Genomic DNA, 230,686 nt, shown 5'->3' with positions numbered 1-230,686 from the left:
GAGCATTCAAAAAATTCAGGCCGAAGCTCAAGAAGTCTCACTGAGTGCACCACCGCCGGAGCGGAAGTTGGAAAGTATCGAGATTGACCTTTATGAACTCGCCAGCATTTCTCCCACGGCAGCTGTGGTGGAAGCCTGGAAGTCCATTGAAACCGCGGCCAAGACACTGATTCACGCGAAGGGGCACAGATTGAACTATGATGTGCCGACTCCCTACAAACTAATTCAGGATACGTTGGATCAACAGAATCTCATGGATGAACGCCACTGTAAAATCTTCAATGATCTACGCCAGTTGAGAAACAAAATTGTGCACGCCGAGGGTTATACATTCACTGAAGATCAGGCAAAACAGTATCTTGATTTATCAATCCGCTTGCGGAACTACCTTAATGATTTGTCAGATAATGTTGAAACAAGTGACTAATCAAAAGTAACAGCCACTTCGTTTTGTCAGGTTCTAACGAAGTGGCTGAACGATTTTTGTATCTCAATTATGCAAGGCCTTCCAGGAAGCTGGACTTGTCCCAGTTGACCCAGCTTTCTGCAATCTTGCCACCTTCATATCGATCTATTTGGACTCCCGTCCATGTTGTTGTCTTGCCGCTGGACGAACTCCCTCTGAAGTCTCCTGCCTGGGTTGCTGTGAACTCCCAGCGGCTCGCGACGAGATCGTTTTCGGCAATCTGCGAAAGTATTTGCACAGAACCCTCACTAAAGGCCTCATGAAAGTCCTTGAGTAACTGCTCCCATTCTTCTCGTTTCAATGTTGATACACCAGAACTATCGGGGCTGGGTTGCTGATGGCTGACATAATTTGCAGTCACAAGGTCCTCTGTCTGAATTGTATTATGGCTGCCCCACAATTCTAGAATGCTGCGCGACATACTCTTTTGTTCGTCTACTGACATCTCTTTCTCCTCATCTGATGGTGAAGCCCGATTCAAAGATTATAGATTAGACGGCCCAGTCGGTTCTGATTCATATCAAAAAACATCGCGATTACAGATATCTTGTAATGCGTTTCATCGTAGAGAGAAAAATGAAAACTACAAGCATATTATGATGTGAAGTGCAAATGATTTCGAATCTTCATCAGATTCAAATGTTATTGATTAAAATAGATGCATAGATCTAGATAAGATGATGAGAACGAATATTATTTTATTATGAGCAAAAGATATTTTCATGATTATTGATGGCTTAGAGAGGTGTTTTAATAATAACAGTTTGATTACACTTGATATCAAATCAGACGAGTCGAAAAGGCACAGAACGCGATAGACTTAGCATTGTCGATTCAAAATTAAATCCAAACCAATACTTACAACATGTTTGAACAATAAGGTCAGTAGAAAGACGAAATTAGTATGCCGGCAAAACAAGGAGATGATACATCAACATTTAAAGTAATTGCGATGTTAATGGTGGCGATTGCTCTGTTTGGATGGGCGTTTGCTGCAGCCGCTTATTCACATTCGGAAGAAGGTTGGCGGCAGGCTGAATCCAGTGAAGCTGATCCAGATGGACTCAGTTCAGACGAGCGGTTTAAAGACGCCGGTAATATAAGACGAGAATCAAAGTCCTCTTTGAGGGATTTCATTTGGAATGCCATTCGCCAGATTCCGAATGTATTTTCCGTCATCGCTTTTAATTTTCAGCATCGCTTATGGTTGGTGATCTTGTTTGCTTGCCTGGAAGGTGGTGCTCTATTTTTAGGTTATGTCATGAGCAAAATTGACTAAGGTTGAAAAGGGTTTCAAAAAACGAATCCCTTTCCTGTGAGTAGATTAATTTATGGGTCAGATGACTGAGCCAGATCATTGAGGCGAAAACGAACGGAAACGACCGAATTTTTTGCTTTGTCGTTGCGATATTTCACATAGGTTGTCGCGACGATTGTGCCATCGGGGAGCAGTTCGACTCCCGGATAACCACAGTCTCCGGATCGTCCATAATGGTGTAACAGCTTAATACGATACTTGCCGTCTCGCCCGTTAATAATGTCGTCGTAGGTTCCGACCCAGGCTACAAAGTGGCCGCGCGTGGAACTGCCGGGTGCTTGGTCACGAAAACAGACCACCAGTTGGCCCTCTTTGGTAAAGACTTCTTTGTGTCGGTCTCCGGTTAGTCCCCAGGGGGTATCAACGGGAGTGGACCAGGTGGTGCCTTCATCATTGCTGAACATCATCAGGCTGCGTCCTTTGTGCGTGTTTTCTCGCATCAGGCAGCAGAGTTGTTTTCCATCAGGACTGCGGAACACACAGGGTTCGCATGGGTTTTTACCTTTGACTTCGGCTACGATTTGTGGTTCCGACCAACTGAAACCACCATCATCGGAAATAGTTTGCAGGACCACCAGAGGAGATCGGTCTTTGCCCTCAGGTCCTTTATGATACAGTCCCAGGTAGCGACCATCTTTTAACTTGACCATACTGCTGAACGTCATCACGCAGGGAAAACCCAGAGGGGGCATCTCTTTCCAGGTTTTTCCTGCATCCTCGCTCATAATACTGGGCATACCCGGCCCGCTGCGCGTGCCTTTAGCGGCTGAAAACACCCACAGCCGTGCTTTGCCTGACGGGTCCACCATGCGATAAATGCTGGGGCAATTTTGATGCGTGGCATAGCCCTTTGGTAATTGGTCATCAAGCCGTTGCCAGGTTTTTCCACCATCCATGCTCTTGGCCATCGGGCCCGCTGAACCACCATGATTGATACACCAGACGGCAAACATCGTTTTCTGATCCGGCATCAGTAATGTCGTGGGGTGTCCCTGATAGACGTCTTTGGTTCCGGCGGCAATCACCGTTTGACGTTCTGTCTGGTTTGAAATATCAATAAGTGGCAATTTGTCGTCGGCATACAGAGACAGATTACTGCAAGTGATGGTTGATAGGAAAACCAAAACAGTAGGGAATGAAAAGAAAGGCTTCATGAATCTATCTTCTATCCATAAGGAACTAAGTACCTGTTTTGAACAGGAGGTGCGTTTGCATTGCCGCTGAGAATGTGAATCTGTCGAAATTGAATCAAAATCCTACCTGAATCAGATGGAAGACCTGAGAAGTTTGATTTCGATGAAAAAAGATTGACACTGTGTGATAACGTGTTATAACACAATATTACATATTCTCTTTAGTTTCAATTTGCTTGTCAACCAGAAAATGAAAAATGTACGAAGTTACCGAAAATCTGTCGGACCGTGCTTATCGCTTTATTAAGCAGGAAATGCAGCAAGGAGCGTTAGTGCCTGGCGTGCAACTGGTGAATCGTAAGCTGGCATCGGAAATTGGCGTGAGCGTGATTCCCGTGCGAGAGGCCATTCATCGCCTGGTCACAGAAGGACTGGTCGAGCATGTTCCCGGTGCTGGTGCGTTTGTGCGGAAACCGAATCGCGAAGATCTTGAAGAACTGTATGTCTTGCGTGATGCTTTGGAAAGTTGCGGAGCGGCAGAAGCCGCACGGTATATTACTCCCCATCAACTGGATGACCTCGAATCGATCATGTCGGAGTTTCATCAAATTGCCGAATCGATTCAGAAGCGAAGTGATGGGCATGCGACGCCCTCCCAGTTTCACCGCTGGCTTGATTGTGAAGAAGCCTTCCATGAAATCGTCATCGATGCCTCACGTAATCGTTTGATTTCCAAAGTCATTCGAGAACATCGTGCGATTGCGACGGTGTTTGAATCACAACGCAATAGCTCTAAGCTACTGACTCAGGAACTGGCTGAAAAAACCTGTGAAAGAAAAGAGCAGTTGCTTGCCGCGCTGCGTGATGGTAATGCGTCTCTGGCGCGCGAATTGATGAGTGCTCACATTCAACAAGGCTGTAAGGACGTACTGGCTTTTTTGCGACAACAGGAACGTCGTGCGTAAAAATGTGAATCGATCTAGCGATATCATTATGTGTTTTAATTAGGGCTTACATAGCAGTATGTTTCTGCTCGAATGAAATTTTCTTACGTTTCCTGCCCTTTGATACATTATTTGATTAAGTCAGACTTTCCCAATTGATATGAGTGGAAATGATGTGCGCCAGTCTTTCAAGATCACTGTCGGACGAGCCGACAGTGGCACACGGTGTGGATGATACACAGTATCGTTGCAGCGGTGACTTTGCCTTTGTATATTAGAAGCTTACTAGATCATAACGCAGAGACATTTTGTTGTTCATTTTAGAACACCTCTTCGTTATTGAAACGAATATTATCAGCGCTTCCGTTTTCGATAAAAAAGAACGATTACAATGACACGTTTTTTCGTTGCCTGCGTCTGCATCATTGCATTTTTTTTCTGCGATGGATGTAGAAAAACGACTCCTGCGGACTCGGAATCCACTTTGACTAACCCTGCTGATGCGGAAGAGGCAGCCTTGCAGGTTGTGGGGAATCTCTATGGGTTCTATGCCACTTATCATAAGAAGGGACCGACCGGCTGGGAGGATTTAAAAGCACAAGTTGCTGAGGTTGGTGAGAAGACAAAAAAAGAAGCTTTAGAGGCTATTAAAGTGGTGCAAGTGGCCGGATATAAGATGAAATGGGGAGTCGATCTCCCCCTGATGGCAAAAGAAGGCATCAAACCTGACGATTATGTGATTGGCGAATCCCCGGATGGGCGTCGTAAATTGATGTTTAGTGGGAATGTGAAGACAACAAAAGCTGAAGAATAGATCGCCCGTTTGTGATTCAGTAGTCTACCACGAAAAGCACGAAATTCACGAAAAAGTGAGCAGTCTTTAAATAGTACTGTAATAGTCTTAATGATGTGGATCGGGGTATTGTTTTTATACTCCAGGTCACAACACGGCAGGTCTGCCTCTACCACTACGCGCCCATGTGCCAGGTTCATGAGAATCCAGCTTTCTTGAACGATATCTTAAACGATTGACCCAGTAGAACATTCCCGTTTCGATAGCTGATTTCGATTGGTCTTTCACCGATCAAGGTGTTTGTCCAGCGATCAGCATGAGAGTTCGGACTGTCTTTATATTTGCGATTACAGCATATTTTGCACCAGCAAATGTCTTAACTGATCAATCATCATCGGATGGCATGTGATTTGCTTAACTAGTTAATACAGAATAGATGACAGGCATCAGCTGGAAGAATTAATCAAATTCCATAAACCCAGATGTCTCGTGACAATAAGCAATTCTTATTTTAGGTGATACCAGTTTGATTAAAGCAAGAGAAAACAAAATGAATTCTAATCTATCTTGTATTGAGGCTTGTCAAAAATGTGCCGCGGCTTGTGAAGTCTGTTTGGATGCGATGATCAATCAGCAAAGCGGAAATGACTGTCCGCGATGTTGTCGAGAATGTATTGATATTTGTTTGTTATGTGCACACTCAATCGCACGAAATGGTAAGTTTACCGATCAAATCTGTCGTCTTTGTGCAGACATTTGTGAATGGTGCGCTGCGCAATGTGAAGTTCATGATCATTATTATTGTCAGGCATGTGCAGAAGCCTGTCGGCAGTGTACTCAGGAATGTGGGGCTGTTGCAGCCTGTTACTAGGCTTCATTGAGGCCAATTTAATCAGGAGAGAACAAAATGACGAACTATAATTTAAAGGGCAAAAAGATTGCTTTTTTGGCCACTGATGGTTTTGAGCAAGTGGAATTAACAAAGCCTTGGGAGGCAGCCCGGGAAGTCGGTGCCGAGTTGCATCTGATTTCTTTAAAAGCGGATGACATTCAGGGAGTACACCACGATAAAAAGGGAGATACATTCTCTGTTGATAAAACAATCGATGATGTCATAGCGGCAGATTATGATGGGCTGGTCCTACCCGGCGGTGTGTTCAATCCCGATGCCTTACGTGTGCATGAAGGAGCCGTCAATTTTGTCCGCGATTTCTTTGTCCAAGGAAAACCTGTAGCTGCTATATGTCATGGTCCATGGACTCTCATCGAGGCCGATGTGGTCGCTAATCGTAAGGTCACTTCATGGCCGAGCCTCAAAACAGATTTGATTAATGCAGGTGCGGAGTGGGTTGATGAGGAATGTGTCTGTGATAGCGGTCTGGTGACCAGTCGAAATCCAGATGATCTTCCCGTTTTTTGTGAGAAGATGGTGGAAGAATTTGCTGAAGGAATTCACGTCGAACAGACTACCTGAACCAAATTAAAATTTGAATCAGTTACTTGATAGAATAAGCAGTTCTTAATCCATTGATGCCGGGACGATCCCCATAGCTGGAGTGTCACTCACATGATCTACACTTCGGTTATGGGGCGTTCTGCATTACTCGCTCAAAAGTTTGGAGCAGTCAACAACCTACAGCTTGTATCGTTGTTCTCGTATGGTTCTTCTCAATAGTAAGAGGCATTAGCAATGGTTCATGTTGACATGGGAATACTACATCCAGTAATGTTTTCACACATGGTACCTGGTTCGTTTCACGCTTATCCTGACAAAGGAGAAGTTCGTTCGCTTCGTGGTTCTAACCAATTGTGTCGGGACTAAAAATCATAGTAACAGCAAATCAAAGGAGGCCGTTGCTGTCAATCTTCATTCTAAAAGAAGTTGTAAAGACCGATATCAGATGAGACGCTTACAAAATGTTTTACAGACACAAAAAAACAGTTTTTAGATAGATGGATGCGATGATGAAAACTACCAGATGCTATGTTCCTGCCTGCTTGTTGTTGATCTTTGTTTTTTTGAATCCACAGATTGCAAACAGCCAAATTTCTCTTGATTCCACGCTTGAACCTTACCTCAGTGAATATGATTTACCTGCCATTGCCGCAGCCGTTGTTGTGCGCGGCCAGATTGTTTCTTACGGTGCTGTCGGAACGCGCAAAGCAGATTCGGATATTCCCGTCACAGTGAATGATCGTTTTCATTTAGGCTCTGATACAAAAGCGATGACCGCGCTTTTAGTAGCCATGACGGTCGAAGAAGGAAAAGTCAATTGGAATTCCACGATCGAAGAGATGTTCCCGAAACTGGCCGACAAAATGGATCCTCAAGTGCGAAAAGTGACTCTCAAGCAATTGCTCTCACATACCAGTGGCATGCCCGCTGATAACCAGGACTTTATGAACCTACTCAAGGAATCGTTCGATCAGGAGGGGAATCTGGATGACTTGCGTTATTGGATGGTAGATGAATGGTGTAAGCGACCTTTGGTGACTAAATCGGGGACAAAGTTTGCTTATTCCAACATGGGTTATACGATTATCGGTTCGATGCTGGAACGCGTCAGTGGTAAAACCTGGGAGGAGTTAGTAACGGAGCGTATTTTTGAACCCTTCGGCTTGGAAACAGCAGGTTTCGGCTGTCAGTCCACACCTGGCAAAATCGATGCCCCTCTGGGACATTCGATTAAAGATGGAAAAGCAAAAGGGTATCTGGCGGGACCCAATGGTGATAGTCCACCACTGGTTGGTCCTGCAGGAACCGTGCATATGTCCGTTCTGGATTTTGCGCAGTGGGCGGGATGGAATGCTGCCAATGGAATGCGGCCACCTTGTTGTCTCGTCAAACCGGAAAACGTAGCAAAGCTGCATACACCAGTATTTACTGTGGCTCAGAGAAAAGACGCCAAACCGGGGACACCACCCCCTGGAAAGTATGCAATGGGCTGGGGAGAAGTTGAAGTCGAATGGGCTCCCTACCCTGTTATTTATCACGGTGGTTCAAATGGACTGAATCTGGCCCATGCCTGGTTAGACAAAAAACGTGATATCGCCATCGTGACGCTTACCAATATCGGCGGAAAAAAAGCGGACGAAGCATTACGCAAACTGGCCGGTGAGTTATACAAGAGCCTGGAATAGAATCTACAAAGCACTCGGTGACTTCGAATAGCAGGATCGGAAACTGCCATAACCTGGTTTGGACTACCACGAAAAGCACGAAATTCACGAAACCTGTTGGTGTTTTGATATCAATGGTCTCACTGATCCCGATGGAGTATTGCTGTTTTTATAATGGTTTTGTTTCCTACAACCTCCTGCTCGCTGCGCTCGGCCCGAATTGTATTCGGGCTTACCCACTTGTTGTGAGTGGAAATGGTGTGAGGATTGTCTTTCATATTTACTGTCGGACGAGTATTTAGACCGGGCACATGGTGTGCAGAGTGATCAATCTCCAGACCACGAACGGCACCAACGACACGAGAATTCTCTGTTCGCAATAATACTCAAAGTGATAGAGACCATGCCCCACACTCTCCTGGAGATGATCTTATTAGCTTATCAAAAATAATTTCGTGAGTTTCGTGTCTTTCGTGGTAGTACTGATTTTTTATATTAAGACGAGAGCCAATAAAAACGGATCGATTCAATCGTGTTTGGTGCCGCCCTTTGATTCGCTTTGTGCACCTCCAGATTTTCAGTTAGGGCTGGCAGGCGCTATGTTGTATTATTCATTCCGCGCATGCGCTGTCGAATTCCCAAGTGACGGTTCGTTTGATATCTGAAAGTGCGCTTAGACTTAGTATGTCGTTAACAGCCTGTCATTGATGCTTTGATTCTGTTTTGAGAGGTAAGAGTTATTATGTTTGAATTTCCTGTGATTGAACGAGGGACCGTGTTGTTGAGATGGTCATATCATGCTAAGTGGCACACAGCAGTCAAGAAAAATTTATGCGCCTTAATGTCTCAGGTGTGGTACGAAATTGCGGTTTGGTTTCCCTTGTGGCTTGAGAAAGCGTGTTCAAAAGGAGTGATTCCATACGAGACAGCGGGAACCGGTTATCGTTTATCAGGTGAAAAGTTGGAAAAAATGGGTCATTTTCGCATGCACAAACCGAAGTTATGCGTCGTGTGTAGTTACCAGAAAAAGCCGCCTCGCGCGCGCGAGACAGAAACAGGGAGTTTCGAGAACGGCGCGTGGGTGTCAAGTGCGAAAATATCTACTGAAAATCAGAAGCAAGTTCAGTACGAGGCTTCTCGAAATGGTCACTGGGATTCATTTTTCAGGCGGATGGTGACACTCGCGGCGTGGGCGGTGAGGCCTTCCTTTTCGGCGAGCAGGCAGATGCCCGGGGCGTCCTGGGCCAATCCTTTCTGATTGTAGGAAATGACCGATGAACGTTTTAGAAAATCAATCGAACAGAGACCATTGGCAAAGCGGGCTGTGCCACCAGTGGGGAGAACATGCGAAGGACCGGCGTAATAGTCGCCAGTGGCGACGGGGGTATAATGGCCCATGAAGATCGCGCCGGCGTTTTGGACTTTTGACAGCATCTGTTCGGGGTCTGATGTGGAAATGTGTAAGTGTTCGGTCGCGAGCAAATCGGTTAAGCGGGCTGCTTCATCGGCATCGCGAGAGAGAATCAGGGCGCCGTAGTCAAGCAGGCTTTGTCGTGCGAGATCGCCACGAGGAAGTTCGTTAAGCTGTTTGATGAGGGCGGCTCTGACGGCTTCGATTAATGGTTCGTGCCAAGTGATGAGCACACCAGAACCGGGGCTGTGTTCTGCTTGCGATATTAAATCGCTGGCGATGAATTCGGGGTTCGCAGTTTCATCGGCGAGGACGATGACTTCACTAGGGCCGGCGATGCTGTCGATGTCAACTTCGCCGAACACATGACGTTTAGCGAGCGCAACGAACAGGTTTCCGGGACCAACAATTTTGTCAACGCGTTCAATGCCTTCCACACCATAGGCGAGTGCGGCGACAGCCTGGGCACCGCCGACACGATAGATTTCTGTGATCCCCAACTCATAACAGGCGGCGAGAATATCTGTGTTGTAGCCACCAAAGTCAGTAGGAGGCACAACGACAACGATTTCTTTGACGCCTGCTGTTTGTGCGGGGACAGCGGTCATTAACAGTGTGGAAGGATAAGCGGCAGCACCGCCGGGAATACAAACTCCAACACGTTTTAAAGGTAAATAACGCTGGCGTAATTCGATTTTCGACTCCCCTGCCTCGCGGAGGATTTTGACATCGTCGGGCAAGAGTGCCCTTTGGAATTCGATAATATTTTCACGAATCGCGCGGAGTGTTTTAAGATATTCTGGATCCGCTTTTGTATGAGCGGCTTTCAGTTCTTCCGCCGAGACACGCATGGTTTCGGGGGTGAGTTTTTTTTGATCCAGCTTTGCAGAATAGTCAAGTAGTGCATCGCGGCCTGTGTCACGGACGTCATTGCAGATACGTTCGACGACTTGCTGCGGAGTCAGAGGTTCTCCGAAGAGTTCGATCGTACGTTGACGCCCGGCTTCCGAGACAACGTTTCCGCTCGGACTCAGTTTATTACGTAATTCGGCGAACAATGAAGTTGCATCGCTGCGGGTACAGTCGATAGTCGTGATGTCAAGATCGCTATGTTGTGTCATGGGGGCTGGTGTCTGCCTGTTACTCAATTCCGGGTACGGGATAGCTCTGGGCGAATTCCTCGATTTCTCCCTTCACCGATTCGATATTGGCATCGTCATCAGGGGCACCCAGAGTACGGAGAATCCAGGCTCCCACTTTTTTCATCTCGTCTTCCTGCATACCACGTGTGGTTAAGGCTGCGGTACCGATGCGAATTCCACTGGGGTCGAGGGGCTTGCGTTGGTCATAAGGAATCATGTTTTTGTTGACGGTGATCCCCGCTTTATCGAGGGCCTCTTCTGCAATCTTTCCAGACAGCCCGATGGCAGTGACATCGCAGAGCATCAGGTGGTTGTCGGTTCCACCAGAAGCAAGCTTAATGCCGCCTTCCAGCAGAACACCCGCTAAGGTGCGTGCATTGGAGATGACTTGTTGTGCATAAGTTTTAAAGGATTCCGTGTTTGCTTCTTTGAAGCAGATCGCCTTGCCGGCAATGACGTGTTCGAGCGGTCCCCCCTGGATACCAGGGAATACCACGCGGTTTACATCTTTGGCATTTGCTTTCTTAGTCAAGATGAATCCGGAGCGAGGACCTCGCAGAGTTTTGTGTGTGGTCGACGTGACGAAGTCAGCCACTTCGACGGGATTATTGTGAACCCCGCCTGCGACAAGTCCTGAGTAGTGGGCCATATCGACCATCAATGCAGCACCGACTTCCTCAGCGATTTCAGCGAATTTCGGATGATCGATTTCCCGGGGATACGCAGAGGCGCCGGCGATGATCATTTTCGGTTTGTGTTCACGGGCGAGCTTGGCAATTTGATCGAAGTCGATTTGGTGGTTATCTTCGCGGACTCCATAATGAATGGGATTATAGAGTTGGCCGGAGAAGTTCAGGTTCATGCCGTGAGTTAAGTGACCACCGTGGGCGAGGTCCATCGCGAGAAAGGTGTCGCCCGGTTTCATGACTGTGAGGTAAACCGCCATATTCGCTTGTGACCCGGAGTGAGGTTGCACGTTGGCATATTCTGCTCCAAAGAGTTCACAGGCACGGTCACGGGCCAGGTCTTCGACGACGTCCACGTATTCGCAGCCGCCATAATAACGGCGACCGGGGAGTCCTTCGGCATATTTATTCGTGAGGATTGAGCCTGCCGCTTCCATGATGGCCGCACTGGTATAATTTTCAGAAGCGATCAGCTCCAGACCGTTTTTCTGTCGTTTTGCTTCAGACTGAATACAGTTCCAAATTTCAGGATCACACGACTCAAGCGAGGACATTCTCATAAACTCCCATGGATATATAGTCAAAATTCAGGGTACAAACGGTACCTGGAGGGGATCAAACTTAATTTGCTCTCTTATAATGAAGGTTTGCTCTGAAAGCTACCCAACTGATTCGTGTATCAGTATCCTCAGAGAAAGTTTACCGCTCCGTATATTGATATTATTGGGACTCCCGCCTGAGAGACCAGTTTTTACTCGAAATTCTTGTATAAAAACGTTATGACTTAAGCTTATGACCGAGACTCAAGAACAATCTGATCAGTTGCTAGAGGGATCTCCTGCTTTGCAAGGGGAACGTGTCGTTTTTACGGGGACCCTTGCCTGCATGACACATCAGAAAGCCTGGGAGTTCGTTGAACTGCACGGCGGTCAGGCAGCACAGCATGTCAGTCGGCAGACGACGTTACTGGTTGTGGGAGAGGAAGGCTGGCCGCTGGAGGCAGATGGCTCTCCCTCGGTGAACTTGAGTCAGGCACAAGAGTTGATCGCGGAAGGAGTTTCGATTCAGATCATCAAAGAGTCAGATTGGCTCGCACTGATTGAACTCAAAGATCCGGGAGTGAATGTCGATCAGCTTTATACACCTGCGATGCTGACGCAGATGCTGAATGTTCCTGTGACCACAATTCGTCGCTGGGAACGACAGGGTTTGATCAAGCCAGTACGCAAGATCTTTCGTTTGCCTTACTTTTCGTTTCAGGAAGTGGCCAGTGTCCGTCGGCTTTCCGCACTACTCGAATCGGGAGTCAATCCACGAGATCTGGAAAACAGCCTGCAGCATCTGGGTAAATTTTTTAACGAGATCGATCAGCCCTTATCTCAGTTGACGCTATTATCACAGGATGCACAGCTATTATTGAAAGATGAGCATGGGTTGATTGATCCCAGGCGGGGCCAGAGGGTTTTTGACTTCGGCACGGAAGAAACTCAACTCAATGAATTGACTGAGGAAGAACTGGCCGGTGAAGAGTCATATGAGGGAACGATTGAATTCACAGAGCATCTTAAAACTCCCGAGTTTCAGGATCGGAGCGCGGATGAATGGTTTCAGGAAGGCTGTCGTTTTCTCGATGCAGGCGATGCCAAGTCAGCGATTGAAGCGTATCGAATGGCTTTGCTGGGACATCCGGATATGCCCGAAGCACATTTGCATCTGGCTGAGGCGCTGTACTTGAACGGTAATACGGAAGGTGCTCTTGAACGTTACTATGCAGCTGTGGAATGGGATCACGATTATATCGAAGCCTGGACACAACTCGGTTGTCTGCATAATGAATTAGGCGAGCGAGAGTCTGCTCTGCATGCATTTGAAATTGCACTCTCCGTTCATCCGGATTACCCGGACGCCCATTTGCATATTGCTGAAATGCTCAATCAACTGAATCGGGTTGAGGAAGCGGTTCCCCACTGGAAAGTGTATCTGGAATTCGATGAAATGGGGCCGTGGGCGGATTTAGCCCGCCAGCGTTTGCAGGAATACGACACTGAAGAATTGGAACAGCAGTTTCCATAAAAGTCAGTAACTGTACGATTGATATTCCTCTTTTGTCAGCCGCGCCTCTCCATATAATTCTTACTCAGATGTTGCGCAGTTCTTTCTCAAAATAACTTGCTTCCCATCTGCTTTAGGGTTATGTTGTTATTTTGACACCAAAATAAAAACTAAAGCAGATTGGATACTGTTCTTAATGAAAATTGAACGCATCGAAACACTGGTGTGTTATGCCCGCATGCGAAATTGGGTGTTCGTGAAAGTGATCACAGATCAGCCTGGTTTGATTGGATGGGGCGAAGCCACTTTGGAGTGGCATACACGCGGAATTGCTGGAACAATTGAAGATCTATCGCAGTTATTGATCGGCGAAGATCCCAGACGTGTTGAATATCTTTGGCAGATGATGTGGCGCCAGCATTTCTGGCATGGAAGCGGTGTCACACGTTCGACTGCCATTGCCGGTATAGACCTGGCACTGTGGGATATTCTGGGGAAAGTTCACGGTGTTCCCTGCCATCAACTCTGGGGCGGTCCTGTGCGGGACTACATTCGTCTCTATTGTCATTTGGGTGGTGGCAATATGGAATCTTTTTACCAGACATCGACGGATAACGCGTCGCAATTTGCTGAATTGGCGCAAAAGGCGGTAGCAGACGGGTTCACGGCGTTCAAATCGATGGCGGTGCCTCCCACGATGCCGATTGAGGGTCTGAAACCGATCAAAGCTGCGGAAGATTGTGTCTCTGCGATGCGTGAAGCGGTCGGAGACGAGGTTGATATCATGGTGGACGGTCATGCCCGCCCTTCTCCCGCCATGGGCTTACAGTTTGCACAAGCGCTGGATCCTTATGGTTTGTATTTCTTTGAAGAGCCATGCTGGCCGGAGTCGCTGGATGGTCTGGCACGAATCAATACTGCGACAACGACTCCCATTGCGACGGGTGAGCGATTGACTCATTTGGCGGCGTTCCGTGATCTATTTGAAAAACGAGGCTGTGAAATTTGTCAGCTTGATTTGACTCACTGTGGTGGATTTACTGAAGCACGGCGGATTGCCGCTTTGGCGGATGCTCATCGAATTGCACTTGCCCCCCATAATCCACAAGGGCCAATCAGTACAGCGGCTTCTCTGGAATTTGGATTTTCTCAACCAAGCTACATCATCTGTGAATCGGTATTGGATGATGTTCCCTGGCGACAGGATGTGATTGAAGAAGGGTTTGTCATCGACCCTGTGACACGAACCGTCAAACCGAATGGAAAACCGGGACTGGGGATCTCGATCAATGAAGCTGAAGTCAAAAAACATCCGTTTCAACAGGAAACAGTACAACGCGTCTTTTATGAAGATGGTGCGATTGGAGATTGGTAAGCTGGTTCCAGTTGGCTTGTCATCTCAATCTTCTTTCTAACAACTCAACAGAGAGAGCGAATTATTCGTTTAACGGACATCATCATGAGCGGACAAGCATTAGAGACGAAAACTCAGACCGCGTTTCAGGGGCGGATTGGTGTCGCGACCGTTGATATTACCCCGCCAGTAGGAATCTATGCGCGGAATTGGGGCGCGGCGAAGCACGATGTGGCGGAATCTCTGCATCGTCGTTTGACTTTGAATGCGCTGGTCCTGTATGCGACTGGCTCTGAAAAACCGTTGGTTTTTATCGATGCTGACCTGGGCTGGTGGCGTTCATTGATTACGTTCAAACGATTTCAAACACGACTCTTGCAGGAATTAGATATTGAAGAAGCGGCTTTGATTTTTGGATTAAGTCATACGCATGCATCGCCGCCGTTAACCGATCCCGATCCGGATTTACCGGCCAGTGAATCTTTGGCAGAATATCTGGAAACCGTTTATCAGGCTTCCATCGTGGCGGTGCGCGAAGCGATTCAGAATGCAACAGAGGCTGTTCTGGAATGGAATACGGGACATTGTGCTTTGGCGTCAATGCGTGATCTACCTGATCCCTCACCGGAAGCTGATCGAATTGTTTGTGGGTGGAATCCGAACGAGCCTGCCGATGACACTCTGGTTCTCGGCCGCATCACGGATGTTTCTGGTACGCTCAAAGCAGTGATTGTCAATTACGCCTGCCATCCGACAACACTCGCCTGGGAGAATACGGCGATCTCTCCCGATTTTCCGGGAGCGATGCGCGATACCATTAGCGAAATATTGGGAGTCCCTGCTCTGTTTATGCAGGGGGCTTCTGGGGAATTATCTCCCCGTTATCAATATGTAGGTGATACTGAAGTTGCAGATCGACATGGACGCCAGTTGGCGTTTGCCGCTTTGGCGACGTTAGAAGATATGGAGTCTTCCGCGACATCGCTGGAATATCAGGGAGTCGTCGAATCGGGGGCACCTCTTGCTGTCTGGAAGCAGACTCCCATCACTCCTGTTTCCTGCTTACAAGCAATTCAGGCAACAGTGGAACTGCCCATCAAAGACTGGCCATCAGCTGAAGAATTAGAGTCACAGCGACAAGCATGTAATGATCGGGCATTGGAAGAACGTTTGCGACGTCGTAGAAATATTCGGCGTGGCATCGGTGATGGATCAACTTTGGCGCTACCGATTTGGGTCTGGAGGATAGGAGAAACGATTCTGGTTGGTAGCCCGACGGAAGCATATTCAATTTTGCAACGCGAACTACGACAGCGGTTTGATGATCGAACCATTGTCTGTTTGAATCTGATCAATGGCACTACCGGCTATTTGGTACCTCAAGAATTCTATGATCTCGATCTGTATCAGGTCTGGCAGACTCCTTTCGAGCGCGGCAGTCTTGAGATTTTAATCGAGGGTATGGCTGATGCGATTCAACAACTTATTGATTCATAAAACATCGCATATTGAATACAGTTTAATCAAGCAGAAAGAGTGATTTTATGTCGTCAATCATTCAAGGTGTATTGCCGGTATTGCATACTCCGTTGCAGGTCGATGAAACAATTGACCGCGATGTATTACAGAGGGAAATCGACTGGTGTTATGAATTGGGTGTGGATGGCATCTGCGGTGCGATGGTTTCCGAAGTCTTGCGTTTGACGTATGCCGAGCGTCTGGAACTCACACGGCTGATGTCGGAGATTTCAGATGGGCGAGGGGCTGTGATAGCCAGCGTGGGCGCAGAGAGTACAAGTCAGGCATTAGAATATGCACGGCAAGCCGAAGAAACAGGCTGTGATGCGATTATGGCAATTCCCCCTGTCACAACAGCGCTCCCCGAACAGGCGTTATGGAATTACTTTTCTGCACTCGCTGAACAATGCCATTTGCCGTTGGTTGTGCAGGATGCCTCTTCTTATGTCGGTCAGGCGCTCTCCATCGATTTTTATCGAAAACTATTGGATGAGTATGGGCCTAAGAAAATATTTTTCAAACCGGAAGCCTCACCGATTGGACCGAACTTGTCGGCGTTACGCGATGCGACGAATGGTCAGGCTCAGATTTTTGATGGTTCGGGTGGGATCTTATTAGTAGACGCGTATCGTCGGGGCATTTGTGGAACAATGCCGGGAGTCGATTTGCTGGATGGCATCATGGGATTATGGCGTGCACTTCAAGCCGATGATGATGAAACGATTTATCGTATTTATTTTCCGATCTGTGCAATCGTTGCTCTGCAGTTACAGGCAGGGCTCGATGGTTTTCTGGCGATTGAGAAATATCTGTTAGTGAAACGAGGCCTGTTTCCTTCAGAGCAGCGCTGTCAACCCAATGCCTGGGATCTGGATCACGAGACCCAGGCCGAAGTAGACCGACTGTTTGATTTATTAATTCAGGCCTTATAGGACGGAGCTTTTAGGTGCCAGAATCGGAAAATCATGCAGACGCTGAGCCATTCAAGGTGAATACTACAGAACGCCCCCCTTCACATGCGCGTTATCTGGTGCTGACATTATTGTGTTTGATCGCAGCGATTGCCTACATCAGCCGAAATGCGATTTCGGTGCCTGCAAAATTGATTCAGGAAGAGCTCGGAATCAGCCTGACCCAGATGGGTTGGGTGATGAGCGCCTTTTTTTGGAGTTATGCGTTATCACAAATTCCCAGCGGCTGGGTGGGACATATTTGGGGAACACGACGTGCTTTGACTTTATTTGCGATTTTGTGGTCGATTGCGACTGCCTTCACAGGTGTCGTCATTGGATTCTGGACGCTCGTGGTAGCACGTTTGCTGTTTGGTATTTCGCAGGCGGGTATCTTCCCCTGCTCTGCAAATTCGATTTCTAAATGGCTACCTGAGTCAAGACGTGGTATCGCCAGTGGGTTACTGGGAAGTTTTATGTCAATTGGAAGTGCCATTGGTAGTTTTATTATTGGGGTGCTATTAGTTGGGTTTGATTGTTTTGGGATTACTGTGCCAGCAGTTAGCTGGCGGATGTGTATGTTTATTTTCGCCGTTCCGGGAATTCTGTGGGCTCTCTGGTTTTATTATTGGTTTCGAGATCGACCGGCAGATCACTCGGGAGTGAATGCAGCAGAGTTAGCATTGATTACTCAAACTCAGCAGCTGGAACAGGACGATTCAAAGATTGAAAAAGGTGAGCCGACTCCCTGGGGACAAATTCTGACGAGTTTTTCCATGTGGATGATTTGCGGTCAGCAGTTTTTTCGCGCGGCAGGTTATATCTTTTATGTGACCTGGTTTCCCGTTTATCTACAGCAGGCACGCGGGATCACGATGGCTTCCTCAGGCATTTGGGCGAGTTTGCCTTTGATGTCTTATGTCGTGGGGAACGCTTTGGGAGGGGCAACTGTGGACTGGGTGTTACAGAGGACTCAAAGTCGTCGTTGGAGCCGACAGGGTGTGGCGATTTTTGCCATGCTGGGAAGTGCTGGATGCACTCTGTATGCTTATTTCGTCAAAGATATGAAATTAGCAATGACACTGATTTCGATGGGGACTTTTTTTGCGGGATTGAGTGGTTCCTGTGGTTATACTGTCACGATTGATAAAGGAGGACAGCATGTCGCCCCCATCTTCGGGATGATGAATATGGCAGGAAACTTAGGTGCTGCATTATTGCCTGTGATCGTCGGTGCTTTATTCGATGCGAAAATTTATGATCCTGTTTTAATTCTGATTACAGGGATTTATCTCTCTGCCGCGCTTTGTTGGGCCTTTCTGAATCCGAATGGAACTGTTTTTGATGACGTGAAATCGTCTGAGGCAGTTTAAAAAGAAAACTCCGATTGACAAACGTAATCGGAGTAAAATTGAAAGTTTTGAATAACTGAGTGAACTGTTTCTTAATTCATACTCCAATAAATCACATAACCTCCGACAACGATCGTATAGCAAAACGTACAGACAAGCATTAACGTGAGAAAACGACCCGCATGGGCGTCATCAGTGGCCATCGATTCAATTTCTGCTTCTGAATACGGCAGCGACGGATCTGACTGTTGAGTGGATGTATCTGATGAGGGAGATTCGTGCATGGTGCTATCTTTGATTTAAAGTGAGTTTATTAAGTTGTGATTAATTCTCCAGGAGTTCACGTAACAGATTACTGGAAGGATAAGGATGTCCGCAATGTTGTACGTATGCTTCACCGTAGGCAACACCGATTTCTTTTCCCCGGGCCGCAGACCAGCGTTCGGCCCCTTCCATGTATTCGTCCAGACCATGCTGTTTTCTTAACCAGGCACGTTGACTTTCGTGGCAGGCTAACATTTTCATCTTGAGTTCAAACGTTTCTGTCACATCAATAATAAATTGTGGTTTAATCGGATTACCAAAATAATCGACACCTTCGATCGGATCAACATAATAGAGATGTGGAATTTTTTCAGTGGGAGGTGCCGGTTGAAACTGATGCGTTGTGTAATTGGGAGCAGATGCTCCAAAGCAGGCATCTCTGACCAGTCGACTGGTCATTTCGTGATCACTCATATAATCAACGGGAGGAGCTGTAATTACAATATCGGGCCGCGCTTTGCGGACTGCTTCAGTGACGCGTTGACGGGAATCTTGATCTATGGTGATTGAAAGGTCCCGGAACTCGAGACACATGCAATCGGCACCTAATAAATCGGCTGCTTTTTGGGCTTCGGCTCGGCGAACATTGGCGATTTCCACCGGCCCCATTTCCGCACTTCCGCAGTCACCGGCCGTCATTGTGGCAACAGTGATGTGGCATCCCAGGTTTTTTAAGCGGGCTAAAGTACCCGCACATTGAATTTCAATATCATCCGGATGGGCGTGAATCGCGAGAATTCGTAGTGATTCTGCCTGTTTTACCATGAAAGTTTCTCTCTCTGTACATTTAGGTCAAACAAATACTGGTTAGCGTTTCGTGTGTGTAGTTATAATAAACATTCATAAAAAAAACACGCACACCGGGTCTACTGTTCGCGTGATTACTTTAATTGGCTGGCTCAACTCGTTTGAATCAAAACATGAGATCATGGTACCTCTCATAAAGACAGTCAGTTTCCTTGTTGCTTGGTAGGTGAAAATACGTCTGATGGCTATTGATACTGCACGATCTGTTCATGTCACTCCCAAATCCAAATTTGTAAGACACACAAAAATCCCTACATTGATTTTTGAAACGTCTTCCGAGTTAGCGAAACATGTCGCTAACATCGTTGCGGATTTAATTCGATCCAAAATCAAAGAGGATGTTCCCGCGATTCTTGGATTACCAACGGGATCAACGCCGCTGGGCGTCTACCGTGAACTCATTCGAATGCATCGCGAAGAGCAGCTCGATTTTTCAAATGTGGTTACGTTCAATCTGGATGAATATTGGCCCATGGATCCGGATTCGATTCATAGTTATCACACATTTATGCGAGAGAATTTTTTCGATCACGTGAACGTCAAACCGGAAAATATTCACATTCCCCGGGGCGATATTGCCGCGGATGATGTCGATACTTTCTGTGAAGAGTATGAACGAACGATCGAGAAATTTGGAGGGCTGGATTTACAGTTATTAGGCATTGGGCGTTCGGGGCATATCGGTTTTAATGAGCCAGGCAGTGCGCGAAATAGTTTGACGCGTCTGGTGAATCTTGATCCGGTAACTCGTCGTGATGCAGCCAGTGGTTTCTTTGGGGAAGATAATGTTCCTCACCACGCGATCACGATGGGGGTTGGCAGCATTCTGTCGGCAAAAAAAATTATTATCATGGCTTTGGGGGAGCATAAAGCTCCTGTGGTAAAACGTGCTGCCGAACAGGAAGTCACCGATGAAGTTTCGGCGAGCTTTTTGCAGACTCATACACAGTCTCAGTTTGTCGTTGATCATGCAGCTGCCGCTGAGCTGACGGCTGTCAAAACCCCTTGGATTGTAGGGAATATCGAATGGACGCCTCTACTGGAGAAAAAAGCGGTTATCTGGCTCTCTCTGCAAGTCGGAAAACCACTCCTTAAGCTGGAAACGGAAGATTTTCTGCATCATCATTTACATCAGTTGATTCAGAAATACGAGTCGATTTCACAGATACGACAGCGCGTATTCGATTCATTATTGGATGGAATTTCTACAAGACCCGCAGGAACAGACCGTAAAAAAGTAATCGTCTTTAGCCCTCACCCCGACGATGATGTGATTTCGATGGGAGGGACACTGATTACTTTGGCCGATCAGGGGCATGAAGTTTATATCGCCTATATGACGAGTGGGAATATTGCGGTGTTCGACCATGATGCACTTCGACACATTGATTTTGTGCATGAATTCCACAAACTGTTTCATCCTGATGATCAGGGCTTCCTACAGCACTTGGAAGATCTTAAGGAAAGCATAGAGAGTAAACATGCAGGAGATCTGGATACTCAGGAAATGTTAGGAATCAAAGGTTTGATTCGGAAAACCGAGGCAACAGCCGGTGCAGAAGTCGCGGGAGTTTCTGAAGAGTTTCTACGTTTTCTGGATCTTCCCTTCTATCGAACAGGACAAGTTTCGAAAAAGCCGATTGGTGAGGAAGATATCGAAATCGTTGCGGATCTGTTACGTGAGGTTGGTCCTGATCAGATATACGTGGCAGGAGACCTCTCCGACCCACATGGAACTCATCGCGTTTGTGCGGAGGCAATCATCAATGCGGTCAATGTTGTCGCCAATGAGGGGATTTCACCTGAATTCTGGATGTATCGAGGTGCTTGGGAAGAGTATGAACCACACGAAATTGAACGAGCGGTGCCATTGAGTCCGGAAGTGGTGCTCAAAAAACGAGAAGCAATTTTCAAGCACGAATCGCAAAAGGACAGCGCATTTTATCCGGGCAGTGATAAGCGTGAGTTCTGGGTACGAGCAGAAGATCGAACCCGAAACACTGCAAAGGTTTACAATCAGCTTGGTTTGCCAGAGTATTTTGCCATTGAGGCTTTCAAACAGTATCATGGCGAGATTTAAGTAGATTGGGTATTCTTCCTGAACACTGGCTGTTTTTGTGACCAATTGGTTTCCAATTAAAAAACATGGCGAAATCGCAGAACAGATTGTAATTTTTTCCAGCTTCGTCTTGCTCTGAATGTGGGTTTTTTCATAAAACACGTCCTATCAAGAGTTTTGATGATAAGTTTGCTGAGGGAATGACAGGATTCATTCTAAACGATTTCACTTCCTCGGTTCTTCTGATAATTACAGACTCTCAATGGAAGGAGAGCAATAGGCCATGAGGCATCGACACGATTTCATCTCGATCGTAGCGTGTATGCTATTAGTAAGTCAGTTCGGTTGTGGTAGTGAGGACTCTGCGACACCTCAAGCAGCAGGCAATAATATCGATGGAAAATTGGATGGTGCACCCACCAATCCACAACCAAAACCATTACCTACTACTTCCATTTCGCCGGTTTCTCAGACGGGGCCTGCATTGAAGCCGAACACCAACGTGATTCGAACGGCCAGCTTGAGTCGTGATCAGCGTGATATGCAAGACCTGGACAATGATGATACCTCTCTCAAAAATGAAGTGACCAAAATTCAGGAATTGGAAGAGGGAACTCCAGAGTGGAATGTGCGTGAGATTACCCGTCTCAAAGTCACTGCATTACCTAAGACTGGAAATGTGGATGAACTAAAAAAAGCGCGTGTGGACCGCAATCAGAAAATTATACAGCTGGCGATGGAAGCGGTAAAACAATGCCACGCTGATAAAGAAAAACAACGTCTTTTTACGGTTTGTATTCGTCATCTGTTAGATGCGCATCTCCAATTAGCGTTAGAAGGAGACCAGGACAGTATCGATGCGTTGTATGATCATTCGGAGTCATTGTTTAAGCGTGATCCAAATTCCTCATCCGCTGCTGAGGCCGGGTTTACTGTTGCCAAATTTGCTAATACAAGCGCACAACGGTTTGCGATCGATGAACCGCGCTGGATTGAGGAGTTTGTAAAACAAGCACGTTTATTTGCTTCCCGATTTCCCAAAGAATCTGTACGTGCTCCGCAATTATTGAGAGCCGCGGCAGAAACCAGTCAATTGTATGGCTTAAACAAGCAGGCAATGGATTGCTGTATTGATCTGGAACGAAAGTTTCCCAAAAGTAATGAAACAGCACAGGTTGCTGGATTGTTGAGGCGTTTGCGTTTAAAGGGGCAACCTCTGCAACTCGCTGGAGAGACGATTGAGGGCGGCTATGTTTCTGTCGATGACTATAAGGGGAGCGTTGTGCTTGTCGTATTCTGGTCGACGACTGCGAAACCATTTATTGAGCAATTACCACAGATTCAGGCTTTATCAAAAAAATACCGTAAGTATGGTTTTGAAATCATGGGTGTGAACCTGGATGACGAAGAGCCTGCCATTGATGCATTTCAAGAGAAAACGTCTCTCGACTGGAGACAAATATTTTATTCCGCCCGAGATAAGCGAGGATGGAATAATCCCTCTGCAGTCTATTACGGTGTTCGCAGAGTACCAACGATGATTTTGGTGGATCATACAGGTATCACAGATCTTGTGACTTCCAAAGCAAGTGAACTGGAAGAACCATTACGTGCTCTGTTGCGAAAGAAGACCGCAGCAAACGCGAATCAATAAATGATGCTTTGATAACTGATATCACATTAAAACTCCGAAGGTTTGCAATTTATCTTCGGAGTTTTTTATTATGGTGTTATCAGTTCACGTTTCATTGAGCTCAGTTACTTCTGCAAAGGGACAATCTAATGGGTAGAATCATTTTAGCTTCTATACTGTCCGGAATTATTCTATTTGTTTGGGGCATGTTGTCCTGGATGGTTTTACCCATTCACGATGGAACATTAAGACCCTTACCCGATTCACAAGCTGTGATCGATGTGCTCAAGAAGCAGAATCTGGAAGATGGCTATTACCTGTATCCTGCATATCCGGAGAGTCCTTCCGGACCCGGACCTGAAATGGATGCGATGATGCAGGAGTTCGAGAAGAAACATCAGGCGGGGCCCATTTTTTCAGTGATTTATAAAGTGGAGGGCATGCCTCCGATGCCACCGCAAATGATGATCGCGGGACTTTTGATCAATATGCTGTCCAGTTTTATTGCAGCGACTTTATTATCAATGGCGATTAAAAACGGGGCCAGGATGACTTACTTTCAGAGATTTCGATTTATCGCTTTAATTGGAGTCTTTGCGGCGATTGTTTCTTTTCTCAATTTGAAGAACTGGATGTATTATCCAGCCGATTTTACCCGAGCGATGATGCTGGACTTACTTTTGACCTGGATGATTGGAGGGTTGGTGATTGCAGCGTTGATTAAACCTGCAAAGGCAATTCCTGAGACAAATGAAAGTCCTCAATCAGCAACCGATTAAGGAGTGTTTGTCTCTGGTTGAAACTTTTGTAGTCGTTCTCCAACGATTTTATTATCAGGCTGAAGTGTGCCTAAAACCGAAGCCAGTGCGGTGTTCAAATCTGGATCTTGTGCTGCCTGATATGCTTTTTGAATCTCAGCAACCTGCATGGAATCAATCAACAATCCGTATTTCTGAATATGAAAAGCAAGTTGCAGAGCGGCAATTTCTTTGACATCGGCTTTGAATACATTATTTACAATGACTTTCACCAGGTCTGCCTGAGCAGAGCGTGTAGGGATGCCCCCAAGGGTGATGAGTGCATTCGACGCCAAATCTCGATCAGGGACCAGTTGCAATAAGGGTTTTTCAGCTGATTCCAGATCATAAATCTTGGTGCGTTGACTGGATGCGATGTGAGATAGCCAATACAGCGCAGCCTTTCGGTATTCAGTCCGGATGTCTCCGGTCAATTCTGGAGTTTTCAAGCTGCTCAGGAAAGGTCTGATTTGATTTCCTACATTTTTAGAATCATTCGATTCGACAATGTAATGAACCAAAGGATAACGTCGGATTGAATATTCTATTTTGTTCTTCAGGCGAAGTGGGCCGTAGATGATGATCGGTATATTTGCTGTTCGGGAATCAGCTCGCAGATTGGCAATCGTTTGAGAAAGTCCCCAACGTGCGATATTGGCTTCCAGAGCAATGAATTCGATATCCATGCGACTTGTGGCTGCTTTAAATCCTGCTTTTCCTGTCTGATAAGGTTGAGTGTTATATCCAAGTTCATTAAAGGTACCAGCCATCGATTGAGCGCGTGGTACGCTGGAGTCAATTACAATTGCTGATTGTGAACCTTCTCCGCGTAAGGCTCGAGTGAGAATGGCGATCACTCGTGTAGCGCCTGGAAACGTTTTGGTTGGATCAAGTTGCATGATTGCTGTTGCAGCGGCAAATTGGACTCGACGATCAGGATAGTTCAATGCAGCAATGACCGAAGAATGCTTATCCAGTTTTTCATAAAGAAGAGTGCGTGAACCGATCTGCCCTAACGCTTTCAGAGCGGCAATGGCACTGGGAGTGTGTCCGTTTTTCATGGCTAAAGCAAGGACCTGGCTGACAGCTTTCGATCCCGATAGCAGGGCTAAATTGAATGCAGTCCCCTTGCCTTGTGGAAGCGGGTTATTCCAACCAACACGATAGGCGTCCATCGCGAGCGCCATTGCTAAATAGAGTGTCTGCACATCTTCGCGGTCGGGAGACATTTCCAAAGCTTCTTTGGCAAAACGCAGACCTAGAGTTAAATTTGTTTCTTCTGCAGGAATCTCTTTTTGTATGACCGTCTCTTGTTTGGTATCCCAGACCCAGATTTTTTGATTCTCTGACTGATCATTATAGGTTTGGTACAAGCGAATGGCTGCTTTTTTTAACTCCAGTTGTGCACCGTGTCGGTTTAGCTCTTCTGTCTTACGAGTATCTTTTCCAAGTAGTTTTGCCAATGCAATGCGGGCGGAGATTTGAATACTTTTAGGCTGACTTTGCGAAAAAGCCGGATTCCAGAGATAAAGAATTGCAGCTGGATCACCAATATCTCCAAGCACATCAGCGGCTACCTTGCGGATATTGAGGTTGGGAGAACGCACAGCGGCGATTAATGGTTGAACTACGGGTGAACCTAATTGCGACAGCGCAAATGCCAATTCATCCTTGGTGGTCGGATCTTCGCTTTTTCCCAATCGCTTCAAGATCGGAGACGCAACAATAGCACCAGCAGATTTCAATTCAATGATCGCAATGGCGCGATCTGTTGGTGAGCCTGTGAGATCATTGATTAACCCATCAATACGGGCAGGATCAGTGGCATAAGCACGAAAAGCCACTTCCATTTTTTTGAGCAGCTCAGTTGATTCAGGTTGTAATGTTTTATTGTTCGCCAAAGCAATGAATGCAGCCGGGCCATATTTATCTCGTAACATCAACACAGTTTCATTATCGATGTCTGCTTTCATCAACTGTTTAAGATACGGCTTCGCAGAAGTTGCTTGACCGAGGTCTGTGAGTTGAACGACGGCCTGCATGAGTTGCTCGGGGGTTTCGGGTTTAGTAAGCAGCAAGTCATCAGCGGTTAAGTTGAAATTGGAAACCGGATCCTGATTTTGGGGAGGTACTTTATCTTGTGTCCAGGCACGCGTTAATGCACTCAAGGCGCAGAGGAACGCCAGAGCAAAAGTTGCCAGGATCCGATTTTTTAAAGACATTCAGTCGACTCCGTGTCGTCTTGGTTGCCGGCTATTCATTTCGGACTAACTGAAGGTGGACCAGACTTATATCTCATCTACCTGACAGATAGGGGATCATTCAATGAAAATTGATGTAAACAGATTGTATATACTATTCTTACTACCTTTCCCAAAACAACACAATTCGGTTATTTCAGTTCAAGTCTTTTTAGAATTACAATCCAGGGTATCCGAATGGACATACTCTCTGTAGTAGCTTCTGTATCAATTATCATCGTTTCTAACGGCGATAACGGTTCAATCGAAGATAGCGAGTAACCGTATCTTTCCTGTTGCCATCACATTAGAGATCGCAGGAACCCGATAATTGATACAACCCGACCGTCGGGAACTGGTCTTATGAACACAATGTCAAGCAGTCTGAATTCATTGATTTCCGAGCTATACTTGCTCTAAAGCGATGAGTTCCTCGTATGTTTCCCGTCGGCGAATCACCTGGTAGTCACTCCCATCGACCAATACTTCAACACTGCGGGGCCGAGCGTTGTAATTACTACTCATTACAGATCCATAGGCTCCTGCGCTGAATGTGCAAAGATAGTCAGCGCGTTGCATCGGAGGAAGATAACGGTCTTTCGCGAAATAATCACAAGATTCACAGACCGGACCAACAACGTCAGCGGGTTCACAGCCTGCAATTTCTCCTTCACAGTCGAGAGGCATGGGAATCGCAGACTTCACTGGCCAGACCCGATGATAAGAGTCGTACATAGCGGGACGAATCAAATCCGTCATGCCCCCATCCTGGATGTAAAAGAGTTTCCCCCCTTCCCGTTTGGTGAAGACAATTTGGCTGATTAAAACGCCCGAGTTTCCTGCAATAAAACGTCCAGGTTCCAAAGCCAGGCGGCATCCGATTTCTTTGATTGTTGGAACGATGACATCAGCATATGTCTGAGCCGAAGGTCCTTCATTGGTTTTATAGCTGATTCCAAATCCGCCTCCCAGATTCAACCAGTTGGTTTTATGTCCCTTTTCACGGAGCTGGGCAATGACTTCAGCGCCTTTCTTGACCGCTTTGGCGTAAGGATCTGTTGAAAGAATCGGAGATCCAAGATGCATATGAATTCCTGTAAGTTCCAGTCGGTCATCATTCAAGACTTTGTCGGCCAGCTGTGTGGCTCGTTCGATGTCCATCCCAAATTTATTGCCCTTTTTCCCAGTGGTAGTTTTACGGTGAGTTTTAGCATCAATATCAGGGTTCAGACGTAAGGCGACCCGACCGATGCAGCCGAGTTCCTCTGCTATTGTGGCAATGGCGTCGAGTTCGGCCTCACTTTCTACATCAAACATCAGAATATCGGCTTGTAAAGCCTGGCGGATTTCTTCATCGGTCTTTCCAACGCCTGCGAACACAACACGTGATGTATCGGCACCTGCTTGCTGGACTCGGAACAGTTCCCCTCCTGAAACCACATCGAAACTACTGCCGGCATCGTTCATCGTTTTTAGAATGCTCAGATTTCCGTTAGCCTTGACGGAATAACAGATGACAGGATCGACCTCTGCAAAAGCATCCTGAATTTCCTTCAGACGGCCGAGAAACGCTGATTTTGAATAGATCCAAAGCGGTGTACCAAATTCTTCGGCCAATCTGGTGACGGGAACATTTTCGCAGAAGAGTTCACCGTTCTGATAATGAAACGTATTCATTGTGTTGCCTTTAGGGAGTTAACTTAAAAAACGAAGCAGAGCAAAAGAAGTCAGAAAAGGACTGTACCTGTTGGGAACGTGAAGTGGCGTTCTCGTTCCTTAAGTGCAGGCTCGATGTTTTGCGAGCAACTCTGCAATTTGGACAGCATTTGTGGCAGCACCTTTACGCAGATTGTCACTTACACACCAGAAACTGAGTCCATTCGGAGAAGAGATATCACGGCGGATGCGACCAATGAAGACTTCATCACTGCCATCACAGGTGGAGGGAAGCGGATACGAGAAATTCTTCAGGTCATCTACCACCGTAATTCCAGGGAATGCTTCGAATAGCTGGTGCGCTTCTTCAGGAGAAATAGGACGCTCTGTTTCGACCGTGATTGTTTCACTGTGACAGTTAGCAACTGGAATGCGAACGCAGGTCGGATTGATTTGTATTGTGTCATCTCCGAGAATTTTACGGGTTTCATACACCATTTTCATTTCTTCGCTGGTGTATCCCGCTTCTTTTTCACTACCGATTTGAGGAATGGCGTTAAAGGCGATCGGGTGTTGAAAGGCTTGATACTCATGGTCTTCACCGTCTAAGAATGCGCGCGAACCTTCCATAAGATCGCTGGTGCCAACGACTCCTGCTCCACTGGTCGCTTGATAAGTGCTCACAATCACCCGTCGAACGGGAGACGCGTCGTGGAGAGGTTTTAAGGCCATGACCATCTGAGTTGTTGAACAGTTCGGGCTGGCAATGATGCCTTTTGCTTCCAAAGCTGCTTCTGGGTTGATTTCAGGAATGACAAGCGCCACTTCAGGTTTCATTCGCCAGTAGCCTGACTCGTCAATCACAATCGCGCCCGCTTCAATTGCCGATGGTAGGAACTCAGCTGCAGTGTCGTCGGGAGTAGACGAAATCACCAGTTCAACTCCCTCAAAGGAATCTTTAGTTAATTCTTCAAGGGTATAGGTTTTCCCTTGGAATTCTAGAGTTTTACCGGCAGATCGCGCTGATGCCAGGAACCGAAATTGATTTGCTTGAAATTTACGATCTTCCAGCAGTTTTCGCATAATATGCCCAACGGCACCCGTAGCACCAAGAATGGCGACAGTATCAAACACTTTAAATTCTCCAGACAGCTAAAAGGATAAAAGTCTTTTAAGAGATTGATTTTAAGTCAACTGCTACAAGCGGATGTTACGATGAAAATGATTATTCAGAGCCAACGATTACAGCCTGTGCTTATTTTGTACGACAGCCGGAAGAGAAGTATGGTTCAGACTGTGTAGATTTTGAAATTCATGCCATCTTTGCCATGAACGTTCTTTGAACGGAGTATTATATGGTCTAATGTTGGTTTCGTCCAATCGTTGAGCGGATTCCGTTTATATTAGTTGATGGTTGATCGAATCTGGATCTGAATTCATGTTCTATCGTTCTCATCTATAGCGATAAATCAGCTTTTTAGCATCAAAATACAAAATTCAGTGAGCCATGCTACTAGGTGGAAAACAGTGCTGATATACTCCACTTCAGTCGGAATGAACAATTCTTTGAATTGAAATGTTCCTATTTTTTCAAAGATTAATTGCGTGTAGGTAACATAAACAATGAAAGTTTTAGTGATTGGTCAGGGGGGCCGTGAGCATGCTCTGGCTTGGAAACTGGCTCAGTCTGAGAGTGTCAGTCAGGTTTTTTGTGCGCCGGGAAATGCCGGAACACAGTCAGAAGCGACAAACGTTGCGATTAATGTCTCGGATATTCCCAGGATGGTATCGTTTGCTAAAGAAGAGTCGATTCGGTTGGCTGTTGTTGGACCTGAGGTACCTCTAGTGGAAGGCATGGCCGATGCATTACGTGAGGCGGGAGTTGCTGTTTTTGGTCCCTCGAAAGCAGCAGCAGAACTTGAAGGCAGCAAGTCATTTGCGAAGCAGATGATGTGGAAAGCCAATGTTCCGACGGCAAAGTCAGAAACTTTTTTCAACTTTGAAGCAGCCGAGGCTTATCTGGAAGATCGTGAAGAGCAGCCATTAGTGATCAAGGCAGATGGTTTGGCAGCCGGTAAGGGAGTTATACTTTGCGATACTAAACAGGAAGCCCTTGATGCGATCAAGTCTTTGATGAGAATCAAGGAATTTGGAGATGCTGGTAGTACAATCATTATTGAAGAAAAATTGATTGGCCAGGAAGTCAGTATTCTGGCAATTGTGAGTGGTTCCACCATTATCCCTTTAGAGACATCACAAGATCACAAGGCGGCTCATGATGGTGATAAAGGTCCGAATACCGGTGGAATGGGAGCCTATAGTCCAGCGCCATTGGTGACAGAAACAATGATGGACGAGATCATTGAAAAGATTCTGGTTCCTATGGTTAACGTAATGAAAATTGAAGACCGTGCTTTTAACGGGATACTCTATGCGGGTTTGATGATTACAAATCAAGGACCGAAAGTTCTCGAATTTAATGTTCGCTTTGGTGATCCAGAAGCGCAGCCCGTGCTGATGCGACTCAAAACCGATCTGGGAGAACTTTTACTAGCTGCAGCAGAAGAGCGGTTGGAAAGTATCGATCCGCTGGAATGGGATGAACGTCCGACAGTCTGCGTGGTTATGGCTTCAGAAGGTTATCCTGGTGACTACGAAAAAGGAAAAGTGATTCGGGGTTTGGATGAGGCAGCACAGTTATCGGATACCAAAGTTTTTCATGCAGGAACAACAATGCAAGAAGGTCAGGTCGTTACAGATGGTGGCCGAGTTTTGGGGGTGACTGCCATTGGAGAAACCATCGGCGAGGCGAAACTGAAAGCCTATCAGGCGGTCAAATGTATCAGATGGGATGGTGCCTGGTGTCGAAAAGATATTTCAGACAAAGCACGTTGAATTCTTTACTCCTCAACTCATAATTGATTGCCGTTGTTAACAAGCCATGCCAACTGAGATTCGAACCTGTTTATTACCATTATTGTCACAACCTGATGAGTTCTCAGGAAGTGTTGCGGTGATTTTGGATATCTTGCGTGCTTCTTCCACGATCGCATATGCCTTAAATTCAGGTGCAAAATCAGTGGTTCCCTGCCAGGAAGTTGAAGAAGCGCATCTGGTTGCTGAAAAACTGAAGAAATCAGAAGGAGCTCAGGTTTTACTGGGGGGAGAGCGATTGGGAGTGATGATCGAGGGATTTGATCTGGATAACTCCCCTGCCCGTTATCCAGCTGAAGTTGTTGATGGGAAAAGTATTGTTTTTACGACCAGTAATGGAACAAGAGCTCTGAAACGAGCTTTTCAGGCAAAGCGGATCTTGATCGGTTCATTTCTAAACCTGGATGCCCTTGTTAAAGAGCTGAGTATCTTAGATGGTATTATCTGTCTTGTTTGTGCTGGGACTGATGGCAGTGTGACAGGAGAGGATTGTTTATGCGCAGGGGCGATTGCCGTGGAACTTCAGAATCTCTCTGGCCAGGCATTGGCTTTGGATGATTCGACTCGCATTGTGGCAGACTACTATCGCTTACAGACATCAAAGGAAGATGGGATTTTATCAGCGATGCGTGCCAGTATCGGAGGCCAAAACTTGATTCAACGTGGCTTTGAAACGGATATTCAACTATGTTCGCAACGTGGTCTCATTTCTGCTGTCCCTGAATTTAAGCAGGCATCAGGAGAAATTACATTGTAGTTGAATGTATGAGTACTATTATGCTTCTACTAAAGATTAATTCTCACTATAGAGTATCTTTGAAAGATAAGATTGAAAGACCAATTCAATGAAAAAAGAGATGGAGAAAATTGTTGCGTTGTGTAAACGGCGAGGATTCATTTTTCAGTCTTCAGAAATTTATGGTGGCCTTCAAGGTTTCTGGGATTATGGTCCCTTAGGAGTTGAACTCAAACGGAATGTCAGAGAAGCCTGGTGGTCTGACATGATTACAACGCACAATGAATTGGTTGCTCCCGAAGGTGCTCCGAAGCCCTTTGCTATGACCGGTGTCGAAACGACGATTATTATGCATCCCAGTGTCTGGAAAAGCTCCGGCCATTTTGATTTGTTTCATGATTTTATGGTCGACTCGAAAGAATCCAAGGCGCGTTTCCGTGTCGATCATGTTTCTGTTGCCGTTGCATATGCGTCCGATAGTTCTCCCGTTGCCTGTGAGACTTATATGGCAGATATTGGAGAAGAAGGTCTTTCAAAAACGAAACGTAAACGTTTGGAAAAGGCAATTACGGAGTATGAAAAAGAGCAAGGGATTGCTGTCAGTGAAACTCATCAAATATCTGTCTGTAACCTTATGGAATACAGCAAGATGCTCAGGGATGCCGATATTCCAGCAACTGGAAAACTGGAGGCGCGTTGTCCCGAAACTGGTGGAGAACTGACTGAACCACGTGAGTTTAACTTAATGTTTAAAACAATCATTGGTGCATTGTCTGGTGAAGAAGGAACCGCCTTTCTGCGTCCGGAGACAGCGCAAGGAATGTTCGTGAATTTCAAAAATGTGGTTGATAGCGGGCGAGTGAAAATTCCATTTGGAATTGCTCAGATCGGAAAAAGTTTTCGCAATGAAATTACGCCGCGCAACTACACCTTTCGTTCTCGTGAATTTGAGCAGATGGAAATGGAGTTCTTCTGTCATCCGGATGAGTCATTTGAGTGGTACAAGTATTGGCGAGATCGTCGTTATAACTGGTATATCAAACATGGCATAGCAGAAGACAATTTGATTCTCCGTGATCATACACAAGAGGAACTCGCTCACTACTCTGTCGGTACAGCCGATGTTGAGTATGCGTTTCCTTTCATGGAGGAGAATGAATATGGTGAACTTGAAGGGGTAGCCCATCGCGGCGATTTCGATTTGCGTTCACATATGGAGGGTAAACTAGTTCGTGAAGGAGATCAATTGGTGGTCGAACAGAATGAACATGGTCAGCCCAAATACAAAGGAAGTGGTAAGGATTTGACTTACTTTGATGACCAGACACGAGAACGATTTACACCGCATGTGATTGAGCCCGCCGCAGGTGCAGATCGCGCCACACTCGCGTTTCTTTGTGAAGCATACTACGAAGATGAGCAACCCGATGAAAAAGGCAACATGCAGACTCGAACGGTGATGCGGTTCCATCCCAAGTTAGCTCCCGTGAAAGCAGCGGTGTTTCCTTTAATCAAAAAAGCTGGTATGCCGGAAGTGGCGTCGTCAATCTATCAACGTTTGAAATCTGCAGGGGTTCAGGCCGTTTATGATCAGCAAGGAGCGATTGGACGCCGTTATCGGCGTCAGGATGAAATTGGAACACCTTTCTGCTTGACTGTGGATGGTGATACCGAACAAGATAACTGTGTTACCTTGCGTGATCGTGATACACTGGAACAGGTGCGTGTTTACATTGATGACGTCGTGACCGAAGTTCAAAAACGACTCAATGGCTAAATGAATTTAGAGTCTGTTGATAATTCAAAGTAAAATAAAAGAGGTATGTGCCATGACCAACAAGAAAATAGACCGTCGAGATTTTGGGAAATACCTTGCCGGTGGCACAGCGGCTTTTGTTACAGGAACTACTGCATCCTCTGCTAAAGAGCCTATCCTGGATGGTATTACGCGACCATCGAATACGATGATTATTGATGGAGGAGGACAATCCGTATGGAATTCTTCAGCACAACATGTTCGGACCAGTGGTTGGATTTCTCCCGATGGAAAAGTTTTTCATGAGGCGGCTCGGAACATTCCCATTGTTGAAGAGGACGATGTGATTGTATGTGGAGGTGGCCCGGCCGGAGTCGCGGCCGCCTTGGCATCTGCAAGGAGCGGTGCCAAAACCAGGTTGCTCGAAGTAAATGGTTGTGTAGGTGGAGTCTGGACTGCGGGAGCTCTGACATTAATTATAGATGCTCAAAACAAACCGGGTGTGATGCGTGAAATTTTACAAAAACTGGAAGAGAGAGGTGCCAGTAATCCATTGCAGAATGGATCGGTGGCTTACGATACTGAGAAAACAAAATTGCTGTTGGAAGATTTGTTATTAGAGGCAGGCGTCAAAATTCAGTTGCATACCCGAGTTGTGGGTGCTGTGACGGATATTAATAATCGACTTTCAGTGATTGTGACAGAATCCAAATCCGGCAGGCAGGCGTGGAGAGCGAAGTCTTTTATTGATTGTTCGGGTGATGGCGATTTAGCGGCACAGGCAGGCTGTGGCTATGAATTTGGTCAACCGGGAACAGGACTTACTCAACCGATGAGTCTAATGGTATTGCTGACAGGGGTGACCACTGATGGAATCGCCCCATTCATTCGAGGAGATGCAGAACCTCGCAAGCTAGGAAATCCAAAGAAAAATCTTCTGGCAGAATTTCAACGAGCGGGCGTCGATCCTTCCTATGGCGGTCCGACGATTTTTCGAGTGCGTGAAGGGCTATATGCCATGATGGCGAATCATGAATATGGAACACTGGCGATTGATGCAGCGCATGTGACCGATGCCACCTTGCAAGCACGTCGTGAAGTCCATAAGTTGATCAATAGTTTGAAAAAGTTAGGTAGTCCCTGGACAAACTTAGAGATCGTTGCCACAGCAGAACACATTGGTACGCGCGAAGGTCGGCGGATCAGAGGAAGATATCATGTCATAAGTGATGATTTAAAGAAGGGCGCCCGGTTTGAGGATGGGATTTGTCGTGTGCGTTTTGGAATTGATGTCCATTCTACTAATCCCGATAAGACTAAGGCGATTGAAAAGAAACCGTTTAAGTCGCGACCTTATGATATTCCTCTACGGGCTTTAATTGCCCGTGATGTGACTGGGCTGATGATGGCGGGCCGGTGTATCAGCGGTGATTTTATTGCACATAGCAGTTACCGAGTTACTGGAAATGCCGTAGCGATGGGGGAAGCAGCAGGCGTGGCTTCAGCACTTGCTGCTACAACGCAGAAACTGCCTCATGAGGTCCCCTTCTCTACAGTGGCAAAACAACTCGAACAAATTCGCTCGGCGGATACGAGGCAAGTGAAGAGCTAGCACAGATCATACTTTTTATCGAGTTTGATTATACTCTGGCTTAATCACGCAACTTCCAAATTAACATTGGAGTGTGTGTGATTTCACAGATACAGGAAAGAGAGCGGCTGAAGGGAATCGAACCCTCGTCACCAGCTTGGGAAGCTGGAGTAATACCATTATACCACAGCCGCTGATTTCTCTATGAGACAGCCTATGTATGCGAAAGGTTCAGGTCAAGCAAATTAATGAATTGTTAGAGAGGCGTATCAAAGATATTTTTCAGAGGTTTCTGGAAATCTCGAAAATCAATTTCGATGGCACTATTCATTCCTTGTAGGAGTATTTTATTCAATCGTGGTTCGATATGCATTTGTAGAAGTGTGTCTTTAATAATGTTCTCTTTAAAACCGATCGTGTTCCCCGTTTTTGCGTCCATGATCTCGAAGAGAAAAGAATAGCTTGTGGTTTTTGATTCAGTCCGAATTTTACTTATGAATATCAAAAACGGAAGTTGGTATTGAGAAGTATCAATCCAAGATCGTTTGGGAAGGTTGCGGCTCCAAAGCATACTTCCAGATTTTTTGTCGATGCAAATTAAATCGTTGTCGACATGCACTACATTTAAAAAAGAATCACTCACATAAAAGTCACGATGAGGAGACCGTCTGCGAGGTGTTGTATAAGAGAAATTAAAGTAGTATCGTTTCTTATCAGAAAAACCGACAAATTTGTTTAAGTTTTCAAGTAAGTTATCAGGGATAATCGATTCGACAACGGTATCACCCGTCTCTACATTCAATACTCTGAGTCGATTAGGAGGCAGTAGAATAGCCAGTTCATTAGCGGAGACCTGTGTTGAAAATCCTGAATTCAATACTGGCTCATCAAGTAATAATCGGTCGGATAACGGATCCCACAAACGTACTCTTTTTTCGGTAGTGGATGTTGTTTGATAAAAGAGCTTTCGTCCGAATGCATGGCGCGAGCGGCTATTCAGTTCCAGTTCCCCTTTTCGAATCAATTCTCCCGTGATCGAATTATAAACATCGTAATTTGTTCGATTGATGTTGAAAGCGACAATTGCTTTTTGATCACCGATCAAACCCTTGCTGGAATCACTTAAATAACCTGATTTAGTGGGAATGTTTCTGCGTTCCCATAAAACTTTGCCTGTAGCAGGATTCAATCCAAATAACTGATTATCCCACTGAAAAATACAGACACGCGGACCGGATGGACCTACATAAAACACTGATTGTGAACTACTCAAATTATCAAATTCTGCAGTCCACAGTGGTTTAGACAATTCATCTTGAAGATGCAGCAGAGAAACTCCCTGGATTTTTCGATTACTACCAAGAGGAATGAAATGCCCTACAAATGAAGTGCGAGATTGATATGGATAGGAGACCCGGTCAGATATTTTGACTTTCCCAATGTTTTGTCCAGCATGCTTGTTGACGATATTAAGAGTTGTGCCTGCCTTCAGCAAGAGTTGAGAAATTTCTGGTGGAGGGAGAAATTTACGTTCGTAATTTTTATAGATTACTTTGGTTGCCGGTGGTACAGGGCCTATGTGGCTTTGTTTGATTGAAACATGTGAGACAGAATGTTTTAAAGGTTGCATGGCTTGAAAAATAGTCCACACTTGCGAAGCACGGTTAAAGCGTTTGACGTACTGAGAACCTGTGATTCCGGAATCGAGTGTCACGTTTGCAAATCGGTCGTTAAGATTTTGTAACAATGAAGCCGCTTCATGAGGTAAACCAACCAGTTCCCATAATTCCAGCAGTTGACGTGTCGCAGTAGCAGCTATTTCAGGATTGGGGTTAGAGTGATTTTCCAAAAGCAAAAATTCCGCCCTTTGGTTTTCTCCCTGTTGTATCAATTGATCAGCCAAAGCACTACGTACTGCTACTGCTTGAGGCCAACTACCATAGGTGTCGAGGAATGATTGTAGAGCGATAACAGATCCATCGTTGAGAGCTATTTGCTGGTCATTAGAAATAATCAAGTCAACTGCTTCGCGTGCATCTGGGGACGCTTTTTGTGTTACTTTTTCCATCAGTCCGCTAATGAGGCTCTTTACCGTCACTAGATGATTCGTATCGCCCGCCATAGCTAAAGGTTGCTCTACATCGATCTTTTTAAATTCCTCAGCAATCTCCATCAAGCCCTGATAGTCTTGTTGTTCAAGTAGATACTTTGACTTTCGTGATAAGAAACGACCTCGCTCCAGAGGTGTGGAAGCTAGATCTTCAATTTTCGCCAATATCTGGAATTCGTTTTGGTTGGATTCGTTTAATTCTGCGTAGAGTAATTCTCGTAACAGTGACTCCGAGCGTTCTTTCACCAGGGAAGCGGACTGCACAGAAATTAAGGCCTCGAGTTTTCGTTGTGCATTTTCCAGATTTCCGAGTGAAAGTTCCAATTCAGCTTTGATTAATTGATTACTCTGAGCCTTTGCAGAAATGAGCGATCTTTCTTGGTCTTGCGGCAAACTGGCAAGCATTGCTTCAGCCTGGGCAAACGAATCGATTTGCCAAAGACCTAGAGAAATAATGTGACCCTGATGTGCGATGATATTTCCAGGATACCAATTGTGTTGTGTTCTACTTTTACTCTGAGACCGTGTAGCTTTAGATGTATCCTGGAAGGCATAGTCGGCCTCGCGTCGCAATTTTTGTTTAAACTCGCGGTTCAGGATATCAGAAATTTGGGTTGCGTTACTAAGAGTGAAGCCGGATTCTTTTCCTGAAGGGATGTGAATACTGAGTAGACTTCCCGATTTAATTGGCAGGAGATAATTATTACGCGACAAAATTCCCTTGCCAGTGACGGGGCCGACATGTAGATGCCAGAGTTCTCGACCATCTTCAATATGTCGTCCACGGCAGTAATCAGAGCCAACGATGAGAACTGTTTGATCAACGACTGCAGCAACGAATTCGCCATCTTCTCGAGGAACTTCATCCCACAGTGGAACGCCCGATTTCAAATCGATACAATGAATGAACGGTGATCCACTGGGTAAATAGTAAATTCGATTTTTATCAATCACTGGTACGCTGGTCAGACCTGGATGACCAAACGAAACCGGAGCATAATATCGTTTTTGTGAAATTCTACGGTAATGGTCTCCTTCACCATAATAGTAATTCCAGAGTAAATCTCCATTTGTTGCGTCGATAGCAACGAGTGTGTCAATTTGTGTGGGGCAGACGATAATCCCCTGACTGCTGGCGAGCGGACATTGCTTATGAGCTCTGTTACGATCTGAGTGAATAGGCTGGTTGACATAGACAATCCCTTGTTTCCAATGGATGTTTCCATTTCTCGGGTTGATACAAAGTATAGAGATCTGACTATTATGTTCTGCAACGGCATAAATTGAGTTACCAACAGGCAGAGGTGCGCCTAGAAAATAGTAGCCATCAATATTCCAGGCAGGTTTTGTTTGAAGTGAGTCTTTTTGGGTAGAAGTCGATGAATTTTTAACAGATTCATTATCGATTGAACGAGCCGTTGTCAGTTTCACTGGTAAAGCCAGGAGCCGGTTTCCTCTCTGAGAGACAAGTGGGAAATGAGAAATTCGGCGTCGAATTCCCAGATTCAACTGTGGTGGAATTTGAGGACTTGGATTTGGTAGATAATCTATGGCAAACACATACTGCCCGTTAGTGGAAAGTGAGCCGTATAGGGAACTGAAGTAGTAGAATTTATCGAGCGGTAAATTTTGTGAATAAGTTGAGTGGGAAGGAGTTTGGCTTTCAATACGGTCAATCAGACTATTGAGACTGCCATCGCTTTTAAATAACCAGGATGTTGTTCCCGTTTCTATATTGACTGCTCTGATACCTTCAAAATCTCGATAAATGACCAGATTATCTACTGCGATCGGAGTATTTGCGACAGCCGTTGAGAGGTCCTCTCTGTTCTGTTTGATTTGCCAGTTTCTTAAGGTATCAAGTGGCCTGGATTTTTTGGTTCGAGCTATCGGATGACTCCAGCGAGGATTCAGATATGGCAGGCTGGCATTGATAGATCGGTTTCGTTGGGGATTTCCTTGCGAGAGAAACCATCCAGGATTTTCTTTCAAGTTCATTTTCTCAAGTGAAGCGTTTACCCTCTTGATTGCCTCAGACAGGTTACTTTTGACACCAGATACTGTGACTGGTAGTGTGCCTCTGACCGTCAGTATTTTGGAAACTTTTTCAGGTTGACCAGATCGTTGATATGCAACTGCCGCTTTAAGAAAGTGGGTTGGTCGCATTCGTCTTTTATGAATTCTGCTATTCAATAATTGATCCCAATAGCGCGCTGAAAAATCGAAGTTACCTTGCTCCAGGTAGTGAGAGGCTAAATAGTCTAGCGCTTCAAAACCAGCCTGGAGTGGAAAAAATCGTAACGCCAGGTATTCGTACATCGTTAGATCATTATTCTGTTTCGCTTGCTTCAGAAACCAGTCTGACTGTGGGCCGGAAATCCTCTCATAATCTGAAAGTGCTCGTGGTGAAGCGACTGAAAAAAGTTCACGTGTACGCTGTCTGAAGTTTAGCGGGCGGGGTTGCCCTTCAGGCCAGAAGAAGTAGTCTTCCTGATGATCAAGAAGTTTTTCTAATTGTAGCGCGCCTTCGGTGATTTCTTGATTCCGAAATTTGTGCTCGGCTCTTTCGAACTGTGATCTCAAACTTCTGTTACGATAGATTCGGTGGATCAACTCCTCACGATTATTTGAGGCTTCATTTTCAGGTTCTGTCTGGTCTGGAACTTCTTTGTCTGCGGGAGGATCTAAAAACGCGATGAGCTGATGTCCGTCTTGCTCATCGTTAGACAGTAGATAAGCACATGGATAAATTAACAAAATACAGACGCATAGAAGAATTCTGATGTTAACATTTCTCAGGTAGAATCGTCCTGAGAATGGAGGAAATAATCGATTCATCCAGTGGATTCTCCTCAAATCAGAAGCACATGCCAGTTAACCAGCGCGTCAGTAATTATAGCACAATCAGTTAATTTGCAGACAGGCTACTTTGAAAACCTGTAAATCATTGGATGGATGAGATCATCTCGAGGGGCTTTACGGCAAATAACTTAGGTCGGTTTAATCTTGAATTGACTATTATCCAAGTTACATTTGAGAATAGACAAGAGCGAGACAATTCGTTATAGTTGTGATTAAGTTTACGGCGTTTAAATAATAAGTTGATGAATGTACATTTTTAAAGGGGCTAAGTATGAAACGGACAAGTTCCTTCAAATTCAGCCTGAAAGTCAAGACGCTACTTTTTTGTGTTATCGTTCTATTTGTCGAACTTAGTGTGCCACTTTTCGGATGGACAGAAACCAATAACACCAAACCAGTTCAGCAAGATAAGGTTCCGGCCGTTGAATTCAGACAGCAGATTCAGCCTATATTGGCGAAGCATTGCTATGCATGTCATGGACCTGATGTGCAAGAAGGTGGTTTACGTCTCGATCAGAGTGAACACGCTTTTAAACAGTTAGATTCTGAAGCCACCGCTATTGTTCCTCAACACCCTGAACAAAGCGAGCTGCTCACTCGTATTATTTCCCAAGAAGAAGATCATCAGATGCCTCCGGAGGGAGAACGTCTTAAACAGGAACAAATTGAATTAATCAGGAAATGGATCCAACAGGGAGCTGAATGGAAAAAGCATTGGGCGTTTCTACCTCCCAAGAAAAGCACACCACCAAAGACAAGACAAAGCAAGTGGATCAAGAACCCCATTGATGCATTTATTTTGTCAAAACTAGAGCAGAAAGGACTCTCCCCTGCGCCACCTGCGGATCGCGTGACTCTGATTCGGCGGGCCTATTTTAATTTGACGGGTTTACCACCTACTCCTGAAGAAGTAGATCAGTTTGTCAACGACCAGTCTCCCGATGCTTACGAAAAATTGATCGATCGTCTGTTAGCTTCGCCCCGTTATGGAGAACGCTGGGCTCGTCATTGGCTTGATCTTGTGCGTTATGCTGATACGAACAGTTTTGAGCGTGACGGTGCGAAACCAAACGCCTGGCGTTTTCGCGACTATGTGATTCGTTCCTTCAATAGTGATAAACCCTATGATCAATTCGTCAAAGAACAATTGGCGGGTGATGAACTCGAAAATGTATCAAGTGAGACAATCATTGCTACTGGATATTATCGTCTTGGTCTCTGGGATGATGAACCCGCTGATAAATTACTGAGCTACTACAATGAAATGGATGATATTGTTTCGACAACAAGTCAGGTTTTTTTAGGACTTACTTTGAATTGTGCCCGTTGCCACGAACATAAAATCGATCCGATTCCTCACGAGGATTATTACAGTTTTCTTGCGTTTTTTCATGGTTTGAACTCTTATGGAACACGGTCTGATCAACGGTCCTTTAATCAAACCGATATTTCCGATCCTGAAATTTCTACTCTCTATTCGAAGTACGATGTGGAGAAAAAAGAGCTTAAGAAAAAGCTGTTTCAGCTCGAGCAGACGGGCGTCAAAAAAATGTCGGCTGTTGATCAAAGGCGATCTGAAACCCATCAGCGTAAAAAATTATTGAAAGAAAAATTGGAGCAGTATTTGGAACCGGCTCAAATCAAAGCCTATCAGGCGATGAAGCATGAAATGCAGAAGCTGGAGAAGAGTCGAAAGCAATTTCCTCCTCGAAAAATGGCTCTAAGTGTCAGTCGCAGTCTGAAAACACCGCGCGAAACCTTTGTGCTTTTAAGAGGAAATCCCCATGTTCGTGGGAAAAAGGTGGAGCCGGGTTTTCCGCGGATATTTGGGCATAATGAGATACAAATACCACCTCTTGATAAAGATCAAAAGACATCCGGCAGGCGGCGTGTGCTGGCTGAGTGGATTGCGAATCCTGATAACATGCTAACCTCGCGAGTGATCGTCAATCGAATCTGGCAGCATCACTTCGGTCGGGCAATCGTTCAGTCACCTAACAACTTCGGTCAATTAGGTATGCCACCCACACATCCCGAACTACTGGACTGGTTAGCCCTCGAATTCGTCGGACGTGGGCAGAAGTTCAAATCCTTACATAAATTGATCATGATGTCGAATACTTATCAGATGTCTTCACAGTATTCAGAACAGGCAGCAGCCATCGATCCGGCCAATGATTTATTCTGGCGGTTTAACATGCGGCGACTTAGTGCAGAAGAAGTTCGTGATTCCATATTGAAAGTAAATGGTCGTCTGAATCCCAAAATGTACGGCCCCGGATTTTACCCTTTGATATCGAAAGAAGTGTTACAAGGCCAATCGCGACCCGGTGAGGGATGGGGTAAGTCATCAGAGGAAGAAAGGGCACGAAGAAGCATTTACATTTTTGTAAAGCGTTCGTTAGTGACTCCCCTGCTTTTCAATTTTGACTTTGCAGATACTGATAGTACCTGTGCCGTCCGATTTGTGACCACACAACCGGCACAAGCATTGGGAATGATTAATGGAGACTTTGTGAATCAGCAGGCCGAACATTTTGCAAATAGAATTTTCGAAGAAGTGAGAAATTCGCATTCCGAATTTGTTTCACGCGCAATTCGTCTGGCCTATGGGCGTCCACCAAAGATGAATGAAGTTGATGAAGGAGTACGATTAATTAATACTCTGATGAAAAAGCATTCCCTGAAAGAAAAACAGGCATTGGAATATTTCTGCTTAACAATTCTGAATCGGAATGAATTTGTTTATCTGGATTAATGCAAAGAAAATTTAAGTGATCTTGGGAAAATTTGTCTCTGAGTTTGTGTAAGGATCAATCATGGCATCAGAACTAAAATCAAATCATCTGGTAGATCAGCAAATGAAATCAGCTGGACATGCACAGTTCTGCCGTCGTACACGTCGGGAGTTTTTATGGGAAGCGGGAGGCGGTTTTGCTTCGGTTGCTTTAACGGGAATGTTGTCTGCTGATGGATTTTTGAATTCTCAAGCCGTTGCCGCCGATGGTGTCGGCCAATATCAGAATCCTTTGGCGCCTAAAGACCCGCATTTTAAGCCCAAGGCGAAAAGTGTGATCTTCCTTTTTATGTATGGTGGTCCAAGTCATGTTGATACTTTTGATCACAAACCAAAACTCTATGGTTTGGATGGCAAGACGATCCCTGTCAAAACGAAAGGCCGCGGCGGTGAAAAAAATGAAGGACGCGTCGTTGGCCCGAAATGGAAGTTCAAACAATATGGTGAATCAGGTCAGTGGGTCTCTGATCTATTTCCCCATTTGGCTACCTGTGTTGATGATATTGCGTTTTTGAAATCGATGACGGCCGACTCTCCCATTCACGGTTCTGCCATGTTGATGATGAACTCGGGTAGAATTCTGAGTGGATTTCCCAGTCTTGGCTCTTGGCTTAATTATGGTTTAGGAACTGAGAATGAAAATCTTCCCGGGTATGTCGTCATGCTTGATCCGACAGGGGGACCGATTAGTGGTGCCAAGAACTGGTCGAGTGGATTTATGCCGGCGACTTACCAAGGAACAACAATGCGTTCTGAAGGGGCACCGTTGATTGATTTGCGTCGTCCTGAAGGGATGAGTAAAGCAGTTCAACGTGAACTGTTGGATGCTTTAAAAGAAGCAAATGAAAAACACCAGGCTACTCGTACTGGTAACTCGGAACTGGCTGCTCGTATTGCCAGTTACGAACTGGCTTTCAAGATGCAGAAACATGCACCGGAAGCAGCAGATATTTCTTCAGAAACAAAGCAAACACAAGAATTATATGGGCTCAATAATCCCCGTACCGCTGATTTTGGCAGAAGATGTCTGTTGGCACGCAGACTAGTTGAGCGAGGTGTGCGCTTTATTCAGTTATATTCTGGTGGAAACCATAATGATTCCAACTGGGATGCGCATGGAGATTTGGAAAAAAATCATAGTTTTCATGCAGGCAATACTGATCAACCTATTGCTGCGTTAATTAAGGATTTAAAATCTCGCGGATTATTTGATGAAACTATGATTGTCTGGGGCGGTGAATTTGGAAGACAGCCAACGGCAGAGTATGCAAAAGGCACAGGACGTGATCATAATTCCTTTGGCTTTACAATGTGGACTGCTGGTGGAGGGATAAAAGGCGGTACTACTGTTGGTGCAACAGATGAGTTGGGGTCGGCAGCGGTCGAGAAGCCATTTCACGTTAAACGATTGCACGCGACAATCCTGAATCAGATGGGACTTAATCCAAATCGTTTGTCTTATTTTTATGGTGGTTTGGATCAAAAGTTGGTAGGAGTTGAGCATACAGAGCCAATCCATGAAATCATCTGACGTAGCACCTGCAAAAAAAATCACCAGCCATTCCAGGAGTAATCTCAGCGAGGCGACTGACTCTCAATGATCATCTGCTTCATATGGGCAGTAACGGTAGGATGTTTGTCTGCGATGTTGTGGTGCTCTCCCTCATCTTTGTCGAGATCATAGAGTTCCAGAGGTTTTTCCTTTCCTGTTTGGACAGCTTTCCATTTGCCTGATCTCAATGCGATTTTTCCTCGATATTTCCAGAATAAGGAATCGTGGGCCGTCTGGGATTCACCAAGTAGAGTAGGAAGATATGAGATCCCATCTATATTTTGTGGTGGATTAATACCCGCTAACTCACAGGCTGTCGGCAGGAAATCCCAGAATGCACTGATGTGATCCGTCGTCGAATTTGCTTCTATTTTGCCGGGCCACTTGACAATTAAGGGAACGCGAATGCCTCCTTCATAGAGGTCTCGCTTGTAACCGCGTAATGGTCCGTTCGAATTAAAGAAATCAACCAGATGCATGCCTTCCTGGTGAGGGCCATTATCTGAAGTGAAAAAGATAATTGTATTTTGCTCCAGATTCAGTTTTTTCAGCAGGCTGACCAGATTTCCAACATCTCGATCCAGGCGCGTGATCATTGCTGCGAAGCCTTTTTCCGGGGCTGGCCATTCCTGATCAGCATATTCTCCATACTCGGGAACTTCCATTCCGTCGCCAGTTGCGCGTCCTCCTTCATTATTCGCATGCGGAATCGTGTAATGTGCCTGAAGGAAAAAAGGTTTCTTCTGGTTAACCTTGATAAAGTTCAGTGCCTCTTGTGTTAATAGATCGTGCGAATATGTTTCACGCTCAACCGAGACTCTTTTTTGGTTTCCGACTTTATTTCCAGGAAGTGAGATTTCCTGTTCATTACTCCAAAGGAACTCCGGATAAAAATTATGAGCGTTTCCCTGGTCTAGATATCCAAACCAGTAATCAAATCCTTGCATACTGGGGACCCCTGTTGTTTCAGGCGGTCCTAATGCCCATTTGCCTACTCCCCCAGTTGCATATCCAAAATTTTTTAAGAGTGTTGTTACAGTGGTAGCACCAGCAGGAAAATAATATTGCTCATTTTGACTGATAGGAGTATGACCAGTGTGGATGCCCGTAAGCAGGACTAATCTTGAAGGACGGCAAACTGTATGGCCGGAATAGTGATTTGTGAACCGCATGCCCTCTTTTGCCAATTGGTCGATATGGGGAGTTTTGATCACTTTCTGCCCATAACAACCGAGGTCACCATATCCCAGATCGTCTGCCATAATGTAAATAATATTAGGAGTCTCAGCCGCTTGGCTCTGATTCATCAACAACACAATGAGCAGGAAGCAAGGACTTACACAAGTTAAAAGGCAATAATTATGGGGTATCAATTTCATTGGTTACCTTTGACATGGTGTGTGAAATGAAAAGACTCGCATTTGTTTTAAAGTCAGTCTGTTGAAGTAGAATCTACTCTATCATTATCAATGCAGGGAGGGAAATTCAACAATCACTTTAAGAACTCCGTCAGTTCTATTTTGAAACAGGTCAAATGCCTGCTGAATTTCTGCCAATGGAAATCGGTGTGTGATGATGGGGGCAACATCGATCCTGCCTTCAGACAACCACTTCATTGCCAAAGGAAAATCGCGTTCGAAGTCAGGGTTAATGCTGGTATGAACGGTAATGTTTTTGAAGAGCAGGTCCCGCCAACGTACTTGATCAATCGTTTCAGGGGGGACACCAAAAACGAGAATACGACCATTTTCTCGACAGAGATCAATACACAGATTGAACTGCTGGTCTGCATGACCGACTGTTTCAATCACAATATCTGGTAATTCTCCTTTTAGTATCTCACGAAGTGCTTCGATGAGATTACAATTTTGATTACAAATTGTGGCGGTTGCGCCCATTTGCGGGCTGACTTGCAATCGGGATTCTAGTAGGTCGATCCCAATAATTTCTCTGGCCCCCATGTTACTTAATGAGGCATTCATTAACTGGCCCATGGGCCCCTGTCCCACAACAGCCACTGTCTGGTCTAATAGATTGGGAAGTTTTTTCAGTGCAAAAATCGCCGTTCCCAAAGGCTGGGCCATCAATGCGTGTTCTTCGGGGATATTCGTCGCAATCGGAATCGTACGCAATTCATCGAGCACAAATCGTTCCCGCAATCCTTGTTGCATGACAGGGACAGCGAGCACCCGGTCACCTTCCCTCCAGCGCTGCCCATTCGTTGCTGTGACTGTCCCGATCATCTCGTGTAAAGAGTGACCTATTTCAATTTCCCATTCATCACTTCCAATGAAGTAAGGTAAATCGGAACCACAGAGACAGGTTGTCTCGGGTTGAAAAATAATTTCCCCTCGGCCAGAACCAAGTGACGAAATTGGTGAAAGTTCGGGCTCGGAGACTTCAATAAGGTCAATTTTACCTGGTGCGATTAAATGGCTTGCTAACAACAAACTGATCCTGATACAAATGGGACTCTACCTTTCCAGAAAGGAAGGAATTCTGGAAGGGGCGAAGCAGAATTGATATAGTTATATAAAATATACGAAATAGTTTAAAATGCAATGTTGAGGCTCAATCCTGATTGGGCAAAGCTAAAAATAGCTGGAGGTATTCATTCATGGCTAAGCAGATTTCCGTTGCTGTCTTAACTAATGAAACCGGGGCACATTTAAGTGCTTACTTCTCTGCCCTGAAAGAAATTGATGAAGTCAAAGAGGTCTTTCTTTCTGATCCAAGTCAACAACAGGTGAAGTCAGCACAAAGTCAACTGGGATCCAAGTTGAAGGATGTTTATCAAACACCAGAAATACTGTTTCAAAACGAAAAACCCAATCTGGCTTTGGTAACGATGGAAGCACGACAGGCACCTCGCTCGATCAGTCTTGCTTTAGAACAGGGCTGTCATGTTTTTGCGGAAAAGCCAGCTTGTCTCAGTGTTCCTCAGTTTGAGCCATTAGTGCAAAAGGCAGAAAGTAAACACTTGCATTTATCATTGGCTCTTGCCAATCGCACAAACCCGGAAATTCGGTTTGCAAAATCGTTAATTCAAGATGGAGCCATTGGAACGATTTATGGGTTGGAGATGACGCTTTTAGCTGATCAGACACGCTTAGCTAATCCTGCTTATCACAAAAGTTGGTATGCTCATAAGGATCGTGCGGGAGGAGGATTTCTTTCCTGGTTAGGAATTCATTGGCTCGATCTTTCGATGTATCTGACGGAATCTTCAATCACTGATGTCACCGGATTCACAGCATTGGTGGGTGGCCAGCCGATTCACATCGAGGACTCTGCTGCATTGGCTTTCCGTTATGATGCCGGTTTCTTGGGAACTTTAACATCCGGCTATTTTATGAACCGTGGATATCAATCAATGATCAAAATCTGGGGTAGCAAGGGTTGGCTAGAAATGCTGCCCTTTCAGGATCGTCATTTGGAGTGGACGCTCAACCACAATGGTAAAGTATATCAATATGATCAATCTGTTGAGCCACGTGGATATACACCCGCTGTACGAAAAGCAGTTCAAGCGGTAACAGGCAGTGACTCTCCTTTACTGACCAGTCGGGAGAGTTTAAGGATTATTCGAACAATTTATGCGTTTTATGAAGCAGCTAAGACAGGGAAATCACAGGTAATTTCTCAAGAGTGATCTTTTCGTTTGAATTCAAAGATACTCATCATCATCATTCAGGTCTTGTTCTGTAATAATTCGATGTCCCTGCTCAGTCAGTGTTTTTAGACCGAGGTCGAGATCATCCACGCATAACGCAATAGCCCCTCTTCCATGCCTCCGATAAAGCAGCGGGTAGGTATAATCAATATTGACTTCTGCTTGAAGTAGCGAGAGGCAAATTCTCATATAAGGCTGGGTATCATCTGGAAGTTCAACACCAATCAGATCTTTTTCAAAAAACGTATAATTCGATAGCTCAAAGATTTCACGTGCTCGTTCATAATTATCGAGAACAATTCGACTCATTGCCACATCCACAGAATCAACAGTACTTAAGGCGATGATCCGGAGATCGAATTTTTCGAGTAGCTGTAATAGTTGATGGAGATAACCGACCCGGTTTTCCATAAAAACACAAAATTGACGCAGGCACGGCCACTCTTTGCCTGATTCTCCGGACGGGTAAGAAGACTGATCCTCAAAATCCATTTTTTACTCTCCATGAACTGGTCAAGTCTGGTTTGACTGACGGCACAGAAATCATCAATCAAACCTGAATGCTTGGTACGATAAGAGCCATGCTGGAGACTGGCTTTCATCAAGTTGTTATCTTGATGCAATTTAAGGAAATATCCCCATGTCGTCAATAAGAGGTGTATTCTCTTGTATCTGCAAACGAAAATTATCACTGGTTGACCTGAGATTATTATTTGCCTGTACCAAATAAAACGCTTGTGATTCCAGGAATGATAACATACAACACCGATCATTCATGTGAGAGTCAGAGATTATTAAGCCATTTGCCGGGGATCGTCCTTTGATTCGTACATTTTTATTTGATATGGGGAATGTCCTTGCGTTTTTTTCACACGATAAAATGTGTGAACAAATGGGGCTGCTTTGTGGACGATCGCGGCTTGAGATCCAGGCCCTTCTAATTGAATCCGGGAAACAGTGGGAGTATGAACGAGGTCATCTGACTCCCACGGAATTTCATCACTGGTTTGAACGAGCAGTTGGTAAATCTGTCGATTTTGAATCGCTCGAGATTGCCGGTTCTGATATTTTTGAACTGAACCATTCAATCATCCCTGTATTGGATTCTCTGAAAGCCCAAGAATACAGACTGGTTCTGTTGTCGAATACTTGTGTCTCTCATTTCGATTATATCTGGAAACAGTTTGACGTATTGCAACGATTCGATGATTATGTGACTTCATATGCGGCTGGTGCAATCAAACCAGAACCTGCTATTTTTGATTATGCACTGGAAAAGATTCAGTGCGCACCTGAAGAGGCTTTTTATACAGATGACATTCCTGAATATATTAAGGAAGCAAAAAAGCTAGGAATTCAGGCAGAAGTCTTCATAGACACTTCTACTTTGGTTGAACAACTGGTCCAACGCGGAATCCAAGTGTGAAGAGAAATGAAGTTTATGCTGATACAAAACAGATGTTTCTCGTTTACAACGCTGATATTTACAAATTGATCAGATTTCTTATCTCTCTCGATATGAGTAGGGTTTTATTAACTTTTCGCAGGAGTTCTTGGAACATTGTTTGCGTTAATTTTGTAGATCTAAATAGAAGAATCTAAAAAATGGTCGATTTTTCTCGTAAAATAAGAACTTAAGTCATGTTTCATGAGTAGAAGGCATCATGTCGATCGATTCCCATCCTAGTAGAATAGAGTCTATGACTTTTTTAGAAAAAAAGCGTTCATACCGAGAAATGTTTTCGCTAGGTTGGCCTCATTTAATAACCTGTCTCTGGTTTTCGCTGATGTTTTTCTATTTCGGAAATGTCCATATTTTTTATTCGGACATTTGGGGACATGTTTCTTATGGTAATTGGATCATTGAATATCAATCGTTACCACAGTATGACCCCTTTCTTCAGTTGGCAGAGGGTGTCAGGTCTATTGATGCCGCATGGCTGTCACAGGTGATCTTTGCCAAAGTAAATGGAGCGTTGGGAGTACGTGGTTTATCTCATATTTTTGCTTTGACGGTATTTGCGACTCACGTCTTATTCTGGATTGCATTCTACCTCAAATCGGGACGAGTCGGCGTCAGTACCCTTGCCTCTTTTTTGCTGGTCTTAATTGCATCGAGCCGGATTGCGATTATCAGACCGGAAATTTTTGGGACGTTATGTGTCGCCATTTTACTTGTAATTATGGCCTGGTCCGAAAAATATGATTCTTTGAAAAAAGATTCGTTGGATGCTAAAGATTCTGAAAAACAGGCGCAAAAAACGCCAATTGCACTTTTAATTTCATTGTATCTTGGAATTCCCCTCGTTTTTCTGGGATGGGCCAACTTACATGGTTCATTTGTAGTGGGGCTGGCGATTTTGGGGCTACAGTTTCTGGGAAGAGTCCTTGAAGTGGCTTGGAGAACACGCAGCCTGGTTCAAGTCTGTACCGACAAATGGGTCAGGCGTTGGTTAGTCGTGACAGAACTTTCAGTATGTGGGGCGCTCGTAAATCCCTATCACATTGACCTGTTTATTAACTCCCTTACATTTCCCCGAAATCCGAACTTAAAAGATGTTTTGGAATGGGAGCCTTTGGAATTTCGAGATGCAGAAGGCATCTGGTTTTGTTTTGCCTGGGTCTTAATGTTGTTCCTCTATCGACGTAGCCGGGAAGCCATTCGAGCTGCAGATGTATTACGTGTGGGGTTATTGTCGCTGGCTGTGATTATTGGTGTGCGAATGATTGGCTGGTTTTCGGTCATTTTTGTCTACGCCATGGTCCCCCATTTGACGAATGTGATTCCAAGGTTACGTGAGGGGGATCCAGAAAAACTATCATTCTGGGCTAAGAAATCGCCTGTGATCACGTCGGCTTGTGTTTTATCGATTTGGTTTGGATTTGCTTTTTCTAACATGGCAACACCATTATTTGGAGGAACACCTCGAGATCTGGACAAAATTTATAGCCAGGGAACACCTAGAAAATTGACAGAATTTCTAAAAGCTCATCCTCCCGAGGGACAAGTCTGGAATCCCCAATGGTGGGGAGATTGGCTGGTTTGGGATGGTCCTCCAGATATGAAAGTTTTCATGACCACAAATGCCGTTCATCTGACACCTCCCCGTGTATGGAAGGACTATCTGGGGATCGCGCGTGCGATCCGTGGCTGGCAGTCTGCTGCTGAAAAGTATGATGTTACCACGTTTATTGTTCACAAAGAAAAACAAGAAAAACTTGATGAACAGGTTCGGAAATTGAAGGGATTTAAGGTTGTTTATGAAGATGATCTTGGTTTGGTTGTATCGCGTGAACCACGATTGATTGAAGCAGCAAAGCATAAAAAAACGCAACAGGAAGATACGAATTCCAAATCCGAAAACGAGGTCAGTGAGTGATGCGAGAGAAGATTTCCTTTCGAAAAAAATTGAGGGTTGCTGGATTCCTTTGCTTTCATATCCTCTTGGTGAGTGCTGCCATAGGCTGGGGAGCGGTTCGTTATCAGGAATGGCAGAAACAAAAACAACTACCGGCGTTGCGTCTGAATCCACTCAAAGTTGTTCCACTTTATAACCGGCCGAAAATTGTCTCTGATGAGGATCTGGTTCAAGTGCTTCATAAGTTGCGCCCTCAATTCAGGGGTAAAGAGCCCCGGATTAATCACGTTGATCATGCCTTGCGATTTTGGGGAATCGAGTCGGTTTTTGAGGATCCGAAATGTCTTTCAGGAATCGAAATGCGCGATATTCTGTTAGACCATCGTCGGTTTTTTCAAGTTTGGGGGACAGATACCAAGCCATTACTAGTTCATAATCAATACGGAGTCAAGCCACTTGTCCAGCAGGGATTATCGACTTCCAGTCATGAAGATCATACTTTAGCAACTCTGGCTGAAGTTGGAACACCTGCCGATTTCCCAGTAGTGACTTCGAAGGGAGAAACCACCCTTTCTGAAATGATCCAAGAAACATTGAGGTCCTTCAGTCTGAATCAGAAAGAATATGAGTGGTCTACTCTAGTCTTTGCCCTGTATCTCAATTCAGCACGGGATTGGATGACAACAGAAGGTCAATATGTCAACTTTGATCTGATTGCTGACCGGATTATGCGTCAACAGCCCACTAAAGGTGTTTGTTATGGAAATCATCGTTTACATGCCCTTGTCATGCTACTACGGGTAAACGAGCAGACTCCCATCCTGACGAAAGAGGGGCGGGAACGGATTATTCAATATCTGAAAAACATTACAAGCTTGCTCGTAAAAACGCAATCGGATGAGGGATTTTGGGATAAAAACTGGGATGGAACCAAGCTGGATCTCTCTTCTGAGAAATTATTTACTCCCCGCGCTAGAAGAGTTCTGGCAACCGGCCATGCACTGGAATGGTGGTCTTTGGCACCCGAAGAGGTTCTTCCTCCTGACGAAACAATTGAAAAGGCAGGTCATTGGCTTGTCAGTACGATTAAGAAAATGCCTGCGTCTGAAATTAAAAGCAGTTACACATTTCTTTCTCATGCAGGCCGCGCTCTAGCACTCTGGAGAGGCAAATTTCCGTACCAAGTCGATTTGTCTTCAGAAGAAAATTAATGAGTTCTTAAGCGGCCTAAATCAGGTCCGATTTCATCCGAAACAGCTCTACCTGATTGGTTGAGGCTGAATTTCAATCTTAACGGTAGGTGTCTTATCTCAGCTGATATGTGCACTATCGATTACATCTGGTTTCAAAATGTTAACTTTTGGAAACAGTGCTTGTGGCATTCTATTTCTGAAAAAAACGAAGCTGGATTTCGACTTTAATCAGCTTGATTACTCGGTAGTTACAGATTCTAGGGGTAAGTACCCATAAAGCATCCTGTTGATTTTTTGAAAAAGTGGATTATGGAGTGAAATTACGAAAAATATGTATTGTGGGGCAAAATGGCACATTGTCTGCTCTCTCATTTGTAGTGTCTGCGCGGGGCGTGTGCAGGCATGTTAATTTACTTGGATGTTGTTTACTACATGTTCTTGTAGTGCATCCAGTGAACATTAACCATCTGATTAATGTTAGGAGTACGAATGAAGATGTTTCAGCAGTTTTGGAATGATGAAGGTGGTTTCGTCGTTTCAACAGAACTAGTGCTGATCGCTACTGTGTTGGTCCTCGGTATGGTTGTCGGGCTTACAACACTTCGTGATCAGGTAATCGCGGAACTTGCAGACGTTGCAGCTGCATTCTCAAACAGCAACCAAAGCTATTCCTTTACAGGAATTACAGGCCACTCTTCAAGTACAGCTGGTTCTGTATTTATTGACAACCTGGATTTTTGTGATCAGAACGTTGATCCTCCAAACTTGGATCCTCACTGTATCGCTATCATAGCAGCTGAAAACGAAGGTCCATAGTTAACTTTCAACTCAGTGTTTAGCTGAATCAGGAGGAGTCAACCACTATTTAGGGGTATTTTCCCCTGTGGTTGTTTAATTTTCGTATCAAACTGTTTAAACGAGCTGTTTAGAGCGGCTCACAAAATTTAATAAGGAGTTAGGATGAACATGCTTACTAAGTTCTGGAATGATGAGGCAGGTTTTGTTGTCTCGTCTGAACTCGTGTTAATCGGCACGATCCTTGTATTGGGTGTTGTCGTGGGATTGGCCACCGTTCGTGATCAAGTTGTTCAAGAATTGGGTGACCTTGCTTTAGCAATTTCAAACATTAATCAAAGCTACAGTTTTTCAGGAGTTACTGGTCACACTTCTAGCACTGCAGGTTCAGTGTTCGCTGACCAACTCGACTTCTGTGATACTAGCGTAGATCCAGCTAACGCTGAACCTGCTTGTATCAGCGTTCAGGTAGCAGCTGAAAACGAAGGCCCATAATTTTATTATTGGTTTTCAAACTGTGCATTCAGCATGGTTAAAAAGAATCAGTCGCTTTCTTTGGGTTTTTTCCCGGCGGCTGTGATCACAAATTTTAGCTCAGTTCCCGAGGACGCCCACTCGGGAACTGGCTTTATATGAACATTTTTTATTTAGTTCGGACATTTAGGCACATAAGATGCATGCTATCAGAATGTTCGAGAGTATTAGCTACTGCATATAGTCTGGTCAGGATAAGTGGGAATGACAATTGCTCGACAGTTTTGGAAAGATGAAGGTGGCAGCGTCTCTCCTGTTACGACTATTTTGATAGTCACGTTGCTCGTACTGGGAATTATCCCGGGGCTTGTGACTTTTAGAGATCAAGTCGTTCAAAAATTTGGCGATACTGCCGTTGCACTCGAAAGTTTAGATCAATCTTATAGCTTTACAGTTAATGGTGTTACTAGTGAGTATGTAGATACAACTACTGTAATTGATCCCGTAGGAGATGCACCAGCTGGTCTGGATTTAACGATTCCAGCAACTGGTGAATAAACATAATGTATTCGTTGTTAGAAATATATTTTTTTGTTGAATATGGTTCATTGGTGTCTTTAAACTGACAAAAAGTGAATTCCAAAAGTTTCAAACTCTAAAGATTTCAGGGAAGTTAGCGTGGCAAAAATTAGTCCAGGTACAATGACGGCGGCGATTTTCGCAATTTTACTAGGTTTAGGTGCAGCTTATACTGTGCGACAATTTCTGCATGAACAACCAGGCCCCGCCCTGTTGGCAGAAGATCCTCCCCAGCCTAGCTTGACATACCTTCCTATAGCTTCGAGGGATCTGTTGCCGGGACAAACCTTGTCTTTGGATGATATTTCGATTTTGAGGATGAAGCCTGAGCAAGTAAACAAACGCTATAAATCCGATGGTAAACAGAGGATTATGGACTCAAAATATATTACTGGTCGTGTTCTCAAGTCGCCTATTAAAGCAGGGCAACCTTTTCACACTGTTGATTTATTTGCCAATGGAATGGGCCCCGGGCTTTCAGATACACTTCAGCCAGGGAATCGCGCAGTGACTGTCGCCATTCATAAAATTGGAAATGTAGCGGGCTTCTCACGTCCTGGGGCAATTGTTGATGTTCTCTTCCGTTCTGAAGAAACGGATGGTATTCCAGAAACAACGATTACTCTTCTGGAAAGAGTTCGAGTACTCGCTGTGGGTGAAATTGCTGTTCCCGGACACAAATTTGTTGGCAATGCAAGTCAAAAATCAGAAGAGTATTCTGTGACACTTGAAGTCTCTCCAGAACAGGGCAAAGTGCTTAAAGTCGTCGAAGACCATGGTGTATTAAGCTTAGCATTGCGACACCCCGATGAGAATACAGAGGTTGTATCAACGGGGCGTTCAAGCGACCGACTTACTCTCTCAAACATTTTGGGTTTTATCCCTAATCAGCGTGTTTCCAGCATGGATATCTACCGAGCAGGTAATTTGGACACTGTTCATTTTAAAGGTAATCGTGCTTACAAAAGTCAAAATTGGATTGACGCAATTGAAACACCCGTTGCATCAGAAGTGCTTCCCTCCAACAAAGCAACAACAACTATGAAGCAAGCCGATCGTAAAAGGACTTCAGAGATTTCTACACCCCTTAGTGGTTTATAAGATTACGAAATTCTTGATATCGGTTCTCTCTTGTAGAGTAGTTATTTGTAGCTTTTAGTTTTAAAACGTGATTGAGTCTTCAATGTACTCATTTCGTTGAGGGTATGTCATATCCAATGAAATAGAGTTTTTCTCTACTGATTTGGAATCGGCAATTTTATTAAAAGCATTATTTTAAGATTTTGGGACAACACATGGAATCGCTAAGCACAAAAAAACTTTTTGTGGAATCTGAAAGCTTTGTTCCTGAAGAGCGCGAAGCTGAACTCCACTTTCAAAAACAAAAAGTTTTAATTCATCAAGAACTAGTTGATTCACTTGATCTGTCGATGTTGGCCCAGATCTCTGAAAAAGAGCTTTCGGCAGAAGTACGTGCTGTTGCAACAGAGATTTGTGATGAACACGTCGCTGTTCTGGAAGGTATTGACCGAGAACGTTTATTAAATGAGTTGTTAAGTGAAGTATTTGGACTTGGTCCCTTGGATAAGCTTATGGCTGATCCCACTATTAGTGATATCCTCGTGAACCACGCTTATGAAATTCATATTGAGCGTAATGGACAACTAGAAGAATCTGATGTTATTTTTGCTGATAATCAACATTTGATGCGAATCATTCAGAGGATTGTCTCTCGAGTCGGACGAAGAATTGATGAAGTCAATCCTATGGTTGATGCTAGGCTCCCCGACGGATCTCGAATCAATGCTATCATTCCTCCTCTTGCCTTGAATGGGCCTTCATTATCTATCCGGAGATTCGGAGCAACTCCATTACAGATAGATGATTTGATTGAGAACAACTCACTGACTCCTGAGATTGTTGATTTTCTGGCAGCAGTCGTTGATTCCCGTATTAGTATGTTGATTTCTGGTGGAACTGGTAGTGGTAAAACAACACTACTAAATGCACTGTCCAACTTCATTCCACGTGAAGAACGTTTGATTACGATTGAAGATTCCGCTGAATTAATTCTCCAGCATAAACATGTTGTACGACTCGAGACGAAAACAGAAAATACAGAAGGTGTGGGTGAGATCTCACAAAGGCAGCTTGTTAAAAACAGTCTCCGCATGCGTCCAGATCGTATTATCATTGGTGAGGTCAGAGGTGCCGAAGCATTAGATATGCTTCAGGCTATGAATACGGGGCATGAAGGATCTTTAACGACAGTGCATGCGAATGATACTCGCGATGCATTAGCTAGATTGGAAATGATGGTCACGATAAGTGGCTTTGATCTTCCGTTACCAGTGATCAGGCAATATATCGCAAATGGAATTGGAATTGTTCTACATGTCTCGCGTCTTAAGGGGGGACAACGTCGTCTTACTAAAGTATCTGAAATTGTCTCACTGGATAGCCTAGGAGATTATAAGGTAGAAGACATCTTTGGTTTTGAGCAAACAGGCGTTGATGATCAAGGCAATGCGCAAGGGAAATTTTACTCTACTGGTTATCGTCCTAATTGCTTGAAAAGGATGGAAGCCTGTGGGATTAAGCTTAGCGATCAAATTTTTGAGAACAAATAGTTTTGATGCTGGCAATAAATACTCAAATTTGTGATATCCATTATTAAAATATTAGGGGGACAACCTGTAGTGGACAGTTCATCTATCGCATTGATTTGTTTTGCTGCAGTGACGGTTTCGAGTCTCGCGATCTATCTTTTTTTTCGCGATTTATCTGGTGCAGGCAGATTAAGTACAGAGCGGTTTTCAAAACGGCCTCCCCTAAGAAGAGTTTATAATGTATTTGATCAACAGCCTGCCGACAGCATTTTAGGAAAGATCGATCAAAGTTTTGATCGATTGGTTCTTGAGAACGGTTCTGATTTGACACCGTTTACCACTTTTCTTTTGTTAGTCATGTGTGGTCTAGCGATTGGTGGTACAATTTTCATTTATTCTGATCAGCCTCTTGCTGGTATTGCCGGTATGATTTTTGGAATGGTTGCCATTCTTTTTATTCTGCATTTTCGAAGAAAAAGAAGAATGCAAACAATTCAGGAAGAGCTGCCTGAAATGATTGATTTACTGGCCCGGTCAACACACGCTGGTGCTAGTTTAGAGCAGGCAATCGCAATAGTTGGCGAAGAAACTAAGGGACCTTTAAGTTTTGAGTTCAGGCGTTGTGCTCGTCAGTTAGATATGAATTTATCTGTCCCAGCAGTGATGAAATCGCTTTCGAATCGTATTCAGTTAATTGATCTTAGAATTTTAACTTCTGCTTTGATGCTGTATCGTAAAACAGGTGGTAATCTTCCAGCTAATCTCGAACGTATGTCGGGAGTCATTCGTGACAGAATTAATTATCGTCGTCAGATGAGGGCTTCTACAGGTGCCGGTCGTGCATCAGCGATCTTGATGACTGTGATTGCACCCGTTGCATTTGTAATATTGTTAGTTGTTTTTCCAGATCATGTTTCCAATTTATATTCTGACCCGATAGGTAACATCTTATTGCTCATTGCGATAGTCCTTGAAGTGATCGGTATACTTTGGGTTTCGGCTCTCCTGAGAACGGACTATTAATTCCTATTACTGCTATATGAATAATGAATCAACTTTTTAAGTTAGTTATTCAGACTTCAAATAAAAGAGAGTTCTATGTTTCTTGACATTATCACTATTGGCACCTTTATTTTAGCATGCTTGGTTTTCTTCTTAATTGGAGATGCGATTGCAGTTGGACGCCGCTCAGGAAAAAAACGTAATTTGAACCTGAATGATCAAAGTTCGAATTACTACTCTTCTTCAAATGTAGGTCCGTTTCGTCGTGCAATGGCAGCCGTTATTCCACAAACGGAGAATGAAATTCAAAAAATTGAGCTTGATCTTAAAAGAGCTGGCTATTATCGCTCGACAGCACTGGTTGAATACTTGGCAACCCGCAATTTGTTAGTTGTTCTAGTTTTAATCGTTACAGGAATTGGTTGTATCGCAGCAGATCCTGGCTCAAGTCTTCCAGAGATTATTATAATCGTAGGTCTTGTAGTCGCTGGTGGAGGGTATGGTCTTCCCCGTTTTGTGTTACATAATCAGGCCAACCGCAGAGTTCATCGAATTCAAAAGGGTTTGCCAGATGCGCTCGATCTGGTGATGATGTGTTTGACTGGTGGTGTACCACTCAGAACCGCCCTACAGCGTGTTACAGAAGAAGTTCGTTTTTCTCATCCAGACATTGCAGTAGAATTTGATATCATCCGTCGACATGCTGATGCGAATTCTATGTCTGATGCCCTTAAACAATTTGCAAAAAGAATTGATGCCCCGGATGTAAACGCACTTTCGTTAATGATTTCGCAGACAGAAAGACTAGGGACAAATGTTTCCACGGCTTTAATTGATTTTGCTGATGGTGTGCGTAGAAAATACCGACAACGTGCAGAAGAAAATTCAAGCAAAACAAGTATCAAGTTACTCTTTCCTGTAATTTTTTGTATGGCTCCTCCAATTTACATCTTGTTCTTTGGACCAGCGGTACTTGAACTACGAAACTTTATAATTCGTGAGCATCAGCCTGGTGGAATTTTAGAGTCAGACTCGTATGGAGAATCAATTAGCACTACATCTCAATCAGTAATAAACCAGTCAAATAGTACTAATTGAAGTTAGTTGGCATCATTCGTTGATGATTCTGTTACCAACATTAACTTTCAGTAAGTAGGTTTTGAGGAGTAGCAGGTTTCTTTGTTTCAAGCATTCCATACTTTCTCATTTTTTTGTACAGACCTACTCGACTAATTCCCAATGCTTTCGCGGTTGCCGTTTTGCGGTAACCATTCTCAGACAAAGATTTCTGTAACAGATGCTTTTCGCTCATCGCGACCTGATCTGCTAATGTTGTTGGTTCTTGTGTTATTTGAAAACCATTTCTAACAGAAGACAGGCTTTCCTGGAGAATATTGGGTGAAAATTCATCAGTGGTCAATTCACCTTGGTCCGAAAATAATACAGCGCGCTGAATCTGATTTTTCAATTCTCTTAAGTTGCCAGGCCAATGATACTGTTGAAGCATCTGAATTACTTTACGATGTATTTTGCTGATCTTGATAGAATGTTGTTTACAACATTCTTTGATGAATTGTATAGAAAGTGGAATGATATCATTAGGGCGTTCTCTTAACGCAGGTAGCCGAAATTGCAGCACATTTAAACGATAATACAAATCAGAACGGAATATGTTTTTCTGTGTCAACTCCTCCAACTCTACGTTGGATGCTACTACAAGTCTTGCTTCAGAAAGACGAGATTCTGTAGAACCGACTGGTTCAAATTGACCAGTTTCAATGACTTTCAGGAGCTTTGCCTGGTCTTTCGCCGAAAGGATATCAATTTCATCTAAAAGCAAGGTCCCCTTTCCTGCTGCTTCAAAGCGACCGATTTTACTACGCTCAGCTCCAGTAAAAGCTCCACGTATATGACCAAATAGTTCACTTTCTATTAAATCCGACGGTAAAGCACCACAAGCGATATTTTGAAAGGGCTCCGAGCTTCGTGGAGAAAGCTCATGGATCATAGAAGCTAAAGTTGTTTTGCCAGTTCCAGTTTCCCCGACAAGTAGTAAAGTAACATTGTGTTTGGCAATTTTTGATAGCTGATCAATGATCGGAATCATCGGCGGTGTATAAGTTGTAACATGAGTATTACCACCACAAATCTTACGGGATTTTGGTAAGGTTGAAGGCTTGATGGTTGCTTCAGTTTCCAATAATTCTTTAGCAAGTGTTTGGAACTCTTCAGGAGCGGGAGGGTATTCCAAAAATGTATCTGTCAAAAAAATAGCAGATTCTGTCAATTCAAGTGGTAAAAATTGATCAATCACAGAAACCACTTTGAGAGGTGAATTACAGGCTTCTCTCAAATATGTGAGGACTTCAATGCGATCATCATTTGAGAGAGAACACTCATTTGCCCTCAAATCAAGGTATAAAGTAGTGGGAGATGTTTCCATTAGATGACTTTTTAGTTCGCTGAGCGATGCGACACTTTTCAGACATCTATTAATATCTTTTTCAATGCACGGTCTAAGAACTGACTCCATATCGGAGTCCTGCGAATAAATTAATCCAAGAGAGGGCATCGTGAGTCCTTTTGTTCTCGTCAAAACAGATCGGAGTCAGAGGTTGATATGCTGTGGTGATCTGTTATTTGTTCAAGATGCACAATGACTTGTGCTAAAGGTGTAATAATTAAAATATAAGTTAAATAGATAAAATACGTTATATGTGTTGTTGGAGTTACGATAACAAAAGTTATCACTATAAGCAAACATGTAACTTTGAGGAAATAGGTAACAGATTCGAAATGTTTTACACTGATGTGTACAAATGTTAATTATAAAAGGTTAAACGATACGTTTCATTCCTTGATATATCCCTGCAAACACTTCTTGGAAAACTTTTTAATTAGACGAGGTAATCTAAAAAAGCTCACAATCTCTTATGAAATAAAGGGATGGGATGATTGGGTTGAAAAGGATGTTTTTAGAGGATTTGGTTGAGAATGCAAATAGGGATAAGACGTGTCAGTATAGTTAGTCATGTCGTATCAGATTCTATGCCACTATCAGAAATGCTTCTCAATCATATTGCATGGCCATTTTTTGAATTTGCATTTTTAAAAAATGATCATGCCGATACCTAACTAAAGGAAAAAGTAGTTATAGATAGCACGGATCGCTTTTTCAAAATCCCAATTACTCTTATCAATTTGGGTTTCTTTTTTTCAAGCGATTTTGTGTTTCTATGAACGATCGAACTCATTTCTATATTTGCTCTATCATTATCTGCTCAATGATAAGTTTCATGTACTGGTCTAAGTCTCATCCGAATTCGGATTTGATGACAGGAGATATTGAACCCGGCTTACAGCAGTCAATTCATCGCTTCTTGAATTCAGAAGGAGAATCAATTGCCACCGACATGGAGCAGTCTTTTACTTCCTACAATTCAAACTTAGAACACGAATATCATAATAAATTCATCCCTTTAAATGTGGTTCCAGAACGCACTGGAACTCAAAAACAGAAGAGCCATTCAGAAAAAGTTCATTCAGCTAAAAAAATCATTTTTTCCCCAAAAAAACGGAGGGACTCTGCACAATTAAAGAAGCACTTACGACAAACAGAAAATCGAGCCAATGACCTAGTTCGCCAGAGTACTAATTCCTTTACGAGAGGATTAATGCCTCTTGTTGATTATAATCTTGCATTAAAAATTGCTTTTGATACAAAAATTGAAGTAGCTGAGATTCAAAAATCTAAACAAAACAAAGGGTTTCTTTTAGAACAGAAACAACAACTGATACAACAAGCTGTAGAGCAATTACAAGAGTTTGATCAACCTGCATCTCAAGGTTGGTATGGGGACCTTGTCCACGCAAAGTTACTTTTAGCACAAAACCAATACGAAATCGCTCGTGTTAATCAGGATAGAGATGCTCAACAGTTTGCTTTAGAAGCGATTTCTAAGAATTCAGCTGAATATTATGCAATTCGAAATATAGAGGCTCAAGTTGGTGAAGCAGATTTATCTGAATACCGAAGGGCTCTAAGCTCTGTCAATAATGCCAATCAGGAACTAGATCTATTTTATCAGAATACAAAAAACGACACGGCGAGTTTTGAAACATATGAACGTAGGCTTGAAGAAATCAAAACGGATATCAATTGGATGGCTTCAAATGGAGCAGGACTAGGAAGAGCGGATTTGCTTGACCTTTCAAAAGCTCATTTATCGTATGCAAAAGGAAAGTACTCACTGAATAATAATCGCAAGGGCAGGAGCCAGGAGTTATTTACAGAGAGTATGCAGTATGCTAAAGCAGCTTGGAATTTGAGAGCCAATCAGTATTATCCTGCCGGAACGGCTAGTCTCCATGACGTTACTTCGTCGTGGTTGATGTGGAAGGCAGCAGGAACTGAGTTAGCAGATTTAAAGACAGCTGATTCCCAGTCAATTGATAAAGAATTAAATATTGGATTAGATCAGATGTTGAACCTTGCCGACTCAATTAGAGATCGAAGAGGCAGGCTTGACAGCGATGTTTCTCTAGTCCATTGTTTAAAAAATTCAGAGAAGTTATCCGATTATAAAAGAAAACTTAGCGATTAATTCAATAGTCGACATAGAAGATTTAGTGTTAAAACCCTGACAGCATAAATTGCTGTCAGGTTTTTTTTGTGTTTGGTTATATAAGACGATTCAAATAGAACACAATTTTTCAATTGTTGTGCATGAGGAGCGTTCAGTATCTCATCAGAAAGGCACTTTTAAGGAGAAGAGGCGCCGCCCGGATTCGAACCGGGGAATAACGGATTTGCAATCCGCCGCCTTGGACCACTTGGCTACGGCGCCTTAAAGCTCTCTTAAAACAATAAGCTCTTATTTTAGAAGAGTTTATTGTGCTGAAACCATTTAATCAACAGAAGCGATAGAGTCATTATTCGACGCTTCTTTGTCTGAATTTGACCGAATCCTAATAACCGATCGAAGTTAGGTCAAGCAAAGAGCACATCTTCAGAATTAATTCTGTAAATTCCCTAAATTAACTTGAGTTTCGAAATGTTAGCATCAGACTACCAGTGAAAAAGGTTGGGAAAGACATAGCGACTGAAAACAGCTTCTCCATTACTAAGATCCTTGCGTTGGTGGAATTCTGAATTCAATCAGTGTAGCATCAACTGAGTACCTTCTTTGCTGAATCATTGAGGCTTTTTATGTGTTACAGGTTCAGTTTTTTTCGTCCTTCTCTCTCAAACCGAGGGTTAAGTTTACCTTCAATTTGAATTTTGTTAGATAATTCAGAGAGAGCTTTCCATTTTTATATTCATAGAATTAAAGATATGACTAAGCATCCAGATTCGACATCAAAACTATCTGAAGATCAATTAATAGAGCGTGCCAGGGAAGCATTGAGCGATAGCAGTTGGGTGATAGGCGAATGTGCGGCCCAATGGACAAAAAAATATGCTAAAGGAAAAACTGATGCTGATTTTGGTGCGATGGTTGGAATAAGCGGAGATCAGGTTTACCAGCGTAGAAGAGTATGGGAGACATTCGGAGATGTGCGTGATCAGTATGCATCTCTCAAATGGTCACATTTTTATATCGCACTAACTTGGGATGATGCACCGGAATGTCTGCAGTGGGCTGAAGAAAACAAGGCAACTGTTGCAGAATTGAAAGCCTGGAGACGTGCTCTGAATGGTGAAGATCTTTCAATTTCAGAGCCATTTGAAGAATATTCTGTTGATTCTGAAGTCACATTTATTTCCGATGAACCAATTTCCGTAAAAGATCCTCTCGATTATGAACAATCTGAACGGAGTGGTACTGGTTCGCGCGAGCAGTCGGACTCACCTGCTACAGTTGGTGGTCATGCTCGCGACGTAGGCGGTTCAGGAAATGATTATAGTCCGTTCCGATCCGGTGCAGCTGCCCCCGCTCCAAAAGATTCGGGATCAGAAGTGTCTGTGGTTGCAAAACCGGAAATTTCTCCTGAGCAGGCAATTAAACGCATTTGCTCTGCAGTAGAACGCAGCTACAAGATGTTGACTCCAGAAGTTCAATCATCATTTTCAGACCTTTCACCAAAGTTGAAAAAACGATTTATCAAAGCGGTAAGTGATCTCAATTCTGTCGCAGCAAAACTTCAGTAATTTCTAGAATCACTCGGTTTCCCTTTATAAAATTGCGATTATTAATTAGGTGTTTTAAAAATAAATATTTCGTACTGGATGCCTCGACCTTTCTTTTTCTGTGAAATTCTTAGGAAATGACCCCAGAGCAACAATCACTTCGGTTTGACTCTCCTGCAAGAAAATCGTCGATTTCTCAGAAATGGCTGATAATAATTCTATTTGTCCTGATTACTGTAATGACATATGAATTAGTCAGCAGAAAATTGAGGCAGCCTGATTTTCGAATCCCTGAGCGAACGGATCTGACTCAATCCGAGTTAAGAACCATTGAGTTATTCCGTGAGTCTTCGCCATCAGTTGTACATATTCGTACTTCAGAAATTGCTCTTGAGGCAGGTCCACTCAGCATGAACCTTCAAAAAACCCCACAGGGTTCAGGAAGTGGGTTTATCTGGGATCGTAAGGGGCACATTGTAACGAACTTCCACGTAATACAGAAAGCGGATGAAGTATCAGTTACGTTGGCAGACAATAGCACCTGGAAGGCAACTTATGTGGGATTCGCGCCCTCTAAAGATCTGGCGGTTTTAAAGATTAACGCACCCAGTGAGCAATTAAGACCAATTAAAGTAGGGGCTTCCACAGATCTTCAGGTGGGCCAAACAGTTCTAGCTATCGGTAACCCTTTTGGTCTAGATCAAACACTAACAATCGGAATTATTAGTGGCTTGGGGCGAGAAATTATCTCAGTCACAGGTAGGTCTATTAGAAATGTCATTCAAACTGATGCTGCAATCAATCCTGGAAATTCAGGTGGCCCGTTACTTGATAGTTCCGGTCTTTTAATAGGGATGAATACCGCTATCTATAGTTCTTCTCATGTTTATGCAGGAATTGGATACGCAGTGCCCGTCGATCTGGTGAATCGATTTGTTCCTCAGTTGATACGTTACGGTGTAATTCAGATTCCCAGTTTGAACTTTACCGGGGTTGATGATTTTTTGACTCGAAGACTTAGGCTAAATAATCTATTACCGAGAGATTCGCATGGAGTCATGGTAAGAAATGTGATTCCGGGAGGAGCCGCTGATTTAGCTGGTCTGGAGGCAATCAGATTAGATAATAAAGGGAATTTGGTGCTCGGCGACTTAATTATGCAAGTAGATCAAATGCCAATTTCTGATGCGAATGATTTATTGGATGCCTTAGAATCACATAAGGTCGGTGATGAAGTGACTCTAATCGTTTTGCGAAATAATCAAAAAATCAAGTTGTCAACGAAATTACAAGAGTGGAAAAACGAACAATAACATCTGTTTTTTATGTTTGAGTCAGTTCTCACACTTTAGTTGTGGCTAATCGACTTGAGACTCGATGGTTTTTAAGCAACCTTAGTGTCGTTAAATAATCGATCTTAATGGACTTACGCTGATATATCTTAGAGATGAGATTGGGTTTCTTGGTTGACACTTTGTTGATATGGATTACTATGTGTAGGTTCCTTTGATATCCCTTCTTTTAGTATAAGCTGGGTCTTTACAAACGACGATCTTGTTGACAGTTCTATTATGCCTGCCGATTATCCACCAGAAATAGTCAAAGAGGGTCAAGTCACTGTAGTGGCCTTGGGGCCAGAGTACGAGAATCTGGATGAACCAAGACTCGATGCGTTGACAGAGGTACTATTACAAGTTGCTGAAACCGCATCACCTCCAGTAGTAGTGCTAGATCTTTCGCATACACTGTTTTTTGGGTCTGCCTTTATTGAAGTCATCTTTAGAATGTGGAATCGCCTCAATCACCGAGATGGCGGACGATTTTGTATTTGTGGCCTCAGCGAATATTGTACAGAAGTTTTGCAGGTAACCCATCTTGATAAGCTCTGGGAAACCTATGCAAATAGAGATGAAGCCATTAAAGCATTGAACTCGTAACAAAATGCTTTAATCACATCACTCTGTACGTCTTTCTTATTTCTCCTCATCTCTTGAGAAATGTATCTTCTTGGATTCGATAATACGTAGAATGTATCTGATTGTTTACACTTTGCTTAACGGTTTACTCGTTTTTGTTACTTTCCTTTATCCAATAGGAAAGTGTACCTATGGGCATATAGTGCCGTAGATGTTAGATAACAGCTGAAATAACTGCCCTTTTCTAGTAAATGGTCCCGAAACTTCTATAACTCTAAAATTTCGATAGATTGGTACAGGTTGTGCTTATTACTTGCTGAGAGGATTTTCTATCTGGACTACTTGAAAGGGCGACCTGTGTTAAACAAAATCCGGACACAATCACAAAAGTGGAAACAAAAAGTCCGCGGTGCTGTATTTGTTGAATATCTGCTGCTGCTTACTATCATTGGAATTGGTGCGATTGCTGGTCTCACTACACTGCGTAGTGCATTGATCAATGAATTAATGGATTTAGCAAACGCAATCAATGCAATCAATTCCTGAAATATTGATATTATGTATACTTTTTGATGATATTCCATCGCCTGTGTATTATGCACAGGCTTTTTTATTTGCTTCTGTGTAAAAGAACCTTTTTTACCATTCCTGGATGAGCCGATTTAGCTTTTGATGGCCTCTAAACAAAATAAAGGCTTATGAGAAAACTGGGTTTGCCTTTTTGCGTTAAAAGGGTTGGAATAAGTTGAATGGTATGAATATAATAGATCCGAAGAATAAGTAGCGTAAGAGCATATTATACTTTTAGTCATTGAGTGAGGCAGATCGATGAAACGACTATTGGCATTAGCTGTGGTGATGGGCTTATTTTACGTCACTATGAACAGCATGAGTTCTGCTCAACAAAAAGAAAAAGAAGCCAAGTCAGAGACGTTTGTTTCTCAGAAACAAGCTAAAAAAGAAGAGCAGGATTATTCTAAATATGATCGAGATGATTTAAAAACGAAACTTGGTCGTGCTTTTTATGACGCTCTTTCTGATGTCGAAAATGATATCGAAGACGAGGAAGTCAAAGGCTCAGATGGCAAGAAGCGTTCTGTGCTTCAAGAAGCACGCAGGACAATTTTTCAATCTGATCAAATTCTGGCACGTGTCAAAGCGGAAAATAAAAAAGCGTTGGCAAAGTTAAGGAATCCACCAAGAAGGGTGTTTCCTCAGCGAAAAAAAGTAGAGGAGAAAAAGGATCAACAGACTTTAAGGAAAGAGATTGAGGCACAAAAAAAGTTAGTTAAAGAGCAACAACAAAAACTGAAAAGTCTCGAAAAAGAATTGATTTCCGCTCCCACTGAATAATAGTCATCAGCATTTTTAGTATAAGCCGTGGTTTGGTTGGTCCCATTCCGCGGCTATTTTTGTTTAAGGTCAATGCAGATGAGCCTTTTTTCGTCTCGAATATAAAGCCTTTTGTCTGCAATTGCTGGATGCGCCCAAGCTTTAAAGCTGAGTAGTCCAGTGAGTTTTCCTTTTTCACGATACTCAGTTGGATTCGCTTCAATTAAAATCAGTGTCCCCTGCTCTGTGAGACAAATTATGTGGTCTTGCACAGCGATTTGTGTGCACTTTCCTACTCGCCTGGAGATCCATTGCACTTTTCCGCGTTGCATATCAAGGCAGCGATATGTAACAGTAGCCAAGTCTCCATGTGGACCATAAATATATCCATCCTTAATAATACTTGTGGCAAATTGATTTTGAAGTGCAAGGTTTTTCCAGCGTGAAATAGGGCGAATTTGTTCATTCTGCGTAGTTAACGCAAATCGCATACAACCAGTTCCATACGCAGAGGAAATAAATAGCGAGTCTTCATTCCAGATCGGTGTGGCGCAGTTACAGTTATATTTATTTCCCCAGACAATTCTCCAGAGCAGATCTCCCTTGTCAGGAGTAAGTGAGAGAACAGATTGGCCGGTAGGGACGATGAGTTGTCTTTGATCTTCAGCTTCAATCACGATCGGAGAGCCATAGCCAGGGGAATCACTTCCAGCAGCCCAAACCAATTTTCCGGTATTTTTATTAACGGCAATCACGGAGTTGTTTTTGGATCCGCCTGGTTGGAGAATCACTAGATCTCCTTCGATGAGAGGTGAAGCTGACATGCCCCAGTAATAAATTGTTTTCTGTTCTTGTCTTTGGGCACCACTGATCTGGAAAATATTCACTCTCCATGTGACTTTTCCAGAAGCGCTGTCGAGGCATAGTAAATCACCCGCTGGTAAGAGACAGTATAATTTGCCTGCTTGATATGTTGGCGTTGATCGTGGTCCACGTGCTTGTCTTTGTCTATCAAGGTAAGTCGGAGCGGCCAAGGTAGACCATAGTTTTTTTCCTGTGTGTGCATCAAAACAAACGACATAATCATTATTTAGATGTGTCGCCATAGTCCAAATACGACCCTCGGCAACCACGATCGAAGAAAAACCGCCTCCCAGGGGGACCCTCCAGAGAACGGTAGGACGATGCTGATTCCAGTTTAAATTGTGCCCGGTTTCGTCTGAAATTCCATTACGGTGATTCCCAAGAAAGGAAGTCCAGGTTCCTTTCTGTTGAGACTGTGTTGCTTTTTCCTCAGGTTCTTCCGTGGGGATTATTGTATTTGATTTAGAACCACCAGGAGTGACCTTAGGAAGTTGCCCGATTACAAGGCCCGGGTTTATTATTAAGGCAAGGCAAATACAGGTTATTCTTATTTGAAATGCATGTGAACTAAAAACGTACATCCAGTTAAATAAGATTTCTGGAGAAGGCATCTTTCTGAATCCATTAAAAAGAAATACCGAAGTGATTCACGTTTCTAATGCTTGGAATTCTCTAGCTATTCCTTGATTTCGACCCAGAGGGCTAATTGAACGGCAGCATTCAATGGCATTTCAGAAATCCCCAAAGCCACACGAGTGTGTTTTCCTATATCGCCAAATATGTCTGTCAAAAGCTGAGATGCAGCATTCAGTATATAGGGTTGTCGATCAAATCCGGGAGCAGAATGTACATATCCCTCTAATCGAATCAGTTTAGTAATCTTTGACAGTTCGCCGGTAACAGATTTAACTTGAGCTAAGGCATTCAAAAGGCACAAGCTGGCTGCGTTGGAACCATCATCTTCATGAAGTTGGTCACCAATTTTTCCCTTAAACATGAGTTCGGAACCAATAAAAGGGAGCTGACCACTCGTCACAATCACATTTCCAAACTGTGTAGCCGGAATATATGATCCAACAGCTTGCGGTGGAGATGGTAAGGAATGTCCCAGTTCCTGGATGCGTTCTTCCGGAGTTTGGCTCATTGTGAATTGAATTCCCTTTAATAATAGAAGTTAGAGTTTCGAAAATTCAGCTTTGATACTAAAACTCTTAAATCATAACATAGCTTAGAAGAGGTCTACCACATATAGACATATGGAATTAGCCAAAATTAATTCAGAGTAGAGAAATCTATTTAAGTGAAAACGGTCAATATGAGTCTCCAAAAATCTGAGAATAAGACAAACTTTGAGAAGAAAATCTCAGATCAGAATTTACTAATATTCATGAAGGGGCCACAATTCTGGCTGTCTAGAATTTTCATTCTCAGCCTCTCTACGTTTTTAGTTTTGGCGTTAATGATTCGGTTAACGATTCGTGATTCCGGAGGTGTAATATCAACATTAATTTATTATATGACACCGCTAATTTTACTAAGTTTTGGAGCGGCGATACTTTTTGTTTTATCCTGGCGCGCTGGTTGGCATCGAATTGCTTTCGTCTGGCTTATGCTATCTATTATTACGGGGATTTGGTGTGCGAACACTCAATTTCAGCGCAACAACTTACAGATAGAATCAAAAGAAGTAAATCGTTCAATAAGACGGATTGCTTTTTGGAATATTGGAGATCGATTGTGGGGCATGGATGCGGTTTTAGATGAGTTAAGAAATTTGGATGCTGATCTCATCGGTCTAGTGGAAGCAGGACCTGGTTCAGCTGAAATGAAACAGTTTTGGCTGAATTCATTTCCCGATCATCCTCATCAAGTTGTAAAGAATGGCTTTGTGTGCTTATCCAGAGTGCCCATTACACATCATAGTTCAGGCACACTTAGTGAGATGGGGAAGTATGAACAACTGAGCTTGAAACCAGATCAGGGGGCAAAAGCCGAATTATCGGTTTATCTTGTAGACATTAAGAGCAATGTATTGAAATCAAGAAAGGAAGCACTAGTCGCATTGGCGAAATTAATTTCTGAAACAAACGATCAACCTGTTTTCGTACTAGGGGACTTTAATACTCCCAGTGATTCAGTTCACTTTCAACCTTTAAGAAGGTTTTTAAAAAATTCTTTTGAAGTTGCTGGAGACGGCTATATGGCAACTTGGCCTTTGCCTCTGCCCGTTCTCGACCTCGACAGTATTTGGGTGAACGATCAGATTGGTGTCAGTCATTGCGAAAATAGATGGACTTGGGTATCTGACCATCGTCCTGTGTTGACTGAAGTCTTTCTGAAGTAGTTCAAACAAAACTGATTCGTCGTCTGTCAAATCTGAACGGGTAATGAACAGATTACAAAAGATCGTAAAAATGGATCAATTCACGTTTCCTGCTTCATCCGGTGTCTGTGCTAGAGTATAATTCAAGTCTACATAATCCAATCCTGGTAGCGGCAATACTGGGGAATTATGGCTCGTATCTCGAAAATGAGGGGCTTCTTATGCGGTCGATTCGTCTCTTTTGTCTGGTGTTTTGTCTGATTTCAGGATTTGGGTTGTCTCAGATTGATGCTGCTATTTTTAGTGGAATTATTCAATCGATTTCTGAGGACCAAAAACGAGTGGTTATCAAATCATCTCAAGGTAAAGAAAAAAGTTTTTTAATCCCAGATTCAATTCCCACAACGTTCAACGGCAAAAAAACAAAATTTGATCAGTTTAAGGTGGGGCAAAGAGCGACAGTTTTTACTTCAGCCTCTGGAACAATTACTCGATTTTCAGTAAGGAATAGCACAAATCGTAGTGCTACAAAATCAAAACCGAAGCCACGTGTGAGTAAACGCAAAAAAGAAGTGCAGATGAAAGATCAGTTTGGATCTGCCAATCAAGGGAATGCGCCTCAAGCATGGACGCAGTTTCGTGGTCCGGGACGAGCAAACATTTCGGCAGAGACAGGCTTGTTAAAAGACTGGAATCAGGCTCCACCCAAATTACTGTGGACTGCCCGTGGTTTGGGAGAAGGATACTCTTCCGTTTCACTCAGTGGTAATCTGCTATTTACTATGGGAACCAAGTCAAATGAAGAAGTGGTCATTGCCCTTGACGTAAATACGGGAGAAATAGTCTGGTCTCAGTCAAATGGTTCTATTTTTAAAGATGGACAGGGAAATGGCCCCCGCTCGACTCCAACCATTGATGGTAACGTTTTATATGCGTTAGGCGCAAATGGAGATCTCTCCTGCATGACAACCAGAGACGGGAACGTGGAATGGACCAAAAATATTCTTCAAGAATTCAATGCGAGTAATATCGTGTGGGGTATTAGTGAATCTCCGTTAATTGATGGCGAAAAATTGATCTGTTCTCCCGGCGGTCAGGGAGCAGCTATGGTGGCACTAAATAAGCAGAATGGTGCTACGATTTGGAAAGCGGCTGTTCCCGGTAATCCTAAAGCTGCTTACTCATCTGCCATCATTGTGAATGTTGGAGGTGTCAAACAATATGTCAACTTCACTCATGATGGAATCATGGGAGTTAACGCCAAAACAGGAACACCTTTATGGGGAAATAATCGTGCAGCAAATAAAACGGCGAACTGCTCTGCCCCACTTTTCTCCGCTCGTAACAACGCAATTTTTTATGCCTCAGGCTATGGAACCGGTGGTGCTCTGCTCAAATTATCTGCTTCACAAAATCGTGCGACTGCTCAGTTAGGGTTCTTCACCCAAGACATGAAAAACCACCATGGTGGTATGGTGGTAGTAGATGGGTTCGTTTATGGGTCAAGTGATCCAGGTGTGCTTACTTGTATCAATTTATCAAATGGAGAAACAGTTTGGCAGAATCGATCTGTTGGTAAAGGGGCACTTACTTGTGCTGATGGTCATATCTATATGCGGAGTGAAGCAGGCCCGATTGCCTTAGTTGAGCTCAGTCCCAAAGCATATGTAGAAAAAGGGCGGTTCAACCAACCTCAACGGAGTGGAAAGCCTGCTTGGCCTCATCCTGTTGTAGCCGATGGGAAATTATTTTTACGTGATCAGGATTCACTTTTATGTTATGACTTACGTAGTAAATAATGGTGTAAATTAAAAAACGCCAGATATTCATATTCAAAAACAACAAAATCTCAATGCTTTTAAAAGATCAGAACTGAAAGAAAATAAAATGCAGTGTAGAACTTCTTTGAGAAATTATATGGGTTGGATTCAGTTTGCTTTGATCATTGCTGTGATATTGAATTTCAATCTGATGCTTTTTGCAGCGGATTCAGAGGCCGGACGTCCAAATATTCTATGGATTACCAGCGAAGATAATGGCCCTCATCTTGGATGTTATGGGGATCAGTACGCAGATACCCCTCACATCGACAAACTGGCATCTCAAGGAATGATCTATCTTAACTGCTGGTCGACTGCTCCAGTTTGTGCTCCCGCACGGACGACTTTAATTACAGGCATGTATCCTACTTGTCTGGGAGCCGAGCATATGCGGAGTATGGTGAAACTCCCTGATGGCGTTTTGATGTATCCTCAGTATCTTAGACAAGCAGGTTACTATTGCACGAATAACAGTAAAGAGGATTATAACGTAGCCAAACCAGGTACTGTGTGGGATGAATCCAGCAGAAAAGCGCATTGGAAGAATAGAAAGCCAGAACAACCCTTCTTTGCTGTATTTAACCATACGATTAGTCATGAAAGTAAGATACGCAATCGGCCACACAAGCTGGTACATGACCTTGCTAAAGTCCGAATTCCCGCTTACCACCCTGATACGCCGGAAGTACGCCATGACTGGGCACAATACTATGATCGTATTACTGAAATGGATGCGTTGGTCGGAAAAAATCTCAAAGAGTTGGCAGACGCAGGATTAGCCGATGATACGATTGTCTTCTATTATGGAGATCACGGATCAGGTATGCCTCGCAGCAAACGATGGCCTTACAATTCCGGTTTACAGGTTCCGTTAGTTGTTTATATTCCACCCAAATTTCGAAATTTAGCACCAGCAGATTACCAGGCTCAAGGTAAGTCGGACCGATTGGTTGGCTTTGTTGATTTTGCACCGACTCTGTTAAGCTTGACTGGGATTAAACCTCCAGAGCACATGCAGGGAAATGCGTTTATGGGAAAATATGAGGCACCCGCTCAGCAGTATCAATTTGGGTTTCGAGGTCGCATGGACGAGCGGTATGATCTGGTGCGATCTGTCAGGAATAAGCGTTATCTCTATATCAGAAATTATATGCCTCATAAAAAGTATGGTCAGTATTTAAACTATATGTTTCAGACCCCGACAACTCAGGTCTGGAAGAAAATGTATGACGCAGGGCAGCTGAAACCGCCTCAAACCTATTTCTGGGAAACGAAACCAGCAGAGGAATTGTACGATCTGGAGGCAGATCGAGACGAAGTGAATAATCTAGCGTCCTCACGAGATCACCAGGACATTTTAGCCAAGCTTCGTGAAGTTCAACAGAAGAAGCTGTTAGAAGTTCGAGACTTGGGTTTTCTACCTGAAGCGGAAATTCATAGTCTTTCTGATGGTGGGGCTCCCTACCTCATCGGGAAAAATACAGAGCTTTACCCTTTGCCCAAAATTCTGGCGATGGCGGAATTGGCATCATCCAACAATTCTGATAACCAGGATCAACTAATAACAGGATTGAAGGATTCTAATTCAGCAGTTCGTTATTGGGCTGCGATGGGCCTCTTGATTAGCGGTAGAGATGCAGTTCAACAAGGTCGTCAGGAATTACGAGAGTCATTAAAAGATTCTTCAAAATCAGTGCGGTGTATTGCTGCAGAGGCTCTCGGAAAATTTGGTAATAAAAAAGATGTGCGGAACGCTGTTAATACGTTATTTTCCCTGTCAAATCAGAATCAGGATGGGCTTTACGTTGCTATCTTGGCATTGAATGGACTCGAAAAACTGGACGAAAAGGTTGCCCCAGTCAAAGAGAAAATTACACAGCTACCTCGTAAGAATCCAAACCTGAATAGAAGATTGCAATCATATGTGTCACGACTGATTGAAAGAATTGAGGAAAAAGAAACGCCCGCGAATCTCAAGAAGCCACAGTGATTTTTCATTGTGAGCATGAATAAATTGCTTAAGCATGTCAGAACGGAATTGTATTTCGCATTAGCTGTTCCGCATTGAGTTTCTTACGATTTTTCAATTCGAATTGATACTTTGGAGTTACCAATTGTGACCTCTTTTGTGTCATCAGTGTCGTCTGATTGATTGAGAGTGTCACCCAGTGTTTCTCCCAGAATGTACTCAGACCAGCCTGTCACAGATTTTTCGACTTCTGTTGCTCCATTGGAGTTAAAATAGATATTGATGCGATCTTCAATTTCCAGATCGGCTTCTTTGCGAAGTTGTTGTACTTGCCGCACAAAGTCACGGGCCATCCCTTCCTCTTCTAATTCAGATGTCAATTTCGTTGAAATGGCGATTTGAATTCCCTGATCGTCAGCACAGACCCAATCGGCAGCTTGCTCTGTTCCGACCAAAACATCTTCTGGTTGCAGATCGATTTGGTTTCCAGATAATTCGAGAGAGACAGATTCACCGCGTCTGAGTGGTCCAAGCACGGCATCGCCTAATTCAGGAAGTTGTTGACGCAGCATGCTCAGTAGTTTCCCATATTTAGGGCCGAGCGTTTTCAGATTTGGCTTGTAGGTATAGCTCACAAGTTCGTCCAGGTTTTCACAGCGGGTCACTTTTTTAATATTTAATTCTTCTTCGATCGTATTTGCGAGACTTTCGATTGCGTCCATCTGCTTTGGAGTCTGGCAGGCGAATCTCAATTCTGCCAGAGGCTGCCGCACGCGTTGATTGGATTCATCTCGTAGTTTATGGCCTAATTTAACTACAATTTGTGCTTGTGAAGCATGGAAATTGAGTTCTTCATCTAAAAGAGTCGAATCGCATTGTGGATAATCGCAAAGGTGTACGCTAGATGGAGCAGTCTGGTCCCAGCTAGTCACCAGATTCTGGTAGATTCTTTCGGTCAGGAACGGAATACTGGGAGCTAATGCCTTGGAGAGTGTCACCAGAACTTCGAATAATGTTTGATAAGCGGCGAGCTTATCTGTATCATTTGCATCCTGAGAACGCCAAAAACGACGCCGATTACGCCTGATATACCAGTTCGATAGATCATCGATAAACGCAGTCGCTTTTTTCAAGAAAGCGGCATAGTTATAAGCTGCAATTTCCGTTTTCGCAGTAGCCAGTAATGACTGCAGGTTCGATAAAATCCAGCGATCGATTTCAGGCCGTTCTGCGATAGGAACACTTTCCTGTGAGGGATCAAATTCATCAAGCCGTGCATAGTTAACAAAGAAAGCATAAGAATTCCAGAGTGGAATGAGCACCTGACGGCGAATTTCATCTGCCGGCTTACTTTCAACCAGGCAGGTGGGCGCACCTTCTTTTGTTTGATTGATTGGGCCTTCCGGTGTGACAAGCGTCACTTCCTGATCCGGATGTCTCATACCAAAACGCAGGTCAGATGCCGGATTATGTGTCAGATACATCCAACGCATGGTGTCGACACCCAACTGTTCAGCAGCTTCTTCAAACCAGATCGCGGTTCCATCCGATTTATGCATTGGCTTCCCTTCTTCATTCAAAACCAGACGATAGCCTAGTAGGGTTTTAAAGGGAGGTGTCCCATCCATCATGGTTGCCATCGAGAGCAAAGCATAGAACCAGTTTCGGAATTGACCGGGGAAGCACTCAGAAACAAGATCTGCCGGATACCATTTTTTCCACTCTTCTGGATTTGTGTTGTATTGCATGGTTGAGAAAGGAACAATGCCCGCGTCCAGCCAGGGATTACCCACATCGGGGATGCGTGACATCAGATTGCCGGTTTTGGGATTACGGAGTTTTACTTCGTCGATCCAGGGACGGTGGGGTGTATGCCCTTCGAGTGCTTCCCAGCCTTCCACGGCGCGTTCTTTTAACTCAGCCAGAGATCCAATGACCTCGAAATCCTCCGTTTCTTCATCGACCCAAATCGGTAGGGCTAAGCCCCAGAATCGCTTTTTGGATACCATCCAGTCACGCATGTTGGTAAGCCATTCCAGTTCATGCTGCTCACCATCAATACTTGAGGGGACCCAGTTAATCTGACGGGTCACATCCTTGATTTCTTCGCGCCAGTCCATATTGATGAACCATTCATCAACAAGTCGGAAAATTAGTTCATCTCCCGTTCGCCAACAGTGCGGATAAATATGTGGATATGGTTCTGTAGAAACCAAGAGCTCTTTTTGTTTCAACAATTCAAAGATTAATTCTGGTGTTGTGGGATCAATCGCCTCTTTGCCAGTAAATGGGCCGAATCCCTCTTGAAATCGCCCGTCCTCGCCTAAAGGAGCGATTGCGACAAGTCCTAGTTGTTTCCCCAACTGATGGTCGACATCGCCGCAGCCAGGAGCTGTATGTACGATACCCGTTCCCTCACCTGCAACCACATGTGGATTACCCTTAAAATCGCGGCCGCCATCAACGACTTGATGACAGGTGATTCCTGTTTTGTCCAATAGTGTTTCATCACTGGGATAGCCACCCGGCGATTGCTGAGCCGGAAGATCATCAAAGGGCCCTGTATATTCCCAACCCACCATCTCGGCTCCTTTGATCGTGTCGAGAATTTCGTAACCCCCCTGCTCTTTGAAGATTTGCGCCAGTGTTTTCAGCTTGGGTACATCCTTAGGCCACGACCATTCCGGTCGACCAAAACCTTCTTTGTATTCTTTGCTTAATCTTTGATATTCCAGGTTATCTTTTGCAAAATAATAGACTGCATCATCTTTCTTGGCGCGTAATTTAACATAATCAAGTTCTGGATTAATGGCAGCGGCGACATTACTGGTCAAAGTCCAGGGAGTGGTCGTCCAGATAAGCAGATATTCATTCTCACGATCTTTCAGCGGGAACCTGACAAAAACTGAGCGGTGGACAGAAAGCTTTCGCCCGTCAGCGACTTCCATCTGGCTGTAAGCACTGCCTCCCCGCCCGGACCAGGGCATCACATCATAACCACGATAAACCTTACCCCGTTCAAAACACTTTTTGAGAAAAGTCCAGATTGTTTCATTATTTTCTGTGGAGAATGTAAAGTAACTTCCACCCCATTCGGCGTTTCCCAGACGTGAGACCAACATATCAGCCGTATCTGTAACCTGTTGACCACTGGGAGCTGTGAAATTGAAATCTGCGTCCGTACCAACGAATTCGGCTAACGCTCGTAGCTGTTCAGGGTCATCCCAGTCCATCCAGTAACCCAGGCGAACCGACTGCTCGGTCTGTCGGGCTGCAAAACGCAACACCCGCTTTTTACACTCATTCACGAACTTGTCAATACCGTCTTCGACGACTTCCTGCTTGGTTCCATAGCCAAGCTCTTTTTCCACTTCCACTTCCACCCATAGACCTTGGCAGTCAAATCCATTTTGAAAACGGAGTTCGTGTCCTGTCATCGCGTAATAACGTTGATAGGCGTCTTTGTATGCCCTGCCCCATGCATGGTGAACTCCCATCGGGTTATTGGCAGTCATGGGACCATCAATAAAACTCCATTTGGGTTTTCCTTTGTTTTTCTGGCGAAGCTGGTCAAAAATCCGATTGTCTTCCCAGAATTTGAGGACATCGTGTTCACCTTCAATGAAGCTGGCGTCAGTTACTTTTTGAAACATCGGTAATTCTTATTGAGTCGTGATGGTTTGAAGAATGAGAAAATAGTCCTTCTTCAGGACTTGCTGTCTGTACCGTTTCCGTTCGTGAAATGGTACGCTCTGATTGACTGGTATTTACGAGAAGTATAATAACCAGAATGCGTTAAGTATTACATAGATTGAGCTTGCTTACGAGAGCTATAAATTCCTATTTATAACTGTTTTAAGAGAATTTTAACAAATTGAGAGTCTGAATGTCATCATCTTCTGAACCTTTACTGCATATTGTACTTTACCAACCAGATATTCCCCAAAACACAGGAAATATCGGTCGTACCTGCGTCGCCATCGGTGCCAAATTGTGGTTAGTCAGACCACTCGGTTTTAAGCTGGATGAAAAGCATCTACGGCGTGCTGGTATGGATTACTGGCAACATCTGGATTGGGAAGCCGTCGATAGTCTGGAGGAAGTTCAATCACGACTCTCTGACAGGACATGGTGGAAGCTGACAAAGTTCGCCACCCGCTATGTATGGGATGCAAAGCTAGAATCGGGCCATGTATTGCTGTTTGGAAGCGAAAGCAATGGGCTTCCCCCCCGAATCTTGGAGGAGTCACCCAATAGCAATCTGAAACTACCAATGCGGGAGCAGGTACGTAGTCTGAATCTGGCGAGTACTGCAACAGCTGTCATGTATGAAGCCGTTCGCCAGATGGGAGGGCTGCCGCATTAAGATATCCTATTTTCCTCGACCTGTTACCGGATATTGCGGATCCTGAAATCCTTTGCCGCTGTGTTCGCCCGGAGGGACAAGTGAGTCGATAAAGGCCTCGTCTTCATCTGTAATTTTGACATCCAGACAACCCAGATTATCGTCGAACTGTTCCATTGTTCGAGGGCCAATGATGATTGAAGTCAGAATCGGATTCGCCAGGCACCAAGCCAGGGCAAAATTTGTCATTGAGACCCCTTTTTGATCACAGTAAGTCGCAATTTCCTGTGAAAGTTCGATACTGACATCACGAAGTTCTGCTTCATTCATGCGTTTATCATTTCGAGAGGCACGGCTGCCTTCCGGAAAGGGCTGATCTTTTCGGTACTTGCCTGTCAAAATTCCTCTGGCAAGGGGGCTATAGCTGACAACGCCAATCCCCTTTTCCTGACAAAGTGGTAACAGCTCTACCTCGATGTCCCGGTTCATGATGTTGTATAAAGGCTGTACGCAACTGAAAGCATGTAGATTTCGAACCTCACTGGTTCCAAGCGCCTCCATTAAACGCCACGCACGGAAATTGGAGCAAGCAATGTAGTGCACCTTACCAGATCGAACCATATCGTCCAGAGTGCGAAGCGTTTCTTCGATCGGAGTCTGGTAGTCCGGAGTATGCACATAGTAGATGTCGACATAATCAGTACCTAGACGCTGCAGGCTGCGGTCCAGTTCCCGCATAAGATGGACTCTGCTGGCTCCCGCATCGTTAGGTCCATCTCCCATAGGCGCGCGTCCTTTTGTGGCTAAAATCACTTTGTCACGACGATCTTTCAGAGCTTTTCCGACAACAGATTCTGAGCCACCAGTACTGTACATGTTTGCGGTATCGAAGAAGTTGATCCCGAGGTCAATCGCTTTGTGCATGATGGAGATAGAATCTGCCTCATTGGTGGGGCCTCCAAACATCATTGTGCCCAGGCAAATCGGAGAGACACGAACGCCAGCTTTTCCTAAGTTACGGTATTCCATAATTGTATATCCTGCTGAATTCTCTGGTGTAAGTTGGCTTTGAAAATGATGCTCTCTATCTTCGGGTTTTATGGCCGAATTCTCAAGGGACCTTAAATTCCTTTAACATATGTGGTTGAAGATTTTGTCAAAGACTGTTAAAGTAATAATTTGAATTACCAGTTTAGTTTTCAAATATTGCTCATATACGTACTTCATTGTTAAACAATTGTGTATTGAGCAATCACTTTTAATTAAAATCCATCTTTTTAGAAGCAGATACGAAAGGCATTTCTTCGAATGGGAACCAAGAAGACAGGTAAAGGTCGCCGAAAAATTGGTCGTAAAAAACGACGTGCTCGAGCTAAGATCAGACATCGTAAAGGCTAGAATCCGTGTTGTTTTGTTAAAATGAATCATGAGCCAATTCCATGATGGTGATTTGAGGTTTTCACTCAATTTATTGTGATACGTGATTTTAAAGGGGCTTTTTTTAAGCCCTTTTTTTATTGTCACGTCGAGACCTGAACAGGTTTAATCAGTTCGCTACGATTACCAAAATTCTTCCTCAAAAAAGATCCTCTTGACATTCTCGGGAATCTTCCCGCCGAGTAATTCGCTCTGAAACCAGTTGTCAATTTCGCACTTGACACCAACGCGCCGTTCTCGAAACTCCCTGATTCTGCGTCGCGCGCGCGAGGCACGTTTTTCTGAGCACTGCTCACAGCGCACCACCTCAGTTTGTGCATGCGAAAAAGCATCGTTTTTTCCACATTTTCACCTGAAGCACCAGAACTGGTTCTCCATGTCTCGTATCGAGTCACCCCTTTTGAGCACGCTTTCTGAATCCGCAAGTAAAACCAAACCGCAATTTTGTACCACATCTCAGACAAAACTGCGCAAATCTTTCTGTTGACCCGTGTGCGCCGTTGGGCATGATGAGACTCACTCAACAAAGAAAGCTCGCGTTTAAATAAAGGAATGACGAACATGATCAATTTTACCTCTCAAGGAAAAACAAAGCTCACTAGAGAACAGCAAATTCAATTAGTGCACCTTGTAAAACATTTACTCAGCCTCGGAAAACATCCTTTGGAAATCAAACGTGCGGTTAATCTGGAATTCAATCTTTCCACACGTTCGATTGATCGTTATATCACTCGTGCCCGCCGCGAAATGGTAGAACGTCTGGAAGTTCCGATTGAACAGTTACGTGCTGAATCATTTTTCTTCTATGTCAGTGTGATCAACGATGCCAAGTCCACCCAACGCGAACGCCTTCGCGCTCGCGAACGCATCGATAAACTGTTAGGCCTCGATAAACCGATCCAATCCCGCGGCAACGTCTGGCAACTCAATCTGACCCCGGACGACATCCAGAACATGTCCGACGAAGAACTGGAAGCCGCCTACCAGAGCCTGCTGAAAGAAGCCAACGAGCAACAACCCACACCATACCGAATAGCGCCCATTACCCCTAGCTGAAAATCGGGAAGTGCATAAAACGCATCGCGGCGCTTTCGTCTAAACAAAAGGAATCTATACTACCACGAAAGACACGAAATTCCATGAGTGACAGTTCACTGGAGACCACTGGAAACAGACTTGACTGACGAACCAGAATGATCATTGATTACACGTAGGGGCGGGACCCATGTGTCCGCCCGTCAGGGTTGGTGCGATTGTGGTGCGTCGTGTGGATGTTTTGCGAGGTTCCGATGTTGAGTGTGAGATAGTGGAATGTCGCAAGGCGGGGCGACACATGGGTCGCCCCCTACAAGTGTGATACTTGCTGGGCGATATTAGGCTGCGGTCATCTTTTTAAGTTCACACCAATGACTTCGGCACCATTCTCATTTTTCGTGTCTTTAGTACTTTTCGTGGTAGTAAAAAACTCGAGCTGTTCTGATGGTTTCCGAACCGGTCATTGGTAAATTGAATACTGAGACACGATTGGCTTACCAGTATTTTTCGAAATGAATATTTCCTGGAACTTTGGGACTTGAGAGTTGGTAGCCCTGCTTTGTGAGTAGCTCTACCATGCCTTTCGACTCTGGAAATTCGAGTTCTCCCGTTTCATTTTTTTCAGGCAGGCCGATCATCGATGGATTGCCACAGAGAAAAATGTGGGTTTGTTCTGGGTTTGCAGCCCAGCCGAAGACTTCCTGGAATTTTTCAGGTATGATCATATCCTGTAAGTATTGCTTACCAACGAATTGCGGATGATTCTGGTCAATATTTTCCGGCTCTCGTGTCGTGAAAGCGGCATAACGGTAATTCGAGTATTGTTTTTGTAGCTCCTCTTGTTGTGCAAGATACCCGAGGTCTCCTCGATAACGTACACAGGTCATCGAGGCAATTTGTCCTGAGTGACCTCGCTTGAGCAATTCAACGGCCATGGAATTATGAGGGGCTTCTCCGGTACCTGTGCCCGCAAAAATGACATTGTCATTCGATTGAATAGGTTTGAGCGTATAGGTGCCAACTGGTTTTTTGCCAAGATGCAGACGATCGCCAACTTTTAATCGAAAGAGGCGCGGTGTGAGCGGAGGATCATCTGAATCAGGACGGAGAACAAGAGTAATATAAAATTCCAGATAATCGATCTGATCATTTGAAAGTATTTTGCCTTGCGAGTCCACCATAGGACAAGAGATCGAATAGGCACGACGGATCAATTTAGGTTTGGGCAGTTCTGCCAACACGCCATTATCGACGCGCGGTTCCCAGGAACCTAAGCCTAAAGTTGTATATTGCCCGCCTGAAAAAACAGGAATTTCTTGATCAGGCTTGATTCGAACAATCATCAAATGCTCGTGAGGCATACGCAGATCTTCGATCGTTGCGTTATAATGTTTACTGCGTAACTCTTCAATTTCAGGAGTCGATTCTCCGCTCGGAGTATTCGATGAATTCATGTCTCTCCCTGTTGTGCTCTTGACCACAGATTGAGGTGGTTTGTTCAATATTGGATTGTGAAAATGGATGAAACTCAGATTAAAAAGTAGTGACTTTTCTCGTTAGTCTTCAATTAGCGTTGATAAATTAACGTAGAGTCTCATCGATTTTATTTACGCAGATTACTTTAGAATGTTTTATCCTCTATCACTTTTTTAGGTCTGATTGTCAAGTCATAGAGAGCGTTTAATAATACTCTATTAAATATCAAAGAAATTTTGGTAATTGCAACTGAGATGAGCTTGTCATAATTGGTTTTATGTTTAGTTTTTCTAATTGAAAGTATTCAAATATTGTTGTCTAAAATGAGAGGGTTTTTGGAGTGAGGCTAAGGTAGGAATCATACAGATTTTGTTCCCTGGATATTCACTCCGCTGCCAATCAGTAGGTTATGCTTGTAACACCAACGATAAAGAGTTCCTGATTTTTCTGGAGGCAGGATTTTTAAATTTTCGAACCCGGCTTGTTCAAACCAGGATTTGAGCTCTTCGATTGTATGGTGGTATTGATAGGCAGGAGCATACCAGTCAAATGTGTCACACACTCGATTTTCCCAATGAGGGTGGTTACTGAAGTTGACGATTTTATTCAGAATTTTATTGATTACAGGAACGCCTCCAAACCAAGCGCCCAGACGACACCACTTTTCCAGTTTCTCGGGAGACATGCGCGTGGTGGTTTTTCTCAGAGCTGAGTTGATCCATTCTTGCCACCACTGATTTTTGCGGTAGAGCCAAACAGAGTAGCGGCCCCCAGGTTTAACCATAGCGGCTACTGCATTGAATACAGCACGCGTGTCTTTATCATGGTGCATAACGCCTATAGAAAATACAAAATCAAATGAGGAAGGTTCAAAAGGGAGGTGCTTGAGATCAGCCTGGACGAGATGGACGTTTTCAAGATGATTGCATAATTTTTGAGCCTTCTCAACGGCCGTTGTATGGTCTGCACCAAATACCATTCCTCCTGCTTCCGCAGCCACCTTACTATAGCGGCCTCCTCCACAGCCAGCGTCCAGGATTTTGAGTCCTTTTAATTCACTTAATGGCAAGCCTGTTTTGGCTGTAAACGTCGCTCGATCTTCATCAGCATGCGCAACTTCGTACTTATTCCATTGCAGACCAAAGCTCGAAAGATGTTCTTGTTCTACAAAACGTGGGATACCCTTTATCACAGAATAAGATTGGCTGGTTTGCTGATCGACTAAAAGCTGATTTTCTTTGTCGAATTCCAGTGAGAAGTGATTTTCTGGATTTCTCAAAACTTCAAGAAGCCCCTGAGAAAGAAATGGCTTTGTTGATGTTTCTTTCGTCATGGTTCGTGAAAACTTACTATTGAAACAGGCGGAAGGATTAGATGTATTTCTTAGTGCTAAAAATCAATTTCCATCAGGTCCTCTCCTAATATTGTATTAGGAAAGATCTTTTGGGCAACTTTGATTCCGATTGGATCATCGCCTGCACATTGAGGATCGATGTGCGTCAAAATCAATTTTCCAACATGGGCATCCCTGGCGAGTTCAGCAACAGGTGTTGTGTGGGTGTGTCCGGTTTTATCTGCCCACTCTGACATTTCATCTGGAAAATAACATTCGTGAATCAATAGATCAACACCTTGAACAAATTCGAGATGCTGTTCCGGATGAGCTGTGTCGGTGACATATGCCATCGAGCAGTCTGGCCAATCGACTCGATAGCCTATAGAGCCTCCTGGGTGTTCTAACGGTAAGTGTCGAAGAGTTCCGCCGCCAGCGACTTCGACTGTTTCTGGTAGCGATATGAACTCGTAGTCTGGAAGAACGGGGAAGATTTCATCAGAAAACAGATGGGTTCGAATCGCAGCGAGTTTTGACTCTTCACCATAAACTTTGACAGAGTCAACTTGATCTGACAGCATCGGAACCAGAAAAAAAGAGAGGCCGACAATATGATCCAGGTGAGCATGCGTCATGAAAATCTGTAAATTCCGTGTTTGAAGATGGTGGGGAACGCGGAAAAAGCTGGTTCCCGCATCAAAAATGATCCCTAATTCAGGGATCATTAAGCATGCGGTATGCCGACGTTCATTTGGGTGATAACCACCGGTCCCCAACAATACGATTCGCATTGCTCCATTCCCCACTAATCACGGATTTGTCCGTTAATAAAGCTCATATCTCTATTAACGGTCAAATGCATAGGCTGGCTACAGCAAAATTAGATTGGTTATGAATATGAAACCATCTGAAGTGTGCTTACGAATCCAGCCGGCGTTCACGAATCCAATCTGTATGAAAGGTACCTTCTTTATCGATTCGTTGATATGTATGAGCTCCAAAATAGTCACGTTGTGCCTGAAGCAGATTTGCTGGCAAACGTTCCTGGCGATATCCATCATAATAACTTAAGGCTGCGGTGAAGCTGGGAACAGGCAATCCAAGCTCAACCGCGGTTGCCACAACGCGTCTCCAGCTTGATTGTGCGTTATCAACGGCATTACGGAAGAAATCATCTAAGAGAAGATTTTCAAGTTGAGGATTTTTATCAAAGGCTGCTTTAATGTCTTGCAGGAATGTGGAGCGAATGATACAGCCACCACGCCACAAGAGGGCTATATCTCCGTTATTCAGCTTCCAGCCAAAGTGTTCCGCAGCGGCATTCAATTGAACATAACCTTGTGCGTAACTGCATAATTTAGAAGCATAAAGGGCCTGTCTTACATCTTCAATAAATTGATCTCGATCTCCATCAAATTTTTTCTCAGGCCCACTCAGGATTTTTGATGCACGGACTCGCGCTTCTTTTTGAGCTGAAAGACAACGGGCATAGACGGCTTCTGTAATCAGAGTTGTGGGAACACCCAAGTCTAATGCGTGTTGACTCATCCACTTGCCTGTTCCCTTTTGTTTGGCAGTATCCAGGATTTTATCAACCAGATAGTCATCTGATTCTCCATCGAGCACGGTGAATATGTCGCGGGTGATTTCAATCAGGTAACTTTCCAGTTCACCACGATTCCAGTCATCAAATACCTTATAAAGTTCGTCATTAGTGAGTCCCAACGTATGCTTGAGGATATAGTATGATTCGCAGATCAGCTGCATATCACCATACTCAATTCCATTATGTACCATTTTGACATAATGTCCTGCACCGGCTTCTCCTACCCATTCGCAGCAAGGGATATCATTATTATCGCCTACTTTGGCTGAGATATCTTGTAAAATGGATTTTACGTGTGGCCAACCGTCGGGTGATCCCCCAGGCATAATACTGGGGCCTTTGAGCGCCCCCTCTTCTCCACCAGAAACGCCTGTGCCGATGAAGAGGAGGCCTGCGTCTTCTACTTCTTTAGTACGACGGTTCGTGTCATCAAAGTGTGTGTTGCCTCCATCGATGATGATATCGCCAGGGCTTAATAAGCCTTTGAGGTCTTCAATAATGTTATCAACAGCAGGACCTGCCTTGACCATGAGCATCACCTTCCGTGGTGTTGCCAGATTTTCAACTAGTTCTTTGAGACTATGATATCCCGTAATGTTTTGCTCATCAGTTTTACTGGCAACAAAATCATCGGTTACACTGGTAGTGCGATTGAAAACACCGACCGAGTAGCCATGATTGGCCATATTCAGTACCAGATTTTGTCCCATGACTGCCAGGCCTACCAGGCCGATATCGTGTTTTGACATTGAAAACTCTCGTTTGTTTTTGATGATTTGTTAATAGAAACGATGTTGAATTTGATCCGTTGTGATTTTATGCAATTGTTCTGTAAGATTATACTTTCCAGGGAGGTTGCTCTGGCAGATAACTGTCAAACTCATCAATTACTTTTTGCTGATATTCTCCAGCATATTCATCGTTTAGGAATTTATCACAGGCTTCATTGATAAAACGTTCCCAACTGGCCTCTTCGGCACCGGGATTAATGGGGTAAAAGAGAGCACCCACGGCTTGAGCTGCTTTCATGTCACCAGGTGCATCGCCAATCATTAAGACTTTGTTTGATTCGTATCCACAATCTTTGGCTTGTCCCAGGGTTTCTTTTTTACTGCCTGCTTCTTGTCCACAAATCGCGTCCACATATTGGGCGATATCATGTTCTTCCCATTCTTTATTGAGTGCCTCATTCGGAGTGGCAGAGCAAACAATCATGTCGGCTACCGGATCCAGTTTAATCAGGCTTTCTCTCACATTGGGATATGGGGGAACATCATGAACCATATCAGCGATCATTTCATTCACGGCCAAGGACCATTTTAATCCGAGTTCGAGATCGGGATCGTGAGTTTTTTCCACCTCAGCGGCCAATGTGGGATTTCCCAATTTTGTCTCACGTTCGATCCAGTCTCTAATGCCTTGGAGCTTAGGGATATCGACATTTCGCGATTTGACTTCTGAGCGTTCTTCAAGCAGATCTAATGCGAGTGTGTATGAAATAAAGCGGTTGGCGCCACGCCACTTAGAGTACAAGTTCGTAAATTCAGCAGCTTCGCGGGCATACTTTGAGATGGGCTGCAAACCAAAATAGTTGATAAAATTAGGAATGAAGCACTCTTTATGTTTGATTTCCATCGAATCAAAGGCACAACCATCCGAATCTATACCGATCAAAAAGTCGTTTTTCTTTTGAAAGTTGGTATCCAATGGATTATCCGACACAGTTCTCTCCCATCCTCATGCTAAAAAATGTTTTATCTAATTCACTTCGTACAAAAGTACGTCAGTTTGGTTTATTCTGACCTATCTGCTTGGGGAACGTACTTAGGTAACTTTTGATCTCCAAATAATGGCTGCAGTTGAGCTAATCGCATACGCCCATTAATTAAAGGAACGCTGGGCCAGTCGTTACCAACCAGAGGTTGACAATACTTGATAAAGTCATCGGTGACGTCCATGCCATCAGCAGAAATCCAGTTTTTGGGAAATGTTCGTTCGCTGTTCGCTACTTCTGGTAATGGAACTTTATCATAACGCACATTGTAACCTGGTCCCTCATTACGAAGGATGGTCGACATGTATCCCGATTCGCCAGCGGCTGCCAATAATGCTGCCTTTTGTCCCGCTCCATAGGCTTCGTCTAAGTCAACCGTAGAGGCGTAGGCGATATTGTGTCGTTGATCTGTGCCTGGAACATTTGCCCGGGCAGCCCCCTTCACTGCTAAACCTCTCTGATTCAGTTCGTTTACCAGTAATTGGGCAACCGTCATCTGGCTGGAACTGAACTGAGTATGCCCGAAGGAATCTTTTGTTTCGCCGATGTCTCCCAGCGACAGTCCTTCGCTGACGACTACAATCAGTCGTCCATCTTTTCTAAGCTGATCGTTAATTTGAGTATGAATCTGTTCGATACTGACAGGGTTTTCAGCAAGATAAATTTGCATTGGTATTTTTCGCTGCGGGTCTGCCAGACGAGCTGCTGCCGGGATAAAGCCTATTTTGCGGCCCATTGCCTGAAGAACCAGAACAGGATCGGCAGGACAACTTCCCCGATTTTCTTCGTTTGCCATTTGAACCATACTCAGCCAATACCGGGCGGTACTACCATATCCGGGAGTGTGGTCGATGAGTTTGAATTCACTGTCTCCTACATCGTTGTCAATTGTTTTGGGGACACCAATGCCGACGACATCAACACCTCTCTCAGTAGCCATTTGAGCTACTTTATTTGCTGTATCCATCGAGTCATTTCCACCGATGTAACAGAAGTAACCCACATTATGAGCTTTGAAAACTTCAATAATGCGATCAAAGTCCTCGTTTTGATGTTCTTTTAATTTATAACGGCATGTTCCTACAGAACCTGCTGCGGGAGTGACTCTTAAAAGTGCAATTTCTTCAGGAGATTGTCCACTCAAATTGAGCAATTCTTCTTTCAGGACCCCTTCAATTCCATGCCAACCTGCATAAATCGTTCCTATTTCTGGCAGATCTCGAGCAGTTTCTACTAATCCCCGCAGGCTATTATTGATCACCGGAGAAGGACCTCCGGATTGGGCCACAATCATATTTTTAGGACTTGCCACGTTATCTCCTCACTCTGCTGTTCTATATTTGGAATGTTCATGCCGTTTTTTCAGCAGAACATTTCCTGTTTTTATTAGGTTGTTTGAATTTAGCAATGATCGTTACAAATTTATCATTTTTATCATTCAGGCATCTGTGGTCAGTAGCCAAGTTACATTCGTTCAAAAATCTTCAGCTGCTGACGAATCAATCTAGGCTTTTACGAACGCTTCCCACAAGGTTTGAAGGTGATTATTAGAAAGCTCTTATTGATAAAGTGTTATTTACAAATAGTTTATACACAACACTCTCGTAGCCTGAGCAGGCAGGCAATCGCTTTTGTCCAATGTGGGCGATATAGTAATATGGACTCACAAAGACTGGTTTTAACTCACACAGTCGGAATATTACCCGATTCTGTGCTTGAATTCAAAGTATCGTCGTATCACCAATAAAGAAAGTTCTGGGAAAGTTTTAGCATTGGAACCTAAGGCTGCCTGACTAGACGCTACTTATTTCGGCGTGAGAACTATTTTGGTCCCCTCAATAGCATATGATACATTGAGAGTCCTAAAAAGTGAGTCAAAAAATGTCCCTGCGCTAGCATCCTTAACAGAAATATCAATCAGCTGGTTGAGATCAATGCCTGCTTCTTGCAGCTGTTTCGCGTTGTAATGAAATTCGATTCCAGATGCTTCCAGTTTGTTCATGATAGCCAGAATGGGGGCCTTTTTGACGCGTAGGGTAAATTTTCGTCGTTGAATGGGAACGGCATTGATTGATTGAGGTTTTCTTTTGTTGATTGCAGCCTTTGGATTTAAATGTTGCTCAATCTCTTCATGAACTTCTGCCGTAGTTCTGATAGATACTGTCTTTTCGGCCCTTCTGATCTCAATGTCTGGGAAACGTTCTTTCAGTTGATTGATTAAAATGGCTACTGATTTTGCGCGTGGTGTATATGATTTTGTAATCGTGACAGAAGCAGGAATGGGAATGAGTTCAATTTGTGTTTCCTGCGCGTTCCATCGATATGTCAAATTAAGTTGAATTAGTAGTAGTGATAGTGCTTCAGTAGCATTGACCGACGTAAAGGTGCTGTGACTCCACAGATCATGGGGGATCAGATCCTGGTTTTTAGCTGTTATCTGATACGCGTCTGTGATTTGTTCCAGAATTTCAGAAGGTTGATCGAGGTCCTGGTAGTGGAACGTTTTTCTTTGGGAGAGAAAAAGAAAACGTCTTTTTAAGCGGGGATGAGATTCAGTAAGATCAACGAGTTCTTGTTTTCTTATCTCGAGCAGAGTTTTTAAATTCGAGACTGCTTTTTCAGGACCGATATAAACATTACTGCCAACGAGCACTGTTTTTGCATGAGCCTGAGACGCTAAATTTTTCAGCCCCTGCTCCAAAGTCAGATTTTGTATATCCAGTTTCAGCTTCAAAGACGGATCAATTCTCCGGTCAAGGATGATTGAGATGTTTTGTGTGCTTCGTATGCGCTGGATTATCGAGCGAATTTCAACGTTCGACCAGGATGCCGAAAAAGTCTTAGTCAAACCCTTTCGAAAGTTACGATTGGCTAAGTAATTCGGTGTCTCTCGATTCAGGCTGGCATTTGAGTTTTCCAGTGAAGCCCTGGCGGTTATTGATCGAATTGGTCCAATTCCACTGGAAAAAAGGAGCAGTAAAATCAAAAACCACCAATTTGGATGTTGTCGGTACATTTTCACAAAACAGATCTTTCAGTTTTTATAGCGATCTAGCCATTTTTATAGCAGGAAAACACGAATCAAGTGCTGGAGTGTTGCTGGTGTCCATGATAACATATGAGAAGCGTCCTTTCCCGTAATACTTTATCTTTCAAGTATGTGAAAATGTAGATCTAAAGAGAGTTATTGCTTTATGCAGAAAATACAGGCTGTCGGAATCGATTTGGGAACAACCTATTCCTGCATCGCTCATCTGAATGAGCATGGTGAACCGGTTACGATTCCCAACCAGGAAGGGGAATTATCTACTCCCTCGGTGGCTATGTTTGATGGTGCTGAGGTGATCGTTGGAACAGAAGCACTCCGACATGCGATCGTTAATCCCCTCAATGTCGTACAACATGCGAAACGTTTTCTTGGTAAACCGGATTTTCAATGGGAGATCGACGGTCGGTATTTTACTCCAAAAGATATCTCTGCCTTTATTTTAAAAAAACTGCTTGCCGCAGCGAACGAACGTCTTGGAGCTGTTGAATCAGCAGTCATTACCGTTCCCGCTCAATTCAGTGATGTGCAGCGTCAAGAAACAATTAACGCAGCCTTACAAGCAGGGCTAAAACAAGTTGACCTGATTAACGAACCAGTGGCAGCTTCTTTATGCTATGTTTTGGGATCTGAAGGGATGTGGTTTGCAGAGCTTGCTGAAGAACAGCGGATTCTTGTTTACGATTTGGGAGGCGGTACATTCGATCTTTCTTTGGTAAAGTACCAAAAAGATGAAGTGAATGTCATTGCCAGTGGTGGTGATTTAAAATTAGGGGGAATTGACTGGAACAGCAAATTACAGGCAACAATCGCAGAACAATTCGTGAATGAATTTGGAGTGAACCCCGCTAATGATCCTGAAAGTCTCCAGTATCTCGCGAATGAAGTCGAACAGGCGAAACGGAGTCTCACTGTCAGGCCTAAAACAACTTTGGCCTGTCAGGTTGGATCAAAGCGGAAAACTTATCAGATTACCCAGTCTCAATTTGAACTACTCACCAAAGAATTAGTTAGTCGAACAACTGCGATTACCAAGTCTTTGTTAAAAGATAATGGTATGGGGTGGGCTCATGTCGATGTGGTCCTGACGACTGGTGGTTCATCTCGTATGCCCATGATTCGAGATGCCCTCAAAAAATCGAGTGGAACAACTCGCAACCTTTCGCTGCCCCCAGACCAATCGATCGCACATGGTGCGGCTTATTATGCGGGAATGCTGTTGAGCAATCGTGAATATGCTGAATCCATTCTGACGACTGAAGCTGCCAGTCGTCTGGCAAAGATCAAACAACACAGTGTGAATGCCCGGTCATTAGGTTTTCTCGTGCGAGACCAGCAAGGACAGCAACGCATACCTCATTATCTCCTCCCGGCAAATACAAAGCTGCCTGCATCAGTCAAGCATACTTATGGAACAGTATCTGCAAACCAGAGACGAGTTCACCTAAAATTAATTGAAAGCGGTGCTTCTCAGGATGAGCCATTTGTAGTTTTAGGAAATTGCATAATCGAAGGTTTGCCTGCCGATTTACCCGTTGATTCGAAAATCGAAGTTTTAATGGAATACGATGCGGAAGCCCGCGTTCATGTTTCTGCAAGAGATCTTGCCAGTGGGAAAGCGGCTGAGATAGAAATTACTCGTGAACAGAACATATTGCAGACAACGTCAGAGAACAGTCAGCAAATTACTGAAACTCAAGATGAATTGCAGCTTGAGCAAAGTAATATGCTGGAAGGAATTCTGGATCAGGCTGAACCAGTGGTAAAACAGACTGAGAATAAAAGAGAGTTGCCCGATGCACCTGTTGTTTCCAAAAAGAATCAACAGGTGGCTCGTGGACTTGATAGCTCGGAGCGACCCGTTGCGTTATGTAATCAGTGTGGTGAACCTCAGCAGGGACCGCCAGGATCTAATTGTTCTGATCCTGAAAAACATTCTCAAGGTTTATTGTCTTCGCGAACAACCCACAAACTTAAAAAGAAAAAAAGCAAGAAACAAGTCCCCAAAAAAGGACAACGGAGTTCCCCCTCATTGAACCAGAAACAACAAGCTTCATCAAAAAGATCGAGTAAGACTCAGGCAAGTTCTCAAAGGCAAAAAAAATCGAAGTCTCAATCGAAGCCGACTAGTCAATTAGATGCAGCAGAGAGCGAATTTTGGGACTTGTTAGAGGATGCTTAAAACACATTTTTGCTTCTACGATGAATTCTCTGCAATAGATTTAGGATTTAAACTCTAGATGAAAATTGAACGGATTGAATTATTCCATGTTGCCATGCCGCTCATCTATCCCTGGCGAACTGCGTATGGTGAAGATGCAGCGATTCATTCAGTATTATGTCATATGACGAGTGGATCTGTAGAAGGTTGGGGAGAAAGTACACCTTTGGCTGCACCTTGTTATAGCCCTGAATGGGCCGGTGGTGTCTTTCATACGGTTTCTGAATGGCTGGCACCAGCAGTGATTGGCCAAGAGATCGACAGTGGCGAAGATTTGCAGAAAAAATTGTCTCTCTATAAAGGCAATCCATTTGCCAAAGCAGCTTTGGATAATGCCTGGTGGAGTTTGCATAGTCGAAAGAAGGATGTTCTGCTACATGTTGCGTTAGGCGCCACGAGAAACGAAGTCCCGGTAGGAGCTGATTTCGGAGTCATGGATCATCTGGATGATTTGATCGAAGAAGTCGGAACTGCCGTAGAACAAAACTTTCCGCGGATCAAACTTAAGTTTCGTCCCGGATGGGATATTCCCATGCTCAAAGCAGTTCGCTCTTCTTTTCCTGAAGCAACGTTTCACATCGATTGTAATAGTGGATATCGAATTCAAGATACCGCGTTATTTCAAGCGATCGATGAATTTGAGCTGGCAATGATTGAGCAACCTTTACAGCACGATGATCTAACGGATCATGCTCAGCTTCAGAAAATCATCAAAACCCCCGTTTGTCTGGACGAAAGCATTACTCACCCTGGTCGTGCTCAGCAGGCAGTCACATTGAAAAGTTGTCGTTATATAAATATCAAGCCCGGGCGAGTTGGGGGCCTTACGAATGCGGTGAAAATCCATGATTTATGCCAAGAAGCAGAGATTCCTTGTTGGGTGGGCGGGATGCTGGAAAGTGCAACTGGCGCTTCCCATTGTACTGCGTTGGCGATGTTGGATAATTTCACTTATCCCGCAGACATTTTTCCCAGTGAAAAATATTACCATGAAGAGCTTGCCGAATTTCCATTGAGGTTATCAAACAATGATTTAGGAGTTCCCAGCGTCAAAGCCTTTGAAGAATTACCTGATCCCGATTTAAGTCGATTAGAGTCCCTGACAATTCAGCGGAAAGTGATCAAATCCTAGGAGGTAATCTCCAGCAGAACGAAGGGGGCACTTGTTCAGAAAATTCAGTGAAACATATGAAGAATTCAACTGAATGATGCTTATGAAATCAGAATTAAGAAAAAAATTCAATAAATTAGCTTTATTGGGGAATAACAAGGTGTTTTTCAGCATCTTTACTACATAGAGAGTTAGGTTATGTCCTTACAGAACCATACTACCTCCGAAGAACTTGCCCTGTTGGTGGATCAATACTACCAGCTGCTCTTCCGATATGCATATCGTTTATCGGGTGATAGAGCAGATGCAGAAGACCTTACCCAACAGACCTATTTGGTAGCTCAGAAAAAACTGTCTCAACTTCGTGATATGAGTTTAGCCCGCTCTTGGCTTTGCACAATTTTGCGAAATTTATTTTTGAAAAAGATCACAAAAAAAATTACTCCAGTAGCACTCAGCCAGACGTTTGATCTTCCCTCTGAAGAAAAAATGATGCCTGAATTAACTTCATCTGAGTTACAATGTGCTCTTAAAGATTTGCCAGAAGATTTTCGAGTTCCGTTATTGATGTTTTATTTTGAAGAGAAAACTTACAAAGAAATCGCCACTGAACTCTCGATTCCACTTGGAACGGTCATGAGCCGTCTTGCGAGGGCGAAATCATTTTTACAAGAGCGCTTTTCATCGCTTTCTAAAGAAGAGACAACAATCCATTCATAGAATTATTTGCGGTTTTCTTCTTACGTGGTTATATGGAACGATTATGAATTTTTCAGAGCCATCTAAATCATCAGAACATTCTGATCAAGGGGAACAGCCGGGCGATGCGGCTTTTCACGACCAGCTCAAATCTGTACTTCTTGACGTTGAAGTTCCTGATGGGTTAAAAAATTCTATTCTGGATTCACTTGTTCAATCTAATGAAAATGTTTTGATAAGTGATCAGCCTGCCATTTCCCCACGGAAATCGTTTCTTAAAAAGCCGGGTGTCCTTGCTGGACTTTCAGCTTGTTTGGTATTTGCAGCAATGCTGGTTTCTTTTTTTGTTGCTCAAGGGCCGGTCATTGATTTATCTGAGTTCAGTCCAAAGCTAAACCTGGATCGTCGTTTTTTGTCTGAATTTGATAATAATTTTTCTGAACGCCTGCCGACTCAAGGAGGTTGGCGTTTCAAAGGTCGTTTAAACTTTACCCCCAATTCGTATGGCGTTTTTGTAGATCAATCATCAGCTCATAAACCCAAATCACCGGTCCATGACACTGTGGTTCGTTTTTTCACACTTAATACTGGGAAAGCCCAGCCTGTTTATGGGGCAATACTGCAGGTGCCCGCCAGGCGAGTGGCTCCGTTGCCTTCGCATACTTATTTTGATCCTGGAAATGTCGAGTATTCTCAGCTCAAAAAAGGGAATTATGCGACAGTAAAATGGATTGAAGACGATCAGGTTTATATCTGTATTGTTTTTGGCGGCGCACGTGAATTGGAAGCTTTGGGACGAGCTTTACAAGCCGCTTCTGCTTGATATTTCCCTCAAAACTAGCTCTACTAATACAAACAAACATGTGTTATTCGTAGTTGGTTTCATATTCAAAGGGGCTATCATGCATCTTCTGCTTCGGTTCTGTCTATCAATCGTGGGTCTGTTCGTTTTGTCGCATACTCCCTGTCTTGCTGCGAGTTTCGTTTATATTTCTCTCGGTGGAGAAAAGAAAATCGCAGTTTATCAAATGGATGAAAAGGATGGCGATTTAACTCATGTTGAAGATGTGAAGCTTGAAGGCGCTCCGGGTTGTTTGGAGGTAGACCCTGAAAAGAAATATTTGTTTGCCTCAGTGAGATCGGCAAAGAAATTTAACAGTTATTCTATTAATCCCCAAAATGGTAAACTCAAGAAAATTTCATCCGTTCCAGCGGGGGGGAATGCAGCCTACATCGCGAGTGACAGAAATGGGGACTACCTGTTTTCTGCGTATTATGGCGAAGGTAAAGTTGCCGTTCATCAATTATCTAAAAACGGTGAAATTTCTACTGAAATTCTGCAGACGATTCCAACTGACAAAAAAGCTCACGCAATCTTACCAGATCAATCGAATCAATTTGTTTTCGTACCTCATACAGGTCCGAATGCCATTTACCAATTCATACTCAATGAAAAGACGGGTATGTTGAAGGCGAATAAAAAGCCTCTGGTTCAAGCTGCCGAAGGTTTAGAGCCAAGACATCTTGCTGTCTCAAAGGATAATCGATTTATTTATTTTGATAATGAAAAGGGAAGCTCTGTATCAGCCTATAAGCTGGATCCTAAGATGGGGACTCTCACTCCCTTTCAGACCATTTCCACTCTGCCGAAAGGATATGAGGGAAAAAACACGTGTGCGGACATTGAGCTTTCACCTTCAGGCAAGTATCTATATGCCTCCAATCGAGGTCATAACAGCATTGCCTGTTACGAAGTAGATCTGAAGTCAGGGCGATTGAAGTCTTTAGGGCAGGAGCCAACAGAAGATACCCCTCGTTCGTTTAATATTGATCCGTCTGGCAGATACCTCTATGCCGCTGGCCAAAAGAATGGCAAGCTTGCCGCTTATCGAATTTCTCCCAAAACAGGAAAATTGGAACGGTTTGCGACCTATGATGTGGGAAAATCTCCTTCTTGGGTTGAGATAGTAAAAGTTCCCTAGACCGCAGTTTCTTGAAAGAAATAGTTACTTATTTGCTATTTTAATTGAAATTGCTCAGATCTTTTGATTTTTGAACCGATGAATCATGAGTAACGTATCCGATTCATAGGCGAAGTCTGCGCAGTGCTATTTGTTCTACTTTGTCGTCGTCTTGTAAAATCAATCTTATGAAGAGAGAGGCTAACGATGCGCTCTTCTGTTTTTATTCTGATGGTTCTGTCTTTATTTTTTCTGTCAGCGCCAATTTTTGGCCAAGAGCAGAAATCGACTTCTGGTTTTCAGGCGAAGAAAAACAAACAGCTTACGATTTCAGAAAAATCAACCGCCAGTTCGTCCAGAAATAGTTTTAAGAAAGTCGATCAGCGGATGACAGCAAGCCAAAAATTAATTCATCAAAGAGCGCTTGCTCGTGCTGAACAACGTCTTCGGCGGATCAATACACGCAAGGCGATGGGAATTTCATTGAGCCGACCTAACGTTAGCAATAGCCTGTTTCCGTCAACGGTAGAAGTAATGCAACCTGCCCCTAATTTCTTCTATAATCCATCTCGTTTCTTTTATGGTTATTGGTACGGGCCTTAGAGAAACAATAAATTGATTGGGTACTTCTACAGGAATCAGAACCAGGTTTAAACTTTGGCCAGAAGATGACTCCCCAACTCGCCATAGTTTCAGATGCCAACCAAGCGATTAACTCTTCGGGGGAAGTGATTGCACAAACTTGACAGCCTGATTCACCCAATATTTCAGGTCAGCATCATCTTCAAAGCCAGGGCGTTCGACATAGATCATGCTCTTTATTGGCTTGCCGGTAAAATCCATTTCACGAGTGAAAGACTCTTCTAACGCTTTCGCAGTGTTTTTTTCTCCCAATCGCAGCATCAATTCCTGATGTGTGATGCCACAACACATATTTCCATGCAGCATAAAACACATACCACCAAACATCTTTCGTTGGGAAAACCCTTTTCGACGTTTCAGTAATTGGTGAACGCGTTGGGCGAGTGCTTCGTCATAAGCCATCGTAGAACCAGTACAAAAAGAGATGTCATTTCAGCCACTACTCTAAAAAGTAGCTTTTCCTGAGCTTGTAGGGTAGTCATCTGACGGATGAATTCCAAGCTAAGACTTTTTGAAGACCAGCCATTTAACGCGTAGCGACTGCTAGTCCAGGCAATCAGCGAAATATCTAAATTGTATTTATTTTCTTAAAAATTCTGAACAAATCAAGTAGATTTGATATTCTAATAGGAGTGTTCTTTCAGCGTTTGAAAATAAGAAAGTTTTACAAAGCATGTTTTGGTTAAGAGTCATTAGCGGCATATGTCTATTCGAGATAAGTGTAAGTGTTGCCGTATTATTTAGTCAGAACCCGACAGATTCTGAGATGGGGATCGTATCAGAGAATGTCAATGCCCAAAGGACGTTTCAATCACTCAGCCGACCTGGTTTACAGAATGTGTTCCAAATTGATGATCGGATTTACTCTGGGAGCGCTCCTGAAGGTAGAAAAGGGTTTGAGGTTTTGAAGAAAATGGGGATCAAGACGATCGTCAGTGTAGATGGAGTAATACCAAAATTAAAATTGGCAAAAGAGACTGGGATCAACTATGTTCATATTCCCATAGGCTATGATGGAATTTCTCATGAAGCTGGATTAGCGTTTGCTCGGGTGTCGAGAGATCTTCAAGGCTCGATCTATATTCATTGCCATCATGGACGTCATCGAGGTCCTGCTGCGGCTGCGATAGTCGGGCTCTGTCGAGGGAGCTTTGATAAGAAGCAAGCTTTTCTCTTTTTGGAACAAGCAGGAACCAGTAAAGCGTATGCCGGTCTCTGGAGAGATATCGGGGGATTTCAAGTTCCTTCTCCCAATATAAAACTACCTAATTTAGTTGCGAGTGCGAAAGTTGATCCGATGGTGATGGCGATGGTCAATATCAACAACCAGTTTGAGCAATTGGAATTACTGAATGCAAGTGAGTCTCCAGATGAAAAAGAAACATTGCAAATCATCTTACTCTTGCAGGAAGGGTTCCATGAAACATCACGGAAGCATGCCAGTGATTATGACGAAACCTTTAAAAAATGGTTGAATGAATCTGAAGCACAATTTAAAAGGCTGGGAACAGAAATTCGAAAAGGAGACCAGGAACAGATCGTTTCCAGATTGAAGTCACTGAAATCACAGTGCAAACGTTGCCATCAGAAATATCGTGATTGAGATATCGCCTATTCAAGCTCATTCCAGACTAATTGCACTTTAATCCCTTCCTGTTTGTTTGCGCGGGGAAGTGCTTGATCGGAAGTCAATTTCATTTGAAACGTGTTATTCGTTTTTTCCAAATGTGCCAGAGCTCTTGGAGCAAACTGAAAGATCAATTCCGTATTGACCTGTTGAATCAAATCTGCCGGATCTGTTTTGCTTGGGTTTTTCAGTCGAAAATAGCACTCATAGACTGCTATTGGTTGTTTTTGAATCCATTGATCGAGAGGCTCCAAAGAAGGAGCTACGACAGTATTTTTGATTTGAGGTCGTAAGAATAAGCGATGATTATTTTTGAGAATAAGCTTCTATACTGACTAGCTCATATTTTTTGCCATTGGTCCGAGGATCGGAAGTATCACTGGTTGAAAAAGATAAAACGCTGTATGTCCAAAGACTATAGTGTCCCCTGCCCTGTTCCCGAATCAGTTTGTGACGTGCATGTTGATGCGGTAATGGCTTTTCCTCTTCTAACAAAATACACTTCGAAGTTGTTTTTTGATCGGATGCACGAGGGATCGACAAGCGGGCAATATAGCTGGAGCCTTGATCGGCTGAGATTTTATCAAGAGAAATCACCTCGCTAATCTGTTCTGATTTGGTTTTGGAAAGGATTTTGGGATGAATGACATCCGTGACTTTGTTCTGAGGTTGTTTGAGCTCATTTGCTGATAAGTTGGATAATTGAGCTACCGAAAACATGAAAATACTCAGTAACGAAAGTGGTAGTATATGTTTCATAATGAACTCTTGTGAGAGGTAGCGGGAAAAACCTCAAAAAATAGTATTAAGCTGTTGTGAATGATATCAGTATTAGGTGATAATGCATTCTAATTTGTAATTTATTAATAGGTTTGCTTATGCGATTTCAATCTTTGAATGTGCTTATTTGTTCGCTGATAATTCTTACTCTCAGTATTGAGCTATGTGCTGAAGAAAAGGCTGTAAGAAAACGTTCTGACCCCAGCAAAATTAACTCGCCCTGGGATGATCTACTTGCAGGAATCAATTCTCCCGAAGAGTGGATAGAACATAAAAAGGAAATCAGGAAACAGTATTTAAAGCTAATCCGTGACGAGTTCAAACCTAAAAAGCCTGCTTTAGAATTACAATTTCATGATACGGTGATTGTCGATGGAGTCTATCGTAGACAACTGATTAGTTATCAGGTTGAAAAAAACGAACGAGCACACGCCTTTTTGGGAGTACCCTTGAGCCTTCGAGGACCTGCACCCGCGATTGTGGCTTTACACGGTACTTACGCCTATGGAAAAAAACGAGCAGCCGGGTTGATTGATAATCCTGATAAAGCATATCTGGATCATTTATGTCGCAGAGGCTATGTGGTTATTGCACCAGATCATTTTGTCGCCGGTCATCGAATACCCCAAGAGGGACCTTATGATACGACTGCTTTTTACAAAAAACATCCCCAGTGGACCGCTGTGGGAAAATTCACTTATGAGCATTCAATTGCCATTGATGTTTTGGAATCTTTGAAAGAAGTGAATCCCGATAAAATTGGTGCGCTTGGTCATTCGTTGGGTGGTCATGGTACGATGTTCTTAGCCGCTTATGATGAACGGGTTCAAGCGGCGGCCGGCAACTGTAGTGCTTCTTTTTTCCGCCAAAATTCTAAAGTTGAGGCGTGGTCTCGCGATCGGTGGTATGTATACTTTAAACATATTCGCCCGGGTTTATTAGAAGGAGAATTGCCTCCCATTGACTTTCATGAAATCATGGCATTAATTGCTCCACGCGCCTTTCTCGATCTTTCCGGATTAAATGATGGAGATCCTCTGACTCAAAGACAGCGAGTGCTGATGTTGTTAAAAGTCATGGATGTTTATGAACTGGAAAAGGCCCCACAGAACTTTGCATTTTACGTACATGGAAAAGGACACTCGGTTGCTCATGAATCTCGAGAATTAATGTATGGTTGGATGGATACTCATTTGAAACCAAGATCAGTCACGAAAACAACACTGGTAATTCCATAACGCTGCGTTTATTATCACTACAACATTCAGAGCTACTTGAGTCGTCATTCGAAAAGAGGAGTTAGATGGAACTACTAATTATCAGGCATGGAAAAGCTGAAAATGCAGGTGTTGTTCCCGGAGGTGACGCGGCAAGACCATTATCAGAATACGGCAGCCAACAGTTTAGAAAAGTGGCTCATTGGATTGGCGAACATCAGAGTGCTCCTGAGTTGATTTTGCACAGTCCTTTAGTAAGAACAACTCAGACTGCACAGATTTTACAAGATGCTGTGGAGTTGAATGATGACCTATGTTATCCACAAAACTGGCTGGGGTTTGGACTGAATCTGGAACCATTGATTTCATTCGTCCGGTCTTCCGAATTTGAGAGAATTGCAATTATCGCTCATATGCCGGACGTGGCTCGATGTACTGCTGATTTAATCGGGGGTGGTTCGATTACATTTAAGCCAGGAAATGTCGCTTGTATTAAATTTGATACAATGATTGGTATTGGACTTGGCAGTTTAAAATGGCACCTGAGTGCACCGCTTTTTTAAAATCGATAATCTAATATATTATGCGATGATAATTCGAGGTGATAACTCATGTTCTGCTTGCTGAGAGCAGTTCTAATAACTTGTCATCTGTAAGACTGCTGGCAATATAATGAGCAGAGCTAAAGTCACCATAATCGCTGTGTTCATGCGGTATTGAAACCACATGAGCGCCTGCGCTCACACCAGATTTCGTGCCGGTTTCGCTATCTTCCAGTACTAACATTCGCTCTGGCCCCACCCCTAATTTCTGGGCCGTCGTCAGATAAATTTCAGGATGAGGTTTTCCATGAGTCACATCTTCAGCAGTTAAAGTAATTTGAAAGCGATGCATCAAGTCAAATTGCGTGAGTAATGTCTCTAGATGCTGACGTGGTGAAGATGTTGCCACTCCTTTGGGGATATCCAACTCATCGAGATAATCTAGTAATTCAAACAGTCCCTGCATCGGTTTCAAGTGCTGATCCAGAAGTGAATAAAATATCTCCTGACTTTCTACCCAAAGCTCATGGGGATCTTCTGGTTCATTCAAATGACTGGAAAGATGTTGGAACCCTTCCAATGCGCGGCGTCCCATCATGCCATGCAAGATCTCAGAAGTCATTTTTTTACCGCGACGTTGTAGTAACGCATCTCCCGATAGAAAAAAAACATGCTCTGTATTAAACATTAATCCGTCCAGATCAAAGGCAACCGCCTGGATGGGTACTGTATGAGACATATTGTAACTCTTTAAAAAAACAATAAGACTGTACTATTTCTGGAAGTAGAATAGTCTTTCAACGAATGGGGATCAACTAAGTAAATCAAATTGGAGGTTTTTGATTTCGATAACTGAGATCCAGGATTTCCATGGGGTGCGCAACCCAGAGTGGTTTGTGAGCCTGACGCAGTTGTGAATCAATTTGGAGCGTGCAGCCTACATTACCGCTGATCACAACATCAGCCTTTGTATCAAGAATGTTTTTCAATTTTCGCTGGCCAAGTTGATCTGCCATTTCAGGTTGTGTCAGGTTATAGCTTCCCGCCGCACCACAACAGATGGTTGACTCATTTAGAGGAGCCAGTGTTAATCCTGGAACTAATTCAAGCAGTTTTCTTGGTTGATTTTGTACTTTCTGTGCATGTACCAGATGGCATGCATCGTGATAGGTGGCTCGGATTGGTATTTCGCCTTGAGGAGGAACTGGTCCTAATTCAAACAAAAACTCTGAAACATCTCGGAATTTGGTAGCCAATTGTTTGAGTTTTTCAACCTGCTCTTGGGGGACACCTTCAATTTCATCAACGATGTGTCCGTAATCTTTAAGCATCGCACCACAGCCGGCTACATTGACAATGATGGCATCTAGCATATCTAAGTCAAACGCTGCAAGATTCTGTAAAGCAAATTTGAGAGCTGCCTGATCTGATCCACTGTGATAATGGATGGCACCGCAACAAGTTTGATTTCGGGGAACAAGGACCTCACAGCCGTTTTCTTGTAAGACACGGGCTGTGGCGCGATTCACATGGCTATACATTCCCTCCGAAACGCAGCCTGTAAAGAAAGCGACACGAGCTCGTTGAGTGCCTTTTGCGGGTAATATTTCTGGTAATGTAGCTTCGACAGGTTGGAGCCGAGGCAAAAGATTGTGCATGCGACGTAATTTTTGAGGCAACAAATAAGTCAATTTTAAAGAATCGATCAATTTATCGACCATCAAAAATTGCATGATGCGTGCAGGTAATAATGCCCAGCGAATGCGATTGGGATAAGGAAAAAGCCGATAGAGAATCCATCGGTGGAACCAGTCGCTTTCCGGGCCTGTTCCTGCCGCTGATTCCATTTTATGAATATCGACCCGAAATGGTTCGATCAAACGACCGTATTGCACACCCGAGGGGCAAGCTGTCTCACAACTACGACAGTCCAGACATAAATCCAGATGCCCTCGTACAGAATCAGATAACTCAATGCGTTGATCTACCACGGCTCGCATCAGATAAATACGCCCGCGAGGGCTGTCGTTTTCATTTCCCGTTTCTAAATAAGTAGGACAGGCAGCGGTACATAATCCACAATGAATGCAGTCCAGAAATTTTTCATATGGTATCTCAGAACCTGGGACTTGTTCTGTATCTTTCGTAGTCGCGGTCGAATTCACTAGAGAAGTATCGGGTGTCATTGATTAACTCGTATGAGATGATTCGTTCGATGAAATAATTTTTAGTTAAATAATGTTATTTTGTTGCTCACGTTTCAACCAGCTCTGCAAATCGTCTTGAATTTAAAAGTTGATGTGGGTCAAACGCATTTTTCATTTCCCGCATGATCGACCATCCAGGAGGAGATGAACAGAACAAGGGAAGTGCCTCTGCCCATTCTGATTCGCATTGATAGATCGTCAGATATCCTGTTTGTAGAGATGGTTCTTTTTTTAATCGGTTTAAAATATGCTTTACATCTTCTAGTGAACTGGCTGAGTCTGGTAAATGGCCAAAAACAATACCATCTGCCGCATGCGCTTGGACAGCAATATTTAACTCTGTTGCCGCTTCCACAAATTCCAGCATTTGTGAAGGAAGTACAACTGCCTTAAGAGTTACGGGGTCGTCTGATGAAGTCTGGTATTCTACAAATGCATTATAGAGTCTGGTTGCATGGTCCGAATCAACAATTTGAGCGCTCAGGGGAGAGAACTCTTTCCACTCTTCGATGATTTTGTTCGTTTGCCAGTGAACTTCGTTATTTGAACCTTCGTAACTAATACAAATGACATCGTTCTCACAGGGGAGCTCAAAGCGTGATTCTGCTGCAATTTGTTTGGCTGCTTTACTGTTACAATATTCGATTGCAGTGGGGCGCGTTCCAGAAGTTGTCAATGCTTCCAGGGCACGATCAATTTTCTGGTAGGAATCAAAAGTAAACCAGACCATGGAGAGAGTCTCCGGCTTGGGACGCAAGTTCAGAGAGACCTGGCTGATTATGGCTAATGATCCGAGAGATCCGACCAGCATCTTTTTCAGATCATAGCCGGCAACATTTTTGACTACCCTGCCCCCTGATTTGAATAGATTTCCAGATCCATCGACGGCTGATGTGCCAATGACGTAGTCGCGGATTGTTCCGTATGAAAAACGTTTAGGTCCACTGGTATTAGTGGCGATGATCCCTCCCAGTGTGGCTCGGTTGGACTGAGGAACATCAACGGGGAGACGCTGTCCTTCTGCGGAGACGATTTCATTGAGATGATCAATTCGCATACCTGCTTCGACAGTAATCGTCATATCTCGTACTGGATAATCGATAACGCGATTCAATTGGGATGTACACACTTGAATGCCGGACAGGCTGGAAGCACAACACACTGATAACGAGGTACGACCGCCAACAGGAAAAATCTGTTTTTGAGACGTTGCCGCATTGTCCGTCATGAACCTGCTTAATTCAGTTTGCGATGCGGGAATGAACTCTTCGAGAGAGTCAGATTGTGTGGACGACATAGAACAGCTTTCAGTAGCCTTTTATAAATATTCGTTTTACAGTTCAAATTGAATCTAGAATTAGCTTTAAATTCAATGCGGTGCATGTCGAGTAGGGTGAGACTGTTTCACAGTTGATTTTTCATCAGATTGAATTGGTGGTAGAACTTTATCGCGACTACAAATTTGTCGGGGATTAAAAATATTCCGCACAGATTCCATTGCATCCAAATCTGTTTGATTGAAGATTCGGCTCATGAAATTAATTTTTTCAACACCGATACCATGTTCTCCGGTGACACTCCCGCCGAGTTCCAGACACTTTTCCAGAATCTCTTCACTTGCCTCTAGAACTTTTTGGATTTGCTCTTGATCTCGTTCATCGAACAAGAGAATCGGATGCACGTTCCCATCTCCTGCATGAAAAACATTGACGATTTTTAAACCATAGCGTTTACTGGTTTCCTCTATAAATTCGAGAATTTCCGGAAGTCGTGTTCGTGGAACAACACCATCCTGCGTGCAGTAGCTAGGACTCAGACGACCAATGGCTCCAAAAGCCTGCTTGCGGCTTTTCCAGATGAGGAGCCGTTCTTCGGGAGTGTCTGCTCTTTGAATTTCACGGACGTTACAGGCATTACAAATTTTTAAAATTTGTCGTACTTCTTCATCTAACGCGATTTCGAGACCATCAACTTCAATAAGTAAAACGGCTCCTGCGTCAAGAGGGAAGCCAAAGTGGAACGCCTCTTCCACGGCTTCGATAATTCCCTGATCCATCATTTCCAAGGCAGAAGGGATAATACCTGCTGCAATCATTTCGGAGATCGCACGTGTCGCGTCTGCAATTGTTTGAAATACCGCCAACATGGTGCGGTGTGATTCAGGATCACGAGTGAGCCTTACGATCGCTTTGGTACAAATTCCAAAGGTACCCTCATTCCCAACGTAGAGGCCATGTAGATCATAACCGGGAACTTCTGCTGTAGGTCCACCGAGTTCAATGATAGAACCATCTGGTAAAACTGCCTCCAGACCAAGTACATGATTTGTCGTGACACCATATTTTAAAGTGTGAGGTCCGCCTGAATTGGTGGCAATGTTCCCGCCTATCGTACAGGCACCCTGGCTGGAAGGGTCTGGAGCATAGTGATATCCCGTTCCTTTAAGTGCATTTGTCAGATGCAAATTTACCATTCCAGGTTCAACAATGGCGTAACGGTCTCTCAGGTTGATTTCCAGAATTTGCTTCATACGAGTCAGAACAATCATGACTCCTCCGCCAATTGGGAGGCAGCCTCCGGAAAGGCTGGTTCCAGCTCCTCTTGCTAGGAATGGAACATTGTATTGATTGCATAGCTTGACTATTTTCGAAACCTGTTCAGTTGAAGTGGGGAAAACAACGATGTCAGGCGCATTTTTGTCGACGATATATCCATCGCACTCATAGACAAGTAATTCTTGTGCATCGTACAAGACCCCCTCTTTACCAACAGTTTCTGTTAACTGTTGAACCAGAGAGGAAAAATCAGAACTTCCCTTTTTCAACTCAGCCAATAAAGGAGTTTTTTGAGTGATCGTCTGGCTGGTTTGTTCAACCATTGCTGTGGGATACTTTCATTTAGACTGAAAGATATATTTGAGACTCTTAGTCACATTTTAGAACAAATTGTATGTAAGAATCAATTCTCTGATTACCGCTTCATACAATTCAGATCGTTTAAATTATGACAATGGTGAGATAAGCGAGGCATTGTCATTTAGATTATCCGAAATTCATTTTTTATTGACCCAAATGGGGCTGGACCAGGCCATTTCCCCATTTGACTGAATTACGCGGACATAGTACCAATCGTCCTGTTTGCCCTCTCCAGTATCTTCCAGTTCAAATTCAGTTTCCCATTGATCATGGAATACAATTCGATGCAGCATGGCTGATTCCCAGGGAAACGGACGTGTAAATAACATCTCATTACTAACAGCAAGATCGGCGAAAGTCTGTGACAATTGGCATTCACCCGGTTCGATACAGGAGATCGAGACCTTTGTGTTTGCATCTCCCTGGATGCGCATCACAATTGCTTTTTGAGACCAGTCATCCACTTGTTGCTTAAGCGCCGTAAATGATTGGATTTTCAACTTGTGAGCGGATTGTTCCAGGATTTGATCACGTCGAAATTCATCGAGTGGGCCAGTTGTAAAACAGGGTTGAATTTGTTCAATACTTCCCCCGTCAACATTTACCGTGAAATTCCAGTCAGCCGTCCCTCCCCAGCCTAAAGCGGGCCAAGGTCCCCAGCCATATTCAAATCTCAAGACAACAGGCTTTTCCCAGGAGTGGTTGTCTGGTTCATTGTCTACTGGAAAATTACGATGAATCACACGTCCATTTTTGAGAACTTCGACTCGATCAATGACGTCCCAGCCACGAACATGGACTTTGAGTTGACGTTGATCTGTGAACGCCAGCTCTTGTCCCATTATGTGTTCGTTTAGAAAAAAGTCGAGTTCAATCCGATCTCCAGAGACAGCATAGGTTCGCCGATTTCGTATGGCATCAAAGATTGCAGGTCGGGTCAATTCAGTGGCTTTAATTGCGGCAAGACCTTCGCGGTAACCGCCAGGATGTCCCAAGTGATCGTCAGTACTTGCAATCACTCCTAATCGATAACCCTGGTTAAGATAATATTGCAATGTATGTTTCGTCCAACGGCCTCCTTCTGTATGTCGCTTATAAGGGAAAGGGGCACGGTCATGCTCAGCACATCCCCATTCGGAATGGATTTCCAGAACTGGTGAAACGTCTGAAGCCAATTTTCGGGCATCAAATCCTCTATGCCCCAGACGGTTGGCTGGATGATGAGGAATCAGTAGACAGCCTCTTTGTCTGGCGAACGCTTGCAGTTCCACCAAATCTTCAATTAGTTCATAGTCACCATCCATGTCTGGATAGAGAATATGATAGTCCCCTTCTTCAGTTCCATGCCGCTCATAACCCAGGATTGTGACGAACTCTCCGGGGCTGTCAAATTGTTTTGCTAACTCGACAACTTCAGGCCAGCGAGAACGAGCAATGTGAAACCCGTTTCGCCACTTATGCGTGATTTTTCCATCATACTCTTCAACATCAGGCCAGTAAGAATGAGGCGTGAATGCATAAAAATCCAAATGATTTCGAGCAATTTCAAAAGAGCGATCCAGAGAGCCCAGTGCATAACCTACCTGGTTGTGGTTATGAAGATCACCAAAAAAATTTCGGTAGTTCAATTCCATCTTCCTGCAATCTAAAGTTGGAAAAGAGGGGTAAAACTAATTTTTATAGAGCGTGATCTACTACGGTAACGTTATCAGAATTTATTCGATACCGAATTGCGAGTAAAAAACTGAATTGTTTTCGCAACTTCTAAAACAGAGCTCGCCAGAAGCGGAGTGAAATACTTGAATTTAATCAGGTAGTGTAGAATTCGTTTTTGATTAAGGGGGTTGAAGGCTTATGTAACCGTAATAAAAGTTGAATGTCGTTCAATTTCTCTTTGGTAGTAGAAATGGAAGACATCAGAAAGAGGACGCTTGTGTCTATCTTTTCAAACGGTTTCCAGAGTGGCCAAGTAATTGAAATTCTTTACAGGATCGCTCGGATTTTTTCGAGAAACTCTTTGTTCGTAGGAAATTTTTTGAGCGTGCTACTGAGCTGTTCCATCGCTTCAACAGGGTTTAATGAAATTAAACTTCGGCGAAGCATTGTGACACCATCCATAACCTCTGGATCGAGGATTTTTTCTTCACGTCGTGTACCCGAAAGTGTAATGTCGATAGCAGGGAATATGCGACGGTCGGAGAGATCCCGACTGAGAACCATCTCCATATTGCCAGTCCCTTTAAATTCCTGGAAAATGACTTCATCCATGCGACTACCGGTGTCAATCAGTGCTGTTCCTAAAACAGTTAGAGAGCCACCTTCATCAAATCGTCGTGCTGTTCCGAACATCTTTTTAGGAATGTCCATCGCTTTGACATCCAGACCACCGCTCATGGTACGGCCCGTATTTCCGACCCATTTATTGAACGCCCGCGCTGTTCGAGTAATACTATCCAGAAGGATGAAAGCATCTTCTCCAGCTTCAGCCAGGCGTTTACCACGCTCAAAAATAAGCTGGCTTGTACGAACATGACTTTCGACGTCTCGGTCCATTGAAGACGAAATGACCTCGCCTCTGATGGAGCGTTCCATCTCGGTGACTTCTTCTGGTCGTTCGTCGATCAATAAGACCATCAAGCGGATTTCAGGATGATTTTTACTGACCGCCTCTGCGATGTCTTGTAACAACATCGTTTTTCCGGTTCGCGGTGGAGCAACAACGAGTGCTCTTTGCCCTTTTCCGATTGGCGTAAGCAGGTCCATGACGCGCATCGTAATTGGCATGGCACCAGTTTCAAGTTTAATTTGCTCGAAGGGGTTGATAGGGGTCAGCTCATCGAAGGGCTTAATTTCCATATACTGTTCAACGGTTCGGCCATCAATTGATTCAATGCATTTGAGACGTGGCCCTTGCCCTCTGGTGCCTGGACCAACTTCTCCTCGAATCAAGATGCCTTCACGCAGATTGTGTTTTTCAATAAGAGAACTGGAAACAAATGCATCTGAGTCTTGTGCTTTGTAGTTTGCCTTCGGGTCTCGAATAAAACCGTAAGCTTTGGGATGCAGTTCAAGAACCCCTTCGATCGTTCCTGAGATGTTTTCATTGGCTGCAGAAGAACTGGATCGAGTACGCCGTGATTGATTTCTTCCACCATTACCGGAACGTGATCGGCCCCCTCTACTGTTGCGACCTCGATTGTTATGCCCCCCTTGACGACCTTGACCCTGGTTACCGTTGCCTTGGCCAGATCCATCTGATTTTCTTCTTCTTCGCCTTCTCCTTCGATTGCCACCTGTCTTTTCAGATTGGTCAGTCTCTGATTTTTCGGAGTTATTATCGCCTATCGATTCAGCAGGTGTGTCTGACATATTTTCTGGTTCTGTTTCGCTCTTGGATGATCGATAGCTTTCGACAATTTCGAAATTATCTTCTGCTTTACGATGGTATTCATCTTGCAGATCATCGGTTTCATTTTGGTGATGAGTGTCTTCTCCCGAGTGCTCTTCTTTTTTTTGTGTCTTTGTTGTTCTTCGACGTTTGGGTTTGTCTGAAGTTTCAGAACTTTTAGCAGCCATACAGAAAACCAAATCATTCTAAAATAGTAACGAAGTAATTAGTGACACAACTACGGCATGAAAGTATTACGAAGCAACCAATGAAAAATCAAACTCAAGTCATTGTCAGTATGGAATCTGCAATGATGCTTGAATGCTTTAGGCATACTTCGGAATTAGCCGTCTCTTAACTCAGCGGAAACCTGACAAAGGCCTTAAAATGAAATTGGCCTCGTCTTGATCTCATGAAGAAAGATTCACGCAGAGGAATAAGTTGCCCGATATTTGGACTCGACCATCGTGGCCTGTTTATTCCTGTAATTAGGACAATCGCTTATGAAATTTCATAGAGATTTAGCCCCGGCATTGAGAACAGTGAGCTTTAAAAAGCGTGTTGACGAATGCCGCTGATTAGGTGATCGTCTTGCCGATATCCTTTCAGGCAAAAAATATTGTTGTCAAAAACAGATACTTTGAAATTCAATCGTTTCAATCAAGTCCCGTCAACCAATACATGGTTGCAAATAAGGAACTTTTAAATGTTTTAATTTAATAAGTGGTTCGGCTTTCCTGATGTTTTAATCATCAGCTCTGATCCAACTCAAATTAATAAATGGGAACAGATAACATTCACTATATTTACTATTTATTTGCACAAAACTTCAAGCCAGCAATATACTATTACGAAGGTGAAGTTAAATTGCAGTATGCAACCTCAACCGGTCACAATTTGTTTAACTTTTGAAATATCCCTTAGCGTATTTACAGAAGAGAAAAACATTTCAAGAATTTCGGGCTCCTGAATGCTCTCAGGAGTGGTGATGTTGAGAAAAAATGCCCCGCTGGAAACGACTCAACTTACTTTAAAAGCCAATTTGGTTACCAGTGATATTAAATACTGGTTAATGAAAATGATCTCAAAAGCGGGTGAGATCCTCATTTGAAAAAACGGCTCACTAGAGATCCTTTATTTTGTAATATTTATCAAAACAATCTCATAGCGTCAATACTAATAATCGCTCAAGCACGTTGTACTTTTATAATAGCTTATATTTATAAGATGTCAATTCACTAAAATGATTCGATCAGATATTTTGTTCAGGCTATGCATTTTACTCTATTATAAAGAATATTTGAATTACTACGGAATTTAGCAATAACTGCGTCAATAAGCTAAATAAAAGGTTAAAAAATGAGTTTCAATTTATGGCTCCAAATCATTAGGAAGGCCAGAGGGAAAAGCACGTTGGATATAATCTTTGATGCGTTCGATACGATTCCCTGGATCAGGATGAGTACTGAATATTTCTGGTTGTCTACCTGCTCCTGCTGAACGCTTTAAAATATCCATCACACCAATCATCGCGTAAGGATCGTAGCCCGACATTACCAGTAATTTGACTCCCCAGCGGTCGGATTCCAGTTCATCACTTCTTCCATATTTCATATTAACTAGAGATCCAACCATTTGAGCCATTCGGGCGCTGTTAATATCACCTCCAGCCACACCAGCGGCACCTGCCAGTCCCTGAGTTAATTCCTGTTTTGCCATTTGCTGGGCTCCATGTCTAGACAGGACGTGTCCAATTTCGTGGCCGAGTACACCTGCCAATTGCCCTTCCGATTCAAGCTGTTGGTAAAGAGCGGCTGTGATAAAAATTTGGCCTCCTGGCAAAGCGAATGCATTAATAACCTGGTCATCATTCAGAAGGTGGAAGTCAAACTGATAAGGATTCTGACGTCCTGCTTTTTGTAGCGATTGATTTAAGTTTTGAAGCAGACGATTCCCAACTCGATCGACGTTCGCTTGTGCCATTTGGTCTGGATGTTCTCCATGGTGTCGACTCATAATCGTGGGTAGCGCCTGCAGACCCAGTGCAATTTCTTGCTGTTCTGTGAGTGCGACGATTTGATTTTCCCCTGTAATTTCATTGATGTCGCTCTTCATCATATAGGAAATGAAAGCAAACAGTGCGATTCCTGCTGCAATCACCAGGCGCATTTTCAACGATGAATTCCTTGAGCCGTGAGTGCTACGGATATATCGTGGCATGATTCTGAAGTCCTTGTGTATCCGAATACTGTTTAGATTAGGTATTACTTCACGCGGAATCGGAGTAATCTTTTAATATTCTAGTCCTGATGGGAACCCGGTCAATCTTCCTTATCAGCTGGAATTTTGTCGAATATTGTAGTTTCTTTTTCTTTGTTAATTAATTGAATCCGTGCTAACAATCATCTGGATAGGAATTGCGAGAAGTCAGATGATCATGCATCATGGTTTAAAGAGTGAATATTCCATTTCCTGCTGATCCCTAATTTATGAGATCTAATGATGAATTTTAGATATGCTTTTTTGTTGATCACGCTATTCCTTTTTCCACAACAAGGATTATGGTCCGCTGAGAAACAATCAGATTCAAAACCGAATATTATTGTGATTTTGTGTGATGATCTCGGTTATGGTGACCTCGCCTGTTATGGGCATCCTCAAATTAAAACACCTCATATAGATCGATTGGCTTCGCAGGGAATGCGATTGACTGACTGCTACGCGAGTGCACCTGTTTGTTCTCCTTCACGTGCCGGGCTACTCACTGGCAGAACTCCTAACCGAGTAGGAGTCTATGATTGGATTCCCGAAGGTCATCCGATGCATTTGAAGCGAGACGAAGTTACTATTGCTCAATTGTTGCAGAAAGCAGATTATGACACAGCACATGTAGGAAAATGGCACTGTAATGGTTTGTTTAATTCTAAAAAGCAACCACAGCCTGGTGATCATGGATTTCAGCACTGGTTTAGTACACAGAATAACGCCCTGCCCACACATCAAAATCCGAATAACTTTGTACGCAATGGTAAACCTCTCGGTGAGATCAAAGGTTTTTCCTGTCAGATAGTGGCAGATGAGGGCATTCGTTGGTTGAAAGAATGGAGGGCCGTTGACAAACCGTTTTTTCTACATGTCTGCTTTCATGAACCGCACGAACGAGTGGCATCTCCACCCGATCTTGTCAAACGGTATCTCGACACGACCTTATATGAAGATCAGGCACAGTATTTTGCGAATGTCGCTAATATGGATGCGGCCGTGGGTAAGTTAATGAAAACCCTGGACGAGTTGAAATTAGCCGAAAATACATTGGTCTTTTTCACTTCTGATAATGGGCCGGAGACTTTAAATCGTTATGGTAAAGGTTCAAGACGATCATGGGGAACTCCTGGGGTACTCCGAGGTATGAAATTGCACATTTATGAAGGTGGAATCCGAGTGCCTGGCATCATTCGGTGGCCAGGGCGCATCGAGGCAGGTCAAGAGAGTAACGTTCCTGTTTCAAGCGTGGACATGCTACCGACGTTCTGCGAAATGGTTAACATCTCACTTCCGAAAAATCGTGAGTTGGATGGAACGAGTTTGCTACCATTGTTTGCTGGGAATAATGACCTGCAAAGATCAACACCTCTGTTTTGGAATTATTATCGAGCCAATAGCACACCTCGCGTTGCGATGCGCGAAGGGGATTGGAAAGTGGTCGCACATTGGAGTGGGCCCGAAGGAATCCGTCGTTTGGGAAATAATGTCAATTCCATTTCTCAAGAGTACATTAAAAACGCGAAGTTGACTAAGTTTGAGCTTTATAACTTGAAAGAAGATATCAGCGAGCAGCACAATCTTGCCTGGCAGGAGCGGGAACGGCTGAATCATCTGAAAAAGAAATTGACTCAGAAATATAAGGAAGTCCAAAAAGAAGGTCCTGTTTGGGATACGAAGTCATACGAGCAAAGCCGTGAAAAATCGCTATTTAAAGATCAGGCGAAATAGTTTGGTATTGATTACAAGCTTATAATGACTGGTTTCAAATTCCTGATAGAGCATTCTGATGTATTTACCTGTTCTCATTGCCTGAGAGGGTTGCTAAAGTAAATACCCAAACCTTTGATTGATTCTCGGTGATAACTCGATTCTCATTATTTAATACATGGAACTAGAATGTACTGTTTCCGCTTTCTCGGTCTATTATGTTTGATTATCGCACTTGCAGTTCCTGTTCAAGTTAATGGGCAAGCCAAACGAAATGTCGGTTTTGAATTAACTGCATTTGCACTTACAAATGCAAAAGTAGTCACTCAGCCTGGAGCTGTATTGGAAAATACGACCATTCTGATTAGAAATGGTTTAATCGAAAAGGTCGGTTCTGATCTTAAGATTCCCTCAGATGCAGAGGTGATTGATTGCCAGGGGATGCACATTTACGCTGGATTCATCGACGCTGCTTCGAGTAGCCTTATCAACAAAGAAGTTAAGCCTCCAAAGCCAAGTGAACGAAAAGTAGACTTCGGACGGCATGCGCTGGCGGCGACACGCCCCGATAATCGCAATTATCTCAGCCCGGATTTTCAAGTGAATCAGGCAGTCACAGACAAAAAAAACAGTTTCACGAACTATCAGAAAGCGGGCTTTACTTCAGTTCATATCTTACCTCAGGGGAAAATCGCCAGTGGACACGGGACTCTGGTTTCAACAAGCGAGCACCCCGTGAGAGAATCTACTTTAATCAAATCCACGATGAGTTCTTTCAGATTATACGCTCCAAAAGGTAATGTGTATCCGAAAACCTTAATGGGGGCTGTTGCTCATTTACGACAAACCTTTCTCGATACTCAGCATTACGAACATCATTGGGATTTGTATCAGGATCAGTCTGCTTTCATTAAACGGCCTCCAACAGATCCTACGTATGTGGCTTTACTTGAAGTTCTGCATACGAAGAAAGTTCCTGTGTTTGCAGCAAATTCGCGCGATGAAATATTACGAACGCTCGATTTTTGTGGTGAATTCAAAATCAAACCAGTTATCTGGGGTGGAGCGGAAGCACATCTTTGTCTGGATCGATTAAAAACAGAATCCCAAGGCATTATCTTCCAGTTGAATTATCCAGTAAAACCGAAGGTTGAAGATAAGGCGGAAACGAAAAAACTCACTACAGAGATATCAGAGCCATTACGTGTCCAAAAAGAGAAGCTCCGACTTTGGAAAGAACGGATTCAAGGTCTGACGATGCTGGCTGATAGTGGTTTGCCTGTTTCCGTTTCTTCCGAATCATTAAAGAATCGTGAATCAGATTTGATACCTCAATTACGGACTGCAGTGAAAGAAGGATTGTCTGCAGAAAAGGCGCTCCGGTTTTTGACTCTGGGGGCTGCAAAGATCCTGGAGATAAACCAAAGACTCGGGACGATTGAAAAAGGGAAACTGGCTCACCTGGTAATTATGTCGGGCCCTTGGGAGAAGGATGATACGAAAGTTCGCTATCTGTTCGTTGATGGGGTCAAACTGGATTTTTCAGACAAATCTAAGGTCGACAAGGAAAAATCACCAGGAACGATCTCGCCTGAACAAGAACGGCCTGCGAATATCGATTTGGCGGGAGTCTGGGGAGTGGAAATTCAGTCTGCACAGGGAAAAGTGATCGGACAGCTACAAATTTCTCAAGAAAAAGAGCACTTGCGAGGCACTTTTACTAGTGAAAAAGGTGATGGCAAAGTGACCTCAGGTACGATTGAGAAAAGTCAGTTTCAATTTACTGTAGCGATTGGAGCCGGAGAACACGCGATTGAGCTTCAGTTTAGCGGAGCGCTTGGAAAAGAGACTAAGCCAGAACGTATTTCAGGTAAATTAAAATCGGCCTTTGGTACAGAGACCAGTTGGTCTGCTATCCGTAAAAAAACGAAATCTGAATCCACTTCTAAAAATCCTATTCAATTATCTATTGAAGGTGCAGGCAATGAATTATTAGACGATTTATTTTCTGATGCAATTGTCGCCAAAAAACCAGATCTGAAGGAATCAGAGACAAAACAAATTAATTACCATCAATTCAAAACAGAATTAGAATCCGATCGGGTCAGGCGTGTTCTAAAAACGGACGGGAATCTTGTATTGAAGAATGGCACTGTGATTACAGTCACCGGCAAGATTCTGAAAAACACATCGATTCTGGTTAAGAATGGGAAGATTTCTAATATCGGCAAACAATTGAAATTCCCTGCTAACACGACAGTGATAGATATTACAGGTTTGTATGTCATGCCTGGAATTATCGATACTCATAGCCATATTATGATCACTGACGGGATCAATGAATCATCACAGTCAATTGTACCTGAGGTACGTATTAAGGATGTGGTTAATACGACCGATCCATCAGAATATCGAGCGCTAGCAGGTGGTGTGACCACGGCTCGACTCTTCCATGGCTCGGCTAATGTTATTGGAGGCCAGGATGGCGTTGTCAAATTAAAACATGGGAAACCGGCTCAAGAACATATTCTGCACGATGCACCTCAAGGGGTGAAATTTGCGCTGGGTGAGAATGTCAAATTCCGAACGTCACGGTTTCCTAATACCAGAATGGGAGTCGAAGCCACATTGCAGCGAGCGTTTCTGGAAGCTGTGGATTATCGACGCCAGTGGCAGGAATTTGAGAAGGCTCAAAAATCCGATAGCAAGCAAAAACGGTTACCTCCCCGCCGAGATCTACGATTGGAAGCATTGGCTGATATCGTCAATCATGAAAAATTTATTCATTCACACTGCTATCGGGCAGATGAGATCCTGATGCTGCTCCGAGTTGCTTCTAATCTTGGTATCCGAGTCTGGTCGCTACAACATGTGCTGGAAGGTTATAAGATTGCTCCGGAAATTCTGTCACATGGAGCCAGTTGTAGTACATTCTCGGATTGGTGGGCTTACAAAATTGAAGCGTTTGATGCTGTGCCTCATAATGCAGCGCTACTCAATGAAGCTGGCGTGAATACGGTTGTTAAAAGTGATGATTGGGAATTGATCAGGCATCTTTATCTCGAAGCCGCTAAAACAGTACGCTACGGGAACATGACTTTTAATGACGCTCTTCGAACCATTACGATTAACCCCGCTCGAGAGCTGGGTTTGGATCAGAGAATGGGATCGATTGAAATAGGGAAAGATGCTGACTTTGCTATTTTTAGTGGTCATCCATTGAATGCATTTTCCCGTTGTGAAATGACGATTATCGAAGGGGAGGTTTATTTCGATCGGAAAAAACAACCCACGGCGATGTCCGAGATAGCAGAGCGACGGTCTGCTACTCCTCAAGTTGAAATTGCCTGGCGTAAGGGGGAGCCGCTATCATTGCCGTCAGACGATGTTAAAGAGTTTGCAATTAAGGGGGCAACACTCCACCCGATTGATGGAGCAGATATTTTCGATGGGACTATCATCGTTCGAGGGGAAAAAATCGACTATGTCGGCGCTGCGAAACCGCTTCCGAAAAAGATGAAGGTGATCAACGCGAAGGGGCTACACGTCTATCCGGGATTGATTGACTCTGGTTCTACGTTAGGGCTCACGGAAATTGATAAAGTTCGAGAAACACGAGACTATGCAGAAAGTGGTGATCTACAACCAGATTTGCGAACTGGCGTAGCGATCAATCCCGATTCGGAACTGTTTCCAGTGGCACGCGCTGGTGGGATTACAACAGTTCTAGTATGCCCTCAGAGTGGTTTGATTTCAGGGCAAGCTTCGATCGTTCAGACAGCAGGTTGGACGGCACCGGAGATGGTTATGAATCTTGAAGCGGGCTTACAGATCATTTGGAGTACAAAAAAAGAGCGTCAACAGGAATTGAAAGACTTTATTAGCCAGGCACGGCTTTATCAAAAAATTAAAAGACAGGCTGAAAAGAATGGCTCAAAAGTTCCAGTGACCGATCCTCGTTTTGAAGCATTGATTCCCTATCTTGATAAAAAAAGGCCAGTTTTTATCGAAGCCAATTCACAGAAGGAAATTGCTGGTGCCCTGCTCTTTGCAGAAGAGGAAAAATTAGACATCATCATTACGGGGGGGACTGATGCCTGGAAGCTATCAGATGAATTAAAATCCAGAAACGTGTCGGTGATTGTGGGGCCGGTTATGAAGCGTCCAGCAGAAGGCCATGATCCTTTTGATGCTCCTTATGCCAATCCGGGACATCTCTATGATGCGGGTGTTACATTCTCGATTCGTTCCAATAGCGCCTGGAATTCTCGGAACACGCCATTTGAAGCCGCTATGGCAGTTGCCTATGGTTTACCCGAAGAAGCCGCATTGCGAGCGGTCACTTTATCTGCCGCAGAAATATTGGGGGTAGACAGTCAGATTGGTTCACTCACGGAAGGCAAGTTGGCAAATATGATCATTACAGACGGATCACCTTTGCAGCATACTTCGCATATCAAAGCAGTTTGTGTTGGTGGAAAAATACTACAGCCAGAAAGTAAGCAAACACGATTGTATGAGCGTTATCGTACGCGGTTACAGGCAATCCAAAAACCATCCAGGAATGATCCCACTAAGACGGTGCCCCTGGAGACTCAAAAATCAGAATCCGCAAAGAAGCCAGCGAATACGAAATAAATATTACGTTGACTTAGCGTAGAACTGCCGTTTCAAGCTGTTCGATTTTCAGGACATGCATCGTACGGCTATAGCGATCAGGATTCTTTTTGAATTCATTGCGTGATTCTACATCAACAAATAAATATAAGTTTTGATCGTAATAAGCACCATATTTCAAGTTTCCAGGAATGGCACGATCTTGTTTGTTGAGAATCACAGGATCGCAGCCCAGTAACTGTGGGGCATAACGTCCTGGATCAATTTTAAAAATTTCTAACTCAGTCTGACTTGCCAGATGATAAGTGATTCCCTGGTAAGACCAGTTGAATTCTTCTTTGCCCTTTTCCCATTTTCGGTCGCGTGTCAGAGTGACCGGACTGTATCCATCTAGACCTAACTTTGGAGGTTCAGTGGCAACATAAGTATTTTCTTCTGTTTCAAAAGACTCGGTTGTTTCTTGTTGTTTTAGTTTTTGCATGAGTTCTTGCTTACTTTTTTGAGCCAGATATACTCGCCGATCATTTTCATAACGAGAGGCGCCACGACCTAAGAAGCTTAAATAAGTGTTTTTGGCCTGCATACCTTCTGTACGAGTAATGATCGTGCCAGTGGGGGTTAAAAGGATATCACTGGGAAGTGAACGAACGTTAAAACGCTCAACCAGATGCTGGTTTTGATCACTGTCAATTTTGACGGCAATAAAACGTTTACCAAACTGACTGGTGAGAACCTGAGTGTTTAACACACTCTGATCCATCTGACGGCAAGGTCCGCACCAGGAAGCATGGAAATGTAGTAAAATGGGGAGATCTTTTTGTTTTGACATCTTTTGAGCTATTTTAAAATCATGCAACCACTCACCGGCCAAAGATTGATCGATCGATATAGCAATCAAAGTGACCGTGATTGTTATTATCGATAAATAGTATTTCTTTGAATTCCATTTGGTTGATTGCATGAAAGCACCTCCACAAATCGTTCTGGATATATGAACGGAATGTCGCTCAGTAAAGTGGATAGCAGATTTTTTATTGTTCTGGCATCTTCTTGATTATCGGTTGGACCTGGGGAGGTTATTGTGAAGTATTACACACGAATTGAATGGGATTAAAAGGAAATGAAAAAAACGCAGGGTCATAACGGAGGTGTTTATTTACTAGCAATTAAACTCGAGCCAGTTTGACTAACCGGTATTGTGAAATTAGCAATGAGCGTTTTTGGATTGTTTGGGGAGTGATGGAAGAAATGAGAGAAAACTTTCCAGTAATGAACGGCCACTTTCTGTCAAAATTGACTCGGGGTGAAATTGAACACCAAACAGTGGGGCTGTTTGGTGTTCAATTGCCATCGGAATTCCCTCTTCCGTCCTGGCTGTGATCTCAAGATCAGAAGATAGTGATGCTTCATCAATAATCAAGGAATGGTAACGCGTTGCCTTGAATGGATTAGGCAGGTTGGACAATAAACGGGATTTTTGATGATAGATTAAAGAAGTCCGGCCATGAACAGGTTCCGGTGCTTTGATGATTTTCCCACCAAAGCTGGTAGCGATCGTCTGATGTCCCAGGCAGACTCCCAGAATTGGGATTCGATGAGTAAAGTGTGTAATTAGTTCCTGGCTTACACCAGCCTCATTCGGAGTACAGGGGCCGGGAGAAAGTACAAGTGCGTCAGGTGAGATTTGTTCGGCCTGTGCTAGAGTCATTTGATCATTTCTGATGACTAAGGTCTGTTGCCCTAACTCTTCAAAATAGCAGGCCAGATTGAAGACAAAGCTGTCATAGTTATCAATGATCAGGATCATGGAATTGCTTCTGAAAATTAACGTTATTTTTGTAGTGCGGTAATCATCCCTGCGGCTTTATGCAGGGTTTCTTCATATTCCAGCCTTGGATGACTTTGTGCTATGATTCCCCCTCCCACAGGAAATTGAATCCATCCATTTCTGACAGTAAATGTGCGAATCAGAATATTACTGTCGAATTCTCCATTCAAACCGGCATAGAACAGACTACCACAATAAGGGCCACGGACAGTCGGTTCCAATTCCGCAATGATTTCCATTGATCGTACTTTTGGCGCGCCTGTGATGGAACCGCCGGGAAATGAAGCTGCCAGTAAGTCCCAGACTGTTTTGCCCGGTTTAAGTTGTCCTCGTACTTCTGAGACAAGATGTTGTACGGTTTCGTAGGTTTCAACTTCACACAGATGTGGAACACGAATGGAACCTGGTTTGCAGACACGAGAGAGATCATTGCGGAGTAGGTCAACGATCATTACATTTTCAGCATGATCTTTTTCGCTTTCACGTAGTTCATCACGTGTCAATAAATCTGCTTCCGGCATGAATTTTCTACGACGAGTACCCTTAATGGGGCGCGTTTCCACTTCTTGGTGTGAGACATTCAGGAATCTTTCAGGTGAAGCGCTGACAACCGCCCAGTCATCCCAGCCAAAATAACCTGCAAACGGAGCCGCATTTTTTGAGCGTAAATTCAGATAAAGTTCAGCAGGATGTCCTGTGCTGCGGCTCAGCAGGCGTTGCGAAAAATTTGCCTGAAAAATATCGCCAGCATAGATGTATTCAATGATCTTTTCGATCTGATTTAGAAATTGTGTTTTGCTGAAGTTACTTAGTATCTCTTCGTTTCGTTCAACAGGATAAACAGGAGAAAGTTGATCAAGAGACAGTTTATTTGCATGCAAAAAAGCACTTTGTGAGAGTGCGGCCAATTGGTCCTGTTGATTAAAGTTGGAAGAATCGATTCTGGTTTTAAGTGACTTCAGCCGTTCTGCAGCAAGATTAATATCTTGTGTTTGCAGACTTTGATCGAAACCTTGGACGATGAGCCATGCCCGATGCTGATTATGATCCCAGGCGATCACCCAGTCGTAAAAACCGACAGCCAAGTCCGGGAGTTGAAACTCATCGTGGGAGGCACGGGCGAAGTTCTCCCAGCTTTGTCCCAGTTCGTAGGAAAGTAAGCCTGCAAAGCCTCCTTGGAACGGTGGAAGGCCAGGAATAGATTCCACAAAAATTTTAGTATAAACGTCCCGAAACGATTCAAAAGGATCAGCTGAATAGTGAGTATTTTGGATTTGAATGCGAGTGAGTGGGTTACACATCAAATAGGAGAACTGTCCTTGTGATGAGGTTTGACGTGCACTTTCCAAAAGTAAGAGACTGTCATCACCTGCAAATTCAAGAAAGATCTGTTCTACATCTGGATACGGAGTCAGTTCTTCCACGAGAGGAAGCTGGCTTGCGACTTGCCCTCCCTGCTCTAGGGATTGATGAGAGAAATCCTGAGATATGTTTCCCGACATTATTTTATCATGATTCACAGTGAAAAACGTGATGCGTGCGCGTTAGAGCGAGACGCAATGGAAGGCCCTAGTATAACATGAGCCAGGTGGTTAAGGAATCATTAGCGAGGTCCACATTGTGGCTCTTCGCCCTGTTTTCGTCTGCGTTCATTGGCACTGACTTCCTCTTGTGAGAGAAAACCCCAGTTTAACGGCTGATCTTGTTGATATTGCTTTCCCAACGTTAAAGCAGTTACTGCTTTACACATTTCGTAACCCAGGTAAAACGCATGTGAGGCATCCAACCCTTTGGGATTGGCCTCTGAAAACTGATCAAATAGTTCATAAGGGTCAGTTCCTTTCCAGTATCCGTCACGATTCATGACGTGTAGTTGGTTCTCCTCAGCAAAGATCCGGTAATTCGGGTCACGGATATTTTGGGCAAGATTACTTAATGCATCAGATCCTCTTTCGTTAAGCTTGGCATCTCGCAACATAACAAGCTGGTAATGAATGTGTTTGGGTAAGCTTTTATTTTCGATGGCATATTTGATGAGTCGTCTTGCATAGTCAAATTCTCGGATGGCGCTGCATGCCCAGTTGATCACTTCGGTAGCAAGCACACTATGAATTTGAAGTTCCTGGCAGAGAGCGGCAAGTAGAACATTGATTCCCGCCGTGTCTACTTCCGTCAGTTCAGTTAAATTTCCGATGCCCATCATGATTTCAAAATCAGGAAATTCTTTTCTTGCCCTGTAGTAACGTTCCAGGGATGTTGTGAATCCAAAGCCGATTGGTTCCAGGATTGGATCTATTCGAAAAGGAGTGTCAGATTGAACCAGTTGATCAACGATGGTACAAAGAGAATCGAAATCACTGGGAAGATTCGGGATGGCAACGACTTCAGTTCCCAGTTTTGAAACCCAGTCGAGATTAGTTTGATTACAACTGAGGATGAGTTCGGCTCCATTACCAACAGCCGCTTCTACTTCAGCTCGATCAAAGCTGTCAATGGAGACGCGGTATCCTGAATCAACCAGCATCCGCACGATCTCTCCTGCTCGCTTTGTACTTTCTCCGGGGATACAACCTACATCGATCAGATTGGCTCCGTTTTGGCGGTAATGTTCTGCCTGTTGCAGTATTTCTGCATTCGACATTAACGGGGCATGATTGATTTCGGCTAAGATTTCGATATCGTATTGAGACAGATCTTTTGGTGCCTTCCCCTCTTGTCCAAAATATTCGGGCAGGTCGAAGTGATCCTTGGGGCCCCTTTTGAACGGAATTCCAAAGTGGTCAATGAGAACCTGAAGATCACCTTTACACATACCTGGCAGCATGATCCAGTCGATGCCGTCAGGAACTGTCAGTCTGCGTTTGACCAGAGGAACGTGCATCAAAGCAGCAACCTGAACATTCAACACAATGACTTCAAATTCAAAACCAACCTGGGGGGCAAGTTTTTCCAATACTTCGCGCAGTGAATATTCAGCCAGCTTGCCCGTCACAAACAGGATGCGTTCCTGTTTCATAGTTGGTCTCTCTTGTAGTCTTATAACTGTTTATCTTTTAGCGAACCCAGTTTTTTGGAAAACCATCAAGGGCTGCTGCATCGTCTGGTAACCAGGTCACTGTCTCCTCAATTTTTTTCGCCAATTCCGTGTCTTTGGTTGTGATTGCTTTCACACGGTGTGTTTGTAGTTTGACGGTTACGGCAGCATAGCCAACACTTAAGTCTGGATGATGCCACCCCGCTTCTGCCAGATAACCTATGGTATTCACCAGCATGAGTGTATGAGCCCAACCGGGAGTTGAATACTTTCGTCTAATCCAACCATCTCGGAGTTCCCATTCGGAATGAGTGTTCAAAAACTCTTGTATCTGTTCTTCTGATAAAATCTGATCTTCTGTCATGCTTACCTCAATGATTCTGCTTGAATTGATGGGGACAATATCGAAGCACCATGTCACTTTTAGTCCGATAGTAACTATAGCGAAACTTTAATGCACTCCCAGGAGTAAATTCTATGGGTAGAGCGGGTTTCAATTTCATAACATTCTTAAGTATCGATGTGAGTTTGAAAAGTCCTAAAACGATGCTCCACAAGACTTAAATACAAGAACTGACTACCTTTTGAGCCGATAGTAGAGTAAAATAGTATTGATGGAGGTTTTGTCATTTTCAAATTGATTTAGGTGTTAGACCTTCTCCCACCCCTTGTTCCCACCACATATGTCATCTAACCGAGAAAGAACTGGAAAATGAAGCGGTCTTTGATTCTGTTTCATCCTTTGTCGTCATCTCACGTGGTCAAAACTGTTTGTCATTTGATCATCTTTGTGCTATTGGCGTTTCCAGCGATGTCTTTACTCGAAGCAGCCAATAAAATTCCTGCTGATCAAATTGAGTTTTTCGAAAAAGAAATTCGCCCTGTTTTAGTAAAACGCTGTTATGCTTGTCATGGCCCTAAAAAGCAGGAAGCCAGCTTACGCCTGGATTCCCATGCCTGGATGATGAAAGGCAGTGATAGCGGTAAAGCCGTGATTCCAGGAGACCCACTCAAAAGTAGAATTATCCAGGTAATCCAATATCATGATGATGACAGCCAGATGCCTCCTGAAGGGAAAATGCCTGCTCGAGAAATAGCCGCTTTGACTCGTTGGGTCAAAATGGGAACACCTTGGCCATTTTCTGATAAAGATCCCAAAGCGGTTCCTGCGAATGGGACTTATGATTTTGCGACATTGTCCAAAAGTCATTGGGCGTTTCGTCCTGTGAGAAACCCTGAATTACCCAAAGTGAAGAATCAAGAAAGGGTTTCTTCTCCAGTAGACCTTTTTGTGATTTCACGTTTGGAAGAAAAAGGTCTATCGCTTTCCCCGCGCCTTGATCGAAGGAAATTGATTCGAAGAGCATCGGTTGATTTAACAGGCTTACCTCCTACATTTCAAGAAGTAGAAGCTTTTGTGAATGATCAATCACCAGACGCTTATGAAAGGCTGATTGATCGCCTGTTGGCCTCACCACGCTATGGAGAACGTTGGGGGAGACATTGGCTAGATGTTGCTCGTTATGCGGATACCAAGGGCTATGTGTTTACATCAGAACGTCGTTATCCCTATTCCTATACTTATCGTGATTATATTATTCGCGCTTTCAATGAAGATCTCCCTTATGATCGTTTCATTCAAGAGCAATTAGCGGCAGATCAGCTGGATCGTAAAGGAGATGATCGTTCACTGGCTGCACTCGGTTTTCTGACCGTGGGTCGTCGTTATCGAGGGAATATACATGATATCATTGATGACCGTATTGATTTGGTTTCGCGAGGTTTATTAGGGTTGACTGCCTCTTGTGCTCGCTGTCACGATCATAAATTTGACCCTGTTCCGATCAAAGATTATTACTCATTGTATGGAGTTTTCTTTAGTAGCTATGAGCCGGAAGAAAAAGATTTACCACTAATCGGAAAACCAAAGTCCGAAAAAGCATACAAAAAATATCAGGCGGAACGAGCAAAACGCCAGAAAAAATTAGATGATTTCATACATGAAGAATCGGAAAAATTCAGAGCGAAAGCACGTTTGACAGTAGCAGATGTGTTACAGGCGATTGTCGAAAAAGAAAAACTGTCGAACGAAAAGCCACAATATGAGAAAGAGACACCTCACAGAGGATACGTGGCTCTCTGGCAAGCTTTTCTGAAACGTAAAGCAAAATCATATCGCGCTGTCTTTGCACCTTGGATGGCATTCGTTTCAGTCAAAAAAGAAAATTATCCAGCCGGTGCCTCTGAAGTCATCCAAAAATTAGCTAGTCAGGAAGGGGAAACGCTGCCAGAAAAAAGATTCAACCGTTTGATTCTACATGCATTGAAAAACAACCCACCACAATCAATTTATGATGTGTGCCGAATTTACGGTAAGGTTTTTAAAGAGGTGGAATTAGAGTGGCTGAAGACGATCGATACAGCCAAAAAAGCGAAAGCGAAATTACCTGATAAACTTGCTGACAAAGATGCAGAAGAAATTCGTCAAATTTTATATCACCCGGAATCACCGACTGCAGTGAGTGACAATCTTGTTCAGGCAGGGTTCAATCGGGCTCAGAGAAATAAAGTTCGCCAATTTCAGAAGAACATACAGACGTTAGATGTAACATCCCCGGGCGCACCTCCACGAGCGATGGTGGTTTATGACAAGGACAAGCCGGTCACTTCGCATGTCCATTTACGAGGGAATCCCGGTCGACGTGGTGAAAAAACGCCGCGTCAATTTTTCAGGATTTTGGCTGGAGAAGATCGAAAACCATTTCAGAAAGGAAGTGGTCGTCTGGAATTATCAGAGGCGATTGCCTCTCGGGATAATCCATTAACGGCCCGAGTTTTTGTTAATCGGGTTTGGATGCATCATTTTGGTCAGGGAATCGTGAGAACTCCCAGCAATTTCGGTGTCAGAAGTGATCCACCCACTCATCCAGAATTATTAGATTATCTTGCCTATCGGTTTATGGAAGAAGGCTGGTCTATCAAGTCGCTTCACAAGACAATTATGATGTCAGCAACATATCAACAGGGCTCACAGGAAAACCGACGGGCAAACTTGATTGATGCCGATAATCGTTTACTTTGGAAACGACCTCCACAGCGACTCGACTTTGAAGCGATGCGAGATTCACTTTTATTAGTCTCAGGACAACTCTCTGAGGAACGGGGAGGCAAAAGTTACCTGATCGACCGGATTCCCACTCACCCACGACGTACCGTTTACAGTTTTGTGGATCGTAATAACCTACCAAATATCTTTCGTACATTTGATTTTGCTAATGTGGAATCAAGTACCGCCCAACGGCCCTTTACAACAGTTCCCCAGCAAGCTTTGTTTGCATTGAATAGTCCTTTGGTGATTGAGCAGTCCAGTTTGTTAGTCAAAGATTTAGATCTGGAAAAAATGACTGCTGACAAGGGGATTGATGCTGCGATTAATACTCTCTATCAGCGTGTCTTATCGCGAAAACCATCAAGTGAGGAAATTGATCTCGGTAAGGCATTCTTAAAACATCATCGAGATCAGATTAAGACACCCGCTCGAATGAGTGGATGGGAAAAGTACGCTCAAGTGCTTTGTACTTCCAATGAATTCATGTTTGTAGACTAATGTGAAAAATATCAATGATAGTAGGAGCCTGTTCTGATGGCTGAGGCGATTCGACATTTTAATTGCGATCCAATTATCACGCGGCGGCAAATGTTGCAGCGCTGTGGTACTGGATTTGGATCAATGGGACTGGCCTCGTTAATGGCTTCACAGGGTTTGTTGAAGGAAACGAATGCGGCACCAGCCCACCAGTCACCGATGGCTCCCAAAAAATCGCATTTTCCTGCAAAAGCAAAACATATTATTCACATTTTTTTGAATGGTGGTGCTTCCCAGGTCGATACATTCGATCCGAAACCAGCGTTAGCAAAATATGCAGGCAAGATGCTGCCGAGTAAAAATCTCCGTACCGAGCGAAAAACTGGTGCCGCCCTGCCTTCTCCCTTTAAGTTTAAAAAGTATGGAGAGAGTGGCCTGGAGGTGAGCGAGCTTTTTTCGGAGTTGGGAGAATGCGTGGATGATATCGCATTTGTGCGATCGATGTACACAAATGTGCCTAATCACGAACCTTCGTTGATGATGATGAATTGTGGAGATCTCATTCAGCCACGTCCAAGTATGGGGGCCTGGGTTACTTATGGTTTGGGAACAGAAAACCAGAATCTTCCCGGGTTTGTCGTGATGTGTCCTGGTGGCTATCCCATTACGGAGTCTGCTAACTGGCGATCCGCATTTTTGCCCGGTGCCTATCAAGGTACCCATATCGACACAAAACATACTGATATCGAAAAGCTGATTTCGAATATTAAAAACAAAAAGCTTTCACTGCCAGAACAGCGCCTGCAGCTTGACTTGCTGCAGGCCTTAAACCGGAAGCATCAGTCAGTACGAGCTCAGGAATCCGCATTGGAATCCCGGATTCAATCATTCGAGTTAGCTTATCGTATGCAGATGCAGGCCTCTGATGTTTTTGATATTAAACAGGAACCCAAACATATCCATGAGATGTATGGTTCTGGAGTTCATGCAAGACAGCTGATGATTGCACGCAGGTTAGTAGAACGAGGCGTGCGCTATGTCCAACTCTGGCATGGAGCAGGTCAACCTTGGGACAATCATGATGAAATTGAAAAAGGCCATCGGAATTTAGCGAATCAATGTGCCCGTCCGATTGCGGCTTTATTGAAAGACCTGAAACAGAGAGGGCTTTTACAAGATACGATCGTCATGTGTGGTGGAGAATTTGGAAGAACCCCTGTTGTGGAGTTACCGACTCCTGGCGCGAATGCGGGCAAGATGAATGGACGCGACCACAATAATCATGGTTTTACTGTGTGGTTGGCTGGGGGAGGTGTTAAAGGTGGTCAGGCTTATGGTGCCACTGATGAGTTTGGTTTCGCTGCAGTTGAAAACAAAGTTCACGTCCATGACTTGCAGGCTACAGTACTCAAGTTACTCGGTTTTGATCACGAACGCTTGACCTATCGTTTTGCAGGTAGAGACTTTCGCTTGACTGATGTTCATGGGAAAGTCGTTGATGAGCTTATCGCCTAATTGAACGGCTGAATCATATTATTTTCCAACTAAGCCGTTTCTTTGTGCTTATACACATAGAAATCCGCAGCTTTGAGTGATTTATCACATAGCAGAGCTTGACCTTATCTAAAAAATAAGGAAGCATTGTTAATGCACATTGGTATCTTGCAGATGCTATTTTCATTTTAAAGATTGATTGTGCGTTCAAGGCGATTTAAGGGGGAATTTGTGGCCGGTGATAACGAACGTATTAAATTGACTCTTGATTTACTTGGTAGCGGACTTTTTCCCATCATAGAGCAGGAAATGAAGGCCGTTTATCAAGATGACTGGATTGATCGCGCTAAAGAGAGTTTTCGGAATTCTCCAATTACATCTCAACCATCGGGTGATGCCATTCGTTGGGATGCCCATTCAACTCTCTTGATCTTGTGGGACCATTGGAATAGTGTCTTTCGCAATCGCTTAACTCCACTGGAGAGAAGTTATGTTGGTGAACTTAGAGAATATCGAAATCGCTGGGCGCATCAAAGCCAGATAAAAACGCAAGATACTCTGCGGATTCTCGATACCGCTTCCCGGTTATTATCAGCCGTAGGAGCCACTGATGAAGCAAAACAGCTAAAAAGCGAACGCGATAAATTGTTGGGTCAGATTTTGCAGCAGCAAGGCAAAAATATCTATGACTCCAGTGACCACCAACGCGATCGCGTGCGGGATGCGATCATTTTTTTAATTTGTGCTCTTGCCACTATTTTTGTCATTATCAATTCTTATGGTACTGAAGCGCCCGCAATATTTTTTGCTGGTTTTGTCGGGGTCGTCTTCGCTTTTTTAGCATATCAACGGTGGGTGACTCCTGATCGCCCCACGCATGGTGCGCATGAATGTACCAACTGTGGGAAAGTCATCTACGGTGAGTCATGCCCTTATTGTAACGAGAACAATCTCGCCTGACTCAAATATTAGTCGAGCCATTCATCTTCCGGGTCAAATTTGGGGAAGACGATATTGATGATTTTCATCGTTCCAATAGCCCGATGACGCACTCCCGGTGGTATGACGATTGACATACCGGCCTTGACTGAAATCAGTTCATCGTCCAATTGCATCTGGGCATCTTCGCCACATTCAAGGAAGTAATAGGTTTCTGTTAGCTTTCGATGATAATGCAGTTCCGCAGTCTCGGATATTTCTGTCACATGTAAGGTACCAGGAAACTCAGGTACATCAGCAAAAGCGCGTCGTGCAGTACCACAGGGGCATGAAGTGCCTTCTATTTGAGAAAAATCAGCGAGATGATAATTTTTCTGTGTCGATTCTGTCATCGAATTAATCCCGATGGGGTGTATTGTATGATTCTTTTAAGGGGAGAATATGTTTCAGACATTCTTCAAGTATCATTATAGCGAATGATTCATCAAAGAAAACATTCACTCGGATTTATTGATTTCATCCAGTAAGACTCTTAAAAAAGGCTCGACATCCGTCACCAGGCCAATGGTCTGAAAAGTTCCTCGATCGGCCAGTTTTGTGACAGTGGCCGGATTGATATCAACACAAACTACTTTCACACTGGCGGGTAATAGATTACCAACAGCGATGGAATGGAGTGTTGTGGCAATCATCAAACAGAACGAGACCCCCTGCACCAACTCGCGCATTTTGCGTTGCGCTTCTACGGAGTCAGTAATTACATCCGGTAAAGGTCCATCATCGCGAATGCTACCTGCCAACAGGAAGGTCACATCATTTTTGACACACTCATACATAATTCCTGAATTCAATACGCCTTTGTCGACTGCATTTTTAATGCTACCCAAACGGCGTATACGGTTAATGGACCGTAAATGGTGCTCATGTCCTTCTTCGGTTGAACTTCCATGTTCTATTGAAATACCGAGACTGGTTCCGTAAAAGGACTCTTCGATATCATGCGTGGCAAGGGCATTTCCAGCAAACAGTAAATTGACGTAGCCCTCACTGATCAGTTGACTGAAGTAGTCTCTGCTCCCGGTATGAACGACTGCGGGACCTGCAACAATCAGGATCTTTCCCTCACCTTCTCTGGCACGCCGCATTTCCGAGGCGATCTCCCTAACGGTAACCCCTTTAGGTTTTTCGCTTGAAACTGTACTATGCATGAAAGAAAAGCCAGAGGTTTGCGGTGAGCTTCGTGCTGTGGGAAGAATTCTGATTCCCTGATAACCTGTGACGACCAGTTGGCCTTTTTGGACATCAGACATAGGCAGGCAATGCGCCGTTTGTCGATCGGGACTGACGATAATGCCACAGTCCATTTCCTGCAAATCAACAGAGGTCCAGTTTCCGTCAATGCGAATTTCTGTTTTCTGATTTGTAGTGCAATAGAATCCTTCCGGGAAGGCACCATCCATATCGGCGGGTTCTAAAATACAGTCATGTTTCTGTACAGGAACTGCTCCGTGTTGTGCGATTTGGGTTAATATCTTCTGCAAAGTCTCTTCGTCTTTTGCCGAAACCTTTACCTGGGCGTGGCTACTGTCTGTTCGTAACTGACCGATTGAAATGTCATTGATGGAAAAATCGCCTCCCAAAACTGTAATTTCATCAAGAATCTTCGGCAGTAATAAACTGTCAATAATATGCCCTTGTATTTCGATTTCTTCGCTGATCGCGTCTGCAGCAGCAGATTGATAATCTGGCTTATGATCAGGTGAATGGTTCATAGGTTGTCCATCCTTGCTGGGGTGACCAATTGAAATGAAAGAGTTAAGTCAGGTCTTGAAAACGAGACATGGTTTCTTGCCTTAATATTTTACAATTTATTGATCAAAATAGTACTCTGAAAATAATGTTTGCTGCCATCCCTATCATATTATTTACTTACTTTTTATATTTTGCAGACGCATAAGAAACGACAACTTTGAAATGAAACAGGAGCAGGAGTTTGCAATTATTGCCATTGGCTGTTGAACCAATTGAGTTTTTAAGATTAATAATCGGCTTAGACGCACCTGCTTCCATTCTGATCAGCCTGTTATTTATCGCATTGGGCATGCTCAGCATTACAAAGGGAGGTGATCTCTTTACTGATAGTGCAGTTGAGATTGCCAGATTGACTCGCGTACCTCCCGTCATTATTGGTGCGACCATTGTTAGCATGTCAACTACATTTCCCGAATTAATGGTCTCAGTTACCAGTACTCTATCCGGAAAAGGAGATCTGGCAGTTGGTAATGCTTTGGGATCCTGTTTATGTAATATCGGTTTGATAATTGGTTCTTGTGCACTCCTGAATGGATTTCTGGCGAGGAAACGAAATACGGAGAGTGGGATTCCCGTTTCCCGCTTCACGATTGTCGGACCGGGATCCTTCATGCTGTTCTCAGGAGTGATTGTCTGGCTGTTTAGTCTCTTTTCAACCGGAGACGCTGTTACTCAAAACGGAGTACCTGCAGAATTTGCCATAGCGCGCTGGCAGGCAGCACTTCTACTCTGTGTCCTGGCAGCTTATATTCTGTTTACTCTGAGAGTTGCCTTGAGCTCACGCCATGATTTTGGTGAAGATCAGGAAAAACCACCACAAGTTGAAAACGTAATAACTTATTATTTCAAGTTAGTATCTGCATTTTTCTGTGGTGCCTGTCTGGTCATTTTGGGGAGCAAACTATTGGTAACCAATGCGGTACAAGTGGCGCGGTATTTCGAAGTTTCTGAGCTACTCATTGGATTGACAATCCTTGCTGTGGGGACTTCTTTGCCAGAATACACGATCTCAGTTCTTTCCATTATTAAAGGGCATGGTGCATTAGGTACAGGAAATATTATTGGGGCCAATGTCCTGAATATAACGATGGTGATCGCCACATGTGCGTTAATTCAGCCTTTGCCGATTCCAAAACAGACCGTATTGCTGGATGGGCCTGTCGTCATTTTATTAATTCTGGCGATGTTGGGACTTTCTTGGCGACGAAAACAGATCTCTCCTTTAAGTGGTTTGATCTTATTGACAATATATGTGTGTTATCTAGTCGTTGCCACGCTTTGGTTTGGACATTAGTCTTTCTATTCAAAGTAAAGGCTTGATTCAAAGACCAATTTAAGAATATCATAGCCAGGTCCGAATCGTTTCTTTGGGATCAATGACTTAGTCGTCAGGTTAGGTTGTTTCTCTCGCTGAATATCACTTTCTTTTGTATTGTTCCAGAATTCAGTAATGCTTCCAATATGGTCAGAATTGGAATAATAGGACTTGGTCCATATTGGGAACAGCGCTATGAGCCTGTACTGCGGATGATGGATCAGAGAATCCAAATCAAGGCGGTATTTGATCCGGTTCGCAGTCGCGCGGAACAAGTTGCTGAGCATTGGAATGCAGCTGTTGTTTCAGGAATTGGTTCTCTTGTCTCGCGATATCCATTGGATGCATTTCTGTTGCTACACTCAGATTGGATGGATCATTATCCGCTCAAAATACTTAGTCAGCAGCACCGCCCCGTTTATATTGCGGGCAGTTTAGGTGAAGAACTTGAATTATTGGAATTGATTCACGCCAGAGCAACGGAACAGCTAGTGACTTTGATGCCTGAATTCAGCCGGCGCTATTCACAGGCAACGAGTCGTTTTTTTGAATTAGCAGTGACTCGTTTAGGAAATCCGAATTCAATTCAAATCGAGACCTGTTGTCCTGGTGTAGACCAGGAAGTCGAAATTCCTGGGCAGAAAAATGAGACCGATTTTCTGGTCGGATTATTTGACTGGTGTTGTTATGTCATGCGTACGAAACCAGTTCAAGTTCATACTACTTTTCATTCCGATTCGAGTGATCTGTCAGAGGATTATCGACAAATTAAGGTTGATTTTTTGCCGGACCCCGTATCAACTTCCGAACGTTTCGCAGTGATAAAAATAAAATCGGAACAACGAGAGTCAGAATCTTTCTTTCCCAGGCATCAGATTGCATGTCGAAATGGAAAGGCTGAGTTTCATTCTCCTGACGAGATTCATTGGGAAGATGAATCCTCCTCAATTACCGAGTCGCTGAAAAGCGATCGTCGAGAATTAGAAGTGATGTTGGACCATTTTTGCCGCCGTGTTATTGGCGGTATTATACCGGTAGCCAATATCAACGATGTTTGCCAGGCAATTCAACTTGTTAAGCTTTCACGTAAAAGCTTAAAAGAGGGAGTACCGCTTAAATTTGAAACTGCTAGTGAGCGAGACTAAATGGCAGATCCATTTCATTCATCGGCAAGAATATGGCAAATTAAAACTTTTATTTGTCAGATTCAAAAGAAGAGCTTCTATTTTGAGCGTTGTGCATGTGGGTGAGATTTTTCGTAAGTTTCGCGTAATCGTTTCGTACTTACGTGTGTATAGATTTGTGTGGTCGTTAAGCTTTTATGTCCCAATAACTCTTGTACGCTTCGTAGGTCTGCACCACCATCCAGCAGATGTGTTGCAAAACTGTGTCTTAATGTATGTGGGCTCGTTTTTTTGTCCAGTCCAGTCTGGAGCAGATATTTTTCCAACATGCGCCCCACACTGCGTGTCGTAAGACGAGTTTTAAGGCGATTCAGAAAAAGTGCATCAGCATCCGGGTGTGCCCCCGGTTTCGCTTCCCTTTCTGCTAACCAACGTTTTAATGCTTTGTCGGCAAAACTGCCAATTGGAGCAATACGCTCTTTTCGCCCCTTACCCAGAACACGAATCACATTGGATTGTTGGTCCCAGTCACTGATATTGAGACTTACCAATTCGGAAACACGCAAGCCTGCAGAATAGAGAGTTTCAAAAATGGCGCGGTCTCGGAGACCCATTTTGTTATTAGCCGGAGGAGCTTCCAACAAAGATGCAATCTGGTCTGTTGTCAAGAAATGGGGTAATTTTCTTCCGGTACGCGGAGTTCGCAATGGTTTGGCCGGATTTGTTTTTGTATAACCCTCGCGGCAGCAATACCGAAAAAAACTTCGGAGGCATGCTAAGCGCCTGGCAATCGTGGTTCGTTCATATTGACACTCATGCAAATAAGCGACAAAGCGTCGCAGTTCACTGATTCCAATGCGATCCGGAGTTAATAGCACTCCTTCATATTCAGTAAGGTACTCGACAAGACTATCCAAATCTTCGGAATACGATTTGAGTGTTAAGTCAGATGCGTTACGTTCAATTTGTAAATATCGCAGGAAGCTGTCAATTGCATCATGCAGTTCAATTGACCTGATAGATTGCGAAGAGATCATAAGAGTTAAAAAATCGATTCTTTATTGATGAGCTTCGTTTAGGGCGACAGGCTTCTTTGCGTTAGAATGCGATGATCGAGTTTCAGGCTGTTTTTCGTAAACGTCCTGATTGTTCTTCCAACTCTGCTTCCCGTCTTAATTTTCTTACTTTTTGACTCATAACAGCAGCATCATACCAGGTGAAACTTAATTCCTTGTCAGCTGCATATTGTCCCAGTGTTTGTAACATCTGGGAAGAGCTGGCATCGTCATATAGAAACACATAGCGTTCTGAATCTTTGACTAATGCGACGACATTCATTTGTTGTTTCACGATAGCAATCCTTTGTTTTACATCAGAGCACTAGAGTCATAGACTGGATTGAGTGGGAGTGCTCGTTTAACCGCAATAGTTAATATCGGCTATCGAGCGGTGGGATTATCGGTATTTTCTTACTTTGAAGATGATCTGATGCTTAGCTTGACCACCATGAAGCGTTAACATCTCTAAAATCATTAAATGTGATGTAAACCGAATAAAGTCCTCACTTCGATGTAAATACGCTTCCCAACCACCGCTACGGCGATCTCCGCTGACTTCCAGATAGTCTCGTAAATGAGCGACTAAAGCTGCGTCAGATCCATCAAAGAGTCTTGTGTAAGACATAAAAGGTTGGCGTGGGTCGAACCCAGCCTCTTCCGAGGATTTTTCTGGCGGGCAGTATTCCTCTAATTGGTTCACATCCGAAGAATCTTTCTGTATTACATGTCCGTTTGGGGGGATTGGTGGTTTAGGGGCAATAACCGGTCGTTGTTTTGATTTTGTTTTGTCTAGAGTATTCATGGGAACTTGAATGATGGAACCAGCTGTTTGAGCTCCCTGATTGGCCTGAGCATAAGCCTGAATCACTCTCGTTTTTGAATTGTGGTAATCCCATGGATCAACGGATTCAGAGGACTGTCCTCGGAAGACGGTTTCTAATGCTGGTGGAGCCAGGTTCTGTTCAGGTGGGCAGCCATCGGGGCAAGGTAGCTTCTGCATTTTTCGCTGTATTTTTTTATCCTGTTTGACTGCTTTACGTTCCATGTGAGAGGCTTGTCTTTCCTCTCGTTTCATTACATGTTTAGCTTTTCTAGTCTCTTTCGCCATAAGTCGATCTAAATAAAACAGTTCATTTAAGGTTGATTTCTTGGCATGACGCTCTTCAACGAGTAAAGGAAATCCAGGTATAAATTCCTGAGCATGAGGTGAGTACCATGAAACCTGCATGCCAATTCGTGGTGGATAGTAGGGTGAGTAATCGGTGACTGCACCAATCACAACTGCGTCAACATTAAGAACTTGAGCCAGTTTGAGAACATCATCCGGATTATTCATTTGTAGTCGGTGTTCCACCATCGCCACCTCGGCAACGCCCAATGGTAACACTTGAAATCCGGGCACTTTTTGTAATTCGGAATAATAAGCGAGTGCAAAACGTCTTCCATCTACATCTGGTTCCTGACTGAGATTAAAAAATGGGACGATTGCGACTGTTTTTAGCTTAGGATTGGGATTGGTGACAGAGGTCTGCATGATGACACACCCCGTCATATTGGATAGACAAATTAACAATATAAAAATACGAGTCAGCACCAGACGGTTCCCATAGGATGAAGCCAGAAAGAATCGATATCGTCCTTATCGGCATAATCGATAGAGAAACTTCAATGAGAAATGTTTAGGTATTTCGCCTATTTTCACTTTTGAGGTAAATCAAGTATATTTAGCAACACAGAGATCGTTGATTTGATAACTGACACTATTTTCCTCCCAGAAATTGCCTGATAATATGTAGTTGAAAACTTAAATTACGTTTTTTATGTTCAAAGTACTAATGAAACCGTCTTTGCCTCCACAACCTGATCCGCGACCACCTGTCTGCTATGGTTCAATGCAATTGGAATCGCGTTATTTGCTATCCCCTCTGGCAGGCTATACAAATTTACCTTTCCGGCGCATTGTTCGCGAATTGGGAGGCGTTGGTTTAGCAACAACAGATCTTGTCAATGCCCGCGGGTTACTGGAAGGAAGTGCCAAGACACTTCAGCTCATTCAAACGTGCCCTGAAGACACTCCTTTTGCTGTGCAGATCTTTGGCAATGAACCAATACAGATGCGCGACGCCGCTCAATTGCTGGAAGAACGAGGCGTAGATTCGATTGATATTAATATGGGGTGCCCTGTCAATCGAATTGTCAAAGGAGGAGCTGGTGCCAGCATGATGTGTCGTCCAGATGAGACGGTAGCGTTAGTGAAGTCGGTAGTTGAAGCGGTGAAAATTCCTGTGACTGTCAAGATGCGCCTGGGCTGGGACGACAGAAATTTGACTGCGCCCTTCTTTGCCAGAGAGTTTGAACAAGTAGGGGTTGTTGCAGTTGCCATCCATGGTCGAACGCGCGAGCAAGGTTTTCGTGGTTCAGTGAATCACGAAGGGATTCGACAAGTTGTGGAAGCTGTTGAATCGATTCCCGTAATTGGTAATGGAGACGTTACGAGCATTGCTGATGCAGATTATATGTTAAAAACGACTGGTTGTGCAGGTGTTTCGATTGGTCGAGGTGCACTCGCGAATCCATGGATTTTTCGTCAACTGTGCCAATGGGAGAAAACGGGAGAGTGTGCTCCTCCAGGTAATTTTAATGAACGACTGGAACTGTTATTACGACAGTTTCATTATTTGCTGGAGATGACGACAGAGGAACGGGCTCTTCCGATGTTTCGCAAAATGGGACACTGGTATTTAAAGTCGATGCGAGTGAAACCAGCATTACGCCATGAATTTCAGTGTGCACAGAATTTGAATGCTTTTAATGTCGCGATAAAAAAAATTGCTGCAAAAGGTCCGGTGTCTGGTTCCCGAGATGGAACTCTACCAGAGATGCATATCCCCGTTCCCGGTGGACCTGTTGAACGTTGGTAAGATGTGACTTTGTCCTTAAGTGTCTGTGTCGATTTCTTCTACAAGAGAATGGTCTACTTCGATACGAAGTTTACTGATTTTTCGCTCATCAGACTCTAGTACATCGATACGTAATTGTTGCCAGGTAAGAGACTCGCCCGCTTGAGGAACTTTGCCGACATGAGTAATCACAAATCCTCCAATTGTGTCAAAGTCTTTTTCCTCAGGCAGATTATAGCTAAATTGCTCATTTAAATCATCGATATGGACACGAGCATCAACTTCAATGACGTCATTTCCAAGATCGAAAATCATCTGCTCTTCTTCTTCATCAAACTCATCAACAATATCGCCGACAATTTCTTCAAGAACGTCTTCCATTGTGACCAAGCCTGCAACACCCCCATATTCGTCAATGACGATTGCCATATGCACATGCTCTTTTTGCATTGTTTGTAACAGGGAATCTATACCCGTTGTTTCTGGAATATAAAATGGCTGGAACATGAGATTTTGAATGGTAAGTTCATCAGGTGAATTAGATTGTTGGTTATCATTCGAGTATTGTTTTAGTAGTTCTCTCGCATATAGAATACCTACAATGTCGTCAGTTGATTCGCCAATGACCGGTATCCGTGAATGGCCTGCATCAATAAACTTTAACAAAGCTTCATCAAGAGTTGCATTGACGGAGATATACTCCATATCCATTCGCTGCGTCATAATGGCTGCCACATCTTCGTCTTGTAATTCCATGACGCGTTGAATCATTTTACCGGCACCTGTTTCCAGAATTCCTCCACGTTCTCCTTCTTCGACAACCGTCAGAATTTCTTCACTAATATTGGCTTCTCGACCATTTTTTGCTTCTTCTTTACCAGCCAATCGATGTGAAAGTTCATCAATCTTCCAGGATGCCCAAATCAGAGGCGTAAGGAAAAAGGGTAACCAGCGAATGATCGGCCAAAATATTTGCAGGAATCGTTCTCCCGTAATTCGTGCGAGTGTCCAGGGAATTGTCATTAATAGTAATGCCCCTATTACTAATTCCAGGATCATTTGAATGACAAATAGAATACCTGCTGGAATGGAACTGAATTCATTCGGTATTTCAATATAGTATCTGGTGAGAATCACTGAGATGAATATAATGCCGGCGAGATAAGAGAAATCAGCGGCTAGCAGGATAGTCGGATGGGATCTCAGAATTTCGCTGAATCGACTCGGCACATTTGCTTCTTCACAGAGTGCCTCTAATCGGCTTCGCGAAAAATCTCTAAGTGAGAAAACTAACAAACCCGAGAACAGTGTGAATAAAATTAAAGCCGTAAAAATCAGGGAGATCATAAATTGAGCAAATAGTCAAAATTTAAGGAACAAAAATGAGTGATAATGAAAAAATTAGCATTTCTCACTCTTCCCGTCGAGGTATTGTAAGTCCCCAGTGATTTAAAATCTGTTGTTCTTTCGTTCGCATTAGCAGGATTTCTTCGTCTGATAAGTCATCATAACCACATAAATGGAGCAAGCCATGAATAATATAAAGTAATAGTTCATGATCGGCAGACCAATCATAAACTTCTGACATCGAAACAGCCATTTCCGCCGAGACAATAATCTCTCCTTCAATCGTCTTTCCAGCGCCTCGTAAGTCAGCCTCTTGTTTACTGGGATCGATTTGGCATTCTAATAAAAAACTCAAGACATCTGTGTCATAATCGTGTTCCAGATAGTTTTGATTCAACTCACGGATCATAGGGTTGTCGACGATTGCAAGACTGATATCAGCAAAAGTTACTTTTTCCGATTTGAGAAGATAACTGGAAACTTCCTGGATAAGTGCTTCATCAACTGCTAGTTGAGTTTGTGAATTTTTGATTCTGATTTGAAACAAGTCTGGTGTATTCATGCAGTGAGTCTACCGGGTATTATGCAGAACGCTCTTCCGGATATTTAATACGACCGTGATAAATGCCGATGAGGGATTTCACCAGGGAATCTTCAATAATATTGATTTCGCTTAACGTTAATGAGCATTCATTGAACTGTCCATCCAGGAGACGCTTCATTACCAGGGAATGTACCAAAGATTTGATTCGCTTGGGTGTTGGATCGCTTAGCGTACGGCTGGCACTTTCGACGGCGTCTGCCAGCATCATCACACCTGCTTCTCGAGTCTGTGGTTGTGGACCTGGGTAACGAAATGAAGATTCTTCGGCGTCTGTCTTATGGTCCGGGCTTAGATCGGCCTGCTTTTCTGCTTCCCGGAAAAAGTATTCAACAAGAGTTGTGCCGTGGTGTTGCTCAATAAAGTCGATTAAAGGTTGAGGCAGATTGTGTTGACGTGCCAGGTCGACACCATCTTTAACATGCCCAATAATGATCAACGTACTCATCGCAGGTGCCAGATTGTCATGCAGACTTTCACTGCCGACAACCATATTTTCGATGAAATATTGTGGCTTCAACATTTTTCCTATGTCGTGATAGTATGCAGCGACACGTACCAAAAGCCCATTTGCGCCGATTTTATCTGCTGCGGCTTCTCCAATCGTAGCGACGGAGATGGAGTGGTTGTAAGTTCCCGGAGCGCGACGAACTAATTCCTGCAGCAAAGGATGTGAAACATCGCTCATTTCCAGCAAACTGATGTCTGTCACAACTCCAAACAGAGATTCAATGAATGGCAGACTTCCGGCTACAAGATAGCCTGCTGCCAGACACCACCCTGCTCCTTGCAGACTTTCCCACAGAACGCGTTGATCAAAAAATCCGTTGGAGAGATCCTGCTTGTTAATCAGATTAATTCCCCAGTAAACCAGGAAATAGGTAAACCCCATTCCAAAACCGATTTTGATCAATGTAGATCGAGAAGAGACTGTCGTCAGTGAAGTGACAGCGATTGCTGAAACACTCATTAAGACCACAAAATGTCCCAGAGATCCTCCTGTTGAGAGACAGAGAATGAGTGAAAGAGATAAGGCGGTCAGGATTGCCATCGTTTGGTCATAGACGATAGCAAAAACCATCACTGTGACGATCAGAGGCAGGACTTCAGCACGCCAGGGATCATAAGAAAGCAAGCGTCCCAGAAAGACCGTTAATATGATCACACTCAAATAAATACTTAAACGGCTGACAGTTGTTGCCACATCTTTTTTGTTGTGTAGCAGGTGGTATCCATTTAAGACGGCGAGAACCACGAGCATGAGAAAGATAATGGCGACTCGGATAACGCGTTCATAGGTTGGAACAGTCAGTTCTTTTGCTTCATATTCTGCATACAGCAATACAAGTTGTGTATCTTCAATCATTTGCCCCGGTTCAACCAGAATCGTTCCCCGTTGAAATGTATCGAAAATTTCAGCCACCTGCATACGAGCCTGTTTTCGCTGATCTAATGTTTTTGTTGCGTCATAGACGAGTGTGGTTGGTGCTTGAAAGAGGAGCCAGTGCGAAAGGATTGCAGAAATAGGGGCTAATTTGGGATATTTTTTCCACTCTCTTCCAATGACACCATTTTCGGAAAGTTGATTCGTGAGGCGAATGTCAAATGTGGTTACTATGCGTCGTGAATCATTACTTTCATTAATGATTGCAATGGCATCGTCAGCACGAATTTCATTTTTCGTGAGTTCGTTTTCATTTACAATACCGTAAGTCAGAAGTGGTGAGATTAACTTTTTAAAGTCAGCAACAATTTCATCAATTTTTTTTGTATCATTGGAATCAGGGCTACTCACGACTGATTTTAGCTCTGCGAATGTCTGTTCGGACTCTTCTGGAAACTGATCGATAAATTGTTCTAGACGTCTGGATGAAGTTAAACCTAATTCTGCTTTTGTATCGATATCCAAATCGTCCAATGATTTGGCTTTCGCAATTGCGATCAAATCTTCTCTGAGCAGCAATGGTAGTTTTTCGATCATTTCTGGTTGCTGATTGAAAGAGTACGGCACAGCGGATTCTTTTTGCGTGCGTTCCCGATCTGTTTCGATTGGATTAGCAACTTTGAAGGATGTATTGGCTAGAATACCGTGTTCTGAAAACTCTCCGAGACGGTAAGGAAAAGGAGCTTTCCAGCTTTCAACGGCGATCATTAAAATTGCGATCGCTAACAGACAAGCAGCCAAACGCGAAAACGTGCCTCGATCACTCAGTAAGTCGCGCAGCCTCGAACTTAATTTGGAAGAATCGCGCAAACTGGCAGCAAGTGCAGTTCGGGATTTTTTAGAACCAAAAAAAGCCATTGATACGACCTGGAATGAGAATGGTTTTAGAAAAAAGGAATTTGAATGAGGATTAGTGCCCCAACGAATCTTCGTTTTGGTAAGCTTTTACAATTTCACCAACTAATCTGTGTCTGACAATATCTTCATTTTTTAATTGTACTGTTCCTACACCTTTAATATTTCGCAAGCGATTCATGGCATCGGTCATGCCACAGGAAATGTCAGGGGGTAAGTCAATTTGTGAAGTATCTCCAGTGACCACAATTTTCGAACCCATACCCATCCTTGTTAAAAACATCTTCATCTGGGTGATTGTTGTGTTTTGTGCTTCATCCATAATGATAAAGGTATTGTCGAGGGTTCGTCCGCGCATAAAAGCTAAGGGCACAACTTCGACAATATCATTATCCATATAACGATTGACTTGCTCATAATCGAGCAAGCTTCCTAATGCATCCAGGAGGGGGCGTAAAAAAGGATTGACTTTTGCCAACATATCGCCAGGCAGGAACCCTAATTTTTCTCCCGCTTCAACGGCAGGTCGAACCAGTACAATTTTACGAACTTGTTCGGTTCTTAAGGCGTGAATGGCCATCGCAACTGCCAGGAACGTTTTTCCGCAGCCAGCAGGTCCTGTGCAGAATACAAGATCGTGTTCTCCAATCGATTTAATGTACTCAGATTGCCCCGGTGTTCTTGGATGAACTTTTTTCGTTTTCTCGAAGAGGTCAATGGAAGAAGGAGTGGCAATAGGATTTTGCTTGGTTTGTTTACTTACGGTGCTGCCGTTAGAAAGTGCGGTCTCAACTTGCTCAGTTTTGAGTTGTCCTGTGTTTTCGATAATCGCTTTGAGTTCCGAGAATATTCGGAGTGATCTTTGGAGGTTAGAATCATCGCCGATAATTCGAAGTTCATCTTCGCGATGAACAACATTGACGCCTAGTGCATCCTGAATTTGTCTGATATGACAATCGTGAGTCCCCAAGAGGATTGGAATATGGTCAGGATCTGAAAAAGAAAGTGTGGCTTCTGACATCAGAAATACTGTATGTACCTCCCAAGATTATGAAACAAAAAAGATGACAAAGATGGAAATAATGACATGAAATTTTGAATTTCGCTATGCTGAAATCAGTGAAAACCTTAATTAATGCCAGACTGAAATTCAGGGTAGGAATTTAGTTTCTCACACATTTTAATAAGTCTACTCCAGCAAAACAGTAAGAGAAAGGAGAGAGTTTGCCATTAAGTTGTGTTTTGTTGTAAGTTTAGAATAAATATACACTTATAGAATCAGGTTAATACAAAAGATCTTGACTGTTTTGATAAGTCATAACTGGAACTGTGATTTTCCAGGGGGCACGACGCACTGTACTGACAGCAAAACTACCCATCTTCTTTAAACGGAATTCTTTAATTTACTGTCGTTTGTTAATGTCAAGATCTAGCGTTTGGGTAATGCGCCTGAGAGACCCTGCTTGGATACTGTCGATTGTATTGGTAATGCTCAAGAAGTGGCTGTAACCTGTTCGATGAATTGTTCATAGGATACAGCATCAATCTTAAATAAGTGACGCGCTGAAGGTTCTGTCTATCCTTTCTGGTTAGAACGATACCAGTCTCCTAATGAGACTGATGAAATAAACGCTTTAAGGCCATTGGAAATGTACGAAACAAATTTTGGGTTCACGGATCGACCCTTTACCGTTTCACCCTCCTCAGATTGTTTTTTTGAAGCGGCAGAACATAAACATGCCATTGATGAATTGTTGGTAACCGTTGCCAGTTTGAACGGGATTACAATTCTTACGGGAGATGCAGGAACCGGAAAAACTGCCATTTGCCGACAATTAAGTTCGCGACTGGAAAACCAATTTCAAATTCAATTTGTCGAGCACTGCAATTTTCCTACAGTACGTGCATTATTGCAGACGTTGCTTTATAGTTTGACAGACTGTTATGAAAAAGTCAGTGAGCAAGAGTTACGACTTGCCTTGACAGCAGAAATCCGATCTTCTTATTTAGCTCATCTTCAGCCATTATTGTTAATTATCGATGAAGCACATCTCTTAAGCGCGCCGTTTCTGGAAGAGCTACGTGTGCTATCAGATATTTCCATAGATGGAAAGCCGGCGCTGCAGTTGATTCTCAGTGGACAGACAGACCTGGAAGAAACACTGATTCAACCTGCACTATCTTCACTAAATCAAAGAATTGGATGTCAAGTATTTCTGGATCGGATGACTCGGCAGGAATCAGAAGAATATATCGAGTATCGAATTAAACGTGTGACAACTGAAACGCGTTCATTTTTCACAGAGGATGCGATTAAATTCATTACTCATGTTAGTGATGGATTGCCACGCTGTCTGAATCAAATCTGCGATCATAGTTTAATGCTGGCTTATGTTCAGGATTCTTCAATTGTTAACGAAAGCATTGCGCGTGAAGCATTTTCTGATCTTCAGCAATTACCATTACATTGGAATGATCCCCTGCCCTCTTCAACTCCCCTAGAAGAGCTGCGGAAAGATCAACATTCTGAGAATCCCGTCGACAAAATACCTGATGCTCTCTCTGACGAATATGAAATTGATACTTTGATGGAAGATCGATTGAATCTACTCGTTGAATCTGCACCGACAGAAGCAGAGTTTATTTCAGATGACACTGGCTGGGATTCAGCAGATCTGTTTTCATTGGGCAATGAAATGGAAGCAATCGAAATTGGGAGTGATTCAGAGTCGGCTATGCCATGCAGCACTGATCTTAAAATGCCACAATCTGAGCTTGAGTCAGTATGTGATGATTTTGAAGAACAGACCGATAATAATCACATGGCTCTGATTGATAAAAGTGAAAACATTCCAGTAGAAGCGACAGGTGAGTTTGTAGAGATCATTGACCGCTATGCTGCCATCGATGCGGGAATTGATCCAACAACACTTCCCTTGGAAACGCAAGCAATCAAGTCACCAGCTTCACGAAGACCCTTACAATTAAAACCTCCTCAATTTCACGATTCCGCTCAGTCAATTGCTTCAAAAAAACGTGATTCAGAAGAAGAACCGAATGAAGCTTCTCCAGTACAGTCTAACCGAACTGAAGTAGCGGAATCTTCGAATCCTGTTGGTTTGATTGATGAAATGATTCCTCATCTTGAGGAAGCGGAAAAAGAATCTGAAAAAGGTTCTATAGTATTCTATGACGATCAGCCAAAATCAGCAGACGAAAACGTTTATCAAGCCTTAGCAAAAGAACTATCTGCAGGCGAGAATTCATTTGAAGAGTTATTGGCTGCTCAGGTTTATGAGGTTTGCTCCGAAACACGAAAAGGCTTATTGGAGGCATTGAATGAATTTCGTAACTTTAAAATGACAGAAGAAGCAGAAAAAACTGAAGTAGATTCACCCGATTATGATGTTGTGAGCCCCGATGAGGAAGATTCGCATGAATCGGCAATAACAGCATCCCAAGGCAGTTTTGTTATCGATAAAGAGAATGTTGATCAGTCTACTGCTCCCACTTTTCGTTTAGATTTGGGACCAAACTCCAAGCAGCAGAAGTCGGGAACTTCTCACCTCAAAGGTCCTGCATTTGGGAGATACAAGAACTTGTTTAGTCGACTACGGCGCAAGCAGAACCAGGATTAGATCCAAATCCGCTTAAAAACAAAACAGGCATTAGTTTCTGTAAACCTTAAAACTGATATAAAACGATCAATTGGCGACTTTGTTCTGATCGTTCGCCGTATTTTCATCATGATCGACTCAAGTGTGATACTACAGAAAGTATCTACGCGCGCTAAGCATTTCTTCTGAATTTCTGATTTTCTTTTGAAGTTTTTCGCCCGATACGCTTAATTACAAAGCTTTCCATTCGAGGCGAGGTTCAAATGCATCAAGATAAAAAAGTAGGTTTGGCATTAGCACTATTGGTACTTGGTTTTGTGGGGGCGTTCTGTCTGCGGCAGGATAAAGATACCACTGTGCAGATTCCGGAACTCAATGATCCACATTATTTGGATGAACAAATTGCTGACAAAGACCGCACACCTTATTTCGATAGTCAAAGCAAGGATAATCAAAATACTTTACTAGGAAGTGAACAAACTTTATCTGGGATTGATGATAATCAGCGCTCACATTCTGATTCTAATGTTGCTACTCCAACCGTTTCCCATATGACATCTAAAAAAATTTCAAATGCGGAACGTTGGGCAGAAATGCCTGATTTTCTAAAAGAGATCGATCTTCCCAAGGAACAATTTTCGAAATCAAGCTCCGAAGATTCCGTCTTTGAACCAAACCCACAGCAAGAGATAATGCAACCGACTTCCCAAGGTTCGTTTTCTGATTCGATTCATTCAGGTTCTGAGAATTTCAAACCTCAACATAACAATGCTTGGGAAGTCAATCCTTCACAGCGAAAACCTGTATCAAGACCACAAGAACCTAATCGGCCAAGCATTCGAATTCATACGGTCAAGTCGGGAGAAACACTCTCTGAGATTGCCATTCGCTATTTGGGAAGCAGCAAAAAATATCGAGAAATTTTCAATTTGAATCGTGACCGTCTGCGAAGTCCCAATGATATTCGAGAAGGAATGAAGTTGCGGATCCCCGTCTATGGATCATCTGAGTCAAAGCCACAGTCAGCCAACAGTCAAACATTCAATGGTACATCAGCTAAAGTTGGTAAGCGGACTATAGGACAGATGGTCTCTCAGCCCACTTTGAAACAAGGTTCTTCATCGGTACAGTTTGAAGGATTAATTGAGTCACTCTCAAATTCGCAGAACCAAAATACACTCAAAGATTTAGATCATAAGAAAAATTTAAAACAACTTGAGGATACACTGAAATCCGACAAATTTGGTGGTAACCTGCAAAGAACTAAAACGATCCCAGATAATTATCGAAAGTTTATTCCGGTTCCGCGCTCTCCCTTAACACCTCGGAACGGTTCTCATAAATCAAAAAGAGAAGCGAAACTGGGGCAGTCTTTATCACAAGCTCAACCAGAAAATGTGAAACAAATTGTAGATGGGTTGTTTGACGAAGCTCCAGCGAAAATGAAGCAGACGGGGAACAAAGCAAAGTCTCATACTTATACTATCAAAAAAGGTGATACTCTGGAGTCGATTGCTCTTCGATTATATGGCAAACGGTCTGCGGCATTTCAAATCTATCTGAAGAATAAAGCGAATCTGAAAAATGCAAACTATATTCGGCCAGGCATGAAGCTTCAGTTACCTTAGAAATGAGCGGTTCAACCGTTGAGAGGCAGCGAAAGCCCATCAAAAGCCAGTTCCACATGATCTGGTAAGTTGCTATTCGTTTCTTCATGTTCCAGTGAGTGAGAGATGTGCGTAAAGTAAGCTCGTTTTGGTTTTACCTGCTCCACCACTTCCATGCTTTGTTCAAGGTTAAAATGTGTCGGGTGTGGTTTAATTCTTAGAGCATCAATGATCAGAACGTCGAGCCCTTCCAGATACTGCCAGCTTTCTTCAGGAATCTCACTGACATCTGTGCAAAATGCAATGTCGTTCATTCGATACCCCAAGATCGGTAATGTTCCATGCATCAGGCGAAATGGCTGGATTCTGAGACCAAGCAAATCAAATGCTTTCGTTTCTACCCTTTGAAACTCAAGCTGGGGACGTGACATATGATGCAGGTTATGGGTCGGCATTTCAAAAGCATAATTAAACGAACGGCGGATCTGTTGTTCCACAGTCTCTTCGCAGTGAAGCATGATCGATTTTTCCAACCGATATCCGCTAATCCTGACATCATCTAAGCCAAAGATGTGATCTGCATGGCTATGGGTGTAAAGGACCGCATGGACCCAGGGAATTTTCTCTCTAAGAAGTTGCAAACGCAACTCGGGGGGCGTATCGATCAAAAAGCCCCCTTCAGGTGCTCCGACATAAACCGAAGTGCGTCCTCGTTGGTTTTTGGGATTTGAAGACGTACACACTTCACAGTCGCAGCCCACTATAGGAATTCCAACACTGGTCCCAGTACCTAATGTGATGAATTCACCAAGCCTCTGTGAAAATAAACCTGATTCCTGTTGCATTACTCTTTGATCACTTTTGAAACGGAGAAGGTCAGCTTACGCCACAATACTCGCTAACTCCATCCGCAGTGACAACCAGTAATTGATCTGTTAGTGGGTGGTCCATAGTTAAATAATCATTTGCGATATTGTGTTGAATTTGTTCAATGATTCGTGACTGACTTAAGCTGAGCGCAAGCAGAAAGTCACGATTGGGGACTCCCGCTAAAAATTCACTACCCAGGAACTTTCGAGCCTGTTGATAAAATGTATTACTCAGCACCTGCGATGCATTATAGGCGTCCGGCTTACTTTGAATCATCATATTAGGGCCATCTTCTTTCGACATACAGATCAATTCAATCTGATTATGATCAAAATACCGATCCAGATTATTCAATGCAATTTGGTGTAGCTCATCGCGACTGATATTCCATTTTCTGAGGAGCTTCTCATGAATATACCAATATGCATTCGATTCGTCGACGACATACATGATAGTGAGATTGGCAACCCAAGGTTCACCAACAAAGTTCGGAAAATGACATTCCCAAGACTCTTTTGGTAATAAAATTGGCATGATCCGGTCTTGAATCTGTGATAGTTCGGGGTCTGTCTGTGCCTCCCCCCATTCGTTGATTTGCAGAATCGTTGCTAGAGCCGTCGTAATATTCTTTTCAAAATATTCGGGAGTTGTCAGATAAGATCGATAGAAATTTGTTAAATTGATCTCAGATTCACCAAATTTTAACCGAAATCCAGGTATCAGCTGAGATGTCATGAGAGGAAATTTTTTCTGCGCCACATGTAAAACTTCGTTGGCAAACAACTCAGGTGGGTTTGCTGGATCTAATGAGAGTTGTATCGAGTGTAATATGCGTTGTACGGTTTCATAGAGATCTTCATATAATTCAGGATCATGGAAAAAGGTGACTACCATCTGAATCGAATGTTCTCTAATCAGCCACAATTTCCAGTGGTGCCAGTTATTTTGCGAAAAGGGAGCCCATCTCAGTAATTCTTTCCACCAGGAATCACTCTTTTGGATGATTGCTTCACCCGAATAGCCCACAGACTCGTGTTCTATCGCAAGAGGTCCTCGATTTTCTATGTTTCGATGTTTCACAAACAATTGATCAAAATCAATTTGCAATTCAGCATCATATTGTGGTCGTGGAAGTACCGATTTCCAGTGACAGCTGATTGTTAAGGTCGCGTTTCCAGCAGCGGGGCTCAGTTGAAGAATTCCTTCCTTCTCTTCCCTGGTCCAATCTGAAGGATAAGAGAGCGAATACCAGTTAGCGGGCCCTGTATAGTTGGCCCATTGATTTAAGTGCAATTCAGACAAAGCCACCACCAGTTCGAGAATAATTCTGATAAGGGGATAGGCGGATTTAGCGGAGACAGCATTTTGCTTCTGTTAATTCGGGTTGTGCCTCCCAACGACACAATAATAGACGATATACCCAAACAACTCTATCTGAAAAACTAGACAGGTATTTTCAAAAAGTTGCCTTCCATCTAAGCAGGGAAATGCCTGTCAGTAGGGCAATTCATCAATTAACTCGATTGAGCTGTACTTTAGAATTTTAAATTTATTATCGTAAAAGATTTGATCTCAGCAGTTTACGACTTTGTGTTCAGGACGAATTGTTTGCTGGTATGAAGTTTGCTTAAGAGTTAATTACAGATAAGAACAAAGAGTATCGTTACTTATCTGACTTGAACTTCACCAAAGGATACGCTGCTGGGGAGTATAGCCGAACTTTCCCTTGTTGGGATTGTTTGGGCGAGCGCCTATACACTCAGCGGCGTCCTTTTTTGCAGTTCTAAAGGCTGCAGAAAAGTTTTGCTAGAGCCATCATAAAACCTACTGTAGGTGTTTTCCAGTCTATTTTTTACTTTTCAGTAAATTCTACTTTGCTCTCAATCTAGTACGGTTTAGAGAGCAGGCTTTATTCCTGAGGCGGTTCTTTTTTTGCTGAAACCGGCTTCATGATCAAGAGGCCAAGTGGTGGTAGGTTAAGCGTAATGCTGTAGTCTAAGCCGTGACTATTAATCTTTTCACTATAGACTCCTCCTGCATTTCCGATATTCGAGCCACCGTAGATTTTGGCATCACTGTTGATGATTTCATTATAGAACCCGGCTTTAGGGACGCCAATACGATACCCTTCTCGTGGAACAGGGGTAAAATTACCGATCACAATCACATGTTCATGATCATCGGTTGATTTTCTTTGAAACGCAAACACGCTGTTTATGGAATCGTCACACTGAATCCATGAAAAACCTTCCGGAGTGAAATCAGTTTCATACAGGGATTTTTCTGTTCGATAAAGTTGATTTAAGTCACCAACCAGCCGACGAATCCCATCGTGATTTTCGTTTCCGATCAAGTTCCAGTCAAGTTCGCTATCGTGATTCCATTCATGCCACTGGGCGAGTTCGCCTCCCATAAACAGTAGTTTTTTACCAGGCATGGTATATTGATAGCCATAGAGCAGGCGTAAATTCGCAAACTGCTGCCACATATCACCTGGCATTTGTGACAACAACGAACGTTTCCCATGGACAACTTCATCATGAGAGAGAGGTAAAACAAAATTCTCAGTAAACGCATAAATCATTCTGAATGAGAGCTCTCCCTGATGGTGTGAGCGGTAGATGGGATCGAAGTGCATATAACGAAGGGTATCATTCATCCACCCCATATCCCATTTCATATTGAATCCTAAGCCTCCGTTGTAAACGGGGTGAGAAACGCCGCCCCAGGAAGTCGATTCTTCCGCAATTGTCAGGATTCCAGGATACGCTCCATGTAAGCTGGTGTTTGCATTTTTCAGGAATTCAATTGCTTCCAGGTTTTCACGTCCCCCACTGGAGTTTGGCAGCCATTCCCCTTCTTCGCGTGAATAGTCCAGGTAGAGCATGGAAGCAACCGCGTCAACGCGAAGACCATCGAAGTGATACTTATCTATCCAGAAATGAGCACTCGACAATAAAAAGTCGCATACTTCATTGCGCCCATAGTTAAAGATGTAGGTCCCCCAATCCGGGTGAAAGCCCTTTCTGGGGTCTGCATGCTCATAGAGGCAGGTTCCATCGAAACGGCCTAGAGAATGTCCATCTGTAGGAAAATGGCCAGGAACCCAGTCAAAGAGCACACCAATATCTGATTGATGACAGTAATCAATAAAGTACATCAAATCATGGGGGGTACCAAAACGACTCGTTGGTGAATAATATCCCGTGGTTTGATAGCCCCAGGAACCATCAAAGGGATGTTCTGTAATTGGCATCAGTTGAATATGGGTGTATCCCATCTGATGCACATACTCGACGAGTTCTTTGGCGAGTTCGCGATAAGTATAAAACTGACGACCGTCCTTGGGGCGTTTCCAGGAACCCGGATGAATTTCATAAATCGTAATGGGTTGATCGTGCCAGTTGGTCTTTTCTCGCTTCTCTAACCATTGTTCGTCCTGCCAGGGAAAATTCTCAAGATTGTAAACGATCGATGCCGTCTTGGGACGGAGTTCAGAGTAAAACGCGTAAGGATCACTTTTCTCGAAAAACTCTCCATTCTGGCCACGCAAGCTATATTTGTAAGCTTCCCCTTCACTCATGTTGGGAACGAATCCGGACCACACACCGGCATCACTGGAATTTAAATAGTGCTCGCCATGTTTCCAGTGATTTTTATCACTAATCACACACACTTCTCTCGCATTGGGAGCCCAGACAGCAAACCGAGTTCCCTTAATACCATCGACCTCGTCAAGGTGTGCTCCCATTGAATTATACATAGTGCAGTGCATTCCAGTCTTAAGTGCGTGAAGTTCCGCGGATGTAAACAGTGGTCGTCTGGCTTGGGCCTGGTTTTGTTGACCCTCTAAGCGCCACGGGGTTTTAGGCCGATCACGACTTGTTTCAAAATGTGAAGAATGACCCATTGAAGTTTATATTTCACCATCCGTTTATGTGAATCGACAAGCAAACTATGTAGCGCAAATAGATATAGTAAGCTTGTTATAACAAGATTTCGGCCAGATTGTCAGTCTTCCTTAATGCGGTTTTGCAGCCATGGAAAGATCCCGTAGACTAGTCTCACATCTGCTTGATTGCGGGAAAGCGTGTCAAACTATTCTAGTTGTATCTATTATTACGGCTACATAAATAAGGGTGATCAGATTGAATTAATCGCTTCAGCCTACTGCAACATGGGTGAATATCGAAAATCCGTCAAGCTTTACTCAAGTGATACGAGTGATCGCGAACTATAATTCACTGACGTGATTTTTGTAAACCTATGTTCCTGATCATATTGCAAACATTGTAATTGAGGTTCAGTTAAGGATTCTGTTTTGTCTATTTATCGTAGTGCTCTGTTGATCGCGGGACCGTTCGTTCTGGTGACAGGCTTTTATTTCCTGACTTTTTCCGGAGTTCAGGAAGGAAGGGCCTCCTCGAATGCGGTCCACCTCGGTACGCCAGAAACGTATTCTTCAGCACCACAGATCAAAACAACAGATCCGGAGAAGCTGTTTCAGGCAGAATGTGAAACGCGAGCAAAGCAGGTACAGGAAAAGATTTCGATTCCCATTAATACCTTAGTCAGAGCCCCTTACATCCTGATGGGAGATTATGACACTCAAACTCTGGATGCACTCTATCGAAAAACAATCCTGCCAACGCAATATGCGTTGAATGTCTGGTATTTCGATCGTAAGCCAGACCGGCCTATCACCATCATTGCACTTTCCAGCCAGGACCGTTACCAGCAGGTGGCTTTTGATCTGGATCGGAGAAAAGTCGGTTCATACTATGGTTATTTCCATTCGGAAGAAATGCGCATCATTCTCAATCTGACAACGGGAAGCGGAACGTTAGCTCATGAACTGACTCATGCGTTAGCCGAGATTGATTTTCCCAACATGCCAGAGTGGTTTGATGAAGGATTGGCATCATTGCACGAACAGTGTGAATTTTCAGAATCGGAAAATCAACTGCTGGGTAGTTCAAATTGGCGCGTTCAAATTCTCTTGTCGGCTTTAGACCGTGGACAATTACCAACTTTAAAGTCGTTAGTTCAACAAATCAGAATTGGAAAAGAACGAGAAGCGCTGACCTATGCACATGCTCGTTATTTCAGTCTTTACCTTCAGGAAAAGCGGCTCCTGTCTCCTTTCTACAGGAAGTTACGCACAAACGCAGAATTAGACCAATCCGGTTTGCAGACATTGCAGCAAGTATTAAATGTCTCTGACCTCTCCGAGATGGATCCTGATTTTCAAAAGTGGTTAATCGGTTTTCGTACAGAGTCCGATAAATAAACGAGACTGCTCATTGCCCTGCCTTTCTGGAACATATTTCTGTTCCAAACTACGTAATCAGAGTTCTCTGATATAAATCCTGCCTGACACCATTCACCGTTCATTCTGAACGATCTATAATTGGATATTATAGCAGTTGGTCATTTTATCTACGGCGATTTATTAATGATGAATACTTCAGGATTACGCGTTTGCAGTTTCGAAAGTCGGAAGAGCGAAGCGATGCGGGCCTTAATTGAACGAAATCAGGCAGTTCCAACACTTGTGCATTCGATGGATGAAATTCCATTGGATAACAATGAGCGTGTAAAGGCATTCTGCGAAAAATTATTTCGAAATGAGATCGATGTCATTGTTTTTTTAACGGGTGTGGGGGCTACAGCTTTGCTGAATGCTGTGGAAGTTGATTATCCACGTGAACAGTTTCTGGAAGCATTAAGAAATATAACAGTTACCGTCCGCGGGCCAAAACCGACAGTCGTCTTGCGAAAGTGGGAAGTCCCCATTGATTACGCGGCTCTTGAGCCAAACACCTGGCATGAAATAATCTCGGTTTGGGATCAGCATGATTTTTCAGTGACTGACAAGCGGATTGCCATTCAAGAATATGGGAAACCGGTCCAGGATTTTTACGATGAGTTACACGCACGTGGGGCAGAAGTGCTGCCCGTGCCAGTCTATCGTTGGGCCCTGCCACAGGATTTAAGCGGTTTACGCAACGCAGTTCATGCCACGATTCAAGGAGAATTCGACGTGCTGATGTTTACCAGCGCGCAACAGATCTCGCATGTTTTACAGATCGCGGAAGTGGAACAGTTGACTGAAAAATGGCTGCAAGCCGCTTCACAAACCATGATTGCTTCAGTTGGTCCGGCCTGCTCGGAAGCATTACAACAGGCAGGACTTTCGGTCGATTTTGAAGCCAGTCCCCCGAAAATGGGGCCCCTGGTAAAAGACGCACTTCAAGTGGCTCCTGAAATCTTAGCCAAAAAACGTTGATTTGCGATTCCGCATCGTATTGTTTCCGGGAAACCGGTCCCTCCAGAATTTCAGTCCTCTTCAATTCCTGCTAAAATAAGTCTCACAACGATCATTCATCAAAGTCGTAGTTGAAAGAAACAAAAATGAATTCCGAAATGGCTGAGACAGCCAGTTATCAAAATAGTCGTTTTATGAAGGCGGTTCGCCGCGAGCCCGTAGATACCACGCCGATTTGGATCATGCGACAGGCGGGGCGCTACCTGCCTGAATACATGGCGGTTCGCAGCAAAACGACTTTTATTGAGCTGTGTAAAACCCCTGCTCTGGCTGCGGAAGTCACACTCACTGCTCAGCGAGTCCTGGGCGTTGATGCTGCGATTCTCTTTGCCGACTTACTTCCGATTCTGGAACCGATGGGCCTGAATTTGGAGTATCTCAAAGGTGAAGGCCCTGTCATTCATAATCCCATTGAAGAAGCTTCGCAGGTGGATCGCCTGACGGATATCGCTGACATGAACTGTCTCGATTTTGTCTTTGAGGCAGTCAAACTGATTCGGGCCGATTTGCCCGCTGATATTCCCCTGCTCGGTTTTGCAGGTTGTCCATTTACGTTAGCCAGCTATGCTATCGAAGGGGGAAGTTCCAAGAACTACCGCCGTACCAAGCAGATGATGTATAACGACCCGGGAGCCTGGCATGCGTTAATGACCCGCTTTGTTGATAACCTTGTGATCTATCTCCGGCGGCAAATCGAAGCTGGTTGTCAAGCCGTTCAAATATTTGACAGCTGGGCAGGATGTCTCTCACCGGAAGACTATCAGAAATATGTCCTACCCTACACAGCCAAGTTGGTCGCCGGAGTTCAAGACGATGCACCCGTGATTAATTTCCTCACCGGTAATCCAGCGTTGCTGCCGTTACAACGTCAAACGGGAGGCCAGGTGTTCGGTGTTGATTGGCGAATCAATCTCAAAGATGCCTGGGAGATCCTGGGCGAGGATGTTGCTATTCAAGGAAACCTTGATCCGATCTCCCTCTATGCGGATATTCCGGTACTCAAGGAAAAAGCAAAATCCGTACTCGATGCGGCCGCCGGTCGTAACGGACATATCTTTAACCTCGGCCATGGTGTGATGCCGGATATGAACCCCGACCATGTGAAAGCACTCGTAGAAATCGTTCACGAATTAGGGAGCAGGTAAGAAGCTTTCATTTTCTCCCCGCAACGTGTGTTTTAATCGACTAAACTTATGAATCAACCTCCTCCACATTCAGCACAATCCAAACGAGTCGCGATCGTCGGGGGAGGCATTACCGGTTTGTCTGCCGCATATCGCTTGTTGGAACTTGCTGATGAAAACGGGCAGTCAATTGAGATCACGGTCTTTGAATCCCAGTCAGCCGCCGGAGGTTGGATCGGCTCGATTGATCAAAAAGACTATCTGATCGATACCGGCGCCGACATGTTTATCACCAACAAACCGGCGGCGATCGAACTTTGTAAACGGCTGGGACTGGAAGAGGAGCTGATTAAAACCAATCCACGATACCGGGGTGCTCTGATTCTCAAAGACGGCAAACCCGTTCCGGTTCCATTGGGATTTGAGTTGATGACGCCCTCCCGCATTGGACCCATGGTAAAGACCCCGCTGTTGAGTCCTTTGGGAAAGTTACGCATGGGGCTGGAATATTTGATTCCTCGTCGACAAAGCCCCTCAGGGTTAGATCAGGATGATGAAAGCCTGGCTGATTTTGTCAAACGTCGTTTCGGACAGGAAGCGTTGACACGTTTAATCCAACCTCTGGTCGCGGGAATATATACTTCTGATCCGGAGAAGTTAAGTTTACGTGCCACCCTGCCTCGCTTTCTGGATATGGAACGCGACCAGCGTAGTTTGATTAAAGCGATTCGCAAACAGAAACGAGAAACAAAATCGGGCGATGCCACTGGCGCGCGTTACGGATTATTTGCTGCGTTCCGTGGAGGCATGCAGACGTTGACTCAAACACTGGCTGAAAGAGTCTCCGAGCGTGGTTCAGTTTTGTATGATCATCGCGTTACTAAAGTCTCCCCTTCACAGCCTGCGGGCTACGAGGTGACTGTGGAAGAATCAAATGCTCCCCCGCAAACACAACAGTTCGACGCCGTGATCTTCACAACCGCAGCGCCTCACACCGCAAAGATGACAGATCACTTTGCACCCGAGCTTTCCCAATTGTTGAATAGAATCGAATACGCTTCGACGGCGATTATGTTAAGCGTCCATCGACTTGAAGACATTCGACATCCGTTGAACGCGTATGGTCTTGTGATTCCCGCAGCCGAACAACGTAAGATATTTGCTGTCGCATTCGCGAGTCGAAAATTTCCCGGTCGTGCTCCTGAAGGTTGTGTGCAACTTCGCACATTTGTCGGCGGTGCGATGCAGCCAGAGATGCTGGAGTATTCCGACGAGGAGTTAAAGACGATTGTCCGAACCGAACTCGAAGACATTCTAGGCGTCACCGGCGAACCACTGTTTTCAAAGTTACTCAGGCATAATCAATCCATGCCACAATATCATTTGGGGCATCTTGAACTGGTCGAACAAATCGAACAACAGGCGGCAAACTACCCAACTCTGGAGTTAGCGGGCAACGCTTATCGTGGCGTTGGCATTCCCGATTGTATCCTCAGTGCGGAACAGGCAGCCGAGAGATTGTTCTCTTCGTTCAACTCATAATTGTTGCTGTGACAAAAATGAATCGATGTTTTTTTATTGACCGCGCGCGATTTCGATTCCCTTCACATCAATCATTTTTGTACCCGTTTTCTTAAGCCCCGTTAATGTGAGGTCATAGCGTCCTTTTTGTAATGCAACGGTTCCCAGTTCAATGGTTGCCCAGGTTTTTCGCATGTAATTATCTGATTGTTCCACACGGTCCTGGTTACCAATTTTGGGTGGGTCGTGTGGTTTTGAAATCGTGGCCGTCAGTGTTTGGTCTCCGATTTTGGTTTGGATTTGACAGCCGGCATCTTTTTCAGCACACGTGTATTTCAGAGTGAGTGTGTAAGTTCCGGGGGTCAATACATCCAGATGCCACACCGCGGCTGCATTGGGATCGGTCCAGTCTTCAATCCAACTGTTCGCATAGCCGTTATGCCCTTTACCACTGTAGTTTATCCCCTGCCCGGCTTCCGGTTTCAGAAACGATTCATTCGCGGGAACTGAGGTCACGTTTTCTTGAGGATGTCCCACGGGAATCGGAATGGGCTCAAACCCTGCACTCGAAACATCCTTAAACCAGTCAGCATAGGCTGCCTTCAATTGTTTCAAGACTTGCGGATGCGCTTTCGCAACATCTTTTTTCTGTCCTGGGTCAGCCTGCATGTCATACAGGCTCCATTTGCGGTTTCGTTCATAAGCGGCCCGCCAGCGATCGGTGCGAACCGATCCCACGGGCAGTTCTGTTCCGGGAATCGAATTCCGAAAGAGTCGATCCGTGAAGATCATACGTTCCGGCCAGTCTTCTGCCGACTCGTTCGTCAGTAGCGGCACGAGGCTTTTTCCGTCAAGGGGAATGCCAGGAGCCGCATCAAAATCGCAGAAATCCAGTAGAGTGGGAAAAATATCAATATGTCCGGCGATCTGCTTGACGACAGTTCCCGGCTTGATTTTGCCCGGATAACGCACAAACAGTGGCACGCGAATTCCCCCTTCATGAATCGAACCTTTGCGGCCTCGCATGCCACCATTATACCGATTACTGTTCGGCCCATTGTCTGTCAGAAACAGTACAATGGTGTTCTTGCTCAAATCAAGATCATCCAGAGTCTGCATCAAGCGTCCCAGGTTGTCATCGACACTTTCCACCATCGCATAAGCACAACGGGCTCTGTCATCCAGTCCTTTGTTCGCATACTTCTTCCAATATTTTTCTGGTACAATCCACGGCGAATGTGGGGCATTGTAAGGCACATAACAGAAGAATGGCTTGTTTTGATTTTGTTTGATGAATTCAATTGCTTTGTCCGTCAAGACATCGGTGATGTAGCCTTTGGTTTCAACCGGTCGTTTATTGTGTTCGAGGTTGGTATCAAAATAACTGTTCCAGTGACCGCCACAAAAACCGAAAAACTCCTCGAAGCCTTGCCCGTTCGGATGCATGGGGTAATGTCGTCCATTGTGCCACTTCCCGAACGCACCCGTCGCATATTCTTCTGATTTCAAAACCTCGGCAATCGTGATTTCCTCAGTCCGCATACTTTCAAAACCACGAGTCACGCCATGCACGCCGGTGCGCAAACTGTATCGACCCGTCATTAACGCAGCACGCGTCGGCGCACAAACGGGAGAGACATAAAACCGATCAAAGCGTGCCCCCTGCTTTGCCAGCAGATCCTGATTCGGTGTGTTGATTAAAGGATTGTCATGCGACCGGATATCTCCCCAGCCTTGATCGTCAGTCATAATCAACAACACATTCGGCGAGTCAGCAGCTTGCAGAATTTGACTAGATGAAAAAACGAGAGCCAGAATGAAGCAGCAGACAAAATTCAGGAAGCGCGAACGTCTCATGATGAAAATCAGTTTCCTTTTAAGATCAGAGAAAAAAATGAACTAAAGTGTAATCAATCAATGATAATTTAACTTTACTACCATCGTGGGTGCCACTGTCGGCTGGCCCGACAGTGCAAATCCATCTTCAACGAAAATAAACCGCATTTACCAGTAGACTTGATTCGAACTCACCCGTCAATCCCACCACCAGCGTGTTGTGTTTTCTCCCCGTCGTTGAATGGCTGCGTTTTTTTTCTGATCGAGTGTGTTGTCTCGGGATGTCAGAAACTCCGTCTGATTGACAACAGCCCGTGCGTTCACAGTCACTCCTCCCCCTACCAGACAGATCATCAGTCGACTGGCCTTCTTATAATTCATCGCAGTCGGTACCTGTTTGGGAATGTTTCCCTGAGGAACAAGATAATCCATTTCACTGGAAAAGAACCGGTGATCCCAGCCGACCTGCTGGTGCAGTCGTTCCTTGTTGATCAACGCAGCCAGAACCGTTAAATCGGTAATCGATTGCAGTTCCGCGAAGGTGGGGTGCTGATCGGCCAGTTTCGCAAAATACTTTGTAAACTGTTGTGCGTACCTGGTCGTTGAAAGTCGAGTGTGAGCGGCGTCGGAGCGTTGACCCGCCTGATTGACGAATTCTTCCTGCGACATCATTTGCAGACGCTGACCCGAAAAAGTAAATGCGTCGCGGTTGGCTGTGGTGGTAAACGCATCATACAACGGCGTAAACCACCAGCGTTGAGTGCTGTTGCCGCCCCCGCGGAGCGTTGCCAGATGGCTTTTGATCTCACGAATGCCAGAGGGCTCCAGTCCAATCGAAATTCGTTTCAACATATAGTCGGCTTCAACGAGCACCCGTGCATAATTCGAACCGGCGGGTACACCAGTCACAGAGACATCCTGCATCCCCAGAATCTTCGCCATCGTTTTGAAGCGTGTGACAGCGGTAGCCGTTGAGGAGGCGCCATTGGTGCGACGAATATACTCATTCATGCGTGCCAGATTTTCCCGCTTTGCGTCAAACGAACAACCTGTGATCAACCCCCGCTCCTGTGATTTGAAGGCTACGACTAAATCATCGAGCCGCAGAGGAGGCCTGCCCGATTCGACTCCCACCATGCGATTCTGTGTATTGGGCGCAAAGCCTTCCGCGGGACCGGCAATGATCAGATCGTTGTGTTCCTGATCCACAAACAGATAATCAATCCGCCACAGACCCGCCAGATATTGAACTTCAGGTGGAATCGGCTGATTTTTCTCCTTGAGTTCACGGCACGCCTGTTCGAGTTTGACGAGTGAGATTTTTCGAAAGTCTGATTTCTGATTCAGATCAGACGAGAGGTTCTCAGCCGCCAGTGCTTCGAGCCGCCGATGGTTCAATTGCTTACTGTTTTTGGCCACACGGAACGGCGCAGAAATCACGCCGGCGGCATCAATGGTAATGCCCCCCGCGTTTTGATTTTGATTGTTCTGATTGTTGTTGTTATTCCCGTTATTGTTTCCGCCCCCATTCACCTGTGCTGAGAGTGGCGAACCGACACAGGTGACCAGAAATAGAAATAACAATGCGGGAACGGTGCAAAGAACAGACGTGTTGCTTTTCACTTTTTTTTGAGGGGAGTTATTCATCAATCGATTCTTTCTGCCCGCTGATTGCTGCCCGCAATGTTTTGTCTGCAAACGTTTGCTCACGACTATCGTTATTCTAGCAATCTGTCACGAGCAAAGTCAGTTTTTTTGTTCATTTCCAGGGGGAGAACTCAGAGATTCACGGATTGATAGGGAACAAATCCAACCCCATTCAACCTGTGTACTACTGCGAAATAGATATCTTGATCGGCCCAAATCGATGCCTAAGATCCCTGCCAAGTGGCTCGCGCGCGTTGGAAATTAAGTTCACTCACAGATACAGGTGAAGAATTGAAACCATACAAATCTGAGCACATTTCGACCGCAAACCCCGATCTCAAGCGAAGTCAGATAGTTAGGCAGAATTTTGATGTTTTGTGTATGACTGCTCATGTCAAACTCGTTTCCCTTTTTCATTACCACGAACGGCTCCCAAACCACAAACAACGACACCAGAAGTACCATAACCGAGACATTAAGGCGCATAAGTAATTTTGACCATCTTGTCTAAACTTAATATTCGCTGAGAAATGCTACCTGCATTTTGCAAACAACAAATCAAAGAAAATACTTCACTTAGCATTTTCTAAATCATACAGATGGAGACGAACGAGAATAGACATGTTCTGTGTACTCAACTGTGATTGAACATGCTAAACAAATTCGTTATTCATCATATCTTTCGTTTACTGAGAATACTTGTTTCATAGGCATCATATTTATTTCTTGTATAACATGACTTTTATTGAGTATAATCGAAGATACGGATCAAAATTCTGAATCAATCTTCGAATCATCCACAGAATTAAAAATGAATCGGCGGGCTGCTGAAAACTCAATTCTTTTACGATTGTTCTTTATTACAATCGTTGAACTTCATTTGAAAGTCAGCCTGACATGAATGATTCTGCCGATCTTCCACCAGAGCCTAAGAAGTCGATCTTTAAATTTAGTATTGCTGAAGTCTTTGTCATGATTACGGTAATTACCCTGTTAGTGATGCTGGTACTTCCCATAATTAATTCTTATTTATACAGATATGATAAAGGGCATCTGAGGATATATTCTTTAAATCGTCTCAGAAATATTGGTTTAGCGGTCGTTAACTACAGTGCTAGTCATGACTCAAATATGCCTCTCGATACAACAACAGATCTACAAGGAAAGCCTCTGCATGGTTGGATGACGACATTAATACCGTTTCTGGATGAAATAGAACTGGCAAATCAAATCAATTATGAAAAATCATGGAAGGATTCTGAAAATCAAACCGTTTTTACAACTAGTCTCCCATTTTTTCTTAATCCCGCCATAAGAGACCTTTCAACTAATTCAGAGGGATATGCACTAACTCACTATACTGCTAATTCGCGCGTAATCGGGATTCAAAAATCATACAGTCTCGATGAAATATCTAACGCTGATGGTATGGCAACTACAATTCTGGTCGGTGAAATTAATGGAAATTTCCCTGCTTGGGGTTCAACTTCTAATTTTCGGGACCCAGTCCAAGGACTCAAAGGGGGGCCTGAACAATTCGGTAGTCCATTCAAAGCAGTAAATGTCATCTTTGCTGATGGAAGTGGCAAATGCTTAAGCAAAGATATCGACCCTCAAATTCTAAAAGCGCTTAGTACCCCTGATGGTGGCGAGCGAGTTTCCCGGGATGACTATTAAGGGGCTTTTTTGAACAAATATCCTAGTTTATTGTATTCGACAGCTATTAGTCGCAATCAATACTCATACCCACTTCAATACAAGCACTGCTCAACACTTCAGCTCAAACTCTACTCTTATGAACAAAAGCCCTGATCACGTCTGCTTTCTTATCCGATTCGATATTCAGTCAGAAGTGGAGACTATCCATGGCGACGATTTCTGAAATCATCCGCTGCCATCAAGAATTTGCAGCCGCCCAAAATGCTGTGGATTTACTTCCGCGGAAAGTTAATCTGGCTTTGCAAACGTGTCGCGCTGCGTTAGTCACACTTGAGTACCGGCTTGCTGACATCGATTATCCAGTGAAGTCACTGATTTTAGATCCGGATCAGGGGCAAGCAGACCGGATGGCGCAGCTTGAAGCGCATACACGCCGCACAATTCCTGCCGTGCTGAAACAGTTGTGGCATGTGATTGGCGGGATTTCGTTTGTCGATCTCGATGACTACACTCATGTTGACTTCTGGGACGGTTTAGGAATCACAGGCGCAAAGGAATTCTGTGATGGTGTCTATGTCGAAAACTGCAGTCCGGAATTACTGGAATACATCATGGATGATTTCGATGCCCATCAGGAGGATGATGCCGAGTCGGAATTTATTTTTACGTTTGCGCCTGACGGTTATCACAAGGACGATATTTCTGGCGGACCACCTTACGGATTGAATGCAGGAGAGTGGCTGCCCCTGGTCTGCAACTTTGAATGGACTGGCTATCGACGTCCCGAAAGTGCCAATTCTGCATCAATCGATTTCATGGGCTATCTGCGGACTGCAATTCTGGAATGCGGCGGTTTTCCCGGTCTCATCGGACACCCAAAGTTCGAACCGATTCGCATGCGGCTGGTGGAAGGGCTCCCCGCCTTCTGAAGTGGATGCAGAGCATCATGCGGAAAAAACTTCGTGATTCTTCTCTCACTTTTCAGCCGCGCGAAAACGATATCTCAACAGTAAGCATTTTACTGAGCGGCTTGTTATTCAACCCATGTCCAACGGCCGGCCACTTTACCGGACTCATCAATGGCAACGGTTGCATGCACATTGTTCTGCTTCCAGGTTCTTAACGAGTAGGATTGAATGGAACCCTGTTTTGCTGCCGACTGGTTTGAAGCATCGAGCATCATCGTGGGGTTTGCCAGGACGCCGTTCATCTGGGAGACGCTGTCAGGTTGTGTTCCGAAGAAAGCATCGGCTTCTGCTGCGGAAATTCCCAATGGGATCGAGGCCACCGTTGATTCCAGTTCGGTCACGGTCCGATCGGGGTGATGTTGATAATAGAATGCGAGAAAAATGGGCAGTGAGAGTACAAAGACCGCAGCAAAAAAAATCAGATATTCTTTGAACGATGACTTCTTCATAGTGATCCTGATTGTACACAATTTCTAAATTGCGTCCCATTTAACCATAGCGGCTTCAAAGCGATGATACGAGGTCCAAACAGTCCTGGAAACATAACAATCAACCTGAATACAGTTTAGTTCGATTTCAGGTCAAAATTGATCGTGTTGTCTCCCTCAGTTACATCAGCAGTGAGTTCTGTTTTCTCGTTGTATTTCGCAGGGATCGACTGCTCATCACCCGGTTCCTCATTATCATCCGGCAGCTTGAAGATGGTCACTTGATGCTTTCCACTGGTGGCGCCAGCGGCTTTGGGATTGTAATATAATCTAAAAGAACCATCTGCTTTCGTCGTTGCGCTGGAGGCACGTCTGCGTGCTTTTTCTCTGACTTCTTCCGGCTCAAAAACGACTTTGGCATTACCCAATGGTTGTCCATCCAGAGTGATGACGCCTGTGACTTCATAAAGGTCGGGTAATGGGTCAGCTCCATCTCCCAGGCAGCCAGAGAAGCTGATTAAAAAGAATAGGACACACACTGTGTTGAATGAACGTGTTTTTGTTTTCATGAAATGAGCTGTCTTCTTCACTTGAAAGTAATTAGGTACACACCGGGAGCATGGCTTTAATCCATTTGAGACGCCATGATTTTCAGATGAACAATGTCAATACCGATTAAAATTCCGGTAAAATTTCTCCGCCTCTGATGGAAATCAATGCTGCAACAACACCAGCCCGATCGACATTTTCGCTGATGAACCGCACAGATCCATCTGCCAAAAGAATATGTGCGCCACCAACGTGAAAACTACCCGCGCCCCAGGCATTTTGCTTTCCATTAGTATGATCAAAGTTAAACGTGTAGCCGACAACTCCGGGTCGATTAAAAAATGTATGGGTCGCCACATTCCAGAACGGTCCATAATCAACCCTGGCTTTAATCAACTGTGATTCACACAGCACCATTGTATTACTTGAGCCATCAATAATATCCCGAATCCGAGCTGCCCCATTAGGTCCTAAGGTTCCTTTGCGTATATCTGAGTTGGCTCCCCAACTACCACCAAAACCGCCTGTTGCATAATGGGCAACGGCATAACTGGTTCGCCAGCCAAATCTGGCATAGTAGACTGGGTGTGTAGTATCTCTTTTGGGGCTCCCTGGATCCGAGGGACAGAGAAAAACAGGCACCGGTGAAGTCACCACTGAATATTGATCCGACGTGGGGGCGGTACTAGGGCAAGTAGAGTACGTACCCTGCCCACTCGGAAGGCTCCAGTCAAAGAGGTTATATAGATTCGCCTGGTCGAGAAACGGCAAGAGCATTTGATAGCAGGTGTGATTCAAAATCTCACCAGAGCCATGCACATCATCACAATCTCGAAAGCCCGCATTGATCGTTGCCGGTGGGAAAACACGATGAGTCTCGTGGTAGTTGTGCAACGCCAGCCCCAACTGTTTCAAATTATTTTTACAGGTACTGCGGCGAGCTGCTTCGCGCGCCTGTTGCACAGCGGGCAAAAGCAAAGCAATTAAAATCGCAATGATGGCGATGACGACTAAGAGTTCAATGAGTGTGAACCCGTACTTTCGTGAATGTTGTAAACGCATGAGTGTGCCTTTCGAAAGATAAAACTTCCGCTAATTGCGTTATTGAGATGGATTGATCAACTGAGTTGATCACAAATTGAGAGAGTATAGTTCTATACAGATAGTCTAATGAATCACTACACTGGCATTCATTATTTCGAAGAAGAGATCTCTATCAAGATTAATTCACAGAAACAATTGTGCTTTTAATTGAACTTAAGACATGCAAGCAAAATATGTTAGGGGAAACCATTACATACAGATGCAATGATATGTTCGCATGTTGAGTTTAGATACATGAATGTGTGAGGATGTAACGTGGTGATGTGTCTCAGTTTCAGTTTGAACGGTACCGGTAAGATCTTAGAATTTTACTTCGCGTAGCATCTCGCGCGCGGCATTGCGGCCGCAGGCGCCCATCACGCCTCCACCAGGATGAGCGGCACTTCCGCAGAGATAGAGGCCTCGAATCGGTGTGCGGTAATCGCTCCAACCGGGGACGGGACGCAGGTTGTACAATTGATGCGCGGGCATCGCACCCTGGAAAATGTTACCTCCGGTCAGGCCGAAAGTTCTCTCCAGATCAAGGGGTGAAATCACCTGGCGATGTAGAATTGATGACGGTAAGTTCGGTGCGAACTCCGCGATGCGCTCAATGCAACGGTCGGCGAAGTCTTCCTTGAGTTCGTCCCAGTTGCCATTGGCTAGTTTGTAGGGCGCGTATTGCACAAACAGTGACAAGATATGATTTCCCGGAGGTGCTAACGTGGTGTCGACAGAAGTAGGGATGGTCATTTCGATGATCGGTTTTTGTGAGGGGTGACCATATTTGGCATCGTCATAAGCCCGTTCAATTTCTTCGCAAGTCGCACCGATGTGAATGGTGCCGCGATGTTGTGGACCCGGTTCCTGATTTCCGGGCATGCAAGTAAAATCGGGGAGCTCACTCACTGCGAGGTTGATCTTCATACTGGCACTGCTATAGTCAATGCGGCTGACTGCACATTGAAACGACTCCGGCAGCGTTCCGGCCGGGATCAATTTTTCAAACGTCACATGTGCATCCGCATTGGAAGCGACACAGCGTGTTTGGATGGTCTCCCCACTCGAAAGTCTGACGCCTGTCGTATTCTGATTCGCGATTAAAACTTCCTCGACCGTTACACCGGTTCGGATTTCGACACCCGCATCTTGTGCCGATGCTGCCATCGCCTGACTCAAGGCGCCCATGCCCCCTTCGACATAACCCCAGACGCCCCGCGCTCCACCCGCCGAACCCATGACGTGATGGAGTAACACATACGCGGTTCCCGGTGCAGACGGTGGTTGAAAGGTGCCGATGATCGCATCGGTCGCCAAAGTTGCTTTGAGAATATCGGATTCAAACCAGCGATTGAGAATGGGCAGCGCTGCGCCAGTGAGGAGTTCAATCGCTTCCGGAATGGTCTCGCCCAGTTGTTTTAATGATTGATGCAAATGGTATGCGGTTTTTGTATCGCGAAGTTTCTTACTGAAACCGACCGAACGCCAACTGGCTGGCAGTGGCAGCAGATCGGGGGGCGTCTGCATTAACGCCGGTTCCAGGCATTCTGCAATTTTTTGAAGCATTGCTTCATAACGGGGATACTGTTCTGCGTCGCGCTGGCTGAATTGCGCGATCTGTTCCTGGTTCTGCTTGAGGTCCGGTCCCAGCAGCAGCGATTTTCCGTCGGCACGTGGTGTGAACGAAGAGGGATTCCGCGGCAACACGCGATAACCATAACGGGCGAGTTGCATTTCCTGTTCAATCTCCGGCAGCAGCAGGCTGACCAGATAGGAAGCCGTTGAAACCTTGAAGCCGGGCCAGAGTTCTTCAGTGACACACGCGCCGCCGACCAGATCGCGACGTTCAAGAATGAGGACCTTCCAGCCCTTTTGCGCCAATTGATGCGCACAGACGAGTCCATTATGCCCTGCCCCTACGATCACACAATCGTACATTGATGCTGTTCCCGGAAGTGAAGTGAATTCGTTTTGATTGCTGGTAGTATTATGAAGAGATGATGAAGTAGTGCCAGTGTGTGCGGTCTAGATTTCAAAAGGAATCGTGGGAATGCGGCATCACAGGCAAATAAGTTAGCGTCCTGCGAACCCCGGTCACTCTGATTTTGTCCACTTTTTGATGATTTTATAAAAAAATGAATTCCTGTGACATTCATGGAAAATGCGATTGTTTGACTAATTTTGATTTTATAAAATAACGCCATGGGCCATTGATCGAGACGGAAAACTCAATACCTCATCAATCAGGGGAGATCTTAGATGAGTGAAATTAATAACGAAGATCAGAGGTTAATCTACCAGACATGTCCCTGTTGTAAAGCAGACGTCGAGCGGGAAGCAGAAGAATGTCTTTTTTGCGATTTTGATTTCCGCCGGGCTCAATTCGAAAATGGCCTGTTGGAGACTAAGGACAATTCGACTTCGTATTTCACCATGTTCATTGTCAATTTGTTGATGAGTATGATTTCCATCTTTGTAACATCAATGGAATCACCTTCTCGAAAGAATGTCGCTCCATACAAAAGTGCGATTAGTGACCAGGATCAAGAGTTATTTACAAAATTTATGATCAAGCATGATCAATCGATTCCGCTCGAAATCAAAACACTGATTAATCGGGAAGAAGAAACGGAACGTTTGAAAATCGTTTCGGTGACTGTGTCTGGCCAGAAGCGTTTCACGACACCTTGCACAAAAACGTCATTTAACAAGGGGGAGTTTGATCTGCTGGAACGATTTCGGGTCCCACAAACGAAGTAGTGATTTGATAGGGTTAACGTAGTTTCATTTCGCCTGGTTATTGAAACTGCTTCAGGATTAATTCTGTTGACTTTCAGTTTATTGCTTGTTTTCCAGTTTTTGCTTCAGCATCTCAAGCTGGGTCTGCAGATAGTCAATGCCTTTGATTAATTGCTTTTTGGTTTTTCCGGATGCGGTTTCCGCTTCTGTTTTAAGCTGATCCATTTCCTTCTGCATGGTGAGCATGGCAGATTTATATTCAGCAGTCAGTTCTTTTTGTAATTGCTTGCGTTGTGCCTGTAGTTCACTCTGCCGATTTTGAAGCCCTGTTTTCGTTTCTGATTTTGCTTCTGTGATACGTGTTTCCAGATTGGAGATCTGCTGATCCAGTTTCGCCATAAATGCTTCTGTCTCAGAAATCATTTTGGTATTGAAGTCAGTCGTAGACTGAGCGATTTTGCCCAGTTCCGATTTCAATTTCTCGGAGGCACCCTTATTGGATTTTTGAATCATTTCAACTGTCTGGTCAAAATAGGCATGCGACCTCTTGTTAATCTCCTGAGTGTGAGTTCTTAATTCTTCATATTGCTTGTTGGATTGTGCATTCAGTTGATCTATCTGATCCATTAAGTTTGCTTTTGTTTCTGTTGAAGCGGTTTTGGCCTGGGACTTCAAACGGGAAATTTCTTCAGCTAAAGAGTCAAGGAAATTTTCATATCCCTGACGAAGTTGTTTGACTTCTTCCGTATACCGCTGACGGATGGTGGCTCTTTTCTCTATTAATTTTTTGGTTATTTTTTCTTTGTTTTCTGCCGCTTGTTTTTCTAGTACAGTCAATTCATCACGAAGTTTTTGAATTTGCTCGCTATAGCTGTCTTTTAAACTTAAAAAAGAGTCGTTCCATTCGCTACGAAGGCGATCGATGTCCTTCGAAAGATTCGCTTTGGCAGCTTCTTTTGACTCTTTCATTTTTTTCCAATGCTCCAACAGGTCCTTTCCCGCTGAATCATATTGTTCTTTGTATAATTTCTGTTGATCTTCCAGTAACGATTTCCATTCCGTGTTGAGACGGTTCAACTCTGTTTGAAGATCTTCTTTGGACTGTGCTGATGCAGTTCGTATCTCACTTTTCAGTTTTTGCCACTGCTTTTTTATTTCAGCGATCCGAGAGCCTACATCTATCTGAGAGTCTACTTGAGTTTCTTGCTTTTGTTTTTCAGTACTCGTGTTTGTGTTCTCTGTCTGATCCGCGCAACCAGCGCCAATCAGTGTGACAAGACACGCTGTCTGGATCACTCGGTGAAAGATATGTGAGAAGAGGCTGCTTTGATTCAGAAAATTCAGTTGATGCATTTGAATGTATTTCCTCTATATAGTGACATGAACAAAGCAGTCATAATTAAGTGTAACCAGCGAGTGTTGCTTAATGAGTTCCTACCAGATCATCGTTTCAACTTTATATTGCGATTGTGAAAATGAATTTTCCACACGAATTAACAAAAAAGGAAGCAAAACATCTGATTTTAATATTTAATTACCTTAAGTTGTTTTCCCAATGGTTGCAAAGGACAGTCCCGTTCGAGGGCATTTGCCTAAGAGGAATGAAGGCTGAAAATATCAAATGCACCTCGATATTGTTATCGATGGGTAGTACTACTCTATCGTAAGCATTTACTTTGCTGAAACTTGTTGATATGAGGCAGCTCTTTCTCCATTATCTTATATCCCATCTTGACAGGATTCCCTTTGTTCGCGACAGTTTGGGCGTGATTTGCTCAATAAAGACGTTCAAAAATCGGGCCAGGAAATGGATTTACTGTCTCTCGATCACCCTCGCTTGAAACAGAATAACTTCGATCTGTTACGATTGTTGTTGGCGATGACTGTCTGCCTGGTACACGCTTATGAGCTTTCGGGTTTTGAGCAACTACGAGGGCTGGCAGGGATGTTGTCGGCACAAGTCGCAGTTCAGGCGTTTTTTGTGGTGAGTGGCTTTTTGATCGTGATGAGCTACGAACGATCTTCTTCTCTGACTTCTTATGCCGGTAAACGCGTGCGGCGGATTTATCCCGCATATGGCGCGGTTATCTTGTTGTGTGCGATCAGTTTTGTTGTAGTGAGCCGGCAGCCCATTCAAGACTATTTTTCTCTGGTATGGCTCAAGTACGTGGTTGCGAACCTCATGTTTCTGAATTTCTGGCAGCCGAACTTGCCTGGGGTGTTTGAAACGAACAAGTTGGCAGCCGTCAATGGAGCACTGTGGACGCTCAAAATTGAGGTCATGTTTTATCTGGCTGTGCCACTGTTCGTGTATTGCTTTCGCAAATTTCCCCGACTTCCTCTACTCATTTTGATTTACTGTCTCTCGGTGGCGTACGCAGAACTAATGACTTTCGCAGCAGTTCAGACTGGGGTCAACTTTTACGAACGGCTGGGACGTCAATTGCCGGGGCAACTCTCGTATTTCATGGCGGGGGCGTTTTTGTTTTATTACCTACCCTTTTTTGAACGCCATGTGAGATACTTTGTAATTGCGGCGGTCGCGGTGTCTCTAATCCACTTTCAATTTGCCCTGCCCCTCCTGCAACCTTTTGCACTGGCGATATTAGTTCTCTTTTTCGGTCTGTTTCTGTACGCAGGGAACTTTGGCAAGTATGGAGATTTTTCCTACGGCGTGTATATCTTGCATTTCCCGGTGATTCAGCTTTTGTTGAATTCGGGTTGGTTTACAGGGCGCCCCTGGTATTTCCTCTTTTCCGCTGCCAGCACCACATTGATTGGGTCGATATTCATGTGGAACGTGGTAGAAAAACGGTTTCTACTGCGGAACAGCCATTATGTGGGAGCCGTTGAACCAACCGAAGCAAAAGTTCCCGTTAAGGAACCAGCCAGACTGTGATCAAGAACTGAGTGGCTTGGTTTGGCAATGTCATTAGAGAATTTTATTTTGACTTTAAATCGAAATCGAACTTATTTTCGCCCTGAGTGACTTCAGCAGTTAATCCGGAATTTGCACTATCAGCGTATTTAGGTGGAATCAAGTGCTTCCCTGCCTCATCGGGATTATCCGACATTTTCATAATCGTCACTTTATGATTTCCTAAAGCTGCTCCCGTGGCATCCGCGTTGTATTGTAATCTATACGAACCGTCTGCTTCTGTAGAGGCACTTGAAGCACGTCTTCTGCCTTTATCGCTTACTTCCTGTGGTTCAAATACGATGTTTGCTTTTCTAAGTGGTTTTCCATCCAAGGTGATGGTGCCTGTCACCTCTGCGAGATCAGGTAAAGGTTCGCCACTACTTCCCAAACAGCCTGAGGAAATACAGAGGATAACCAGAAAAATGAGGTTGGTACTGGCAAAGTAATAAGATCTTATTTTCATGAAAATAACTGTTCTATTTGTTGGACCTGAGAGTTTGCATATAGAATGACATTGACCAATTCGAAATACCGCGATGACAAAGTGCCATCGCGGTATGCATTGTGGTTGCCAGATAAGAATTCAAGAGCCGATTAAAATTCCGGAAGAACTTCACCACCACTGATTGATACCAATGCTTGAACAACTCCAACGCGGTCCACATTTTCGCTGAGGAAGCGAACGGCACCATCGTTCAGTAGAATATGAGCTCCACCAACGTGGTGGCTACCTGAGCCCCAGGCATATTGGTTTCCATTACCATCGTAATTATTATTAATGTTATATGGTGAAACACCAGGCAAGATAAAAAACGTGTGTGTCACTGCATTCCAATAAGGACCGTAACTCGTTGACGTTTTTCTCAATTTTGTCTCACACAAAACCATCGTATTACTAGTACCATCAGTAATGTCACGGAACTTAGCTGCACCATTGGGGCCCAATGTCCCTTTACGTGTGTCCGCGTTAGCGGCCCAACTACCACCGCCTCCGCCCGTTGTGTAATTTACGACTCCATAACTGGTTCTCCAGCCAGGAGCAATATAGTAGTCAGCTGATGTGGTTGAATGTGATTGTGTTCCCGGATCTGAGGGACAGACAAAAATAGGTACTGGTGAAGTTACGATTGAATACTGATCTGTTGTAGGAGCGGCGGTTGAACAGCCACTACCGTGCGATGCACGTCCACTGGGGATGCTCCAGTTAAATTGGTTGTAAAGGTTTGCCTGATCCATAAAGGGTAGGAGCATTTGATAGCAAGTATGATTCAGAAGAGGGCTCGAACCTTGCACAGCAGTGCAACCATTAAGACCTCCATTAATTGTGGCTGGTGGGAAGACACGATGGGTGTCGTGATAGTTATGCAACGCCAAACCGATTTGCTTCAGGTTATTCTTGCAGGTACTGCGGCGAGCCGCTTCTCGCGCTTGTTGAACTGCCGGTAAAAGTAGAGCGATCAAGATAGCGATGATCGCAATCACTACTAACAATTCAATCAGTGTAAAACCATTTTTTCTTAGTCTTTTAGTGCGCATTGAGGGTGCCTGCCTTTCAACGAAAATAGATAAAATTGAATTAGAAAGAGATGAAGTGTGTGTATTTCTTCAACCAGGGCGCGTGATTGAGAGATTTAAATACTGATAAGATAAGTAGATATAACTATTAATATAGATTTATTAATTATATCAAATAATTATTACTACCGATGATTGGTAGTCAATGCTATAAATTAATAAATGTAATTAATTGTTAAATATTTATGAACATTAAGAAACAAAATGTTACTTGATAGAGAGGCACTGCCCCAGTGCGATTACCAACGAATTAATTGTTGTTGGAATCGAGTGCTTCAAATTTCAAGTGGAGCTTTTTTGCAGCGGGCATCGCACCGTCGTAATGATAGAAGGCTTTTTCCCAGTCGCCGTAGACCGGGTTCGGCAGGAGGATCCATCTTCTGCCCCAATAACTTTTAAAGCGTTCACCCTGTGTGATGCGTTCTGGCGGCGGAATTTTTCCCTGGTAGGTGAAGTCGTTGAAGTCATCGCCCAGCAGCAGCAGGATTCTATAATGACGGGCGACAAAGGCGCGGCGTGAGGTTTTATTCCAGGTCCAATCTGGTTTTTCGTTCTGACAGAGTACCTGCGATTGATTGATCTTCATGCCAAGCACGCGGGACAGGTTTTCCACGGTCGGAGTTTCCAATCGATAGTCGCGATTCGTAATGAAGAAAATCGCTACGTTGTTTTGAATCAGATGATTGAGGAACTCTTTAACCCCAGGAATCGCTTTTGACTTTTTTTCTCTGACCCATTGGCTCCATAGTTCTTCATCCCAGTCTTTGTCTCGTTTGACGAGCCGTGCCATAAAAGCCGCGTTGTTGAGTACCGTTTCATCAAGGTCGAGAATCACTGCAGGAGGAAGCTGTGCGTACCCTGCTGTTTGCTCCACCGCCGCCGTCCAGCAGGGATCTCTCAGAGCGTTGATTGCTTGCATGGTTGCGAGTCGATAAGCCTGAACACAGGCGACATCATGTTCCACAGAGGTTTGCATCCAGAGTGTCGCGTCGAGTCCCTGATAAGTTTTGGGTGAGGAAGCCGTTGACTCTTCTACATAGGCACTTAACGTCTGCAAACCGAACAATAATAAAAGTAAAACCGATTTCTGCATGAGAGGCTCCCGTATGAGCTGGCGGCGTCTGATAATTGAACCTTTTAAGAAACTGGGGTGTTTATGATTCTTGAATAAAACTAAATACGCTTTTGAATTCTCATTGTCAATCGATGTCTGAACTATCCGGCTCCGTGCTGGTGGTGTTGGTGCTGATAGATCTTATTCTATTAATGTTAGCCTTTGCGGAACTATTTCGTTATTCTATGCAACGGGCCATTCTGAATCATTTTCAGCAAGTCAGACACAAAAATCAGAGTCCCAGAGCTAAGAAAAGGTTGAGTCATGGCAAGTCGATATACCTGTCCGTTATCTGAGCTGAATTCCTCTCATGTTTCTGAAGCAGGTGGGAAAGGGGCTTCGTTGGGTGAGCTGATGTGTGCCAAGGCCCCTGTCCCTCCCGGTTTTGTAGTAACGAGTATTGCGTTTCAGAAATTCATCTCCCAAGGTGACCTGAAACAAATTATCGTTGATACCATTCAGACGCTGAATGCAGGACAGATCGATTTAGCTCAAGCGAATCAACAGATTCACTCAGCCCTTGAAGTTGCAGCGATTCCTGACGAAGTAATTGAAGCAATTAACAAAGCGCAGCAAACGCTTCAGGCAGGTCGAGTTTCTGTGCGTTCCAGCGCCACCTGTGAGGATAGCGCTACCAGTGCCTGGGCTGGACAATTAGAAACGTTTTTAGATGTCACACCTGACAAGATCGTAGAAAACGTTCGAAGCTGCTGGCTTTCTCTGTTTAGTGAATCGGCTTTGTCTTATGGTGCCACTCATGGATATGCGGCGGGGCAAATTTCTGTGGCCGTTGTCGTTCAAAAAATGATCGCCAGTGAAATTTCCGGCATTGGATTTTCAGTGCATCCTGTCACACAGGAGCCGGACATTCAATTGATCGAGGCCTGTTTGGGGCTGGGAGAAGCCATCGTTTCCGGGAGAATTGTCCCAGACCAGTTTGTGGTTGCGCGTCATTCTAATGAAATCCTCGAATCCATTGTCGGTGATCAGAAAGAGGCATTGTGGATGGGGAGCGATCATTCAAAACCGAAATGGCAGGACCTGGATGGTCGAGGAACGAAGCCGAAAATCACCAGCCAGCAAGTGATCGAATATTCAAAGATACTGGCTCGCTTGCACGATCATTACGGGCATCCCATCGATACAGAATGGGCGATTGAAGATGGTGCGTTTCAGATATTACAGGCACGGCCCATTACCACTCTGGCGAAAGAGTATGATCAAACCCTGATTGATGAGTCTCAGGAATGGCAATTTCTCGTTCGTCGCCCGTTTTTTTTGCTGGCGGCGACAGTCCTGCCCTTTTGGCTTGATTCAAAACATGCTGACAAAACCTTAGGTACACATTTAAACGAAACATTATTGATTCAGGATGATACGGGACTGTTTAATCTCTTTTATGCGAAAAAGTCAATCGATGCCTATATGGAGCACATTGGCAATCTGTTGCAAAATGAGCGGACTCATCTGATCGAGATTTTAAAGCATGCATTAGGCCTCTACGACGAGGGGTATGCACGAATTGATCGAGGGCTTGAAGGATTTGACAGTTTGCAGGAGATCGAAGATTTCTTTGCCGATATCGCTCAGCACACGACGGTCTTTCCTGCCTGGGTTTTGATCTACATTGAATCAAATCAAATTGACGATCCTGAAGTGCAGGCCCTGTCAGAGAAAATTCGCTCACATACATTTTACCCGGTGATCGAGCGAAGAATTCTCGAACCATTGGCAATTAAAACTGCAAAAGCGCTTGGTTTTTCCAAACCTGAACGGGCTTGCGAGTTGATCGTCTGGAGCGAGTTGAAAAACGGATTAGTGACGCGGGACTTGTTAGAGTCTCGTTTAGCCGCCGTGGAGGCGGGCCATCGGTCTATTTTTCAAGTCATTGAAGATCAGGAGACATTTCATCTCGTCTCACAAACAGGTTACTTACTGACACGACTGGCAAAACAAAGACAGCTCCAGCCTGTGAATCATTCCCATGAGTTAACAGGTCAGGTAGCCTGGCCAGGGGTTTTTCGAGGACGTGCCCACGTAGTTCTGAGCCTGGACGCAATGGGACAGACCATGGAACCCGATGAAGTTTTAGTTTCGATTCAATCCAGTCCGGCTTTGATGCCTTTGTTAGAGCGGTGTGGGGCCATTGTGACCGATGATGGTGGGATTGCCTGCCATGCGGCAATCCTTGCTCGTGAGTTACGGAAACCAGCCTTAATCGGTACGCAGCTGGCAACCAGAAAAATCAAAACAGGCGATCTGATCGAAGTCGACACATATCATCAAGTCGTTCGCATTCTCGAACACGATCAGTCATCTTAAACTCACCATAATCGTGATTCACTCTACGAATTCACAAGCCCCTGATGTCTCTGGAACATCAGGGGCTTGGAGTTCTGTGATTTTGTGAGATACTTTTGCGTTACTTTGATTGTAATTCGAAATCATAAGTCAGATTCGGATCGGTACTTTGTTCCACTTCCACTGTTAACTTCGTGTTTTCAAAATTACTATATTTGGCAGGCAACGATTCTTTGGCTCCTTCTGCCATGGCATCTGCTTCTGTGGTTTCTGGAGGTACAACAGATCCGTCTGGCATCAATACTTTGCTGATGATAACTTTGTAGTTACCTGGAGCGATTCCCTTTGTTTCCTCAGGACTCACATTGGCAATCGGCGTAATTAATTCAAAAATACCTGAGTTGTCTGTGATGGCAGATGCCATCCGAATGTCTGCTTCTCCCTCTTGAGGGATAAATGTGATGGTTGCGGCAGCCAATGGCGCATCATCTAATGTGATTTTTCCCTTAGCGGTGACGAGTTCAGAGAAGACCTTCGGAGTTTCTGAACCTCCACTACAACCTGAAATACCTATGCCGATCAATGCAATGAGAAGAAACTGATAGCAGGTTTGTATTCGCATTTTTAACAGTGATAATGGAAAATTCATATAATGAGGCTCCTGAGAGTGATTCAAACTAAAAATGCCCGAAGAAGACAATTGGTTCTTCGGGCAGTAACTGAAACAGTTGATCGATCTGAAAAAATTAACGATGAATTGTTCTGAGACGAATAGATTCACAAGAATGATTGAATGGCTATACGGAGTCTCTGTTAGCGGAATTCGCCGAGAACATTTCCATCAGCAATTCGATCAAGATTCCTTCGAATACTGACATCGCTATTTTCACTGAGAAAAATCACTGCGCCATCTGCCATTAATACGTGCAATCCACCGACGTGCCAACTGCCTGTCCAACCCCAGTCACCCAAACGTGGTTTAAAATCAATTCCACTACGAATGGTATTGTTTGGTGGTGATTGTCCCAGTGAGAGTCCGATTTGTACCCAACCACGACCGGCCCAACTCGCATTATTTCCATTACCACAACATGATTTTCTGGTTTCAGTCATCATGGCTGTGTTACTTGCTCCATCCTTAATATCTCGAATACGGCACTTACTACCATCTTCAAACATGAATCTGGTTGTGAGTGAACGTGTTGCCCATCTATTACATTCTGTATGTAGTCTGATAGAAATAAAATCATAATTTGTTCTATGTTCCGGAGTTCCACCAGGTAAATTATAAGTAGTACTTGTGGATGAACCTCCAGGGCCTGGATCAGTAGGACAACTAAAGATGGTCATGACTCGATTCACCTGGTTGGCATTTGTGGTTGCATTGCCTCCCGAAAGCGGGATACCACTTGAAGAATAATCATCAAAGGCGAGATTGAAATCCAGATTAGAGTAAAGTGCTGCCTGATCTAAGTAAGGAAGAAGTAAAACTAACCCATTCATGTTCATTGCAGTGAGTGGTGGGTTGGGACTTGAACCACAATCCCCACTTGCTACTTGGCCTGGAGGGAAGACACTGTGCGTGTCGTGGTAATTATGGAGTGCTAATCCCAGCTGTTTTAATTGGTTTTTACAGGTACTTCGTCTGGCTGCTTCACGTGCCTGCTGAACCGCGGGAAGTAAGAGGGCAATCAAAATGGCAATGATCGCAATCACCACAAGTAATTCAATAAGGGTAAATCCTCTTCGTTTTTTTGAAGGTCGTTCCTGTTCCATTCCAATTCTCCTTAAAAAGATAAAAATGATGGCATACGTAATTAAATATAACTTTGGTGAAATATAGCGCTGTTTATTAATTAACTATATTAATATAAATGAGTTTTGGTATATAGTCAATAACGACAATTGTTTACGTGCTTTGTTCAGAGGTGAAAATAGAGATCAATCCTGATCGAATCGAAGAAATTGGTAGCAGAGACGAAGTAAAACCCCCCTACTTAATTTTGGAGGTAAACACTATGTTTTGTTAGGGTTTAGGCTAATGGGAATACAGAAGCTGAAACAAATGAGGAAGAGAACCAGCGGTCTATGCAAATGGCTGTAATGAACAGGGTTCTCTTAAGGGAGTACAGTAAAGCCTCCATCAGCATCGAGAGCAATCTGAGTGGCTGAAAGGGATGAATGCAGCAGCGATGGGAATTGCCTTTGGAGTGATGAAATCATGCTGCAAGGACTCACGATCAGTTTTTTTACTTAGTACATTTTCTCTCAGGTGGCGTCCTTCATCTGATCAAGTTCCTTACGAACGAGTTCAAGTTCTCGTTGTTCTGCTTCGAGTAACTTCGGATCATTGATATTCAGTTGCGGCATAGGACTCATGGATGAGTATTGATAATCCTCCGTACCGAAGCTGATCGCTTCACTGCCGGTGAAGCTGCCATAATTTGAAAAGAAACGAGAGTATGACTCGTCAAGCTCCGCGTATTCTTTTTGTAGTTCGGTTAAAATGGCAAATCGTTCTTCTTCAGTAATTGTGGGGTGAATCACAAGACGGTAAACATTCTCGCGGAGCGCTAAGTACTTCGACGAACCGGTAAACATGCTGGCGACGTCTTTCTCACTAAAGTAAGCGGATATGACGAGGGTAATCGTGCCTGACAGTGCGGCAATGATCGCGGCTACCATTTCAAGCCCTCGATCCCCTAATGTCGCTACGAGTGCTGTGGTAATGGCACCGGCGGAACCAAGGGCCAGGACGCCTGAAATAATTGACAAGATCTTCTTCATATGTAACTTACGATGCGCGGATTGTAGAAGATCGGCTCTGCGGGTAGCTGAATTGGTCGTCAGACGCTCAATTTCTTTTCGAATGCTGCTCTGCATGGTTTGTACTTCCCCTTATTGCAGATCTCTTGACAATGTACTGTTGAAACCATTTCTCTATTATCTCAGATACAGAGCAAATCGCTTTTGACGATGATTATAACTCATTTAGACATCATAAATACAAAAAAGTACAAATGCCTGTAAGACATCCGTGCTTTTGAAATGGATTTGGAGATGACTGGATCTGAATCGTCACGCTTCGCGACACTGAATCCCGAATCGAGTTGGTCGACTCTTTTCGTACCATTATCCATTCTCAGTGTCATGTTCTTGTTCAGCCTGTTACAATATCATGACGAATGGGCGCGGGCATTCCAATAATCTCGCCATCAAACTAAAAATGAACGAAACACGAGAACTCATCAAGGAGTACATCATGATTACATCAAATTTACTTTCTCGTCGCCAGTTTGTACTGTTAGCGGCAACCGCTGCTGTTTCCGGCCCATCGCTTGTACGAGGGGCGGAGCATAAAGATGGCTATCTCAACGGTCGCCTGTATAAGACTCTTAAGATTGGGATGGTTCGATCTGGTAAGACACTCGAAGAAAAATTTGCGATTGCGAAGGAAGCCGGGTTCGACGGGATCGAATTAAATTGTCCGGGGATCAATGTCGCAGAAGTGCGAGCCGCCATCAAAGCGACGGGACTTCCGGTAGACGGGTCGGTCAATGCCGGGCACTGGAATGTTCGCCACACAGATCCAGATCCCGCAGTACGTGCAAAAGCACTGGCCAGTTTGCAGGAAGCCCTTCGCCAGACTCATGCCGTCGGTGGGAACTCAGTTCTGCTTGTCGTGGGCCGAGGAAGCGACGGTCCCGAAGAAGAAATCTGGAAGCGATCAGTCGAGAATATCTCAAAGGCAGTGCCGCTGGCTGCAGAACTCGGCATTCATATCCTGGTCGAAAATGTCTGGAACCAGTTCTGCTATGACCACGAAGGTGACCACACTCAGACCGCGGATAAGTTTGTGAAGTACATTGACGAATTCGATTCTCCCTGGGTCGGCATGCAGTTTGATATTGGTAATCACTGGAAGTATGGCAGCATGGGCGACTGGATTCGCCAGCTCAATAAACGGATCGTCAAGCTTGACCTGAAAGGCTTCTCTCGCGAAATGAGCAAGTTTACAAAGATCGGCGCAGGCGATCTGGACTGGGCCGATGTTCGAAAGGCGCTTGCAGAGATCAAGTACTCCGGCTGGGCGGCAGCGGAAGTAGCCGGCGGTGATCTTGAGCGTCTGAAAGAAATCTCCAGCAACATGGATCGCGTCTTTGGCCTCAAGACACAATCCTGACGCAAACAATGGGCAGTACCTTCCGTTCTGTGCCGCAAATCGCCCACTTTTTGCTTCGGGCTTTAACCCGGCACAAGACGGAAGCTCAAACTTGGCGACATTGTGTTGACTAATCGTCATGTTTGCTCCTGAGCTGTCGGAAGACTTCGAGTGTCTGGCTCATTATACTTTATTTGGTACTGGTTTCGATTCGTGCTGCCACAATTGGCTTAAACAAGGCCTGAATTATTACATCTTTGCTAGACTACCCTCGGGTGATGAATCTTATGCAGCTTCTTAGGTTTCGTTTTTAGTAGTCATTTGCCGCTGCACAATGCTTGCGACCGAAAAAACATTCAGGTCGTTTGATGTGACACGTTTTTTGTTATAATCAATCCGTTATGGACTACACACGAGAAAGATACAAAGAACAATTGCCCGCAAAAGCTTTACGTCCTTACGTCGATTGCTTCTGGAGTTCACTAGCACCCGCTCATATCGCACCTGTTACGCGTCGCATTCTGCCCGATGGTTGTATCGACTTTATCTTCGACTTATCGCCGAGTAGCAGTTGTGAAGGAAAAGTCGTTGGGACGATGACCAGACCACTGCTGTTCCAGATTACAGACTCTGTTTGTTTAGTTGCAGTACGATTTCGACCTGGAGGAGCTGCTCCATTTCTCAATTTTGCTGCAGATGAGGTTACCGATTTGCAATGCGAACTCCCCCGAGAGTGGCGGATGGTCCGACTGTCTGACCGACTCCGCGATGAGACTACGCTCTCGGGAAGGATTCATCAACTTGAATCCGCCTTGCTCGACCGTTTAGCAGAAACTTTACCTGTAGATAAACGAGTTCAAATTGCTATTTCGATGATTGAGCAAGGGCATAAACGTATCGGAGCGATTGCCAACGAGGTCGGCACGAGTCGACAGCATCTTAATCGACTATTTCGACAGCATGTGGGAGTGGGAGCGAAATGCTTTGGACGCGTCGTTCGTTTACAGCAATTGCTTGCCCATGTCGAAACAACTAAGCAAGCAAATTGGTCATTTGCTGCGTTGAATGTTGGCTACTATGACCAGGCTCATATGGTCACCGAATGCCGCAGTTTAACCGGCTTAACACCAACTGAATTAGCTGCTCGCTGAATTCTTTTCTGACATGTTCCATTTTTCCAATACCCGTTTGCTGGGTGATGCGATAATGAGCGAATGCTGAATCTACAGAGAGATTCTAGTTGCAAAATAAGGGAATCGGATGAAATTCTGTGGATGCAGCATATGCCTGACAGCGGCAATCGGAGCAGCTTTCCTGTGCGTTACTACCGGATGCCGCGACTACGAAAGCCATGCCACATCGAACAACACAACCCAAGAAACAGAAAGAAGGAGTACAATGAAATTCGGATATATGCTGTTCTACGTTAGGGATGTCGAGGAAACATTGGAATTTTTCGAGACGGCATTTGGACTTGAAAGAAAGTTCTTAAGTGTCGAGGGGGACAAAGGATACTGTGAGTTGAACACTGGCACTACGGTGCTTGGATTTGTGTCTTATTCCCAGGCAAAGTCTGCGGGAATCAACTTTATTGAGCCACAATCGGAAGGACCGGCGCAGGCTGTTGAAATTGGTTTTGTCACAGATGACATAGCAACTGCCTACGAAAAAGCCGTCAAAAACGGAGCCACGCCTGTGGCTCCACCGGCAGAAAAACCATGGGGGCAAACGGTATCTTATGTCCGTGATATCAATGGCTTTTTAGTCGAAATCTGCTCCGAAGTAACCAAGTAGTTCAAAAAATTTATCGCGGGCCGCGTGGTAAATTTTCGATCAGATGTCGGAGGATCAGCATTCGCACATGCACGACAGACCCTGGTCCTTCACGAAGACCGTGGTCGCGGTTGGGATACACCATATAATCGAATGGCTTGCCAAGTTCGATCAGCCGATCAACGAGCCCTTCGATGATTTGAATGTGAGTGTTCGTTTCGCCTGATCCGGTGACGATCAACAGCTTGCCCTTCAGACCTTCGGCGAAGTTGATCGGTGCGGATCGCTTGTAGCCTTCTGGGTTGACTTCGCGAGTCCGCATATAGATTTCCTGGAACCAGGCGTTGTAAAGCCACGGTTGTGGCTTGGGCACGACCGCGATGCCCACGTGGTAGACATCCGGCTTGCGAAACATGGCGTTTAACGTGTTGGAGCCACCACCACTCCAACCCCAGATACCGACTCGATTCAAATCGATGTACGGTTCCATTTCCGCAAGCTTCTTCAGAGCGGCGGCCTGATCTTCAGTGGACAGCGGGCCCAGACTGCCAAATACAGAACGTCGCCACGCGGCGCCTTTTGGTGCTGCCGTGCCGCGGTTGTCGATCGAGACCACAACGTATCCGGTGTCCGCGACGACGCGGTGAAAATCAATCTGCGCAGCACCCCATTTATCGAGAACCGTCTGCAAATAAGGTTCGCCATAAACGTAGACGAAGACGGGGTACTTTTTCGATTCGTCAAAATCACTTGGCTTCGTGATCACTGCGTCCATGACCACACCGTCGCCGATATCGATCTGAACAAATTCGGACGGTCGCGGCACCATTTGTTTCATCTTTGCCCGCAGTTGGCTATTCTCATTGATAACGCGAACGACCTTGTGTTCGGGCAACTCGACTACCTCGACACTGGGCGGCGTATTTAAACGGGAATAGGTATGAATGGCCCATTTCGCATCAGGCGAAATTTCATAGTCGTGCGTGCCGGGCTGATCCTTTGGTGAAATTCGTTCCAAAGTTCCAGTACCGTCCAGTGGGACTCGGTAGAGATACTTTTGTGTCGCATTGTCGGGTGAGGCGTAGAAGTAATACCAACCGCCAGCCTCATCGACGTGAGCCCGATTGATCAGATCGAACTCACCGCGTGTGAGTTTGGTTTCCTGCTTTCCATCACGTGAGCATAGCCACGCGTGTCGCCAGCCGTCCTTCTCGCTGATAAAAATGAATGCTTCGCCATCACGAATCCATCTCGCCCCGGAATTGATTCTATGGCTGCCGATGGCCCAGGCATCGTTGACTTCGCCGTAGATGCGAGTGAGTTTTCCATCGACTGAAGCGATCCAGAATTCACGTTTATCACGGAAACGACTCATCTTTTCAATCAACAATTCATCGGAATTTCCAATCCAATCGACTTGGCCTAGATAGAAACCCTCCTCGGCAACTTCGATTGGCAGCCAACGGACTTTTTCGCCGGCTGAGTCAGCGATTCCAACGCGAAGTGAATTCAGCTTGCCGCCCACTCTGGCAAATCGATTTTGAGCGACACGTGGATAGGTCGGATCACCGGGCACCAGAACAGATCGTTGCCTGACTTCAGTCCGGTCAATCTCAACAAACGAAACGTATTTGCCACTCGGACTCCAGCGAAGGTCGCGAAAGGAAATGTCGCGATCGCCGACGTCCTCTGTTAGCACTGTTCGTTGATTGCGATCGACGTCACTCACGAAGATTTTTCGATTGCGCGTTTCCAGGATGCGTCGACCGTCAGGGGAAAGTAACCTTTCCGGCTTTGCATTGTCGACAATGTTGCGTGCTCCGGAACGAACATCGTAGAGAGCCACAACGCGTTTTTTCGTGTCCGGATCTGTTTCGCGCAGTTTGTATCCGGAACTATCGGGAAGCCACTCGGCCTCGACTTTTGGAGCGCGAAATTCGCCGCGGTCATAAATGGCGCGGAGTCGCTCACTGGCTCCCTCCTGCCACCTTGGAGTTTGAGTCTGACCTTCGGCGATTCCAGCGACAACCTGGATTACAACTGCCACGGAAAGAATGGTAAAAGTAAAGAAATAATTCATGTTGATTTTCAGTGATTGCTGGGATAGGGATTGCTGTTTAGTGTTCGGTCGTTTCTGGATGCTTGCAAGTCAGATCTAGCCTGTGTCCAGGTTTACTGTAGCGTCTCCAAGGCCATTTGGACCGAGTATGTTAGATTGAGGCACGATATACTAAAATGTGATGCGCTATAAGTTGTCATTGCTTCAAGTTGCTGTATTGATTTGCAGCGCGTGCGGCATGCTGCATGGCCAATCGTGTGTCGGTTTCGACGCCAATGATGGTGCTGTCAATAACTGAGATAGACTTTCCTCCAGACCACTTGTAAGATCCTTCTTTGAGTGGTAATTCAACGCGATGTGCAAGGATGCGAATTATTTTCATAGTACCTGATCCCGTTGACATCATGCAGCATCCTCAACGTATGATTGGATGACTTTCGGGATGACTGTTTTTTCTCATAACTTGGTTTACGTGTTCTCAGCGTAGCAGAGGAACACTTTTCAGTCTAGGACCAAACATTCACATTAGAACGAAACGGCGCACAGAAGCAACCAAACCAATGACGTGCATACCTGGAAACAATCTTGCCTCCATCGATGTGACGATTCTATCAGCTCTTTTTGATGCTGCCCCCGATGTCGCCTTCTTTGTAAAAGATGCCGCCGGTCGCTATGTGACGGTAAACGAGTCTTTGGTGAATCGTCATGGTCTAAACAGCAAGGCCGACGCCATTGGAAAAAGGCCCCGTGATCTCTGTGAGGGCGACTTCGGAAATGTTCCTTCTGAACAGGATGAGGAAGTGCTGCGGACCGGTCAACCGATACTCGAGCATCTCGAAATGCAGTGGAACAGTCGGCACGAACCGGTTTGGTGCGTGACAACCAAGTTACCGATTCCGAATGGTGAGGGCCAAATTGTCGGCATCATAGGGTTTTCACGTGATGTCCGAGTACCAGTGCAAACTGCAGAAATTCCGGAAGGCTTCGCGCGGGTATTGGATGATTTTGAAAGAACGCTAACCAATGGAGTCACACCCTCTACGCTGGCTGAGAAGTCAGACCTGACTCCACAGCAACTCACACGATTTACGAAGCGAATTTTTGGACTGACTCCGACTCAACTCATCACCAGAATTCGAATTGCCGCCGCTTCGCGAATGCTGCGTGATACGAACAAAACTATTGCTGAGATCGCAGTCGCTTGCGGTTTCTACGATCACAGTGCATTTACTCGAGCCTTCAGAAACGCGACCAGCGTGACCCCTTCCGCGTTCAGGAATCAGGAATAGCAGTAGGAAAATCGGATAAAAATATGGGTAAGGTTCTGCCTGATGACCCAAGATTCCGCTCCCAATGCGAAAAGAGATTCGGGAGGTGTTGCTTTTTAACATGCCATCATAAATGCTATTTCCCAGTTTAAGATGATCGATTTCAAACCGCATGGCGTCAAAGAATTGATTAACAGATTTAAGAGTACTACTGACCTATTGATTAAAATTCAGTGTGAATGAACCAAAGCGCTCTGGTTCTTTGCCGGCGTCTTCCCAGCCGTAGGCGTAGGTACCAACGTGCCAGAGTCGGACGGTGGTATCTGCCATGATCTGAAAGCCGCAGTCGCGGGCGCGCTGGCAGAATGAGTAGTCTTCCGCCAGATAATCATAGCCGTCATCTCTTTGATACAGCATCGGATGGAAAAAGGGGATCATGGTTTCGCCAAAACGTTCGTTGCACATCGGAAGTTTGAGTTCTTCCTGAATCTTACGATAGACTTCACGGCGGATATGTAGAAAGCCTGTTCCCGCATATAAGATCTCAATCAGTCCCCCACCATTACCGAACACCATCTTCGGTGTGCCTGGCAATACATGACAGGCCAATTCCCGCTTGCCTTTTTTGGGATAGATACCACAGGAAATCGGCAGATTATGCTTTCGTAGTTTTTCAATGGCATCGGGAAAGAAGCCGACATCGGAATCGATCCACATCGTCTCCTCAAAGCCGTCTTTTAAGGCGTTGGTTGCCAGTTGATTGCGCCCCTGGTCTATGGCTGCGTAACCTCTGATACGACGGACGACGTAACCTCGGCGTTCCAATTCTTTGAGGGACTGCTCGCACTGCGGAACAATACTTCCGGAATAAGGAACCAATACAACACACTTTTTAGTGTCCATCGGATGAGCCGACGCACGGGGAGCTGCTTTTTGAGCGGGAGTCTTGCTCGATTTATGTGTATGCAATCCCGCATGATTAACCTGCTGGTCTTTGGGAATTCCCACAAATGTCAGCAGTTCGCGAACCCCTGCCTCGTCGTTCAGTTGTTCGACATTCACAATTCGCAGTTGATCAGGAAACTGTTTGGCCAGTGTTTCAGAACGCTCGTTGTATTCATCCCAGTAACGGGCGATGCCTGCTTCCCTGCTCTGGATGTCATACTTGGGAAAGATACGTGACCAATTCGGCTCATAGTGCCAGCCCGGTGGCAGTTCTTTCGCCCAATGGTTTGTAGGTAGCGGATGCACCTGATCAAGCCAGCGGCAGAAGCTTTTAACAACAGCGTCTTTATTCCGTTTCAAACAGACAATGCGAACATCTGGTTCTGTCTGAATGATCTCATCTATATACGGCAGATAAAAAGAGGCGATATCCCCGACAAATTCCGCATTCCGTTTCCGTCGCATCCGGGCAAACCGTTTGGCAATGATGTCGCTGTCTGATTCGTGATCCCAAGGTAATAAAGGAGCTTCTTCATGCGTGACTTGCGTGTTTGGCTGGCCATTCAGAATTTCAGCCAGTGAAAGCGTTCCACAACGGCCTGTTCCCATGCCGAGGATAATCTTCGAAGTTTGCGTCATTGGTGTTTTGTTTTCATTCTTTCATTTGGACGTAGACGTTATTCATAACCTTTTATCTGACTTCGACTAAATGTTGACCAGCTTTTAATGGTTCATTTGAATCACCAGGGTTCTTAAATACAAGGGCTAACTTGGGTGGGTCTGCTATAGCTGCTTCTGCAGGAACTGTTCCAAAGCCAGTAACCTCCCATACACTTTCTCCCCCTTTTAGCTTCATCTTCATAGTCGGACAGGGTTGAAGACCTTGGAGGAGATGCGCGGCCACCACGATATTATTTGAAGCATCTATGTATGCAAAAAGAATCTCGATTTCCGAAATAGGTTGAGAGACTTTATGACTCATCTTTTTTGAAGGCTATCAATAAATATTACCATCTTCATCTGACTTCTACTAAGTGTTGCCCAGCGGTTAAAAGTTGCTTTGAATTACTTGTAGTCTTGAGACCAATAACCAATACAGGAGGATCGGCATTAAGGGATTCGATTGGGATCATACCATAGCCTGTCACTTCCCATTCATTCTCACTATCTTCATCCTTTAGTTTCATCTTCATAGTCGGACAAGGAGTCGGTCCGCTTAGAAGATTAATGACCACATTTAGATCTTCACTTTCAGGACTTTTGTGCACACAAAGAATTTTGATTTCGCTTTTTTTTTTGACATTGATATCAAATTCACGGATGCTTAAGCACATCTGGATTTTTGATCCATGTTGCATAATCTTGGGTAGTTACGAAGTCATTTGATTTAGGAAGTCTGGTCTCGATTTTCTGGAACTGCCCTTTTTATAATCCAGATTTATATACTTGTTATTCCTTCAACTTATCCACCATTCTATCTAAATAATCTCTTAATTCTGATTCAGTCATTTCAAATTCAGGGCCTGCTTCCATCACCATTACTCCCAGAATTTCATTATGAAAATCCGTAGAAATTTTAGTCCCTAACTCCAAATTAATGTCATATGCTGCTTGACCAATTCGAATAGGATCAAATCCTTTTTCAATTTCTTTGATGATATCGTTTCTAAAATCTTTGGGTGTATATGTCATGGTAATTCACTTCCCGTTGGTGGAAAATGTGGCGAATTTAATCGTTCGCCGTTAAGGTTTTTCGGATGAACTCGAATCACATTTCCAGAATGATCATAACTTTCATACCATTGCCGGACTTGGCCAGTCTTGGGATTATATTCAGTACACATTGTTGCTCCTCGAGTTATTCCAGGTTTAGTTGCAGGCTTTTCAATATCATAATACCGAATTCTTCCGTCAGGAAGCTCCCTAGTGCGAACAGCACTTTTTTGCGCACTTTCTAGAGCGCTCATTTTAGCTTTTAAAGCATCAAATGCTCTTGTAATAGCAGTTTTCTTAACACCATCGATCGTTGTTTTTGCGACATCGCCAGCAGCTTCAGCTGCTTTCGCGGCATCTGCTGCTTCGTCACCCCATTTTAATACTCCTAAAACAGGAAGAAGAGCGATTCCGTTTAAGGTCATATTTCCCATGTGGCCCCACGACCATTCCCAGTTTTGTAACCCATGAGCAATGTCCAAAATATCTTTTCCAATGTCGGCACCTAGTAAGCTTGCTCCCAAGCCAATTCCAACTCCCGCTGCATTCGGGTCACCACCTGAATATTCACCGATCAGAGCTTGTCCAATTGCATCCATTCCATAAGAAAAATTCTTGATACGCTCTGATGCAGATGCATCAAATACAAAATTTTCTGCTGCAGCTTCACTTCCATAGCTCTCAGCGACATCTCCAACAAGTTCATAACGGGCTGGGAGAGTTCGTCTGACTGGAACACTGGTTCCCCAGCCAGATAACGTTGTTGATTCGTAAATTACAGGTTGACTATAAGCAAATACTAACTTTCTAGTTACCCCATTTATTTCAACATTAACAATAATTGCCTCACTTCCACCTTGTGTAAACTTTTCGTTTGCAAATCCTTTAAGAATCTCTTGCATTTGTTCTGGTGTGATATTTCGAGGGTCAATGTCTGAAAGATTTGTTTCACTGTCCGAAGTTGAATTACTACTTGTACTCGACCCGCTACCAGATGACGACCCACTACCAGATGATGACCCACTACCAGATGACGACCCACTACCAGATGATGACCCACTACCAGATGATGACCCGCTACCGGACGATGACCCGCTACCGGACGATGACCCGCTACCGGACGATGACCCGCTACCGGACGATGACCCGCTACCGGACGATGACCCGCTACCTGTGGTTGTTCCATTTTCTTGGCTGTCAATCCATTCTTGAATCTCTTGAACAATTGATCCAGCGGGAGGGCCAAAATCTAGATAAAGACCATCCGCGTAATAGTAAGCTTCACCCACAAATTCAAAAGCATCAGAATAACTATTGCCATCTAATCTGTAGTCTGGAGAACTAGTGTCGTTTGTAACTGTATCAAGATGGTCTTTTGCTATCTTTATTTTCGCATCACGAGCAATTGCCGCACTCTGTTTTCCAATAGTTGCAGCAATATTTGCTCCCCCTATTTGTAGGTTAGCCCATAAACCAGCGGTTGTACTGGTCCAGGTAAAGTCAGCATTTGCAAGAGCAATATCATATGTCTTTTCAGCACCGATTACTGTTCCCCAAAAGCTACCATCAGCTTCAAAATAACCATTTGAATAATCACGACTAGAATTTGTAGTGCTTTCTGTCAGTGTATAATTCGTACTGGCAATTTCTCCGACAGAATTTGCCGTTATGCCCAAAATTGAATTATTTAAATTAGTAATGACTCCTACAGTCATAGATCCAAACCCAATTGATGCATTTGTAACTTTAGTTTCCCAGCTTTGTTTCTCATAACTATCTGTGATTTCATCTGTTGGTAGATTCGAGTCTTCGCGGAATTTCTGATACCATGCTGCTGATTCTGAATTGAGTAATCCGCCCCATGCACTAATTTCTGTTTGTGACCATGCTAGTGCAGCATTGTTTTTAGCTATAGATAAATTAGCATCAGCTTGGCTTTGAGAAGAAATTAATGCCTTGGTTGCGTTAGCAATTTCAATAAGGTAGTCAGCACCTGCATCTTCTACAGCTTTATCATAAACTTCTTGTAATGAGACAAGCTCATTTTCCAACGCAGCTCCAGCAGTCACAGTATCTATTGTGTATGTCATTTCTGCATCTGCGATTGCAATATCATATGTTTTATCTGCATTGGTCGTGTCGGTGAAGTAGGTAAGCCATGCATCCCATTCCGCAACAGTATATGTATATAACGCATCTGCATATTCAGTTTGCAAGTCAAGGTTTAGTGTTGCTATGGTCACTGCTAATTCATGTTGTTTAGCAGATGCTAGATCCGGCCCTCCGGGTACTTCATAAATCCCATCGCCATCTAAATCTTCGCCACTATATCCGTGTGGATATGGCTCATTCTCATACCAGTCTTGATATGCGAATATTGCCTGTTCCATCTGGTCTCTTGCATCAATGGCTGCAAGTACTACTGTTGTTTGATAAGTGCTCCAAGCAGAGTTAACTGAGCTAATATAAGTTTTTCCTGCTCTGATGGTTGTTGAACTCCAGGCTGTATATGCACCATCAATTGATTGATTGTATGTCGTGTTAGCGTCAAACAATTTATCAAGGTATGAATCAAAAGATGAAATAACATCCAACGTATAATTACTTGCTGCTGTCCCTACCTTTGTTTCGTATGATGCAACAGCAGAACTTCTTGAAGTGAAAAATGTATTGATATTTCCTTCTGTTGCGATTGTCCAACTAGAAACAGAGGCTGCTAAAGCATCTGAATATGCTACATCCGCCGTATTAATGCTATTGTAATAATCCACAATGCCAGTAACTGATCCATCAACATAAGTATCTCCCGTAGGATTAATAAAAAGCGTTCCATCTTCAGCAGTTGAAATCAAACTATTTGCACTTGATGAAGAACTACTGCTAGAGGAAGAGCCACTGCCAGAGGCTGAACTGCTACCCGAGTTAGATGTAGAGCCGGACGTCGATCCACTAGACGAACTGGAACTGCTACCTGATGTGGAACCGCTTGTTGAGGATGACCCGCTAGTGGAAGAGGAACTACTACCAGAAGTGGAAGCAGACCCGGAAGTTGAGCTACTTACAGAACCCGAACCACTACCAGAACCTGATGAACTTCCCGATGCTGAACTACTGGAAGAAGATCCACTTCCGGAACCACTACTGTTTGTTAACAAGGCAGCTACTGAAGGGTGGTCAATGTTAGCCTGTGCGATAGCTGCATTGAGCGAAGTGACAGCACTCTCAATTGCAGTAGTTGCAGTTTGTTTTGAATTATCAATTTGGGTGGTTGTATCCGTGGCAATTGTATCTAAGCCTGCATCATAAGCGGCTTGTGCTGCTGCGATTTCAGCATCATATGTGCTCTGCAGGTTTTCCACTGTGGTATTCAACGTATCTATTGCGTCATCAATTGTTGATTCGTGGTCATTCCAAGAATCAATCTCAGTTTGTTCCCAAGCATCGTTTGCTGCAGCTACTCCTGAATTATATATGTCCTCCAAATCTGCATAAGGATTTTCTTCAGCTCCTGATCCACTTCCTGAACTTGAAGTACTCCCCGACGTTGAACCACTAGCTGAGCCTGAACCGCTAGACGATCCCGAACCAGAACTGCTACCAGACGTAGAAGCCGAACCTGATGTACTGCCTGAAGTCGAACCGCTGGTTGAGCTTGACCCGCTCGTTGAGCTTGAGCTACTGCTGGACGTAGAAGTGCTTCCCGATGTGGATCTACTCGTTGATGCTGATCCGCTGGTGGACGACGAGCTGCTTCCTGATGTCGAAGCCGAACCCGAGGTGCTTCCTGAAGTGGAGCCGCTTGTCGAACTTGACCCACTCGTTGAGCTGGAACTACTTCCCGATGTGGAGCCACTGGTTGATGCCGATCCGCTGGTGGACGATGAACTGCTACCGGATGTGGAAGCCGAACCTGAGGTACTTCCTGAAGTGGAGCCGCTTGTAGAACTTGACCCGCTCGTTGAGCTTGAGCTACTGCCGGACGTAGAAGTGCTTCCCGATGTGGAACTGGAAGAACTCCCTGAAGTTGAGCTACTACTAGATGTAGACCCACTAGTTGAAGAGGAGCCACTACTCGATGAGCTACTACTCGATGAGCTACTGCTGCCTGAAATTGATCCACTGGATGATGAAGACCCATTGCCTGAGCTGGAACTGTTGTTGTCCGGTTCTACTTCAACATCGTCGACTGTCACTTGAGTCCAGATCGTGGTGCTGTTTCCGTTAATGTCTGTGGCTTGAACGGAAAAAAGATCAAAGCCGCTGCTTTCATAGTCGAGCGCTGCCAGCAATGTGATCGCTCCCGTTATCGCATCAATGGCAAAGGTTTCTCCACCATACGTAACTTCATAGGTAATTGCATCGCCCTGGGCGTCCGTTGCTTGGAGGGTTCCAATGACTGAGCCCACAGCAGTGTCTTCCGCAACGGTGATGTAATTTGTCGTTTGTCCAAATTGCGGTGCTTGCTGAATCTGTTCCAGAACCACGTCTACCTGTGCATTGGCTGTATTTCCATCCGTGTCAGTGGCCTGCACAGTAAAGGTAAGGTACATCGCTGTGGCATAATCCAGCGGGGCAATTAATGTCACTTCACCTGTGACGGAATCAATCGAGAACGTTTCACTGCCTGATGTCAGAGAGAACGTAATTGCCTGATCTTGAAGATCAACGGCTTTCACAGTTCCAACTACAGTGCCAATCGCGGCATTTTCAGAAACTTTCCAGTAATAGTAGCCTTCCCCCTGATAGTTCGTGCTGAACTGGGGCGTTTCTTCTACAACATAGCCAGGACCACTGGACGAGGAGCTTCCACTGCCTGATGAGCCGCTTCCTGAAGAAGAACTGCCACTGGCGGAGCTGCTACCACCAGATGAAGAATTACTGCCCGACGTTGTGGAGCTGCCTGAAGCAGAACTGCTTCCCGAGGAGGATGAGCCACCTGAGTTGGATGCGCTACCTGATGTAGAACCACCTGTCGAGGACGAACTACCTCCTGAACTCGAAGCCGAACCGGATGTACTGCCCGATGTTGACCCACTGGTGGAGCTGGATCCGCTTGTAGAACTGGAACCGCTGGCTGAACTCGAACTGCTTGATGAAGAGGAGCCACTTCCTGACGCTGAGCTGCTCCCGGATGCGGAAGAACTACCAGAGGCCGAACTACTACTTGAGCCCGATGCCGAGCCGCTGGACGAGGATGATCCACTACCTGAGGATTCTGAGATATCTCCGACAGAAATAACTCCTGTTGTGGATGCACTATTCCCATGAGAGTCTGTTGCCTGTACTCCGAATGATTCAGACTGACTGGTTTCATAATCCAGGGCGGCAATCAGCGTGATGGCCCCTGTTGTATCGTTTATCGAAAACTTATCGGTGCCGGATGTCAGCGCGAACGTAAAGGTATCCCCGTCCGGATCAACGGCAGCGACTGTTCCCACAACCGTTCCAATCGCGGTATTTTCATCCGCATTCCAAGCATAGCCTGTTCCGGCATCATCGAATTGAGGGGCATCGTTGGTACCACTCAGTAACTGGCGTTGCTCCAGCTTTTCAATTGCTGCAACATATTGAAAAGTGTGTTTCTTTCGGCGCCGACTGGTACGACGAGATCGAACGGGAGCACCATATTTCATAGAATGACGTAACGAATATAACCAGTCTTTTAATACCATAGCATGTAGTCCTTCAATGCTGCTATTCAGGCTAAAAGTAGAAAAGCTTTGCGCGTACCTTACTCCTTAGAAGTGCCTCTTTTTAATTGAAGAGACGCACCTTCAGGAATTCAGCCTTTCTACTGAATCTTTCAATTCATTGTTTGTCAAAGTGACAGAAAGGTGATAATGCAACTAAAATTGAAGTGGTTCGTCCTTGAGTAGAAGAAGGGAAGCATTTCAATAAACACAATACATTATCGTGTGCCTGCGTGTTTTTGTGTGAAGAAAAAGGATAAAAGGCAAAACCCTCAAACTCAAGATGAGTTTCGTAAATAATCTGTATATTTATCACAAATATAATAACGGTAAAAATCAAAAATCCATTATATATAGAGAGGTATTTGGAAGTAATTTGTTCGCTGATATTTCACTTTTTTCAAAAAGGAGAGAATCTGTTTAAAAGCATTACTGATAAAAATGAACGACTATCCTGAAGGTGTCTAAGTTGTAAACCAAACGGTTTTTGAAGAGACTTTTGAATTCGACAAGCACTATTTCCAAAATAATTATTGCCCTCGAAAATTCCATTAATTACACAGCAATGTCCCCACAATCCTGTTACACCATAGTTACACCAGAAGAGCTGCACACAAAAAAAGACTCAGGGCTTAACTGCCCTGAGTCTTTTTTAAATTGTTCATTGGGGATGACAGGACTTGAACCTGCACGCCTCGCGGCACTAGATCCTAAATCTAGCGTGTCTGCCAATTCCACCACATCCCCGGATGGTTTTCGCTTCTGCTGGAATACTAACGATTTTTCGGAGCTGATACAAATCGATCGCGAGAAAAATGTCTGATTTTCAGACGGTTTCTGAAATGTTTTCGGTTTTCCGACTCAGATTTGCTAGAAGCGCACCGTGATTATTCTGCGGAACTATCAGATTCAAGTTCGTTTTGCTCTTCCTCTTCGAGTTTGGAGATCTGATCTCGTAGTGCAGCCGCTTTTTCGTAATTTTCTTCTGCAATCGCCGCTGTCAATTCGCGGCGTAATTTAATCAGGTCGTATTGCTGCTGACTCGAAGTTGGCGCCCGCTTGGGGAATTTGCCGATATGTTCACGTTCGCCGTGAATATTTTCGAGGAGTTGAATCAGTGGTTCTCGAAAGGCGATGTAGTCGTGTGGACAGCCTAACCGCCCTTCACTGCGAAATTCCTGAAATGTAATTCCACAATTGGGGCATTCGAGTTCTTCATCCAGTTCCAAATCTTGTGAATTCAGTTCGATGAGTGTGGCTTCGTCTTGAGGTTCCCACTCATCCTGGGGAGCCTGACCACTGATGTATTCCTGAAAATGGTCTTCACAAAAGTGCAGAGCCTGTGCCTCTCCGTTTTGGATTTCGGTTAGGTGATACACGGCCGGTTTATTACAAACTTTACATTTTTTCATGGTGTGAACTTTATGGAGAATCAGTTGAAACGACGAAGTTTTATGAAGAAGATCTCAAATCATCTACAACCATTCTATACAAAACGGTAGTCTCCCTCAATCGCGATTCCTGTTTTGCGTTATTCATGCATTGCAGAAGGCGATTCCCCGATATCGATAATACTGCAAGCCTGAATGACATTCACACCCAGTTCAGTGGCGCGTGCGAGCAGCTCAGGACTCTCACTACCCGGATTGAACCAGATTTCGTTGGCCCCTTTCTCACGGATTGATTCCAGCAGCGACATCCCGATTTCAGGGGGAACATAAACGCTGATTCGATCCAGATCTTCGACAGGCACTTCTTCCAGGGTAGGATAAACTGGTAAGCCCTCAATCGTCGTTTCCCGGGGATGGACCGGGTAAACGTCATAGCCCTGCTTCAGATAAGCACGAACCGCCTTATTTCCATATTTTTGTCGGTCCGTGCTGGCTCCAATAATAGCGACGGTGGGTTTACTCATGCTGAGTCCTATTTTTTGAGGGAAGCAACAAACTGATCGTAACGCTTTTGGATTTCAGCCTGGCTCGGCGTCTTTCCTTCACTGACGATAACTCGATACTTCATTTCGAGTGGCTTACTTTCATCGAACTTTGTATTGAAGAACGCACCAAAGCGACCGTAAGGACGTTCCGAATAGCGCGAGGGTTTGGGAACACTGGGATCTTCAAAATATTCGACATTGTAGCGTTTGCCATCAATTACATAGGTCATGGCAAACCAGCCGAGATTGATGTGTCCGTTGGGATCTTTTTTATCGGAAACCTGAAACGGAGCTGGCTGTTGGGGAAAGCCTTCCGGACGAACGTAAGTCGCGTTGTTGGCATCGGCGACTGCCTGTGCGGCCCGGAATTGAAAACCGGCATGCTGACGGTCGCCATCGAGTTTGATTTCGCCACGTTTACTCTTGAGTGTTGTCTGCCAGTCAATCTGCCAGGCAGGATTTTTTGAAGTCGAAACTTTGATGGGGGTGACAGTGACTTTACGAGTTTCTTCAATGACGGGTTTGCCTTTGGCATCGTTCCAATGAATTTCTGAGGTCATGGTTCCCGAGTCAGGTCCGCCGGCCATTTCAATCATTTCGGCATGTCGGAGATGAGCCCCGTTCTTGCAGTGCCAGAAATCAAGCTGTTTTCCATCAAAAAATGTTTTATTCCAGCCTACATAGAGTCCGCGGTGATGAGTGAATTTTCCGCCGGGACCTTTTGTGATAATTGCTTTACTACCCGGACCGTAGACGTGATGAAACACTTTGTATGTATCATGAATTTTTTCTGCCGATGAATCATCGTAAGGATAGACGTATTGCAGAACGGGGTTTCCGTTGTAATAGAGATCAGCCACTTTTTTCTCGGGATGATCTTTCCAGGTAAAACCAGTCTTTTCTCCTGCATTGACAGAAGTAAGGGAAGTCAAAATTGCCATCAACGCTACAAGAGCGACAGAAAAACGCTTCATGATGAGATCCATGGGACAAAAGGTGAATTTTGATTGTACTTGAAACAAGTTATACGTGAAAAAATTCCCGCATTCCAGTGAGGAAAGCGGGAATTAAAGAATCAAGCGAGAGAATTAACCCGCGTTGGAGTTGGGGTCCGCTTTCGGTGGTTTGCCATCGATCCACGGACCTGCAAGTGCCATGTATTTGGGCTCTTCCAAAAGGCTTCCTTTATCGCCGGCTTTCCAGCCGGGAATGTGTTTTGGTTTTTGCCGTGCTTTTGACATGGCTTCCCATTTTTTTGCCCAGCTTCCATCGCCATTGGAAATCTTGCGTGAATCAGGATCGAAGTGGAACACTTTCCCGTCGCGATAACTGCTGGAGCCCAGGTTGACAATCGCAATCGCGGCTGCACCAAGATCGGGGGGATTGTTACACTTACTTTGGTCATTCGCCTCCATCGCTTCAATCCAGTTTTTGAAGTGGTTATAGGTGGTGTCTTTGACCTGTGCGACATCGATTCGTTGTTTTTTCAACGAACTGTCTCGTGTGACTTGTGGTCGTTCAGGAACGAAATCGTACCCGTCGAACCCTTCGCCGTTTCCAAAGACAAACGAACCATGATGGCCACGAATGACCTGCTGAATGCGGGTCTCTTGGTTACACATGGTGGCGTTGATCAGCCCTTGGACACCTTCGTTGAAGTCGGCTGCCACTGTAGCGACATCAGGCACATCTCTTCCATCGTATTCCAGGAAGAGCCCCCCTGCTCCGACAACGCGGCCAGGAAATCTCAGTCCGGTGGCTTTCAACATCGCCGTGGTTCTGTGAACGAAAAGGTCGGTATACATGCCCGATCCGAAAGGCCAGAAACGACGCCATTGGGCATACACAGCACGGTCAAACGGTTGATGTTCTGCCAGACCTTCCTTTGTACCGAGCCAGAGATCCCAATTAATGTTTTTCGGGTTCATCTCTTTTTTCAGAGCGTAGTACCGCCACTGACCCATGGAAGAGTTGCGGAAGTATTCGGTCTGGAACTGTAGTACTTTGCCGAGTTGCCCGTCCTGGAGACGTGCCCGGACATCATCCCAAACAGGCAGACTCGTGGACTGTACACCGACCTGCATGATCTTGCCTGTCTTTTTCCAGGTATCAACGACCGCCAGTGCTTCCTCGACTTTCTTCGTCATTGGTTTTTCACAATAGACGTTGAGGCCGGCGTTCATGGCATCGATGGTCTGCTTGGCGTGCCAGTGGTCGGGAGTTCCAATCGCCACCGCATCCAGCTTTTCTTTTTCGAGCATGTCGCGATAATCGACATAGGCATTTACATCATTGCCCAGCTCCTTTTTGATATAGTTGGCTGTGCGATCACGGTGTTCTGAATAGACATCAGAGACAGCGACCAGGTCAATGTTCATGCCGTCCTTCTTTAACTGGACCAGCTTCTTCACATGTGCGCCAAACCCACGTCCACCGGGGCCGATAAATCCAATGCGAATGGCTTCGTTACTGTTGGCGGCTCCGAATGCAGGTACGGTTGCCAATCCGGCGATGGTACTGGCGGCAACAGCTGTTGTTCCTGATGTTTTCAGGAAATCTCGGCGATTGAGAGGGTTGTGGTCCATTTCGTTATCTCCCGTTATTTAATAAAGTGGGTGTGCTACTGGAGGGCATCAGGACGATATTGTTTGCTTTCACTTTTTCAGGTGAATTCTCACTGATGCGAAGCGGGTATGGAGGAAATGACTTCCTCTGTCAATAATAGTAGCAATAATGAAGACTAGATGGTACTTAAGACTCTACATTTTCTGAATTGTTGTCGATTCAATAGAAACTGCCAGGTATGATTTCCAGTCAGAACGAATTTCTAAATAAAGACAAGATATTGTTGGGTTAAGTGGTGTTAATACGAGGATTAAACGGTTTCGATGCCTGTCTGGGGGGAATACTCTCAATTGGTAATTTTGATGGTGTGCATCGAGGGCACCAATTGATCATTCAAACACTGATTCAACAGGCGCGCAGTCAAAATCTGCCTGCAATCGTCTTTACATTTGATCCGCATCCCATTCATCTTCTCAGACCTGAATTTGCACCACCCGAATTAATGGGAATCGAAGATCGTGCTGCAATCTTGCAGAGCCTGGGGGTCGATTTTGTCATAGCCTACCCCACTGATCATGCTTTGCTCCGCCTCAGTCCGGAAGAATTCTTTCAACAGGTTTTAATTGATCAATTAAAAGTAAAGGGCTTGGTGGAAGGTCCCAATTTTTATTTCGGTAAAGATCGATCCGGGGATGTGAGCTTGCTACAGCAATTATGTGCGCGTGCGGGGCTTTCTTTTGAAGTCGTTGAACCTGACATTTGTGATGGACGAATGATTTCTTCTTCCGAAGTTCGTAACGCAATTCAGTCGGGGAATCTCACCCCGGCAACCGAAATGCTGGGCCGACTATATCAGGTAAAAGGCACAGTGGTCCATGGTGATGAACGGGGAAGACTTTTAGGTTTCCCGACCGCTAACCTGTCTGAGGTATCTACCTTGCTTCCTGGAGAGGGAGTTTATTGCGGGTTTGGAATTGTAGGAGAAGATCGCTATCCCGCGGCGATTCATATTGGCACGAATCCGACATTCGAGAAGTCTGAGAAGAAGGTAGAAGTCTATTTGATTGGTTTTTCAGAAGAGATCTATGATCAAAATCTCAAGGTCGAATTTCTGGAGAAGCTGAGAGAAACGGAAACCTTTTCTGACGTCGAAACGCTCAAAGCACAATTGGCGATTGATGTTGAAACAGCAAAAAAACAAGTCCTTGAATGGAAGCCTGCTCAATAATCCTCTAAGATAAACTCAATACAAAGCGGAACCAGAAACAAAAAATCGCAGGAACAATCTGAGCAGGAATCATGAATGAGCATTAACTGGAGTCCCCTTTGTGAACTAATCGAAACGCATCAGAAAATTCTCCTTTCCTGTCATGTCCGACCTGATGCCGACGCTCTGGGGTCGGAATTAGCGTTGGCTGGTTTTCTCAAGCAATTAGGAAAAGAAGTACGGATAATCAATCCCTCGGTGCACCCCCAAAGTCTGGAATTTCTGATCGGAGAACACGAAGTTCGTTATGTTGGTGATGGTGTGACTGCCGAAGATTTCGAATGGGCTGAATTGCACATGATTCTCGACACCAGTGCCTGGTCACAATTACCGGGCCTGGCGAATTTTTATCGCAAAACTGAATCAAAAAAAGTGGTGATCGATCATCACGTCAGTTCCGATACAATGGGCGCCGAGGAATTCAAGGATATTAATTCCCCTGCCACAGGCTGTCTGATTTATGATTTGGGAAAAGCCCTGAAGTGTACGCTGACTCCCGAGATTGCGACCCTGATTTATGCGGCGATTGCGACCGACACCGGCTGGTTTCGTTTCCCTTCAACCACCAGTTATACGATGCAAATCGTCAGCGATCTGATTTCCGCCGGGGCTGAGCCGCATCAGATTTATGAACTACTTTATGAGCAGAATAGTTTACCTCAATTAAAATTGATGGGGCGAGTGCTTGGTAAAGTGCAAACCGATTTTGATGGCCTGCTGGCTTATACGGTTGTCAGTTGCGAAGACTTCAGCGAAACCGGAACGACACCAGTGGATACAGAGGGATTAGTTAACTATTGCCTTACGTTAGCAGGAACTCAGGCCGCTTTTATTGCCGTTGAACAACGCAGTCGTCAGGTGAAAATCAGTTTTCGAAGCCGCACCACCTGGGATATTTCCAAAATCGCCGAATCATTTGGAGGGGGCGGGCATCGACAAGCTTCCGGAGCGATGTTAAACGGCCCGCTTACTTCAGCCGTCACAAAAGTGTTGGGGAAATTCCGGGAAATGTTTGACGCCAGCGACAATTAGTTTGCCGTATTTGTCTAAATTTATTGGCTATCTACGCTGCGATTTGATTGCCCTTGCCCTCGGTCTACTATAGCATTAATCATAGTTCGTTATTTTCGTCTTTTCATTCCTGCCACAAAAGGTGATTGATGCGCTTCAACGACCCACACCGATGCTATGCCTGTCTTCTTGCATGTCTGCTTTTTTCCGGTTTTCAAATTTCACTCTCTGCTGATGAATTCCCGATCAAAAATACGCAAGATCCCAAAGACATCGCGACCTCTCCTGAGCAAACCGTTAAGAATATGACCGTTCCCGATGGCTTCCAAGTCACGCTGTTTGCCAGTGAACCTGACGTGCATCAACCCATCGGTTTTGATATTGATGACCGTGGACGTGTGTGGGTTGCAGAATGTTTCAGTTACGAAGCACACGGTAAGTATCAGGATCAGTTCTTCGATCGGATTATCATTCTGGAAGATACCAACGGCGATGGAAAACAGGATCGGCGAAAAGTTTTCTGGAAAGGACCAGGACCTCTTACGAGTCTCACCGTCGGTTCCCATGGAGTCTGGGCGTTATGTCGAGGGGAACTCCTCTATTTCGAGGATAAAAACCACGATGATGTACCTGATGGGAAGCCTCAAGTGTTGCTCGATGGTTGGAACTATAAGCAGGTCAGGCATAATATTGTCAGCGGTCTGACGTGGGGGCCTGATGGCTGGTTGTATGGGCGACACGGAATTACCTATACCTCACTGGTGGGAACACCCGAAACCGACCCTTCAAAAAGAACCCTGATTCATGCGGGTATCTGGCGCTTTCATCCGGTTCGCAAAACCGTGGAAGAGGTGAGTTCCGGAACAACAAACCCCTGGGGTTTTGATTATGATGAATATGGGCAGATGTTTTTCACGAATAATGTGAATGGTCATTTATGGCATATGATTCCCGGTTCTCACTATCTTCGGATGTCGGGTCATGGCAGCGATCCAAATCCGTACGTTTATGAATTAATGACGAAGTGTGCCGACCACGATCATTGGGATAGTTCCTCAGGCAAATGGACCGATTCGCGAGATACTTCCGGAGTTCACGGTAAGATGGGTGGCGGCCATAGTCACTGTGGTGGCATGATTTATCTGGGAGATAACTGGCCACAGAAATATCGTAACTCCATCTTCATGTGTAACACACACGGGCACCGTGTTAACAATGATGCGCTGGAGCGCGAAGGCTCCGGTTACGTCGGCACTCATCGTCCCGATTTTCTGTTAACCGGGTCAGACTGGTTTCGAGGCATCGAACTTAAATATGGTCCTGATGGCAGTGTTTATCTGACTGACTGGGCCGACTTGGGAGAGTGCCATGATCATGATGGTGTGCATCGCACCAGCGGTCGCATCTATAAGATTTCCTATGGGGATGTGACTCCGCCGAAGCAGCTTGATCTGAATCAACTTTCGGACAGCGAATTGGTCAAGCTGCAACTGCATCCGAATGACTGGTATGTCAGACATGCGCGAAGAATTTTGACCGAGCGCGCGGGGACCGTCGCGAGTTGGAGCCAGCCTAAGGCAGAGTTATTGAAGATTTATAAGACATCAAAAGAGGTTTCCCGGCGGCTGCGAGCAATGTGGGCTTTATATTGCATGAATCAAGTGAATGATTTCTGGCTGGAGCAACAGTTGAACGACCCTGATGAGCACGTACGGCTCTGGGCAATTCGGTTATTGGTTGATGATCAAAAAATATCTTCCGCAGCAGTCAAACGTTTTGCGAAGTTGGCAAAACAGGAACCTTCTGGTTTAGTAAGGCTCTATCTCGCATCAGCTTTACAGTCTCTTTCCCCCCAGGATTGCTGGGAGATCGCCGCGGGTCTCGACCAGAATCATCAAGAGACAGCAGATCGTAATTTCACGCTGATGCTCTGGTATGGAATCGAACCATCGGTGATGAGTGCAAGTGATTCCGCATTACAGTTTCTCAGTCACTCCACCCGTCCATTGATTCGTCAACTGGTAGCGCGTCGATTGACGGAAGACATTGATCAGCATCCCGAATATGTCAGAAAGCTGGTTCAACTGACCATTAATAGCAAGGATCCCGTTGCCCAACAAGATCTGCTAGCTGGAATTCAGGCCGCATTGCAAGGACGACTCAAAGCACAGGCACCAGAGAATTGGCAGACTTTAAAACAACAGGTCTCAAAAACAGACTCCCAGGATTTACAGGCGCTCGTCACAGAGTTGTCTGTCATTTTCGGCGATGGCCAGACAATGGATGTTCTCAAGAAGATTGCCGTCGATTCGAATCGTTCCATGAAAAGTCGATATCAGGCCTTAGAGACCTTGTTAAACAGTTCGCAGGATAAAGATTTATTACCTGTCATCCAGCAGTCAGCGAATGTCACGGAGTTGCAGGCATTGGCAATTCGTGGTTTGTCGAAGTTTTATGATCCGCTGACGATTCAGCGCATGCTGGCACGTTATCGAGGGATTAAAAAGGAAGGCCGCGAGGCACTATTGGACACAGTTTGCAGCCGAAAAGAATACGTGCTGCTTTTGCTGAATGCCATCGATAAAAAACAGATCCCTCAAGAGGATGTCTCAGCATTCCATGTGCGACAGCTACGCAACTTTCGCAATAAGGCAGTTGTCGACAAATTGAATCAGGTCTGGGGACAGACCCGAGAGACCCCCGAAAAGAAACGCGCACAAATTGAAAATTATAAAACTCTATTAACCGCAGAGCGATTGCAGCAGGCAGATCGCACAAAGGGACGGGCCTTATATGAAAAAACCTGTGCGAAATGTCATCGCCTGTTTGGAAACGGGGGCACAATTGGTCCGGATCTGACGGGCGCCAACCGGACGAATATGGATTATCTGTTAGAAAACATGGTTGATCCTTCTGCCCTGATTCCCAAAGGCTATGAGATGGTGGTACTTGCTTTGGAAGATGGTCGCGTGTTGAACGGTACTGTAGTCAGAAAGACAGATCAACAATTGACTCTGCAAACACAGAACGAACAATTCGTATTCGATCGGCAACAGATTGAGGAGATGACTCAGTCAAATCTCTCACTCATGCCAGAGGGACAATTGGAAAAGCTGAGCGATCAGCAACTGGCAGATTTGATTGCCTATCTTGCCGGTAATTCGCAAGTGAAGTTACCGGCAGGAGTAGAGATTCAGAGTCCTTGAGAGACGAGTGAGGAAACCAGGCTTGATCAAGATCCTTCTTTTTTCTCAAGATTGGTAATGCTCTAGCGAAGAAGATACCATCGGGAAGATCTGACAGTGAAGATGAAATTTTCTGTTGCGAGGATGTGGTTTCATGGTGACAAGCTCTCTCAGCTTACAACTGGTCTGGCGATCTCTGAAATATTTTTCGATTTTCGGATTATTACTGGTCTTCTTAACGGCAACTGCCGTTGCCGAAGATCTTGGTAAGAAATACACCGCGAATCTAGATTATTCGAAGCAGTTCCGTGCCTATAACTGGACTTCAGGTCAACAGGATGTTTGGATTCTGAAATCCTTTCACTACAAGCTGGCAGACGACTTTGAAATCAAGCTGGGGCCTTCGCAGGTTGTTTTTGGATGTCACGGCACGAACGTACTTTGGGCTGCTGTATTTGCCGATAAGCCAGGCAATGTTCTGTCGGCTGGCGCTGGTAAGGGGGAGCATATCACAAGCGTGTGGATGCGTTTTCATCCGGCACTTGTTGGAAACCTGTTTCCATCTGATACCGTTGGGGAACAAGGCGATGTGACCCTCGTTGAACAGGCAAAAGAACTGGCGCATTTTAAGATGCGATCTAGCTGGCAAAACAAAGGGAGACCAGTGATCCCGCTCAGAGAATCGATCATTTTCGATCTGGAAACCAAAGAAGGTTCGCGACGATTCTATGTGATCGACACTGGAAAAAATGAGGCGAAATATGTTGATGCGTTTCGGCAGCGGACACTCCCCGTCGCGACCCCATTGAAGGATGGTGGGGCATTAGAGATTTTCGACACAGTATGGAACGCGTTTGATCGCGAGTATGCCATGTTCATGATCAAGCCAGATGTTGACTGGCAGAGCCTGCGGAAGAAATACAGGCCACTCATAGCGAAAGCAAAGAGCAATCGTGAACTGGCTCAGATTCTCAATGAAATGCTCAAGCATTTAAAAGATCTGCATGTTTATGTGAAAGTGGATGGTAACTATGTCCAAGGCTTTAACCGCGAGCGATTCTTTAATGCCAGTCCCGCCGCGGCCGCGCATCTCATAGGTTCATTTGACCGTAGAAAGGGACTGCGATGGGGACAGACTAAAGACGGCATTGGCTATATCGCAGTTGATAATCTGGTAAATGAGTCACTCCCCAGAGATTTCGAAATGGTTCTGAAAGAAATGAAGGGAACGCGAGGCCTGATTTTAGATTTGCGTGCCAATGGTGGTGGATCAGAGCCTCTAGGTGCGAAGCTGGCAGGCTTCTTTGTCGATCGTCCCAGAGTTTATGCGATGCATCAGTATCGAAACGGTGATCAGCACAGCGACTTGGGAACCAAACAGAAACGCACCTTCGCACCGAATAAGAATTGGTATTACCGTGGGCCTGTTATTGTTTTACAAGGTGAGAAAACGATGAGTTCCGCTGAGGCATTTGTGCTGATGCTGGCACAATGTCCTAACGTAACAACCATGGGGGATCGGACAGCCGGATCCAGTGGAAATCCCCGGCAACTCAACCCAGGTGCGGGCATCATTGTGAATCTACCGCGTTGGATCGCCCTTGATATGAATGCTAAGCCGCTCGATTCTGTAGGTGTTCAGCCTGATGTCAAAGTGAAGGCAACGCATGATGACTTTACGAAAACCCAAGACCCGATACTCAAATCCGCATTGAAACAGCTGCGCAAAAAAATCGAAGAACAGAAGGCTACTTCCGAGGCGACACTCATCCCACGTTCGTAAGTTCTTGTATAGTTCCTTTGAAATATACAAGAACTTAGTTTTCCGTTTTCGGTCGTTGCCATTCTCCACGCATCCAGTTGACAAGCAAGTTCAAATCGTGTTTGGAAAGCTTGGATTCTTCAAAGGCAGGCATGATATTTTTATCACCATAAAACTTTTCTGCGCCCGGGCTGCGAATGAACTCAGAGAGCCATTTGGCCGATCCATAACCATTGAAGTCAGGTGCGGCACCTCCTCCTTCATCGTCAGGATCTCCCGCTTTCATGGCGTGGCATTGCGCACAATAGCCATCAAAATCGACGACTTTGCCGTCTTTGTCTTTGAAATTCTGACCACTGAAAACAGAAATACCGCGCTTGATAACAGCCTCGCTGACAGGTTCATAGTCTCTCCGATTTGCTTCGCGCGCCAGGAGTGCTGAGACGGCTTCAATATCTGCTTTTGAGAGTATGCCTTCCGGTCCGACATAGCTGTCGGCCCAGTCACTCATTTCGCCATTCAGAATCGCCTCTCCCCCTTTCAGAGAACCAACATGGCCGAAGAATTTGGGGTCCCTTGGGTTGGTGAGGAACTCGGCAATCCATTTAGTAGTGGCAAACTCTGCAAGATCTGAAGCACGAGGAGTGGCTTTGACTTTTTTACCGTCTTTCATCTCCATGATATAGTGCCCTGTCCCATCATGCCCATTCCATGTGTGACAGATTCCACAATGGCGTGCAAAAATGAGCGGTCCCATTGATTTCGGGTCATTCCGCAGTAAAGAAGCCGGCCCTTCAGGAGGAACCCCGTTCTTGCTGGCTAACCAGGAAGCACGCGCAGCATAAGCGATTTCCTGCGAACGATTCAAAGCATAGTCGGGAGCACTACGCTCTGTTTGAATCCCATACCAGCTAATACCCGAGATGATGAGTATGCCACCCACATAAACGGCAATAGCCAGTCGCTGCCCCCACTTTTCTCCTAAAACTTTTTCATAAAAGGGAACCAGAACCAGTATCGCCAGTAACACGCCCGGTAAAACAGCCGTGACTAAGACTTCGAGATCCTTGGGAACCATATGCCTGAGTTCAAACAGAAATCTCACAAACCATTCAGGTCGTGCGACAAACGGCAGCGCACTGTCAGCAGGCGCTTCGAGTTTAATCTCACTTGGGTGCAGGTCGGCCTCCCATTCCAGCAGCTCATAGTCAACATGCTGGTTTTTCAGAGTGGGATAAGTCATCATTTGAATGATGACGATACCGATCAGAAATAAGGTTAATACCAGGGTTCTTGTTGTTTGATAGGGCCAATAGGGCTGGGTGATTTCATCTTTTAAAGGGTCATCTTCATCCAGTTCAAAATCGACATCGGGGTCATCGGCGGCTTCTTTGATCTTTGCAGTTCGCAGACGCTCACGACGAATCAATGCCATATGAACGGTAAACAGCAGAATGGCAATGACCGGTAGAACGATCACGTGAATCGTATAAAGTCGCGTTAACGTGAGGTTTCCAAATTCGCTCCCACCAACAACCAAAGAACGTAACGTCGAACCGATGCCGGGCATCGTACCTGCAATTCCCGTTTCAATTTGATAAGACCAGTAACCTTTCTGATCCCAGGGAAGCGGGTTTCCGGTAATCGTCAACCCCACAATGACCCCGCCAATTAATAGACTGGTCCAGTAAATAAATTCTTTTGGCTTGCGATAACCGGCTGAAACAATCACTAGAAAGATCTGCACAATGATAGCGACGATCATCATATGTGCGGTGTAATGATGCAGTCCTCGTACAAACCAGCCCAGATTGACCTGAGTTTCAATATAATGCACACTGCCCCAGGCTGCCGCTTCAGAAGGGCTATAGACAGTCATTAATAATGTGCCGGTGACAATTTCCACCAGCATCATCAATACCAGAGCTCCCCCCCAGATGAATTGCCAGCGAGAGCGTCTTTTGGTGGGAAAATTTAATAAGAAGATCGCATGCAAGAAATTCTTGTATCCGGTTCGTTCATCGATCCACTTTTTGGTTTTTTCTGGCAGCACTGTATGATCTCCCTATGGGAAATTTAAATGATTACATCTACGTTGTCATGGCTTGAGGTAAATGACACTGCGCTAATTTATTGAAACTTTTTCTGCAATTCCCGTTTCGAATTTTTCGTATTCCACAACAATCCATTTTTCGCCGCGTATCGTCTTGATCGACGCGTTTAATTCATCCATTCCACGAGGCTGAGGACCACTGACGATGCTGCCGTTCGACTCAAACGTGGCTGCATGACAGGGACAGAAAAAGACTTTATCTCCAGGTACGTAATCAACCACACATCCTAAATGAGGACAGGTTGACGAAAAGGCGGTGATTGATTCATCTTCATTTTTACTGATCCAAACCGATCCAATCGGACCCGAAGGATATTTCGTCCAGGCATCGACTCGCCGATCGATGATTGTAAAGCGTTGGGGAACTCCAGGCTCCAGATCATTCAGCTTGGCCAGCTCATAGGTCTCCTTTTCCTGCTGTCCTCGCTTAAGCGTCGAAAACAAAAAGCCTAGCGCCGGCACTGCCAGGATAATGGCATAGATAGAACTTAAAACACTCGTGCAGTATTTGAGGAATTTTCGACGTCGCATTGTGAGAACCTTCAAATCTGAAAAGGCGATTGTTGACTAGTTTTCGGAGTGTAGCATTTCGATTTCTGAATCAAACAACAAGTGTTTTCATAGGGTTACGCTTAAATTTGCTTCATTTTTCACAGTTATACTTAGCAGTAATTGATCAGGCAGGATGTTTTTGGGGTGTCGACTTGTGAATCAGGAGGGAACTTACAATACATGTTTCTCAACTGCAGGCTTTGACACAATGAGTGTCGGTTGGAGGGATGCCTATATGGTAACAGATCATAACAGAGATTACGAGTATATTATTTTAAGTCTAATGTTTTCATATCTTTAAGACTTTAGTATCAGATAATCGGATTATACTGTCCAAAATAAAAGGAATTCAATGCTGGTTTCTTGATTTCTCAAGGACAACAAAAAAAACGGCTCCCCTTTTTGGAAAGGAGAGCCGTTTAAGAGTTCATGGTTATCTAACTGGATTTGATTGATAATTAGTCAATCAGACCGAACAAGTTAGACAGGCTGTTTCCACTCAAACGTCGACGAGACTGTTTTTGGTCTTGAAAACGGCTGGGGAAGTAAGCCTTAGGATCTGAGGTTGGAGCAGGAGCTGGTGCTGCTGAAGGAGAGCATCCGCTAGGAGCACATCCAGTGTGGCAGCAAGGTTTGTCACAGCAACCTTCAACAACTTCGTATCCGCAGAGTTCCAGAGCCTGAGTTGCTTCACGAACAACTTTCTTGTCGCAGTCACCCAGAGCACAAGTCAGTGCAGCTGTTAATTGTGGTGAGCAGCAGCAGTTGTTCTTACGAAGCTGGTCGCCAATTTCATCAGCAGCTTTAGCACGAACACGTTCGTCAGCGTCGTTCAAAGCGTAGATGAAAGCACACATGATTTCAGGATTGCACTCACAGTTGAACTTGTCACCCAGCTTGTGGATTGCTTTGCGACGGTGCTTAGCATAGCAAGCTGTTTGAGACTGGTAGATCAATTCTGCGATTTCGCAAGGATCTGCGTTGCAGCAAGGCTTGTCGTTGCAGCAGTTGTTAGCAGCTGGTGCAGCACAAGTCTTAGGTGCTGGTGTGCAAGCTTTAGGAGCAGGAGCACAGCAGGCTTTTGGAGCTGGTGTGCATGCTTTGGGAGCAGGAGCACAGCAAGCTTTTGGAGCTGGTGCGGCACATGCTTTTGGAGCAGGAGCACAGCAAGCTTTTGGAGCTGGTGCGGCACATGCTTTAGGAGCAGGAGCACAGCAAGCTTTTGGAGCTGGTGCGGCACATGCTTTTGGAGCAGGAGCACAGCAAGCTTTTGGAGCTGGTGCGGCACATGCTTTTGGAGCAGGAGCACAGCAAGCCTTTGGAGCTGGTGCGGCACATGCTTTGGGAGCACAACCGTTGTTGCAGTTTCCTGAGTTGCAGCTTGATCCTGAATTACAGCAGCGTTTTTTGAACCAACCGCGGAGCCTACGTGCAGGCTTACAGCAGGCGGGACCAGTTTCGCCACAGCAAGGTGGTTTAATTGATGAGCACTGACGTTGGTAAGTATAAACGTTAGGCTCGCATGGTTTTGTAATAGTGGGTTTACAACACTCGGGTTGACATGTCGAGGCACATTCACAGCTCTTTGCAGCCCCGCGATTAAGCGAAAGGTCAAAAAGATCTGCTTGTGCAACGGCATTCATCCCTAATGCCACAACTAATGCACTTAACAGACTAATCCATTTCATAGAACAGCGTCTCCTTCTTGGGTCGTTTTCTGACCATCATAGACAGATTGATGTGCCTCTTATGTCACACCATTGTGATTATTGCGCGAATTTTGTTTTGTTCCCTTTGAGACTACTTTCGGTCCAAGTTGAATACCTCAACTCGCGCTGGCTTGAGTCTAAAAGATTGTTCGTTAACAATCCCTTTACAATAGTTATTCCGTTTGTGGTTGATACTCTCGCGAACATCGACCTAATTCACAGCTGAATTGTTTTCCTTGTGATCATTCAGACGCGAATTCTCATTGCGACTGCTACAATCTATCGGCGTGCTGGAATAATCGCTTGAATGTCTCAAGTCATTATCAGATAAAAAGGTTACGTCATTTTTGCATCGGATTATGTGTGTCGTAACGGTTAGTTAAGCTGAGCAGGATTTCCGATGGTTTCGAAGTAGAAAACCCCTTCGAAACCTGTGAAAATGGGTGGTTTGAGTTTGAAGAGGAGAACTGGACTTGATAGTTTTGGCTGTGCCTAATGTAATGAGCAACCCGTTCCTGACAGCTGTTTTCGTTAGATGACTTACGGCATAAACCTCATCAGCAAGGTCGACAATGAGGGCGAAAAAGCTTCTCTAAGCTACCTGATTCCTATTTCAACTTTGCAGATCATCGTAATCTGGATGAATCGTAACTATTTTTTATCCTTTTCCTGAGAGTTTCTCTGACCTGAAAATCGGATTTGAGTCTGGAAACGAATTTGTGCTGTTTTTGAGAATCATAAAGTCTTTATGAAGTGGCACTCTCATGTTTAATGCAAGGCCGTTTATCGCTGTATCAATTCAACAAGTCCTTGCTTTTAGGGAATTCAGCGTGCATAATGCAATTGTAAGTAATAGCTGGGCCTTCAGGAGAAAACAAATGCGGTATATTCTCACATTGTGCACAGCTTGTCTGTTCTCAGGTCTATCCGATCAGGCTTCTGCGCAAAGGCCGCATGCTTCACAAGGGCGACATGGTCATTACCATCATTCGCACCACCATCACAGGCATTCCTATCCACGTTATTATGGTCGCACCTGGCCTAGTCCCGGGTTTTCGTTTGGTAGAAGTTCAGGAAGCGTTGATTTTAATTTTTCGTTTTCCGGCAATGCCTATTATGGTAATCCCTGGGGACCCTACTTTTATAACCGTTTTGGATACTACAGCACGGATGCGTTCATTGCAGGCAACCCGGTCTTATTCTCCGGTAACTATTCATTGAATGGTTTTTATCCGATACTTCCTGGACAGGGTTTCTCGCCACCGGCCGTTTATCCTTATAGTAATGTGCCTGGCACGTTACCCACTCTTCCAGCGCATCCGCAACTGACCAATCCAAGTGCTGCGAGTAATTTGCCTTTGAATAATGCACTCAACGATGATTTAGCACGTTGGGAAGATCCCAATTATCTTCCCAAACCTACCAAGACAATCAAGAAATACATCATTCCTTCCACTCCTCATGCACGCGAGTTAAGTCTGCGTAATTTGGTGAAAGGCGATGAGTATTTCAAAAAACAGGATTATCGAAGAGCCTACGATCGTTATAAGCTGGCAGCTTCGTTGACGAAGGACCTGCCCACTCCTCACTTCAAAAAAGGATTCGCGCTGGTCGCATTAAAACAGTATGACCGGGCCGCTTATGAATTTAAACAAGGATTGGCCCTGGATCCGAAATGGCCGCTCACAGGAGAAAGTTTGAGCAATCTTTTTGGTCCAGATAATGTGATCGCCAAAGATTCGATGCTACATCAGGTTGCAGAATGGGTCAAAGAAGACATTCGTGATCCTGAAAGACTCTTCATCTTTGGAGTCGTGTTATATTTTGACGGTCAGGCAGAACAGGCAAGAGATGTTTTAAAGACCGGTGTTCGTCTGGCTGGTCGTGGCAATCATTTTCTGGCATTTCTGGATCCCAATTTCGGTGTGGGAAATCAAAAAACGATTCAGAAAAAAGGGAGTCAATCGGGGTTTGTTGTGAATCCAACGCAAACTCGTCCGCCTGCATTTGAGTCGAATCAGCCCTCTAAGAAACAGAATCCGTCTGGATCGTCTCGATCTGCTCCGGTTACAAAAACGCTGCCACAGCACAAACTATCACTGCCACCCCCACCTTCATCGAAGTTACCCCAGATTAATAACCAGTCTCTACCTCCTCTGCCTGAAGATGCAAAGACTCCTGGCGCACCATTGATTCCCTTGCCAGAGCCTGCTAAAAGTCAACAACCGCCTGCGTTGATTCCTCCTCAATAATTGAGACGTTTTTCTTTGGGCCTGAAATAACTAATGACAGACTCTGATTCTCCCAGATTATTAGTGACACTCTGTACGTATAATGAACGAGAAAATCTGGAATTACTCATTCCGGAGATTCACGAACATCTGCCTTATGCTGCAATCTTAGTGATTGACGACAATTCCCCCGATGGGACGGGAGAGTTTGCTAAAGAACTGAAAAAAAGCGATCAACGCATTCATTCAATCCACCGCAGTGGAAAGCTAGGCTTAGGCACGGCGACCGTCGCTGGTTTTCAATATGCGATCGAAAATCAATACGATCTCGTTTTGAATCTGGATGCTGACTTTAGTCATCCTCCCCGTTACATGCCCGCTCTGGTAGAAGCGACCAAAAATGCGGATGTCGCAATTGGCTCTCGATATGTCCCCGGTGGGGAAATTGAAGGCTGGGGGCCGAAACGCTATTTCATGAGTGGTGCCATCAATTGGTACGCCCGTTTGTTACTCCGTTTGAAATCTCGGGACTGCAGTGGGAGTTTTCGTTGTTATCGGGTCTCAAAACTGGCCGAGATCGATTTTTCTCTCTTGAGGGCCAAGGGCTATGCGTTTCAGGAAGAGATCCTTTATCGCTGCCGTCGTGTCGGTTGTACTTTTGAGGAAGTCCCCTTCACGTTCGAAGAACGTCGGTTCGGAAGCTCGAAGATTAACCTGGGTGAGGCATTTTCAGCTTTATGGGTGATGTTTGTGCTTGGAATCGAAAACTGTTTCGGGAAACGGGTTCGTACGCTTCAGTCTTCTGACTGACTTGCGCTCTGGTTCATCACAGTAGAGCATTTCTTAAGGCTTGCTCAGGTATGGCTGTGTGACTCATCGGGAAATTGACCTTCGCGTACTTCCTTTGCGTAGGCTTGAGCAGCATTCGTCATGACCGTTGTGAGATCAGCGTATTTTTTCAAAAATCGTGGATGAAAATCAGCATTCATACCTAACATATCAGGCGTCACCAATACTTGTCCGTCACAGCCTGGCCCGGAACCAATGCCAATCGTGGGAATCGTGACGGTATCTGTAATCTTTTTGGCGATGGGGGCGGTAATCATTTCAAGAATAATCCCAAAGGCCCCTGCTCTTTCGACTGCCAGAGCGTCAGCGATCAGGTCGTCTTCATCGCGTTGAATTTTTCCCATCCCACCCAGGGCACGAACTGACTGTGGTTTCAGACCCAGATGAGCCATGACAGGGATATCCGCAGAAACGATGGTTTCGATTGTTTTGACCTGATTGACGCCCCCTTCCAGCTTCACGGCGTCGGCACCTGTCTCTTTCAAAATTCGCCCTGCATTTTCCAACGCCTGTGAAGGTGAAACATGAAATGACATAAAAGGCATGTCCACAATGATCAGCGCCCTTTGAACAGCACGCGAAACGATTTCACCGTGATAGATCATTTCATCGACTGTCACGGGTAGTGTTGTGCTTTTTCCCTGGACGACCATTCCCAAAGTGTCGCCTACCAAAAGGCAGTCTAATCCGGCTTCATCCAGAATTTTAGCTGACAGAAAATCATAGGCAGTCAGCATGGAAATCTTCTGCTTTTTTTCCTTGGTTGCTAGAAACTGGGGAACGGTAAACTTTTTGGGTCGTGCTGGGGAAGCATTCGACACGGAACTCTCCTTAAAACTCTCAGCAGGTTTGGGCATCTAGCCAGACCAGATCAATAATAGATTACTATTGTAGACATCTCTGCATCGTTAAGGGTTCCACCATATGAAAACTAAGTCTGAATTCGCAAGACTGGTGTCTGCTTTTCTTTAAAATCATGTGGAGGGGAGAATGTGTAGTATTTTGCATCGTATGATAATGCAACATATGTTGCATAGTAATACATGTTCTTAAGCGATGATCTTCTTCACATACTCTTAATGATATACTAAGTGTTGAATAATGAATGGCTTACAGTATTTTTTGCACAATTATTTTTAATTGGTACGGCTTATGCTTTTATGTATTAACAGCGATGGTGGCAAGCGTTGGCCCGCACTTGCTCCATTCAGCACAGAAAAGGTGCTTCAGTCATTCACATGATTCGAAGCACCTTTTTTATTTCCCTAATTTCCAGTTCTGCTCAGAAACGAGTCATCCCACCTTCTGGAATTCCTCACGCTACTTCAGTAGGATTGTCGAGCACACCAATGTGTTTGTTGCTCGTGTTTCTATAATCCATGCTACTGGCAATTCTCCCGTTACTGAAAATTTGTTTCAAATCATTTCAGTCAGAGAATCTCGATATCAGGAGGTGAGTGAACGTGCCGGAAAAAGTCGTTGTAATCGGATCTGGGCCCGCTGGTTGGGCCGCTTGTATTTACACATCCAGAGCCAATCTGGAACCCCTCTGTTTTGAAGGGGCTGTGACAGAAGAAAATCGTTTACAAGGAACACTGCCTTTAGGTCAGTTGGCTCTAACGACGGAAGTTGAAAATTACCCGGGGTTCCCTAATGGGAATCTAAACGCCTATCTGGATGACTCGATAGACGAATCCAAACGAAAGTACATGGCACCCCATTTGGGTGAAGGGGTCAGTGGACCAGAGCTGATGGAATTGATGCGTCAGCAAGCGATCAATTTCGGTACAAAGGTGGTCACCGATGATATCGTCGATGTTGATTTTTCCTCGCACCCTTTCAAAGTAACTCCCGCGAATGGCGAAACAGTGGAAGCTTTGACGGTGATCATCGCCACTGGGGCGCGGGCCAATTATCTGGGGCTCGATTCCGAAGAGCGTTTCAAGAATATGGGCGTTTCTGCTTGTGCAGTCTGTGATGGAGCGATGCCTCGTTTTCGGAATCAGCCATTGGTTGTCGTCGGTGGTGGCGACAGTGCCATGGAAGAAGGTACGTTCCTCACGAAGTTTGCTTCCAAGGTATATCTCGTCCATCGTCGCGATGAATTTCGTGCCAGCAAAATTATGGCAGACCGTGCCTTAGCCAATGAGAAGATCGAAGTGAAATGGAATTCGGTCATTGATGAAGTGTTAGGAGATGATGAAAAAGGTGTGACCGGCGTACGGATCAGAAGTACGTTGGATGAAAACCAGACAGAAGAGCTGGATGCCACCGGTTATTTTGCTGCCATTGGTCATACTCCCAATATCAACTTTCTGAAAGGTCAAATTGAGACGAACGACAAAGGGTATATTCAGTGGAAGGTCCCTTTCCGTACCAATACAAACGTAGATGGTGTGTTTGCCGCTGGCGATGTGGCCGATGATCATTACAAGCAAGCGATCACAGCAGCCGGCAGTGGCTGTATGGCGGCGCTGGATGCAGAACGCTGGCTTGTTGACAAAGGGTTCGATTAAAGTCGTCGTTCGCCTCTCGTATCATTGATTTCCGTTAAAGGACATAAAAGAAATGCTGTCTAAAGAAGGCTGTTTGGCACGCCAGAAGCGCTTGTGGGAAGCGGTTCCCGATCACCTGCAGTGGGTCTTAATCGCTGATCCTCGTCACGTACTGTACTTGTCAAATTTTCTGGTACAACCTTTTAGTTTCTCACGCGGAGAACGCGCACTATTATTGCTGGATCGAGACAAGGGTGTCACATTAATTGGCGATAATTTCACCCTGCGTTCTGCTGCCGCAGAATTCTATGTCGATCATGAAGCGATTGAGCAATGGTACGATCATAAACACTCAGTCGAGAATCGTGATCATGCTTTATTTAAGGCGTTGAAGTCGGTCGTACCACAGTTAAAAGGTCGTGCAGGTGCTGTTGAAGCCGAATGGTTACCCGTAGGCGCGTTACACGAACTCGAAATTACACAAACCGATGCCTCACTTGAGCTAGGAAGCATCTTACGTCAATTACGGCGGCAGAAACACGCCGATGAGATCGCCTTATTGAAATTGGCTATGCAGGCCTGTGATGCTGGTCATGCTTGTGCACGAGAGATTGTGGAAGCAGGTAAAAGTGAATTTGACGTGTTCCGTAAAGTCCAGGCAGCGGTAGTCCAGGCAGCGGGTATGCCAGTAGCCATTTACGGAGACTTCCGCGCCTGTAACGCCGCAGTTCCCAAAGCGGGGGGACTACCATCACCACACGTATTAGAGCATGGCGATTTGTTTGTGCTGGACTACTCAGTTGTGGTTCACGGTTACCGCAGTGACTTCACGAATACCATCAGCGTCGGTGAGCCAAGTGCAGACCAGCAAAAACTATTCTCGCTTTGTCAGGCAGCGATGCAGGCAGGCGAGTCAACACTCAAAGCAGGCACAAAATGTGCCGACGTGCATGCTGCAACAGCAGCGCCCCTCTGGGATGCCGGATATCGCGACAACTTTCAACATCACGCCGGTCATGGACTGGGACTGGGACATCCAGAAGCACCGATTCAGGTTCCTGAGAGCACCGACACCCTTTTGGCCGGTGATGTGGTGACTCTGGAACCTGGTGTCTATGTCGAAGGGATTGGGGGAATGAGAATTGAGCACAATTATCTGATCACAGAAGACGGATTTGAGCGTTTAAGTAATCATGTGATTTCCCTGACATAAAGTGCGAATTCTAAGTTTCCAGAATCAATTAGGGAAATCGGCTGCGTTTTTTATCGCTATGTATGAGATAGTCAGGTCTGCGTAAGCATGTCTTCTCCAGAAGTTCCCGAATGGATTGATAATGAGTTACGGGAGATCCGTGCTGCTGGTCTGTTTCGCTCCCGCAGAACATTTCATCCGCTGGCTGACGGGCGTTGTCTGCTGGAAGGTCGTGAGCTGATTAATTTCTCCAGCAATGACTATCTTAATCTTTCGCACGACGAACGCGTGATCGCTGCCGCTGCAGCCGCCTTACCCGAAATGGGAGTGGGCACACGTGCCAGTGCGCTGGTGAGTGGTCGCACCGAATGGCACGCACAGCTTGAAAACCGGTTGGCTCAATTTGAAAGGACCGACGAGGCGATTCTGTTTCCCAGTGGCTATGCAGCCAATTTGGGAATCATCTCAGCGTTTGCCAATCAGGAAGATACGATTTTTTGTGATCGACTGAACCATGCGAGTTTAATTGACGGCTGTCGGTTATCTGGTGCCAGGCTGCGTGTGTATCGTCATGATCAATTAGAGAAACTCAAACGGGAACTGGAAAAGACATCTGGTGACGGAAAAAAAATCATTGTTACTGATTCTGTTTTCAGCATGGATGGAAGTCTGGCACCTTTAGTTTCACTCTGCGATTTAGCTGAAGAATTCAACGCCACAGTAATGCTGGATGAAGCTCATGCGACGGGAGTCTGGGGGGGATCTGGCAGAGGCCTGGCTGAGGAACTGGGGGTGGAAGAACGCGTGACGGTTCGGATTGGTACGCTCAGTAAAGCCGTCGGGACGATGGGAGGTTTTGTGGCGGGGCCTTGTGCTCTGATCGACTGGCTTTGGAATCGAGTACGAACACAAATTTATTCGACCGCCCTGCCTCCTTCGATTTGTGCAGCAGCCTGTAAGGCCCTTGAGATTATTCAGTCAGAACCAGATCGACGGCGTTTACTCCATGAACAGTCCACGTTTCTACGTAGAGAGTTACAGCAACGTCCGTCAATTTCTGTCCCTCCTTCATCCGGACCGATCATTCCGATCATTCTGAAGGATCCTGAGCTGACGATGAAAATGGCAGCGGATCTACAAGAATCCGGTTTCCTGGTGGGGGCGATCAGGCCGCCCACGGTTCCGCAAGGGACATCACGACTGAGAGTTTCGATCACCTGTGCCCATCAACGAGATGATCTCAAACGCTTTTTAAAAGCCCTGGATCGTTCACTCGCCAGGAATGTGGAATCTCGATAAGGTATGCAAATTAGAATCTCATGAACCTGATGGCATCAAAGACGTACAAAAGAACTCCGCATGAATTTTCGTGATCAGATCAAAAATGAATATCCTTTCGCTTCGCATTGGTTGGAGATAGACGGGCATCAATACCATTATCTGGACGAGGGGCAAGGTCAACCGCTGTTGATGGTGCATGGGAACCCGACCTGGAGTTTTGCCTGGCGACGTTTGGTGAAGCAGCTCTCTGCGCACTATCGCGTGATAGCCGTTGATCATATCGGTTGTGGATTGTCTGATAAACCGCAGGACTATGCCTACAAACTGGAATCACATATCAATAATTTGAAGACGCTGATTCAGGAACTGGATCTCCAGGACATCACTTTGTTTGCCCACGACTGGGGAGGCGCAATTGGCATGGGGGCTGCCGTTGATCTGCCCGAACGGTTTCAACGTTTTGTGTTAATGAATACGGCCGCCTTTCGCTCTCAGGAAATCCCTTTGCGTATTGCCGTTTGTCGGATACCAATCCTGGGAAGTTGTGGAGTGCGCGGATTGAATTTGTTTTCAGGAGCTGCAGTTTCAATGGCGGTCGAAAAGCGGGAACGCATGACGGACGAAGTCAAAACCGGTTTCTTAGGGCCCTATGATTCCTGGCGGAATCGCATCGCAGTCGATCAATTTGTCAAGGACATCCCATTAAAGCCATCGCATCCCAGTTATCAGACACTGTTGCATGTGGAAGAAGGTTTGCAGCAATTTCAAAATCATCCGATGCTCTTAATCTGGGGGGAGCGGGATTGGTGTTTTACCACCAACTTCCTGGACGAATTTGAACGACGATTTCCAAATGCGGAAACGTTACGAATTTCCGACGCCGGGCATTATGTGTTCGAAGACGCGCATGAAATCATGCTACCACGTATTGAACAGTTTCTAAAATAGCTGAAGCAATCTTTTCTTGAACGTGCGATGCTCAGAATTCGCCGAAGTCGGGGTTGATTAAGTGTCCCGTGTTGCCAAGGTGTGTTACTTTCTCGACAGTTTTGCGGGGTTGTTTTGGTTTATAAGCTTCAAAATCATCAACCCGAAACTCAGAAATCATATGATTGATACGATTTTCGATATTGGTCAACTGGTCGCCTTCGTCTGGTGCGACAAAAGTAAACGCGGCACCCTTTTGATCGGATGACAAGCGTCCAACGCGCCCGATACGATGCACATAATCGTCATTAAATTCAGGGATATCGTAGTTGATGATATGCGAGATGCCACTGACATCGATACCGCGCCCCATCACATCGGTGGCAATTAATAATCGAATTTTCCCTTCGCGGAACTTCTTGAGGACGCGATCTCGTTTGGACTGTGGGAGATCACCATGAATGGCGGCAACCGCTTTGAGTTTTTTGGAAAAGATACGATCTAGTTTATCAGCACCCCGTTTGGTACGAGTAAAGACAATCGTTTGTTTGGGGCGTTCTTGAAACAGAAGCCGAGTGAGAAGTTTGACTTTGCGATTTGGATCGACGGTGATGTAATACTGGTCGATTGACTCTACGCTGACCCGATCTTCCGAAAGATCGATCATTACGGGGTCTTGCATATAGCGTTTTGCCAAACGTTCTACAGGTGGAGGCAAGGTCGCGGAAAGTAACAATGTTTGTCGCTTTTCAGGGCACTTGCGGAGGATTTTTTCAATATCAGGACGAAAGCCGATATCCAGCATGCGATCTGCTTCATCGAGAATAACAAAATTGAGCGTATTCAATTTCAGATTGCCACGGTTAATATGGTCAATCACACGTCCCGGTGTACCCACCACAATTTGGGCGCCCTTTTTTAATTGATTTTCCTGAGGACGGAGCGGCTTACCTCCCACAAGTACTGCAAGGTTCAGCGATTTGTCGGGGCAGAGCTTGCGGATCTCAGTGGCAACCTGCTCACTCAACTCCCTTGTGGGAGCCAGAATTAACGCTTGTGCTCCTGGCCGTCTCAGATCGATTTGTTGCAGCATTGGTAACGAAAAGGCGGCTGTTTTACCGGTTCCCGTTCTGGCCTGTCCGATGCAATCCTGACCTGTGACCGCAACCGGAATCAATTCAGCCTGGATCGGGCTCGGTGTTTCATACCCTGCCTGGCTGAGATTTTTTAATATTTCTTCATTCAACCCTAATTGATCAAAACGAGTCTTCAGATTCTTCTTTTTCTTTTCTTCTGTCATTTCCTAATCATTCCTGCTGTGGCAGGAGAAGTGTCGATCTCATAAAAGAGGCATTCAGGACGAGCTGGTTACTCTGATTGATTTTCGTCGGCATTGCTGCTGCTTGTTTGATTTGCATTGTCAATGTTAGCTTGCTCACGAACCGAAGTCCCAATCAATTCCTTGATGTCATTACTGTCAATGGCCTCTTTTTCTACGAGTGCTTTTGCTAGCAGATCAAGTTTCTCCCGATTTTCCGTTAACATTTTTTCAGCCAGATCATCGGCAGCATTTAAAAATCGCTGCATTTCCTGGTCGATCACATGGGCTGTTTCTTCACTACATTCCCCTTGAGATTTCATCTCTTTTCCAAGGAACGGGTTTTCATCCGAATGGCGAAACGCGACAGGACCAATGACGTCACTCATGCCCCACTGCCCCACCATTTTTCGAGTGATCTGGGTTGCCCGTTTGATATCATCCGATGCGCCGGCGGTATGCTCGCCGAACACTATTCTTTCAGCAGCCCGACCTCCCAGCATGAACGCCAACTGAGAGTGAATTTGCTTCTCTCCAATGTTGTATCGTTCTTCATCGGGGAGCAATTGAGTGACACCGAGTGCCCTGCCTCGGGGGATGACAGTCACTTTGTGAACAGGGTCAATCTCTGGAAGTAGCCACGCCAGTAATGCGTGGCCAGCCTCGTGATAAGCAGTCATTTCCCGCTCTTTTTCACCAAGAATTTCTTCACGTGGTGGCCCCATCAAGACACGATCCTGGGCATTGTCGAAATCTTCCATGTCGACTTGATCTTTATTCAAACGCGTCGCCGAAAGTGCTGCTTCATTGACAAGGTTTTTCAAATCAGCACCCGAAAAACCAATTGTCCCTGCGGCAACTTTTTTCAAATCGACATCGTCAGACAGGGGAATTTTTCGTGAATGAACTTTCAGGATCGCTTCGCGACCATCCTTGGTAGGTCGATCTACGGTGATGTGTCGATCAAAGCGTCCCGGACGCAGTAGTGCTGGATCCAAGACATCAGGCCGGTTGGTAGCTGCGATGACGATGACGGCTTCATTTTGCTGGAACCCATCCATTTCACTGAGCATTTGATTTAAGGTCTGTTCTCGTTCATCATGTCCACCTCCCAAACCAGCTCCTCGAATCCGTCCGACAGCGTCGATTTCATCAACGAAAATAATACAAGGGGCATTTTCCTTGGCGGTTCGAAATAAGTCCCGCACGCGGCTTGCACCAACGCCTACAAACATCTGGATGAATTCAGAACCGTTAATCGAATAAAAGGGAACTCCTGCTTCACCGGCAGTGGCACGGGCTAATAAGGTCTTACCAGTTCCTGGCGAGCCCATCAGCAACACACCTTTTGGGATCTGTGCACCCAATCGCTGGAATTTGGCGGGTGTTTTCAGGAATTCGACGACTTCCTCTAACTCTCCTTTCGCCTGTTCCATTGCGGCGACATCGTCGAACGTCGTCTGTTCTTCCGATGGGCGAAAACGCTTTGCGGGGCTCTTAGTAAAATTGCCGAGCATGCCTGAACCCATTGGATCTGCAGAGCGCCTGAGCATGAACCAGAAGAAACCAATAATCAACAGCGGCCCAATTAACCAGGGCAGGATATACGTACCTATCCCGACTTTGGTGCTTTCAGCTTTGAATGTGACTTTCTGTTTGAGTAATTCCGGAACGAGATCGCGATCTTCGACGGGGAGTGAAGGCAAAACAGTATTGAATTCCGCTTCCAGTTTTTCGCCCTTCTTTTTTTCATCAGGATTATCAGGACGAATCTTCCATTTGCCGGTTAGAATGTCGCCATGAAAGTCTACAGAATCGACATTTCCACGTTTGAGTTCTGAAATAAAAAAACTGTAGTCCACCTTCGAGCCGACATTTCCCGGCGAGGTTTTCATCATGATCAGGCTGCCAATCACCAGAATCAGCAGAATGATTAACCAGGGGCCCGTCGAGGGAGTCCCTTGGTTTTCTTTGCCTGATTGCTTTTGGGGGGCTTTGCCTTTGGGAGGATCGCTTTGTGGGTTCTCCGAAGGAGAGTCCATATGAGTTTCCGTTCGTTGACTGAGATCTTAATGATTCTGATTGCTGATTAATGCATTAAGCATGATGTGGCGTTCACTTCGAATCTGCCTGTCATCGGGAATTCGACTACGCAGATTTAAAGTATGCATATGTTTATTTCTACGTTTTGATAACATGATGCTGATTCTATGTGAAAATTAGCCCTCCAGGCAATGCTTGGAAGCCTGTTTTTAGAAAGGATCAGACAAGCAATCGGCAAAATAAGTACTTCGCAGATGGGACGTTATTGCATGGCACTCGGATATGTAATTAATCTTTCAATCCATATCGCACAATGCACCACAGCGCCTTTACACCATCTCGCCAGCCAATTTTTTTCCCCTGATCGTATGTACGACCATCATAACTGATTGACATTTCAAAAATGCGACACTGGCGCCGTGCCACTTTTGCTGTGATTTCAGGTTCAATTCCGAATCGATTCTGGCAGAGACCGGGGGCGATCTCCTTAATGACTTCTTTTTTGAAAAGCTTGTAGCAAGTTTCCATATCGGTGAGGTTGAGATTTGTAAAACAATTCGAGAGCGTCGTCAGAAACTTGTTTCCCAGGAAATGCCAGTAATACAGTACGCGATGGGGCTGATCCCCCAGAAAGCGGCTGCCATAGACGACGTCCGCTTTGCCCTCGATGATGGGCTGTAAAAGACGCGGGTATTCCGATGGATCGTATTCAAGGTCGGCATCCTGAATGATCATGACATCGCCTTGTGCTTCCAGAAATCCAGTCCGGACGGCAGCTCCTTTTCCCTGGTTCACTTCATGAAAAATCACACGGATCTGATTTTGTGAATCTTCTTGAGACTGGCTCTGTTCTTCCAGTCGTTTCAAAATCTCACGTGTTCCATCGGTGCTACCATCGTCGACGAGTACCAATTCTTTGCGAATGGGAACTGCTCTGACCTGATCAATCAGATTTTCTACGGTTTTGCTCTCATTAAAGATGGGAATCACAACGGATAGCAGAAAGCCTTCAGGAATAGGATAAAAGCCGAGTTGACGACAACCGGCTTCTCCCAGTGAAGCTTTCAAGGAATCATACCATTCAGTCGTGTAAGGATAGCCGTGTTCGTCCGGTTGAGGAACTGGTGTCATTGAGTGGAAATCCGTGATGAAATTATATTATAAGGACGTGGTTTTGGATTTGAGTAATACTTTCTGTATTATATGTCGTAAATCCCAACTGCAAGAGGAGTTTCTGATTCGTTTTGGCTTTCATCGATGGCCAAGAGGAACAAACCGGTTTACATTATCCAGACTGTCAGATTGATATTTCACTCTAATTCGGTCATACCGGATATTTCAAATATGCTGATATTCTATATCGCGTCCAATTTAACCATAGCGGTTCCAAAGCGATGATACGAGGTCCAAACAGTCCTGGAGACGCTTTAATCAACCTGGATAGAGGTCAGGCTAGAACGAAGGTAAGATCATGGAAGCAAAGCAAGTCCTGTTCACTGATGTCAATACTCAAACCTGGATCGAAGAAGTTCTGCTAAATGCAGAGAGTCACTCCGAATTTTCAGCAGATCCCAACTGGTCGATTTACAAAAAACAATTGCACGGTGGACAGTCAGAGGGCGTTGATCTTATCGAAATTGATAACGGAGCGCTGAGACTTTCACTGTTACCAACACGGGGCATGGGAGTCTGGAAAGGCAGCTATCAGGAGATTCCCCTGGGATGGGACTCTCCTGTGAAAGCTCCCGTGAATCCCGCTTTTATTAACCTTTCAGAACGGGGGGGGCTGGGCTGGCTCAGCGGATTCAATGAGTTGGTTTGTCGGTGTGGTCTGATTTCCAATGGTCCTCCTGGACAGGATACTGCCGGGAATCCCATTGAATCTGACTTAACTTTACATGGACGTATTGCCAATACCCCCGCTCATTATGTGAGCGTGGAACTTGATCCCAGGGATGGTGGTTGGATCAGAATTACAGGCAAGATGGAAGAAGGCATGTTATTTGGCAGTCACTTTTTGCTGGAATCGACATTGGAAACACAATTAGGATCGGCTGAATTTGCAATTCATGACAGGGTGACGAATCTGGGACCCGTCACAGCAGAATCAGAGTTGTTGTATCACATTAATGTTGGTTCACCATTTCTGGAAGCAGGAGCGCAATTTGAAATCCCTTTTGCTGAGATGGCTCCCCGAGATTCCCGTGCCGCAGAAGGAATGGCCGGCTTTAATACCTATTTAGGACCAACTACCGATTACGCTGAGCAGGCATACTATTTTAAGCCAATTTGTGATGATAACGGGTACACGCCTGCCCTGCTCAGTGATAAAAAAGGTGGCCTGGGGTTTTTGGTTAATTTTAAGCAGGGCGATTTACCCTGTTTTACGCTCTGGAAAAATACTCAAACGGAGTCGGCCGGTTATGTAACCGGATTGGAACCAGGCATCAATTTTCCTAACTTCAGAGCGATTGAACGAGAGCAAGGCCGGTTGAAAAATCTCAGTCCTGGAAGTAGCTATCAAACAGAAATCCAGATTTCCATTTTAAATAATTCAGATTCGGTTGATGAGATACGGCAAAAAATCACGAAGTTAAGTGAAAAAAGCGAGTCTATCATCCACGATGAGCCTCATGCACAGTTTTCTTAATCATCGATTGACACCTTGCACGTTCCTTTTCTGGCCAGATCATTGATGAGGGCCAAAATAGATGAAATATCGAAGAATTCCCTGATTTCATGACTTTAAGCCATGTATATGGCTGGAATTAAATCAAATCATTCTGATATATTTGCAGGACTGACCTCCTTGGTGCACAGAATAACGCGTTGGGCGTTATCCGCGAAGTGAGGCAATTGGTTTTGGAGAAGTTGATATTCACTGGAATGTTGCAAGAGATGCTCTCATTCTCTTTGCATTATTTTGGATTGTTAGATCGCAAATTCGGCTGAATTCTCACAAGTCTGATTCTGTGAGCATGGCTCCTCTGAGCCGTTGTTGAAGAGACGCCTGAATGGTGTTGGAGCGGGAACGCCGAACCCCAGTTTCGCTAACTCACGAAATTCATTTGATATTCTCGTAAGAATTCATCTTCGAAATTTTTAAGCGTGTTTGGATTTATTTTAGTATGGTTGATCGTAATTTAATTCGAGAGTTTAACGTTTCTGATGACGACCTTGATGCCGCATTTGCAGGGATCATGTCAGATGTTGATGGTGAGGGTGATGTAGAAGGCGATGAAGCGGATTGGGTTCTGGATGATATTTATGCCTCCGTCTCCTGTGCTTACGACGTGAATCAAATCATTGATGGTGTGATTTTAAGTGTTGAAGGTGAAGAAGTTCTCGTAGATATCGGATTCAAAAGTGAAGGCGTTGTCCATATCGATGAATGGTCTGAGGAAGAAGAAGTTCCCAAGGCCGGCGATAAGGTACAAGTACTGCTTGAAGAAGTAGAAGACGAATTCGGATTGACGATGCTTTCCAAGCGGAAAGCAGATCGTATTCGCGAATGGGAAAAAGTCATCGCGACGCATGCTGAAGGCGATGTGGTTTCCGGTACAGTCGTTCGTAAAATCAAGGGTGGTTTGCTCATCAATATTGGTGTGAACGTCTTCCTGCCAGCCAGTCAGGTTGATATTCGTCGTCCTTCTGATATTGCCAACTACATCGGTCGTACCATTGAGTGTGTGATTCTTAAAATTGATGAAGCAAGACGTAACATCGTTGTTTCTCGTCGTAAACTCATCGAAGAAAAACGCGAAAAACTCAAACAAGACTTACTCAGCAAAATTGAAGAGGCCCAAGTCGTTAAAGGTGTTGTTAAAAATATCGCCGACTTTGGTGCCTTCGTTGATTTGGGTGGTATTGACGGTTTGTTACACATCACCGACATGAGTTGGGGACGAATTAATCATCCCACTGAAATTGTCAAGATTGATGACGAAGTCGAAGTCATGATCTTGAGTGTTGATCGCGAAAAAGAAAAAATTGCTCTGGGACTGAAGCAAAAAACACCGAGTCCCTGGGAGTTGGTTGAGTCTAAATATCCCGTTGGAACGAAAGTCATCGGACATGTCGTCAACGTCATGTCATACGGTGCGTTCGTGAAACTGGAAGATGGGATTGAAGGCTTGGTTCATATTAGTGAAATGTCCTGGACGAAACGCATCAATCACCCCAGTGAGCTGGTCAATATTGGTGATGAAGTCGAAGTCGTTGTTCTGGGAGTCAATAAAGACAAGCAGGAAATTTCGCTTGGAATGAAGCAGACTCAGTCCAACCCATGGGACGAAGTCACCAAGAAGTACCCAGAGGGCGCCAAGGTCAAAGGAACGGTTCGCAACCTGACCAACTATGGTGCTTTCATCGAACTCGAAGAAGGCGTCGACGGACTGTTGCATGTCAGTGATATGTCCTGGACGCGTAAGATTTCGCATGCCAGCGAAGTGATGAAAAAAGGCGACGAGATCGAGTGTCTCGTCATTTCCGTTGATGAAGAGCGTAAACGAATTGCCTTGGGCCTAAAACAACTTGCCTCCGACCCTTGGGAAACAGACATTCCCGAAAAGTACCAGCCTGGTGCGATTGTTCAAGGTGTGGTTACCAAGATCACAAACTTTGGTGTCTTCGTCGAATTAGAAGAAGAACTGGAAGGTCTGTTACACATTTCAGAACTCTCGGATCAGAAAGTGGAAAATCCGGAGGATATCGTCAAAGTGGGTGAAACGCTGGATGTCAAAATCCTGCGTGTCGATACGGATGATCGAAAAATTGGCTTGAGTCGTAAACTCGAAGAGCCAATTGAAGAAGAATCAGATTCCGCAGAAGGTGGAGAAGCGACAGCTGTTGCACCTCGCAAGGAGTTAATGGGGGGAACCGGAGGCGATGCTCCTTTGTTCTCAATGCCAACGGAAGCTCCTGCTGACGAGGTCCCTGCTGAAGAAGCCGGGGCTGAAGAAAAGACGGAATAGTCCCCTGTAAATCGAATCTCGATTTACAGTTTGAGAAATACGAAAGCGGTGGTCGTCAGTGGCCACCGCTTTTTTATTTTACCTCTGTTCGATTGTGGCAGACATTTTTCAGGGTAATGTCTGCAGGGGATTCCCGTGTTTTCTTTTGAGACGAACATCAACTGCCTTTGATGCAATGCCCGGGAGTGAGAAATCTCCGAAACTATAATAATGGCTGTATTTTAGCATTCTAAATCTATCTATTCGTTACAACCGTCACAGTTTCCGCAGATTCCTCTTTCAGTGCCCTGCTTTTCCATACGAAGTTCAGGAACGGGTCATTCTTTGCCGATAAGAATTCTACAGAGTGAAAGGTCTACCTGCCTGAATTCTGTGATTGAGATATCGTATCGAGAGGAAACGAGTTCCCGCGAACGTCTGCAATTTAATGGGAAGCCACGGAAATCTTTCGGCTTTTCCATTTGCTAACAACAAATAGATAACAGGTTTTCCATGCAGAAAACTGCTCGACGGCGCTCCTCTTCAGCCGTACAGAATCCGTTAGAAACATACCTCAAAGAGATTAACGAAACCGCTCTGCTCTCTGCAGAAGAAGAAAAAGATCTTTCTCGTCGTATTGAAAGTGGCGATAAAGAAGCCCGCGATCGGATGGTGCGTGCGAATCTGAGGTTAGTCGTTAATATTGCCCGTGCCTATGCCGGTAAAGGGTTGCCACTTCAAGATCTGATTGAAGAAGGGAATCTTGGTTTATTACGAGCCGTTGAAGGTTTTGACCCCGACATGGGGACCCGGTTCAGTACCTATGCCAGCTACTGGATTAAACAATCAATCAAGCGGGCACTTGTGAATTCTGCGAAGACAATTCGTATTCCCGCTTACATGGTTGAATTACTCACGAAATGGCGACGCGCGACGGCACAGCTTCAAGATTCGCTTGATCGAACTCCCACTACGGAGGAAGTCGCAAAAGAATTAGATCTGCCTCCGAAAAAGTTGAAGATTGTTAAGAAAGCGATTCAGCTCTATAACTCTTCACCACAATCAGAACAACAAGACGCTGGCTGGTCGCTCGGAGAGATGATTCCCGATGAGCGATTGAAAGGTCCCGATGATGAGTTGGTTGAGAATGACAACCTTAAACACGTTTTTCGTCTGTTGAAAGAAATTCCCGATCGCGAAGCCAATATACTACGCATGCGTTTTGGGTTGGATGGCGACGAACCAAAAACACTTAAAGAGATCGGACAGACACTGGGGCTGACCCGAGAACGTGTGCGTCAGATTGAAAGTGAAGCACTCAAAAAATTAGCTAAGGAAATTACCGGGGAATAATTCTCTGATAATCCAATCAGATACATCAATCAGCAAAAGGACCGGTTATTTTCCGGTCTTTTTTGCATTGGCGGGAACGACCAGAGGGTCATAAATCACAGGTCTTTTCTGTTGATCAAGCTGACGGTAGATCTGTGACAGCTGAACCATTAACGGTTCCAGAGTCAGATAGTATTCATTCAGGCTGGAAAACGACGCTTTGCGTTGTTTCAATTCCAGAATTTGAATTTCCAGTTCATCTCGTTTTCGTTTTTGTTCTCCGGAAAGCAATTCCACTTTGTGAGTAGAGAACAGGATGAATTGATGAGCTCTGTGGCCATCTGCTAAAATCGCTGTATTCGAATTCTGATCGGGGATCTTAATCAGCCCCTGATATTGATCGCCGCGTGTTCCACTTCGATCGGCATTGTCATCCAGCAATGCGTGTTCGGTGGCTAATTCTCCTTTCTGCTGATAATACGCGTTCGTATCGCGGCAAGCGGATAAATAAGCTTCCAGCAGAGAGACCTGGCCATCGTGATCCAGGTCCGTCTGCTCTTGAGTACTTGTCTCAGCAAGAAAGCCACCAAAGCGAGAAAAGTAGAATTCATGTCCGTTCTTGGTGGCTGTAATGATCACACGTTTGTCTGCCGAAAGTGCTTCTATAAAGGGGCCGCTGGCAGAAAAACAGTTAATCACTGCCAGGGGATGTTTAACGGGGTCACATAATGCGCTTAACTGCTCGGCAGTGACATCAGGTCCTCTTAAGTTAAATCGCGCCGTTTTTCCATCGAATGTACCATGCCCGATTAAGATCAACCAGGTAGCTGTTATGTTGTCTGTTTCACGCTGTAGTTCCTTCTGCAACAATTTCAGGTCGGAACACCGGGCATCGATGCATTCACCTATGACTGATACTTCTGCTCTTTTGTGAGATGCGATTTCTTTCCAACGCGCAACCCAACTTGCGAACTGCTGCTCATATTTTTCCTGACCGGCTGCACCGACGACAATCAGAATACGTTCTTTGTTCTCGATGGGAGGAGCGGCCGCTTCAGAACGGATAAGTTCAAAGTTGCAGAGTAACAATGTGCCGATGATTCCCGATAGTAATCTGTACATACATCGATTTTGCATCAGGGTAATCCTTTCCATCGTCGTAAAGACCATTCACCAAACAGGCAGCCCAGTACGAGCAACAGGACCCAGGGATGATGCCAGAGGGGAGTCACTACCTCTGCGGTAACAGGAATATGTCGTTGATCGAGTGTTTTTACAAACTGTGGTAACTGGTCAGCCGGGATCACTTCACCCTTTGATTGAGTGGCGATTTGTTGTAAAAGTTCAAGATTCGGTTGAATCGCACGAAATTCAGTACTTTGCGGATCGTGTACCCAACCACCTTGAATCGTTTTGGTTTTCGAGTCCGGGGCCGTCACCGTAGCTGAAATATGATACCCACCTGATTGAGAGGGGAGAAAAACCGACTGGTATTCTCCAGGCTTGTCGTTGACGGGGTCGGCAATCAGCTTGATCCGTTCTTTTTGAGGCGTTGTGATTTCCAGTTGCACTTGATAGTCACTACGCTTCTGAAACTGAGGATCGCGGACGAAGACTCTGATTTTTGTACCTTTATTTCCACTCGGATTGTTCTCAACCCGTAAATCAATGGGCTCCAGCACATCAGTTGTCATCCAGCGTAAGAGCTGTCGCCAGGATTTGTTGAGTTGGGGAGACTGGGAATCTTCTTTTAGTCGCCACCGCCAGAGGTCACCAACCATTACCGCTGCGACACGCCCCCGGCCATAGCGTTGAGTGGCTATAGCCGGCTGTGCATCAGTTTTTGAGCTTTTCAATTCTGCAACCAGAGTTGCAGCGGGTTTTGTGGTATCGACACGATTGATCGTTTTGAATGGTGGCATCTCGGCCAGACGTTTGTGTTCCTCTTGCTCATTCTTATGATGCCGCATCCAGGGTTGAAGCCAACCGTCGCGGGTCAGTGAAAATTGGTATTCCGTTTCGAGAGCAGCAGTTTTTCGTTGTGGGAAATAAATGGGTAAGAGGCGAGCGAGATCTGTTTTATGATAACCACCCTTTTGAAACGACTCCTGTCCGCCCAGCATCAACAGCCCACCTCCTCGCTCTGAAACAAATCGAGTAATCAGCTCTATTTGATCGTGCGAGAAGAAAGCCGCTTCCAAATCATCAATAATGATCGATTCATACTGAAAGAGTTCTTCTTCTGTTTTGGGGAAACCATCTTGCAATTCATGGGGCGATTTCGTGTTGATTCGCATGAAAACGGGCTGATCATAGCGTTCGAGGTCGGAGTCATTGTCTTGATCAAAGCCTCGAAATAAAGCATTGCCTTCTTCTCCGTCTCGACTGCGGAAGTCAAATTTGGTTTCTTTTTTTGCGATACGAATCAGGCCCACGAGATTAATAAATTCATCTTCTTCAATCGCGCGTCGGAGGAATTTGAATTCCCAGTTAGGACGACCAGAGACATAGAGCACCCGGTGTGCTTTTCGACCGCGATCAATTTTCAACATGCGATGATTATTGGCAAGCGTCACTTCTGCACTTTGTGGTGCGATAAGAGTGGCTTTGAGTTGATAAAAGGCAATACCGGTTTCTTCAGGACGGATCTGAAATCGAATTTGAAACTGTTGTTCCTGCTGACTGACCTCACGCGTCACGGTTTCGACAGTCTTACCAGATTCGTCCTGTAGTTCTACTTTTATTTGTTGATTCTGACACTGACTCGCAGAGAGGTCTGCGAGAATTCGAATCGGTGCATCTTCAAAAGGCGAATAACTGATTGCTGTGTTTTTGATGGCAAGATCAATGGCTGGTAAAGTGCTTCCAATCACAATCGGATAAATGGGGGCGGACGTTTCCAGACGACTGATTTCCTCGGCGGAAATTCCATCGGTCATCAACAGGATACCCGCTAACGGTAACTTGGTATAACGTTGATTTAATTCGTTGAGTCCTGAAACAAGATTTGTTTTTGAACCATCAAATTGAAGGTGTTGCAGTTCTGGTATC

At 44.7% G+C, this 230,686-nt stretch carries 179 protein-coding genes, 3 tRNA genes and 2 pseudogenes (2 of these 184 cut by a window edge); 94 read left to right on the top strand and 90 right to left on the bottom strand.

Going from position 1 to position 230,686, the window contains the following annotated elements:
• Positions 1-427, top strand: the 3' portion of a protein-coding gene (locus V202x_RS13360) for a DUF4145 domain-containing protein (RefSeq protein WP_145175527.1). It extends 137 nt beyond the left edge of the window; the window shows 427 of its 564 coding nt (coding positions 138-564); the start codon falls outside the window, past its left edge; its stop codon occupies positions 425-427.
• 67 nt (positions 428-494) lie between these two features.
• On the opposite strand, the gene V202x_RS13355 is transcribed toward V202x_RS13360, so the two are convergent.
• Entirely contained in the window at positions 495-911 is a 417-nt protein-coding gene (locus V202x_RS13355) for an ester cyclase (protein WP_145175524.1), read from the bottom strand.
• 459 nt (positions 912-1,370) lie between these two features.
• Here V202x_RS13355 and V202x_RS13350 point away from each other — a divergent pair, with 459 nt between their 5' ends.
• Entirely contained in the window at positions 1,371-1,745 is a 375-nt protein-coding gene (locus tag V202x_RS13350) for a hypothetical protein (RefSeq protein ID WP_145175521.1), read from the top strand.
• 50 nt (positions 1,746-1,795) lie between these two features.
• On the opposite strand, the gene V202x_RS13345 is transcribed toward V202x_RS13350, so the two are convergent.
• On the bottom strand, positions 1,796-2,938 hold the full coding sequence (locus V202x_RS13345; protein WP_145175518.1) for a sialidase family protein: 1,143 nt from the start codon (positions 2,936-2,938) through the stop codon (positions 1,796-1,798).
• A 236-nt stretch (positions 2,939-3,174) separates the two neighbouring features.
• On the opposite strand from V202x_RS13345, the gene V202x_RS13340 reads away from it, so the two are divergent.
• The 5 genes from V202x_RS13340 to V202x_RS13320 all read left to right on the top strand — a co-directional run bounded on the left by V202x_RS13340 (position 3,175) and on the right by V202x_RS13320 (position 7,795).
• Entirely contained in the window at positions 3,175-3,882 is a 708-nt protein-coding gene (locus V202x_RS13340) for a GntR family transcriptional regulator (RefSeq protein WP_144986648.1), read from the top strand.
• 370 nt (positions 3,883-4,252) lie between these two features.
• Positions 4,253-4,675 carry a hypothetical protein gene (locus V202x_RS13335; RefSeq protein ID WP_145175515.1) on the top strand — a complete coding sequence of 141 codons (423 nt, stop codon included), beginning with the start codon at positions 4,253-4,255 and terminating at the stop codon, positions 4,673-4,675.
• Positions 4,676-5,204: 529 nt separating this feature from the next.
• Positions 5,205-5,525: a four-helix bundle copper-binding protein gene (locus V202x_RS13330; protein WP_145175512.1), complete on the top strand. Its 321-nt coding sequence runs from the start codon at positions 5,205-5,207 to the stop codon at positions 5,523-5,525.
• 36 nt (positions 5,526-5,561) lie between these two features.
• Positions 5,562-6,128 (top strand): type 1 glutamine amidotransferase domain-containing protein, encoded by a 567-nt coding sequence (locus V202x_RS13325; RefSeq protein ID WP_145175509.1) that lies wholly within the window; start codon positions 5,562-5,564, stop codon positions 6,126-6,128.
• Between the two features lie 488 nt (positions 6,129-6,616).
• Complete coding sequence (locus V202x_RS13320; protein ID WP_232098976.1) at positions 6,617-7,795, top strand: serine hydrolase domain-containing protein; 1,179 nt, start codon at positions 6,617-6,619, stop codon at positions 7,793-7,795.
• A 1,125-nt stretch (positions 7,796-8,920) separates the two neighbouring features.
• On the opposite strand, the gene hisD is transcribed toward V202x_RS13320, so the two are convergent.
• Together hisD and glyA are read right to left on the bottom strand one after the other, a co-directional pair.
• A complete protein-coding gene (gene hisD / locus V202x_RS13315; protein WP_145175506.1) occupies positions 8,921-10,306 on the bottom strand; it encodes a histidinol dehydrogenase in 1,386 nt (461 codons plus the stop codon).
• Positions 10,307-10,325: 19 nt separating this feature from the next.
• The gene (glyA, locus tag V202x_RS13310; RefSeq protein ID WP_145175503.1) at positions 10,326-11,567 is read right to left on the bottom strand and encodes a serine hydroxymethyltransferase; all 1,242 of its coding nucleotides are present in this window, start codon (positions 11,565-11,567) and stop codon (positions 10,326-10,328) included.
• 238 nt (positions 11,568-11,805) lie between these two features.
• Here glyA and V202x_RS13305 point away from each other — a divergent pair, with 238 nt between their 5' ends.
• The 5 genes from V202x_RS13305 to V202x_RS13285 all read left to right on the top strand — a co-directional run bounded on the left by V202x_RS13305 (position 11,806) and on the right by V202x_RS13285 (position 18,260).
• Positions 11,806-13,086, top strand: coding sequence for a tetratricopeptide repeat protein (locus V202x_RS13305; protein ID WP_145175501.1), 1,281 nt, complete (start codon positions 11,806-11,808; stop codon positions 13,084-13,086).
• Between the two features lie 175 nt (positions 13,087-13,261).
• On the top strand, positions 13,262-14,440 hold the full coding sequence (locus V202x_RS13300) for an enolase C-terminal domain-like protein (protein WP_145175498.1): 1,179 nt from the start codon (positions 13,262-13,264) through the stop codon (positions 14,438-14,440).
• Positions 14,441-14,524: 84 nt separating this feature from the next.
• Positions 14,525-15,916: an alkaline ceramidase gene (locus V202x_RS13295; protein WP_145175495.1), complete on the top strand. Its 1,392-nt coding sequence runs from the start codon at positions 14,525-14,527 to the stop codon at positions 15,914-15,916.
• 47 nt (positions 15,917-15,963) lie between these two features.
• Positions 15,964-16,869 carry a dihydrodipicolinate synthase family protein gene (locus V202x_RS13290; protein ID WP_145175492.1) on the top strand — a complete coding sequence of 302 codons (906 nt, stop codon included), beginning with the start codon at positions 15,964-15,966 and terminating at the stop codon, positions 16,867-16,869.
• Between the two features lie 14 nt (positions 16,870-16,883).
• Positions 16,884-18,260, top strand: a complete 1,377-nt coding sequence (locus V202x_RS13285; RefSeq protein ID WP_145175489.1) for an MFS transporter — start codon at positions 16,884-16,886, stop codon at positions 18,258-18,260.
• Positions 18,261-18,331: 71 nt separating this feature from the next.
• Here V202x_RS13285 and V202x_RS13280 read toward each other — a convergent pair whose 3' ends face one another.
• Positions 18,332-18,523, bottom strand: a complete 192-nt coding sequence (locus V202x_RS13280) for a hypothetical protein (protein ID WP_145175486.1) — start codon at positions 18,521-18,523, stop codon at positions 18,332-18,334.
• 40 nt (positions 18,524-18,563) lie between these two features.
• The gene (locus V202x_RS13275) at positions 18,564-19,328 is read right to left on the bottom strand and encodes a PIG-L deacetylase family protein (RefSeq protein WP_144986627.1); all 765 of its coding nucleotides are present in this window, start codon (positions 19,326-19,328) and stop codon (positions 18,564-18,566) included.
• A gap of 223 nt (positions 19,329-19,551) precedes the next feature.
• Here V202x_RS13275 and nagB point away from each other — a divergent pair, with 223 nt between their 5' ends.
• The 3 genes from nagB (at position 19,552) to V202x_RS13260 (ending at position 23,841) form a co-directional block, all read left to right on the top strand.
• Complete coding sequence (gene nagB, locus V202x_RS13270) at positions 19,552-21,450, top strand: glucosamine-6-phosphate deaminase (RefSeq protein WP_145175483.1); 1,899 nt, start codon at positions 19,552-19,554, stop codon at positions 21,448-21,450.
• A gap of 262 nt (positions 21,451-21,712) precedes the next feature.
• Entirely contained in the window at positions 21,713-23,083 is a 1,371-nt protein-coding gene (locus tag V202x_RS13265; protein WP_145175480.1) for a TlpA disulfide reductase family protein, read from the top strand.
• Between the two features lie 128 nt (positions 23,084-23,211).
• Complete coding sequence (locus V202x_RS13260) at positions 23,212-23,841, top strand: hypothetical protein (RefSeq protein WP_145175477.1); 630 nt, start codon at positions 23,212-23,214, stop codon at positions 23,839-23,841.
• Here the strand turns inward: V202x_RS13260 and V202x_RS13255 are convergent.
• From V202x_RS13255 to V202x_RS13245, 3 genes are all read right to left on the bottom strand, one after another.
• Complete coding sequence (locus tag V202x_RS13255; RefSeq protein WP_145175474.1) at positions 23,838-26,081, bottom strand: HEAT repeat domain-containing protein; 2,244 nt, start codon at positions 26,079-26,081, stop codon at positions 23,838-23,840. The two genes, V202x_RS13260 and V202x_RS13255, sit on opposite strands and share 4 nt — an antisense overlap.
• Before the next feature lie 423 nt (positions 26,082-26,504).
• Positions 26,505-27,776 (bottom strand): diaminopimelate decarboxylase, encoded by a 1,272-nt coding sequence (gene lysA / locus V202x_RS13250; RefSeq protein ID WP_145175471.1) that lies wholly within the window; start codon positions 27,774-27,776, stop codon positions 26,505-26,507.
• A 99-nt stretch (positions 27,777-27,875) separates the two neighbouring features.
• Positions 27,876-28,889, bottom strand: a complete 1,014-nt coding sequence (locus V202x_RS13245; protein ID WP_145175468.1) for an aspartate-semialdehyde dehydrogenase — start codon at positions 28,887-28,889, stop codon at positions 27,876-27,878.
• 489 nt (positions 28,890-29,378) lie between these two features.
• Here V202x_RS13245 and purD point away from each other — a divergent pair, with 489 nt between their 5' ends.
• From purD to V202x_RS13225, 4 genes are all read left to right on the top strand, one after another.
• Entirely contained in the window at positions 29,379-30,650 is a 1,272-nt protein-coding gene (gene purD / locus V202x_RS13240) for a phosphoribosylamine--glycine ligase (protein ID WP_145175465.1), read from the top strand.
• Positions 30,651-30,696: 46 nt separating this feature from the next.
• The gene (locus V202x_RS13235) at positions 30,697-31,446 is read left to right on the top strand and encodes a 2-phosphosulfolactate phosphatase (protein ID WP_145175462.1); all 750 of its coding nucleotides are present in this window, start codon (positions 30,697-30,699) and stop codon (positions 31,444-31,446) included.
• Between the two features lie 88 nt (positions 31,447-31,534).
• Positions 31,535-33,202: a glycine--tRNA ligase gene (locus tag V202x_RS13230; protein WP_197993374.1), complete on the top strand. Its 1,668-nt coding sequence runs from the start codon at positions 31,535-31,537 to the stop codon at positions 33,200-33,202.
• A gap of 52 nt (positions 33,203-33,254) precedes the next feature.
• Positions 33,255-34,793: an FAD-dependent oxidoreductase gene (locus tag V202x_RS13225; RefSeq protein ID WP_145175459.1), complete on the top strand. Its 1,539-nt coding sequence runs from the start codon at positions 33,255-33,257 to the stop codon at positions 34,791-34,793.
• Between the two features lie 102 nt (positions 34,794-34,895).
• Here the strand turns inward: V202x_RS13225 and V202x_RS13220 are convergent.
• Both V202x_RS13220 and V202x_RS13215 read right to left on the bottom strand, forming a co-directional pair.
• A tRNA-Gly gene (locus V202x_RS13220) sits at positions 34,896-34,966 on the bottom strand.
• Between the two features lie 62 nt (positions 34,967-35,028).
• A complete protein-coding gene (locus V202x_RS13215; protein WP_145175456.1) occupies positions 35,029-39,720 on the bottom strand; it encodes a PQQ-binding-like beta-propeller repeat protein in 4,692 nt (1,563 codons plus the stop codon).
• A 295-nt stretch (positions 39,721-40,015) separates the two neighbouring features.
• On the opposite strand from V202x_RS13215, the gene V202x_RS13210 reads away from it, so the two are divergent.
• Both V202x_RS13210 and V202x_RS13205 read left to right on the top strand, forming a co-directional pair.
• Entirely contained in the window at positions 40,016-42,502 is a 2,487-nt protein-coding gene (locus tag V202x_RS13210) for a PSD1 and planctomycete cytochrome C domain-containing protein (protein ID WP_145175453.1), read from the top strand.
• A gap of 103 nt (positions 42,503-42,605) precedes the next feature.
• Entirely contained in the window at positions 42,606-44,072 is a 1,467-nt protein-coding gene (locus V202x_RS13205; RefSeq protein ID WP_145180573.1) for a DUF1501 domain-containing protein, read from the top strand.
• Positions 44,073-44,116: 44 nt separating this feature from the next.
• On the opposite strand, the gene V202x_RS13200 is transcribed toward V202x_RS13205, so the two are convergent.
• Positions 44,117-45,400, bottom strand: a complete 1,284-nt coding sequence (locus V202x_RS13200) for an arylsulfatase (protein ID WP_197993373.1) — start codon at positions 45,398-45,400, stop codon at positions 44,117-44,119.
• A gap of 159 nt (positions 45,401-45,559) precedes the next feature.
• Complete coding sequence (locus V202x_RS13195) at positions 45,560-46,540, bottom strand: zinc-dependent alcohol dehydrogenase (RefSeq protein WP_232098975.1); 981 nt, start codon at positions 46,538-46,540, stop codon at positions 45,560-45,562.
• Between the two features lie 170 nt (positions 46,541-46,710).
• Here V202x_RS13195 and V202x_RS13190 point away from each other — a divergent pair, with 170 nt between their 5' ends.
• On the top strand, positions 46,711-47,745 hold the full coding sequence (locus V202x_RS13190; protein ID WP_145175444.1) for a Gfo/Idh/MocA family protein: 1,035 nt from the start codon (positions 46,711-46,713) through the stop codon (positions 47,743-47,745).
• Positions 47,746-47,760: 15 nt separating this feature from the next.
• Here V202x_RS13190 and V202x_RS13185 read toward each other — a convergent pair whose 3' ends face one another.
• Positions 47,761-48,258, bottom strand: coding sequence for an acetolactate synthase (locus V202x_RS13185; RefSeq protein ID WP_144986599.1), 498 nt, complete (start codon positions 48,256-48,258; stop codon positions 47,761-47,763).
• A gap of 328 nt (positions 48,259-48,586) precedes the next feature.
• Here V202x_RS13185 and V202x_RS13180 point away from each other — a divergent pair, with 328 nt between their 5' ends.
• The 10 genes from V202x_RS13180 (at position 48,587) to V202x_RS13135 (ending at position 58,875) form a co-directional block, all read left to right on the top strand.
• Entirely contained in the window at positions 48,587-49,192 is a 606-nt protein-coding gene (locus V202x_RS13180) for an HAD family hydrolase (RefSeq protein ID WP_232098974.1), read from the top strand.
• Positions 49,193-49,553: 361 nt separating this feature from the next.
• Positions 49,554-51,146, top strand: a complete 1,593-nt coding sequence (locus V202x_RS13175) for a hypothetical protein (RefSeq protein WP_145175441.1) — start codon at positions 49,554-49,556, stop codon at positions 51,144-51,146.
• Entirely contained in the window at positions 51,146-52,336 is a 1,191-nt protein-coding gene (locus V202x_RS13170; protein ID WP_197993372.1) for a hypothetical protein, read from the top strand. Before V202x_RS13175 ends, V202x_RS13170 begins: the two co-directional genes overlap by 1 nt.
• 477 nt (positions 52,337-52,813) lie before the next feature.
• Positions 52,814-53,134, top strand: a complete 321-nt coding sequence (locus V202x_RS13165) for a hypothetical protein (RefSeq protein WP_232098973.1) — start codon at positions 52,814-52,816, stop codon at positions 53,132-53,134.
• A 144-nt stretch (positions 53,135-53,278) separates the two neighbouring features.
• Complete coding sequence (locus V202x_RS13160) at positions 53,279-53,608, top strand: hypothetical protein (RefSeq protein WP_315851539.1); 330 nt, start codon at positions 53,279-53,281, stop codon at positions 53,606-53,608.
• A 243-nt stretch (positions 53,609-53,851) separates the two neighbouring features.
• Positions 53,852-54,145 carry a Flp family type IVb pilin gene (locus V202x_RS13155; RefSeq protein ID WP_145175432.1) on the top strand — a complete coding sequence of 98 codons (294 nt, stop codon included), beginning with the start codon at positions 53,852-53,854 and terminating at the stop codon, positions 54,143-54,145.
• A 120-nt stretch (positions 54,146-54,265) separates the two neighbouring features.
• Positions 54,266-55,267, top strand: a complete 1,002-nt coding sequence (cpaB, locus tag V202x_RS13150; RefSeq protein WP_145175429.1) for a Flp pilus assembly protein CpaB — start codon at positions 54,266-54,268, stop codon at positions 55,265-55,267.
• Positions 55,268-55,461: 194 nt separating this feature from the next.
• Positions 55,462-56,796 carry a CpaF family protein gene (locus V202x_RS13145; RefSeq protein ID WP_145175426.1) on the top strand — a complete coding sequence of 445 codons (1,335 nt, stop codon included), beginning with the start codon at positions 55,462-55,464 and terminating at the stop codon, positions 56,794-56,796.
• A 69-nt stretch (positions 56,797-56,865) separates the two neighbouring features.
• Complete coding sequence (locus V202x_RS13140; RefSeq protein ID WP_144986585.1) at positions 56,866-57,798, top strand: type II secretion system F family protein; 933 nt, start codon at positions 56,866-56,868, stop codon at positions 57,796-57,798.
• Between the two features lie 75 nt (positions 57,799-57,873).
• A complete protein-coding gene (locus V202x_RS13135) occupies positions 57,874-58,875 on the top strand; it encodes a type II secretion system F family protein (RefSeq protein WP_144986583.1) in 1,002 nt (333 codons plus the stop codon).
• A gap of 40 nt (positions 58,876-58,915) precedes the next feature.
• Here V202x_RS13135 and V202x_RS13130 read toward each other — a convergent pair whose 3' ends face one another.
• Positions 58,916-60,091, bottom strand: a complete 1,176-nt coding sequence (locus V202x_RS13130) for a sigma 54-interacting transcriptional regulator (protein WP_197993371.1) — start codon at positions 60,089-60,091, stop codon at positions 58,916-58,918.
• A 982-nt stretch (positions 60,092-61,073) separates the two neighbouring features.
• Here V202x_RS13130 and V202x_RS13125 point away from each other — a divergent pair.
• Complete coding sequence (locus V202x_RS13125) at positions 61,074-62,381, top strand: hypothetical protein (RefSeq protein WP_145175420.1); 1,308 nt, start codon at positions 61,074-61,076, stop codon at positions 62,379-62,381.
• 169 nt (positions 62,382-62,550) lie between these two features.
• Here the strand turns inward: V202x_RS13125 and V202x_RS13120 are convergent.
• Positions 62,551-62,624: transfer RNA gene (locus tag V202x_RS13120), tRNA-Cys, on the bottom strand.
• 488 nt (positions 62,625-63,112) lie between these two features.
• Between V202x_RS13120 and V202x_RS13115 the strand changes: the two genes are divergently transcribed.
• The 5 genes from V202x_RS13115 to V202x_RS13095 all read left to right on the top strand — a co-directional run bounded on the left by V202x_RS13115 (position 63,113) and on the right by V202x_RS13095 (position 67,176).
• Positions 63,113-63,928: a hypothetical protein gene (locus V202x_RS13115; protein WP_145175417.1), complete on the top strand. Its 816-nt coding sequence runs from the start codon at positions 63,113-63,115 to the stop codon at positions 63,926-63,928.
• A gap of 389 nt (positions 63,929-64,317) precedes the next feature.
• Positions 64,318-65,220, top strand: a complete 903-nt coding sequence (locus tag V202x_RS13110) for a S1C family serine protease (protein WP_232098972.1) — start codon at positions 64,318-64,320, stop codon at positions 65,218-65,220.
• Between the two features lie 258 nt (positions 65,221-65,478).
• On the top strand, positions 65,479-65,844 hold the full coding sequence (locus V202x_RS13105) for an STAS domain-containing protein (protein WP_144986573.1): 366 nt from the start codon (positions 65,479-65,481) through the stop codon (positions 65,842-65,844).
• Positions 65,845-66,180: 336 nt separating this feature from the next.
• Complete coding sequence (locus V202x_RS13100; RefSeq protein WP_144986572.1) at positions 66,181-66,369, top strand: Flp family type IVb pilin; 189 nt, start codon at positions 66,181-66,183, stop codon at positions 66,367-66,369.
• A 282-nt stretch (positions 66,370-66,651) separates the two neighbouring features.
• Positions 66,652-67,176, top strand: coding sequence for a hypothetical protein (locus V202x_RS13095; RefSeq protein WP_145175411.1), 525 nt, complete (start codon positions 66,652-66,654; stop codon positions 67,174-67,176).
• A 53-nt stretch (positions 67,177-67,229) separates the two neighbouring features.
• On the opposite strand, the gene V202x_RS13090 is transcribed toward V202x_RS13095, so the two are convergent.
• Entirely contained in the window at positions 67,230-68,630 is a 1,401-nt protein-coding gene (locus tag V202x_RS13090; protein ID WP_145175408.1) for a PQQ-binding-like beta-propeller repeat protein, read from the bottom strand.
• Positions 68,631-68,695: 65 nt separating this feature from the next.
• Positions 68,696-69,163, bottom strand: coding sequence for a RidA family protein (locus V202x_RS13085; RefSeq protein ID WP_145175404.1), 468 nt, complete (start codon positions 69,161-69,163; stop codon positions 68,696-68,698).
• A gap of 156 nt (positions 69,164-69,319) precedes the next feature.
• On the opposite strand from V202x_RS13085, the gene V202x_RS13080 reads away from it, so the two are divergent.
• From V202x_RS13080 to V202x_RS13070, 3 genes are all read left to right on the top strand, one after another.
• Positions 69,320-70,363, top strand: a complete 1,044-nt coding sequence (locus V202x_RS13080) for an endonuclease/exonuclease/phosphatase family protein (protein ID WP_145175401.1) — start codon at positions 69,320-69,322, stop codon at positions 70,361-70,363.
• 200 nt (positions 70,364-70,563) lie between these two features.
• On the top strand, positions 70,564-72,141 hold the full coding sequence (locus tag V202x_RS13075; RefSeq protein WP_145175398.1) for a PQQ-binding-like beta-propeller repeat protein: 1,578 nt from the start codon (positions 70,564-70,566) through the stop codon (positions 72,139-72,141).
• 88 nt (positions 72,142-72,229) lie between these two features.
• Complete coding sequence (locus tag V202x_RS13070) at positions 72,230-74,152, top strand: sulfatase-like hydrolase/transferase (RefSeq protein WP_145175395.1); 1,923 nt, start codon at positions 72,230-72,232, stop codon at positions 74,150-74,152.
• Between the two features lie 83 nt (positions 74,153-74,235).
• Here the strand turns inward: V202x_RS13070 and V202x_RS13065 are convergent, their stop codons facing one another.
• Complete coding sequence (locus V202x_RS13065; RefSeq protein WP_145175392.1) at positions 74,236-77,784, bottom strand: class I tRNA ligase family protein; 3,549 nt, start codon at positions 77,782-77,784, stop codon at positions 74,236-74,238.
• A 233-nt stretch (positions 77,785-78,017) separates the two neighbouring features.
• On the opposite strand from V202x_RS13065, the gene V202x_RS13060 reads away from it, so the two are divergent.
• Positions 78,018-78,497 carry a tRNA (cytidine(34)-2'-O)-methyltransferase gene (locus V202x_RS13060; RefSeq protein ID WP_144986556.1) on the top strand — a complete coding sequence of 160 codons (480 nt, stop codon included), beginning with the start codon at positions 78,018-78,020 and terminating at the stop codon, positions 78,495-78,497.
• Positions 78,498-78,503: 6 nt separating this feature from the next.
• Here the strand turns inward: V202x_RS13060 and V202x_RS13055 are convergent, their stop codons facing one another.
• Complete coding sequence (locus tag V202x_RS13055) at positions 78,504-79,505, bottom strand: aldo/keto reductase (protein WP_145175386.1); 1,002 nt, start codon at positions 79,503-79,505, stop codon at positions 78,504-78,506.
• A gap of 969 nt (positions 79,506-80,474) precedes the next feature.
• On the opposite strand from V202x_RS13055, the gene V202x_RS13050 reads away from it, so the two are divergent.
• Positions 80,475-80,969, top strand: a complete 495-nt coding sequence (locus V202x_RS13050; RefSeq protein WP_145175382.1) for a hypothetical protein — start codon at positions 80,475-80,477, stop codon at positions 80,967-80,969.
• Between the two features lie 169 nt (positions 80,970-81,138).
• The gene (locus tag V202x_RS28000) at positions 81,139-81,270 is read left to right on the top strand and encodes a hypothetical protein (RefSeq protein WP_261343774.1); all 132 of its coding nucleotides are present in this window, start codon (positions 81,139-81,141) and stop codon (positions 81,268-81,270) included.
• Between the two features lie 172 nt (positions 81,271-81,442).
• Here V202x_RS28000 and V202x_RS13045 read toward each other — a convergent pair whose 3' ends face one another.
• The 7 genes from V202x_RS13045 to V202x_RS13015 form a co-directional block, all read right to left on the bottom strand.
• Entirely contained in the window at positions 81,443-82,402 is a 960-nt protein-coding gene (locus V202x_RS13045) for a ferredoxin--NADP reductase (RefSeq protein WP_145175379.1), read from the bottom strand.
• A gap of 380 nt (positions 82,403-82,782) precedes the next feature.
• Entirely contained in the window at positions 82,783-83,757 is a 975-nt protein-coding gene (locus tag V202x_RS13040; protein ID WP_145175376.1) for a class I SAM-dependent methyltransferase, read from the bottom strand.
• Positions 83,758-83,813: 56 nt separating this feature from the next.
• The gene (locus tag V202x_RS13035) at positions 83,814-84,548 is read right to left on the bottom strand and encodes an MBL fold metallo-hydrolase (protein WP_145175373.1); all 735 of its coding nucleotides are present in this window, start codon (positions 84,546-84,548) and stop codon (positions 83,814-83,816) included.
• A gap of 127 nt (positions 84,549-84,675) precedes the next feature.
• Positions 84,676-86,112, bottom strand: a complete 1,437-nt coding sequence (gnd, locus tag V202x_RS13030; RefSeq protein WP_145175370.1) for a decarboxylating NADP(+)-dependent phosphogluconate dehydrogenase — start codon at positions 86,110-86,112, stop codon at positions 84,676-84,678.
• A gap of 88 nt (positions 86,113-86,200) precedes the next feature.
• Positions 86,201-87,085, bottom strand: coding sequence for an HAD family hydrolase (locus tag V202x_RS13025; RefSeq protein WP_145175367.1), 885 nt, complete (start codon positions 87,083-87,085; stop codon positions 86,201-86,203).
• Positions 87,086-87,156: 71 nt separating this feature from the next.
• A complete protein-coding gene (locus tag V202x_RS13020) occupies positions 87,157-88,449 on the bottom strand; it encodes a diphosphate--fructose-6-phosphate 1-phosphotransferase (RefSeq protein ID WP_232098971.1) in 1,293 nt (430 codons plus the stop codon).
• A 492-nt stretch (positions 88,450-88,941) separates the two neighbouring features.
• Positions 88,942-90,153, bottom strand: a complete 1,212-nt coding sequence (locus V202x_RS13015; RefSeq protein ID WP_145175364.1) for a hypothetical protein — start codon at positions 90,151-90,153, stop codon at positions 88,942-88,944.
• A 178-nt stretch (positions 90,154-90,331) separates the two neighbouring features.
• Between V202x_RS13015 and V202x_RS13010 the strand changes: the two genes are divergently transcribed.
• The 6 genes from V202x_RS13010 (at position 90,332) to V202x_RS12985 (ending at position 96,778) form a co-directional block, all read left to right on the top strand.
• On the top strand, positions 90,332-92,365 hold the full coding sequence (locus tag V202x_RS13010) for an Hsp70 family protein (protein WP_145175361.1): 2,034 nt from the start codon (positions 90,332-90,334) through the stop codon (positions 92,363-92,365).
• A gap of 58 nt (positions 92,366-92,423) precedes the next feature.
• The gene (gene menC / locus V202x_RS13005) at positions 92,424-93,536 is read left to right on the top strand and encodes an o-succinylbenzoate synthase (RefSeq protein WP_145175358.1); all 1,113 of its coding nucleotides are present in this window, start codon (positions 92,424-92,426) and stop codon (positions 93,534-93,536) included.
• A gap of 219 nt (positions 93,537-93,755) precedes the next feature.
• Complete coding sequence (locus V202x_RS13000; RefSeq protein ID WP_197993370.1) at positions 93,756-94,235, top strand: RNA polymerase sigma factor; 480 nt, start codon at positions 93,756-93,758, stop codon at positions 94,233-94,235.
• 43 nt (positions 94,236-94,278) lie between these two features.
• Positions 94,279-95,037 (top strand): hypothetical protein, encoded by a 759-nt coding sequence (locus V202x_RS12995; RefSeq protein ID WP_145175352.1) that lies wholly within the window; start codon positions 94,279-94,281, stop codon positions 95,035-95,037.
• 79 nt (positions 95,038-95,116) lie between these two features.
• Positions 95,117-96,196, top strand: a complete 1,080-nt coding sequence (locus V202x_RS12990; protein WP_145175349.1) for a lactonase family protein — start codon at positions 95,117-95,119, stop codon at positions 96,194-96,196.
• 186 nt (positions 96,197-96,382) lie between these two features.
• Positions 96,383-96,778, top strand: a complete 396-nt coding sequence (locus V202x_RS12985; RefSeq protein WP_145175346.1) for a hypothetical protein — start codon at positions 96,383-96,385, stop codon at positions 96,776-96,778.
• A 108-nt stretch (positions 96,779-96,886) separates the two neighbouring features.
• Here V202x_RS12985 and V202x_RS12980 read toward each other — a convergent pair whose 3' ends face one another.
• A complete protein-coding gene (locus tag V202x_RS12980; RefSeq protein ID WP_145175343.1) occupies positions 96,887-97,219 on the bottom strand; it encodes a TfoX/Sxy family protein in 333 nt (110 codons plus the stop codon).
• A gap of 364 nt (positions 97,220-97,583) precedes the next feature.
• On the opposite strand from V202x_RS12980, the gene V202x_RS12975 reads away from it, so the two are divergent.
• A complete protein-coding gene (locus tag V202x_RS12975; RefSeq protein ID WP_197993369.1) occupies positions 97,584-98,420 on the top strand; it encodes a cytochrome c in 837 nt (278 codons plus the stop codon).
• 8 nt (positions 98,421-98,428) lie between these two features.
• On the opposite strand, the gene V202x_RS12970 is transcribed toward V202x_RS12975, so the two are convergent.
• Together V202x_RS12970 and V202x_RS12965 are read right to left on the bottom strand one after the other, a co-directional pair.
• On the bottom strand, positions 98,429-98,698 hold the full coding sequence (locus tag V202x_RS12970) for a hypothetical protein (protein WP_145175337.1): 270 nt from the start codon (positions 98,696-98,698) through the stop codon (positions 98,429-98,431).
• Positions 98,699-98,750: 52 nt separating this feature from the next.
• Positions 98,751-99,203, bottom strand: coding sequence for a hypothetical protein (locus V202x_RS12965; RefSeq protein WP_145175334.1), 453 nt, complete (start codon positions 99,201-99,203; stop codon positions 98,751-98,753).
• Between the two features lie 119 nt (positions 99,204-99,322).
• Here V202x_RS12965 and V202x_RS12960 point away from each other — a divergent pair, with 119 nt between their 5' ends.
• Both V202x_RS12960 and sixA read left to right on the top strand, forming a co-directional pair.
• On the top strand, positions 99,323-100,462 hold the full coding sequence (locus V202x_RS12960) for a dienelactone hydrolase family protein (RefSeq protein WP_145175331.1): 1,140 nt from the start codon (positions 99,323-99,325) through the stop codon (positions 100,460-100,462).
• A 65-nt stretch (positions 100,463-100,527) separates the two neighbouring features.
• Entirely contained in the window at positions 100,528-101,004 is a 477-nt protein-coding gene (gene sixA, locus V202x_RS12955; protein WP_145175328.1) for a phosphohistidine phosphatase SixA, read from the top strand.
• 46 nt (positions 101,005-101,050) lie between these two features.
• On the opposite strand, the gene V202x_RS12950 is transcribed toward sixA, so the two are convergent.
• From V202x_RS12950 to rho, 6 genes are all read right to left on the bottom strand, one after another.
• Positions 101,051-101,722 carry an HAD family hydrolase gene (locus tag V202x_RS12950; RefSeq protein ID WP_145175325.1) on the bottom strand — a complete coding sequence of 224 codons (672 nt, stop codon included), beginning with the start codon at positions 101,720-101,722 and terminating at the stop codon, positions 101,051-101,053.
• 85 nt (positions 101,723-101,807) lie between these two features.
• Entirely contained in the window at positions 101,808-103,169 is a 1,362-nt protein-coding gene (locus V202x_RS12945) for a (Fe-S)-binding protein (RefSeq protein ID WP_145175322.1), read from the bottom strand.
• 67 nt (positions 103,170-103,236) lie between these two features.
• The gene (locus V202x_RS12940) at positions 103,237-104,487 is read right to left on the bottom strand and encodes an FAD-binding oxidoreductase (RefSeq protein ID WP_145175319.1); all 1,251 of its coding nucleotides are present in this window, start codon (positions 104,485-104,487) and stop codon (positions 103,237-103,239) included.
• A gap of 72 nt (positions 104,488-104,559) precedes the next feature.
• Positions 104,560-106,068, bottom strand: coding sequence for an FAD-binding oxidoreductase (locus V202x_RS12935; protein WP_145175316.1), 1,509 nt, complete (start codon positions 106,066-106,068; stop codon positions 104,560-104,562).
• A gap of 174 nt (positions 106,069-106,242) precedes the next feature.
• The gene (locus V202x_RS12930) at positions 106,243-107,733 is read right to left on the bottom strand and encodes a DUF3604 domain-containing protein (protein WP_197993368.1); all 1,491 of its coding nucleotides are present in this window, start codon (positions 107,731-107,733) and stop codon (positions 106,243-106,245) included.
• A gap of 355 nt (positions 107,734-108,088) precedes the next feature.
• Entirely contained in the window at positions 108,089-109,681 is a 1,593-nt protein-coding gene (rho, locus tag V202x_RS12925; RefSeq protein ID WP_145175310.1) for a transcription termination factor Rho, read from the bottom strand.
• A gap of 800 nt (positions 109,682-110,481) precedes the next feature.
• On the opposite strand from rho, the gene V202x_RS27995 reads away from it, so the two are divergent.
• The gene (locus V202x_RS27995; protein ID WP_261343773.1) at positions 110,482-110,604 is read left to right on the top strand and encodes a hypothetical protein; all 123 of its coding nucleotides are present in this window, start codon (positions 110,482-110,484) and stop codon (positions 110,602-110,604) included.
• Between the two features lie 260 nt (positions 110,605-110,864).
• Here the strand turns inward: V202x_RS27995 and V202x_RS12920 are convergent, their stop codons facing one another.
• A complete protein-coding gene (locus V202x_RS12920) occupies positions 110,865-111,713 on the bottom strand; it encodes a M48 family metalloprotease (RefSeq protein WP_145175307.1) in 849 nt (282 codons plus the stop codon).
• A 279-nt stretch (positions 111,714-111,992) separates the two neighbouring features.
• Here V202x_RS12920 and V202x_RS12915 point away from each other — a divergent pair, with 279 nt between their 5' ends.
• Together V202x_RS12915 and V202x_RS12910 are read left to right on the top strand one after the other, a co-directional pair.
• Entirely contained in the window at positions 111,993-113,486 is a 1,494-nt protein-coding gene (locus V202x_RS12915) for a sulfatase (RefSeq protein ID WP_145175303.1), read from the top strand.
• Positions 113,487-113,654: 168 nt separating this feature from the next.
• Positions 113,655-118,103, top strand: coding sequence for an amidohydrolase family protein (locus V202x_RS12910; RefSeq protein ID WP_145175300.1), 4,449 nt, complete (start codon positions 113,655-113,657; stop codon positions 118,101-118,103).
• Between the two features lie 13 nt (positions 118,104-118,116).
• On the opposite strand, the gene V202x_RS12905 is transcribed toward V202x_RS12910, so the two are convergent.
• The 5 genes from V202x_RS12905 to V202x_RS12885 form a co-directional block, all read right to left on the bottom strand.
• On the bottom strand, positions 118,117-119,043 hold the full coding sequence (locus tag V202x_RS12905; protein WP_145175297.1) for a thioredoxin domain-containing protein: 927 nt from the start codon (positions 119,041-119,043) through the stop codon (positions 118,117-118,119).
• A gap of 243 nt (positions 119,044-119,286) precedes the next feature.
• Positions 119,287-119,889, bottom strand: a complete 603-nt coding sequence (locus V202x_RS12900; protein ID WP_145175294.1) for an anthranilate synthase component II — start codon at positions 119,887-119,889, stop codon at positions 119,287-119,289.
• Between the two features lie 23 nt (positions 119,890-119,912).
• On the bottom strand, positions 119,913-121,412 hold the full coding sequence (gene pabB, locus V202x_RS12895; RefSeq protein WP_145175291.1) for an aminodeoxychorismate synthase component I: 1,500 nt from the start codon (positions 121,410-121,412) through the stop codon (positions 119,913-119,915).
• A gap of 101 nt (positions 121,413-121,513) precedes the next feature.
• Complete coding sequence (locus tag V202x_RS12890; protein WP_145175288.1) at positions 121,514-122,926, bottom strand: DUF6513 domain-containing protein; 1,413 nt, start codon at positions 122,924-122,926, stop codon at positions 121,514-121,516.
• A 37-nt stretch (positions 122,927-122,963) separates the two neighbouring features.
• Positions 122,964-123,308 (bottom strand): 4a-hydroxytetrahydrobiopterin dehydratase, encoded by a 345-nt coding sequence (locus V202x_RS12885; RefSeq protein WP_144986488.1) that lies wholly within the window; start codon positions 123,306-123,308, stop codon positions 122,964-122,966.
• Between the two features lie 348 nt (positions 123,309-123,656).
• Between V202x_RS12885 and V202x_RS12880 the strand changes: the two genes are divergently transcribed.
• From V202x_RS12880 to V202x_RS12870, 3 genes are all read left to right on the top strand, one after another.
• Positions 123,657-126,551 carry a PSD1 and planctomycete cytochrome C domain-containing protein gene (locus tag V202x_RS12880; protein ID WP_145175286.1) on the top strand — a complete coding sequence of 965 codons (2,895 nt, stop codon included), beginning with the start codon at positions 123,657-123,659 and terminating at the stop codon, positions 126,549-126,551.
• Between the two features lie 36 nt (positions 126,552-126,587).
• Entirely contained in the window at positions 126,588-128,045 is a 1,458-nt protein-coding gene (locus tag V202x_RS12875) for a DUF1501 domain-containing protein (protein ID WP_145175283.1), read from the top strand.
• A gap of 180 nt (positions 128,046-128,225) precedes the next feature.
• A complete protein-coding gene (locus V202x_RS12870; RefSeq protein ID WP_145175279.1) occupies positions 128,226-128,984 on the top strand; it encodes a Swt1 family HEPN domain-containing protein in 759 nt (252 codons plus the stop codon).
• A gap of 8 nt (positions 128,985-128,992) precedes the next feature.
• On the opposite strand, the gene V202x_RS12865 is transcribed toward V202x_RS12870, so the two are convergent.
• Together V202x_RS12865 and V202x_RS12860 are read right to left on the bottom strand one after the other, a co-directional pair.
• On the bottom strand, positions 128,993-129,355 hold the full coding sequence (locus tag V202x_RS12865) for a cupin domain-containing protein (RefSeq protein WP_145175278.1): 363 nt from the start codon (positions 129,353-129,355) through the stop codon (positions 128,993-128,995).
• 105 nt (positions 129,356-129,460) lie between these two features.
• Positions 129,461-130,735, bottom strand: coding sequence for a TIGR00300 family protein (locus tag V202x_RS12860; protein WP_145175275.1), 1,275 nt, complete (start codon positions 130,733-130,735; stop codon positions 129,461-129,463).
• Positions 130,736-130,956: 221 nt separating this feature from the next.
• Between V202x_RS12860 and V202x_RS12855 the strand changes: the two genes are divergently transcribed.
• Together V202x_RS12855 and V202x_RS12850 are read left to right on the top strand one after the other, a co-directional pair.
• Entirely contained in the window at positions 130,957-132,069 is a 1,113-nt protein-coding gene (locus V202x_RS12855; protein ID WP_145175273.1) for a calcium/sodium antiporter, read from the top strand.
• A gap of 233 nt (positions 132,070-132,302) precedes the next feature.
• Complete coding sequence (locus V202x_RS12850) at positions 132,303-133,235, top strand: hypothetical protein (protein ID WP_145175270.1); 933 nt, start codon at positions 132,303-132,305, stop codon at positions 133,233-133,235.
• A gap of 77 nt (positions 133,236-133,312) precedes the next feature.
• Here V202x_RS12850 and xerC read toward each other — a convergent pair whose 3' ends face one another.
• From xerC to V202x_RS12835, 3 genes are all read right to left on the bottom strand, one after another.
• Positions 133,313-134,218, bottom strand: a complete 906-nt coding sequence (xerC, locus tag V202x_RS12845) for a tyrosine recombinase XerC (protein WP_145180565.1) — start codon at positions 134,216-134,218, stop codon at positions 133,313-133,315.
• A gap of 115 nt (positions 134,219-134,333) precedes the next feature.
• Positions 134,334-134,564: a hypothetical protein gene (locus V202x_RS12840; RefSeq protein ID WP_232098970.1), complete on the bottom strand. Its 231-nt coding sequence runs from the start codon at positions 134,562-134,564 to the stop codon at positions 134,334-134,336.
• 105 nt (positions 134,565-134,669) lie between these two features.
• A complete protein-coding gene (locus tag V202x_RS12835; protein ID WP_145175267.1) occupies positions 134,670-135,806 on the bottom strand; it encodes a hypothetical protein in 1,137 nt (378 codons plus the stop codon).
• Positions 135,807-136,107: 301 nt separating this feature from the next.
• On the opposite strand from V202x_RS12835, the gene dusB reads away from it, so the two are divergent.
• Positions 136,108-137,193: a tRNA dihydrouridine synthase DusB gene (gene dusB, locus V202x_RS12830; RefSeq protein ID WP_232098969.1), complete on the top strand. Its 1,086-nt coding sequence runs from the start codon at positions 136,108-136,110 to the stop codon at positions 137,191-137,193.
• Positions 137,194-137,208: 15 nt separating this feature from the next.
• On the opposite strand, the gene V202x_RS12825 is transcribed toward dusB, so the two are convergent.
• From V202x_RS12825 to V202x_RS12810, 4 genes are all read right to left on the bottom strand, one after another.
• Positions 137,209-138,519 carry a hemolysin family protein gene (locus V202x_RS12825; RefSeq protein ID WP_145175261.1) on the bottom strand — a complete coding sequence of 437 codons (1,311 nt, stop codon included), beginning with the start codon at positions 138,517-138,519 and terminating at the stop codon, positions 137,209-137,211.
• A 64-nt stretch (positions 138,520-138,583) separates the two neighbouring features.
• Positions 138,584-139,081, bottom strand: coding sequence for an rRNA maturation RNase YbeY (gene ybeY, locus V202x_RS12820; RefSeq protein ID WP_145175258.1), 498 nt, complete (start codon positions 139,079-139,081; stop codon positions 138,584-138,586).
• A gap of 19 nt (positions 139,082-139,100) precedes the next feature.
• Complete coding sequence (locus V202x_RS12815; RefSeq protein ID WP_145175255.1) at positions 139,101-141,422, bottom strand: HD family phosphohydrolase; 2,322 nt, start codon at positions 141,420-141,422, stop codon at positions 139,101-139,103.
• A 52-nt stretch (positions 141,423-141,474) separates the two neighbouring features.
• The gene (locus tag V202x_RS12810) at positions 141,475-142,440 is read right to left on the bottom strand and encodes a PhoH family protein (RefSeq protein ID WP_145175252.1); all 966 of its coding nucleotides are present in this window, start codon (positions 142,438-142,440) and stop codon (positions 141,475-141,477) included.
• 628 nt (positions 142,441-143,068) lie between these two features.
• Between V202x_RS12810 and V202x_RS12805 the strand changes: the two genes are divergently transcribed.
• Both V202x_RS12805 and V202x_RS12800 read left to right on the top strand, forming a co-directional pair.
• The gene (locus V202x_RS12805) at positions 143,069-145,057 is read left to right on the top strand and encodes an ExeA family protein (protein ID WP_145175249.1); all 1,989 of its coding nucleotides are present in this window, start codon (positions 143,069-143,071) and stop codon (positions 145,055-145,057) included.
• 242 nt (positions 145,058-145,299) lie between these two features.
• On the top strand, positions 145,300-146,664 hold the full coding sequence (locus V202x_RS12800; protein ID WP_145175246.1) for a LysM peptidoglycan-binding domain-containing protein: 1,365 nt from the start codon (positions 145,300-145,302) through the stop codon (positions 146,662-146,664).
• Positions 146,665-146,675: 11 nt separating this feature from the next.
• Here V202x_RS12800 and V202x_RS12795 read toward each other — a convergent pair whose 3' ends face one another.
• The 3 genes from V202x_RS12795 to glgB all read right to left on the bottom strand — a co-directional run bounded on the left by V202x_RS12795 (position 146,676) and on the right by glgB (position 151,327).
• A complete protein-coding gene (locus V202x_RS12795) occupies positions 146,676-147,488 on the bottom strand; it encodes an MBL fold metallo-hydrolase (protein WP_145175235.1) in 813 nt (270 codons plus the stop codon).
• A gap of 31 nt (positions 147,489-147,519) precedes the next feature.
• Entirely contained in the window at positions 147,520-148,815 is a 1,296-nt protein-coding gene (locus V202x_RS12790; protein ID WP_145175231.1) for a DUF1444 family protein, read from the bottom strand.
• A gap of 607 nt (positions 148,816-149,422) precedes the next feature.
• Positions 149,423-151,327 (bottom strand): 1,4-alpha-glucan branching protein GlgB, encoded by a 1,905-nt coding sequence (gene glgB / locus V202x_RS12785; RefSeq protein ID WP_409996682.1) that lies wholly within the window; start codon positions 151,325-151,327, stop codon positions 149,423-149,425.
• A 507-nt stretch (positions 151,328-151,834) separates the two neighbouring features.
• Here glgB and V202x_RS12780 point away from each other — a divergent pair.
• The 4 genes from V202x_RS12780 (at position 151,835) to hemG (ending at position 156,507) form a co-directional block, all read left to right on the top strand.
• The gene (locus tag V202x_RS12780) at positions 151,835-152,803 is read left to right on the top strand and encodes a hypothetical protein (RefSeq protein ID WP_145175222.1); all 969 of its coding nucleotides are present in this window, start codon (positions 151,835-151,837) and stop codon (positions 152,801-152,803) included.
• Between the two features lie 165 nt (positions 152,804-152,968).
• A complete protein-coding gene (locus tag V202x_RS12775) occupies positions 152,969-153,802 on the top strand; it encodes a uroporphyrinogen-III synthase (protein ID WP_145175219.1) in 834 nt (277 codons plus the stop codon).
• A 125-nt stretch (positions 153,803-153,927) separates the two neighbouring features.
• Positions 153,928-154,986 carry a uroporphyrinogen decarboxylase gene (gene hemE / locus V202x_RS12770; protein WP_145175216.1) on the top strand — a complete coding sequence of 353 codons (1,059 nt, stop codon included), beginning with the start codon at positions 153,928-153,930 and terminating at the stop codon, positions 154,984-154,986.
• 48 nt (positions 154,987-155,034) lie between these two features.
• Positions 155,035-156,507, top strand: a complete 1,473-nt coding sequence (gene hemG / locus V202x_RS12765; protein ID WP_145175213.1) for a protoporphyrinogen oxidase — start codon at positions 155,035-155,037, stop codon at positions 156,505-156,507.
• A gap of 33 nt (positions 156,508-156,540) precedes the next feature.
• Here the strand turns inward: hemG and V202x_RS12760 are convergent, their stop codons facing one another.
• Together V202x_RS12760 and V202x_RS12755 are read right to left on the bottom strand one after the other, a co-directional pair.
• Positions 156,541-158,343 carry a sulfatase-like hydrolase/transferase gene (locus tag V202x_RS12760; protein WP_145175211.1) on the bottom strand — a complete coding sequence of 601 codons (1,803 nt, stop codon included), beginning with the start codon at positions 158,341-158,343 and terminating at the stop codon, positions 156,541-156,543.
• 177 nt (positions 158,344-158,520) lie between these two features.
• Complete coding sequence (locus V202x_RS12755) at positions 158,521-159,969, bottom strand: DUF1598 domain-containing protein (protein ID WP_145175208.1); 1,449 nt, start codon at positions 159,967-159,969, stop codon at positions 158,521-158,523.
• An 897-nt stretch (positions 159,970-160,866) separates the two neighbouring features.
• Between V202x_RS12755 and V202x_RS12750 the strand changes: the two genes are divergently transcribed.
• Together V202x_RS12750 and V202x_RS12745 are read left to right on the top strand one after the other, a co-directional pair.
• Positions 160,867-161,646: a DUF1559 domain-containing protein gene (locus V202x_RS12750; RefSeq protein WP_145175205.1), complete on the top strand. Its 780-nt coding sequence runs from the start codon at positions 160,867-160,869 to the stop codon at positions 161,644-161,646.
• A gap of 188 nt (positions 161,647-161,834) precedes the next feature.
• The gene (locus V202x_RS12745; protein ID WP_145175202.1) at positions 161,835-162,557 is read left to right on the top strand and encodes a hypothetical protein; all 723 of its coding nucleotides are present in this window, start codon (positions 161,835-161,837) and stop codon (positions 162,555-162,557) included.
• Positions 162,558-162,661: 104 nt separating this feature from the next.
• On the opposite strand, the gene V202x_RS12740 is transcribed toward V202x_RS12745, so the two are convergent.
• The 4 genes from V202x_RS12740 to V202x_RS12725 all read right to left on the bottom strand — a co-directional run bounded on the left by V202x_RS12740 (position 162,662) and on the right by V202x_RS12725 (position 166,594).
• Entirely contained in the window at positions 162,662-163,045 is a 384-nt protein-coding gene (locus tag V202x_RS12740; protein ID WP_145175198.1) for a hypothetical protein, read from the bottom strand.
• A gap of 116 nt (positions 163,046-163,161) precedes the next feature.
• Entirely contained in the window at positions 163,162-163,593 is a 432-nt protein-coding gene (locus V202x_RS12735; RefSeq protein ID WP_145175195.1) for a DUF4198 domain-containing protein, read from the bottom strand.
• A gap of 106 nt (positions 163,594-163,699) precedes the next feature.
• A complete protein-coding gene (locus V202x_RS12730; RefSeq protein WP_145175192.1) occupies positions 163,700-164,635 on the bottom strand; it encodes a DUF1559 domain-containing protein in 936 nt (311 codons plus the stop codon).
• A gap of 342 nt (positions 164,636-164,977) precedes the next feature.
• The gene (locus V202x_RS12725; RefSeq protein ID WP_145175189.1) at positions 164,978-166,594 is read right to left on the bottom strand and encodes a phytoene desaturase family protein; all 1,617 of its coding nucleotides are present in this window, start codon (positions 166,592-166,594) and stop codon (positions 164,978-164,980) included.
• Between the two features lie 321 nt (positions 166,595-166,915).
• Between V202x_RS12725 and V202x_RS12720 the strand changes: the two genes are divergently transcribed.
• Positions 166,916-167,416 carry a hypothetical protein gene (locus tag V202x_RS12720; protein ID WP_145175186.1) on the top strand — a complete coding sequence of 167 codons (501 nt, stop codon included), beginning with the start codon at positions 166,916-166,918 and terminating at the stop codon, positions 167,414-167,416.
• 78 nt (positions 167,417-167,494) lie between these two features.
• On the opposite strand, the gene V202x_RS12715 is transcribed toward V202x_RS12720, so the two are convergent.
• Positions 167,495-168,748, bottom strand: coding sequence for a hypothetical protein (locus tag V202x_RS12715; protein WP_145175183.1), 1,254 nt, complete (start codon positions 168,746-168,748; stop codon positions 167,495-167,497).
• Between the two features lie 454 nt (positions 168,749-169,202).
• Here V202x_RS12715 and V202x_RS12710 point away from each other — a divergent pair, with 454 nt between their 5' ends.
• Positions 169,203-170,294: an acyltransferase family protein gene (locus V202x_RS12710; protein WP_145175180.1), complete on the top strand. Its 1,092-nt coding sequence runs from the start codon at positions 169,203-169,205 to the stop codon at positions 170,292-170,294.
• Between the two features lie 43 nt (positions 170,295-170,337).
• Here the strand turns inward: V202x_RS12710 and V202x_RS12705 are convergent, their stop codons facing one another.
• The 3 genes from V202x_RS12705 to V202x_RS12695 all read right to left on the bottom strand — a co-directional run bounded on the left by V202x_RS12705 (position 170,338) and on the right by V202x_RS12695 (position 172,983).
• Positions 170,338-170,778, bottom strand: a complete 441-nt coding sequence (locus V202x_RS12705) for a hypothetical protein (RefSeq protein ID WP_197993366.1) — start codon at positions 170,776-170,778, stop codon at positions 170,338-170,340.
• A gap of 131 nt (positions 170,779-170,909) precedes the next feature.
• Entirely contained in the window at positions 170,910-171,851 is a 942-nt protein-coding gene (locus V202x_RS12700; RefSeq protein WP_145175178.1) for a DUF1559 domain-containing protein, read from the bottom strand.
• 289 nt (positions 171,852-172,140) lie between these two features.
• Entirely contained in the window at positions 172,141-172,983 is an 843-nt protein-coding gene (locus tag V202x_RS12695; RefSeq protein ID WP_145175175.1) for a 5'-nucleotidase, lipoprotein e(P4) family, read from the bottom strand.
• Positions 172,984-173,268: 285 nt separating this feature from the next.
• On the opposite strand from V202x_RS12695, the gene V202x_RS12690 reads away from it, so the two are divergent.
• Entirely contained in the window at positions 173,269-175,326 is a 2,058-nt protein-coding gene (locus V202x_RS12690; protein WP_145175172.1) for a PEP/pyruvate-binding domain-containing protein, read from the top strand.
• A gap of 100 nt (positions 175,327-175,426) precedes the next feature.
• On the opposite strand, the gene V202x_RS12685 is transcribed toward V202x_RS12690, so the two are convergent.
• From V202x_RS12685 to V202x_RS12675, 3 genes are all read right to left on the bottom strand, one after another.
• The gene (locus V202x_RS12685; protein ID WP_145175169.1) at positions 175,427-175,954 is read right to left on the bottom strand and encodes a carboxypeptidase-like regulatory domain-containing protein; all 528 of its coding nucleotides are present in this window, start codon (positions 175,952-175,954) and stop codon (positions 175,427-175,429) included.
• 164 nt (positions 175,955-176,118) lie between these two features.
• Positions 176,119-177,081: a DUF1559 domain-containing protein gene (locus tag V202x_RS12680; RefSeq protein ID WP_145175166.1), complete on the bottom strand. Its 963-nt coding sequence runs from the start codon at positions 177,079-177,081 to the stop codon at positions 176,119-176,121.
• A gap of 492 nt (positions 177,082-177,573) precedes the next feature.
• Positions 177,574-178,188, bottom strand: coding sequence for a hypothetical protein (locus V202x_RS12675; RefSeq protein WP_145175164.1), 615 nt, complete (start codon positions 178,186-178,188; stop codon positions 177,574-177,576).
• Between the two features lie 379 nt (positions 178,189-178,567).
• On the opposite strand from V202x_RS12675, the gene V202x_RS12670 reads away from it, so the two are divergent.
• The 3 genes from V202x_RS12670 (at position 178,568) to V202x_RS12660 (ending at position 181,261) form a co-directional block, all read left to right on the top strand.
• Complete coding sequence (locus tag V202x_RS12670) at positions 178,568-179,488, top strand: sugar phosphate isomerase/epimerase family protein (protein WP_145175161.1); 921 nt, start codon at positions 178,568-178,570, stop codon at positions 179,486-179,488.
• Positions 179,489-179,868: 380 nt separating this feature from the next.
• Positions 179,869-180,618, top strand: coding sequence for a DUF6597 domain-containing transcriptional factor (locus V202x_RS12665; RefSeq protein WP_145175158.1), 750 nt, complete (start codon positions 179,869-179,871; stop codon positions 180,616-180,618).
• 247 nt (positions 180,619-180,865) lie between these two features.
• Positions 180,866-181,261, top strand: a complete 396-nt coding sequence (locus tag V202x_RS12660) for a VOC family protein (RefSeq protein ID WP_145175155.1) — start codon at positions 180,866-180,868, stop codon at positions 181,259-181,261.
• 10 nt (positions 181,262-181,271) lie between these two features.
• Here the strand turns inward: V202x_RS12660 and V202x_RS12655 are convergent, their stop codons facing one another.
• Both V202x_RS12655 and V202x_RS12650 read right to left on the bottom strand, forming a co-directional pair.
• Positions 181,272-183,320: a S9 family peptidase gene (locus V202x_RS12655; protein WP_145175152.1), complete on the bottom strand. Its 2,049-nt coding sequence runs from the start codon at positions 183,318-183,320 to the stop codon at positions 181,272-181,274.
• Positions 183,321-183,495: 175 nt separating this feature from the next.
• Positions 183,496-183,681 carry a hypothetical protein gene (locus V202x_RS12650; RefSeq protein WP_197993365.1) on the bottom strand — a complete coding sequence of 62 codons (186 nt, stop codon included), beginning with the start codon at positions 183,679-183,681 and terminating at the stop codon, positions 183,496-183,498.
• A gap of 178 nt (positions 183,682-183,859) precedes the next feature.
• On the opposite strand from V202x_RS12650, the gene V202x_RS12645 reads away from it, so the two are divergent.
• Positions 183,860-184,588, top strand: a complete 729-nt coding sequence (locus tag V202x_RS12645; RefSeq protein WP_145175149.1) for an AraC family transcriptional regulator — start codon at positions 183,860-183,862, stop codon at positions 184,586-184,588.
• Between the two features lie 195 nt (positions 184,589-184,783).
• Here V202x_RS12645 and V202x_RS27465 read toward each other — a convergent pair whose 3' ends face one another.
• From V202x_RS27465 to V202x_RS27825, 5 genes are all read right to left on the bottom strand, one after another.
• Positions 184,784-186,151, bottom strand: a complete 1,368-nt coding sequence (locus V202x_RS27465; protein WP_197993364.1) for a sulfotransferase — start codon at positions 186,149-186,151, stop codon at positions 184,784-184,786.
• A 52-nt stretch (positions 186,152-186,203) separates the two neighbouring features.
• Positions 186,204-186,494 carry a hypothetical protein gene (locus V202x_RS12635; protein WP_145175146.1) on the bottom strand — a complete coding sequence of 97 codons (291 nt, stop codon included), beginning with the start codon at positions 186,492-186,494 and terminating at the stop codon, positions 186,204-186,206.
• Between the two features lie 34 nt (positions 186,495-186,528).
• Entirely contained in the window at positions 186,529-186,846 is a 318-nt protein-coding gene (locus tag V202x_RS12630; protein ID WP_145175143.1) for a hypothetical protein, read from the bottom strand.
• Positions 186,847-186,961: 115 nt separating this feature from the next.
• Positions 186,962-187,204 (bottom strand): hypothetical protein, encoded by a 243-nt coding sequence (locus tag V202x_RS12625; RefSeq protein ID WP_145175140.1) that lies wholly within the window; start codon positions 187,202-187,204, stop codon positions 186,962-186,964.
• Positions 187,201-190,077 carry a hypothetical protein gene (locus V202x_RS27825; protein ID WP_232098966.1) on the bottom strand — a complete coding sequence of 959 codons (2,877 nt, stop codon included), beginning with the start codon at positions 190,075-190,077 and terminating at the stop codon, positions 187,201-187,203. The genes V202x_RS12625 and V202x_RS27825 overlap by 4 nt, the downstream gene beginning before the upstream one ends.
• Positions 190,078-190,201: 124 nt before the next feature.
• Between V202x_RS27825 and V202x_RS27820 the strand changes: the two genes are divergently transcribed.
• The gene (locus tag V202x_RS27820) at positions 190,202-190,531 is read left to right on the top strand and encodes a hypothetical protein (RefSeq protein WP_232098965.1); all 330 of its coding nucleotides are present in this window, start codon (positions 190,202-190,204) and stop codon (positions 190,529-190,531) included.
• A 387-nt stretch (positions 190,532-190,918) separates the two neighbouring features.
• The gene (locus V202x_RS27815; protein WP_232098964.1) at positions 190,919-191,422 is read left to right on the top strand and encodes a hypothetical protein; all 504 of its coding nucleotides are present in this window, start codon (positions 190,919-190,921) and stop codon (positions 191,420-191,422) included.
• Between the two features lie 47 nt (positions 191,423-191,469).
• Here the strand turns inward: V202x_RS27815 and V202x_RS28140 are convergent.
• Positions 191,470-191,931, bottom strand: a pseudogene (locus tag V202x_RS28140) (cadherin repeat domain-containing protein); the annotation flags it as partial.
• Positions 191,932-192,115: 184 nt separating this feature from the next.
• Between V202x_RS28140 and V202x_RS27810 the strand changes: the two are divergent.
• The gene (locus tag V202x_RS27810; protein WP_232098963.1) at positions 192,116-192,493 is read left to right on the top strand and encodes a hypothetical protein; all 378 of its coding nucleotides are present in this window, start codon (positions 192,116-192,118) and stop codon (positions 192,491-192,493) included.
• A gap of 20 nt (positions 192,494-192,513) precedes the next feature.
• Here the strand turns inward: V202x_RS27810 and V202x_RS28135 are convergent.
• From V202x_RS28135 to V202x_RS12595, 6 genes and pseudogenes are all read right to left on the bottom strand, one after another.
• Positions 192,514-192,858: pseudogene (locus tag V202x_RS28135) on the bottom strand (cadherin repeat domain-containing protein); the annotation flags it as partial.
• A 722-nt stretch (positions 192,859-193,580) separates the two neighbouring features.
• Positions 193,581-193,662: transfer RNA gene (locus V202x_RS12615), tRNA-Leu, on the bottom strand.
• Between the two features lie 140 nt (positions 193,663-193,802).
• Positions 193,803-194,327, bottom strand: a complete 525-nt coding sequence (locus V202x_RS12610; RefSeq protein ID WP_145175134.1) for a UvrB/UvrC motif-containing protein — start codon at positions 194,325-194,327, stop codon at positions 193,803-193,805.
• A gap of 119 nt (positions 194,328-194,446) precedes the next feature.
• Positions 194,447-194,830, bottom strand: coding sequence for a CoA-binding protein (locus V202x_RS12605; protein ID WP_145175131.1), 384 nt, complete (start codon positions 194,828-194,830; stop codon positions 194,447-194,449).
• Positions 194,831-194,838: 8 nt separating this feature from the next.
• The gene (locus V202x_RS12600; RefSeq protein WP_145175128.1) at positions 194,839-195,825 is read right to left on the bottom strand and encodes a DUF6807 family protein; all 987 of its coding nucleotides are present in this window, start codon (positions 195,823-195,825) and stop codon (positions 194,839-194,841) included.
• 114 nt (positions 195,826-195,939) lie between these two features.
• A complete protein-coding gene (locus tag V202x_RS12595; RefSeq protein WP_145175125.1) occupies positions 195,940-197,436 on the bottom strand; it encodes a Gfo/Idh/MocA family oxidoreductase in 1,497 nt (498 codons plus the stop codon).
• A gap of 275 nt (positions 197,437-197,711) precedes the next feature.
• Here V202x_RS12595 and V202x_RS12590 point away from each other — a divergent pair, with 275 nt between their 5' ends.
• From V202x_RS12590 to V202x_RS12575, 4 genes are all read left to right on the top strand, one after another.
• Positions 197,712-198,644, top strand: a complete 933-nt coding sequence (locus V202x_RS12590; RefSeq protein ID WP_232098962.1) for a bifunctional riboflavin kinase/FAD synthetase — start codon at positions 197,712-197,714, stop codon at positions 198,642-198,644.
• A 75-nt stretch (positions 198,645-198,719) separates the two neighbouring features.
• On the top strand, positions 198,720-199,715 hold the full coding sequence (locus tag V202x_RS12585; RefSeq protein WP_144986308.1) for a DHH family phosphoesterase: 996 nt from the start codon (positions 198,720-198,722) through the stop codon (positions 199,713-199,715).
• A 128-nt stretch (positions 199,716-199,843) separates the two neighbouring features.
• Positions 199,844-202,900, top strand: coding sequence for a PVC-type heme-binding CxxCH protein (locus V202x_RS12580; protein WP_145175122.1), 3,057 nt, complete (start codon positions 199,844-199,846; stop codon positions 202,898-202,900).
• Positions 202,901-203,033: 133 nt separating this feature from the next.
• Positions 203,034-204,662: a S41 family peptidase gene (locus V202x_RS12575; RefSeq protein ID WP_145175119.1), complete on the top strand. Its 1,629-nt coding sequence runs from the start codon at positions 203,034-203,036 to the stop codon at positions 204,660-204,662.
• A 34-nt stretch (positions 204,663-204,696) separates the two neighbouring features.
• Here V202x_RS12575 and V202x_RS12570 read toward each other — a convergent pair whose 3' ends face one another.
• The 3 genes from V202x_RS12570 to V202x_RS12560 all read right to left on the bottom strand — a co-directional run bounded on the left by V202x_RS12570 (position 204,697) and on the right by V202x_RS12560 (position 208,262).
• Positions 204,697-206,694, bottom strand: a complete 1,998-nt coding sequence (locus V202x_RS12570; protein WP_145175116.1) for a cytochrome b N-terminal domain-containing protein — start codon at positions 206,692-206,694, stop codon at positions 204,697-204,699.
• 72 nt (positions 206,695-206,766) lie between these two features.
• The gene (locus tag V202x_RS12565) at positions 206,767-207,285 is read right to left on the bottom strand and encodes a ubiquinol-cytochrome c reductase iron-sulfur subunit (RefSeq protein WP_145175113.1); all 519 of its coding nucleotides are present in this window, start codon (positions 207,283-207,285) and stop codon (positions 206,767-206,769) included.
• A gap of 479 nt (positions 207,286-207,764) precedes the next feature.
• A complete protein-coding gene (locus V202x_RS12560) occupies positions 207,765-208,262 on the bottom strand; it encodes a HEAT repeat domain-containing protein (RefSeq protein ID WP_232098961.1) in 498 nt (165 codons plus the stop codon).
• A 25-nt stretch (positions 208,263-208,287) separates the two neighbouring features.
• Here V202x_RS12560 and V202x_RS12555 point away from each other — a divergent pair, with 25 nt between their 5' ends.
• The 3 genes from V202x_RS12555 to V202x_RS12545 all read left to right on the top strand — a co-directional run bounded on the left by V202x_RS12555 (position 208,288) and on the right by V202x_RS12545 (position 212,056).
• Positions 208,288-208,800 carry a hypothetical protein gene (locus tag V202x_RS12555; RefSeq protein ID WP_145175110.1) on the top strand — a complete coding sequence of 171 codons (513 nt, stop codon included), beginning with the start codon at positions 208,288-208,290 and terminating at the stop codon, positions 208,798-208,800.
• A gap of 1,093 nt (positions 208,801-209,893) precedes the next feature.
• Positions 209,894-211,267, top strand: coding sequence for a tetratricopeptide repeat protein (locus V202x_RS12550; RefSeq protein WP_145175107.1), 1,374 nt, complete (start codon positions 209,894-209,896; stop codon positions 211,265-211,267).
• Positions 211,268-211,300: 33 nt separating this feature from the next.
• The gene (locus V202x_RS12545; RefSeq protein ID WP_144986292.1) at positions 211,301-212,056 is read left to right on the top strand and encodes a polyprenol monophosphomannose synthase; all 756 of its coding nucleotides are present in this window, start codon (positions 211,301-211,303) and stop codon (positions 212,054-212,056) included.
• Positions 212,057-212,100: 44 nt separating this feature from the next.
• Here the strand turns inward: V202x_RS12545 and panB are convergent, their stop codons facing one another.
• Positions 212,101-212,916, bottom strand: coding sequence for a 3-methyl-2-oxobutanoate hydroxymethyltransferase (panB, locus tag V202x_RS12540; RefSeq protein ID WP_144986290.1), 816 nt, complete (start codon positions 212,914-212,916; stop codon positions 212,101-212,103).
• Between the two features lie 642 nt (positions 212,917-213,558).
• Between panB and V202x_RS12535 the strand changes: the two genes are divergently transcribed.
• From V202x_RS12535 to V202x_RS12520, 4 genes are all read left to right on the top strand, one after another.
• The gene (locus V202x_RS12535) at positions 213,559-214,611 is read left to right on the top strand and encodes a thioredoxin-disulfide reductase (RefSeq protein WP_145175104.1); all 1,053 of its coding nucleotides are present in this window, start codon (positions 213,559-213,561) and stop codon (positions 214,609-214,611) included.
• Positions 214,612-214,663: 52 nt separating this feature from the next.
• A complete protein-coding gene (locus V202x_RS12530; RefSeq protein WP_145175101.1) occupies positions 214,664-215,803 on the top strand; it encodes a M24 family metallopeptidase in 1,140 nt (379 codons plus the stop codon).
• Between the two features lie 87 nt (positions 215,804-215,890).
• Positions 215,891-217,081, top strand: coding sequence for an 8-amino-7-oxononanoate synthase (gene bioF / locus V202x_RS12525; protein WP_145175098.1), 1,191 nt, complete (start codon positions 215,891-215,893; stop codon positions 217,079-217,081).
• A gap of 60 nt (positions 217,082-217,141) precedes the next feature.
• On the top strand, positions 217,142-218,011 hold the full coding sequence (locus tag V202x_RS12520) for an alpha/beta fold hydrolase (RefSeq protein WP_145175095.1): 870 nt from the start codon (positions 217,142-217,144) through the stop codon (positions 218,009-218,011).
• Between the two features lie 31 nt (positions 218,012-218,042).
• Here V202x_RS12520 and V202x_RS12515 read toward each other — a convergent pair whose 3' ends face one another.
• The 3 genes from V202x_RS12515 to V202x_RS12505 form a co-directional block, all read right to left on the bottom strand.
• Positions 218,043-219,290, bottom strand: a complete 1,248-nt coding sequence (locus V202x_RS12515) for a DEAD/DEAH box helicase (RefSeq protein ID WP_145175090.1) — start codon at positions 219,288-219,290, stop codon at positions 218,043-218,045.
• A gap of 68 nt (positions 219,291-219,358) precedes the next feature.
• Entirely contained in the window at positions 219,359-221,350 is a 1,992-nt protein-coding gene (gene ftsH, locus V202x_RS12510; protein ID WP_145175087.1) for an ATP-dependent zinc metalloprotease FtsH, read from the bottom strand.
• Positions 221,351-221,639: 289 nt separating this feature from the next.
• The gene (locus V202x_RS12505; protein ID WP_145175084.1) at positions 221,640-222,482 is read right to left on the bottom strand and encodes a glycosyltransferase family 2 protein; all 843 of its coding nucleotides are present in this window, start codon (positions 222,480-222,482) and stop codon (positions 221,640-221,642) included.
• Positions 222,483-222,822: 340 nt separating this feature from the next.
• On the opposite strand from V202x_RS12505, the gene V202x_RS12500 reads away from it, so the two are divergent.
• The 3 genes from V202x_RS12500 (at position 222,823) to V202x_RS12490 (ending at position 227,656) form a co-directional block, all read left to right on the top strand.
• Entirely contained in the window at positions 222,823-224,001 is a 1,179-nt protein-coding gene (locus tag V202x_RS12500) for an aldose 1-epimerase family protein (protein ID WP_145175081.1), read from the top strand.
• A 478-nt stretch (positions 224,002-224,479) separates the two neighbouring features.
• A complete protein-coding gene (gene rpsA / locus V202x_RS12495; RefSeq protein ID WP_145175078.1) occupies positions 224,480-226,324 on the top strand; it encodes a 30S ribosomal protein S1 in 1,845 nt (614 codons plus the stop codon).
• A 492-nt stretch (positions 226,325-226,816) separates the two neighbouring features.
• Positions 226,817-227,656, top strand: coding sequence for an RNA polymerase sigma factor RpoD/SigA (locus V202x_RS12490; protein ID WP_145175075.1), 840 nt, complete (start codon positions 226,817-226,819; stop codon positions 227,654-227,656).
• A 45-nt stretch (positions 227,657-227,701) separates the two neighbouring features.
• On the opposite strand, the gene V202x_RS12485 is transcribed toward V202x_RS12490, so the two are convergent.
• Both V202x_RS12485 and V202x_RS12480 read right to left on the bottom strand, forming a co-directional pair.
• On the bottom strand, positions 227,702-228,772 hold the full coding sequence (locus V202x_RS12485; RefSeq protein WP_145175072.1) for a hypothetical protein: 1,071 nt from the start codon (positions 228,770-228,772) through the stop codon (positions 227,702-227,704).
• Positions 228,772-230,686, bottom strand: partial view of a glutamine amidotransferase gene (locus V202x_RS12480; RefSeq protein WP_145175069.1) — the 3' portion only. It continues 425 nt past the right edge of the window; only the last 1,915 of its 2,340 coding nucleotides appear in the window; its start codon lies beyond the right edge, outside the window; its stop codon occupies positions 228,772-228,774. The genes V202x_RS12485 and V202x_RS12480 overlap by 1 nt, the downstream gene beginning before the upstream one ends.

The sequence above is a fragment of the Gimesia aquarii genome (genome assembly GCF_007748175.1).
GTDB lineage: Bacteria > Planctomycetota > Planctomycetia > Planctomycetales > Planctomycetaceae > Gimesia > Gimesia aquarii_A.
The sequence above is the reverse complement of the archived record's forward strand: the minus strand, read 5'-3'. Positions and strand labels throughout refer to the sequence as shown.

Excerpts from the sequence above, each read along its gene's own strand:
- V202x_RS13055 (WP_145175386.1), bottom strand. The coding sequence starts at position 79,505 with ATGGAATACCGTAACTTAGGAAAAGCTGGCGTTCGTGTCTCTCCGATT.
- V202x_RS13065 (WP_145175392.1), bottom strand. The coding sequence starts at position 77,784 with ATGTTTCAAAAAGTAACTGACGCCAGCTTCATTGAAGGTGAACACGAT.
- V202x_RS13040 (WP_145175376.1), bottom strand. The coding sequence starts at position 83,757 with ATGACGAAAGAAACATCAACAAAGCCATTTCTTTCTCAGGGGCTTCTT.
- menC (WP_145175358.1), top strand. The coding sequence starts at position 92,424 with ATGAAAATTGAACGGATTGAATTATTCCATGTTGCCATGCCGCTCATC.
- rho (WP_145175310.1), bottom strand. The coding sequence starts at position 109,681 with ATGGCTGCTAAAAGTTCTGAAACTTCAGACAAACCCAAACGTCGAAGA.
- V202x_RS12945 (WP_145175322.1), bottom strand. The coding sequence starts at position 103,169 with ATGACACCCGATACTTCTCTAGTGAATTCGACCGCGACTACGAAAGAT.
- V202x_RS13345 (WP_145175518.1), bottom strand. The coding sequence starts at position 2,938 with ATGAAGCCTTTCTTTTCATTCCCTACTGTTTTGGTTTTCCTATCAACC.
- V202x_RS13200 (WP_197993373.1), bottom strand. The coding sequence starts at position 45,400 with ATGAATCAGAGCCAAGCGGCTGAGACTCCTAATATTATTTACATTATG.
- V202x_RS12575 (WP_145175119.1), top strand. The coding sequence starts at position 203,034 with ATGGTGACAAGCTCTCTCAGCTTACAACTGGTCTGGCGATCTCTGAAA.
- V202x_RS12810 (WP_145175252.1), bottom strand. The coding sequence starts at position 142,440 with ATGTCAGAAGCCACACTTTCTTTTTCAGATCCTGACCATATTCCAATC.
- sixA (WP_145175328.1), top strand. The coding sequence starts at position 100,528 with ATGGAACTACTAATTATCAGGCATGGAAAAGCTGAAAATGCAGGTGTT.
- V202x_RS12865 (WP_145175278.1), bottom strand. The coding sequence starts at position 129,355 with ATGACAGAATCGACACAGAAAAATTATCATCTCGCTGATTTTTCTCAA.
- V202x_RS12990 (WP_145175349.1), top strand. The coding sequence starts at position 95,117 with ATGCATCTTCTGCTTCGGTTCTGTCTATCAATCGTGGGTCTGTTCGTT.
- V202x_RS27995 (WP_261343773.1), top strand. The coding sequence starts at position 110,482 with ATGTTGAGAAAAAATGCCCCGCTGGAAACGACTCAACTTACTTTAAAA.
- V202x_RS13125 (WP_145175420.1), top strand. The coding sequence starts at position 61,074 with ATGTACTGGTCTAAGTCTCATCCGAATTCGGATTTGATGACAGGAGAT.
- V202x_RS12700 (WP_145175178.1), bottom strand. The coding sequence starts at position 171,851 with ATGCGCACTAAAAGACTAAGAAAAAATGGTTTTACACTGATTGAATTG.
- V202x_RS12860 (WP_145175275.1), bottom strand. The coding sequence starts at position 130,735 with ATGAACCATTCACCTGATCATAAGCCAGATTATCAATCTGCTGCTGCA.
- V202x_RS12585 (WP_144986308.1), top strand. The coding sequence starts at position 198,720 with ATGAGCATTAACTGGAGTCCCCTTTGTGAACTAATCGAAACGCATCAG.
- ftsH (WP_145175087.1), bottom strand. The coding sequence starts at position 221,350 with ATGGACTCTCCTTCGGAGAACCCACAAAGCGATCCTCCCAAAGGCAAA.
- V202x_RS13075 (WP_145175398.1), top strand. The coding sequence starts at position 70,564 with ATGCGGTCGATTCGTCTCTTTTGTCTGGTGTTTTGTCTGATTTCAGGA.
- V202x_RS12565 (WP_145175113.1), bottom strand. The coding sequence starts at position 207,285 with ATGCGACGTCGAAAATTCCTCAAATACTGCACGAGTGTTTTAAGTTCT.
- hemG (WP_145175213.1), top strand. The coding sequence starts at position 155,035 with ATGAATCAACCTCCTCCACATTCAGCACAATCCAAACGAGTCGCGATC.
- V202x_RS13135 (WP_144986583.1), top strand. The coding sequence starts at position 57,874 with ATGTTTCTTGACATTATCACTATTGGCACCTTTATTTTAGCATGCTTG.
- V202x_RS13050 (WP_145175382.1), top strand. The coding sequence starts at position 80,475 with ATGATCAATTTTACCTCTCAAGGAAAAACAAAGCTCACTAGAGAACAG.
- V202x_RS12610 (WP_145175134.1), bottom strand. The coding sequence starts at position 194,327 with ATGAAAAAATGTAAAGTTTGTAATAAACCGGCCGTGTATCACCTAACC.
- V202x_RS13275 (WP_144986627.1), bottom strand. The coding sequence starts at position 19,328 with ATGGTAAAACAGGCAGAATCACTACGAATTCTCGCGATTCACGCCCAT.
- V202x_RS13210 (WP_145175453.1), top strand. The coding sequence starts at position 40,016 with ATGAAACGGACAAGTTCCTTCAAATTCAGCCTGAAAGTCAAGACGCTA.
- V202x_RS13095 (WP_145175411.1), top strand. The coding sequence starts at position 66,652 with ATGAAACGACTATTGGCATTAGCTGTGGTGATGGGCTTATTTTACGTC.
- V202x_RS13255 (WP_145175474.1), bottom strand. The coding sequence starts at position 26,081 with ATGTCTTTAAAAAATCGGATCCTGGCAACTTTTGCTCTGGCGTTCCTC.
- V202x_RS12520 (WP_145175095.1), top strand. The coding sequence starts at position 217,142 with ATGAATTTTCGTGATCAGATCAAAAATGAATATCCTTTCGCTTCGCAT.
- V202x_RS13145 (WP_145175426.1), top strand. The coding sequence starts at position 55,462 with ATGGAATCGCTAAGCACAAAAAAACTTTTTGTGGAATCTGAAAGCTTT.
- V202x_RS12800 (WP_145175246.1), top strand. The coding sequence starts at position 145,300 with ATGCATCAAGATAAAAAAGTAGGTTTGGCATTAGCACTATTGGTACTT.
- V202x_RS13190 (WP_145175444.1), top strand. The coding sequence starts at position 46,711 with ATGGCTAAGCAGATTTCCGTTGCTGTCTTAACTAATGAAACCGGGGCA.
- V202x_RS12685 (WP_145175169.1), bottom strand. The coding sequence starts at position 175,954 with ATGAATTTTCCATTATCACTGTTAAAAATGCGAATACAAACCTGCTAT.
- V202x_RS13115 (WP_145175417.1), top strand. The coding sequence starts at position 63,113 with ATGACTAAGCATCCAGATTCGACATCAAAACTATCTGAAGATCAATTA.
- V202x_RS12580 (WP_145175122.1), top strand. The coding sequence starts at position 199,844 with ATGCGCTTCAACGACCCACACCGATGCTATGCCTGTCTTCTTGCATGT.
- gnd (WP_145175370.1), bottom strand. The coding sequence starts at position 86,112 with ATGTCAAAACACGATATCGGCCTGGTAGGCCTGGCAGTCATGGGACAA.
- V202x_RS12760 (WP_145175211.1), bottom strand. The coding sequence starts at position 158,343 with ATGAGACGTTCGCGCTTCCTGAATTTTGTCTGCTGCTTCATTCTGGCT.
- V202x_RS13320 (WP_232098976.1), top strand. The coding sequence starts at position 6,617 with ATGATGAAAACTACCAGATGCTATGTTCCTGCCTGCTTGTTGTTGATC.
- V202x_RS13280 (WP_145175486.1), bottom strand. The coding sequence starts at position 18,523 with ATGCACGAATCTCCCTCATCAGATACATCCACTCAACAGTCAGATCCG.
- V202x_RS12625 (WP_145175140.1), bottom strand. The coding sequence starts at position 187,204 with ATGACATATACACCCAAAGATTTTAGAAACGATATCATCAAAGAAATT.
- lysA (WP_145175471.1), bottom strand. The coding sequence starts at position 27,776 with ATGAATACGTTTCATTATCAGAACGGTGAACTCTTCTGCGAAAATGTT.
- V202x_RS13160 (WP_315851539.1), top strand. The coding sequence starts at position 53,279 with ATGAACATGCTTACTAAGTTCTGGAATGATGAGGCAGGTTTTGTTGTC.
- V202x_RS12650 (WP_197993365.1), bottom strand. The coding sequence starts at position 183,681 with ATGAAAATAATTCGCATCCTTGCACATCGCGTTGAATTACCACTCAAA.
- V202x_RS12935 (WP_145175316.1), bottom strand. The coding sequence starts at position 106,068 with ATGGTTGAACAAACCAGCCAGACGATCACTCAAAAAACTCCTTTATTG.
- V202x_RS13060 (WP_144986556.1), top strand. The coding sequence starts at position 78,018 with ATGTCATCATCTTCTGAACCTTTACTGCATATTGTACTTTACCAACCA.
- V202x_RS12940 (WP_145175319.1), bottom strand. The coding sequence starts at position 104,487 with ATGTCGTCCACACAATCTGACTCTCTCGAAGAGTTCATTCCCGCATCG.
- V202x_RS12600 (WP_145175128.1), bottom strand. The coding sequence starts at position 195,825 with ATGAAGCGTTTTTCTGTCGCTCTTGTAGCGTTGATGGCAATTTTGACT.
- V202x_RS12665 (WP_145175158.1), top strand. The coding sequence starts at position 179,869 with ATGGACTACACACGAGAAAGATACAAAGAACAATTGCCCGCAAAAGCT.
- V202x_RS13035 (WP_145175373.1), bottom strand. The coding sequence starts at position 84,548 with ATGCGAATCGTATTGTTGGGGACCGGTGGTTATCACCCAAATGAACGT.
- V202x_RS13205 (WP_145180573.1), top strand. The coding sequence starts at position 42,606 with ATGAAATCAGCTGGACATGCACAGTTCTGCCGTCGTACACGTCGGGAG.
- V202x_RS12670 (WP_145175161.1), top strand. The coding sequence starts at position 178,568 with ATGATTACATCAAATTTACTTTCTCGTCGCCAGTTTGTACTGTTAGCG.
- V202x_RS12755 (WP_145175208.1), bottom strand. The coding sequence starts at position 159,969 with ATGAATAACTCCCCTCAAAAAAAAGTGAAAAGCAACACGTCTGTTCTT.
- V202x_RS12920 (WP_145175307.1), bottom strand. The coding sequence starts at position 111,713 with ATGCCACGATATATCCGTAGCACTCACGGCTCAAGGAATTCATCGTTG.
- V202x_RS13110 (WP_232098972.1), top strand. The coding sequence starts at position 64,318 with ATGAACCTTCAAAAAACCCCACAGGGTTCAGGAAGTGGGTTTATCTGG.
- V202x_RS12710 (WP_145175180.1), top strand. The coding sequence starts at position 169,203 with ATGGATTTACTGTCTCTCGATCACCCTCGCTTGAAACAGAATAACTTC.
- V202x_RS12605 (WP_145175131.1), bottom strand. The coding sequence starts at position 194,830 with ATGAGTAAACCCACCGTCGCTATTATTGGAGCCAGCACGGACCGACAA.
- V202x_RS12995 (WP_145175352.1), top strand. The coding sequence starts at position 94,279 with ATGAATTTTTCAGAGCCATCTAAATCATCAGAACATTCTGATCAAGGG.
- V202x_RS12985 (WP_145175346.1), top strand. The coding sequence starts at position 96,383 with ATGCGCTCTTCTGTTTTTATTCTGATGGTTCTGTCTTTATTTTTTCTG.
- V202x_RS12900 (WP_145175294.1), bottom strand. The coding sequence starts at position 119,889 with ATGATCCTGATCATTGATAACTATGACAGCTTTGTCTTCAATCTGGCC.
- V202x_RS12630 (WP_145175143.1), bottom strand. The coding sequence starts at position 186,846 with ATGTGCTTAAGCATCCGTGAATTTGATATCAATGTCAAAAAAAAAAGC.
- V202x_RS12885 (WP_144986488.1), bottom strand. The coding sequence starts at position 123,308 with ATGACAGAAGATCAGATTTTATCAGAAGAACAGATACAAGAGTTTTTG.
- V202x_RS12745 (WP_145175202.1), top strand. The coding sequence starts at position 161,835 with ATGGCGACGATTTCTGAAATCATCCGCTGCCATCAAGAATTTGCAGCC.
- V202x_RS12775 (WP_145175219.1), top strand. The coding sequence starts at position 152,969 with ATGATGAATACTTCAGGATTACGCGTTTGCAGTTTCGAAAGTCGGAAG.
- V202x_RS13225 (WP_145175459.1), top strand. The coding sequence starts at position 33,255 with ATGACCAACAAGAAAATAGACCGTCGAGATTTTGGGAAATACCTTGCC.
- V202x_RS12835 (WP_145175267.1), bottom strand. The coding sequence starts at position 135,806 with ATGCAGACCTCTGTCACCAATCCCAATCCTAAGCTAAAAACAGTCGCA.
- glyA (WP_145175503.1), bottom strand. The coding sequence starts at position 11,567 with ATGTCCTCGCTTGAGTCGTGTGATCCTGAAATTTGGAACTGTATTCAG.
- dusB (WP_232098969.1), top strand. The coding sequence starts at position 136,108 with ATGAAACCGTCTTTGCCTCCACAACCTGATCCGCGACCACCTGTCTGC.
- V202x_RS12850 (WP_145175270.1), top strand. The coding sequence starts at position 132,303 with ATGATGGATCAGAGAATCCAAATCAAGGCGGTATTTGATCCGGTTCGC.
- V202x_RS12890 (WP_145175288.1), bottom strand. The coding sequence starts at position 122,926 with ATGAAACAGGAACGCATCCTGTTTGTGACGGGCAAGCTGGCTGAATAT.
- V202x_RS13090 (WP_145175408.1), bottom strand. The coding sequence starts at position 68,630 with ATGCCTTCTCCAGAAATCTTATTTAACTGGATGTACGTTTTTAGTTCA.
- V202x_RS13330 (WP_145175512.1), top strand. The coding sequence starts at position 5,205 with ATGAATTCTAATCTATCTTGTATTGAGGCTTGTCAAAAATGTGCCGCG.
- pabB (WP_145175291.1), bottom strand. The coding sequence starts at position 121,412 with ATGTCGGGAAACATATCTCAGGATTTCTCTCATCAATCCCTAGAGCAG.
- V202x_RS13265 (WP_145175480.1), top strand. The coding sequence starts at position 21,713 with ATGAGGCATCGACACGATTTCATCTCGATCGTAGCGTGTATGCTATTA.
- V202x_RS12490 (WP_145175075.1), top strand. The coding sequence starts at position 226,817 with ATGCAGAAAACTGCTCGACGGCGCTCCTCTTCAGCCGTACAGAATCCG.
- V202x_RS13105 (WP_144986573.1), top strand. The coding sequence starts at position 65,479 with ATGCCTGCCGATTATCCACCAGAAATAGTCAAAGAGGGTCAAGTCACT.
- V202x_RS12730 (WP_145175192.1), bottom strand. The coding sequence starts at position 164,635 with ATGCGTTTACAACATTCACGAAAGTACGGGTTCACACTCATTGAACTC.
- V202x_RS12695 (WP_145175175.1), bottom strand. The coding sequence starts at position 172,983 with ATGCAGAAATCGGTTTTACTTTTATTATTGTTCGGTTTGCAGACGTTA.
- V202x_RS12505 (WP_145175084.1), bottom strand. The coding sequence starts at position 222,482 with ATGACACCAGTTCCTCAACCGGACGAACACGGCTATCCTTACACGACT.
- V202x_RS12825 (WP_145175261.1), bottom strand. The coding sequence starts at position 138,519 with ATGATCTCCCTGATTTTTACGGCTTTAATTTTATTCACACTGTTCTCG.
- V202x_RS12655 (WP_145175152.1), bottom strand. The coding sequence starts at position 183,320 with ATGAATTATTTCTTTACTTTTACCATTCTTTCCGTGGCAGTTGTAATC.
- hisD (WP_145175506.1), bottom strand. The coding sequence starts at position 10,306 with ATGACACAACATAGCGATCTTGACATCACGACTATCGACTGTACCCGC.
- V202x_RS13045 (WP_145175379.1), bottom strand. The coding sequence starts at position 82,402 with ATGAATTCATCGAATACTCCGAGCGGAGAATCGACTCCTGAAATTGAA.
- V202x_RS12515 (WP_145175090.1), bottom strand. The coding sequence starts at position 219,290 with ATGACAGAAGAAAAGAAAAAGAAGAATCTGAAGACTCGTTTTGATCAA.
- V202x_RS12545 (WP_144986292.1), top strand. The coding sequence starts at position 211,301 with ATGACAGACTCTGATTCTCCCAGATTATTAGTGACACTCTGTACGTAT.
- V202x_RS12530 (WP_145175101.1), top strand. The coding sequence starts at position 214,664 with ATGCTGTCTAAAGAAGGCTGTTTGGCACGCCAGAAGCGCTTGTGGGAA.
- V202x_RS13230 (WP_197993374.1), top strand. The coding sequence starts at position 31,535 with ATGAAAAAAGAGATGGAGAAAATTGTTGCGTTGTGTAAACGGCGAGGA.
- V202x_RS13165 (WP_232098973.1), top strand. The coding sequence starts at position 52,814 with ATGTTTCAGCAGTTTTGGAATGATGAAGGTGGTTTCGTCGTTTCAACA.
- V202x_RS12595 (WP_145175125.1), bottom strand. The coding sequence starts at position 197,436 with ATGGACCACAACCCTCTCAATCGCCGAGATTTCCTGAAAACATCAGGA.
- V202x_RS12720 (WP_145175186.1), top strand. The coding sequence starts at position 166,916 with ATGAGTGAAATTAATAACGAAGATCAGAGGTTAATCTACCAGACATGT.
- V202x_RS13305 (WP_145175501.1), top strand. The coding sequence starts at position 11,806 with ATGACCGAGACTCAAGAACAATCTGATCAGTTGCTAGAGGGATCTCCT.
- V202x_RS13290 (WP_145175492.1), top strand. The coding sequence starts at position 15,964 with ATGTCGTCAATCATTCAAGGTGTATTGCCGGTATTGCATACTCCGTTG.
- V202x_RS13235 (WP_145175462.1), top strand. The coding sequence starts at position 30,697 with ATGCCAACTGAGATTCGAACCTGTTTATTACCATTATTGTCACAACCT.
- V202x_RS13015 (WP_145175364.1), bottom strand. The coding sequence starts at position 90,153 with ATGTACCGACAACATCCAAATTGGTGGTTTTTGATTTTACTGCTCCTT.
- V202x_RS12705 (WP_197993366.1), bottom strand. The coding sequence starts at position 170,778 with ATGAAAATAAGATCTTATTACTTTGCCAGTACCAACCTCATTTTTCTG.
- V202x_RS12750 (WP_145175205.1), top strand. The coding sequence starts at position 160,867 with ATGAATGATTCTGCCGATCTTCCACCAGAGCCTAAGAAGTCGATCTTT.
- V202x_RS12875 (WP_145175283.1), top strand. The coding sequence starts at position 126,588 with ATGGCTGAGGCGATTCGACATTTTAATTGCGATCCAATTATCACGCGG.
- V202x_RS12960 (WP_145175331.1), top strand. The coding sequence starts at position 99,323 with ATGCGATTTCAATCTTTGAATGTGCTTATTTGTTCGCTGATAATTCTT.
- ybeY (WP_145175258.1), bottom strand. The coding sequence starts at position 139,081 with ATGAATACACCAGACTTGTTTCAAATCAGAATCAAAAATTCACAAACT.
- V202x_RS12675 (WP_145175164.1), bottom strand. The coding sequence starts at position 178,188 with ATGCAGAGCAGCATTCGAAAAGAAATTGAGCGTCTGACGACCAATTCA.
- V202x_RS13325 (WP_145175509.1), top strand. The coding sequence starts at position 5,562 with ATGACGAACTATAATTTAAAGGGCAAAAAGATTGCTTTTTTGGCCACT.
- V202x_RS12645 (WP_145175149.1), top strand. The coding sequence starts at position 183,860 with ATGACGTGCATACCTGGAAACAATCTTGCCTCCATCGATGTGACGATT.
- V202x_RS12735 (WP_145175195.1), bottom strand. The coding sequence starts at position 163,593 with ATGAAAACAAAAACACGTTCATTCAACACAGTGTGTGTCCTATTCTTT.
- V202x_RS12635 (WP_145175146.1), bottom strand. The coding sequence starts at position 186,494 with ATGAGTCATAAAGTCTCTCAACCTATTTCGGAAATCGAGATTCTTTTT.
- V202x_RS28000 (WP_261343774.1), top strand. The coding sequence starts at position 81,139 with ATGTGTCCGCCCGTCAGGGTTGGTGCGATTGTGGTGCGTCGTGTGGAT.
- V202x_RS13340 (WP_144986648.1), top strand. The coding sequence starts at position 3,175 with ATGTACGAAGTTACCGAAAATCTGTCGGACCGTGCTTATCGCTTTATT.
- V202x_RS12680 (WP_145175166.1), bottom strand. The coding sequence starts at position 177,081 with ATGGAACAGGAACGACCTTCAAAAAAACGAAGAGGATTTACCCTTATT.
- V202x_RS13295 (WP_145175495.1), top strand. The coding sequence starts at position 14,525 with ATGAGCGGACAAGCATTAGAGACGAAAACTCAGACCGCGTTTCAGGGG.
- V202x_RS13260 (WP_145175477.1), top strand. The coding sequence starts at position 23,212 with ATGGGTAGAATCATTTTAGCTTCTATACTGTCCGGAATTATTCTATTT.
- V202x_RS12975 (WP_197993369.1), top strand. The coding sequence starts at position 97,584 with ATGGGGATCGTATCAGAGAATGTCAATGCCCAAAGGACGTTTCAATCA.
- V202x_RS12815 (WP_145175255.1), bottom strand. The coding sequence starts at position 141,422 with ATGGCTTTTTTTGGTTCTAAAAAATCCCGAACTGCACTTGCTGCCAGT.
- V202x_RS12905 (WP_145175297.1), bottom strand. The coding sequence starts at position 119,043 with ATGCAATCAACCAAATGGAATTCAAAGAAATACTATTTATCGATAATA.
- V202x_RS27465 (WP_197993364.1), bottom strand. The coding sequence starts at position 186,151 with ATGACGCAAACTTCGAAGATTATCCTCGGCATGGGAACAGGCCGTTGT.
- V202x_RS12950 (WP_145175325.1), bottom strand. The coding sequence starts at position 101,722 with ATGTCTCATACAGTACCCATCCAGGCGGTTGCCTTTGATCTGGACGGA.
- V202x_RS13350 (WP_145175521.1), top strand. The coding sequence starts at position 1,371 with ATGCCGGCAAAACAAGGAGATGATACATCAACATTTAAAGTAATTGCG.
- V202x_RS12880 (WP_145175286.1), top strand. The coding sequence starts at position 123,657 with ATGAAGCGGTCTTTGATTCTGTTTCATCCTTTGTCGTCATCTCACGTG.
- rpsA (WP_145175078.1), top strand. The coding sequence starts at position 224,480 with ATGGTTGATCGTAATTTAATTCGAGAGTTTAACGTTTCTGATGACGAC.
- V202x_RS12485 (WP_145175072.1), bottom strand. The coding sequence starts at position 228,772 with ATGCAAAATCGATGTATGTACAGATTACTATCGGGAATCATCGGCACA.
- bioF (WP_145175098.1), top strand. The coding sequence starts at position 215,891 with ATGTCTTCTCCAGAAGTTCCCGAATGGATTGATAATGAGTTACGGGAG.
- V202x_RS13070 (WP_145175395.1), top strand. The coding sequence starts at position 72,230 with ATGCAGTGTAGAACTTCTTTGAGAAATTATATGGGTTGGATTCAGTTT.
- V202x_RS13335 (WP_145175515.1), top strand. The coding sequence starts at position 4,253 with ATGACACGTTTTTTCGTTGCCTGCGTCTGCATCATTGCATTTTTTTTC.
- V202x_RS12795 (WP_145175235.1), bottom strand. The coding sequence starts at position 147,488 with ATGCAACAGGAATCAGGTTTATTTTCACAGAGGCTTGGTGAATTCATC.
- V202x_RS12725 (WP_145175189.1), bottom strand. The coding sequence starts at position 166,594 with ATGTACGATTGTGTGATCGTAGGGGCAGGGCATAATGGACTCGTCTGT.
- V202x_RS12715 (WP_145175183.1), bottom strand. The coding sequence starts at position 168,748 with ATGCATCAACTGAATTTTCTGAATCAAAGCAGCCTCTTCTCACATATC.
- V202x_RS12910 (WP_145175300.1), top strand. The coding sequence starts at position 113,655 with ATGTACTGTTTCCGCTTTCTCGGTCTATTATGTTTGATTATCGCACTT.
- V202x_RS12500 (WP_145175081.1), top strand. The coding sequence starts at position 222,823 with ATGGAAGCAAAGCAAGTCCTGTTCACTGATGTCAATACTCAAACCTGG.
- V202x_RS13085 (WP_145175404.1), bottom strand. The coding sequence starts at position 69,163 with ATGAGCCAAACTCCGGAAGAACGCATCCAGGAACTGGGACATTCCTTA.
- purD (WP_145175465.1), top strand. The coding sequence starts at position 29,379 with ATGAAAGTTTTAGTGATTGGTCAGGGGGGCCGTGAGCATGCTCTGGCT.
- V202x_RS13155 (WP_145175432.1), top strand. The coding sequence starts at position 53,852 with ATGACAATTGCTCGACAGTTTTGGAAAGATGAAGGTGGCAGCGTCTCT.
- V202x_RS12915 (WP_145175303.1), top strand. The coding sequence starts at position 111,993 with ATGATGAATTTTAGATATGCTTTTTTGTTGATCACGCTATTCCTTTTT.
- V202x_RS12660 (WP_145175155.1), top strand. The coding sequence starts at position 180,866 with ATGAAATTCGGATATATGCTGTTCTACGTTAGGGATGTCGAGGAAACA.
- V202x_RS13010 (WP_145175361.1), top strand. The coding sequence starts at position 90,332 with ATGCAGAAAATACAGGCTGTCGGAATCGATTTGGGAACAACCTATTCC.
- nagB (WP_145175483.1), top strand. The coding sequence starts at position 19,552 with ATGGCTATTGATACTGCACGATCTGTTCATGTCACTCCCAAATCCAAA.
- V202x_RS12740 (WP_145175198.1), bottom strand. The coding sequence starts at position 163,045 with ATGAAGAAGTCATCGTTCAAAGAATATCTGATTTTTTTTGCTGCGGTC.
- V202x_RS12805 (WP_145175249.1), top strand. The coding sequence starts at position 143,069 with ATGTACGAAACAAATTTTGGGTTCACGGATCGACCCTTTACCGTTTCA.
- V202x_RS12690 (WP_145175172.1), top strand. The coding sequence starts at position 173,269 with ATGGCAAGTCGATATACCTGTCCGTTATCTGAGCTGAATTCCTCTCAT.
- V202x_RS12980 (WP_145175343.1), bottom strand. The coding sequence starts at position 97,219 with ATGGCTTATGACGAAGCACTCGCCCAACGCGTTCACCAATTACTGAAA.
- V202x_RS13175 (WP_145175441.1), top strand. The coding sequence starts at position 49,554 with ATGTTTTTCTATTTCGGAAATGTCCATATTTTTTATTCGGACATTTGG.
- V202x_RS13185 (WP_144986599.1), bottom strand. The coding sequence starts at position 48,258 with ATGGATTTTGAGGATCAGTCTTCTTACCCGTCCGGAGAATCAGGCAAA.
- V202x_RS13300 (WP_145175498.1), top strand. The coding sequence starts at position 13,262 with ATGAAAATTGAACGCATCGAAACACTGGTGTGTTATGCCCGCATGCGA.
- V202x_RS13355 (WP_145175524.1), bottom strand. The coding sequence starts at position 911 with ATGTCAGTAGACGAACAAAAGAGTATGTCGCGCAGCATTCTAGAATTG.
- V202x_RS13215 (WP_145175456.1), bottom strand. The coding sequence starts at position 39,720 with ATGAATCGATTATTTCCTCCATTCTCAGGACGATTCTACCTGAGAAAT.
- V202x_RS13170 (WP_197993372.1), top strand. The coding sequence starts at position 51,146 with ATGCGAGAGAAGATTTCCTTTCGAAAAAAATTGAGGGTTGCTGGATTC.
- V202x_RS12965 (WP_145175334.1), bottom strand. The coding sequence starts at position 99,203 with ATGAAACATATACTACCACTTTCGTTACTGAGTATTTTCATGTTTTCG.
- V202x_RS12550 (WP_145175107.1), top strand. The coding sequence starts at position 209,894 with ATGCGGTATATTCTCACATTGTGCACAGCTTGTCTGTTCTCAGGTCTA.
- hemE (WP_145175216.1), top strand. The coding sequence starts at position 153,928 with ATGAATTCCGAAATGGCTGAGACAGCCAGTTATCAAAATAGTCGTTTT.